This window comes from Rhodococcus sp. HNM0569, assembly GCF_012726205.1.
GTDB lineage: Bacteria > Actinomycetota > Actinomycetes > Mycobacteriales > Mycobacteriaceae > Rhodococcus_F.
In genome coordinates, this window is the sequence record NZ_JAASAE010000006.1 from 113,870 (window position 1) to 291,915 (window position 178,046).

165 protein-coding genes and 1 riboswitch (1 of these 166 cut by a window edge) are annotated in these 178,046 nt (G+C 69.5%); of the genes, 89 read left to right on the top strand and 76 right to left on the bottom strand.

The annotated features are described in order from the left end of the window. From HCA44_RS10400 to HCA44_RS10410, 3 genes are all read left to right on the top strand, one after another. On the top strand, positions 1 to 642 hold the end of the coding sequence (locus HCA44_RS10400; protein ID WP_169648480.1) for an NAD(P)/FAD-dependent oxidoreductase. 831 nt of this gene lie to the left of the window's left edge; 642 of the gene's 1,473 nt are visible here — the last part of the coding sequence; its start codon lies beyond the left edge, outside the window; the stop codon is at positions 640 to 642. A 65-nt stretch (positions 643 to 707) separates the two neighbouring features. Further along, entirely contained in the window at positions 708 to 1,643 is a 936-nt protein-coding gene (locus tag HCA44_RS10405) for a TIGR03619 family F420-dependent LLM class oxidoreductase (protein WP_169648481.1), read from the top strand. Next, positions 1,640 to 2,158: a nuclear transport factor 2 family protein gene (locus HCA44_RS10410; protein ID WP_169648482.1), complete on the top strand. Its 519-nt coding sequence runs from the start codon at positions 1,640 to 1,642 to the stop codon at positions 2,156 to 2,158. The genes HCA44_RS10405 and HCA44_RS10410 overlap by 4 nt, the downstream gene beginning before the upstream one ends. A 17-nt stretch (positions 2,159 to 2,175) precedes the next feature. Here the strand turns inward: HCA44_RS10410 and purT are convergent, their stop codons facing one another. Together purT and HCA44_RS10420 are read right to left on the bottom strand one after the other, a co-directional pair. After that, positions 2,176 to 3,384: a formate-dependent phosphoribosylglycinamide formyltransferase gene (purT, locus tag HCA44_RS10415; protein ID WP_169648483.1), complete on the bottom strand. Its 1,209-nt coding sequence runs from the start codon at positions 3,382 to 3,384 to the stop codon at positions 2,176 to 2,178. A 40-nt stretch (positions 3,385 to 3,424) separates the two neighbouring features. Next, the gene (locus tag HCA44_RS10420) at positions 3,425 to 3,799 is read right to left on the bottom strand and encodes a VOC family protein (protein WP_169648484.1); all 375 of its coding nucleotides are present in this window, start codon (positions 3,797 to 3,799) and stop codon (positions 3,425 to 3,427) included. A 160-nt stretch (positions 3,800 to 3,959) separates the two neighbouring features. Here HCA44_RS10420 and HCA44_RS10425 point away from each other — a divergent pair, with 160 nt between their 5' ends. After that, entirely contained in the window at positions 3,960 to 5,060 is a 1,101-nt protein-coding gene (locus HCA44_RS10425; protein ID WP_169648485.1) for a CaiB/BaiF CoA-transferase family protein, read from the top strand. A gap of 98 nt (positions 5,061 to 5,158) precedes the next feature. Here HCA44_RS10425 and HCA44_RS10430 read toward each other — a convergent pair whose 3' ends face one another. Continuing rightward, the gene (locus HCA44_RS10430) at positions 5,159 to 5,506 is read right to left on the bottom strand and encodes a hypothetical protein (RefSeq protein WP_169648486.1); all 348 of its coding nucleotides are present in this window, start codon (positions 5,504 to 5,506) and stop codon (positions 5,159 to 5,161) included. 755 nt (positions 5,507 to 6,261) lie between these two features. Next, positions 6,262 to 7,728 (bottom strand): PLP-dependent aminotransferase family protein, encoded by a 1,467-nt coding sequence (locus HCA44_RS10435; protein WP_169648487.1) that lies wholly within the window; start codon positions 7,726 to 7,728, stop codon positions 6,262 to 6,264. 195 nt (positions 7,729 to 7,923) lie between these two features. Here HCA44_RS10435 and HCA44_RS10440 point away from each other — a divergent pair, with 195 nt between their 5' ends. Beyond that, positions 7,924 to 9,207 (top strand): lipase family protein, encoded by a 1,284-nt coding sequence (locus tag HCA44_RS10440; protein WP_169648488.1) that lies wholly within the window; start codon positions 7,924 to 7,926, stop codon positions 9,205 to 9,207. 25 nt (positions 9,208 to 9,232) lie between these two features. Here HCA44_RS10440 and HCA44_RS10445 read toward each other — a convergent pair whose 3' ends face one another. Further along, positions 9,233 to 9,778, bottom strand: coding sequence for a DinB family protein (locus tag HCA44_RS10445; protein WP_169648489.1), 546 nt, complete (start codon positions 9,776 to 9,778; stop codon positions 9,233 to 9,235). A gap of 135 nt (positions 9,779 to 9,913) precedes the next feature. Here HCA44_RS10445 and HCA44_RS10450 point away from each other — a divergent pair, with 135 nt between their 5' ends. Next, positions 9,914 to 10,462, top strand: a complete 549-nt coding sequence (locus HCA44_RS10450) for a methylated-DNA--[protein]-cysteine S-methyltransferase (RefSeq protein ID WP_169648490.1) — start codon at positions 9,914 to 9,916, stop codon at positions 10,460 to 10,462. Between the two features lie 60 nt (positions 10,463 to 10,522). Here HCA44_RS10450 and HCA44_RS10455 read toward each other — a convergent pair whose 3' ends face one another. From HCA44_RS10455 to HCA44_RS10465, 3 genes are read right to left on the bottom strand one after another with little or no spacing between them, the layout of a single operon-like run. Next, positions 10,523 to 11,356: an enoyl-CoA hydratase-related protein gene (locus tag HCA44_RS10455; RefSeq protein WP_169648491.1), complete on the bottom strand. Its 834-nt coding sequence runs from the start codon at positions 11,354 to 11,356 to the stop codon at positions 10,523 to 10,525. Then, positions 11,353 to 12,360 (bottom strand): TIGR03617 family F420-dependent LLM class oxidoreductase, encoded by a 1,008-nt coding sequence (locus tag HCA44_RS10460; RefSeq protein ID WP_169648628.1) that lies wholly within the window; start codon positions 12,358 to 12,360, stop codon positions 11,353 to 11,355. The genes HCA44_RS10455 and HCA44_RS10460 overlap by 4 nt, the downstream gene beginning before the upstream one ends. Positions 12,361 to 12,377: 17 nt before the next feature. Then, positions 12,378 to 13,004 carry a TetR/AcrR family transcriptional regulator gene (locus tag HCA44_RS10465; protein ID WP_169648492.1) on the bottom strand — a complete coding sequence of 209 codons (627 nt, stop codon included), beginning with the start codon at positions 13,002 to 13,004 and terminating at the stop codon, positions 12,378 to 12,380. A gap of 147 nt (positions 13,005 to 13,151) precedes the next feature. Between HCA44_RS10465 and HCA44_RS10470 the strand changes: the two genes are divergently transcribed. From HCA44_RS10470 to HCA44_RS10480, 3 genes are all read left to right on the top strand, one after another. Continuing rightward, positions 13,152 to 14,237, top strand: a complete 1,086-nt coding sequence (locus HCA44_RS10470) for an S-(hydroxymethyl)mycothiol dehydrogenase (RefSeq protein WP_169648493.1) — start codon at positions 13,152 to 13,154, stop codon at positions 14,235 to 14,237. Continuing rightward, on the top strand, positions 14,234 to 14,860 hold the full coding sequence (locus HCA44_RS10475) for an MBL fold metallo-hydrolase (protein ID WP_169648494.1): 627 nt from the start codon (positions 14,234 to 14,236) through the stop codon (positions 14,858 to 14,860). Before HCA44_RS10470 ends, HCA44_RS10475 begins: the two co-directional genes overlap by 4 nt. Before the next feature lie 66 nt (positions 14,861 to 14,926). Beyond that, positions 14,927 to 16,057: an NADH:flavin oxidoreductase gene (locus HCA44_RS10480; RefSeq protein ID WP_169648495.1), complete on the top strand. Its 1,131-nt coding sequence runs from the start codon at positions 14,927 to 14,929 to the stop codon at positions 16,055 to 16,057. Positions 16,058 to 16,182: 125 nt separating this feature from the next. On the opposite strand, the gene HCA44_RS10485 is transcribed toward HCA44_RS10480, so the two are convergent. Continuing rightward, entirely contained in the window at positions 16,183 to 16,686 is a 504-nt protein-coding gene (locus HCA44_RS10485; protein ID WP_169648496.1) for a hypothetical protein, read from the bottom strand. 298 nt (positions 16,687 to 16,984) lie between these two features. On the opposite strand from HCA44_RS10485, the gene HCA44_RS10490 reads away from it, so the two are divergent. Then, the gene (locus HCA44_RS10490) at positions 16,985 to 18,049 is read left to right on the top strand and encodes a Dyp-type peroxidase (protein ID WP_169648497.1); all 1,065 of its coding nucleotides are present in this window, start codon (positions 16,985 to 16,987) and stop codon (positions 18,047 to 18,049) included. 30 nt (positions 18,050 to 18,079) lie between these two features. Here the strand turns inward: HCA44_RS10490 and HCA44_RS10495 are convergent, their stop codons facing one another. Continuing rightward, positions 18,080 to 19,369, bottom strand: coding sequence for an adenylosuccinate synthase (locus HCA44_RS10495; protein ID WP_169648498.1), 1,290 nt, complete (start codon positions 19,367 to 19,369; stop codon positions 18,080 to 18,082). A gap of 230 nt (positions 19,370 to 19,599) precedes the next feature. On the opposite strand from HCA44_RS10495, the gene HCA44_RS10500 reads away from it, so the two are divergent. Next, the gene (locus tag HCA44_RS10500) at positions 19,600 to 20,265 is read left to right on the top strand and encodes a hypothetical protein (RefSeq protein WP_169648499.1); all 666 of its coding nucleotides are present in this window, start codon (positions 19,600 to 19,602) and stop codon (positions 20,263 to 20,265) included. Further along, a complete protein-coding gene (locus HCA44_RS10505; RefSeq protein WP_169648500.1) occupies positions 20,262 to 21,026 on the top strand; it encodes a site-2 protease family protein in 765 nt (254 codons plus the stop codon). Before HCA44_RS10500 ends, HCA44_RS10505 begins: the two co-directional genes overlap by 4 nt. A 16-nt stretch (positions 21,027 to 21,042) precedes the next feature. Here the strand turns inward: HCA44_RS10505 and HCA44_RS10510 are convergent, their stop codons facing one another. After that, on the bottom strand, positions 21,043 to 21,741 hold the full coding sequence (locus HCA44_RS10510; protein ID WP_169648501.1) for a GntR family transcriptional regulator: 699 nt from the start codon (positions 21,739 to 21,741) through the stop codon (positions 21,043 to 21,045). A gap of 131 nt (positions 21,742 to 21,872) precedes the next feature. On the opposite strand from HCA44_RS10510, the gene HCA44_RS10515 reads away from it, so the two are divergent. Genes HCA44_RS10515 through HCA44_RS10535 form a run of 5 tightly spaced genes read left to right on the top strand, consistent with a single transcriptional unit; the run spans position 21,873 to position 26,217 of the window. Beyond that, complete coding sequence (locus tag HCA44_RS10515; RefSeq protein ID WP_169648502.1) at positions 21,873 to 23,162, top strand: NRAMP family divalent metal transporter; 1,290 nt, start codon at positions 21,873 to 21,875, stop codon at positions 23,160 to 23,162. A 4-nt stretch (positions 23,163 to 23,166) separates the two neighbouring features. Further along, a complete protein-coding gene (locus tag HCA44_RS10520) occupies positions 23,167 to 23,922 on the top strand; it encodes a 5-oxoprolinase subunit PxpA (protein WP_169648503.1) in 756 nt (251 codons plus the stop codon). Continuing rightward, positions 23,919 to 24,527 (top strand): 5-oxoprolinase subunit PxpB, encoded by a 609-nt coding sequence (gene pxpB / locus HCA44_RS10525; protein ID WP_169648504.1) that lies wholly within the window; start codon positions 23,919 to 23,921, stop codon positions 24,525 to 24,527. The genes HCA44_RS10520 and pxpB overlap by 4 nt, the downstream gene beginning before the upstream one ends. After that, entirely contained in the window at positions 24,524 to 25,429 is a 906-nt protein-coding gene (locus HCA44_RS10530) for a biotin-dependent carboxyltransferase family protein (RefSeq protein WP_169648505.1), read from the top strand. The genes pxpB and HCA44_RS10530 overlap by 4 nt, the downstream gene beginning before the upstream one ends. Continuing rightward, positions 25,426 to 26,217, top strand: a complete 792-nt coding sequence (locus HCA44_RS10535) for a putative hydro-lyase (RefSeq protein WP_169648506.1) — start codon at positions 25,426 to 25,428, stop codon at positions 26,215 to 26,217. The genes HCA44_RS10530 and HCA44_RS10535 overlap by 4 nt, the downstream gene beginning before the upstream one ends. A 137-nt stretch (positions 26,218 to 26,354) precedes the next feature. On the opposite strand, the gene HCA44_RS10540 is transcribed toward HCA44_RS10535, so the two are convergent. Together HCA44_RS10540 and HCA44_RS10545 are read right to left on the bottom strand one after the other, a co-directional pair. After that, positions 26,355 to 27,236: an aldo/keto reductase gene (locus HCA44_RS10540; RefSeq protein ID WP_169648507.1), complete on the bottom strand. Its 882-nt coding sequence runs from the start codon at positions 27,234 to 27,236 to the stop codon at positions 26,355 to 26,357. A 58-nt stretch (positions 27,237 to 27,294) separates the two neighbouring features. Then, positions 27,295 to 28,263 carry a patatin-like phospholipase family protein gene (locus tag HCA44_RS10545; protein ID WP_169648508.1) on the bottom strand — a complete coding sequence of 323 codons (969 nt, stop codon included), beginning with the start codon at positions 28,261 to 28,263 and terminating at the stop codon, positions 27,295 to 27,297. 125 nt (positions 28,264 to 28,388) lie between these two features. Here HCA44_RS10545 and HCA44_RS10550 point away from each other — a divergent pair, with 125 nt between their 5' ends. Together HCA44_RS10550 and HCA44_RS10555 are read left to right on the top strand one after the other, a co-directional pair. Further along, complete coding sequence (locus HCA44_RS10550; protein WP_169648509.1) at positions 28,389 to 28,862, top strand: MarR family transcriptional regulator; 474 nt, start codon at positions 28,389 to 28,391, stop codon at positions 28,860 to 28,862. Next, positions 28,855 to 29,280, top strand: coding sequence for a DUF5313 family protein (locus HCA44_RS10555; RefSeq protein WP_169648510.1), 426 nt, complete (start codon positions 28,855 to 28,857; stop codon positions 29,278 to 29,280). The genes HCA44_RS10550 and HCA44_RS10555 overlap by 8 nt, the downstream gene beginning before the upstream one ends. 3 nt (positions 29,281 to 29,283) lie before the next feature. Here the strand turns inward: HCA44_RS10555 and HCA44_RS10560 are convergent, their stop codons facing one another. Continuing rightward, positions 29,284 to 30,237: a YafY family protein gene (locus HCA44_RS10560; protein WP_169648511.1), complete on the bottom strand. Its 954-nt coding sequence runs from the start codon at positions 30,235 to 30,237 to the stop codon at positions 29,284 to 29,286. A gap of 62 nt (positions 30,238 to 30,299) precedes the next feature. Between HCA44_RS10560 and HCA44_RS10565 the strand changes: the two genes are divergently transcribed. Then, entirely contained in the window at positions 30,300 to 30,764 is a 465-nt protein-coding gene (locus tag HCA44_RS10565) for a pyridoxamine 5'-phosphate oxidase family protein (protein ID WP_169648512.1), read from the top strand. A gap of 9 nt (positions 30,765 to 30,773) precedes the next feature. Here the strand turns inward: HCA44_RS10565 and HCA44_RS10570 are convergent, their stop codons facing one another. From HCA44_RS10570 to HCA44_RS10580, 3 genes are all read right to left on the bottom strand, one after another. Further along, positions 30,774 to 31,724, bottom strand: a complete 951-nt coding sequence (locus HCA44_RS10570) for a cation diffusion facilitator family transporter (protein WP_240945435.1) — start codon at positions 31,722 to 31,724, stop codon at positions 30,774 to 30,776. 90 nt (positions 31,725 to 31,814) lie between these two features. After that, entirely contained in the window at positions 31,815 to 32,882 is a 1,068-nt protein-coding gene (locus HCA44_RS10575) for an FUSC family protein (protein ID WP_169648629.1), read from the bottom strand. 64 nt (positions 32,883 to 32,946) lie between these two features. Next, positions 32,947 to 33,363, bottom strand: coding sequence for a DUF3151 domain-containing protein (locus tag HCA44_RS10580; protein WP_169648514.1), 417 nt, complete (start codon positions 33,361 to 33,363; stop codon positions 32,947 to 32,949). A 220-nt stretch (positions 33,364 to 33,583) separates the two neighbouring features. Here HCA44_RS10580 and HCA44_RS10585 point away from each other — a divergent pair, with 220 nt between their 5' ends. Then, a complete protein-coding gene (locus HCA44_RS10585) occupies positions 33,584 to 34,801 on the top strand; it encodes a transcriptional regulator (RefSeq protein WP_169648515.1) in 1,218 nt (405 codons plus the stop codon). A 90-nt stretch (positions 34,802 to 34,891) separates the two neighbouring features. Here HCA44_RS10585 and fbaA read toward each other — a convergent pair whose 3' ends face one another. Continuing rightward, positions 34,892 to 35,926 (bottom strand): class II fructose-bisphosphate aldolase, encoded by a 1,035-nt coding sequence (gene fbaA / locus HCA44_RS10590; protein WP_169648516.1) that lies wholly within the window; start codon positions 35,924 to 35,926, stop codon positions 34,892 to 34,894. Between the two features lie 270 nt (positions 35,927 to 36,196). Here fbaA and HCA44_RS10595 point away from each other — a divergent pair, with 270 nt between their 5' ends. Then, positions 36,197 to 36,862 (top strand): VTT domain-containing protein, encoded by a 666-nt coding sequence (locus HCA44_RS10595; protein ID WP_169648630.1) that lies wholly within the window; start codon positions 36,197 to 36,199, stop codon positions 36,860 to 36,862. 15 nt (positions 36,863 to 36,877) lie between these two features. Next, positions 36,878 to 37,573 (top strand): DedA family protein, encoded by a 696-nt coding sequence (locus HCA44_RS10600; protein WP_169648517.1) that lies wholly within the window; start codon positions 36,878 to 36,880, stop codon positions 37,571 to 37,573. Here HCA44_RS10600 and HCA44_RS10605 read toward each other — a convergent pair. The 8 genes from HCA44_RS10605 to HCA44_RS10640 form a co-directional block, all read right to left on the bottom strand. Next, the gene (locus HCA44_RS10605; protein WP_169648518.1) at positions 37,551 to 38,642 is read right to left on the bottom strand and encodes a glycoside hydrolase family 76 protein; all 1,092 of its coding nucleotides are present in this window, start codon (positions 38,640 to 38,642) and stop codon (positions 37,551 to 37,553) included. The two genes, HCA44_RS10600 and HCA44_RS10605, sit on opposite strands and share 23 nt — an antisense overlap. A gap of 73 nt (positions 38,643 to 38,715) precedes the next feature. Continuing rightward, positions 38,716 to 39,393: a TrmH family RNA methyltransferase gene (locus HCA44_RS10610; RefSeq protein WP_169648519.1), complete on the bottom strand. Its 678-nt coding sequence runs from the start codon at positions 39,391 to 39,393 to the stop codon at positions 38,716 to 38,718. Between the two features lie 4 nt (positions 39,394 to 39,397). Continuing rightward, a complete protein-coding gene (locus HCA44_RS10615) occupies positions 39,398 to 39,994 on the bottom strand; it encodes a DUF6636 domain-containing protein (protein WP_169648520.1) in 597 nt (198 codons plus the stop codon). 65 nt (positions 39,995 to 40,059) lie between these two features. After that, complete coding sequence (locus HCA44_RS10620) at positions 40,060 to 40,776, bottom strand: lysoplasmalogenase (RefSeq protein ID WP_169648521.1); 717 nt, start codon at positions 40,774 to 40,776, stop codon at positions 40,060 to 40,062. Between the two features lie 31 nt (positions 40,777 to 40,807). After that, positions 40,808 to 41,323, bottom strand: a complete 516-nt coding sequence (locus HCA44_RS10625; RefSeq protein WP_169648522.1) for a DUF1992 domain-containing protein — start codon at positions 41,321 to 41,323, stop codon at positions 40,808 to 40,810. Positions 41,324 to 41,336: 13 nt separating this feature from the next. Further along, positions 41,337 to 41,981: a polyketide cyclase gene (locus tag HCA44_RS10630; protein ID WP_169648523.1), complete on the bottom strand. Its 645-nt coding sequence runs from the start codon at positions 41,979 to 41,981 to the stop codon at positions 41,337 to 41,339. Positions 41,982 to 42,051: 70 nt separating this feature from the next. After that, positions 42,052 to 43,446, bottom strand: a complete 1,395-nt coding sequence (locus HCA44_RS10635; RefSeq protein WP_169648524.1) for a glutamate decarboxylase — start codon at positions 43,444 to 43,446, stop codon at positions 42,052 to 42,054. A 302-nt stretch (positions 43,447 to 43,748) separates the two neighbouring features. Further along, on the bottom strand, positions 43,749 to 44,939 hold the full coding sequence (locus HCA44_RS10640) for a hypothetical protein (RefSeq protein ID WP_169648525.1): 1,191 nt from the start codon (positions 44,937 to 44,939) through the stop codon (positions 43,749 to 43,751). Positions 44,940 to 45,707: 768 nt separating this feature from the next. Between HCA44_RS10640 and HCA44_RS10645 the strand changes: the two genes are divergently transcribed. The 8 genes from HCA44_RS10645 (at position 45,708) to HCA44_RS10680 (ending at position 52,531) form a co-directional block, all read left to right on the top strand. Next, positions 45,708 to 46,220, top strand: a complete 513-nt coding sequence (locus tag HCA44_RS10645; protein ID WP_169648526.1) for a hypothetical protein — start codon at positions 45,708 to 45,710, stop codon at positions 46,218 to 46,220. Positions 46,221 to 46,340: 120 nt separating this feature from the next. Next, positions 46,341 to 46,781, top strand: coding sequence for an SRPBCC family protein (locus tag HCA44_RS10650; protein ID WP_169648527.1), 441 nt, complete (start codon positions 46,341 to 46,343; stop codon positions 46,779 to 46,781). A 71-nt stretch (positions 46,782 to 46,852) separates the two neighbouring features. Then, positions 46,853 to 47,314 carry a MarR family winged helix-turn-helix transcriptional regulator gene (locus tag HCA44_RS10655; RefSeq protein ID WP_169648528.1) on the top strand — a complete coding sequence of 154 codons (462 nt, stop codon included), beginning with the start codon at positions 46,853 to 46,855 and terminating at the stop codon, positions 47,312 to 47,314. 59 nt (positions 47,315 to 47,373) lie between these two features. Further along, a complete protein-coding gene (locus HCA44_RS10660; RefSeq protein WP_169648529.1) occupies positions 47,374 to 48,639 on the top strand; it encodes an MFS transporter in 1,266 nt (421 codons plus the stop codon). 295 nt (positions 48,640 to 48,934) lie between these two features. Then, on the top strand, positions 48,935 to 49,375 hold the full coding sequence (locus tag HCA44_RS10665; RefSeq protein ID WP_169648530.1) for a hypothetical protein: 441 nt from the start codon (positions 48,935 to 48,937) through the stop codon (positions 49,373 to 49,375). 91 nt (positions 49,376 to 49,466) lie between these two features. Continuing rightward, positions 49,467 to 50,447, top strand: a complete 981-nt coding sequence (locus tag HCA44_RS10670) for an alpha/beta hydrolase (protein ID WP_169648531.1) — start codon at positions 49,467 to 49,469, stop codon at positions 50,445 to 50,447. Positions 50,448 to 50,516: 69 nt separating this feature from the next. After that, positions 50,517 to 51,878 carry a sensor domain-containing protein gene (locus HCA44_RS10675; protein ID WP_169648532.1) on the top strand — a complete coding sequence of 454 codons (1,362 nt, stop codon included), beginning with the start codon at positions 50,517 to 50,519 and terminating at the stop codon, positions 51,876 to 51,878. 5 nt (positions 51,879 to 51,883) lie between these two features. Next, on the top strand, positions 51,884 to 52,531 hold the full coding sequence (locus HCA44_RS10680; RefSeq protein WP_169648631.1) for a response regulator transcription factor: 648 nt from the start codon (positions 51,884 to 51,886) through the stop codon (positions 52,529 to 52,531). 4 nt (positions 52,532 to 52,535) lie between these two features. On the opposite strand, the gene HCA44_RS10685 is transcribed toward HCA44_RS10680, so the two are convergent. From HCA44_RS10685 to clpB, 5 genes are all read right to left on the bottom strand, one after another. Continuing rightward, the gene (locus tag HCA44_RS10685) at positions 52,536 to 53,150 is read right to left on the bottom strand and encodes a hypothetical protein (protein ID WP_169648533.1); all 615 of its coding nucleotides are present in this window, start codon (positions 53,148 to 53,150) and stop codon (positions 52,536 to 52,538) included. An 84-nt stretch (positions 53,151 to 53,234) separates the two neighbouring features. Next, entirely contained in the window at positions 53,235 to 53,765 is a 531-nt protein-coding gene (pyrE, locus tag HCA44_RS10690) for an orotate phosphoribosyltransferase (protein WP_169648534.1), read from the bottom strand. Positions 53,766 to 53,797: 32 nt separating this feature from the next. Beyond that, positions 53,798 to 54,832, bottom strand: coding sequence for a hypothetical protein (locus tag HCA44_RS10695; protein ID WP_169648632.1), 1,035 nt, complete (start codon positions 54,830 to 54,832; stop codon positions 53,798 to 53,800). A 97-nt stretch (positions 54,833 to 54,929) separates the two neighbouring features. Further along, positions 54,930 to 55,814 (bottom strand): hypothetical protein, encoded by an 885-nt coding sequence (locus HCA44_RS10700; protein WP_169648535.1) that lies wholly within the window; start codon positions 55,812 to 55,814, stop codon positions 54,930 to 54,932. Between the two features lie 160 nt (positions 55,815 to 55,974). Beyond that, positions 55,975 to 58,527: an ATP-dependent chaperone ClpB gene (clpB, locus tag HCA44_RS10705; RefSeq protein ID WP_169648536.1), complete on the bottom strand. Its 2,553-nt coding sequence runs from the start codon at positions 58,525 to 58,527 to the stop codon at positions 55,975 to 55,977. Positions 58,528 to 58,756: 229 nt separating this feature from the next. Between clpB and HCA44_RS10710 the strand changes: the two genes are divergently transcribed. The 6 genes from HCA44_RS10710 to HCA44_RS10735 all read left to right on the top strand — a co-directional run bounded on the left by HCA44_RS10710 (position 58,757) and on the right by HCA44_RS10735 (position 65,134). Continuing rightward, positions 58,757 to 59,566 carry an SDR family oxidoreductase gene (locus HCA44_RS10710; RefSeq protein WP_169648537.1) on the top strand — a complete coding sequence of 270 codons (810 nt, stop codon included), beginning with the start codon at positions 58,757 to 58,759 and terminating at the stop codon, positions 59,564 to 59,566. A gap of 183 nt (positions 59,567 to 59,749) precedes the next feature. Then, entirely contained in the window at positions 59,750 to 60,979 is a 1,230-nt protein-coding gene (locus HCA44_RS10715; RefSeq protein WP_169648538.1) for a globin domain-containing protein, read from the top strand. A 14-nt stretch (positions 60,980 to 60,993) separates the two neighbouring features. Beyond that, positions 60,994 to 61,737, top strand: coding sequence for an FAD-binding oxidoreductase (locus HCA44_RS10720; RefSeq protein ID WP_169648539.1), 744 nt, complete (start codon positions 60,994 to 60,996; stop codon positions 61,735 to 61,737). A 195-nt stretch (positions 61,738 to 61,932) separates the two neighbouring features. Then, on the top strand, positions 61,933 to 63,093 hold the full coding sequence (locus tag HCA44_RS10725; RefSeq protein ID WP_169648540.1) for an FAD-binding oxidoreductase: 1,161 nt from the start codon (positions 61,933 to 61,935) through the stop codon (positions 63,091 to 63,093). Further along, entirely contained in the window at positions 63,090 to 63,890 is an 801-nt protein-coding gene (locus tag HCA44_RS10730; RefSeq protein ID WP_169648541.1) for a DivIVA domain-containing protein, read from the top strand. Before HCA44_RS10725 ends, HCA44_RS10730 begins: the two co-directional genes overlap by 4 nt. 26 nt (positions 63,891 to 63,916) lie before the next feature. Beyond that, positions 63,917 to 65,134, top strand: coding sequence for a globin domain-containing protein (locus HCA44_RS10735; protein WP_169648633.1), 1,218 nt, complete (start codon positions 63,917 to 63,919; stop codon positions 65,132 to 65,134). Positions 65,135 to 65,192: 58 nt separating this feature from the next. Here the strand turns inward: HCA44_RS10735 and HCA44_RS10740 are convergent, their stop codons facing one another. Continuing rightward, positions 65,193 to 65,942: a TetR/AcrR family transcriptional regulator gene (locus HCA44_RS10740; RefSeq protein WP_169648542.1), complete on the bottom strand. Its 750-nt coding sequence runs from the start codon at positions 65,940 to 65,942 to the stop codon at positions 65,193 to 65,195. An 84-nt stretch (positions 65,943 to 66,026) separates the two neighbouring features. Between HCA44_RS10740 and HCA44_RS10745 the strand changes: the two genes are divergently transcribed. Beyond that, complete coding sequence (locus tag HCA44_RS10745) at positions 66,027 to 67,292, top strand: DUF418 domain-containing protein (protein ID WP_169648543.1); 1,266 nt, start codon at positions 66,027 to 66,029, stop codon at positions 67,290 to 67,292. A 160-nt stretch (positions 67,293 to 67,452) separates the two neighbouring features. On the opposite strand, the gene HCA44_RS10750 is transcribed toward HCA44_RS10745, so the two are convergent. Together HCA44_RS10750 and HCA44_RS10755 are read right to left on the bottom strand one after the other, a co-directional pair. Next, a complete protein-coding gene (locus HCA44_RS10750; RefSeq protein ID WP_169648544.1) occupies positions 67,453 to 69,066 on the bottom strand; it encodes an AMP-binding protein in 1,614 nt (537 codons plus the stop codon). A gap of 136 nt (positions 69,067 to 69,202) precedes the next feature. Next, positions 69,203 to 69,862, bottom strand: coding sequence for a hypothetical protein (locus HCA44_RS10755; protein ID WP_169648545.1), 660 nt, complete (start codon positions 69,860 to 69,862; stop codon positions 69,203 to 69,205). Positions 69,863 to 70,129: 267 nt separating this feature from the next. Between HCA44_RS10755 and ctaD the strand changes: the two genes are divergently transcribed. Further along, on the top strand, positions 70,130 to 71,863 hold the full coding sequence (gene ctaD, locus HCA44_RS10760) for a cytochrome c oxidase subunit I (RefSeq protein WP_206037989.1): 1,734 nt from the start codon (positions 70,130 to 70,132) through the stop codon (positions 71,861 to 71,863). A 46-nt stretch (positions 71,864 to 71,909) separates the two neighbouring features. Here the strand turns inward: ctaD and HCA44_RS10765 are convergent, their stop codons facing one another. Next, positions 71,910 to 72,479, bottom strand: coding sequence for a histidine phosphatase family protein (locus HCA44_RS10765; RefSeq protein ID WP_169648546.1), 570 nt, complete (start codon positions 72,477 to 72,479; stop codon positions 71,910 to 71,912). Positions 72,480 to 72,561: 82 nt separating this feature from the next. Further along, positions 72,562 to 72,646: riboswitch (Fluoride riboswitch) on the top strand. 18 nt (positions 72,647 to 72,664) lie between these two features. Between HCA44_RS10765 and HCA44_RS10770 the strand changes: the two genes are divergently transcribed. The 7 genes from HCA44_RS10770 (at position 72,665) to HCA44_RS10800 (ending at position 78,467) form a co-directional block, all read left to right on the top strand. Next, complete coding sequence (locus tag HCA44_RS10770; protein ID WP_346764668.1) at positions 72,665 to 73,108, top strand: CrcB family protein; 444 nt, start codon at positions 72,665 to 72,667, stop codon at positions 73,106 to 73,108. Next, on the top strand, positions 73,105 to 73,503 hold the full coding sequence (crcB, locus tag HCA44_RS10775) for a fluoride efflux transporter CrcB (RefSeq protein WP_240945437.1): 399 nt from the start codon (positions 73,105 to 73,107) through the stop codon (positions 73,501 to 73,503). Before HCA44_RS10770 ends, crcB begins: the two co-directional genes overlap by 4 nt. A gap of 25 nt (positions 73,504 to 73,528) precedes the next feature. Beyond that, positions 73,529 to 73,969 carry a universal stress protein gene (locus tag HCA44_RS10780; RefSeq protein WP_169648548.1) on the top strand — a complete coding sequence of 147 codons (441 nt, stop codon included), beginning with the start codon at positions 73,529 to 73,531 and terminating at the stop codon, positions 73,967 to 73,969. A 113-nt stretch (positions 73,970 to 74,082) separates the two neighbouring features. Next, entirely contained in the window at positions 74,083 to 75,267 is a 1,185-nt protein-coding gene (locus tag HCA44_RS10785) for a Rieske 2Fe-2S domain-containing protein (RefSeq protein ID WP_169648549.1), read from the top strand. 63 nt (positions 75,268 to 75,330) lie between these two features. Then, on the top strand, positions 75,331 to 76,512 hold the full coding sequence (locus HCA44_RS10790) for an acyl-CoA dehydrogenase family protein (RefSeq protein ID WP_169648550.1): 1,182 nt from the start codon (positions 75,331 to 75,333) through the stop codon (positions 76,510 to 76,512). A 36-nt stretch (positions 76,513 to 76,548) separates the two neighbouring features. Further along, positions 76,549 to 77,454 carry a biphenyl-2,3-diol 1,2-dioxygenase gene (gene bphC / locus HCA44_RS10795; protein WP_169648551.1) on the top strand — a complete coding sequence of 302 codons (906 nt, stop codon included), beginning with the start codon at positions 76,549 to 76,551 and terminating at the stop codon, positions 77,452 to 77,454. A gap of 188 nt (positions 77,455 to 77,642) precedes the next feature. Then, complete coding sequence (locus tag HCA44_RS10800; RefSeq protein WP_169648552.1) at positions 77,643 to 78,467, top strand: IclR family transcriptional regulator; 825 nt, start codon at positions 77,643 to 77,645, stop codon at positions 78,465 to 78,467. Positions 78,468 to 78,471: 4 nt separating this feature from the next. Here the strand turns inward: HCA44_RS10800 and HCA44_RS10805 are convergent, their stop codons facing one another. After that, positions 78,472 to 79,104 (bottom strand): PadR family transcriptional regulator, encoded by a 633-nt coding sequence (locus HCA44_RS10805; RefSeq protein WP_169648636.1) that lies wholly within the window; start codon positions 79,102 to 79,104, stop codon positions 78,472 to 78,474. 222 nt (positions 79,105 to 79,326) lie between these two features. Here HCA44_RS10805 and HCA44_RS10810 point away from each other — a divergent pair, with 222 nt between their 5' ends. Genes HCA44_RS10810 through HCA44_RS10820 form a run of 3 tightly spaced genes read left to right on the top strand, consistent with a single transcriptional unit; the run spans position 79,327 to position 81,212 of the window. After that, complete coding sequence (locus HCA44_RS10810) at positions 79,327 to 79,713, top strand: nuclear transport factor 2 family protein (RefSeq protein ID WP_169648553.1); 387 nt, start codon at positions 79,327 to 79,329, stop codon at positions 79,711 to 79,713. Positions 79,714 to 79,723: 10 nt separating this feature from the next. Continuing rightward, positions 79,724 to 79,978 (top strand): hypothetical protein, encoded by a 255-nt coding sequence (locus HCA44_RS10815; protein WP_169648637.1) that lies wholly within the window; start codon positions 79,724 to 79,726, stop codon positions 79,976 to 79,978. Between the two features lie 58 nt (positions 79,979 to 80,036). After that, a complete protein-coding gene (locus HCA44_RS10820; protein ID WP_169648554.1) occupies positions 80,037 to 81,212 on the top strand; it encodes an NADH:flavin oxidoreductase in 1,176 nt (391 codons plus the stop codon). Between the two features lie 23 nt (positions 81,213 to 81,235). Here HCA44_RS10820 and HCA44_RS10825 read toward each other — a convergent pair whose 3' ends face one another. Continuing rightward, positions 81,236 to 82,099 carry a sulfite exporter TauE/SafE family protein gene (locus HCA44_RS10825; protein ID WP_169648555.1) on the bottom strand — a complete coding sequence of 288 codons (864 nt, stop codon included), beginning with the start codon at positions 82,097 to 82,099 and terminating at the stop codon, positions 81,236 to 81,238. Between the two features lie 122 nt (positions 82,100 to 82,221). On the opposite strand from HCA44_RS10825, the gene HCA44_RS10830 reads away from it, so the two are divergent. The 3 genes from HCA44_RS10830 to HCA44_RS10840 are packed head-to-tail and all read left to right on the top strand — an operon-like array spanning position 82,222 to position 84,517. Continuing rightward, the gene (locus tag HCA44_RS10830; protein ID WP_169648638.1) at positions 82,222 to 83,616 is read left to right on the top strand and encodes a rhodanese-like domain-containing protein; all 1,395 of its coding nucleotides are present in this window, start codon (positions 82,222 to 82,224) and stop codon (positions 83,614 to 83,616) included. 45 nt (positions 83,617 to 83,661) lie between these two features. Then, positions 83,662 to 83,826 carry a hypothetical protein gene (locus HCA44_RS10835; RefSeq protein WP_169648556.1) on the top strand — a complete coding sequence of 55 codons (165 nt, stop codon included), beginning with the start codon at positions 83,662 to 83,664 and terminating at the stop codon, positions 83,824 to 83,826. A gap of 43 nt (positions 83,827 to 83,869) precedes the next feature. Next, positions 83,870 to 84,517: an NAD(P)H-binding protein gene (locus tag HCA44_RS10840; RefSeq protein WP_169648557.1), complete on the top strand. Its 648-nt coding sequence runs from the start codon at positions 83,870 to 83,872 to the stop codon at positions 84,515 to 84,517. Positions 84,518 to 84,520: 3 nt separating this feature from the next. Here HCA44_RS10840 and HCA44_RS10845 read toward each other — a convergent pair whose 3' ends face one another. Then, complete coding sequence (locus HCA44_RS10845) at positions 84,521 to 85,390, bottom strand: mycofactocin-coupled SDR family oxidoreductase (RefSeq protein ID WP_169648558.1); 870 nt, start codon at positions 85,388 to 85,390, stop codon at positions 84,521 to 84,523. A gap of 248 nt (positions 85,391 to 85,638) precedes the next feature. Between HCA44_RS10845 and HCA44_RS10850 the strand changes: the two genes are divergently transcribed. Further along, the gene (locus tag HCA44_RS10850) at positions 85,639 to 86,964 is read left to right on the top strand and encodes a hypothetical protein (RefSeq protein WP_169648559.1); all 1,326 of its coding nucleotides are present in this window, start codon (positions 85,639 to 85,641) and stop codon (positions 86,962 to 86,964) included. Here HCA44_RS10850 and HCA44_RS10855 read toward each other — a convergent pair. The 7 genes from HCA44_RS10855 to dnaK all read right to left on the bottom strand — a co-directional run bounded on the left by HCA44_RS10855 (position 86,948) and on the right by dnaK (position 94,002). Next, positions 86,948 to 87,748 carry an SDR family oxidoreductase gene (locus HCA44_RS10855; protein ID WP_169648560.1) on the bottom strand — a complete coding sequence of 267 codons (801 nt, stop codon included), beginning with the start codon at positions 87,746 to 87,748 and terminating at the stop codon, positions 86,948 to 86,950. The genes HCA44_RS10850 and HCA44_RS10855 overlap by 17 nt on opposite strands. Before the next feature lie 196 nt (positions 87,749 to 87,944). Then, complete coding sequence (locus HCA44_RS10860; RefSeq protein WP_169648561.1) at positions 87,945 to 89,093, bottom strand: RNA-guided endonuclease TnpB family protein; 1,149 nt, start codon at positions 89,091 to 89,093, stop codon at positions 87,945 to 87,947. An 84-nt stretch (positions 89,094 to 89,177) separates the two neighbouring features. Next, positions 89,178 to 89,864: a GNAT family N-acetyltransferase gene (locus HCA44_RS10865; RefSeq protein WP_346764669.1), complete on the bottom strand. Its 687-nt coding sequence runs from the start codon at positions 89,862 to 89,864 to the stop codon at positions 89,178 to 89,180. Then, positions 89,831 to 90,241 carry a helix-turn-helix transcriptional regulator gene (locus HCA44_RS10870; RefSeq protein WP_169648562.1) on the bottom strand — a complete coding sequence of 137 codons (411 nt, stop codon included), beginning with the start codon at positions 90,239 to 90,241 and terminating at the stop codon, positions 89,831 to 89,833. Before HCA44_RS10870 ends, HCA44_RS10865 begins: the two co-directional genes overlap by 34 nt. Beyond that, on the bottom strand, positions 90,241 to 91,416 hold the full coding sequence (dnaJ, locus tag HCA44_RS10875; protein WP_169648563.1) for a molecular chaperone DnaJ: 1,176 nt from the start codon (positions 91,414 to 91,416) through the stop codon (positions 90,241 to 90,243). Before dnaJ ends, HCA44_RS10870 begins: the two co-directional genes overlap by 1 nt. A 22-nt stretch (positions 91,417 to 91,438) precedes the next feature. Next, entirely contained in the window at positions 91,439 to 92,158 is a 720-nt protein-coding gene (gene grpE, locus HCA44_RS10880) for a nucleotide exchange factor GrpE (RefSeq protein WP_169648564.1), read from the bottom strand. Then, entirely contained in the window at positions 92,155 to 94,002 is a 1,848-nt protein-coding gene (gene dnaK / locus HCA44_RS10885) for a molecular chaperone DnaK (RefSeq protein ID WP_169648565.1), read from the bottom strand. Before dnaK ends, grpE begins: the two co-directional genes overlap by 4 nt. A gap of 258 nt (positions 94,003 to 94,260) precedes the next feature. On the opposite strand from dnaK, the gene HCA44_RS10890 reads away from it, so the two are divergent. The 5 genes from HCA44_RS10890 to HCA44_RS10910 are packed head-to-tail and all read left to right on the top strand — an operon-like array spanning position 94,261 to position 100,070. Then, complete coding sequence (locus HCA44_RS10890; RefSeq protein ID WP_169648566.1) at positions 94,261 to 95,700, top strand: glucose-6-phosphate dehydrogenase (NADP(+)); 1,440 nt, start codon at positions 94,261 to 94,263, stop codon at positions 95,698 to 95,700. 49 nt (positions 95,701 to 95,749) lie between these two features. Continuing rightward, positions 95,750 to 96,418, top strand: a complete 669-nt coding sequence (locus HCA44_RS10895; protein WP_346764670.1) for a nucleotidyltransferase family protein — start codon at positions 95,750 to 95,752, stop codon at positions 96,416 to 96,418. Positions 96,419 to 96,454: 36 nt separating this feature from the next. Next, entirely contained in the window at positions 96,455 to 96,994 is a 540-nt protein-coding gene (locus HCA44_RS10900) for a 2Fe-2S iron-sulfur cluster-binding protein (protein ID WP_169648567.1), read from the top strand. Then, positions 96,991 to 97,989 carry a xanthine dehydrogenase family protein subunit M gene (locus tag HCA44_RS10905; protein WP_169648568.1) on the top strand — a complete coding sequence of 333 codons (999 nt, stop codon included), beginning with the start codon at positions 96,991 to 96,993 and terminating at the stop codon, positions 97,987 to 97,989. The genes HCA44_RS10900 and HCA44_RS10905 overlap by 4 nt, the downstream gene beginning before the upstream one ends. Continuing rightward, positions 97,986 to 100,070, top strand: coding sequence for a xanthine dehydrogenase family protein molybdopterin-binding subunit (locus HCA44_RS10910; RefSeq protein WP_169648569.1), 2,085 nt, complete (start codon positions 97,986 to 97,988; stop codon positions 100,068 to 100,070). Before HCA44_RS10905 ends, HCA44_RS10910 begins: the two co-directional genes overlap by 4 nt. A 39-nt stretch (positions 100,071 to 100,109) precedes the next feature. Here the strand turns inward: HCA44_RS10910 and HCA44_RS10915 are convergent, their stop codons facing one another. Next, positions 100,110 to 100,415 (bottom strand): hypothetical protein, encoded by a 306-nt coding sequence (locus HCA44_RS10915; protein ID WP_169648570.1) that lies wholly within the window; start codon positions 100,413 to 100,415, stop codon positions 100,110 to 100,112. A gap of 162 nt (positions 100,416 to 100,577) precedes the next feature. Between HCA44_RS10915 and HCA44_RS10920 the strand changes: the two genes are divergently transcribed. The 5 genes from HCA44_RS10920 to HCA44_RS10940 all read left to right on the top strand — a co-directional run bounded on the left by HCA44_RS10920 (position 100,578) and on the right by HCA44_RS10940 (position 109,531). Continuing rightward, a complete protein-coding gene (locus tag HCA44_RS10920; protein WP_169648571.1) occupies positions 100,578 to 101,489 on the top strand; it encodes an MBL fold metallo-hydrolase in 912 nt (303 codons plus the stop codon). Between the two features lie 99 nt (positions 101,490 to 101,588). After that, a complete protein-coding gene (locus HCA44_RS10925; RefSeq protein WP_169648572.1) occupies positions 101,589 to 102,773 on the top strand; it encodes a hypothetical protein in 1,185 nt (394 codons plus the stop codon). 168 nt (positions 102,774 to 102,941) lie between these two features. Beyond that, positions 102,942 to 104,243 carry a S1 family peptidase gene (locus tag HCA44_RS10930; RefSeq protein ID WP_206037991.1) on the top strand — a complete coding sequence of 434 codons (1,302 nt, stop codon included), beginning with the start codon at positions 102,942 to 102,944 and terminating at the stop codon, positions 104,241 to 104,243. Positions 104,244 to 104,304: 61 nt separating this feature from the next. Then, a complete protein-coding gene (locus tag HCA44_RS10935; RefSeq protein WP_169648573.1) occupies positions 104,305 to 105,603 on the top strand; it encodes a S1 family peptidase in 1,299 nt (432 codons plus the stop codon). A gap of 304 nt (positions 105,604 to 105,907) precedes the next feature. Then, on the top strand, positions 105,908 to 109,531 hold the full coding sequence (locus tag HCA44_RS10940) for a (Fe-S)-binding protein (protein WP_169648574.1): 3,624 nt from the start codon (positions 105,908 to 105,910) through the stop codon (positions 109,529 to 109,531). Between the two features lie 137 nt (positions 109,532 to 109,668). Here HCA44_RS10940 and HCA44_RS10945 read toward each other — a convergent pair whose 3' ends face one another. Continuing rightward, the gene (locus tag HCA44_RS10945) at positions 109,669 to 111,624 is read right to left on the bottom strand and encodes a prolyl oligopeptidase family serine peptidase (protein WP_169648575.1); all 1,956 of its coding nucleotides are present in this window, start codon (positions 111,622 to 111,624) and stop codon (positions 109,669 to 109,671) included. Between the two features lie 91 nt (positions 111,625 to 111,715). Here HCA44_RS10945 and HCA44_RS10950 point away from each other — a divergent pair, with 91 nt between their 5' ends. From HCA44_RS10950 to HCA44_RS10960, 3 genes are all read left to right on the top strand, one after another. Then, entirely contained in the window at positions 111,716 to 113,002 is a 1,287-nt protein-coding gene (locus tag HCA44_RS10950; protein ID WP_169648576.1) for a pyridoxal phosphate-dependent aminotransferase, read from the top strand. 128 nt (positions 113,003 to 113,130) lie between these two features. Continuing rightward, on the top strand, positions 113,131 to 113,940 hold the full coding sequence (locus tag HCA44_RS10955; RefSeq protein ID WP_169648577.1) for a helix-turn-helix domain-containing protein: 810 nt from the start codon (positions 113,131 to 113,133) through the stop codon (positions 113,938 to 113,940). Then, positions 113,937 to 114,347 carry a hypothetical protein gene (locus tag HCA44_RS10960; protein WP_169648578.1) on the top strand — a complete coding sequence of 137 codons (411 nt, stop codon included), beginning with the start codon at positions 113,937 to 113,939 and terminating at the stop codon, positions 114,345 to 114,347. The genes HCA44_RS10955 and HCA44_RS10960 overlap by 4 nt, the downstream gene beginning before the upstream one ends. Positions 114,348 to 114,361: 14 nt before the next feature. Here the strand turns inward: HCA44_RS10960 and HCA44_RS10965 are convergent, their stop codons facing one another. Both HCA44_RS10965 and HCA44_RS10970 read right to left on the bottom strand, forming a co-directional pair. After that, positions 114,362 to 115,444, bottom strand: coding sequence for an MAB_1171c family putative transporter (locus tag HCA44_RS10965; protein ID WP_169648579.1), 1,083 nt, complete (start codon positions 115,442 to 115,444; stop codon positions 114,362 to 114,364). A gap of 2 nt (positions 115,445 to 115,446) precedes the next feature. Beyond that, positions 115,447 to 115,941, bottom strand: coding sequence for a hypothetical protein (locus tag HCA44_RS10970; protein ID WP_206038022.1), 495 nt, complete (start codon positions 115,939 to 115,941; stop codon positions 115,447 to 115,449). 724 nt (positions 115,942 to 116,665) lie between these two features. On the opposite strand from HCA44_RS10970, the gene HCA44_RS10975 reads away from it, so the two are divergent. Then, positions 116,666 to 117,931: a YibE/F family protein gene (locus HCA44_RS10975; protein WP_169648580.1), complete on the top strand. Its 1,266-nt coding sequence runs from the start codon at positions 116,666 to 116,668 to the stop codon at positions 117,929 to 117,931. A 3-nt stretch (positions 117,932 to 117,934) separates the two neighbouring features. Here the strand turns inward: HCA44_RS10975 and HCA44_RS10980 are convergent, their stop codons facing one another. From HCA44_RS10980 to HCA44_RS11050, 15 genes are all read right to left on the bottom strand, one after another. Beyond that, positions 117,935 to 119,239, bottom strand: coding sequence for an Hsp70 family protein (locus HCA44_RS10980; protein WP_346764671.1), 1,305 nt, complete (start codon positions 119,237 to 119,239; stop codon positions 117,935 to 117,937). A gap of 111 nt (positions 119,240 to 119,350) precedes the next feature. Next, positions 119,351 to 120,994 (bottom strand): acyl-CoA synthetase, encoded by a 1,644-nt coding sequence (locus tag HCA44_RS10985; protein ID WP_169648581.1) that lies wholly within the window; start codon positions 120,992 to 120,994, stop codon positions 119,351 to 119,353. Positions 120,995 to 121,143: 149 nt separating this feature from the next. After that, entirely contained in the window at positions 121,144 to 122,523 is a 1,380-nt protein-coding gene (locus HCA44_RS10990) for an MlaD family protein (RefSeq protein ID WP_169648582.1), read from the bottom strand. Next, a complete protein-coding gene (locus HCA44_RS10995) occupies positions 122,520 to 123,719 on the bottom strand; it encodes an MCE family protein (RefSeq protein WP_169648583.1) in 1,200 nt (399 codons plus the stop codon). The genes HCA44_RS10990 and HCA44_RS10995 overlap by 4 nt, the downstream gene beginning before the upstream one ends. After that, positions 123,716 to 124,996, bottom strand: coding sequence for an MCE family protein (locus HCA44_RS11000; protein WP_169648584.1), 1,281 nt, complete (start codon positions 124,994 to 124,996; stop codon positions 123,716 to 123,718). Before HCA44_RS11000 ends, HCA44_RS10995 begins: the two co-directional genes overlap by 4 nt. Beyond that, complete coding sequence (locus HCA44_RS11005; RefSeq protein ID WP_169648585.1) at positions 124,993 to 126,027, bottom strand: MCE family protein; 1,035 nt, start codon at positions 126,025 to 126,027, stop codon at positions 124,993 to 124,995. The genes HCA44_RS11000 and HCA44_RS11005 overlap by 4 nt, the downstream gene beginning before the upstream one ends. After that, positions 126,027 to 127,052, bottom strand: a complete 1,026-nt coding sequence (locus HCA44_RS11010; RefSeq protein WP_346764672.1) for an MlaD family protein — start codon at positions 127,050 to 127,052, stop codon at positions 126,027 to 126,029. The genes HCA44_RS11005 and HCA44_RS11010 overlap by 1 nt, the downstream gene beginning before the upstream one ends. Next, the gene (locus tag HCA44_RS11015) at positions 127,049 to 128,218 is read right to left on the bottom strand and encodes an MCE family protein (protein WP_169648586.1); all 1,170 of its coding nucleotides are present in this window, start codon (positions 128,216 to 128,218) and stop codon (positions 127,049 to 127,051) included. Before HCA44_RS11015 ends, HCA44_RS11010 begins: the two co-directional genes overlap by 4 nt. A gap of 5 nt (positions 128,219 to 128,223) precedes the next feature. Beyond that, positions 128,224 to 129,066 (bottom strand): ABC transporter permease, encoded by an 843-nt coding sequence (locus HCA44_RS11020; protein WP_346764678.1) that lies wholly within the window; start codon positions 129,064 to 129,066, stop codon positions 128,224 to 128,226. 10 nt (positions 129,067 to 129,076) lie between these two features. After that, positions 129,077 to 129,847, bottom strand: coding sequence for an ABC transporter permease (locus HCA44_RS11025; protein ID WP_169648587.1), 771 nt, complete (start codon positions 129,845 to 129,847; stop codon positions 129,077 to 129,079). A 134-nt stretch (positions 129,848 to 129,981) separates the two neighbouring features. Further along, complete coding sequence (locus tag HCA44_RS11030; protein ID WP_169648588.1) at positions 129,982 to 131,253, bottom strand: cytochrome P450; 1,272 nt, start codon at positions 131,251 to 131,253, stop codon at positions 129,982 to 129,984. Positions 131,254 to 131,313: 60 nt separating this feature from the next. Continuing rightward, positions 131,314 to 131,571: a ferredoxin gene (locus tag HCA44_RS11035; RefSeq protein ID WP_169648589.1), complete on the bottom strand. Its 258-nt coding sequence runs from the start codon at positions 131,569 to 131,571 to the stop codon at positions 131,314 to 131,316. Positions 131,572 to 131,618: 47 nt separating this feature from the next. Beyond that, positions 131,619 to 132,452 carry an SDR family oxidoreductase gene (locus HCA44_RS11040; RefSeq protein WP_169648590.1) on the bottom strand — a complete coding sequence of 278 codons (834 nt, stop codon included), beginning with the start codon at positions 132,450 to 132,452 and terminating at the stop codon, positions 131,619 to 131,621. A 1-nt stretch (position 132,453) separates the two neighbouring features. Beyond that, on the bottom strand, positions 132,454 to 133,671 hold the full coding sequence (locus tag HCA44_RS11045; RefSeq protein WP_169648646.1) for a cytochrome P450: 1,218 nt from the start codon (positions 133,669 to 133,671) through the stop codon (positions 132,454 to 132,456). Positions 133,672 to 133,673: 2 nt separating this feature from the next. After that, on the bottom strand, positions 133,674 to 134,246 hold the full coding sequence (locus HCA44_RS11050; protein WP_346764673.1) for a helix-turn-helix domain-containing protein: 573 nt from the start codon (positions 134,244 to 134,246) through the stop codon (positions 133,674 to 133,676). 182 nt (positions 134,247 to 134,428) lie between these two features. Here HCA44_RS11050 and HCA44_RS11055 point away from each other — a divergent pair, with 182 nt between their 5' ends. The 5 genes from HCA44_RS11055 (at position 134,429) to HCA44_RS11075 (ending at position 138,717) form a co-directional block, all read left to right on the top strand. Further along, the gene (locus HCA44_RS11055) at positions 134,429 to 135,919 is read left to right on the top strand and encodes an aldehyde dehydrogenase (protein ID WP_169648592.1); all 1,491 of its coding nucleotides are present in this window, start codon (positions 134,429 to 134,431) and stop codon (positions 135,917 to 135,919) included. Between the two features lie 47 nt (positions 135,920 to 135,966). Continuing rightward, entirely contained in the window at positions 135,967 to 136,740 is a 774-nt protein-coding gene (locus HCA44_RS11060; RefSeq protein ID WP_169648593.1) for an SDR family oxidoreductase, read from the top strand. Next, positions 136,737 to 137,633, top strand: coding sequence for an NAD(P)-dependent oxidoreductase (locus HCA44_RS11065; protein ID WP_169648594.1), 897 nt, complete (start codon positions 136,737 to 136,739; stop codon positions 137,631 to 137,633). Before HCA44_RS11060 ends, HCA44_RS11065 begins: the two co-directional genes overlap by 4 nt. Further along, a complete protein-coding gene (locus HCA44_RS11070; RefSeq protein ID WP_169648595.1) occupies positions 137,626 to 138,018 on the top strand; it encodes a carboxymuconolactone decarboxylase family protein in 393 nt (130 codons plus the stop codon). Before HCA44_RS11065 ends, HCA44_RS11070 begins: the two co-directional genes overlap by 8 nt. A 126-nt stretch (positions 138,019 to 138,144) precedes the next feature. Further along, positions 138,145 to 138,717, top strand: coding sequence for a class I SAM-dependent methyltransferase (locus HCA44_RS11075; protein WP_169648647.1), 573 nt, complete (start codon positions 138,145 to 138,147; stop codon positions 138,715 to 138,717). 7 nt (positions 138,718 to 138,724) lie between these two features. Here HCA44_RS11075 and HCA44_RS11080 read toward each other — a convergent pair whose 3' ends face one another. The 5 genes from HCA44_RS11080 to HCA44_RS11100 all read right to left on the bottom strand — a co-directional run bounded on the left by HCA44_RS11080 (position 138,725) and on the right by HCA44_RS11100 (position 143,861). Then, positions 138,725 to 139,765, bottom strand: a complete 1,041-nt coding sequence (locus HCA44_RS11080) for a prenyltransferase (RefSeq protein ID WP_169648648.1) — start codon at positions 139,763 to 139,765, stop codon at positions 138,725 to 138,727. 80 nt (positions 139,766 to 139,845) lie between these two features. Then, complete coding sequence (locus tag HCA44_RS11085; RefSeq protein ID WP_169648596.1) at positions 139,846 to 140,595, bottom strand: methyltransferase domain-containing protein; 750 nt, start codon at positions 140,593 to 140,595, stop codon at positions 139,846 to 139,848. Further along, positions 140,595 to 141,836 carry a glycosyltransferase family 4 protein gene (locus HCA44_RS11090; protein ID WP_169648597.1) on the bottom strand — a complete coding sequence of 414 codons (1,242 nt, stop codon included), beginning with the start codon at positions 141,834 to 141,836 and terminating at the stop codon, positions 140,595 to 140,597. The genes HCA44_RS11085 and HCA44_RS11090 overlap by 1 nt, the downstream gene beginning before the upstream one ends. Before the next feature lie 46 nt (positions 141,837 to 141,882). After that, positions 141,883 to 142,737 carry an LLM class F420-dependent oxidoreductase gene (locus HCA44_RS11095; protein ID WP_169648598.1) on the bottom strand — a complete coding sequence of 285 codons (855 nt, stop codon included), beginning with the start codon at positions 142,735 to 142,737 and terminating at the stop codon, positions 141,883 to 141,885. A gap of 203 nt (positions 142,738 to 142,940) precedes the next feature. After that, a complete protein-coding gene (locus HCA44_RS11100) occupies positions 142,941 to 143,861 on the bottom strand; it encodes a LysR family transcriptional regulator (protein ID WP_169648649.1) in 921 nt (306 codons plus the stop codon). Positions 143,862 to 144,120: 259 nt separating this feature from the next. Here HCA44_RS11100 and HCA44_RS11105 point away from each other — a divergent pair, with 259 nt between their 5' ends. Beyond that, positions 144,121 to 145,332, top strand: coding sequence for a Glu/Leu/Phe/Val dehydrogenase dimerization domain-containing protein (locus HCA44_RS11105; RefSeq protein WP_240945461.1), 1,212 nt, complete (start codon positions 144,121 to 144,123; stop codon positions 145,330 to 145,332). A gap of 13 nt (positions 145,333 to 145,345) precedes the next feature. Here the strand turns inward: HCA44_RS11105 and HCA44_RS11110 are convergent, their stop codons facing one another. Next, positions 145,346 to 146,101 carry a PP2C family serine/threonine-protein phosphatase gene (locus HCA44_RS11110; RefSeq protein ID WP_169648600.1) on the bottom strand — a complete coding sequence of 252 codons (756 nt, stop codon included), beginning with the start codon at positions 146,099 to 146,101 and terminating at the stop codon, positions 145,346 to 145,348. Positions 146,102 to 146,259: 158 nt separating this feature from the next. On the opposite strand from HCA44_RS11110, the gene HCA44_RS11115 reads away from it, so the two are divergent. Further along, positions 146,260 to 146,679: a hypothetical protein gene (locus tag HCA44_RS11115; RefSeq protein ID WP_169648601.1), complete on the top strand. Its 420-nt coding sequence runs from the start codon at positions 146,260 to 146,262 to the stop codon at positions 146,677 to 146,679. Positions 146,680 to 146,689: 10 nt separating this feature from the next. On the opposite strand, the gene HCA44_RS11120 is transcribed toward HCA44_RS11115, so the two are convergent. Both HCA44_RS11120 and HCA44_RS11125 read right to left on the bottom strand, forming a co-directional pair. Continuing rightward, positions 146,690 to 147,298 carry a hypothetical protein gene (locus HCA44_RS11120; protein WP_169648602.1) on the bottom strand — a complete coding sequence of 203 codons (609 nt, stop codon included), beginning with the start codon at positions 147,296 to 147,298 and terminating at the stop codon, positions 146,690 to 146,692. Positions 147,299 to 147,397: 99 nt separating this feature from the next. Next, positions 147,398 to 148,774 (bottom strand): NAD-dependent succinate-semialdehyde dehydrogenase, encoded by a 1,377-nt coding sequence (locus HCA44_RS11125; RefSeq protein ID WP_169648603.1) that lies wholly within the window; start codon positions 148,772 to 148,774, stop codon positions 147,398 to 147,400. Positions 148,775 to 148,956: 182 nt separating this feature from the next. On the opposite strand from HCA44_RS11125, the gene aztD reads away from it, so the two are divergent. The 5 genes from aztD (at position 148,957) to HCA44_RS11150 (ending at position 156,956) form a co-directional block, all read left to right on the top strand. Further along, positions 148,957 to 150,264, top strand: a complete 1,308-nt coding sequence (gene aztD / locus HCA44_RS11130) for a zinc metallochaperone AztD (RefSeq protein ID WP_240945439.1) — start codon at positions 148,957 to 148,959, stop codon at positions 150,262 to 150,264. Between the two features lie 138 nt (positions 150,265 to 150,402). Continuing rightward, positions 150,403 to 152,337: a hypothetical protein gene (locus HCA44_RS11135; protein ID WP_169648604.1), complete on the top strand. Its 1,935-nt coding sequence runs from the start codon at positions 150,403 to 150,405 to the stop codon at positions 152,335 to 152,337. A 13-nt stretch (positions 152,338 to 152,350) separates the two neighbouring features. Then, positions 152,351 to 153,820, top strand: coding sequence for an archaeosortase/exosortase family protein (locus tag HCA44_RS11140; protein ID WP_169648605.1), 1,470 nt, complete (start codon positions 152,351 to 152,353; stop codon positions 153,818 to 153,820). Beyond that, positions 153,814 to 155,319: a glycosyltransferase gene (locus tag HCA44_RS11145; protein ID WP_169648606.1), complete on the top strand. Its 1,506-nt coding sequence runs from the start codon at positions 153,814 to 153,816 to the stop codon at positions 155,317 to 155,319. The genes HCA44_RS11140 and HCA44_RS11145 overlap by 7 nt, the downstream gene beginning before the upstream one ends. After that, positions 155,316 to 156,956 (top strand): ABC transporter, encoded by a 1,641-nt coding sequence (locus HCA44_RS11150; protein ID WP_346764674.1) that lies wholly within the window; start codon positions 155,316 to 155,318, stop codon positions 156,954 to 156,956. The genes HCA44_RS11145 and HCA44_RS11150 overlap by 4 nt, the downstream gene beginning before the upstream one ends. Positions 156,957 to 156,971: 15 nt before the next feature. On the opposite strand, the gene HCA44_RS11155 is transcribed toward HCA44_RS11150, so the two are convergent. Beyond that, the gene (locus HCA44_RS11155) at positions 156,972 to 158,519 is read right to left on the bottom strand and encodes a glycerol-3-phosphate dehydrogenase/oxidase (RefSeq protein WP_169648652.1); all 1,548 of its coding nucleotides are present in this window, start codon (positions 158,517 to 158,519) and stop codon (positions 156,972 to 156,974) included. A 34-nt stretch (positions 158,520 to 158,553) separates the two neighbouring features. Further along, positions 158,554 to 159,159, bottom strand: coding sequence for a TetR/AcrR family transcriptional regulator (locus HCA44_RS11160; protein WP_169648607.1), 606 nt, complete (start codon positions 159,157 to 159,159; stop codon positions 158,554 to 158,556). A 95-nt stretch (positions 159,160 to 159,254) separates the two neighbouring features. Here HCA44_RS11160 and HCA44_RS11165 point away from each other — a divergent pair, with 95 nt between their 5' ends. Then, on the top strand, positions 159,255 to 160,835 hold the full coding sequence (locus tag HCA44_RS11165) for an FAD-binding oxidoreductase (RefSeq protein ID WP_169648653.1): 1,581 nt from the start codon (positions 159,255 to 159,257) through the stop codon (positions 160,833 to 160,835). Next, positions 160,832 to 161,746, top strand: coding sequence for a diacylglycerol kinase (locus HCA44_RS11170; protein WP_346764675.1), 915 nt, complete (start codon positions 160,832 to 160,834; stop codon positions 161,744 to 161,746). Before HCA44_RS11165 ends, HCA44_RS11170 begins: the two co-directional genes overlap by 4 nt. A gap of 31 nt (positions 161,747 to 161,777) precedes the next feature. On the opposite strand, the gene HCA44_RS11175 is transcribed toward HCA44_RS11170, so the two are convergent. Then, positions 161,778 to 162,863, bottom strand: a complete 1,086-nt coding sequence (locus HCA44_RS11175; RefSeq protein WP_169648608.1) for a beta-mannosidase — start codon at positions 162,861 to 162,863, stop codon at positions 161,778 to 161,780. A 128-nt stretch (positions 162,864 to 162,991) separates the two neighbouring features. Between HCA44_RS11175 and HCA44_RS11180 the strand changes: the two genes are divergently transcribed. The 8 genes from HCA44_RS11180 (at position 162,992) to HCA44_RS11215 (ending at position 177,558) form a co-directional block, all read left to right on the top strand. After that, the gene (locus tag HCA44_RS11180; protein WP_169648609.1) at positions 162,992 to 164,173 is read left to right on the top strand and encodes a TerC family protein; all 1,182 of its coding nucleotides are present in this window, start codon (positions 162,992 to 162,994) and stop codon (positions 164,171 to 164,173) included. Between the two features lie 77 nt (positions 164,174 to 164,250). Next, positions 164,251 to 164,676 (top strand): DoxX family protein, encoded by a 426-nt coding sequence (locus tag HCA44_RS11185; RefSeq protein ID WP_169648610.1) that lies wholly within the window; start codon positions 164,251 to 164,253, stop codon positions 164,674 to 164,676. 85 nt (positions 164,677 to 164,761) lie between these two features. After that, positions 164,762 to 165,487 carry a beta-phosphoglucomutase family hydrolase gene (locus HCA44_RS11190; RefSeq protein ID WP_169648655.1) on the top strand — a complete coding sequence of 242 codons (726 nt, stop codon included), beginning with the start codon at positions 164,762 to 164,764 and terminating at the stop codon, positions 165,485 to 165,487. Positions 165,488 to 165,594: 107 nt separating this feature from the next. Next, entirely contained in the window at positions 165,595 to 167,940 is a 2,346-nt protein-coding gene (locus HCA44_RS11195) for a glycoside hydrolase family 65 protein (RefSeq protein ID WP_169648656.1), read from the top strand. A 234-nt stretch (positions 167,941 to 168,174) separates the two neighbouring features. Beyond that, complete coding sequence (locus HCA44_RS11200) at positions 168,175 to 168,657, top strand: MarR family transcriptional regulator (protein ID WP_169648611.1); 483 nt, start codon at positions 168,175 to 168,177, stop codon at positions 168,655 to 168,657. Between the two features lie 41 nt (positions 168,658 to 168,698). Beyond that, positions 168,699 to 170,321: an MDR family MFS transporter gene (locus HCA44_RS11205; RefSeq protein ID WP_169648657.1), complete on the top strand. Its 1,623-nt coding sequence runs from the start codon at positions 168,699 to 168,701 to the stop codon at positions 170,319 to 170,321. Positions 170,322 to 170,852: 531 nt separating this feature from the next. Continuing rightward, entirely contained in the window at positions 170,853 to 176,327 is a 5,475-nt protein-coding gene (locus HCA44_RS11210; protein WP_169648658.1) for a biotin carboxylase N-terminal domain-containing protein, read from the top strand. A 157-nt stretch (positions 176,328 to 176,484) separates the two neighbouring features. Further along, positions 176,485 to 177,558 carry a hypothetical protein gene (locus HCA44_RS11215; protein WP_169648612.1) on the top strand — a complete coding sequence of 358 codons (1,074 nt, stop codon included), beginning with the start codon at positions 176,485 to 176,487 and terminating at the stop codon, positions 177,556 to 177,558. A 29-nt stretch (positions 177,559 to 177,587) separates the two neighbouring features. On the opposite strand, the gene HCA44_RS11220 is transcribed toward HCA44_RS11215, so the two are convergent. Continuing rightward, on the bottom strand, positions 177,588 to 178,046 hold a 459-nt coding region (locus tag HCA44_RS11220), incomplete at its 5' end, for an HNH endonuclease signature motif containing protein (protein ID WP_169648613.1).

Below are 178,046 nucleotides of genomic sequence, written 5' to 3' on the forward strand. Positions count from 1 at the left end.
CTCCCCCGCCGCATCGCGCGCGCATACCGGCACTACCGATTCGGCCCCGCCGCGTTCAAGGTCGACTTCGCGGTGCGCGGCACGGCCCCCGGCGACGTCGTGCCGTGGGCGAATCCCGCGGTGCGTCGCGCGGGCACGATCCATCTGGGTGGCACTCTCGACGAGATCGCGGCGGCCGAGGACGCGACGGTGCGCGGTGCGATGCCGGAGGCTCCGTTCGTTCTGGTCGGCCAGCAGTTCGTGTCCGATCCGTCGCGCTCGGCGGGCGATCTGCATCCCCTGTGGGCGTACGCTCATGTGCCGCATGCTTTTCCGGGCGACGTGACCGAAGCGGTCGCCGCGCAGATCGAGCGTTTCGCGCCGGGTTTCCGCGACCGGGTCGTCGCTACGCATGTCCGGTCCGCACCGGAGATGCAGGCGTACAACCTCAACAACGTCGGCGGCGACGTCGTCGGCGGGGCCAACACGGCCTGGCAGTTCGTCGCGCGTCCGCGGCTGAGCCCGGCGCCGTACCGTACCGGAGTGCCCGGCGTGTACCTGTGCTCGTCGTCGACTCCTCCCGGCGGTGGCGTACACGGCATGTGCGGTTTCCACGCGGCGCGCACCGCGCTCGCGGACGGCTCGCGCTCCGGGTCCCGCTGAGCGGCACCGGCCGCCGCGCACTGGTGTCCCGCGTGCGAGGTTGACGCGGTCACGGAGGGAGCCGCATGCAGATCGGTCTGAACGTCCTCGGCGCCGAGCGTCTCTACGACGGCACGGTGCGCCCGGTGCTCGAGTTGGCCGCGGCCGCGGATCGCGCGGGTGTCGACATGATCTCGACGGGCGATCACCTGGGCTTCGACGCGCACGCCCACGCCGAGCGGGTCCGGACGCACGGCTTCCCGTTTCCACTGGACCACGACTGGTACGAGCCGATGTCGTTGCTCTCGGCGATCGCGGCCGTCACCGAGCGGGTGCAACTGAACGTGTCGGTGCTGATCGCGACGCTGCGACCGCCCGTGCTGCTGGCGAAGCAGGTCGCGACGCTCGACGCGCTGTCCGGCGGGCGCGCCGCGATCGGGCTGGGCGTGGGCTGGCAGGAAGCCGAATACGCCGCCGCAGGCGTGCCGTTCGATCGACGCTTCGGCCGGCTCGAGGACACCGTCCGCGCGTGCCGCGAACTGTGGACGCGCGCACCCGCCGAGTTCCGCGGCCGCGACTTCGCGTTCGACCGCTTCCACGCGCTTCCGTTCCCGGAGCAGACACGGGTGCCGGTGATCCTCGGGTTCGCGCCGAGCGCACGCAATTTCGCGCGTCTCGCGCGTGTGGCCGACGGCTGGACCGTCAACCCGGCGGACCTGCCGTCGTTCGCGGACGGTGTCGCCTTGCTCCGCGAGACATTCGCCGAGCACGGCCGCGATCCGCTCTCGCCGGTCGTGCAGGTGTCGGTGTCGCCGGAGCGCCGCGCCGACGGATCCGTCGACTACGACGCGACCGCGGACAGAGCCCTCTCCCTGCATGCGGCCGGCGCCACCGTGGTCGTATTCCGGCCCTGCGTGTTCTGCGCTGCCGGACACGAGATCCCGCAGTTCCTCGAGTGGGCCGTCGAACTGAAGAATGCCGTCGCCGGCACGACTGTCCCCGAGCGAGAGGAACGAGCATGACGACACCGGAGAACGCAGTCGCGGCACTGCTCGACAAGCAGGCGATCCACGAGGTCGTGATGCGCTACTGCCGCGGCATCGACCGCCTCGACTTCGATCTCGTGCGCAGCGCGTACCACCCCGACGGGATCGACCATCACACCGGATTCGACGGGCCCGTCGACGATTTCGTCGCGTGGGTCGCACCGAAGCTGCGTGCGATCGGCGGCACGATGCACCACGTCGGCAATCACCTCGTCGAGCTGCGCGGCGACCACGCCGTGAGCGAGACGTACTGCACCGCGGCGCACTGGGGCGGCGGCGACGGCATCGGCATGGTCGATTTCACGAGCGGCTGCCGCTACGTCGACCTGATGGAACGCCGCGACGGTGTGTGGGCCATCGCCGAACGGTGGGCAGTGCGTGAGTGGACCCGCTCGGACGCCGGGCGGCTCACCGTGCCCGAGAGCGCGGGGCCGCGTGGTCGCCGCGACGGGTCCGACCCGCTCGACTCCGCGTCGGCCCGGCTCGCCTGACCCGGCCGTCGGGGCCGCTACCGCACCGGCCGCACGCGGGACGCGGCGGTGCGCGCACGGTCGCGCGCGACGTCGACATCGGGGCCGGTCGCCACGGCGACACCCATGCGTCGCCTCGCGAAGCTCTCGGGCTTGCCGAACAACCGCAAGTCGGTCTCGGGCACCGACAACGCGTCGGCGACGCCCTCGAACGCGATGCCGACGGCGTCGACCCCGCCGTACACGACGGCCGAGGCACCGGCGAACAGCTGCGTGGTGTCGACCGGCAGGCCGAGCACGGCGCGCGCATGCAGCTCGAACTCCGACTGCCGCTGCGTCGCGAGGGTCACCAGCCCGGTGTCGTGCGGACGCGGGCTCACCTCCGAGAAGTACACGTCGTCGCCCGCGACGAACAGCTCGACGCCGAACACGCCCCGACCGCCGAGCGCGGCGGTGATGCGCTGCGCGACGTCGCGCGCCCCGGCCAGCGCGGCGGGCGTCATCGCCTGCGGCTGCCACGACTCGATGTAGTCGCCCGCGTCCTGCAGGTGCCCGATCGGCTCGCAGAACCAGGTGCCGGTCTCGCCGTCGGAGCCGAGCGCACGCACGGTGAGCTGGGTGATCTCGTAGTCGAACCGCACGAACCCCTCGACGATGACACGCCCGGAGTTCACCCGTCCGCCCGCCATCGCGTAGTCCCACGCGGCGTCGACGTCGTCGGCACCGTGCACGGTGGACTGCCCCTTGCCCGACGACGACATCACCGGCTTGACGATGCACGGGTACCCGATGCGCTCGGCCGCCGCGGCAAGCTCGTCGCGCGTCCCGGCGAACTCGTAGGGCGAAGTCGGCAGGCCCAGCTCTTCGGCGGCGAGGCGCCGGATGCCTTCCCGGTTCATCGTCAGCTGCGTCGCACGCGCGGTGGGCACGACGACCGCGACCCCGTCGGCTTCGACGTCGGCGAGCACGCCGGTCGCGATCGCTTCGATCTCGGGCACGACGTAGTCGGGCTGTTCCTGGTCGATCACGGCGCGTAAGGCAACCGGATCGCTCATGTCGATCGCGTGGCTGCGATGAGCCACCTGATGCCCCGGCGCGCCCGCGTACCGGTCGACCGCGACGACCTCGACGCCGAGACGCTGGAAGGCGATGATCACCTCCTTGCCGAGTTCGCCTGCACCCAGCAGCATCACCTTGGTGGCCGACGGGCTGAGCGGGGTTCCGAGACGTCCGGCGGGGTTGGTCATGGCGCCAAGGGTATCGGGCGGCGACGTCGGCGGCGGGCGCTCACCTCGGCTGGAACAGCGACAGCACGTTGCCGTGCGGGTCGCGGAACCACGCCACCCGCGTGCCGTCCGGCGCGGGCCACACCCCGTTGTCGTCCTGCCCGAGACCGCGATAGCGCGTGAACTCGATGCCGCGGGCCTCGAGGTGCGCGACGGACGCGTCGATGTCGTCGACCGCCCATCCGAGCACGGTGTACCCGGTTTCGGCCTTGTGCTGCACGAGCGTGACCCGCAGCGGGGCGCCGCCGCCGTCGAGCAGCAGCGCGAAGTCGGTGCGTTCGGTCAGCTCCAAGCCGAGCACGTCGACGTAGAACATGCGCGACACGTCGAGATCGGTGCTCGCGACGAAGCCGACGATCCGGCCCGGGAACGACATGAATCCACTGTGCGCTCCCACCACCGGTGTCGGCGGGGTTTTCGGGTGAACGCGGAATCGGGCACACTCGAGCGGGGCGAGTGACCCCGCGCACACGTCCGCGGCGAATACGCGTTAACGTCGCGGCAGCAGCAGACCATTCACGAAACGAGGAAGTCGCGTGTCAGCACAAGCAGCACCGCAGTCGGGCCCGCTGGCGGGCGTCAAGGTCGTCGAGTTCGCGGGCCTCGGGCCCGGGCCGCACGCGGCCACTCTGCTCGCCGACCTCGGCGCCGACGTCGTGTGCGTCCAGCGTCCTGGCCTGATCCCGGGCGAGGGCCAGTCGCACGACCAGATCAAGCGTGGCCGCCGCGTCGTCGAGGCCGACCTGAAGGATCCCGCCCAGATCGAGAAGGTCCTCGACCTGATCGAGCGCGCCGACGTCGTCCTCGAAGGCTTCCGCCCCGGGGTCACCGAGCGTATGGGCCTCGGGCCGGACCTGTGCCTCGAACGCAATCCGCGGCTCGTGTACGGCCGCATGACCGGCTGGGGCCAGGAGGGGCCGCTCGCGTCGGCCGCGGGCCACGACATCAACTACATCTCGCTCACCGGCATCCTGCACGCCGTCGGCCGCAAGGGCGAGCGCCCGGTGCCGCCGCTCAACATGGTGGGCGACTTCGGCGGCGGGTCGATGTTCCTCGTGACGGGCATCCTCGCCGCACTCGTCGAACGGCAGACGTCCGGCAAGGGTCAGGTCATCGATGCCGCGATGGTCGACGGTGCGCTCGCGCTGTCGCACATGATGTGGGCGTTCCGCGGCCGCGGCGTGTGGTCGGACGAGCGGGGCGTCAACCTGCTCGACACCGGCGCGCCGTTCTACGACACGTACGAGACCTCCGACGGCAAGTACATGGCGGTCGGCTCGATCGAGCCGCAGTTCTACGCGCTGCTGCTGAAGGGCCTCGAGCTCGACCCCGCCGACCTGCCGAACCAGATGGACGTCTCGAAGTGGGGCGAGATGAAGAAGCTGTTCGCCGACAAGTTCGCGTCCAAGACGCGCGACGAGTGGACGGAGATCTTCCTGGGCACCGATGCGTGCGTCAGCCCGGTACTCACGTTCGCCGAGGCACCCACCAACGAGCACATCGCGGCGCGGGGCTCCCTGATCGAACTCGACGGCGTCACACAGCATTTCCCGGCACCGAGGTTCTCGCGCACCCAGCCCGAGACCCCCAGCGCCCCGGCGCGCGACGCCGTCGACATCGATTCCCTCTGGCGCTGACCCCGCTCCCCTCGTGAGCTCCGCGAAGCTCGGCACTCGTGAGCTCTGCGAACCTCACCCTCGTGAGCACTTTGCGAGTGTGGGCACGCTTGTTTCGCTCACGAGGGGGTATGGGCGGCGGCCACGATCAGGTGCGCACGCTCGATGCCCTCGCGAAAACCCGCACCACGATCGGTCGACGCGTCGACCGCGCCCGCACGCTCCCCCAGTGCGGACGCCACGGCGGTGAGCACCTTGCGCACCCGCTCCGCCGCGTCGTCCTCGCCACGCCTTCCGAACTGGCCTGCGTGCCGCGCCTGCTCGTCGAGGAGCGACAGCTTCGCCGCGAGCAAGCCCGACCGGAAACCGCGTGCCGCATCCGCGGTACCCGGCCGGGACGCGACCTCGTCGTCGATCCGGGCGCACAGGCGCCCGACCTCACGCGACAACTCATGCACGGCAGTCACCTCCGTTCCGGTTTCCGGGCCCGCCTGCCGTCGTGCTCCGCCGCTTTCTTCTCCCGCTTCGCTGCGCGACGCTCGGCGAGCGTCGATGCGGATGTGCGGGGGCGTTTGCCCCGGGACTTGTCTCCCATCACCCTCTCCTTCGATCCGGTTTTCTCTGGCATGAAAAGCCTGGTGTGCACGAGGTGGCCTGCCGGGACTCGTGGACGGAGCCCAGGACCGTGCGAAGCGAGTGCTCGAATCCTGCAGCAGTCCAGTCGGTATCGTCGACCTCGCCGGCAGCGCGTGACTCGACGTGGTCCAGACACGAGCGCACGCGCGTCTCGATGCGCGTGAGCGCTTCGGCCGTCGACCGACGCGAACCACCGAATCTCCAGCGCGACAACAGGGTCCACGGAGACGACGCCCGGGTGCGCTCGTCGACGACGAACTGCACGGCAGCCGCCATGCCGTCGTGATAGCCGGAAGCGAATTCCGCTGCGCCACGGGCATTCCGATGCCCAGACGACTCGACGTCGACCGGTTCGACCTGTTCTTCGAGGCGTGCGATCAGCCGCGCGAGAACCGCGGCCACCCGGCCCGACTCAGCGGGCTCCTTTGCCCGACACGGCACCTGCATGCGGACCCACGACCGACGACCTCCACACGGAAACAACGCCTTTCACCGTAGACGCCCTTTCGAGAAGCATGACGAACGAATGTAATGCCCGACCATACGCGAGAAAAAAAGAAAAGCCAGTCGATCGGCGATCGTCGTGTCACACGACCAGTTCGGGCTCGCGCCCCGTGGCCCCGGCCAGCGCCGCATACGCGTGCGCGATGCGCTCGACGCCGGTGCGAAGATCGGATTCGGGACGCGCGAACGGAATTCGCAGGAACCGCTCGAATGCGCCTTCGACGCCGAATCGCGGACCCGCGGCCAGGACGACACCATGCGCGGGTGCGGTGGCGGCGAGCGCGGTCGACACCGGCGCGGGCATGCGCAACCACAGCGCGAGCCCACCCGGACCCACGGTGAACGTCCAGTCCGGCAGGTACGTGCGCACAGCGTCGACGAGTGCGGCCCGTCGGCTCCTGAGTGACGCACGCCGTGCGTCGAGCAGTGCGCCGTCGTCGGCGAGCAGGCGCGCCGCGGCGAGTTGGTCGATCACCGCGGTGCCCAGGTCGACTGCCGCTCGTGCACCGGCGAGACGGGACACGAGGGCGGGGTCGGCACGGATCCACCCCACCCGCAGGCCACCCCAGAACGACTTGGCCGCCGACCCGACCGTGACGACGTCCGCACGGGCCGTGTCCCGTGCGAAGGCCGCGACCGGGCCGGGCGACGGGGCGTCGAGCCACAGATCGACCATCGTCTCGTCGACGACGAGCGTCATCCGCGTCTCGTGGGCGATGTCCGCGAGACGCTGCCGACCCGCCGCGTCGAGGCACATCCCGGTGGGATTGTGGAAGTCCGGCACGAGATAGGCCATGCGCGCGGCGGTTTGGCGTGCCGCGGTGCGGATCGCGTCGAGATCCCACGCGTCCGCCGTTCCGTACTCGTGTCGCACCGGGACCGGCACCGCGCGGGCACCGACGTGCCGGATCGCCTCGAGCGCATTCGGGTACGTCGGATGATCGACCAGGACGCGTTCGCCGGGCGCCGCGAGCGCGCCGAGCAGCAGCCGCAACGCGTGCTGCGCGCCCGACGTGATCATGATCTGGCCGGGATCGGTGGGCAGGCCACGCGCGGTATAACGCTGGGCGACCTGTGCACGCAGGACGTCGACGCCGAGCGGTTCCATGCCGTGCGTCGGGAGGAAACGCTGCAACTGGTCGAGAGCGTCCGCGTACGCGGCATGCACGTCGTCGACCGGCGCCGCCATCGCCGCGTAGCTGAGGTCGACGGCGCCGCCGTCGGGCACCGGGAGGTACGCGTGCGCGCCTCCGCGGGAGGTGCTCGTGGCCGGCATCGCGACGACCGACCGCGCGCCCTGCCGGGTGACGAGGTAACCCTCGTCGCGCAGCACCGTGTACGCGGACGTGATCGTCGTGCGGCTGACCTCGAGGGCGGTCGCGAGTTCGCGTTCACTGGGGAGTGCGACGCCCAGCGGCACGCGCCCGTCGTGCACCAGGAGGCGGATGCCGTCGGCGAGCGCGCGGTAGGTGGGGCGCCTTCCGGTGTCTTCGCGCCACCGTCCGAGGTCCCGCACGAGCGAGCGGGTTCCGAGCGCACGCGTCAACATGTCGACCAGTATCGGTCCACTGGCCGGTGAACACCAAGCCAGTTTCCCGAATGAACGTCGAGTTCGAGACCAGTTTCCGGTACTGGACCCCACGAGCGATGGCGGTCGAGCGCACCCTACCCACGAGTAAGGACGGGTGTTACAGTCCTCGCCGGGTGTGCGCTGGTGCACATCAGGGGATTCGCAGGAGGAACCATGCGCGTGCGCCGCACCGTGCTCTCGACGATCGTGGGAGGTGCGCTCGCCGCGGGTGCACTCGTCGCACCGGCCACCGCTTCGGCGGCGCCCGACTTCTACGCTCCGCCCGCCGAGCTCGGCGGCGCACCGGGCGACGTCCTGCGCGCCGAGCCGTCCGATCTCGCGATCCGCGTGCCCACCGAGACGGGCATGTTCCCCGCGCAGGGCACGCGACTGATGTACCGCAGCACCGACACGCACGGCGCACCCAACGCCGTGACCGGTACCTACCTCGAACCGTCGCAGCCGTGGCACGGCACCGGCGCACGCCCGCTCGTGGCCCTCGCACCCGGCACCCAGGGCCAGGGCGACCAGTGTGCCCCGTCGAAGCAACTGAACGGGCTGATCAACTACACGCCGCCGCTCGACCTGTTCACCGAGTACGAGCTGATCTCGATCAACGCGATGCTGCTGCAGGGCATCGGCGTCGTCGTGACGGACTACGAAGGCCTCGGCACGCCGGGCGATCACACCTACGTCAACCGGGCGGCCGAGGCACATGCAGTGCTCGACGCGGCGCGCGCCGCGCTGTCGCTCGACGGCACGTCGCTCTCCGACGACAGCCCGATCGGCCTGTGGGGCTACTCGCAGGGCGGCGGCGCCACCGCGGCTGCCGCCGAACTGCAGCCCGCGTACGCTCCCGAACTGGATGTGAAGGGCACCTACGCCGGCGCGCCACCCGCCGATCTCGAGGCCACGCTCGCACAGATCGACGGCAGCTTCCTCACCGGCGCGATCGGGTACACCGTCAACGGCCTCGCCCAGGCCTACCCCGAGCAGCGCAGCAAGATCGACGCCGTGTTCAACGACCGCGGCCGCGCGATGCTTGCGGGCGTCGCCGGCCAGTGCGTGCCGGAGACCGGCCTGCGTTACGGCTTCCAGCGCACCTCCGACTACACCAAGGACGGCCGCCCGCTCAGCGAGGTGCTCGACGGTCTGCCCGACGTCAAGGCACTGCTCGACGAGCAGCGGATCGGCCGCGCGACGCCCACGTCGCCGGTGCTGATCCAGCACGGCACGCAGGACGACATCGTGCCCTACGGCCAGGGCAGGCAGCTCGCGGCCGACTGGTGTGCACAGGGCGCGACCGTACAGTTCTCGCCGAATCTCACGCCGCCGATCCTGCCGTCGGTGGGTATCGGCCACGTGGTGCCGATGCTCGGCGGCCTGCCCGAAGCGGTGTCCTTCCTGAACGACCGCTTCGCCGGCGTGCCCGCACCGAACAACTGCGGCACGTTCTGACGAGCTGAGCCGGACGGCGCGGAGTTCAGCCCATCGACTTCGCGCCGTCGAGCGATTCGCGGATGATGTCGGCGTGACCGGCATGTTGCGCGGTTTCGGCTGCAATGTGCAGGATCGCACGCCGCACCGACCACGCCTCGTCCATGTCCCACGGCGCCTTCGGCAGTTCGTGCACGGTGTCGAGCGAAGCGACCTCGCGCACAATCGCATTCGTCTGGGTGGCGACGCGTTCGTAGTCGGCGAGCACGTCGGCCAGGCTCTCGTCGGGCCCCATCCGGAAGGAGCGGTCCCGCTCGGCGTAGTCGTCCTCGGTCCAGTCCGCGAAGTCCTTGCCGTTCGTGCGGAGCGCGTCGGCCCCCACGACGAGGAACTCGCTCCAGCCTCGCTCGACCTCGGTGACATGCTTGACCAGGTCACCAAGGCAGAACGCGCTCGGCGTCGTGTGCAGGCGGGCCTGGTCGTCGGTCAGATCGCGCGTCGTGAAGCGCAGGAAGAAGCGGGCGTGCTCGAGCATCGCGATCAGGTCGTCGCGCTCGGTGGTGGTCCGGTTCTCGACGTCGGTGGTGGTCATGTCGGGTCCCCTCGGTGATGTGGTGGCTGTCACCGATCACGTTAGAAACAATTGCGGACACCTTCGGTCCTCGTCCTGAAAGAATCCTGCAAACGGGTCGGCGTACACCGACTGCCCGGGGACCATACTGAGGACATGACGACTGGTTTCGCGCTGTTCGACTCGGCGCTCGGCACGTGCGGAGTCGCGTGGCGCGGTGCGGGCATCGTCGCAGTGCAGCTTCCCGAGAGCTCACCCGAGACCACCCGCGAGCGCCTGACTGCGACGGTCCGCACGCTCGACGACGACGCGCACGAACACGAGCCGCCCGGCGAGGTCGCGTCGGTCGTCGAGGCGATGCGACGGCACGTCGCGGGCGCACTCGACGACCTGCGCTGGGTCCAACTCGACTTCGAGGGCGTGTCCGATTTCGACACGAGCGTCTACGAACTCACTCGCGCCATCACACCGGGGAATGTCCGCACGTACGGCGACGTCGCTGCGGAGCTGGGTAGCCCGGGAGCCGCCCAGGCGGTCGGACAGGCATTGGGGCGCAACCCGATCCCTCTCGTCGTGCCGTGCCACCGGGTGCTCGCGGCGGACGGCGGGATCGGGGGCTTCTCGGCCGGCGGTGGCACCGTCACCAAACGCGAGCTCCTCGCACTCGAACATGCACCCGGCTTCGACGACCCGGTGCTCTTCTGATCGCGGGCCCACCATGGAGTACCTCTGTCGAAGCATGGTCGTTCGACAGTTGCTGCCGGGCTAGCGATCCTCCGGCGGCACGGGGTCGTCGAGAGCGCTCCACTCGCGCGACGGCTGCGCCGTCCACCGAGGCGGTCGGCGTTCGAGATATGCGCGGACACCCTCGCGGGCGTCGGGACTGCCCATCACGCGATGGTGGAGTTCGGTCTCGAGGTCGGCGACCCGCCCGGGCGAGTAACCGTGGCGCGCGGTGTCCCACAACAGCCGCTTGGACAGCGCAACCGACATCGGGGCGGTGTTCGCCGCGATGTCGGTTGCGACGTCGAGCGCCGCGGGCAGCACGTCGGCGGCAGGCAGCGATCGGCTCGCCAGCCCGAGCCGCACCGCCTCACGGCCGTCGAACGTACGACCGGTCAGCAGGATGTCGGCGGCCACCGCGGTGCCGGCTATGTGCGGAACCGTCCAGTGCGACATCGCATCCGGCAACACCCCGCGACGCACCTGCGGTATCGCGTACTTCGCGTCGTCGGCCACGATGCGGATGTCGGCTTGCAGCGCGATCGTGAGACCGATGCCGATCGCGTGCCCGTTGAGTGCCGCGACGACCGGCGTGTGCAACTCGAAGGCAGGTGGGTCGACGGGCGACGCACTGAACGCGGCCGCGGTGGGTGAAGCGAAAGTGTCTTCCCCCGAGGACATGTCGGCGCCTGCACAGAATGCAGGCGCGGTGCCGGTGAGCACGATCGCACGCACCGTGTCGTCGCCGTCGAGCTCGCGGTAGCGCCTGCCGAGCTCGCGGCCCATCGCGCCGGAGAACGCATTGCGACGCTCGGGGCGGTGCAGCGTGAGGACCGCGACGCCGTCCGGCCGGATGTCGCACAGCACGCCGGTCATGACCGCACCGCCGCCGCGAGGTCGGCGATGTGCCGGTCGGACACGGGATAGCCCGGAAAGTAGCAGCACACGCGGTCGGCGTGCTCGCCGAACCTGTCCAGGATCTGCGCTGCGCATTCCTCGGGGGTGCCGTGCACGGCGAGGGTGGCGAACATGTCGTCGGTGATCAACTCGGTCATGGCGGCGAACGCGCCCTGCTTGGACAGCACGTTCAGCTCGGGCTGCACGTCCGCCCAGCCGTGGACCTCGAGCACCGGCCGGTAGGCTGGCGTGGAACCGTAGAACGCGAGCAGCCCCCGCACTCCGCGTGCGGCGGCCTCCTGCTCGTCCGGCGTGCGCCCGGTCGCGACGATCACCTGCGGGTAGACCGCGAGTTCGTCGCGGCTGCGCCGCGCGGCGGCGAGACCTTCGGCGACCGCGGGCAGCGTGCGTTCGCGGAAGTGCCGGGCACTGTTGAACGGCATGACGAGCAGCCCGTCGGCTACTTCCGCAGCGGCCCTGGTCATCAGGGGCCCCAGTGCGCCGAGGCAGATCTCCGGGCGCCCGTAGGGATTCGGGCCGGGCACGAAGGTCGGCGGCATGAGCGTGTGCCGCGTGAACTCGCCTTCGAACCGCAGTCGCGTCCCGTCCTGCCACGCATCGAGGATCGCCTTGACCGCGAGCACCGTCTCGCGCATGCGCGCCGCCGGCCTCGACCACTCGGAACCGTAGCGCTTTTCGATGTGTGCGCGGGTCTGCGACCCGAGCCCGAGCCGGAAGCGGCCGCGACTGAGTGTCTGCATGTCGTACGCGAGGTGCGCGAGATGAACCGGGCTGCGCGGCAGCGCGATCGCGACATTGGTCATCAGATCGGTCTCGACGGCCGTGGACGCGAGGGCGAGCGGAAGAAACACGTCGTGCGGCCCCTCGAAGGAGAACAGGCCGTCGACGCCGCACACGACCAACTCGCGCGCCCGCGTCGCCGCCTCCTCGAACCGGCCGTCGAGTTGGACGTCGATACGCATTCCGCTGGCCGCCCGCCTCATCGGCGCACCATGCTCTCGCCCGTCCCGTCGATTCCGGCGCCGTGCGTCGCGAGGACGTGCAGCGCGCCCGCGAGAGAACGGATGTACGCGTCGGCGTCGCCCATACCCCGGGCGAGCCCACGCATCGACGTGGCGTTCGACAGGAGCTCGAACAGGAAAGCGTCGTCGATGCCCGCGGTAATCTCGCCCCGCGCGACCGCGCCGTCGAGCATGCGCGCGAACGCCTGCCGCACCGGCGCGCCGATCGCGAGCAACCGCGCACGCCCCTCTTCGGACCGGCTGTCGGCGAGCAGGCCGGGAACGCCCGCCCGCGCCGCGGGTCGCGCCGCACGCGCGAGGAAGATGCGGACCCAGGTCTCGAGATCCTTGCGCAGATCGCCCGATTCGTCGGGCAGCGGGTGGCCGCCCGGCCCGTACACGGCTTCTTCGAGAAGTGCCTCGCGGCTGGGCCATCGGCGGTAGATGGCAGGGGTGTTGACGCCGGCCCGCCGCGCGACCGCCGAGACCGTCGTCTGCTGGTAACCGCTCTCGGCGAGCAGGCGACGTGCCGCGGCGAGCACGGCCTGGTCCTTCGACGCGTCTCTCGGCCGCCCGAGGCGCGGCTTGTTCTCGACCTTCACCATTACATAATGACCTGTAACGTTAGTGCGTTTCAAGAGCCGCTCTCGCCGGCAACACTCGCGGCGTGCTCTCCGCCCGACTAGCGTCGTATGCGCATATGCGCACGACCCACGGTGTGCGCACAGGCCCCACAGTCAGGAGTGAAGACCATGCCGCAGCAGGTACGAGGCGTCATCTCGCGCGCGAAGGGAGAACCCGTCGAGCTCGTCACGATCAACGTGCCCGACCCAGGCCCGGGCGAGGCGGTCGTCTCGATCGCGGCGTGCGGCGTGTGCCACACCGACCTGACGTACCGCGACGGCGGCATCAACGACGAGTACCCCTTCCTCCTCGGCCACGAGGCCGCGGGCATCGTCGAATCCGTCGGCGAGGGCGTCGACACCGTCGCGCCGGGCGACTTCGTGGTCCTGAACTGGCGTGCGGTGTGCGGCAAGTGTCGGGCATGCAAGCGCGGCAGGCCTTGGTACTGCTTCGACACGCACAATGCGAAGCAGAAGATGACCCTCGAGGACGGCACCGAGCTCACCCCGGCACTCGGCATCGGCGCGTTCGCCGACAAGACCCTCGTCGCGGCAGGCCAGTGCACCAAGGTCGATCCGCAGGCCGATCCCGCGGTCGTCGGTCTCCTCGGCTGCGGCGTCATGGCAGGCATGGGCGCCGCGATGAACACCGGCAATGTCGGCCGCGGCGACTCGGTCGCCGTCATCGGGTGCGGCGGCGTCGGCGACGCCGCGATCATGGGTGCCCGCCTCGCCGGCGCCGACAAGATCGTCGCGATCGACCGCGACCCCAAGAAGCTCGACTGGGCAACCGATCTCGGCGCAACCCACACGATCGACGCGTCGAGCACCGACGTCGTCGAGGCAGTCCAGGAACTCACCGGCGGGTTCGGCGCCGACGTCGTGATCGACGCGGTCGGCAGGCCCGAGACGTGGAAGCAGGCGTTCTACGCGCGCGATCTCGCGGGCACCGTGGTCCTGGTCGGCGTGCCGACGCCCGACATGACGCTGGAGATGCCGCTCGTCGACTTCTTCTCCCACGGCGGCTCGCTCAAGTCCTCGTGGTACGGCGACTGCCTGCCCGAACGGGACTTCCCGATGCTCGTGAGCCTGTACCAGCAGGGTCGGCTGCCGCTCGAGAAGTTCGTCACCGAGCGCATCGCGCTGACCGACGTCGAGAAGGCGTTCGAGACCATGCATCGCGGTGAGGTCCTTCGTTCGGTGGTGATCCTGTGACTCTGCGTGTGGAGAAGGTCGTCACATCCGGCACATTCGAACTCGACGGCGGCAGTTGGGATGTCGACAACAACATCTGGCTCGTCGGGGACGACGACGAGGTCGTCATCGTCGACGCGGCGCACTCGGCACAGCCGATCGTCGACCGCGTCGGTGGCCGCCGCGTCAAGGCGATCGTGCTCACCCACGGGCACAACGACCACATCACGGTCGCGCCCGAGTTGTCCGATCTGCTCGACGCGCCGATCCTGCTCAATCCCGCCGACGACATGCTGTGGCGCATGACCCACCCGGGCGTCGAGTACCAGCCGCTCGAGGACGGTCAGCGGATCTCCGTGGCAGGCACCGACATCCAGGCGATCGCGACACCGGGACACTCCCCCGGTTCGACCGTCCTGTACATGCCCGAGGCGCGCGAGCTGTTCTCCGGCGACACGCTGTTCTCCGGCGGGCCGGGCGCCACCGGCCGCTCGTACTCCGACTTCCCCACGATCATCGACTCGATCAAGGAGAAGCTGTTCGTCCTCCCGCCGGAGACGATCGTGCACACCGGACACGGCGACGGCACCACGATCGGCGACGAGTCCCCGCATCTCGAGGAATGGATCGCGCGCGGAAACTGAGCGCGCGAGGCGCCGTCGCGAGGCGGGTCGGGAATAGATCGACGTGTGCGCGGGTTGGCTGGTCTCGTGGAAGAATCTCGACTGCAGACAGACAGCCTGTTCACCCCCTTCAGCCACGGCTCGCTGAAACTGGCCAACCGCTTCGCGATGGCGCCCATGACCCGCGGCTTCTCGCCGAGCGGAGTCCCCGGCGACGACGTCGCCGCCTACTACCGTCGCCGCGCCGCGGCCGGGGTCGGCCTCGTCATCACCGAGGGCACCTACATTCCCGACCCCGCCGCGGGCCCGATGCGCAGCGTGCCACGGTTCTACGGAACCGAGTCACTCGACGGGTGGCGCCGCGTCGTCGACGCGGTACACGCGGAGGGCGGCGTGATCATCCCGCAGCTGTGGCACACGGGCGTCGAGCGCGGCGACCACCCGAAGTTCAATCCGGAGGTCACCACGGTGAGCCCGTCGGGCATCGCGCTCGACGGCTCACCGATGGGCCGCGCACTCGCCACCGCCGAACTCGACACTCTGCTCGAGGCGTGGGTTGCCGCGGCCGTCAACGCGAAGGATCTCGGCTTCGACGGCCTCGAACTGCACGGCGCGCACGGCTACCTGCTCGACCAGTTCCTGTGGGAGCGCACCAACACGCGCGATGACGGATACGGTGGCTCACTCGAGGCTCGCGTACGCTTCCCCGCCGAGGTGGTGGCTGCGGTGCGCGCCGCCGTCGGGCCGGATTTCCCCATCGTGTACCGCTTCTCGCAGTGGAAGTCGAACCAGTACGACGCGCGGCTCGCGCACTCCCCCGCCGAACTGGAACGGATCCTCACGCCGCTCGTCGATGCGGGCGTCGACATCCTGCACCCGTCGACGCGTCGGCACTGGGTACCCGAGTTCGCGGATCTCACCGGCCGCGACGGCGAACTCGGCCTCGCGGGCTGGACGAAGCGCCTCACCGGTGTTCCGACGATCACCGTCGGCTCGGTCGGCCTCGACGACGTGTTCACCACCGTGTTCACCGGCGACGGCAAGGCCCGCACCACCGGTATCGACCGGCTGCTACGGCAGTTCGAGAACGACGAGTTCGACATCGTCGCGATCGGACGCGCGCTGCTGTCCGACCCGCTGTGGGTGCAGAAGCTGCGCGACGGACGCACCGACGAGCATGTCGCATTCTCCAACGAGGACCGCGCGAAGCTCTACTGAGAGTAGTTGCACCCCAACCTGTGTGGTCGCGATGTCACATCGTGTGCGCTGGATGCACACGATGTGACATTGTGACCAGAGGCCACGGGTGACATCGTGACCGGAGGCCAGGGGGTGAGCGCGGTTCAGCTCGGCGCGACCAGCGCGAGGTACGCAGCCTGCATGCCCGAGCCCGGCGCGTACACGCCGACGTCGAGCGCGCACGTCGGGCACGGCGCGAGCGAACCCGGCGCGGCACCCGTCGCGTGCGCCGCATTGCAGCGCACGCAGTATGCGTGTGGGTCACCCTCGTCCACCGTGACCTCGTCGACGACGGCGCCGTGCGCTAGCGCGAGCGAGCGGGCGGGACCCACTGCGGCGCCGTCGCCGAGCAGTGCGAGCCTGCTGCCACGCGGCGCGTGCAGGACGCGGCCCAGCGCATCCTCGGAACGCGCCGACCACGCCGGAGGCAGCCGCAGCCAGTCGACGCGCGTGCCGCGGACGGATTCCGCGAGATCGTGCGCGGGCCGGTACGCGGCGTCGCCGAATGACGCGATCGTGAGACAGCCGACAGGGAGGACGTTTGCCGCCGCGTCCGCACGCGTGGGCAGGCCGGCACGAGATTTCCGCGCTCGAGAGCGCGCAGTCACCGAAGTCATGGTCACCGCCGTTTCGAAGCTGTATGGGTTCCTGTCGCGGCCGCTCACCCGAAGCTACCGGACACCAGCATGATTCGATGGTGAGCCACGCCGACCCCGCGCGCCACGCCGGACACGGAACGCTGACGATCTCTTAACGCCCCGGTCACATCCTGTGACCCGAGGCTGCGCACATCCTGCGAACCGGCCCCCGCCACGCCGCGTCGGCCCTTCGCCTGACCCGAGCCGCTCGGACGGCGATAATCGCAGTGACCCGTGGAGCACAGCAGTACCCGCCGGAAGGAACACGATGACCGAGTCGCTGTCGGCACAGTCGCCGCAGAAGGTGTCCGACCCCCTGAGCGCCGCGGCGCTGTTCGTGGTGGTGCAGGCGGGGCCCGCCGCCGCGGATGCCGGCGCCGTGCTCGACGTCGCGACCGGGGTGGGCGAGCTCGTCAAGAATGTCGGCTTCCGCGACCTGCCGTCGTCGCTCTCGTGCGTCGTGAGCATCGGCTCCCGGTTCTGGGACCGCCTCGGTCTCGACTTCAAGCCCGCGGGCCTGCATCCGTTCGTGCCGCTCGACGGCGGCGTGCATTCCGCGCCGAGCACGCCCGGCGACATCCTGTTCCACATCAAGGCACGTCGACCCGACCTGTGTTTCGAACTCGGCAGGCAGATCGTGTCGCAGCTCGGCTCGGCCGGGACGGTCGTCGACGAGGTGCACGGGTTCCGCTATTTCGATTCGCGCGACCTGCTCGGGTTCGTCGACGGCACGGCCAATCCGGTCGGCGCGGAGGCCGTCGACGCCACCACGATCGGCGACGCCGAACCCGAATTCTCCGGTGGCAGTTACGTGATCGTGCAGAAGTACCTGCACGACATGGCGGCCTGGGACTCGCTCACCGTCGAGGAACAGCAGAACGTCATCGGCCGCACCAAGGTCGAGAACATCGAACTGGACGACGACGTCAAGCCGAGCAACTCGCACGTCGCCCTCAACACGATCGTCGACGACGACGGAGTCGAACACGACATCCTGCGCGACAACATGCCGTTCGGGTCGCTCGGCGACGACGAGTACGGCACGTACTTCATCGGCTACGCGAAGGACGTCGCGATCACCGAACTGATGCTGCAGCACATGTTCCTCGGCAACCCCGAGGGCAATTACGACCGCATCCTCGACTTCTCGACCGCCGTCACCGGGACGCTGTTCTTCGTACCGAGCCTCACGATGCTCGGGCGCCTACCGGACCTGGCGAGTCCGTCGGATGCGGTGCCCGAGTCCGGCGGAACGCCCACGACGAGCGACCCTGCTCCGGCACCGAATGCCACACCTGCCGACACGAGCCTCGGTATCGGCGGCAAGCCCTGAGGGCATCGGTGGCACGTGCCGCCGCTGCGCTCAGGCCAGGATGTCGCGGCGGACGATGGTCTGGTCGCGGCCCGGGCCGACACCGATGCACGAGATGAACGCACCCGACAGCTCTTCGAGCCGAAGCACGTAGTTCTGTGCGTTCTGCGGCAGGTCGTCGAAGGTGCGCGCGCCCGAGATGTCCTCCCACCAGCCCGGCATCTCTTCGTAGATCGGCTTGGCGTGGTGGATCTCGCTCTGCGTCATCGGCATGTCGTCGTGGCGGACGCCGTCGATCTCGTAGCCGACGCAGATGGGGATCGTGTCGAGCGACGACAGGACGTCGAGCTTGGTGAGGAAGTAGTCGGTGATGCCGTTGACGCGAGTCGCGTAGCGCGCGATGACCGCGTCGAACCAGCCGGTGCGGCGCGAGCGGCCGGTGGTCACACCCACCTCGCCGCCGGTCTTGGCGAGGTACTCGCCCGACTCGTCGAACAGTTCGGTGGGGAACGGGCCCGAACCGACGCGCGTGGTGTACGCCTTGAGGATGCCGAGAACCGTGGTGATGCGGGTGGGGCCGATGCCGGAGCCCACCGACGCGCCGCCCGCGGTGGGGTTGGACGACGTGACGAACGGGTAGGTGCCGTGGTCGACGTCGAGCATCGTGCCCTGCGAACCTTCGAGCAGGACGGTCTCGCCGCGTTCGAGCGCACGGTTCAGTTCGAGCCGCGTGTCGGCGATACGGTGACGGAATCCCTCTGCCTGCGTGAGGACTTCGTCGACCACCTGGTCGGGTTCGAGGGCGCGCCGGTTGTAGATCTTGGCGAGCACCTGGTTCTTGAATTCGAGTGCCGCCTCGACCTTCTGCCGAAGGATCTTCTCGTCGAGGACGTCGGCTGCCCGGACGCCGACGCGGGCGATCTTGTCCTGGTAGCAGGGGCCGATGCCGCGGCCCGTCGTGCCGATCTTGCGGGCGCCGAGGAACCGTTCGGTGACTTTGTCGATGGCCACGTGGTACGGCATGATCAGGTGCGCGTCGGCCGACAGCAGCAGCCGGTCGGTGTCGACACCGCGAGCCTCGAGACCGGCGAGTTCGGTGAGCAGCACGCCCGGGTCGACCACGACGCCGTTGCCGATCACATTGGTCACCCCCGGCGTGAGGATGCCCGACGGGATGAGGTGCAAGGCGAACTTGTCGCCGTTCGGGAGCACGACGGTATGGCCGGCATTGTTTCCGCCCTGGTAGCGCACCACCCACTGGAGGCGTTCGCCCAAGAGGTCGGTAGCTTTGCCCTTGCCCTCGTCGCCCCATTGGGCGCCGATCAGGACGATTGCCGGCATGACGTTGTCTCCTACGGTCGACGCGCAGCCGTGTCCGACTGCGTGGTCCTGCCGCGTGCAGGCAGTGGCCGGGGGAACAGTCTAGCCGAGCGGCTTCTGTGCGATCCGGACACGTCGCCGTGCGCCCCGTGCAGCCGCATCGCCCGTCACACGGGACGCTCATGATCGCGGTCTACGATGGCGGCGACGTGCCAACCGACGGTGACGTGCCGAACCGAGCAGGAGAGCTTGTGACCCCAGTCGTCCTCATCTGCGGCGATGCGCCCCTCCCGTTGCCCCTCGCTGCGGTGTCGGTGTCGAGCGTCCCCGCGGTGCCGGGCAAGGACGATTTCGACGAGGTGTTCTCGAAGCTGCAGGTGGTCGAGAATCCGCGGCTCGTCGTCGTGGGCGACGACCGGGCGTTCGCCGCGACGCTCACGCGACTCTTGCGTACCGACCGCCTGAACATCGAGCTCGCGTACGTCACCGAGCACGACACCCCCGCGACGGGCGCGTACCACCTCGCGACGGGGGCCAAGGCCGCGCAGGACGCGCTGAACGGCAAGGCGCACGCGCTGCCGCTGATCCGCGACGACGCGGGCATCGCGCTCGTCGGCGAGGCCGTCTACACGGGCACCGGATCGACGGATCTGACCGGTGAGATGTACGTCGACGACACCCGCCTGTTCTCGGGTACGACGCGTCCGGTGCGGGTGCGTCCGATGCCGAATCAGCCGGGCCTGCGCGCAGCGGTCGACCGCAGGCGCCGGTGGGTGCCGCGGAGGTGGACCGAAGGGCGTGCGGCGCAACTGGGTTCGCCGGGCGCGATGCTCGTGCGCGACGGCGTCCCGCACGAGCGTCCGCTCACGCGGTCGACGTTCTACCGCGACGAGCGCGAGTGGCTGTTGGTGCGATGACCCGCACCCGGCGTGCCGCGGTGAAACCGAGCCCGGTGTTCGCGGCGATCGTGGCCACCACGGTCGTCGGCGGGATCCTCGCGTGGCGCGCGGCGCCCGATTCGGCACTCGCACACGCGGGTGTCTTCGTGCTCGTCGTCGCGGGCTGGGTCGTCACCCTGTGCCTGCACGAGTTCGCACACGCCTACAGCGCGTGGCGGGCAGGCGACACCGACGTCGAGGTGCGCGGCTATCTCACGCTCGACCCACGCAAGTACAGCAATCCGCTGCTCTCGATCGGGATCCCGGTGCTGTTCATCGCGCTCGGCGGCATCGGACTGCCCGGCGGCGCGGTGTACGTCCGGAGCGGCTTGTTCCCGCGCGGCACGCAGGCGCGGATCTCGCTGGCGGGGCCGCTCGTCAACGTGGTGTTCGCGATCGTGCTGCTCGCGGTGGTGCGGCTGTTCGGCAGCGGCGAGCACATCGTGTTCTGGGCGGGCGTCGCCTTCCTCGCGTTCCTCCAGGTCACGGCGGCACTGCTGAATCTGCTTCCGGTCCCGGGCCTCGACGGCTACGGCGCGATCGAACCGTTCCTGTCGGCCGAGACGCGGCGGGCGCTGCGCCGGTTCGCCACCTACGGAATCCTGTTCGTGATCGCGTTGCTGTTCGTCCCCGAGATCAACCGGGCGTTCTTCGGCGCGGTCTACTGGCTGTTCGAACTGTCCGGGGTGGACCGCGTGCTCGCGCAGTACGGCAACGGGCTCATGCGCTTCTGGCTGTGAGGGCTGCCGCGCGCGGTCAGGCGTCGAAGGCGGAGAGCAGGTCGCCCTCGGCGACCACGAGATAACGCGCGAGGGTGTCGGCGGCGTCGGCCGCGCGACCCGCCGCGAGGAGGTCCGCGATCTCGCGGTTCATCGGGACGTACGGGGCGTGGAAGTCGCGCGCCTCGCCCGCACAGAAGAAGACGAGTCTCATCTCGGCGAGCAGCAGGCTCATCTCGGCGTCGAGACGCGTGCTGCCGCCGAGCGCGACGACCGCACGATGGAACCGTTGGTTGGCCGAGGCCACGGCGTCGCCGTCGCCCGCACCGAGCGCCTTCTCGCCTGCACGCACCGCGTCGACCACGGCGGACGCGTCGTACCCGTCGGTGTCGGCGAGCGCGCGCAGGCACCCGGGTTCGATGACGCGTCGTGCGCGGTAGATGTCGCGGACGTCCTCGGCGGTGGGCACGCGCACGAAGACGCCGCGGTGCGGGATGCGCTCGAGGATCCGTTCGGCGACGAGCTGGCTGAGCGCTTCGCGCAGTGTGTTGCGTGAGATGCCGAGCGCGTCGGCGATCGGCTCCTCCGGCAGCCGTGCGCCGGGCCGGAAGATCCCGTCGACGATCTGTTCGCGCACGACCTCCGCAGCACGGTCCGACGACGAGGTCAGCACCACCTTCGGCCGCGAGGCCGCGAGTGTGCGGAGGGCGTCGGTGGTGGGCTGGGCGCGGGTCACGCGGCTCAGTCTAGGCGGGTTGGAGATTGCAGGATTGTTGAACAATCCTTAGCATCTCCGACATCGCAACGAAACACGTCGCGGCGACTCTCAGGTGAACCCCGTTCACCCCGTTCGACAGGAGCCTGCCCATGCCTGCAGCCGATGGCGCGACGGCCGATCACTCATCCGATTCCGCCGAGACACCCCATACCCACGCCGCCGGAGGCGACGCGACCCCCGGCGGCGGCAAACGCAGCCATGCGACCCGTGGCGCCCTGCTCGGCGCGATGTTCCTCATGGCGACCAGCGCGGTCGGCCCCGGCTTCATCACCCAGACCACCAACTTCACGGCGCAGCTCGGCGCGGCGTTCGCGTTCGCGATCGTGATCTCGATCCTCATCGACATCGCGGTCCAGCTGAACGTGTGGCGCGTCATCGGCGTCGCCGGCGTGCGTGCACACGAACTCGGCAACAAGGTGCTGCCGGGCGTCGGCTGGGCACTGGCCGTGCTCGTCGTCCTCGGCGGCCTGGTCTTCAACATCGGCAACACCAGCGGCGCCGGTCTGGGCGCCAATGCGATGTTCGGGCTCGACCCGCGCATCGGCGGCGCCGTGTCGGCGCTCATCGCGATCGGTGTCTTCCTCAGCAAGCGCGCGGGCGTCGCACTCGACCGCATCGTCGTCGTGCTCGGTGCGGGCATGATCGCGATGACCACGTACACCGCGATCGTGTCGAAACCGCCGTTGGGCGACGCACTGCGCAATGCGGTGCTGCCCGAGAGCGTCGACTTCCTCGCGATCACCACGATCGTCGGCGGCACCGTCGGCGGCTACATCACCTACGCGGGTGCCCACCGACTGCTCGACACCGGCATCACCGGGCCGCAGAACGTCGGGCACATCACCCGCGGTTCGATGTACGGCATCCTCGTCACCGGCATCATGCGTGCACTGCTGTTCCTCGCGATCCTCGGCGTCACCGCGGGCGGCGTCGCCCTCGCGAAGGACAATCCCACCGCCTCGGCCTTCGAGCACGCGATCGGCAGCGCAGGCGGCGTCGCGTTCGGCGTCATCCTGTGGGCGGCGGCGCTCACGTCCGTCATCGGCGCGGCGTACACGTCGGTGTCGTTCATGACGACGTCGAAGACGTCCGCGCGCACCCAGAATCTGCTCACCGTCGCGTTCATCGCGCTCAGCGCGATCCTGTTCGTGACGCTCGGCGCCGCGCCGGTCAACCTGCTGATCTTCGCGGGTGCGTTCAACGGGCTCATCCTGCCCATCGGATTCACCGTCGTACTGTGGGTGGCGTGGGCACGACGCGACCTGCTGCACGGCTACCGCTACCCCGTCTGGCTCAAGGTGGCCGGTCTCGTGGTGTGGCTGCTCACCCTCTACCTCGGCTGGAACTCGCTGAGCGGCCTCGCCGATCTCTGGAGCTGATCGTATGAACATCGACCTCAACAGCGACGTCGGAGAATCGTTCGGGCGCTGGGAACTCGGCGACGACGAGGCCGTCCTCGACGTCGTCACGAGCGCGAACGTCGCGTGCGGGTTCCACGCGGGTGACCCGCAGACCATCGGCCGCACCTGCACGTGGGCGGCGGCGCGCGACGTCCGCATCGGCGCGCAGGTGTCGTACCGCGACCTCGCGGGCTTCGGCAGGCGGTTCGTCGACGCGTCGCTGCGCGAGCTGACCGACGACGTCGTGTATCAGATCGGTGCGCTGCAGGCCCTCGCCAGCGCGTCCGGGGGTCGCGTGCGGTACGTCAAACCCCATGGCGCGCTGTACAACACGGCGGTGCACCACAAGGAGCACGCACAGGCGATCGTCGACGCGATCGCCGCGCTCGACGCGTCGCTGCCGGTGCTCGGCCTGCCCGGATCGGCGCTGCTCGCCGCTGCCGAGAAGCGCGGACTGCGCACCGTACGAGAAGCGTTCGCCGACCGCGCGTACACCCCCGAGGGCACGCTCGTGTCCCGTCGCGAGCCCGGCGCCGTCCTGCACGATCCCGACGTCGTCGCGGAACGCGTGCTGCGCATGGTCACCGAGGGCGTCGTCGAGGCGGTCGACGGCAGCGTCGTGTCGATCGACGTCGACTCGGTGTGCGTGCACGGCGACAGCCCCGGCGCGGTCGAGATGGCGCGTGCCGTGCGTGCGCGTCTCGGCGACGCGTCGATCCTCGTCCAGCCGTTCACATGATTCTGCGTCCCTACGGCACCACCGCGCTGCTGCTCGAGCTCGACGACATCGCGGACGTACTCGCGTGGAGCGCCGCGATCGAGGCCGCGCAACTCGACGTCGTCGACGTCGTGCCCGGTGCGCGCACAGTGTTCGTGTCGGTCACCGATCCGTCGCGCCTCAGCGTCGTCCGCGACGCGATCTCCCGTCTCGAACCCACGCGGTCGACCGCCGCGTCGGGCGACACCGTCGACATCCCCACCATCTACGACGGGCCCGACCTCGACGACGTCGCCCGACTCACGGGGTTGACCACCGACGAGATCGTCGACGCGCACACCCGCACGCCGTGGCGCGTCGCGTTCACCGGATTCGCGCCCGGCTTCGGCTATCTCGTCGACGGCGACGAGCGTCTCGAGGTTCCGCGACGGGACGAGCCCCGTACTTCCGTACCGCCGGGCTCGGTGGGTCTCGCCGACCGCTTCAGCGGCGTCTACCCCACCGCATCGCCCGGCGGGTGGCAGCTGATCGGCCGCACCGACGTCACGCTGTTCGACCTCGGCCGCACGCCCCCCGCGTTGCTCACCCCGGGCACCCTCGTCCGATTCGTGGCGGTGGATTCATGACCGTCCTCGAAGTCCTTGCCACCGGGCCGCAGTCGCTCGTCGAGGACGCAGGCAGGCCCGGCCTCGCGTCGAGCGGCGTGGGTCGCTCGGGCGCGGCCGACCGCCGCTCGCACATGCTCGCCAACCGTCTCGTCGGCAACCACGAGGACACGGCGGCCGTCGAGGTGTTGCTCGGTGGCTTCGCCTTTCGTGTCGACCCTGACGCCGACCGCGACGTGTTCGTCGCGGTCACCGGCGCGGATGCCGAGGTCACCGTCGAGACCGGAGCCACCCGGATCACCGTCGGCCGCAACGCCCGCATTCGAGTGTCACCCGGATCGACTGTGCGATTGGGCAACTCGACGGCCGGACTGCGCTCGTACGTCGCGGTACGCGGCGGGGTCGACGTGCCGCACGTACTCGGGTCGCGTAGCACCGACACTCTCGCCGGACTCGGCCCCGACGCCCTCGCACCGGGCGACCGCCTCGCGGTGGGACACTCCCGTCTTCCGTTGCCCCGCACCGATTTCGCGCCCGTGCCCGCCGTCGGCGGCCCGACCGCGACCCTGCGCGTGGTGCGCGGGCCGCGGGACGACTGGCTCACGGATCCGCACGCACTCGTGACGACCACGTGGACGGTCTCCGAGCGCACGAGCCGCGTCGGCGCGCGGCTCACCGCCGCGTCCGGTCCAGGCGTCGCGATGGCGCGGCGCGGCAGGCAGTTGCCGTCGGAAGGTGCGGGGATCGGTGCGATCCAGGTGCCGCCTGGCGGCGAACCCGTCGTCTTCCTCGCCGACCATCCCGTCACGGGCGGCTATCCCGTGGCCGGGGTCCTCGTACACGACGACATTCCCCGCGCCGCGCAACTGCGCCCCGGAACGACCGTGCACCTCGAGTGGGTGCGAGAAGGGACCGTCCAGTGACGACCGAACGCGCTCTGCTCTCGCCGGCCGATGCCCGTGCCCGTTTCCGCGACGGTCTGGTGACCCCCACGGCGGGCTGGTCGGACGGGTACGCGCAGGCCAATCTGATCGCCGTGCCGCGCGACTACGCATACGACTTCCTGCTGTTCGCGCAACGCAATCCGAAGTCGTGCCCCGTCCTCGACGTGCTCGATGCGGGCGAGTTCACCGGTCCGCTCCTCGGCGGCACCGGCGACATCCGGACGGACGTCCCCGCCTACCGCGTGTACGTCGACGGCGAGCAGATCGCAGAGGTACCGGACGTCCGCGAACAGTGGACCGACGATCTCGTGGCCTTCCTCGTCGGGTGCAGCTTCAGCTTCGAGGCCGCGCTGCTCGAAGCCGACGTGCCCGTGCGGCACATCGAAGAGGGCCGCAACGTCCCGATGTACCGCACCGACCGAGCGTGCCGTCCGGCGGGCCGCCTCCACGGGCCCCTCGTCGTGTCGATGCGCCCGATCCCGGCCGGTCAGGTGGCCGACGCCGTCCGCGTCACGTCGCGGTATCCGTCGGTACACGGCGCGCCGGTCCACATCGGCGACCCCGCCGCGCTCGGCATCGCCGATTTCGACCGTCCCGACTTCGGCGACGCAGTCACCGTGCGGCCCGGCGAGATTCCCGTGTTCTGGGCGTGCGGCGTCACGCCGCAAGCCGCAGTCATGGAATCGAAGCCGCCGCTCGCGATCGGCCACGCGCCCGGCCACATGCTGGTGACCGACCTGCGCAACAGCACGCTCGTCGTGCCCTGATCCCGGCGGGCTCACGCGGACCCGCGTGCGCAGATCCGTCGAAGACCTCCTGCCCGCGCTCCGTGCCCACGGGCGCGCGACCATGATTCGGCGTCGCGACGACCGCCGCATCGACGACACCGGGCGCCGCCGGCGGTTCAGGCTTCGGGGATGGGCATACCGAAACGCTCGAGGGTCATCGACGCCGGTTCGGGTCCGCCGCGCACGCCGGTGTCGAGCGCGTCGAGTTCACGGAGTTGTTCCTGCGTCAGTTGGAAGTCGAACACGTCGAAGTTCGATTCGATCCGCTCGGTGTGCACCGACTTCGGGATCGCCGACCGACCCTCCTGCAGGTGCCAGCGAAGCATGACCTGGGCAGCGGACTTGCCGTATTGCTCGCCTATCGCGGTGATCACGGGGTCGTCGAAGGTGGTGCGCTCGCTGTCGCTGCCGCAACTCGTGATGCCTCCGATCGGCGACCACGCCTGGGTGAGCGTGGAGTTCTGGGCATCGGCCCGCTGGACGTCGGGCTGGGTGAAGTAGGGATGCAGTTCCACCTGGTTGACTGCGGGCACGACGTCGGTGCGTTCGCGCAGGGCGGCGAGATGTTCCGGCATGAAGTTGCTGACGCCGATCGCACGCACCCGACCATCACCGAGCAGCGCCTCGAGTGCCTTGTAGGCGCCCACCGTGCGATCGAAATCCGTCGGGAGCGGCTGGTGCAGGATGAACAGGTCGAGCGTGTCGAGGCCGAGTTTGCCCACACTCTTGTCGAACGCGTGCAGCGTCTCGTCGTAACCGAAATCGCTGATCCACACCTTCGTCTCGACGAACACCTCGGATCGGTCCAGGCCGGAACGACGAATCGCCTCACCCACCTCGCGTTCGTTGGCGTACGCGGCGGCCGTGTCGATCAGCCGGTAACCGGTCTCGAGCGCCTGCACGACGCACTCGGTCGTCTCCTCCGGCGGCGTCTGGTATACGCCGTAACCGAGGGCGGGCATCACGACGCCGTTGTTCAGGGTGATGTCGATGCTCATGGTTCGAGCGTAGGCAGCCGGCGGTGCGGGCACACGGGTTCGACGAGTTCGGCGGGCCTCAGCGCTGTTCGAGCATTCCCGCCAGTGCGCGGCGCATCGCGTCGCCGCCGGCCCGGGCACCCGCGCGCATCACGGCGGCATCGCTCTCACTACGTCCGACGTCGGGCGAATCGGGCGCGGGGTGCACCGCCATGACCGACGGCGTCGCTCCGGCCGCGGTGTTGTAGTGCGCCAGTCGCTCCGCGATCACGAGTCCCCGCGCATTGCGGTCGGCGAATGCCGCGCGGGCTCCCGGGGCGGCGCGACGCAGCCACCGATCGGTCACCCAGCGCACCGCCGGCGAGTCGCTGGTCGTCTCGCCCCGACGACGCGACGTGAGCACCAGCACGTGCGTCGCCCCCGCCGCGATCGGCGTGTCGAGCGGAATCGATTCGGCGAGACCGGCATCGAGGAAGTTCCGGCCACCGAGTCGCACCGGCTTGCCTGCCAGGATCGGCAGTGCCGCGCTCGCACGCATGGCGAGGTGCAGGCTCGCGCGGTCGCGCACCAGCGGGCCGAGGTCGACGGACTCGCCGGTCGCCGCGTCGGTGGCCAAGGGGTGCAGGCTGATCGGGTTCGCGAGGATGTGGTCGGCGTCGAGGCCGAGGGTCCTGTCGTAGAACTCCTCGATGAGCCACTGCAGATCGAACAGCGGCCTGCGGGTGAGCGGATTCCACGGCCGCGACATACGTGCGTATTTCTCCGGCTCGGTCCACGCCTGCAGTCCGGTCTGTACGTGCGCGCTCAGCAGCCAGGCCGCGGTGAGCGTGCCCGACGACGAGCCGTAGACGGCGTCGAACGCGGGCAGCAGGCCGGCCTCGTCGAGCGCCGCGGCCATGCCGCCGGAGATCACACCGCGATTGCCGCCGCCTTCGATCGCCAGCGCGACCCGCAGGCCGTCGGCCCGCTGCCCAGGCGTACTGCCCGCCGCGACGCGCTCGCCGAGCACGCGCAGCACATCGTGATCCCGTTCGGCCGCAATCGACACCGGTCCTCCTCGTGCATGAACTCCGGCCAGAGGTTACGCCGCGCCCGTCATCGGCCCGCGTGCGGTGCACCACTTTGTTAGTGCGCGAATTTCTAGTGCCCTAACCGACTGCTACGGTGGTCTGCATGGATTCGATTTCGGCGCCCGACGACGCCCTCGCACTCGATCGTCAGGTGTGTTTCGCGCTCGCCGTCGCCAATCGTGCGGTGCTCGCGGTGTACCGGCCGCTGCTCGAACCGCTCGGACTCACGCACCCGCAGTACCTCGTGATGCTGGCGTTGTGGGAGCGCAGCCCGCTCACCGTCAAGGAGCTCCGCACGGTGCTGCAGTTCGACTCCGCAACCGTGTCGCCGCTGCTCAAACGCCTCGAGGCCGCCGGCCTGATCACGCGTACCCGCAGCACCGACGACGAGCGCCAGCTCCTCGTCTCGCTCACCGACGACGGCGCGGCGCTGCGCGAGCAGGCCCTCGGCATCCCGCCGGCCGTCGTCGCGCGCCTCGGCACCACCTTTGCCGAGATGGGCGAGCTGCATCAGGTGCTGTCTTCGCTCAACCGCGCCGCGTTGCGCGCCGGAGCGCTGGAGGCCGACGGTGAGTGACCGCACCCCGGCCCGCACCGAGGCCGGAGATCCGACCAGCACGCCGGGCAGGAAGAGGCCGAACCCGCTGCAGTGGATCGCGTACACCTTCGGCCGCCCGCTGCCCGCGTCGATGCAGGACTGGGTGCGCAACGACCTCACCGGCGACTGGGCGGTACCGCGACACCTGATCCGCAGCATGGTGCCGTTCCTGCCGGTGTTCGCCGCGTTCCTGCTCTTCCCCGGCCCCCTCGCTCTGCGCGGCGCGATGATCCTTCTGGGAGTGCTTCTCGCGCTCTTCTATTCGCTCGCCTACATGGCACAGAACCGGGCCCGGCGGCTCGAACGGCACGGCCTGCCCGGCGACCTCGAGAACCCGCGCAAGAAGTCGGCACACGACGCCGAACGGCGCGCGTACGAGGCGCGGCACCGCTGGTGACGACTACCTGTTGAGCGCCACCGCAGCCTCGGCGGCGTCGCGCACCCTGCGCCGCAACGCTTCCGGGGCCAGGACCTCGACGTCGCCGGGTAGCGCCGCCAGTTGCGAGGCTGCGACGTCCTCGGCTTCGAGCCGCAGGTCGACCGCGACCCACCCGTCTGCATCGGCGGGTTCGGGCGCGACGGCGGCGGCCTCGACGCCCACGACGTCGGGCAACCGCCGCCATGCGTACGGCGAAAGCCGTACGCGGCAGTCGTATCTCAGTAGCGCGCGGTCGAAACGGCGCGCGGTGTCGGCCCACCACTGCGACAGTACGAAGCCGTCGGGCCTGTGCACCTCGCCCGCGACTTCGTCGACCGAGGCGATGCGCGACACCCGATAGGTGAGAATCCGATCCCGGTGCGCCGCGACCAGATACCACACCCCCGCCTTCACGACGAGGCCCAGCGGGTCGACCGTGCGCCGCGAACGACGCTCCTTCGAGACGTACTCGAGGCGCAGCCGGGTGTCGGTGACCACGGCGCGGGCGACGGCGGGGAGCAGCGCGGAGCTCTCGTCCGCACCGCGGAACCAGCCGGGTGCGTCGACCAGCACCCGCTCCCCCCACGTGCGCGCCCGCGCGCTCAGCGACGCGGGCAGGGCACCGAGCAGCTTGCCGCGGACGTCGTCGGCACCCAGTCCGAGCTCCGACGCGACCGACGGCACCCCCAACAGCATGAGCGCCGACGTCTCGTCGATCGTGAGCCCCGACAGCCTCGACTGCCAGCCGTCCAGCAGTCGGATCCCGCCGCCCGGGCCGCTGTCGGTGACGACCGGAACACCCGCCGACGCGAGTGCCGCGACGTCGCGGTACACGGTGCGCACCGACACCTCCAGCTCGGTCGCGAGCCGCTGTGCGGTGGCCCCGCGCCCGCCCTCGAGGCGCAACATGAGCTGCAGCAATCGCGTCGAACGCACCAGGCGATCGTACGAGAAATCACTGACAGAAGATGGCAGTAATGTCCGCGCACACTGACCACATGACCGACTGGAAGACGTTCGACACCGAAGCACCGCAACTCGCCCGGGCGGTGGCCGCGCGCCTGCACGCCCACAAACACCATGTGCTCGCGACACTGCGCCGCGACGGCTCACCGCGAGTGAGTGGCACCGAGGTCGAGATCTACGACGGCACACTGCTGTTGGGCTCGATGCCGGACGCGCGCAAGGTGCAGGATCTGCGTCGCGACCCGCGCTACGCGCTGCACTCGAACCCGGGGCACCACAGCATGGACGGCGGCGACGCGAAGATCACCGGGCGCGCTCGCGAGCTGTCGGGCGCCGAGAAGAAACGCGTCACCGACCGCTACCCCGACGAGATCGGTGCGGCCGACGTGTTCGCACTCGACGTCGAGGAGGTCGTGCTCACGACGGTCGCGGGCAACGGACTGCACGTCGACCTGTGGCGGCCGGGCGCGGGCGTGCAGCGATTCACGCGTACGTGAAACCAACCCTCACCACGTGACCTCACGCGCACATCGCCTGCCCACCGCCGCGTTCTCGACCTGCACGGTGGCGTGCGAGAGCCCGTGCGTGTCGAGCACGACACGGGCCCGTTGCAGTACGCCATTGGGGTCGTCGTCGCTCGTCAGGTGCGCGGTGGCGACGTCCATGCCGGTGGTGAGCGTCCACACGTGCAGGTCGTGCACGCCGTCGACACCGGGCAACGACTCGAGATCGGCGCGCACCGCGTCGACGTCGACGTGTGCGGGCGACGCCTGGGTGAGGATGCGCAGCGAGGCCGCCGCGAGCGAGAGCGCGCGCGGCAACACCCACAGCGAGATGAGCACACCGACGACGACGTCGGCGTAGGTCCAGTCGAACACCGTGAGCAACACGCCCGCGACCAACACGCCGACGCTGCCGACGGCGTCCGCGAGCACCTCGAGATAGGCACCGCGCACCGCGAGGCTGCCCGACGCGTCGCCGCGGATGAGGAACATGGCGACGAGGTTCGCAGCGAGGCCGGCCGCGGCGGTGATCATGAGCGCGACGCCCGGCACCTCCGGCGGATCGCCGATGCGCTCGATCGCCTCGTAGAAGACCCACGCGGCGACACCGAGCAGCAGCACCGCATTGACCATCGCGGTGAGGACCTCCGCACGATGCCACCCGAAGGTGCGTCCGGGTTTGCGGCTGCCGCGGTGCGCGAGGACGAGCGCGGCGAGCCCCATGCTCAGGCCCGCGACGTCGGTGAGCATGTGCCCCGCGTCGGCGAGCAGCGCCAGCGAATCGACGGCGAGGGCGACGATCACCTCGAGGACGAGGAATGCGGCGATGATGCCCAACGCGAGCGTCATGCGCCGGATGCGACCACGTGTGGGCGCGGCCTGCGGCGTCACACCGTGCGAGTGCCCATGCCCCACGCGCGCTCCCTTCTGTGAACATCGGCCCACTACGACCATCGGCCTTCTGCGAATATCCGGCGAGAGCCGGTCGTCTACCCCTTCGGGATCATATGCGTACTCGTGCATATGATCAACAGGGTCGGCAGCTCACAGATCGGGCCGATACGCGGGATGCTCGACGGTCGGCGGCAGCGTCGCGATCGCCGAGATCCGCTTGAGGCCCGCGACCTGCAACAGGTCCACCAACAACGACCGCAGCTGCGCGAACACGACCGTCGCCGAGAGCCCCGCGTTCTCCACGATCGACGGCTTCAAGCCCGCCGCGACCGACCGCAGCACGCGCGCCGCTTCCGCCTGATCGGGCTGCTGCCCGGGATCCGCGAGCGCCATGCGCTCGAGCACCTGAAGCGCATGCGACAGCTTCTCGACCTCGTCCACCAGGCGCTGGTCGAGGATTTCGTCGTCGCGGACCAGCGTGAGCGAGCGGCGCGTGAGAACGCGAATGTTGCGCATCGCGTTGTCGATGGGGTCCACGGCGGCCGTCAACCGCTCCAGGCGGCGGCGTGTACGCCAGTAGAAAGGTGAGATGCGAGCGATCTCGCGTCCGCCGACGACATGATCGCGCAGCGTCTCGATGTTCTTCTGCGTCGTGCGTGCCTTGGCCAGCGCCTCGACGATCGGCTTCTCGTTCTGCGCCATCAGCCCGTCTGCGACCAGTGCCAAGACCTCCGACGCACTGCGCAGGATGCCCGCCGCGTCGAGCCGCGCCCGACCGACCGGATGTGTCGGCACCAATGCGACGACGAGAATGCCCACCGCGCCACCGACGAGCGCGTCGACCATGCGCTCGAGGCCGGGGATGCCACCCGGCGGCACGAGCGTCGCGACCAGCACGGCCGACGTGCCCGCCTGCATCGCGACGAGGGCGCCGCTGTTGAGCAGCACCGCCGCCGACATCGCGAGGACGATGACGAGACCGATCTGCCACGTGCCGCGGCCGATGACACCGATCAGCAGGTCGCCGACACCGACGCCGATCGTGACACCGACGACCAGCTCGACCGACCGGCGCATGCGCGCGCCGAGGGACAAGCCGAGCGACACGATCGCGGCGATCGGCGCGAAGAACGGCGCCTGGTGGCCTACGAGCGCGGTGGCGACCCACCACGCGAGGGACGCCGCGAGCGCACACTGCAGGATCGGCAAGGCCGACACCCGCAGGCGTCGTACCGACTTGGCGAGCCCGCCGCGACCGCGCTCTCGTGCGGTGCGAAGCGGATCAGTCGAGGCCAAGCTCGTGAGCCGCGCGCGGATCACTGTCCTCGAGCAGGTCGAGGCAGCGCGCGTACTCGTCGTTCTCGCCGATCGACTTCGCGGACTTCGCGAGCACCGCGACGCAGCGCAGGAAACCACGGTTGCCCTCGTGGCTGTAGGGAACGGGTCCGAAGCCCTTCCACCCGTTGCGCCGCAACTGGTCGAGACCGCGGTGGTAGCCGGTGCGCGCGTACGCGTACGCCGCGATCACCTCACCCTTGTCGAACGCACCCTCGGCCAGGTAGGCCCATGCGATCGACGCCGTCGGATGCTGCGCGGCCACGGAGGCGGGGTCCTCGTGCGCGAGCAATGCGGCTTCGGCCTCCTCGTCACCTGGCAGGAGCGTGGGCTGGGGTCCGAGCAGGTCACCGAAAGACGTCATGCGCCCATTGTGCACCGCGCTCGGCCGCCGGGTGCCACACACCACGTCCCCGGGGCGCGCACACACGCGACACGCGCACCCGACGTGGCCGGAAGCCCTCGAACTCGGGTCTGGTGTCGATAAACTGGCGCGCGAGTTGCGCGTCAGCGCGCCACTCGATCCAGCCGCACAACCGACCGGGCCGCCGATCCGCCCGGTCGCACGAGCAAGGGACGTCACGGTGTCGGACCCGAAGAACAACGAGCCCACGCACGACGAGGACCGGGCGGCCGGTACGGACGGGCACGGCAACACGCCCGCCGACGATGCGCCCACCACGAAGCTGCCCGGTGCGCAACCACCGGCGCCACGGCCGGTGGAGAAGCCGGGCACGTCCGAGAAGCCCGGCACGTCCGAAACAGCGGAGACCGTCGAGGCGAACAAGCCCGGGGCCGAGAAGCCCGGTGCCCAGAACGAGGCACCCGAGAAGCGGGCGGCCGAGCCGGGGGAACCCGAGACACCCGCCTCCGCTGCCGACGCCGAGACTCCCGCTGCCGAAACCCCCGCTGCCGAAACCTCCGCTGCCGACGCGTCCGGCGCAGAACCGGAGGCCTCCGCCGCGGAAGAGTCCGACGCGGCAGCCCCGGACAAGTCGGGCGAGTCAGACGCCGAAACCGAGATCATCCGGCCTGCCGACGCGAAGACCGACGTCATCGGCACTCCCGGCAAGGCCGCCGAACGCGGGCCGTCGGATCCCGCGGCAACCGATGCCGCGGGATCCGAGCCCGCGGCTCAGGGCGATGCCGACGCGCCGACCACCGGACACTCGCTGCCGAACCCGCGTCCCGCCCGCGTGCAGCCGCCCGCGCCGCGGCCGGTCGTCACGCGGCGGGCCGAACCGATGCGTGTTCCGCCTGCCGCTCCGCCACCTCAGCCCAACGCCGGTCCCCCCGGTGTCGGCGCCCCGGCGGCAGCCGGCAACTCCGCGGGTGTGCCCGCCGCGGACACCGGCTCCGAGCCGGACTCGAAGAACTGGACCCGCGCGGCGCTCGGCGCCGCCGCCGTGGTCGTCATCGCGGCCGTCGCGGCCGGCATCTTCCTGGTCAACGAGCAGCGCACCAACAACTCGCCCGAGGCGAAGATCCAGAACACGATCGACACCTTCGTCGCGGCGTTGAACGACGGAGACCTCGCGACGCTGCGAGACACGACGTGCGGCTCGCTCTCCGAGTACTACAGCGGGTTGTCCGAGCAGGAGTTCGGTGCCGTCCACAACGCCGCCGCGTCGCAGCAGAACGTCCCCGTCGTCGGCCCCGTCGACGCGGTGCAGATCAACGGCACCTCCGCCATCGCGCAGGTGTCGGCGCACACGGCCTCCGATCCGGGTCAGGAATCGTGGCGCACGTTCAACCTCGAGCAGACCGACGACGGCACGTGGAAGATCTGCGACCCGGTGTAGCCCCGAAAAGCACTGTGAGCACTTTGCGAGTCCAGGGACTCGCAAAGTGCTCACAGGTGCGGCGGCGCCGCGGCGCGCACGAACAGTGCGTTACGCCGAAACCGAGCGGCCCGCCGACTTGAGGTCGTTGCACGCCTCGACCACACGCGTGCTCATGTTGGCCTCGGCCTTCTTGAGGTAGCTGCGCGGGTCGTAGACCTTCTTGTTGCCCACCTCGTTGTCGACCTTGAGGACACCGTCGTAGTTCTCGAACATGTGGCCCGCGATCGGCCGCGTGAACGCGTACTGCGTGTCGGTGTCGACGTTCATCTTCACGACACCGAAATTCAGCGAATCGTCGATCTCCGACTTGAGCGAGCCCGAACCACCGTGGAAGACGAAGTCGAACGGCTTCGAGCCGGCCTCGAGACCCAGCTTGTCGGCCGCGACCTTCTGGCCCATCTCGAGCACCTCGGGGCGCAGCTTGACGTTGCCCGGCTTGTAGACGCCGTGCACATTGCCGAACGTGGCGGCCAGCAGGTACTTGCCGTGTTCGCCGACGCCGAGCGCGTCGACGGTGCGCTCGAAGTCCTCGGCCGACGTGTACAGCTTGTCGTTGATCGCGTTCTCGACGCCGTCCTCTTCGCCGCCGACGACGCCGATCTCGACCTCGAGGATGATGTTCGCGGCTTTACAGCGCGCGAGCAGGTCCTTCGCGATGTCGAGGTTCTCGCCGATCGGCACGGCCGAGCCGTCCCACATGTGCGACTGGAACAGCGGGTTGCGGCCCGCGTTCACCCGCTCCTGCGAGATCTCGAGCAGCGGCCGGACGAAGCCGTCGAGCTTGTCCTTCGGGCAGTGGTCGGTGTGCAGCGCGATCGTGACGTCGTACTTGGCCGCGATGACGTGCGCGAACTCGGCGAGCGCGACCGCGCCGGTCACCATGTTCTTGACGCCGAGACCCGAGCCGAACTCGGCGCCACCGGTCGAGAACTGGATGATGCCGTCACTGCCCGCGTCGGCGAAGCCCTTGATTGCGGCGTTGATCGTCTCGGACGAGGTGCAGTTGATGGCGGGGAATGCGAACGAGTTCGCCTTCGCCCGTTCCAGCATCTCGGCGTAGACCTCGGGAGTCGCGATTGGCACGGCGGCAGTCCTCCATTGACAGTCGAATTCCGGCGCGCCGACGGTTCGGCGCGGCATGTCGTCCCTGCAGTATGACAACCCGTTCGCGGATCGTCCGCGCTCGGTTCCAGTCTGCGTCGCCGCGTCTCGCGCGGTGGTCCTTTCGGTCGAGTCGGGCCTCACGGAGGCCGTGGGCACGGTGCGGTCTGTGAAGAACCGCCGGGTCCGCCGGTACGCTGTCTCCTCGTGGACTTGCAGGCAGCTTCGGACTCCGTGACCAACCTCGCGCTCATGCCGGGATTCCTCGACCCGGTCAATCTGCTGAACTCGTTCGGCAACTGGGTGCTCGGCGGCCTGTTGCTCGTCGTGTTCATCGAGTCGGGCTTGCTGTTCCCGCTGCTCCCGGGCGATTCACTGCTGTTCACGGCAGGCCTGCTGTCGTCCCAGGAGGATCCGTTCGCCCCCATCTGGCTGTTGCTGATCCTCACGCCGATCGCGGCGATCGTGGGCGACCAGGTGGGCTACATGATCGGCAAGCGGGGCGGCGCGGCCCTGTTCAAGAGCAACGACGCCCGCTTCTTCAAGAAGAAGTACATCGACGACGCGCACGCGTTCTTCGAGAAGTACGGCCCGCTCACGATCATCCTCGCCCGTTTCGTCCCGATCGTCCGTACCTTCGCGCCGCTCGTCGCGGGTGCGTCGCGTATGCGCTACCCCGTGTTCCTGCTGTTCAACGTCATCGGCGGCATCGCGTGGGGTGCGGGTGTCACGCTGCTCGGCTACTTCCTCGGCAATGTCGCGTTCATCCGCGACAACATCGACCTGATCTTCATCCTGATCGTGCTGGTGTCCGTGGTCCCGATCGCGCTCGAGGCGGGCAAGCGGCTTCTGCGCGCACGCCGCGAAGGCGCCGCACGCGACGCCGAACAGCCCGCCCCCACCGAATCCACCCCCTGAGGTAGCACCACCGGCATGGCGATCATCGCGTCCGAGAGTTTCGGCCCCTTCGCAACGGCCGGTCCCCTGTTGATCTGGGCAGTCGTGCTCACCTTCGTGTTCCTCGAATGCGCCGTCGTCGTCGGGCTGTTCCTCCCGGGTGACTCGATGCTCATCACCGCGGGGATCGTGCTGTCCGGACATGCGGCGGGCGTCGCGCACGTGTGGTCGCTCTCCCTCGGCGCGATGGTCGCGGCGATCGTCGGCAACCAGGTCGGTTACGTCATCGGCCGTCGCACGGGGCACCGCATCGTCGCGCGACGCGGCGGCCGCTATCTCACCGAACAGAACCTGCACAAGGTCAACGTGCTGCTCGAGCGGCGCGGCTTCTGGGCGGTCCTCGTGGCACGGTGGATCCCGTGGGTGCGCACGCTGTGCCCGATGGTCGCGGGCGCGGCGGGCATGAACCACACGAAGTACACGATCGCCAGCACACTCGGCGCCATCGTGTGGGCGCCCGTGCTGCTGCTCACCGGCTTCTACGCCGGCAGCTTCCTCGACCACACACCGTGGTTGCTACCCACCGTGCTCGCGGTGCTGCTCGTGCTGCTCGCAGTGGGCACCGTCATGGGTATCCGGCAGTACCGCGCCGAGATGGCCAAGCCGGTCGAACCGGTGTCGGTGACGACGCGCGACGCGGCCGTGGCGGTCACGGCACCCCGCGCGTCGTGACGCGGTGCGCGGCCTCCATCAGCATCCATCCGGACAGCTGAACCGACAGGTCGCGCTCGGGCTTGCGCCCCGCCTCCCATTGCATCGGCAGCTGCGCCTGCTCGGACCACTCGTGCCCGAAGAGCGGCAGGCCCTCCACCTCGAGCCGGTTGTTCCACGCGTGCTCGGCGGACGTGGTGACGAGTGCGGCGGCCGTGCCCCGCGCGTACCGGTCGGCGGGTTCGTCGCCGCGGAGCTTGGTCGCCGCGAACGCGAGATAGCGCGCGAGGATGCCCGCGAACAGGCCGCCGTCGCCGCCGCCGCGGCCTTGGATCACGCCGCGCACCGTCAGGTGCCGGTCGATCGCCTCGACCATCCGGTACACACGCAGTCGGTGCTCGCGCGAATCGAGCCGATTGGCGAGTTCGACCTCGAGCGCCAACGCGACACCCTGGCAGTACGTGTAGAAGACCTGTTCGACGACAGGCGTGCCCGCCTCCGGTAGATGCACGCCGTCCCACAGCAGATAGGTGGCGTCGTCGCGCAGCTCGCGATCCATCCAATCGGCCATGTCCTCGGCACGCCGGACACGTCCCGTGCGCGCGAGGACGAGCGCGGCCGGCGCGTTGGCGGGCACGTTGAAGAAGTCGGACCCCCGGCGCCACGGGATGCCGCCGCCACGCTCGGGTTGCCATGCGTCGACGAACTGCGCCTCGAGCACCCGCAGCGCCGCGTGCTTGTCGAACGCCCTGATCCGCCGCGCGCGTTCGAGCGCGAGCGCGAGCCAGGCCATGTCGTCGTAGTAGCGATTGGTCCAGCCGGTCAGATTCCGGAGGCGATGACCGGCCACGACGTGCTTCGCGCGCACCGCGCAGTCGGCGCGCCCGGACCGCTCGAAGGCGTCGAGCACACAGTCCAGCAGGTGCGCCTGCCACCAGTAGTTCCACACCAGGAAGGAGCCCTCACGCCCACCGGCAGGCCACGCGACGACACCGAGTTCGGTATGCGGGAGGGCCCACAGCATGCGGACGTGGCGTTCGCAGACTGCGGCTTCCGCGGCGTCGGCGCGCGCGGCCCAGTCAGCCTCCATGAACCGATCTTGGTGCATCGGACCATTCGGCACGGTCGGTTTCGGAACGTCGGGCGTCGTCAGCGCGGTTCCGTCACGGCCATGCCTGCGCAAGGTCGGCGTGCTGCCGGATCCACGTGTGCATCGCGATCCCCGCCGCGACGCCCGCATTGATGCTGCGCGTCGAACCGAACTGCGCGATCGAGACGGTCGTGAGCGCGGCGTCGCGCGCATCCTGCGTCACGCCCGGCCCCTCCTGCCCGAACAACAGCACGCACCGGCGCGGTAGACGCACGGTTTCGAGGGGAACCGATCCGGGCGTGTTGTCGACCGCGACGACCTCGAGATCGTGGGCGCGCGCGAACTCCACGAGGCCGGGGACGTCCGGATGGTGCAGCACGTGCTGGTACCGGTCGGTGACCATCGCACCGCGCCGGTTCCACCGGCGGCGGCCGACGATGTGCACCGCGGCCGCGGCGAACGCGTTGGCGGTGCGCACCACCGTGCCGATGTTGGAGTCGTGCGCGAAGTTCTCGATCGCGACGTGCAGCGGGTGCCTGCGCGTGTCGATGTCGGCGACGATCGCGTCGCGCGTCCAGTACCGGTAGGCGTCGACCACATTGCGACGGTCGCCGTTCGCCAGCAGGTCCGGGTCGTAACGCGGGTCGTCCGGCGGGGCCGCGTCGTGCTCGTCGGCCCACGGTCCGACGCCGTGCGGATGTTCACCCCATTCGGTGGGGCCGGCGGAGTCGTCGGGATGCGGTGGGATCACATGCTCAGAAGGTGTCGTTCGAGTCGCTCGCGACCCGGAAGCCGTGGCCGGTCTCGTCGTTGCTGCACGTGACGTCGGTGGCGGAGGTCTTGCACGTGTAGCCGAGCTTGCTCAGCTCCGAACCGGCGGGCAGGACGGGATCGGGATCGTCGCCGCCCGACGTGTAGACCGCTCCGCCCGCACACATGAACGCACCCTCGCCTTCGTTCTCGACGCGGACGCCGTGGCCCCAGTCGACCATGCAGTCCTCGGGGCGCGGCGGCACCGGGCTCGTGGCGCCTTGGCAACCGGCTTCGGTGCGCGACGGCAACTTGACGATGCCGCACGAGAACCCGCCGTCGGGCGTGGTGAAGAAGTACGACTCGTTGCGCTCGTATTCGACGTCGCGCAGCGTCGTGGTGGGTGCCGCGGAGGACGACTCGGTGGTGGTCGACGGCGCGGGCGTCGTGGTGGACGGCTCGGCCTGCGTCGTGGTGGCCCGCGCGGCAGCCACTTCGGTCGAGGCGGCCGGGGCGTCGGCCTGCGTGGAACCGCCGCAGCCCGCGAGAACGAGTGCCGCCCCCACTGCCGTTACCGCCAACGACATCCGCCGCATCGTCATCCGCATCGCCCTCCGCACCGCTGTTCCGACCGTTCCTGCGGGAGCACTCTAACCGGATGCCTGTGTCAGTCGCGCAGTGCCCGCGACCGGCCGAGCGCGAGCATGCCTTCCACCAACAGCAATTGCGCCGCCGAATACGTCGCGAGCACTGCGCCTTCCGCGACCGCGCGGCGTCGCCTGCCGTTCAGCACCAGGCGGCGCACGACGATGAGCCCGTCCGACAGAGTGAACAGCAGACCGCCCGCGCCGAGCCGGCTCCGTGGGTCGTCGCCCGGCACCGGCACGCCCGCGACGACGTTCGTGCCCGGCGTCAGCGCGGGATCGCCGGACAGCGCACCGGTGGTGCCGAGCGTGAGGCCGTACGCCGACAACGGCGCCGCGACCGGACGCGAGCGCGCCCACAGCCCGGTGGCCGCGACGGCCCAGCCCGCGGCGCGCGGCACCACGGCGGCGGTGGTCGGCTTCGCACCGTGACGCACCAGCAACGCCGAGTAGCACGCCTGCATGACGGCGAACGCGGCCGCGCCGCGCACGATGCGCGCGTCGTCGTCGGGATCGATCATGAACACGTCGCCGACCGTTGCGGCGGCCAGTCCCGTCGCGAGCAGCGCGGTGTCGACCGGTTCGGTGCCGCGGCGCCGACGCCACACCATGACACCCAGGCTCGGTGCGATGAGCGGCTTCGCGACCCGCTGCAGGGTCTCTCGCCCGGTGACGCCCCCGACGACCGTCGTCGCCGCGGCCGCCGCGAACACCGCACGCTCGATCCACTTGCCCGCCATGAGCCTCACCCTTCCGTGATCACCGATGCCGTCACGGTAGCCGCAGCAGCCTGCGCCACCACGCCCGGCGGGCACGCGGTGCGGGCGTCGCCGCTGCCGCGGCGATGCCGGTAGGCCGCTGCGCTGCCGCTTCGCGCTGCGCCGCGCGCCATCCCTCGACCAGCGCGTCGACGTCCACGAGCGAGACCGGGATCATCGGCCCGCTCGGAGCACGCAACCAGTCCACGATCTGCCGGTTGAGCGCCGACGCGGCCGCGCGCACGTCGCTCTCGTCACGGTAGCGACGCACCGTCTCGGGTAACCGCTCGGCCTGTCGCCGCAGTTGCAGGGGAAGGGGCAGCAGCGCGTCGTTCGGCAACTGCTCCCGTTCGAGGTACTTGCGCACCCAGCCGAGTTCGCCGCCGTCGTCGGGAGGTATCGGTTTGCCCGTGCCCGGCAGGTCGTCGAAGTCGCCGCGTTCCTCCGCGAGTCGGATCTGCTTGTCGACCCAACTCTCGAACGACTGGCCGTGGGGCTTGCGCCCCGGGCCGTCTGGTGTCTCGGTCACCCTTCCGATTGTGCTACTGCTGCTCGTCCTCGACGATCTCGTAGCTCGTCCGCGCGTTCTCGGCGGCGCGGCGCGCGTCGTGCTTGCGGGTCCCGGAATCCTCGGCGACGGTGGCCCACTCGTCCGCACTGAGCGCGAGGAAGCGTCGCCCCTCGTCCGACTTCGCGAACGCGAGGTTGTCTTCGGGGCTCAGTGGTTCGCCCGTCGCAAGATGGGTCGCGAGGCTCATCAGCGTGAGGTCCCAGCCGATCCCGACGCCGCCCGGACCGAACTTCTCCCACACCTCCTGGGCGATCGGGATGTCGTGTTCGAGTGTGAGCGTGGACGACTCGGCGCGTTCGGACGCGAAACGCACGTCGACGGTGCTGCGGTCGAGCGAGTAGATCCACGTCGCGGTGTACTCGTGCAGCGGATCGCACGTGGTGATCTGCCCCGACGCATTGCCTTCGAGCTGGTACTCGCCGTACAGCTGCAGATCGCCCGAGATCGGCAGGAACCAACTCGAGATGCCCCGCGCCGTGGCACACGCCTCCCACAGCCGCTCCACCGGCACACCGAACGTCTGGGCGACGGTGAACGAACGCGCCTTGCCGACCTCGAGGTCGACCTCGCCGGTCGACCGGTTCACCGCGGCGATCTGTGCATTGGAGTCGATCATGTGGCAGTTCTCCTCTCGCACCGATGCGGGCACAGGCACCCTTCGCCCATCGTGCCCCGACGGCCGCTCGTCAGTGGTGGAATCCGGGGTGTTGCTCCGGTGCGGGCAGCGGCCGGTCGAGCGAGTCCAGGTAGGCGACCTCGGTCTCGAGGTCGTCGAGCAACGACGACGCGAGGTCCCGCCCGAGCCCGTTGCGCACCACGATCCGCTGCACCGTCAGATCGGCGAGGTCGTCGGGCATCGGATACGCGGGCACGAGCCAGCCCTTCGTCCGCAGCCGGTCCGACAGGTCGTACAGCGTCCAGTTGTCGGTGTGCCCGGGCCGCTGGCGCCACGCGAACACCGGAATGTCCGCAGCGTCGTTCCACAGTTCGAAGGCATCCATCGCGCCAACCCGGTCCGCGAGCATGCTCGCAACGTCGAGCGAGCTGCGTTGCACGCGTTGATATCCCGAAAATCCGAGCCGCAGGAACAGGTAGTACTGCAGCAACACCTGCGCGCCGGGGCGCGAAAAGTTCAACGCGAAGGTCGGCATCTCGCCACCCAGATAGCTGACCGAGAACACCAGGTCGTCGGGCAGTGCCTCGCGGTCACGCCACACCGCCCAACCGAGACCGGGATACACGAGCCCGTACTTGTGACCCGACGTGTTGATCGACACCACGCGGTCGACCCGGAAGTCCCACGCGAGATCGGGCCGGCAGAACGGCGCGATCATCGCGCCCGACGCGCCGTCCACATGGATCCGGACGTCGAGGCCGCGGTCACGCTCGATCGCGTCGAGCGCCGAGGCGATCTGCTCCACCGGCTCGTACATCCCGGTGTAGGTGACACCCATGATCGCGACGACACCGATCGTGTTCTCGTCGACGTAGCGGTCCAGGTCGTGGCCGTCGAGCACCTTGTGGTCCTCCGAGATCGGCACATACCGGGGCTCGACGTCCCAGTAGTTGCAGAACTTCTCCCAGCACACCTGCACGGCACTCGACATCACGAGGTTCGGCCTGTCGACCGGTTCGCCTGCCGCGCGGCGCTTGTGTTGCCACGTGCGTTTGAGCGCGAGACCGCCGAGCATGCACGCCTCGGACGAGCCGACCGTCGACGTCCCGATCGCATGCGCCGGGTCGGGTGCGTGCCACAGGTCGGCGAGCATGCGCCAGCAGCGTTCCTCGATCGCGGCGGTCTGCGGATACTCGTCCTTGTCGATCATGTTCTTGTCGGCAGCTTCGCCGTAGAGGCGGTTCGCCTGATCGTCCATCCACGTGCCGACGAAGGTGGCGAGGTTCAGCCGGGCGTTGCCGTCGAGCATCGCTTCGTCGTGCACGAGCTGAAAGGCGGTGTCCGGCAGCGATTCCCCGTCCGGCAACCGGAACCGCGGCAGCTCGGTCGCCTCGCCGGGACGGGTGAAGACCGGATTGATGCCCACGGTGTCGTCCGGGTTCCGGGCTCGTCGCGCGGCGGACATGGCGGCCTCCTCGGCGGTTGCGACGGCAATCGTGCCTGTTCGCACCGTACGACGCGGGCAACCGCGGGCGGGGCGTTTCGGCGTCGCTGCGCAGGGCGCACGGCGTGGGATCGTGTCCGGCCGGACGCACCCCTGCTTGTGCAGCAGCCGCACCTCCGTTATGTAGACGCACACCGACTCGCCGAGCGATTACGGGTGCGCGCGCACATTCGGGGTGCGGGTGTGCGAGTCACCATGGCCCGCGTACGACGGAGCCCCGCCGACCGTGTGGTCGACGGGGCTCCGCGATACGAGACCTGGTGTCAGGCGACTGCCGGGGCAGGCGCCGGAGCGGGCTGCAGGCCCTGGCCGATCGCGTCCGCCGCGGCGTGCGCGGGGTCGAGAAGGGCCTTCGCTGCCTCGTCGGCCGCGTCGATCTGGGCGAGCATGCCGTCGCCGTTCGGCTGCGCGGCGATCGCGTTGCGACCGTCCCACAGTGCCGACTGGAACGCATCGCTGGTGCCACGCGCGGCATTGACGACGCCCTGGCCACCCGGCATCGCCTCGACCTGCGAGACGACCTCGCGGGCCTTGTTCGTCAACGGGCCCTTGTCGAAGGACTCCTCGGGAGCGACCTCACCGACGTTCTGGCCGGCACCGTAGGCGCCACCGATCACGCCGCCGATGGTGCCGCCGATCGCGCCGCCGACAACGGCAGCCGGCACGCGGCCTGCTGCAGCACCGATTCCGGCACCGATTCCGATGCATCCGACCATCGCGTATGGCAAGCAAGCGACCTCACCGACGACAGGTATCGACATCACACCTGCACCGGCCGCTGCTCCCACGCCAGCGCCCACCAAGGCGAAAGGAGCGCCGAGCACGACTGCACCGGTCGTGGCGCCGATGACGACGCCCGCCGTCGTACCGGCAGCGACGCGCTGCGCGCGGTTCGTCGGCACGCCGAGCGAGTTGAAGAACGTCGCACCCTGGGCCTCGAGGACGGCGGACGTGTTGTTGACCTGGTTGCCCTGCTGCTCGGTCATCCAGGTGGGACGATCGGCCTTGACCATGCCGAGGCGGACCTTGCCCTCTTCGGCCTGGATCGGCTTGACGAGACCGTTCTCGGTGAGCGAGGCATCCTGCTCGACGGCAGGCTGTTCCACGACGGGCTGCTCGGCCTGCTCGCCCGAGTAGTCGCCTTCGTCGTAGTAGTAGTACACCTCCTGCGCGGCCTGCGGCTGCGGCGCCGGAGCGGGCGTGACCGTCTCCACGAGAACCGAGTCGGGGTCCTGCTGTGTCTCGACGTTGCGATAGGCGCCGGGATCGAAGCCGGGCACGTACTCCCAGTCCTGCGTCGTGGTGACGCCGGGCTGACTCGTGCTGGGCGAGGACGGCGACGTCACGCCGGGCTGGCTCGTGCCGGGCGACGACGGCGACGTCACGCCGGGCTGGCTCGTGGTGGGTGCCGCGGACGCGTGGCCCGCGGTGGCCATCACGGCGACCGCCGACATGGGAACGATTGCCGCGAGGCCGATTACGGGACGGCGTGGCCTCCGATGTCTCGCCATATTCTTCTGGTCTCCTTTGTGCTTTCGAAGAGGGTGATGAATCGATTCGCTGTGCCGGAGCACACGCGGAAACTGCGCGTCCACGTCGTGGACGTCGAGACAGGGTTTCTACGTCACCGGACACTCCCGGCGTGTGCCGTCGACAGCGCGATGCAGCGCGCGCGATCGTGCGGCACGAATCCGCAACGCCGGGCGGTTCGAGGAACAGTGCGGCGCACTCCGGACCGGATATGCGCGACGGACGTCGACATGGAGATCCATGTGGTCGAGCACTGTTCACCACCCCCTTTGATTCGCCGAACCGAAGCTCGGCCCCCCGGAAAATCGCTTCTTCGTCACGACAGAGTATCGAGGCTCTGCCGTGACGTCGCTCCGAGCCCCTGGTCGGAGCGGGACGACTGTAACCCGACCGGCCGTTGTTGCGATAGTCGAGGCCGGTTCGGACAAGCCGGACGCGTCTGAATCCGAGCCATAGATGTGAGCAGCACCACTCGAAGTACGCTTCCCGGTGAACCCACAAGCCCCATCCGGGCGCACCTGCCACACCTTTCCCGGAGTGCGGGATCACACGACGCGACGCCGCATCGGAGCACCGTGCGCGCGAGCAGGTTTGGAAGACGGCTCCGGAATGTGAGAAAGTGCCGTCGCCGACCCCGACGATTCGTCGAACAGCGTCGAGCGGGGGGTTTCACATTTCTCGAGGGGGAAGTAATGAATCTACGTAAGTCAGTGCTGCGCGTCCTCGGCGTCGCAGCCATCGCAGTGGGCACCGTCCTCGGCACCACCACCACCGCGTCGGCCGATCCCGCGCCCGCAGCCGGATGGTGGCCGTATGGCGGCACGTTCGGCGCCCTGGGGCAAAACGCATGGTGCAACGGGCTCGTCGACATTCACGTCGAGACCGACCCAACCAAGCCTGCCTGGGCAAAGGTAACCGCCGTGTCACGCGGCATGAATGGCAACGGCCCGGAATGGGCAGCCAACCCCAAGTGCAAGCTCAACGTGACGGTTGCATGGAGCGATGCTATTGCGCCCTTCTATCACACAACCGCGATGCCGGCCGAGTTCGGACCTGAGCCTGGCGCTAGCGTCAGCACCGAAATCCATCCCAGCTCGGGCCTGGCAATGATCGGCGCCAGCACTTCCTATGCGGACCCGACAACCTTCCAGTTCCAGCCGCAGATCAGTTACGGCGGAGGCCAGGGATTCTTCATCATCCCCTGATGGCCCACAGCGCCAACGAGCGGTGAAGCAGCCCAGCTGCTTCACCGCTCGTGTCGTCTCACGGGTATGACAAGCTCACTGCAGCCCATCGCTTCGCCGCAACCGGGACGAGGAGAACACGTGACCGAGATCCACCACAGCGCGTCGGCAGCGGTGGCGCGCAGCGTCGCATTCGCCTACGTCGACGACTACCGCACCGTCCCGGAGTGGTTCTTCGGCATCACCCAGTTCGACTCGATCGGCGACCACGATCACGACCTCGGCGCACGCTACGACGCCGCGCTGCGAATCGGCCCCAAGTCTTTCGGGTCGATCCTCGAAGTCACCGAGTGGGAGCAGGACCGGGTGATCGTGCTCGAATCGATTCGAGGCTTCACGACGCGCTCCCGATGGCGATTCGACGACGCCCCCGACGGCGAAACACGACTCACCGTGGACTTCGCGTACGAACTTCCGGGCGGGCTCGCCGGCAAGGCGCTCGCGCGCATCGTCGAGCCGTTCGCCGTGCAGGCCGTGCGACAGACCGAGGCAACACTGCGCCGCAAGCTCGCCGCCCTCTGATCCCGACCCCCCACTGACACCGAGGTCACGCGTCTTTACATAGATAGTTAGCCTATGTAAGCTGTTTTCACGTGAGCAACGACGACGCCGAACTGCACCGGCTGCTCGTCGACCTGGTGACCAACTCGAGTCGATTCGCCAAGATCGCGAGCTCCTTCGGACCCGACACGCATCCCAACTCGTGGATGCGGGCCCTCGCCGTGTTCGACGAGCACGGCGAGCTGCGGATCAGCGAGTTCGCGCGGCTCTACCGCTGCTCGCAGCCGTCCGCGACAGCGACGATCAAGCGACTCCTCGAGAAGGACCTCCTCGCTCGAAGACCCGATCCGCACGACGCGCGGGCAGTGCGCGTCACGATCACCGAGGACGGCCGGAACTGGTTGCGCACCAGCAAGGACGAACTCGCCGACGCCGTCGCACCGCTGTTCCGCGATCTCGAACCGGCACAGTTGCGCCGGCTCTCGGACGGCCTCGAAGAGCTCCGCACGATCCTCAAGTCCGCCGTGGCGATCGGTACACCCACCGACCGTTGACGTCCGCCGGAACACCCCGAAAACCGGCCTGCACCACACATTCCGTCTCAACAAAGGAGGTGGCCGTGAGTTCCACGACCGCGACCGAAACCGAACACTCCACCGGGGCTCCGCCCAGCCTCCTGAAGCAACCGAAAGCGGTGTGGGCGGTCGCCTTCGCGAGCGTCATCGCATTCATGGGCATCGGGCTCGTGGACCCGATCCTCAAGCCGATCGGCGAACAACTCGACGCGACGCCGTCGCAGGTGTCGTTGCTGTTCACCAGCTACATGCTCGTCACGGGCGTCGCGATGCTCATCACCGGCGCCGTCTCCAGCCGCATCGGCCCGAAGAAGACCCTGATGTTCGGGCTCGCGATCATCATCGTGTTCGCTGCCCTCGCGGGCAGCTCGAACACCATCAACCAGATCGTCGGATTCCGCGCCGGCTGGGGACTGGGCAACGCACTCTTCATCGCGACGGCGCTCGCCGCGATCGTCGGCGCCGCCAGTGGCGGTGTCGCCAAGGCGATCATCCTGTACGAGGCGGCACTCGGCATCGGCATCGCCGTCGGGCCGCTGGTCGGCGGCGTACTCGGCGACATCAGCTGGCGCGCACCGTTCTTCGGTGTTGCCGCACTGATGGCCGTGGCATTCATCCTGATCATGGTGCTGCTGCCGAAGGCTCCGAAGCCCGAGCACCACACGTCGCTCGCGGCCCCCTTCCTCGCGCTACGCCATCGCGGTCTGCTGACCGTCGGCATCACCGCACTGCTGTACAACTACGGCTTCTTCACGCTGCTCGCGTACACGCCGTTCCCGCTCGACATGGGCGCCTACCCGATCGGCTTCATCTTCTTCGGCTGGGGTGTCGCACTGGCGATCTCGTCGGTTTTCCTCGCGCCGCGGCTGCAACGCCGCTTCGGGACACTCAACATGATGATGGCGTCGCTGCTGCTGTTCGCGATCGACCTCGGCGTCATGGCGTTGTTCACCGAGACCAAGGTCGTGCTGATCGTGTGCGTCGTGCTCGCGGGCCTGTTCCTCGGCGTCAACAACACACTCATCACCGAGACCGTCATGATCTCGGCACCCGTCGAGCGCTCGACCGCGTCGGCCGCATACAGCTTCGTGCGGTTCGTCGGCGGCGCTGCTGCACCGTGGGTTGCCGGCAAGCTGGGCGAAAGCAACGTCCACATGCCTTTCTGGGTGGGAGCCGTGTGCACCCTCGCCGCAATCGTCGTGCTCTCCACCGGCCGGAAGATCCTGGCCCACGTGGACGATCACGATCCCGAACCGCACAGTGTGGACGAAGCCACCGCGGTCACCGTGGGCGACGCCGACTGACCGACGCGCTCACCGACGACGCCGGGCTCCCACCCAGGGGCCCGGCGTCGTCGTGTGAACGGGGTTGAACGGGCCCGGCGAAATGTGAAAAAGTACGTGAGCCGGTCTGGAAGCAGACCGTGTTCGGGGGGCACACGCAAGGGGGATGAATCTCGCACACAGATGTGTGTTCGCAAAGCGTAACGACTCTCGCTCGCTGATCGGACATCGCGGTGTCCATCGCGAGACGCGCTCGCCCCTCGATCGCACCTACATGCATCCGTCCCCCACCGAGGGCGGGCTGAAAGGAACATCGATGAGGCACAAGTTCTTCGCCGCTGCTGCAGCCACCGCGCTGACTGCAGCCGGGCTCGCCTTCGCGGCAACTCCCGCGACCGCCGAACCCGCACCCCAACTGCAGATCCTCGGGCCGGACCTCCTGCTGGCACCGGCAGGAGACTGCTACGGCTCATTGCACACCCGCACCGAGAACCTACACACTCCCGAAGGCGACGTCCGTATGACGTTCACGCCGACGGGCACATGGGGAACCCACCCCGGTTGCACGGTGCAAGCGTGGGTCGGCGAGATCAGCGGCGCCACGCCGGTGGGCCAGCGTCATGACGTGGTGGTCGACTCGGGCCCGACCAGCATCGATCTGCGCCTCGGCAAGGGTCTGTCGATGCTTACCCCTGGGTCCAATCAGCCGTTCGGCATGGGGGGCGGCGGATACACCTGGGTCGACCCGCTCGGCTGAGCATTCGCGCGAGCAACGTGGGGCCGGCGACGTGCGCACCGGCCCCACGTTTTCGTTGTGCCGGCGACGTGCGCGTGCGTATAGTCCGCGCATGGGTGAAAGCGGTTGCACCACAAGCGTGATTCACGTCAACGGCGTCGACCTGCACGTCGCCGAGCAGGGGTCGGGTCCTGCGGTGGTCTTGTGCCACGGATTCCCTGGCCTGTCGTACTCGTGGCGGCACCAGCTGCCTGCACTCGCGGCCGCCGGTTATCGCGCGATCGCACCCGACATGCGCGGCTACGGGCGTTCCAGTTCCCCCGGCGATCCGTCCGAGTACGACCGGGTGACCACGGTCGCCGACATGATCGGTTTGCTCGACGCGCTCGGCATCGAACGGGCCTTCTTCTCGGGACACGACTTCGGCGCACAACTCGTGTGGGATCTGCCGCGCTGGGCGCCGGAGCGCGTGGCCGGGCTCGTCCAGTTGAGCGTCCCGCTCACGCCGCGCCCACCCGTGGCACCGAGCGTCTCGTCGGCGCATCTCGCGCGCAAGCACTTCCTGCACCTGCACTACTTCCAGGAACCGGGCGTCGCCGACCGCGAACTCGACGCCCGCCCCGCCGACTTCCTCGCCCGCGTCATGTGGGCGCTCAGCGACACCGACCGGTACCTGCAGGTCTGGGGTCATCCGTCGGAAGGCAACGGCTACCTCGACGTCCTGCCACCCGCGCCGGAGCTGCCCTGGCCGTGGCTCACCGCAAGCGAATTCGACCACTATGTCAATGAATTCACCCGCACAGGCTTCACCGGTGGACTCAACTGGTACCGCGCGGCGGACTACGTGTGGCACCAGAACGCCGACCACGCGCACGTGCCGATCGAGGTACCGACGGCGTTCGTTGCCGGCGACCGCGACCCCGTGCTCGCCATGATGGGCACCGACCCGCTGGACACGATGCGCAGCCTCGCGCCCGGCCTCGAATCGACCACGCTGATCGACGGCGCAGGCCACTTCGTGCAGATGCAGGAACCGGACCAGGTCAACGCCGCGATGCTCGCGTTCCTCGACCGGCAACCGCGGTGGGTGTAGCCAGCCACACCCCGAATCGGCGAGCTCACCCCCTCGCAAGAGCCGCGTGCGCACTGCAAGATCGACGTCATGAGCTACGCCTCCACCGAGCCGGACGCGCCCCCGTCGAGGGGCGGCAGCGCCCTTTCCGTGTTCCTGCGCGCACCGTTCGCGGCCCGCACGTGGCGCGAAGCGCTGTACTGCCTGGTCGCGGGGGCCCTCGGCGTCGTCGGCATCGGATATCTGTACGTCGGCGTCGGCGGCGGGCTGCTCCTGTCGCTCACCGTCGTCGGTATCCCGATCCTCGCGGCCGTCGTCGCGGGTGGCCGCGCGTGGGGCGCGCTCTACCGCGCGCTGGGCGGCACGCTGCTCGGTAGCCGCACCACCGCGCCGCCGCCACTGCACACGAAACCGGGCGTGCTCGGGTTCATCGGTTCATGGCTCACCGATCGCGCGGGGTGGCGGGGCCTCGCGTTCGTCCTCGTCAAGGGAATCGTCGGGCCGGTACTGGGCTACCTCGCTCTCGTGTTCAGCGCGATGTCCGTGTTCACGGCGATCTCGCCGATTCCGTGGGTGCTCGTCCACCCCACCAACATCGACGAGTACGGCAACGAGCGGCACTCGATGTTCCAGTTCGGCTCGGTCTACTTCGACACGTGGCCGAAGATGCTTGCGGCATCGGCGGTCGGGGTCGTCGCATGCTTCCTCGCGCCGTGGCCGATCCGTGCGATCGGCGCGCTCGACCGATTCCTGATCTCGGCGCTCCTCGGTCCCACGGCGCGCGACACACGCGTGCACGAACTCGAGACCACCCGCGCTGCTGCCGTCGAGGACGCGTCGGCCACCCTTGCACGGCTCGAACGCGACCTGCACGACGGCACCCAGGCGCGACTCGTGACGATCGCGATGGCGCTGGGCCGCGCCGAGGACCGGATCGCGCACGGCGGCGACGCCGCACCGCTGATCGAGGACGCGCGGACGTCCGCGAAGGAAGGCCTCGCTGAGCTGCGTGAGCTCGTGCGCGGAATCCACCCGCCCGCACTCGATCTCGGGTTGGCACCGGCACTCGAAACACTCGCCGCGCGTAGTCCCGTCCGCGTCGACCTCGACGTCGCGCTCGCCACGCGCCCGTCGCGAGGCACCGAAACCATCGCGTACTTCAGCGCCGCCGAACTCCTGACCAATGTCGTCAAACATGCCGGTACGGGCCACGCGTCGCTCACCGTGCGCGACGACGGCGCCACGCTCGTACTCACGGTGCGCGACGACGGCGCAGGCGGTGCCGACCCCGCGACGGGCACGGGCCTCGCGGGTCTCGCCTCACGCGCGGCCACCGTCGACGGCAGCGTCGACGTCTCGAGCCCCTCCGGTGGGCCTACCGTGGTGACCGTGACACTCCCGCACGCCGCCCCCGAGGCACTGTCCGGACCGGCCTTCCGGGGGCGGCCGTGACCGGCCTGCGGGTCGTCGTCGCCGAGGACAACGCGATCCTCCGCGACGGGCTCGTCGCGTTGCTCACCGACCGAGGGCACGACGTCGTCGCCGCGGTCGGCAACGCGGACCTGCTGATCGACGCGGTCGACGCGCACGTGCCGGATGTCGCGGTCGTCGACGTCCGGATGCCACCGACACACACCGACGAGGGTCTGGTCGCGGCGGTCGCGTTGCGGCGACGCCATCCCGGTGTCGGCGTACTGGTGTTCTCCCAGTGGGTCGAAAACCGTTACGCCACGGAGCTCCTCGCGGCAGGCGCGGCGGGCGTCGGCTATCTCCTCAAGGATCGTGTCGCGGATGTCGGCGAGTTCGTCGACGCGCTCACCCGGGTGGCGCGCGGCGGCACCGCCCTCGACCCGGAAGTGGTGGGGCAACTGATGGGGTCGTCACGCGAGCGTGATCGTCTGGACCGGTTGACCGCCCGCCAGCGCGAGGTGCTGAGCCTCATGGCGCAGGGTCTGTCGAATTCCGCGATCGCCGACGCGCTGGTCGTCACCGAACGCGCCGTCGAGAAGCACATCGGAAACATCTTCGTCGAGCTCGACATCCCGCCGTCGGACGCCCATCACCGACGGGTCCTCGCGGTGATCACCGCATTGCGGGAGCGCTGATGCGTCACGGGCTCCAGTGCGCGGGCCCCGGCCACACCGGGCCGCACAGACCGTCGGCGCGCGAGCATCGCGCCACGAACGCCTCCGCATGCGGATGGGCTTTCGCGTCGTCGATCACCTCGTAGTAGAACTCACGCACCGGCGCCGCCCAGTAGCCGCCGTCGAGCGCGCGCAGCCCGTGATCGGTGCGGGGACACAACACGACATACGCCTCGTGCGGCTGGTCGATCGCGCCTTCCCAGTCGTCGGGCTGCAACCACGTACGGACGCCGACGTCGAACAGCCGCGCCACGACTCCGGGAATGCCACCCGCGGTGGGGAACACGGAATCGAACGTGCGGTTCCCGAGAGTGTGCAGGCCGAACTCGAAGGCGGCGTTGGTGGGCGGCAGTGCGGTGTCCTCGTCGCCCACGCCGCCGACGTCGGGCGGCAACGCGAGCCGCGCCTTCGCGCCGGTGCCGACGCCTTCGAGATACGCCTCGAGCGCATCGGGATCGACGAACCGCTCGTGCTGCACGCCCGGTTGCGTGAAACCCGCGAGAAAGCCTTGCTCCCACAGGTCGGCTCGCGCCGGCTCGCCCGCGAAAGGGTTGTCGGCAGCAGAATTCTCGTACCCCATGACCCGCTCCCATCGTCCGAGGACGGTTGCAGCTCAATCGTGCCAAACGAGCCGCGAACCGGGAGCCGATCGCCGATTTCCCGGCTAGAGGCCGAGATCGGCGAGGCCGAGCAGCGATCGATACTGCAGCCCCTCGGCAGCGATCACCTCGTCGGCGCCGGTCGCGCGGTCGACGACCGTCGCGACCCCGACCACCTCGGCACCCGCGTCGCGCAACGCGCGCACCGCAGTGAGGGGCGAGTTCCCGGTCGTCGTGGTGTCCTCGACCACCAGCACGCGCTTGCCGGTGACGTCGGGACCCTCGATCTGGCGCTGCATGCCGTGCGCCTTCGCAGCCTTGCGCACCACGAACGCGTCGAGCGGGCGGCCCGGCGCGTGCAGCATCGACAGGGCGACGGGATCGGCGCCCATCGTGAGCCCACCGACCGCGTCGAACTCCCAGTCCGCGACCAACTCGCGCAGCTGCGCGCCGATCAGCGGAGCCGCCCGGTGGTGGAGCGTGGCACGCCGCAGGTCGACGTAGTAGTCGGCTTCCTTGCCCGAGGACAGGGTGACTTTGCCGTGCACGACGGCCAGATCGCGCACCAGCGCGGCGAGTTCCTCACGGTCGGTCATGGTGAGCAACCCTACCGGCCGCGCACGGGCCGCTACCGGCCCAGGTCGAAGCCTCCGGTCGGGGGCCGCGCGGGGTCGTCCACGAACTCGGGACGGCGCTGCTGCACACCGGCCGGGCGGGTACCCGGTGCGGGACTGCGCGGGATCGGCGACGCGGCGCGCGCGGTGGGGCCGGGCGGGCGACCGCCGGGGGCACGGCCACCGCGTTGCGGACCGGGCATGCTGCGGGTCTCGTCGGCGTGCGGGTCGCGAGCACGCAGGTCCTGGCCACGCTCACGCGGCTGCGGGGCAGGGCGTTCCTCGGGCCGCGGCTCGGGGCGACGGCGCGGCGGTTCGTCGTCGGGGCGCGGCCGGCGTGGGCCGGCGGCGGGGCGACGCCGGGGACGCTCGTCGTCGTCCTCGACACGCGGAATGGAGCTGGGAGTGGGCCTGCCCGGATCGTGCATCGCGGTGCGCCCGCGTGGCGGCGCGCTCGGCGGCAGCACGTGCAGGATGCCCGACAGCCGCGCGACCGTCTCGATCGCCGCATCCCAGTCGCGGCCGGTGCTCGACACGGGCAGCGAACCGAGCGTCCACCGGCCCTCGGTCCACAGCATGTTGACGTCGTCCGGGATCGACTCGGTGAACGCGACCATGCGCTGGTCGCATGCGCGGCGCGCGATCTCGAGGTCGGTGGTGAACACGACGCGCGGGCCGATCGCGCCGAGGAGTTCGAGGTCGGCGTCCTTGGGCGGCGGTGTCGACTTGAGCCGCAGGTCGATGTCGACGCTCGACCCGACCGGACGCTGGACGGCGACGATCGTCGCGATGTCGCGGAGGTCGAACAACAGGAAGCGCTCCCCGCGGCGCACACCGCGCACGACGTCGTACGCGCTCTGATACTCCTGCTTCGACATCGCGGCGCGATGGAACTGCGCGGGCAGATTCGGCTGTTCGCCCTTGTAGTCGTACCCCTGGGCCTTCGCCCAGATCTCGCGGATCCGGCCACTCTGGTCCCGACGCTGGCGGTCGAAGTACAGCAGAGCGACCGCACCCGCGAGGGCGATCGAAGCGAGGCCGAACCACATGACTGTCATCGACGATCAGCCTAGCGACTCGACCCGGCGCGATGTGACATGCGCGCTGGCGAAGTGCGTGATGTACCTGTCGGCGCCGGACACGGCGTCAGTTTCCGAACTGCGGCAGTTCGGCACTGAAGATCGACTCCGCCGTCATCGCGCCGTTCTCGACCTTGCTGCCCTGCACCACGACGGAGGTGCCCGGCTTCAGGTCGGCTGCCGTCCCGCCGCCGAGCGAGACGAGCGTCGTGTCGGGCGTGATCGTGACCGTGACCTGCGAACCACCGGTCGAATCGAGCACGATGGTCGAGCCGTCGTTCGACGCGATCGTGCCGACCGCGCCACCGAGGCCGCCGATCGCCTCGCCCAGACCACCCGGGACCTGATCGAGCGGGGATTCCTCTGCCGACGTGCCCGGCGGAGACGTGCGCGTCGGCGCGGGCTCGCGCGACGCCGACGACGTGACTGCGCCGCCGCTGCTCGCCTCGTCGTTGCCGGTGTTGGAGCCGAGGAATGCGGCACCCCACAGCACGAGCACGACGACGAGGACCACGCCGAGCGCGATCGCCACCCACTTCGCGACGTTCGGCGGCGGCTTGCCGTCGCCGTCGCCCGCGCCCGGTGGCGCCGCATTCGGCGGCTGGGGCGGGTACTGGTCCCCGAAGCCCTGAGCCCCGTACTGCTGCGGGTCGTAGGGCTGTTGTGCGCCGTAGGGCTGTTGGGCGCCGTAGCCTCCGGCGTCGCCGTACGACGGCGGCTGCCCGTAGACGGGATATGCCTGGGTCGGCTGGTAGCCGGGCGGCTGCGCGTACGGGTCCTGGTAGGGCTCGTACTGCTGCGTCGGCTGCTCGCCGAACTGTTGTGCCTGTTGCTCCCCGAACTGCTGCGTCGGCTGCTCGCCGTACTGCGGAATGTGTTCGGTGGGCTGCGGCTCGTTCGGGTCGTATGCGCGTTCCTGGGGGGTGCGCGGATCGTCGTCGCGGGTGCTCACGGGGGCTCCTTACTGTCGCCGGAGTGGCCCGACTGTCGATGCTCTCGCCGTGCCAGGGTAGTCGCCGACCTCGAGAGGACCCTGAGACCGCACTTCGCAACCGACCGACACGACGATGCCCCCACCGCGCGAGCGATGGGGGCATCGGGCGGGTGCCGGGTCAGCCGAGGACGAGCCGTTCGCCGTCCTCGGACACCCCGACAGGCACGGTGTCGCCGTCCTTGACGTCGCCCGCGAGCAACAGCTTGGCGAGCTGGTCGCCGATGGCCTGCTGGATCAGGCGACGCAGCGGACGCGCACCGTACAGCGGGTCGTAGCCGCGCACCGCGAGCCAGAACCGTGCCGACGGCGACACGTCGAGGGTGAGCCTGCGCACCGCGAGGCGGTGCTGCAGCTGGTCGAGCTGGATGTCGACGATCGACTCGAGCTGCTCCTCTGACAACGCGTCGAACACGACGACGTCGTCGAGCCGGTTGATGAACTCGGGCTTGAACGCCGAGCGCACCGCCGCCATCACCTGTTCCTCGGTGCCGCCCGCACCGAGGTTCGACGTCAGGATCAGGATCGTGTTGCGAAAGTCGACCGTGCGGCCTTGGCCGTCGGTGAGCCGCCCCTCGTCGAGGACCTGCAGCAGGACGTCGAACACGTCCGGGTGTGCCTTCTCGATCTCGTCGAACAGCACCACCGTGTACGGGCGGCGGCGCACCGCCTCGGTCAGCTGGCCGCCCGACTCGTAGCCGACGTAGCCGGGAGGCGCGCCGACGAGCCGCGCGACCGAATGCTTCTCGCCGTACTCGGACATGTCGATGCGGACCATCGCCCGCTCGTCGTCGAACAGGAAGTCGGCGAGCGCCTTTGCGAGCTCGGTCTTACCGACACCCGTGGGGCCGAGGAACATGAACGAGCCGGTGGGCCGGTTGGGGTCCGCGATGCCCGCGCGGGCACGGCGCACCGCGTCCGACACGGCGGTGACGGCGTCCTGCTGGCCGACGACGCGTTTGCCGAGCTCGTCCTCCATGCGGAGGAGTTTCGCGGTCTCGCCTTCCATCATGCGGCCGGCCGGGATGCCGGTCCACGCCGACACGACGTCCGCGACGTCGTCGGGCCCGACCTCTTCCTTGAGCATGAGGCCGCCGGTCATGTCGGCACCGGATTCGCGCGACGCCTCGTCGAGCTCCTTCTCGAGCTGCGGGATGCGTCCGTAGCGCAACTCGGCGGCCTTGCCCAGGTCGCCGTCGCGTTCGGCACGTTCGGACTCGCCGCGCAGGTTCTCGAGCTGTTCCTTGAGCACACGGACCGAGTCGATCGCCTGCTTCTCGTTCTGCCAGCGTGTGCTGAGCTGAGCGAGCTTCTCGCGCTCGTCGGCGAGTTCCTGGCGCAGCTTGACCAGACGCTCCTGCGACGCGGCGTCGGTTTCCTTCTCGAGCGCCACCTCTTCGATCTCCAGGCGGCGGACGATGCGCTCGACCTCGTCGATCTCGACGGGACGCGAGTCGATCTCCATCCGCAGGCGCGACGCGGCCTCGTCGACGAGGTCGATGGCCTTGTCGGGCAGGAAGCGCGACGTGATGTAGCGGTCGGACAGGGTGGCCGCGGCGACGAGCGCCGAGTCGGTGATCCGCACGCCGTGGTGCACTTCGTAGCGCTCCTTGAGGCCGCGCAGGATGCCGACGGTGTCCTCCACCGACGGCTCGCCCACCAGCACCTGCTGGAATCGCCGTTCGAGGGCCGCGTCCTTCTCGATGTACTTGCGGTACTCCTCGAGTGTCGTCGCGCCGACCATGCGCAGTTCGCCGCGGGCGAGCATCGGCTTGATCATGTTGCCCGCGTCCATCGCGGACTCGCCGGTGGCACCCGCACCGACGATCGTGTGCAGCTCGTCGATGAATGTGATGACCTGACCGGCCGAGTTCTTGATGTCGTCGAGGACGGCCTTGAGGCGTTCCTCGAACTCGCCGCGGTACTTCGCACCTGCGACCATCGAGCCCAGATCGAGCGAGACGACGGTCTTGCCGCGCAGCGATTCGGGGACGTCGCCCGCGACGATGCGCTGCGCGAGACCTTCGACGATCGCGGTCTTGCCGACACCGGGCTCGCCGATGAGCACCGGGTTGTTCTTGGTGCGGCGGCTGAGTACCTGCACGACGCGGCGGATCTCGGTGTCGCGACCGATGACCGGGTCGAGCTTGCCTTCGCGCGCGGCCGCGGTGAGATCGGTGGAGTACTTCTCGAGCGCCTGGTAGGTGCCCTCGGGATCGGGGCTCGTGACGCGTGCACTGCCGCGCACCGTGGTGAAGGCGTCACGCAAGGCGGTGGCCGTGGCCCCGCGGCCGACGAGCAGCCGCGACACGTCGGTGTCGCCTTCCGCGAGACCGACCATGAGGTGTTCGGTCGAGACGTACTCGTCGTCCATCTCGGTCGCGAGATGCTGCGCCGACGTCAGCGCGGCGAGGGCTTCACGGCCGAGCTGCGGAGTCGTGGTGGCGCCCGACGCCTTCGGCAGGCTGTCGACGAGCGCCTTCGCGTCGACGAGCACCGCGGCGGGGTCGACCCCCACGGCCTTCAGGAGCGGGCCGGCGATGCCGTCGGTCTGGTCGAGCAAGGCCACCAGAAGGTGGGCGGGCCGGATGTCCGGGTTTCCCGCCTGCGACGCCGACTGCAGCGCAGCCGTCATCGCAGCCTGAGTCTTGGTCGTGGGAGTGAACGAGTCCACGTGTCACCTCTCTGGCGATGAAATTCCGTTGCCGCACTCGTGCACGTCCAGAACCTGAGCCTGGTACGCGCAAGGGTGCGGGATGTCACTCGACTCAACGCACGAGACCTTGAGTCTGTTCCGCTCAACTTCGATCGTAGGGTACATCCACCCGCCGTGCGTGAAACCGGCGTACCGGGACTCGTAAAGTGCTCACGGGGGGCATTGCGCACCACAGGAGGAGAGAAGCATGAGCACAGTGACCGTCGTCGTCGGCATCGGTGGCATGGGCGAAGCGATCGCACGACGACAGGGCCCCGGCACCAAGCTCCTGCTGTCCGACTTCGACGGCGACCTCCTCGACCGACGCGCGGAGGTCCTGCGCGGCGAGGGGTTCGACGTCACCACGCGCCGGGCCGACGTGTCGGACAAGGAGTCGATCACCGCACTGGCCGACGCGGCCGCGACGCTCGGCCCGGTCACCCAGGTGGTGCACACCGCGGGCCTGTCCCCCGTGCAGGCCCCGTCCAACGCGATCCTGAAGGTCGACCTGCTCGGCGTGGCACTGTCGCTCGACGCCTTCGGTGCCGTCGTCGCCGAAGGCGGTGCGGGCGTCGTCATCGCGAGCATGGCGGGCCACGGCCCGATCCCGCTGACCGCCGATCAGCAGCGCGCGCTGGCCGACACCCCGAGCGACGAGCTGCTGGCGCTGCCGTTCCTGGCGGACGTCGCGGACAATCCCGGCTACGCATACAGCGTCGCCAAGCGTGCCAACCATCTGCGGGTACGCGCGCAGAGCGTCGTATGGGGCGCGCGGGGTGCTCGCGTGAACTCGATCAGCCCCGGCGTGATCGCCACGCCGATGGGGCAACAGGAGTTGGGCGGCGAACACGGCGAGTCGATGCGCGCGATGATCGCGTCGTCCGGCACGGGCCGCGTCGGCACCCCGAGTGACATCGCGGCGGCCGCGGCCTTCCTCCTCGGTCCGGAGGCGTCGTTCGTCACCGGAGCCGATCTGCTCGTCGACGGAGGTGTCGTCGCGTCGTCGCTCGGCCGGTGACGGCGGCCGCGGGTGCTGTGCGCGAAATGAGCGTGCGGGGACTCGCAAAGTGCTCACGGGAGGACCCGGTCGGTAGACTCGCCGCACCGACCTGCCCGCGAAGGACCGCGCGGCGGGTGCTCCGGCCGAGAAAGGGGGGGACGTGTGGACGCTGGGCGGTTCGGTGGCCGGGAGCCATTCGACATGTTCGACACGCAGGCGCTCGCAATTCCCCAGGACCTGGTCCACGAACTCGGCGACGAGCCGCTCTTCGACGCACGCACGGTCACCCGCGTCCGGGCCGCGTTCGCCGACATCACGTCCGTCGACGGCGGCGGCGAGCGCCTCGTCGGTCACTTCTACGCGGCACTGTTCGCCGACCGCCCCGACTACCGGCTGCTGTTCCCGCCCAACATGGAAGCGCAGACGGGCAAGCTGCTCACCGTCCTCCGCTTCGTGGTCGACAGCCTCACCGATCCCGACCCCATGCTCGACTTCCTCGCGCAACTCGGGCGCGACCACCGCAAGTACGGGCTCGACCGGCGGCACTACGACGCCGCGCACGCCGCGCTGCTCACCGCCGTCAGCTCGTCGCTCGTGACGCTGCTGTGGTCGCCCACGGTAGAAGCCGCCTGGCGCCGCGTCGCCGACGTCGTCACCGGCACGATGTCCGACGCGGCCGACGCCGAGGAACTGCCCGCGGTGTGGCACGCGACGGGCGTCGGGCACGAACGCCGCCTCGACGACGTCGCGATCGTGCGTCTCGAAGCCGACGGACCGGTCCCCTTCGCCGCAGGCCAGTACGTGAGCGTGCAGGTGCCGCAGCGGCCGCGGCTGTGGCGTTATCTGTCGGTCGCGATTCCTCCCAATCCGTACGGCCAGCTCGAGTTCCACGTGCGACGCGTATCGGGTGGCTGGGTGAGCCCGGCGATCGTCGGCGAGACCGCGGTAGGCGACCGCTGGTCGATCGGTGCGCCGCTCGGCGGGCTGCACGTCGACCGTTCGTCGGACCGCGACGTGCTGATGATCGGCTCCGGCACGGGCATCGCCCCGCTGCGCGCCCAGGTGATGGAGATGGCGATGCGCGGCACGAACCCTCGCGTGCATCTGTTCGTCGGCGGCACGTACCCGCGCGACTGCTACGACCTCGAGACGCTGTGGCAGCTGTCGCTGAGCAATCCGTGGCTCACCGTCGTCCCGGTGTCCGAGGAAGCCGACGACCCGTGGTGGCACACCGCGCCACCCGTCGAGCTGCCGCCCGGTATGCACCGCCCGCTGACGGGACCGATCGGCAAGGTCGTCGCGAGTTTCGGCTCGTGGGCGGATCGCACGATCCAGATCTCCGGGTCGCCGTCGATGATCAAGACCACGATCTACGCGTTGCGCGGCGCAGGCACGCCACCGGAGATCATCCAGCACGACCCACTCATCTGAAGGGAAGCCCCGGCGTGGAGACCACGTGGAACGCAACCGTCGTCGAGCATCACCGGCTGCGACACGACCTCGCAGTCGTGCGGCTGATCGGTGACGCCGTCCCGTTCCGGGCAGGGCAGTACGTCGACGTCGCGGTCCCGCACAACACGCGACTGCTGCGCCGCCTGTCGCCCGCGCTGCCACCGTCGCTCGACGGCAAACTCGAGTTCCACGTGCGCGCGGTGCCCGGCGGCTGGATCAGCCCGTCCATCGTGTCCGATACGCAACCGGGCGACGTGTGGGAGATTCACGAGCCGCGCGGCACGATGAGCGTCGACGAGCACGGCCCCGACGTCGTGATGATCGCGGGCGGTACGGGACTCGCGCCGTTCCGGGCGTTGCTGCTCGATCTCGCGCGCCGCGAGACGCAGCCGCGGGTGTTCCTGTTCGTCGGCGACCGCACTCCGCGCGACCTGTACGCGTCGGACATGCTGTACCTGCTGGCGCAGCAGATGCCGTGGCTCACCGTGGTCCCGGTGGTCGAGAGTGTCACCGACCCCGACTGGACCGACGAGTGGTACGAGCGGTGCAAGGTCGACATCGGCTTCTCGCCCGACGACCTCATCGAGGGCACGCTGCCCGAGGTCGTCACGTCCTACGGCGCATTTCCCGAGCACCAGGTGCTCGTGTGCGGCTCGGCAGCGATGGTGCGAGCGACGCTCGACGAACTGCGGCGCACCGGAACGCCCGTCGACACAGTGCAGTTCGACCCCTACTGACGCCCGCGCGAGCCGCGCTCGGGATACCCGGCCCGGCCCGCTCGACGAGACTCCCAACTTGCTATCGGCCACCGATCCGGATTAACTCTCCCTGCTACGTCGGGTGGCTCGTGAGGGAAGGTTCAAGGTCATGGTGGGCAGAGCATCCTCGAATCGCCGAGGTGGACGGAACGACGCGACCGAGCACGTTCACGCATGAACATAGGCGCGCTGCAAGCAAGTTGGCGGGCCGTGGTGGGGGTCGGCGACGAGGCGATCCAGTACTTCTACTCGCACCTGTTCCTGTCCCACCCCGAAGTGCGGTCGATGTTCCCCGTCTCGATGGCGCAGCAACGCGATCGGTTCTTCGCCGCGCTCGGCCACATCGTCACGAACGTCGAGTCCCTCGCATCGGACCCGAGCTACGTCGAGTTCCTCGGCCGCGACCATCGACGGTTCGACGGCGTCGCCGAGCACGATCCTGCGGCGGGCGCCTCGCTGCTGGCGACGCTCGAGCATTTCCTCGGCGACGCGTTCACGCCGGAGTTGCGTGCCGACTGGACCGCTGCCTATCAAGCGGTCGCCGACATCATGATCGCCGCCGCGGCGGAGGCGGAGAAGACGAGCCCGCCGTGGTGGGAAGGCCGTGTCGAGGCGATCAATCGGCACAGCTTCGACATCACGAAGGTCCTCGTGCGCACCGACCAGCCGTACCCCTACCGGCCGGGCCAGTCGATGGCAGTCGAGTTCCCGCAACGTCCGCGCACGTGGCGGTTCTACACGCCCGCCAACGCGCCGCGCGGCGACGACACCCTCGAAATCCATATCGAGACGGTCCCCGGCGGCCAGGTCAGCGGCGCGGTCGCGCGGTCGTTGCGGCCCGGCGACCACATCAGACTGGGTGCGCCCGTGGGCAACCGGCTGACCGTCGATCCGGACACCACGGGCGATCTGTTGATGATCGCGGGCGGCACGGGCCTCGCGCCGCTGCGCGCGGTGGTCGAGTCGATCGACGAGTACTGGGGCACGTCGGGCGGCGCCCCGAATGTCTACTTGTTCCACGGAGCGCGCTATCGCGCGAATCTCTACGATCACGACTACCTGTCGCACCTGGGCAGCAGGCCGTGGTTCACGTACATCCCGGTCGTCTCCGACGACCCGTCGTTCCCCGGCGAGCGCGGCTACGTGGGCACCGTCGCCGCCGAGAAGTACTGGTGGGAAGGCTATACCGCGCTGGTGTGCGGGTCACCCGCCATGGTCGACCATGCGGTCGGCGAGCTCACCCGCGTCGGCATGACTCCCGAAGCGATCCGCTACGAGGAGCAACTGCCGGGGCACGAGACCGACCCGACGAAACCTCTCGAGGTGCACCCGTGACGATTTCAGCTTCCGACGTGCGGACCGTGTCGTTCAAGTCGTCCTCGGCGTTGCGGCGCGGGTACGACATGAACGAGGTCGACGACTTCCTCGACGAGGTCGCCCTCACACTCGACGAACTCGCAGCACAGCGCCGCGAACCCGCGCCCCAGGGCCTGCAGGGCGGTCCGCGCGTGGCACCCGGCGCCCAACCGGCCCCACAGGTGATACGTCCCGACACCCGTGCGGACGAGCACGAGCTGGAAGAACTCCGGGCACGCGCCGGCGAGGCCGACGAGCTGCGCGCACGCGCCCGCGACGCCGACGGGCTCCGGGCACGGGTGCGCGATCTCGAGCAGGAACTCGCGAACCGCGCGCAGCCCGCACCTGCCCCGATGCCGTCGCGGGGCGGCGCGGATGCCGACGTGAATGCACTACGTGCCCGGCTCGACGCCGCCGAGCGTGAGAACCAGCGTCTGCGCGAGGAATCCGAGAAGGACCTGATGGGCATCTCGAGCCGCGCGGTCAACCTGCTCAGTCAAGCGCAGCATTCCGCGGACGAGACGATTGCCGATGCCGAACGCTACGCACGCGAACTGGTGCTCAGCGCACGCACGCAGTATCAGGAGATCCTGGAACGCGCGCAGCAGGTCGCCGAACGCGGTGGCCAGCCGACCGGCGACGCCGGGGCGCTGCCCGACGCCGAGTACCTGCGCAGCTGTGCAGAACTCGCGCAAGCCCAGCTGCACGCACTGCTCGAGGCACTACCGCCCGAGCAGGCGGCCCGCCCCGCAGCGTCGCGGATGCTGAACCTGTAGCCATGCCGAACCGAATGGAGACCAAGTTGCTGTCGGCTGAATCGAAGGAAGTCGTCCGCGCGACGCTGCCCGCCGTGGGTGCCGCGATCGGCGAGATCACCGAGCTGTTCTACCGCAAGCTCTTCGCCGCCGCCCCGACGCTCGAGACCGACCTGTTCAACCGGTCGAACCAGAAGCAGGGCGACCAGCAGAAGGCGCTCGCCGGCTCGATCGCCGCGTTCGCGACGCTGCAGCTCGAGCCCGACCAGGCGAAGGTCGACGCCATCCTGTCGCGCATCGCGCACAAGCACGCGTCGCTCGGCATCGCGCCCGAGCAGTACAACGTCGTCCACAAGTACCTGTTCGAGGCGATCGTCGAGGTTCTCGGCGAGGCGGTCACCCCCGAGGTGGCCACGGCGTGGGACGAGCTGTACTGGCTGATGGCGAACACGCTCATCGCGATGGAAGCCGGCCTGTACGACAAGGCGGGCGTCGCGACCGGAGACGTGTGGCGCACCGTCGTGGTGGCCGAGCGCGGCTACCAGTCGGCCGACGCCGTCAGCTTCGTCCTGAAGGCACGGAACGGCGAGACGCTGCCGCCTTTCGCACCGGGCCAGTACATCTCCGTTGCGGTGCCCCTGCCCGACGGCGCGCGGCAGATCCGCCAGTACAGTCTCGCGTCCGCCGATCGCGACGGCTGGCGCATCACGGTCAAGCGCGTCGCCGAGCAGCCGCTGGCCGACGGCACCGTCGCACCGAGCGGTGAGGTGTCGAACTTCCTGTACGACAACCTGTTCGAGGGCGACGAGGTCACGGTGTCGCTGCCGTTCGGCGACCTGACTCTCACCGAGGACGCTCCGGTGTTGCTGGTGTCGGCAGGCATCGGGTGCACGCCGATGATCGGCATCCTCGACCACCTCGCCGAGTCGGGCGACACGCGGCCGGTCTCGATCCTGCACGCCGACCGTTCGGCCGCCGACCACCCGCACCGCGCGGAGCTGCTCGCGCTCGCCGAGCGCATCCCCTCGGCACGAGTCCACCAGTGGTACGAGGACTTCGGCGCGCGCGGCGCGATCGGCTCGGCGCGCCTGGGCCGCGCCGATCTGAGCGACGTCGAGCTCGAGCCGGGCGTGCACGCGTACCTGTGCGGGCCGCTGCCGTTCATGCTGTCGATGCGTGAGGCGCTCGTCGAGCGCGGTGTGCCGGGCAGCAATGTGCACTACGAGGTCTTCGGCCCCGATACCTGGCAGGTCGCAGCGAGCTGAGCTTCGAACTACCAGAACCGTGACCGGCCCGGTGCAGCGATGCACCGGGCCGGTCGTGTCAGTCCGGATCGGCGATCTGCGCGGCGAGACCATCGAGGACGAGCTCGAGGCCTTCGAGGAAGCCCTGGTCGGGGTCGTCGTCTCCGGCCGAATCGTTACCGAGCACCTGGGAAGCCAGCATGGCTGCTGTCTGGGGGAACTCTTCCGAGGTGACGACGAGGCGGAGAGCTGCTCCGTACTCTCGCTCGCTGTCGGCCTGGGCCTGGTTCGGCTCCCGACCTTCCTCGAGTTCGCGCTGGAGCAACGCCGACTGGCGGACGTAGCCGCTGAGTAGGGTGAGGGCCGCGAGCTTCTCCTTCCAGTCGAGGTCCGTCGCGGCCAACTGCGTGAATCCACGTTCCAACCAGGCGATCTGATGCGGCCCTGATGGTGCACGGTAGATCGGCACACGGGGCAGCCACGGGCGGGACCTGTAGAGAATCCAGAGATCCACGGCCCACAGATGCAGTCCCTCCCGCCATCCCGAGGCGGTCCGCTCAGGGATACGCGGTTCGCTCGCCGCGTCCATCATGAGCTGCAGGAGCTCATGCTTGGATCCGACATATCGGTAGAGCGACATAGCGGTGACGTCCAATTCCTCGGCGACCTTGGGCAGGGTCGCGGCGTCGAGACCGCCGTTGTCGGCGAGCCTGACAGCGGTACCGACCACGGACTCGACAGTCAGGGCAGATTTGCGCCCCCGTCGCGGAGGGGTGGTCGGCAACCGCCAGAGTCGTTGGATGAAGGCGGGCACCGCAGCGTCAGCCATGGGATCCGTCTCCTCGCCGTGGTCGCTGGGGAATTTGCAGAATAGCAGTTACGGGCCATATAAACTTTATGGTATATAGTTTATATGGCCTCGCCATTCGGAACGACACACCGAACAGACTCGGCAGCGGTCACCGGGACCGCACGCATCCGTGACGTCGATGCCCTCCGTGGGTTCGCCCTACTCGGCATCTTCGTCGTCAACATCACGTTCATGGCATCCGCCTATCCGGGAAACCTGGTCGAGGACCCAGCCTTCTCCACCCCCTTCGACGATGCCGTCCGATTTGTGGTGTCGGGGTTGTTCTCGATGAAGTTCTACCTGCTCTTCTCGTTCCTGTTCGGCTACAGCTTCGTCCTGCAGATTCAGGCAGCCGAGCGCGCCGGCGCGGCGTTCGCGCCACGGATGCTACGAAGAATCCTGGGGCTCTTCGCCCTTGGCGCAGGGCACATCGTCCTGCTGTACAGCGGTGATGTCCTCACCACCTACGCGGTTGCCTGCCTGGTGTTGTTGGCGGTCTATCGGGTCGGTGACCGTGTGGCCGTAGTTGCCGCCGGGGCGATCTACGCTTTCGTGGCGCTCTCGCTCCTCGTCAGTGCCGTGTTCCTCGACCGATCAGAGTTCATGCCCAGTAGTGACGAGGCGCTTGTGGCGGCTGAAGAGCAGACTCAGTCGATGCTCGGATCGTTCGCCGATATCGTGGGACAGCACCTCGACGGCCTCGGCCTGCTCGTCGTGCAAGCGGCGTCGCTCCAGGGGCCGACCGCACTGGCAATGTTCCTGCTGGGAATGGTTGCTGCCCGCCGAAGCCTGTTCTCGGGACTGAGCACACGAGGCTTGCTCCTGCGGCGGGTTCAGTGGGTGGGATTCCCGGTGGGACTCGTCGGCGGAGCGCTCTTCGCCACGCTTGGCGCGGACACCAGTACGCAGGCGACTCTGGTGAGTGTGGTGACGGCACCATTTCTCACTGCCGCGTACGTGGCAACACTGGTACGCATACTGCACTCCAACCGGCTCACACGAGTTCGCGGAGCCCTGGAATCGGTCGGCCGCGTAGCCCTGACGAACTACCTTACGCAGTCGCTGGTCGGCTTCGTCCTGTTCACGGGCATCGGATTCGGATTGGCGGGGCAGGTGTCGCCGCCACTGCTCCTGCTACTTGCCGTGGTGATCTTCTCTCTCCAGGCGCTGGTGAGCGCGTTGTGGCTGCGGCACCATCGTTACGGGCCAGTCGAATATCTTCTGCGGTGTTTCACCAACTGGAGCCGTCCCGAACGGGCCGAGGTGACGGCGGGGAAAGAAGGTTCGGCGTGCACTTCCGACAACAGCCGGCCAACGAAGCAGCTGTGATGCTCCCCGGGGTGATGCCGGCCCTTTCCGAACCACTGCCCACCACCTGACGAATTGAAATCCGACGACAACCGACGGAAGGCTCCCACCCTCGAATGAGACTGGGAGCCTTCGTTGTCGGCGAGAAGCGACCGCGGGGCTGATCAGTGAGCTGCGTGCGTCAGGTGAGCTGCGGCTCGGCACCGCTGCGGTAGCGCTGACGCAGCGACTTCTTGTCCAGCTTGCCGAGCGGGGTGACCGGCAGCGAGTCGAGGAAGTCGACCGACTTCGGTGCGTGCACCGACCCTTTCGCGTCCCGCACGCGGGCGACGAGTTCGTCGGCATCGACTTCGGCACCGTCTCGCAGCACGACGCACGCCTTGACCGCTTCGCCCCACTTCGCGTCGGGTACTCCCACCACCGCGACGGACGCGACCGCTGGATGCGCCGAGATGACGTCCTCGATTTCGCGGGGGAACACGTTGAAGCCGCCGGTGACGATCATGTCCTTCTTGCGGTCGACGATCGTGAGGAAGCCGTCTCGGTCCCGGCGCGCGACGTCGCCGGTGTGCAGCCACCCGCCGCGCAGTGCCTCCTCGGTTTCCTGGGGCTTGTTCCAGTAGCCCTTCATGACGAGCGGGCCGCGCACGCAGATCTCGCCCAGCTCGCCCTGCGGAACCTCCTGCAGGTCGTCGTCGAGTAGCCGGACGTCGAGCCACGGCACCGGTCGCCCGCACGTCGCGAGGCGCTCGGCGTCGCCGGGCACGTGCTCTTCCTTGCGCATGACGGCGATCGTCATGCCGCACTCGCTCTGCCCGTAGTACTGGAAGAACACGGGCCCGAACTTCTCGATGCCCTCGCGCAGCCTGGTCGGCGAGATCGCCGAGGCGCCGTAGAAGAGCGTCTCGAGGCTCGACACGTCGCGGTGCGCGAGGTCGGGGTGGTCGAGCAGCATGTAGATCATGGTCGGCACGAGCATCGTGGCGGAGATGCGGTGCTTCTCGATCGCCTCGAGCACCGCGCCCGGCTCGAACGACGGGAGCACGACGAGCGAACCGCCGCGCAGCAGCGTGGGGATGAAGAATGCCGCACCGGCGTGCGAGAGCGGCGTGCAGATCAGGAACCGCGGCTCGTCGGGCCACTGCCACTCCGACATCTGGATCTGGTTGAGTGTGGCGCCGGATCGGAAGGAGCCGACGACGCCCTTCGGCTTGCCGGTGGTGCCCCCGGTGTAGACGATGCTGCTCGAATCCTCGGCGTCCATCTTCGCGGTCTCGAGCGGCTTCGGCTCGAACGTCGCGGCGAGCGCGAGGATGTCGGTGCCGACCGAGGACGGCCCGAGCGAGAACACGTTCTTCACCGTGGCGACCGCCTTGTGGAGCTCGTCGGCACGGTCGGCGAAGTGGTCGGGATCGAAGATCAGCGTCTCGGTCTGGGAGTCCTCGAGGATGTAGGTGTGGTCGCCGAGCGAGCCCATCGGGTTGAGGGCGGTCGACCGGCAGCCGGAGATCATCGTCGCACCCATCGCGATGAGCACCTCGGGCCGGTTCTTCGACAGCATCGACGTGGTCGAGCCCGGACCGACCCCGAGCGACGCGAGCGCCTGCGCGAACTGGCTGATCTGCGCGCTCATCTCGGCGCCGGTGAGCACCTGGTCGCCGATGTGCAGCGCGGGCTTGTCGAGATTGCGTTCGAGCGCCGCGACGAGCAGGTCCGGCGTGTACGCGGGCCGGTACAGGTCGCGTGCCGCGTCGGCGTTGCGACTGTCGAGGGATCCGGTCTCGTGGTCGGTCATCGGGCGGTCCTTACGTCTGTTGCGCCGCCCAGGCGAATCCGAGCGGCCGTCGATGGTGGGTCTGTCGGTGATCGCCACGATAACCGCGAATCGCGAAAACTGGAACCTGTTCTATTGTCGGATCGGCGTGCTGCCGCTACTCGTCACGCACTCCCGCGTCGCGACGACGCACGTCGGCCGCCCGGATGTCCCGCATGCTCCGCACCGACAGCCTGCCGATCGCGATCGCGCCCAGGAACACGATCACGACACCGAGACCGGTGAAGAAGCTGATGTGCTCGAGTGCGCGCATCCAGTCGCTCGATCCGCCCGGTTGCCCGAGGTCGCCGAGGCCCCACGGCTGCGCGAGCGACGGTCCGATCGCGAACCACGCACCCGCGGCGACGGCGAGCCAGCCGCCGAAGCTCGCGGTGACACGATTTCGGCTCGCGAGCAGCAGCAGGCCACCCACGACGCACACCACGCCGGGGAGCACTTCGAGCCAGCCGCGCGCCTCGGTCCACGTCCACACCTCGCGCGGCGTGTAGCCGAAGTCGAACGCGGGCCCGACGAACGGGATGAGTGCGCCCCACACACCGAGCACGACGAGCAGGAGGCCGCTCAGGGCGCCGCGCGTGCGCGGCACGTGCACTCGCCCCCCACGTACGTTCGCGGGCACGCCCGAGTCGACCGGCCGCGTCGCGTCGGTCGCGGGTGTGCCCGACCCGGCGGTGGGAACCGGCCCCGAGTCGAGCCGCGCGCCGCCGGACGCCGCGCGTTCGTGACGGGGATGGTGAGTCGGTTGATGCTGGGTCATGACGACCCCCTTCCAACAGGGACGGTTCGTCCGTGAAACCGACACCGTTCAGGAGGGGTTGCCCGTATCGACGTGGTGAAACCTTCCGGAAAGGGGTTGTTTTCGGCAAGATGTGGCGCACACTGAAGCAGGAATCCACCGCCCCGGGTGCGCACGTGGACAGCTCGCGTGCGTCGGCCGTCGGCGGCGTTGCACACAGAAAATCGCAGGTCGAACGCGTTTCATCCGAAAGCTTGTCGAACACCGCAGGTGCGAAATGAGGGGCTGATGACGGCAACACGTGTACCGCCGATCGAAGCGAAGCGGCCGTACCCGCCGCGGGTGGGCCGCAAGGGCGGCACGATCTACAACCTGATCACGACGACCGACCCCAAGGTCCTCGGGATCATGTACCTCGTCACCACGTTCACGTTCTTCCTCATCGGCGGTCTCATGGCGCTGCTGATGCGCGCCGAGCTCGCGGTTCCCGGCCTCCAGTTCCTGTCGAACGAGCAGTTCAACCAGCTGTTCACCATGCACGGCACGGTGATGCTGCTGTTCTACGCGACACCCGTCGTGTTCGGTTTCGCCAACTTCGTACTCCCCCTGCAGATCGGCGCGCCCGATGTCGCGTTCCCACGGCTGAACGCGTTCAGCTACTGGCTGTACCTGTTCGGCGCACTGATCGCCACGGCAGGCTTCATCACCCCCGGCGGCGCCGCCGATTTCGGGTGGACCGCGTATTCGCCGCTCACCAGCATGCTGCACTCCCCCGGTGTGGGCGCAGACCTGTGGATCATGGGTCTGGCCGTGTCGGGTCTCGGCACCATCCTCGGCGGCGTCAACTTCATCACCACCGCCATCTGCCTGCGCGCACCGGGCATGACGATGTTCCGGATGCCGATCTTCACGTGGAACATCTTCATCACCGCGATCCTCGTGCTCATCGCGTTCCCGATCCTCACCGCGGCGCTGCTCGCCCTGTTCTACGACCGTCACCTGGGCGGCCACATCTACGACCCCGCGACCGGGGGAACTTTGCTGTGGCAACACCTGTTCTGGTTCTTCGGCCACCCCGAGGTGTACATCATCGCGCTGCCGTTCTTCGGCATCGTCTCCGAGATCTTCCCGGTGTTCTCGCGTAAGCCGATCTTCGGCTACAGCGGCCTCGTCTACGCCACCATCGCGATCGGCGCGCTGTCGATCGCGGTGTGGGCACACCACATGTACGCCACCGGAGCGGTGCTGCTGCCGTTCTTCTCGTTCATGACGTTCCTCATCGCCGTGCCGACCGGCGTGAAGTTCTTCAACTGGATCGGCACGATGTGGCGCGGGCAGATCACCTTCGAGTCACCCATGCTGTTCTCTCTGGGCTTCCTGGTCACCTTCCTGTTCGGTGGTCTGTCCGGCGTCATCCTCGCGAGCCCGCCGCTCGACTTCCACGTCACCGACACCTATTTCGTCGCCGCGCACTTCCACTACGTGCTGTTCGGCACCATCGTGTTCGCCACCTACGCAGGCATCTACTTCTGGTTCCCCAAGATGACCGGCCGCATGATGGACGAGCGTCTCGGCAAATGGCATTTCTGGACCACCTTCGTCGGCTTCCACACGACCTTCCTGGTCCAGCACTGGCTGGGCAACGAGGGCATGCCTCGGCGCTACGCCGACTACCTGCCGTCGGACGGGTTCACCACGCTCAACACCGTCTCGACGATCGGCGCCTTCATCCTCGGTGCCTCGACGTTGCCGTTCCTGTGGAACGTCTTCAAGAGCTACCGGTACGGCGAGGTGGTCACGGTCGACGACCCGTGGGGCTACGGGAATTCGCTCGAATGGGCGACCAGTTGCCCGCCGCCGCGGCACAACTTCACCGAGCTGCCGCGCATCCGCTCGGAGCGGCCTGCCTTCGAGTTGCACTACCCGCACATGGTCGAGCGGATGCGCGCCGAGGCGCACGTCGGCCGCGGGCACAGCGAGGACGCGGGCAAGCCGGGCTCGTTCCTCGGTGCCGGGCGCTGACCGAACCCGGTACCGGACACTGCCACCCCTGCTCAGGTTGTCGCCGTCACTCGGCTTTTTGGTCGTAGAGGTCGACCACCCAGCCGTGTTCGGTCCACGACAACTGGTCCCAGCACGCGGTGCGTTGCCGCACGTCGCCGAGGGACGGGTCGATCATGCCGATCAACGTCGTGAGGAAGGCGTCGTGTGTGACGAACACGATGGGGCCGACGTCGAACTCGACGACGAGCTCCGCGAACGCCGACTTGACCCGCTCGTTGAGGGCCTCGCGGGATTCGACTCCGGGCGCCTCGTCGACGCTGCCGAATCGATCGATCACCTCCGCCCGCACCGCGCCGTTCCACGGCCCGTAGTCGCGATCGTCGAGGCGGTCGTCGGTCAGCAGCGGCACGCCCGCGGCGTCCGCGACGGCCCGGCCCGTCGCGACCGCACGGATCAGCGGGCCGGACACGACGACGGTGGGATTGCGTTCGGCGAGCACGCGGGCGAGGCGAGCGACCTCGGCCTCCCCGGTGGGATCGAGCGGCGGGTCGCTCCTGCCGCGGATGCGCCCGTCCGCGTTGAGGACGGTTTCGCCGTGGCGGGCCAGATACACACGGTCGACTGCCGGTTTCACGCATTCTCTCCCCTCGTCGCGCACCTGCCCCTACTGTCCGCCGACGAGCGAGACCGCGCCGCGCTTTCCGTGATTCGATATGCTGTCCGGCGGCGATGGATCCCGCCGGGGCACCGTGCCCGAACCGCCCGCACCGTCCGGTGCCGGCTGATGGCTCCTTCCACTCACAGGAAGGAGTCCGTCTCGTGAACCACCACCCCACGCACGCGGTCGCGCCGCCGTTGCATGTGCGCGGACGCGCCCTCGCGGCCGTCGCCGCCGGCGGTGCGCTCGGCACCCTCGCACGCTACGGCGTCGGGCTGCTGCTGCCCACCGAACGCGGACACTGGCCGTGGGCCACGTTCTCGGTCAACGTCGTCGGCGCGTTCGTCCTGGGGGCACTGCTCGAACTGCTGGTCCGCTCGGGGACCGACTCGGGTCTGCGGCAGACGATCCGGCTCGGCGTGGGCACCGGGTTGCTGGGGGCGTTCACGACGTACAGCGCGTTCGCCGTCGACATCGACCTCCTGGTCCACGACGGCCACGCCGCGGTGGCGCTGTCGTACGCGGCTGCGACGCTCGCGGCAGGTTTCGCGGCGACGGCGCTCGGCATCGCGTGCGCTGCACGATGGGGCCGGGGGCGGAGATGACGTGGGATGCGGTGCCGTCGTGGCTCGTCGTGATGCTCGTGTGCGCTGCGGGCAGCGCGGGCGCCGTGTGTCGCTTCATGGTCGACGGCGTGGTGAAAGCCCGTGTCGGGGCGAGATTCCCGTGGGGCACGCTCGCGGTCAACGTGAGTGGTTCGCTGGTACTCGGCGTCGTCACGGGCATCGTGGTGTTCCACGACGCGGCGCCGCAGTGGCAGCAGGTGCTGGGCGTCGGATTCTGCGGCGGGTACACGACGTTCAGTACCGCGAGCTTCGAGTCGGTACGCCTGGTCCAGCAGGGTCGCGCGGCCGCGGGCGCGGCGAACGTCTTCGGCAGCGTCGCGGTCACCGCCGCGGCCGCGGCGATCGGGCTGAGCACAGATGCCGTGGCGCTGTGACCGGGAGAACCTGAAGGGAGACACCATGACTTCGCAGGACACCCTCGTCGTCGGATTCGACGGCCACGACGCGTCGATCGCGGCGCTCGAGCACGCAGCGGGCCTCGCGGCCCGGCTCGACGCCGCGGTGGTGGTCGTGCATGTGCTCGACCTCGGGGACACGCCGCTCGACCCGGATGCGGCTCGCTGGGAGCCCGACACGGCGCATCGTGTCGCGCGACTGCGGGCGCGGGTCGCGGAGATCGTGGACGCGCACGACGCGGCGTGGGCCTTCGAGGCGACCGCGGGCGACGTCGTCGACGTGCTGGTCGACCGGGCGGACGCGGTCGACGCCACGTGGATCGTGCTCGGTGCGCCGCGGCGCGGGCTGCTCGCGCGCATGGACCGGATGCTCGGTGAGGCGGTCGCCGCGCGCATCCTGACGCGCAGCGTGTCGCCGGTCGTGGTGGTGCCGAGTCCCAGCTGAGCACGCTTCCATCCAGCGGGAATACCCCCTCCCGCCGAGACGCGCACCCAGACAGTATGAGCTTCATCACAGTGCACCGGCCTGCCTGCCGGTAGTTACGGAGGAGCTCGTCGATGACCCAGCTTTCCCATCCCCCCACCAGCACGAACACCACCACGGCCGACGAGGTGGAGGTCCGCACGATCGAGGCCGCCGCGGCGCCCACCCGTTTCGCGCGCGGCTGGCACCTGCTGGGCCTGGTGCGCGACTTCCAGGACGGTGAGCCGCATCAGATCGACGTGTTCGGCACGAGCCTGGTCGTCTTCGAGGACAGCAAGGGCGGCCTCAACGTGCTCGACGCGTACTGCAGGCACATGGGTGGCAATCTCGCGCAGGGCACGATCAAGGGCGACGACATCGCGTGCCCGTTCCACGACTGGCGGTGGAACGGCAAGGGCAAGTGTGCCGACATCCCGTACGCGCGCCGCGTGCCCCCGCTCGCCCGCACGCGCGCGTGGACGACGCTCGAGCGCAACGGCCAGCTGTTCGTGTGGCACGACCCCGAAGGCAATCCGCCGCCCGAGGGCGTCACGATCCCCGAGATCAAGGGCTACGGTACCGACGAGTGGACCGACTGGTCCTGGAAGACGCTGCGGATCAAGGGCTCCCACTGCCGCGAGATCGTCGACAATGTCGTCGACATGGCGCACTTCTTCTACATCCACTACTCGTTCCCGCGCTACTTCAAGAACGTCTTCGAAGGGCACGTCGCGACGCAGTACATGAACTCGACCGGACGTGAAGACGTCATCTCGGGCACCAACTACGACGACCCGAACGCCGAACTGCGGTCGGAGGCGTCGTACTTCGGCCCCGCGTACATGATCGACTGGCTCGAATCGGATGCCAACGGGCAGACGATCGAGACGGTGCTGATCAACTGCCACTACCCGGTATCGAACAACGAATTCGTGTTGCAGTACGGCGCGATCGTCAAGAAGCTCCCGGGCCTGTCCGACGAGGAGTCCGAGGGCATGGCGGCGCAGTTCGCCGAGGGCGTGCAGCTCGGCTTCGAGCAGGACGTCGAGATCTGGAAGAACAAGGCGCCCATCGACAATCCGCTGCTGTCCGAGGAAGACGGCCCGGTCTACCAGCTGCGCCGCTGGTACCAGCAGTTCTACGTCGACGCCGCGGACGTCACCGACGACATGACCGCGCGATTCGAGTTCGAGATCGACACGACGCGCGCCGTCCAGAGCTGGCAGAAGGAAGTCGCCGAGAACCTCGCCGCACACGAAGAACTCGGTGCTGCGCAGTAGCGCGTCCGAACCGGCAGCACCCGCTACCTCCTCGAATTCCCCCGCACGAACGAAGGAACACCCATGAGTTACGAAGTGATGGCTCGTATCGACGCGCTGGCCGACGAGTTGTTCGTCGAGGGCGAGGAGGCCGAGCGCCTCGGCCGTGTCGCCGACGACACGACGAAGAAGATGAAGGAAGCCGGCGCGATCAAGATGCTCCAGCCGAAGGAGTACGGCGGCTTCGAGTCGCACCCGCGCGAGTTCGCCGAGACGGTGATGCGGCTGGCGTCGCTCAATCCGTCGGCGGGGTGGGTGCACGGCATCGTCGGCGTGCACCCGTGGCAGCTCGCCTTCGCCGATCCTCGTGTCCAGGCCGAGGTGTGGGGCGACGACGACAACACGTGGATGGCGTCGCCGTACATGCCCGGCGGCCTGTGCATCCCGGTCGACGGCGGCTACACCTTCTCGGGCCGCTGGCAGTTCTCGTCCGGTACCGACCACTGCGACTGGGCCTTCCTGGGTGCGCTCGCGTGCAATGCCGACGGGACACCCGAGAATCCTCCGCGGATGCTGCACGTCGTCATTCCGCGCAGCGACTACCGGATCATCGAGGACTCGTGGGACACGATGGGTCTGCGCGGCACCGGTTCGAAGGACGTCGTCGTCGAGAACGCGTTCGTGCCGGACTACCGGGTGATGGACTGCGACGAGGTGATCGACGGCACCGCCGTCCGCAATTACGGACGCACCGAGACGCTGTACCTGATGCCGTGGTCGAACATGTTCCCGCTCGGCATCACCTCCGCGGTGCTCGGCATCGCGGAGGGAATGTTGCGGCACGCCAACGAATACCAGGCCGAGCGCATCAACGCGCAGGGCACGCGGATCAAGGACGACCCGTACACCTTGTTCGCGATCGGCGAGGCCACCGCCGACCTTCAGGGCGCGCGCGACACCCTGCTCGCGAACGTCGACCGGATGTGGGATCTGGTGGACGCGGGCAGGACGCCCACCTTCGAGCAGCGGGCGATCGGCCGGCAGACGCAGGTGCAGGCGGCGTGGCGCGCGGTGAACGCGATCGACCGGGTCTACCCGCGCTGCGGCGGCAACGCACTGCGGATGGACAAGCCGTTGCAACGGTTCTGGCGGGACGCACACGCCGGTCTGCACCACGCGATCCACGTGCCCGGCACCGTGTTCCACGCGGCGACGCTGAGCACTCTCGGCGCGGAGCCCGAGGGCCCGCTCCGCTCGATGATCTGACTCCTCTCCCCCTCTCACACGGAAGACGCATTCGCCATGACCGATCTGAAAGCTCTCGGCTACGTCAAGATCCAGACCACCGACCTCGAACGATGGCGCACCTTCGCATTCGACGTCCTCGGCTTCGCGGAAGGCACCGGCCCTGACGAGAACGCGCTGTACCTGCGCATGGACGAGCGTGCCGCGCGCATGGTCGTCGTTCCCGGCGACACCGACGAGGTGATCGCGGTGGGCTGGGAGGTGCGCGACCACGCGGCCCTGCAGAACGTGCGCGAGGCCGTCGAGCGCGCGGGCGTCGCGGTCAAGCCGCTGTCACTCGACGAGGCCGATGCGAGGCGCGTCGAGGAAGTGATCACCTTCCAGGATCCGAACGGCACGACGCTCGAGGTCTTCCACGGCGCCGTGCTCGACCACAGCCCCGTCGTGACGCCTTTCGGCTCACGGTTCGTGACCGGTTCGCAGGGTCTCGGTCACGTGGTGCTGCCCGTGCTGGACCCGAACGCGTCGTTCGAGTTCTACACGGATGTACTGGGCTTCCTTCCGCGCGGCGCATTCCGCATCCCGGCACCGCCGGAGTTCGGTCCGGTGCGCATCCGCTTCCTCGGGATCAACGAGCGGCACCACAGCCTCGCGCTGTGCCCGGCCCCGCACGGCGGGGCACCGGGTCTGATCCACGTGATGGTCGAGGTCGACACGCTCGACGCGGTCGGCCAGGCGCTCGATCGCGTCGCGAAGGACGGCTTCTCGCTGTCGTCGACGCTCGGCAGGCACACGAACGACAAGATGGTGTCGTTCTACGTGCGCGCTCCCGGCGGGTGGGACATCGAGTTCGGCACGGACGGCATGAAGGTCGACGAGGCGCACTACAGCGCCGAGGAGATCACGGCGGACAGCTACTGGGGCCACGACTGGTCGGGCAGCGAGCCGCTCGCCGCGATGTGACCCGAAATCGAACCGGCGGGTAACCCGGTTCGACGTGCACGAACCCCGCGACCGTAAAACGGTCGCGGGGTTTTTTTCGTGATCCACTTCACAATCACGTCGGCACGTGGGACTATTCCTAATCGAAATACCCATGTCAGGGCGATAGCTCCGCTCGCCCGCATGCCAGGACTTCGTGAGGAGATCCCATGACACCGTCGTCGCCGTTCCCCACCGCAGTTTCCGAGACACCCGCCGTTCCCGGGCCACCCGCAGCCCCCCACGCCCCTGTCTCCGCGCCCACCGCCGTTCTCGAACGCGTGTCGTCGGTTCTCGACGCGTTCGACGGTCCGGGCCGGCTCACGCTGTCCGACGTCGTGCGCCGCACCGGACTGCCACGCTCGTCGGCGCACCGGATGCTCGACCAGCTCGTCCAGATGCGCTGGCTGCGCCGCGAAGGCCGCGACTACGAGCTCGGGATGCGGCTCGTCGAGCTCGGCTCGCTCGCCGTCCACCAGGACCGGCTGCACGCCGCGGCCATCCCGACGCTCAACGAACTGCACCGGGTGACCGGTTACGTCGTGCATCTCGCGGTGCTCGACGGCCCCGACATCGTCTATCTCGAGAAGATCGGCGGCCGCTTCAGCAGCGTCGTCCCCACCCGCATCGGGGCACGCAGGCCGGCCCGACGCACCGCAGTGGGCAAGGCACTGCTCGCCGGATCGGCCGCCGTGGCGCACGACCAGGAACTCCTGCGCGTCCACGATCGCGGTGTCGCATTCGAAAAAGAGGAATCGGTACGGGGTTTCGGATGCGTCGGCGCCCCGGTGGGGCCTGCGGACGCCCCCGTCGCGGCGATCTCCGTGTGCGGCCCGGTCGCGCACATGGTGTTCGACCATCGGCTCGCGGGCCCGGTGCGCATGGCGGCGGCCGAGATCTGGCGCGCGTACGAGACGAGCCGCGTCCACGTGACGCCGACGATGCAACGTCGCAGTGCCTGGCCCGCCCGTGCGGGTGCGCGCACCCCCGCCTAGTGGTTCACGACCCGGTCGCGCGCTCGTGCGCGGAGACATCGCGCACGACGTCCTCGACGCTGCGCCAGTGACCCGGCTCCACGGGCAGCGGCATCCCGGCGGCGTCGGTGCGTTCGACGGCCGCAAAACCGGCCGCGGCGTCGTCGATGTCGTCGAGCAGGCGGCGTGCGAGGTCGATCTCGGCTTCGAAGTAGCGCACCGACCACAGCAGGCTCAGCCGTGGATACGACCACGACGGCTCGCGGGACGAGTGGTCGTAGTGCAACTGTGCACGCCTGCGCAAGTCGTCGATGTTGTCGATGTGCGCGGCCACGAGTTCCTTGAGCCGTTCGGGATCACTCAGGTGACCCATCCAGATACGCAGCAGCACACTGTGCTTGAGCACCGGAATCTCGACGGGTGCGTCGCGCGACCACGCCTGCACGGCCGCGATGCCGTCGGGCGTGATCGCGTAGACGCGCCTGCCGCGCACGCCGGCCTCGGCGATCTTGCGCGAGCGCACGAGCCCGAGCGACTCGAGTTTCTTGAGTTCGCTGTAGACCTGACTGACCGACGGACTCCAGTAGAAGAAGCCGACACTCCAGTCGGCCCACTTCTTCGCGTCGTTGCCCGAGAGCTCCTCGCCGAACGTGAGCATGCCAAGGACCGCCCAGCTCGTCGCGGGCAGCGCGGGGTACGTGAGCTCGGGTTCCGGCGCGGATTCGGACACGGGAAAAGCCTAACAACCGGTTACCGTGACGCGGGTTCACCGGCATCGCAGTGCCCACTCAGTGGCACTTTCCTGCGATTTCGTCCAGCCGAGTCCCGCTGCACGGGATTGCCGCCGACACGGTGCACGGGCGGGCGATAGCTTCCGCCCATGACTGCAGCCGACACCTTTTCGCCCGAAGCACTCCGTTCCGCCGTCGTGCGCTATCTCGACGCCGTCGCGAGCGGCGACCCGGCTGCGATCGGCGCGCTGTACGCGCCGGACGCGACCCTCGAGGACCCGGTCGGCAGCGAGCCCCGGCAGGGGCGCGAGGCCATCACCGAGTTCTACGGCGCGATCGCGAACGCGAAGGTGACCTACGAACTGTTCACCCTGCGCGCCGCCGGGAACAGCGCCGCATTCCACTTCCGCATCGCCACCGAGGCGGGCGGGCGGACCTTCGTCGTCGAGCCGATCGAGACGATGACCTTCGACGCCGACGGGCTGATCACGAGCATGCGCGCGTACTGGGCTCCCGGCGACATGCAGCAGGGATGACGCCATGACCATGCAATCGGTCACGTGCCGCACGTGCGGTAACCGTGTGCTCGCCGAGAAGTACAGCGAGGAGCACACGAGCGTGCAGTGGCTCGCCGACAGCGAGCGCGTGTGCGCCGAGTTCTCGGCGCGCACGTCGCTCGGCGAGACGGACGCGAGCCGCCCGACGTGCACCGCACTGCGCGATTCGATCGACGCCGAGGTCGCCGAGGGCAAGCTCGTCCTCACCACCCGCAGCTACCCGGTGCCCGGCCGGCTCGAATAGCCGCCCACCGGCATCCATCAGTCCATCCGCTCCACGTCGACCCAGAGGAAACTCGACCATGACGAAGGCTCCCGACGTCCTCGAACCCGCCACTCTCGGCCCGATCACGCTGCGCAACCGCATCCTCAAGGCGGCGACATTCGAGGGGCGCACGCCCGGCGCGCTGGTGAGCGACGACCTGATCGAGTACCACCGTGCGCCCGCGGCGGGCGGCGTCGGCATGACGACGGTGGCGTACTGCGCGGTGGCCCCGGAAGGACGCACCGAGGGCAACCAGATCTGGATGCGCCCCGAAGCGGTACCGGGTCTGCGACGGCTGACGGATGCGGTGCACGCGGAGGGCGCGGCGGTGTCGGCGCAGATCGGCCACGCGGGCCCGGTGGCGAACGAAAAGCTCACCGGTTACCCGGCTCTCGCGCCCACTCGCGCGTTCAGCCCGCTCAGCATGCGACCGATTCGCACCGCGACCCTCGACGACATCGAACGCATCCGGCTCGCGCACGGCACTGCGGCCGAACTCGCGATCGAGTCGGGCTTCGACGCGGTCGAGATCCACTTCGGTCACAACTATTTCGCGAGCTCGTTCCTGAGCCCCAAACTCAATCGGCGCAAGGATCACTACGGCGGCTCGCTCGAGAACCGGGCGCGGCTCGTGCGCGAGACCGCGCGGACGGTCCGCGAGACGGTCGGCGACCGCATCGCGATCCTCGCGAAGCTCAGCATGGACGACGGCGTACCGGGTGGCTTCTGGATCGACGAGGCGATCCAGGTCGCGAAGTGGCTCGAGGAGGACGGCAGCCTCGACGCGATCGAGCTGACGATCGGCAGCTCACTGCTCAACCCGATGTACCTGTTCAAGGGCGCCGCCCCCGTCCACGATTTCGCGAACGTGATGCCGCAGCCGCTCAAGGCGGGCATCCATCTCGCCGGCGGCATGTTCCTGCGCGAGTACCCCTACGAGCCGCTGTTCATGCTGGAGAAGGCCCGGCAGATCCGAGATGCGGTGTCGATGCCGCTCGTACTGCTCGGCGGCGTCACCGACCGCGCGGGCATGGACACCGCGATGGCGGAGGGTTTCGAGTTCGTCGCGATGGCGCGCGCCCTGCTGCGCGAACCGGATCTGATCAACCGGATCGCGAAGGAGTCGGACACGAAGTCGCTGTGCATCCACTGCAACAAGTGCATGCCGACGATCTACACGGGGGCACGATGCGTCCTCGTGGACCCGGCGTGACCCCGGGTTCGGTCGGCCCCGGCTCACGCGTGCGCGGGCACGCGTAGCCGCACCGCCCACCGCCGCACCAGACAGTGCGGCCTCCGACTGCAGTTCCACGACATCGCAGCCGCGACCGCCACCAGCACCGCGGCCGCGATGCCCACCGCAGGCGACAGTTCCTGCGCCAGGACGACCGACGCCATCGCGAGGACGAACCAGCCGAAGCCCTTGCGTAGCGCGTCGGAGTCGACACGCGCGGTGAGCCGTCCACCCACCAGGGCGCCGGCCACCGCGGCCGCGGTCACCGCACCGGCGAGCGGCCAGTCGATCGACACGGCGGACAGGTGGCCCGCGAAACCGGCGAAGGTGTTCATCGCGATCACCACGAGCGACGTGCCGACGGCGACAGGCATCGGGAGTCCGCCGAGCAGTGCGAGCGCGGGCACGACGAGGAAGCCGCCGCCCGCACCGACGAGGCCCGTGATCAGGCCGACGGCCACTCCCAGCAGCAGGATCGTCGCGGTCGACGGCACGGATCGCCGCGTCGCGGTTCGGCGCCCGCGCAGCATCCCGACGGCGGTCGCGATCATCATCACGGCGAATGCGAGGAGCAGCACCGTGTCCGGCACGACGCGGGACACGAGACCGCCGGCGAGTGCTCCGATCGTGCCGGCGAGGCCGAACAACAGCCCGGTGCGCCATCGCACCCGGCCCGCGCGAGCGTGCGACACCGCGCCGACGACGCTGGTGACGCCGACGACGAGCAGCGACGTCGCGATCGCGTCGTCCACGGCCATGCCCGCGACGTACGCCAGCAGCGGGATCGTGAGGATCGAACCGCCGCCGCCGAGCAGGCCGAGCGAGACTCCGACCAGCATCGCGAGCACGACGGTCAGCGCCAGCACATTCACTCCTCCCTCGATGGGCGATCCTTGAAGGACGATCACACCCCTGGGGGTATGTCTTGCTACCATGGTAGACATACCTACAGGGGTATACCGATCCCACCCGGAGAGGAGACATGATGTTGCTGGTCGAGCAGTACTACCTCGAGTGCCTGTCGCACGCGTCCTACCTGATCGGCGACTCCACCACCGGCCGCGCGATCGTGGTCGACCCGCGCCGCGACGTCACCGACTATCTCGACGACGCCACACGCCACGGCCTGACCGTCGAGGGCGTCGTCAACACGCACTTCCACGCCGACTTCGTGTCCGGGCACCTCGAGCTGGTCGACGCCACCGGCGCGTGGATCGGTTTCGGCGAGGCCGCCGAAACCGAGTACCCGATCCGCCGGCTCGTGCACGGCGAGCACCTGTCGCTCGGCGAGGTCGACCTCGAGATCCTCTCGACGCCCGGCCACACGTGGGAATCGATCTCGGTGGTCGTGCGCGAACGCGCGGGCGCCGCGCCCACCGCGGTCCTCACCGGCGACTCGCTGTTCATCGGTGACGTCGGCCGACCCGACCTCGCCAATCTGAGCGAGTCGGCCGATGCGGACGAGAGCACACGTGATCTGGCCCGCGCGATGTACCGCACGATCCACGACACCCTCTTGGCGCTGCCCGACGCGACCACCGTCATGCCCGCACACGGCGCGGGCTCGTCGTGCGGCAAGAACCTGTCGACCGAACTCACCTCGACGATCGGCGAGCAGCGTCGCACCAATCCGTCCGTGCAGGCCATGCCCGAGGACGAGTTCGTCGCGATGCTCACGGCGGGGCAGCCCGCGGCGCCCACCTACTTCTCGTCCGACGTCGCGATGAACAAGGCCGTGCACCCGCTGTTCTCGGCGAGCAGAGACATCGACGAGCTCACGCCCGGCCGGGTGCGCGATGCCCTCGCCTCCGGCATCCGGGTGGTGGACGCCCGTAGTGTCGACGATTTCGCCGCGGGGCATCTGCGCGGCAGCGTCAACGTCGGCTTCGACGGCCGTTTCGCCGAAACCGGCGGCATGGTCGCGGAGGTCGGGGCGCCGCTCGTCCTCGTCACCTACCCGGGCGAAGCCCGCCACGCCGCGCTGCGCCTCGCCCGCATCGGTTCGGACAACACGATCGGCCACCTCACGGTCGGCCGCGACGGCCGCTTCCCCGATGCCCTCGCCGACCTCGTCCAGCCCGCCCGGCGCACCACGGTCGCCGAACTCGAGGCGCTGCTCGCCGCCGACGCGGTCACGCTCGTCGACATCCGCAATCCGGGCGAGCGCGAGCTCGGCACGATCCCCGACGCCGTCGCGATACCGCTCGCACAGCTGCACGCACGGCTGGGCGCCGTGCCCGCGGACAAGCCGATCGTCGTGCACTGCGCGGGCGGCTGGCGCTCGAGCGTCGCGGCGTCGCTGCTGCGTGCGCACGGCTTCGACGGCGTCACCGATCTGCTCGGCGGGTACAGCGCGTGGGCCGACGCCCACGTGCCGGCCTGATCCCACTCACCCCGCTCCCCCGCTTTTCCCGAAAGGACCCTCACCATGTGCTATCCCGTCGCGTGCTCCCGATGCGGCAAGACCGGCTGGGGCGGCTGCGGCCGCCACGTCGACGCCGTGATGGCGGGCGTGCCCGCGGCTCAGCGGTGCACGTGCACCGACGAACCGCAGCCGCGCCGCGGGCTCATCCGGTCGCTGTTCGGACGCTGAGTTTTCGCGCCGCGCGGCGTGCACCGCGGGCTACCCTCGGGAGATGACCACGATCGCCGTCGTCGGCGCCACCGGGTACACGGGCCGGCACCTCGTCTCGGAAGCAGTGTCACGCGATTTCGACGTCATCGCCGCAGCACGCGACGTGTCGTCGGTCGAGCCGGGCGAACACGTCACGACGCGAAGCGGCACCCTGTACGACACCGATTTCGTCGACGCCCTCGCGCGTGACTCCGACGCGCTCGTCGTCGCCGTGCCCGGCCGCGAGCTCGACGGCCGCAGCCTGTACGAGGCGATCAGCGACATCGCCGAGGCCACGGCGCGGCACCAGATCCGGCTCGGCGTCGTGGGCGGTGCGGCGTCGCTGCACGTCTCCCCCGGCGGGCCACGCCTGATCGACACCGCCGATTTCCCGGCGGAATACCTACCCGAGGCACGCGGCATGTACGCCGTGCTCGTCGAACTCGAACGCACCCTCGAGCACGTCGACTGGTTCTACGTGAGCCCGTCCGCCGAGTACGGCGCCTACGCCGATCCTCCCGCGCGCGGCACCTACCGGCTCGGCGGCAATGTACTGCTCACCGAGCCGGACGGGACGTCGAGCATCGCGGGTGCGGATTTCGCGAAGGCGTTCGTCGACGAGATCGAGAACCCGACGCACTTCCGCGAACGGTTCACCGTCGGCTACTGACGCTCAGCGCTGGGTGCTGCCCGCGTCGACCGGGAGCGCGACGGCGGTGACGTAGCGGGCTTCGTCCGACGCGAGGAAGAGCGCGGCGTTCGCGACGTCGACGGGTTCGATCCACGGGATCGGCAGCATGTTCATCGTGGTCGCTGCCTCGGCGAACTCGTCGCGGGTGGGGTCGGCCAGATCGGGCCGGAACTTGGCGCGCACCGCCGGATTCTGGATCATGGCGGTGTCGACATTCGTCGGGTGCACCGAATTGACGCGCACATGATGCGGCGCGAGTTCCCTTGCAAGTGAACGCATCAGACCGACGACACCGTGCTTCGCGGCCGTGTAGTGCGCGACCCCCACGAGGCCGCGAAGGCCTGCGATCGAGCTCGTGAGGATCATCGCGCCGCCGCCGCGGTCGATCAGATGTGGCGCCGTCGTCGTGCACGTGTGCCACACGCCGGTGAGATTGACGTCGAGCATCGTGCGCCACGACTGCTCGTCGAGTTCGAGCGCGGGAGCGGACGACGTGATGCCCGCAGTCGCACACACGATGTCGAGGCCGCCGAGCGCCGCGACCGCGGAGTCGACCGCGTCCCGCAGCGCGTCCCGGTCCCGCACGTCGACGACGTGCGCCTCGACCTTCGCGCCGAACGCCGCGGCGGCCCTGGCCGTCTCGTCGAGATCCTGTCGCGTGGCGGGCGGCGTCACGGTCGTCTCGACCGGCCCGCACAGGTCGAGCGCGACGACGTCCGCGCCTTCCTGCGCGAACCGCAGCACCTGTGCACGGCCGATCCCCCGTGCCGCACCCGTCACCAGCGCGACCTTGCCCGCGACGCGACCGGGCCTGTTCGTGTGCGCTTCCGTCCCCGTTTCCACAGCAGCCATGACGACACGGTAGGAATCGAGTCGGTCCGGCGGACACCCTGTCTCCCACCAGGTGGGCGGGACACCGGACGAATTCGCATCCCGGCGAACGTGGCTGTACCGCGCGCGGCCGTGATGTGGCATCTTGTGCCTGACATCGTGGGCGCTCGCCCTGCTCGATGCGCACTCCGCCCGCGTCCGCCGGGCGGCGAAGAGAACGGGAGTAGCCGGTGCGAGGCTGGTCGTGGAGGGCTGCGACGCTGGTCGCGGTGATCGGGACGAGTGTGTGCAGCGTCGTGGTTCCGGCTGCGGCTCGACCCGCGCCCGAACCGGTTCCCGCCGAACCGCAGTGCGTCGGCGCGAACGACGCGACGCTCGGCGCGGTGTTCGATGCGGTGCTCGACACCGCGCTGCCGATCCTGCCCGCCGAGTTCCACGATGTCGTGCCGCAGCTGCGCGACGAGGCACACACCCGCATGGAGCAGGCGCGCGTGTCGATGCTGTCGGTCTCGAACCCGCGCCGCACCCTCTCCGACGACCCGGAGGCGGGCGTCAACACCACCAACGATCCCGTCGCGACGTACGTCGTGACGCAGCTGATGAACGTGCGCGACGGCGTCGCCGCACAGTCGATCCCGGTCGAGAGGCTCACCCTCGGGCAGGCGATCGAGACGGCATACTTCCTCATCTACACCACGACCCTCGTGCCGACGACGATCGTCGCGGGGATGATCCCGTCGATCGGTCAGGTCGCTCCGGGCGTCAGCGTCGGCACCTTGATCAAGCTGCCGCTGCAGCTAGGTGTGTTCGGCTTCAAGGCGATCTACCGGGCGACGCAGAGCACGCTCGAGCGTGGGTGTGTCGCCGATGCCGGCTCCGATCGCCTGGACGGAGCGGGCGAGCCGGATGCCGCTACCGACAACGGGTTCCGCGCGTCGCCCCTCGTCGAGGAACTCGCGGCGACCCTCGCGGTGTCGGACGGCACGTGCGCGCCGGTGTCGGACATGACGCTTTCGCGCGTCGTCGACCGCACCGTGAGCTACCTCGAAACCACTGCCCCCGACGCCGCGGCCCGCACACAGGCCACCGATATGGGTTACCGGTTACGCTGGGCGGCAGCCAATCTCATGGTGCCGTCGAATCTGATCCCGGAGAACCCCGACGACTTCGACACGATCGAATCGGTGCTCTCGCTCGCGCTCGGCTTCGTGCCCTACGTCGGCGGCGCCGCCACCGACGCGCTGATCGGGCTCACCGACAACCTGATCGAGCAGAAGGGCGACGTCGGGCTCGTGCCGCTCGGCGAGCTCACCGTGGACAAGTCGCTCACCGCCGCACGGTATGCGTACTCGCTCACCACGCAGGTGATGCAGCTCGCGTGGGGCCAGGTCACGGTCTCGCTGGCAGACGCCGTCACCGGTGAGACCATGGAAACCGACGTGTCGGTCAACCCGTTCAGCTTCCTGCCGTCGCCGTTCCCGCTGATCAACGCGCCCAACCTCTACGGTCTCGCGACCTACCACCGCGTGCTGCGGTCGGTGTGCCTGAGCGAGGATCGTGTGCCGGAGCCGGCCGAGCTCACACCTTCTGCGTGAGTCCCGCGTCGATCACGAGCTGACTGCCGGTCATGTAGCGCGACTCGTCGGACGCGAGGAAAAGCACCACATTGCTCACGTCCTCCGGGGCGATCCACGCCACCGGCAGCAGGTTTCGCGACGCGAGGACGGCTGCCGCGTCAGCCTCGGTGGGGTCGTCGAGGCCGGGGCACAGGTTCGCGAACGTGCGCTCGTTGAGGATCATCGGCGTCGCGACCGAGCCGGGGTGCACGGTGTTCACCCGGATCGAGCGCGCGCCCAGCTCGTTCGCGAGGGTGCGGGCCAGCCCGACGACGCCGTGCTTGGCGGCGCTGTAGTGGGACGCCGTGGGAATCGCCTTGATCCCCGCGGTCGAGCTGACGATCACGACCGACCCACCCGCATCCGTCATGTGCGCGACTCCCGCCTGCACCGTGTGCCACACACCGGTGAGGTTGACGTCGAGCGAACGCGCCCACACCGCCGGGTCGATGGTCCACGACGGTCCCGGGGTGTCGTACACGCCTGCGTTGGCGATCACCGCGGTGAGCCGACGGCCCAGCGCGGTCACCGCGCCGTCGACGGCGGTGCGCAGCGCGTCGCCGTCGCTCACGTCCGCGGCGGCGGTGACACACGCGCGACCGGTCGCGCGGACCGCGTCGGCAGTCGCGGCGAGGGCGGCGTCGTGGGCGAGGTCGAGCGCGACGACGTCGGCCCCCTCCTCGGCGAGACGGATACAGTGCGCCCGCCCCATGCCGCCACCCGCGCCGGTGACCAGTACCGCGCCGCCTGCCATCCGCGCCATCGCGCAACCCCTCTCGCTGTCGGTTCGTGACCTTCCGGAAGGTAGCTGCGGCGGCGCGGCCCCGGTACGGGGTCCTCCCGCCGGACGGGACAGCGCACCGGGATTGACGTCCTCCCGGCCGTGAACGACCAGGATTCCTACAGCGGCACGGTGCGCCGCTTCGGTGGGTTCCTGTTTCACTGGGACGTGCCTTCCGCTACGCGGCAGGACTTACGGTCCCTCCACAGGCGTTTCGTTTCTCCGCCCGTCCGGCGGCGAGAATGTTCTTCGCAGCGTTCAGGTCGCGGTCGTGGACCACGCCACACGCTGTGCACTGCCACTGTCGGACCGACAACGGCTTCGGTCCGTCGACCACTCCGCACGCCGAGCAGGTCTGGGACGACGGGAACCAGCGGTCGATCTTCACGAAGGTCCGCCCGTATCTGCGGGCTTTCTCCTCGAGCATCCGGATGAACATGCCCCACCCGGCGTCGTGTACCGACTTCGCCAACCGAGTGCGCGCCAGCCCCGACACCGCCAGGTCTTCGACGTACACCGCTTGGCTGTCGCGGATGATCGCCGTGGACTGCTGGTGCGCGAAGTTGCGACGCGGATCGGCCACCTTGGCGTGCGCCTTGGCGACACGCCGGCGCGCCTTGGCCCGGTTGCTCGACCCCTTCTCCTTGCGGGAAAGGGTCTGCTGCGCCTTGCGGAGCGTGCGCTCCGCACGCCGCAGAAACCTCGGCGACGTGATCGTTTTGCCATCCGACAGGACAGCGAACGTGGTGAGCCCCAGGTCGATACCGACCTCGGAATCGACTTCGGCCAGTGGAGCCTGGTCGACCTCGACGACGAAACTCGCGAAGTACCGGCCCGCAGAGTCCTTGATGATCGTCACCGACGACGGGTCGGACGGCAGATCCCTCGACCACGCCACCTTCAGCTCGCCGATCTTCGCGACATACAGCTTCCGGTTCCGGCGGATCGAGAATCCGTTGCGCGTGAGCCGGAGCGACTGCTGGTTGTCCTTGCGGGACCGGAACCGCGGCGCACCGACCCTGCGGCCCCTGCGTTTGCCGGACATCGAGTCGAACCAGTTCCGGTACGCGCGCCGCGCATCTTGGCAGGCCTGCACCAGCACTACCGACGCCACCTCGGCCAGCCACGCCCGCTGTGGAGTCTTCTTCGCTGCGGTGACTACCTGTTTCTGTACGTCGGTGTCCGCGAGCTTCACCCCGGCCTCGTATGCGTCCTGCCGGGCGCGCAGTGCATCGTTGAATACCACCCGCGCACACCCGAACGACCGGGCCAGCATGTCCTGCTGGCCGGGCGTCGGGTAGACGCGGAACTGGTATCGCAACTGCACAGGCAAACCCTATTCCTGACCACCGACACACTTGATGCGCTAACCCGGCCCTGAAGGACCGGGCTTGCGCGCTACGTTCTCCGGTCAGAGTTCGCGGACCATCGTCACTTGACGGACCCGGGCCCCGCGGAATCGCAGACCAGGTACGGCTGCCTCGCTCCCGTATGCCCGGAAACCCATGCGTTCGAAAAAGGCGACGCCACGGGCATTCTCCCGCAAGGTCTGCAGGTGACAGCCCGGCGAGCCGAGCCAACGCAGCCGGTCGAGCCATGCCTCCATCAGCGCGTCGGCAGCGCCCGTGCCACGTGCTTCCTCCGCGACGTCGATGTGCAGGTGCGCGGGCCATCGGGGATCGACGAAGTCGCCGGCAACCGGCACGCGGCGCACCGCGTCGCGGAGCGCATCGACACCGCTGCGCAGGAAGAAGCGCATCGCGGTCGGCCGGAGGAACGGCTTGTACCGCGCGAACGCCGCCTGCATGCGCGCGCTCTCGGTGGGAAACGCCGCAGTGTCGACACACCCGGCGAGGTATCCGACCAGTTCTCCGTCGAGGACCGCAACGAAGAACGACTCGGGCTCGAGCTCGACGTACGGGAACAGGTAGATCGCGGCCTCGGACTCCGGGTCGCCCCACAGCGACGCGGTCGGTGAGCCCGCGCCCACCGTCGGGTACAGCACGGCGAGCGCCGCGCTGTCGTCGTCACGATACGGTCGGACCTCGAGGGCGGCCATCGCGGTCAGCCGTCGCGACGACGGTTGCGCGGTTGCCACACCACGATCGAGTTGCTGCGCGGGATGGTGGCGGGCAGCCGGTTGTAGGTGGCGTGGACCTGCGCGATCTCGTGTGCGAGCTCGGACACCTTGCGCTGCAGCTCTTCCACCTGCGTGGTGAGTTCGATGATGCGTTTGATGCCGGCGAGGTTGACGCCCTCGTCCTGCGACAGCCGCTGCACCTCGCGCAGCAGCGCGACATCGCGCGGCGAGTAGCGGCGCCCGCCACCCGCCGTGCGGTGCGGCGTGACCAGACCGAGCCGGTCGTAGTTGCGCAACGTCTGCGCATGCATGCCCGCGAGTTCCGCGGCCACCGAGATCACGAAGATCTGCGCGTCGGGGTCGACGTCACGAGGGTTCTTCGGCTGCTCGTTCATCACACACCTGCCCACCCGGACCTGGGGTCGAATCCGCTGGCCTGCTCGGCCTCGAGGTACTCACGCAATGCCGCGACGGCGTCGTCGGACAGATTCTGCGGCACCGCCACCTTGACGGTGACCAGCAGGTCGCCCGCGGTGCCGGACTTCTTCGGCACACCGCGCCCGCGGACCCGCAGCACACGGCCGTCCGCGGTACCCGCCGGGATCTTCACGCCGACGCGTCCTTCGAGCGTCGGCACCGACACCGTCGTCCCCAGCACGAGTTCGCCGTAGCCGACCGGAACGGTGACCGTGAGGTTGTCGCCGTCGCGGCCGAACACCTTGTCGGGACGCACCCGCACCGTGACGTAGAGGTCACCCGACGGCGCCCCACGCAGCCCTGCCTCGCCCTGACCGGCGAGACGGATCTTCTGCCCGTCGCTCACACCGGGGGGCACTCGCACCGTGATGGTGCGGGTGCGGTTGGTGACTCCGTTGCCGTGGCACACCTCGCACGGCTCGTCGATGATCGAGCCGGTGCCGCGGCACTCGTCGCACGGCTCGCTGAAACCGAATGCGCCCTGATTGCGGTTGATCACGCCTGCACCGTTGCAGCGCGGGCACACGCGCGGGCTCGTCCCCGGCTTGGCACCGCTGCCGTGGCAGTTCGTGCACGCCGACGGGCTCGTGAGCCGCAGCGGCACGGTGACGCCGAGCGTCGCTTCGCGGAAGTCGAGGGTGGTGTCGGTTTCAACGTCGCTGCCGCGGCGCGGCCGAGTCGACGTCGTGCGGCCACCGGCGCGGTTGCCGAACAGGCCGCCGAAGATGTCGCCGAGACCACTGTCGCCGCCCGCGCCGCCGCCGCCGAAGAGGTCGTTGATGTCGAAGCCGCCCGCACCACCGAAGCCGCCGGATCCGGGGTCGAATCCGCCACCACGCGAGCCGAATCCACCGCTCGCGAACAGTGCACGCGCGTCGTCGTACTCCTTGCGCTTGGCCGGATCCGACAGCACCGCGTGCGCTTCGCTGACGGCCTTGAACCGGTCCTCGGCGGCGGTGTCCCCCGGATTGGCGTCCGGGTGCAGGTCACGCGCGAGCTTGCGATACGCCTTCTTGATGTCGTCCTGGGATGCGTCGGACGAGACGCCCAGCTCCTTGTAGAAGTCCTTCTCGATCCACTCCCGTTGGCTCACTGGGCGCCTCCTCCTTCCGCTGTTATTTCTGTTCGCCGGTGGCGGTGGCACCGCCGGTGTCGGGCCGATCGGTCACGGCCACCATCGCGTGCCGGAGCACGCGGTCACCGAACGTGTAGCCCTTGCGCAACACCGCGCCGAGTACCGGATCGCTGCCCTCGCCCTCGTGCTGCACCGCTTCGTGCAACTCGGGGTCGAATGCGTCGCCCTCGGCACCGAACTCGGCGAGACCGAGACCACCGAGCGCTGCCGTCAGCTTGTCGGCGATGGCCTTCATCGGCCCGTCGTCGAGGTCGCCGTGCGCCCGCGCGCGATCGAGATCGTCGAGGATCGGCAGCAGCTGTTCGGCGACGGACGCCTTGCCGCGTGCCGCCTGCTCGAGCTTCTCCTTGTCGGTGCGCCTGCGGTAGTTGGTGTACTCGGCCTGCAACCGCTGGAGGTCGGCGGTGCGTTCGGCGAGCGCGATCGCCTCGGGAGACTCGGCGGCCTCCTCGGTGATCTCCTCCGCCTCGTGCACGGCGCCGGTGTCCTCGTTGTCCAACTGCGCATCGCTGTTCGACTGCGCAGCGCTGTTCGACTGCGCATCGTCCAGTTGCGATTCCACCTGTTCGTACCCTGCGTCGTCCGAGCCGGGGGCCGGCCGATCCTGGCCGGCCGGCTCCCGCACTTCACCGGTTTCCGGGTCGATCTTCCGCTTGTCCACGAAAGAAACCGGTTCGTTCTCGGACCGATCCGAGGTCACTTCTTCTCCGAATCGTCGGGCTCGTCCACGACCTCGGCGTCGACGACGTCGTCGGCACCACCCGTGGCCGCGCCCTCGCCGTCACCGGCTGCGCCTTCCTGCTGCGACGCTTCGTAGATCGCCTGGCCGAGGGCCTGCGACTCGGTCGACAGCTTCTCGACGGCGGTCTTGACTGCAGCGATGTCGCTGCCCGCGAGGGCGTCCTTGACGTCCTTGACCGCGGCCTCGACCTTCTCCTTGACCTCGCCGGAGACCTTGTCCTCGTTGTCCTTGACGAACTTCTCGGTCTGGTGGACCAGCGACTCGGCCTGGTTGCGCACCTCGGCCTCTTCGCGACGATTCTTGTCCTCTTCGGCGTGGGCCTCGGCGTCCTTGACCATCCGGTCGATCTCGTCCTGCGACAGGCCCGAGCCTTCCTGGATGCGGATCGTGTTCTCCTTGCCCGTGCCCTTGTCCTTCGCCGTCACGTGCACGATGCCGTTGGCGTCGATGTCGAAGGTGACCTCGATCTGCGGCACGCCACGCGGGGCGGGCGGCAGGTCGGTGAGCTCGAAGGAGCCGAGAAGCTTGTTGTGCGTCGCGATCTCGCGCTCACCCTGGTACACCTGGATCTGCACGGACGGCTGGTTGTCGTCGGCCGTCGTGAAGGTCTCGCTGCGCTTGGTGGGGATCGTGGTGTTGCGCTCGATGAGCTTGGTCATCACGCCACCCTTGGTCTCGATGCCGAGAGACAGCGGCGTGACGTCGAGCAGCAGGACGTCCTTGACCTCGCCCTTGAGCACGCCTGCCTGCAGCGCGGCACCCATCGCGACGACCTCGTCGGGGTTGACACCCTTGTTGGGCTCGCGGCCGCCGGTGAGCTCCTTGACCAGGTCGGACACGGCGGGCATACGGGTCGAGCCGCCCACGAGCACGACGTGGTCGATGTCCTTGACGGCGATGCCCGCGTCCTTGATGACGGACTGGAACGGCGCGCGCGTGCGGTCGAGCAGGTCCGACGTGATGCGCTGGAACTCGCTGCGCGAAAGCTGCTCGTCGAGGAACAGCGGGTTCTTGTCGGCGTCGACGGTGATGTACGGCAGGTTGATCGACGTCGACTGCGAGCTCGACAGCTCGATCTTCGCCTTCTCCGCCGCTTCACGCAGACGCTGCAGCGCCATCTTGTCCTTGGTGAGGTCGATGCCGTTCTGCGACTTGAACTTCTCGACGAGCCAGTCGACGACACGCTGGTCCCAGTCGTCGCCACCGAGGTGGTTGTCGCCGGACGTGGCGCGCACCTCGACGACGCCGTCGCCGATCTCCAGGAGGGACACGTCGAACGTGCCGCCGCCGAGGTCGAACACGAGGATCGTCTGTTCCTTGTCGCCCTTGTCGAGGCCGTACGCGAGCGCGGCCGCGGTGGGCTCGTTGACGATGCGGAGCACGTTGAGGCCCGCGATCTGGCCGGCCTCCTTGGTGGCCTGGCGCTGCGCGTCCTCGAAGTAGGCCGGGACGGTGATGACCGCGTCGGTGATGTCTTCGCCGAGGTATGCCTCGGCGTCACGCTTGAGCTTCATCAGCGTGCGGGCGCTGATCTCCTGCGAGGTGTATTTCTTGTCGTCGATCGAGGTGGTCCAGTCGGTGCCGATGTGGCGCTTGACCGAGCGGATGGTGCGGTCGACGTTGGTGACCGCCTGGTTCTTCGCGGGCTGACCGACCAGAACCTCGCCGTTCTTGGCGAAGGCGACGATCGACGGCGTCGTGCGCGAGCCTTCGGAGTTGGCGACCACGACGGGCTCGCCGCCCTCCAGCACGGACACGACAGAGTTCGTTGTACCGAGGTCGATACCGACGGCACGAGCCATTACATTTCCTCACTTTCGTTGTGCACTTCCGGGCGCGTTCGCGCGCCGGACCTGCGTTCGGGGCGCCTGTGAGCGCGTCCGGCTCAAGTTTGCACGGCCCTCCGGGCCTCGTCAATTCCAACTTGAGTCGGGCACGCTCAAGGCTGTTCACTGGGCTCAACGAGGGGTCCCCCGGAATTGTTCCCCTGCGCTCCCCGTGCCTCCGCTCTCCCGCAGCCTTTCCGCCCACGGCCCGCCTGCACGGAGCACAGTGGAGGCATGACGACCGGAGCCGACCGTCACGCACCGTTGCCCCCGACGCTGTTCGTCCTGTTCGGATCGACCGGCGACCTCGCCGCCCGCATGGTGCTGCCGGCGTTCTACCAACTGTTCACCGCGGGACTGCTGCCCGAGCACTGGGCACTCGTCGGCAACGGCAGGCACGCACTGAGCGACGACCAGTTCCGCACCCACACGCGTGACGCGATCACCGAACACGACCAGGCGCCCGACGACGACACGTGGCGCGAGTTCGTGCGCCACGTGCGCTATGCCGGGCGGGGGTTCACGCCAGACGATCCCGGCGAGCTGCTCGACGTCCTCGCGGAGGTGCGCCGCGTCATGGCCGAAGGCGGCTCCCGCGAACCCGCCGCGCTCGTCCACTACCTTGCGCTGCCGCCCGTCACGTTCGCCGACTACACGCGGGCGCTCGGTGCCCACGGGCTGGCGGAGGGTGCCCGGGTCGTCTACGAGAAGCCGTTCGGCACGTCGCGACGCACCTTCGAGGAACTCGACGTCGCGGTGCACGACGTCCTCGACGAGCAGCAGGTGTATCGCATCGACCATTTCCTCGGAAAGGAGAACGTGCAGAATCTGCACGTTCTGCGGTTCGCGAACGGCCTGTTCGAGGGCGTGTGGAATGCCGAACACGTCGCACAGGTGCAGATCGACGTGCCCGAGACACTCGACATCGACAATCGCGCCCGGTTCTACGACGCGACCGGCGCGGTCCTCGCCATGCTCGTGACACATCTGTTCCAGGTCGCGGCGGAGGTGGCGCTCGAGCCGCCGCCGACGCTCGGTGCCGACGACCTGCAGACCGCGCGCGAATCCGTGATCGCCGCGTTCCGGCCCCTCGCCCCGGGCGACGTCGTGCTCGGCCAGTACGACGGCTACCGCGCCGTCGACGGCGTCGCCGACGATTCGACCACCGACACCTTCGTCGCCGCGCGCCTGTGGGTCGACACCGACCGGTGGCGCGGCGTGCCCTTCCTGTTGCGGACCGGGAAGCGGATGGGAGTGTCGAAACAGTGGGTGAGCCTCGTGTTCCGAGCCGCCGACGGCCCCATCGCGGGTGTGCCACCGGACGGCACGGTGCTGTCCTTCGACCTGCAGGGCAACGGCGCGATCGACCTCGCGATGACCGTCAAGGAACCGGGACCGGGCAGCGAACTGGGCGTCGGACACACGACCTTGCCGTTGCAGACCGTGCCGCACGCCGCTCCACTCGCCCCCTACGCGCGTCTGCTGCTCGACGTCCTGCACGGCGACCGTTCGCTGTTCACCCGGCCCGACGGCCTCGCGCACGTGTGGGCCGTCGCCGGACCACTGCTCGACGACCCGCCCGCGGTGCAGCCGTACGCACCCGGCTCGATGGGGCCGCAGGCCGCGCAGCGGCTGCCGGGCGAGTTCGGCTGGTTGATCGGCGGCGCCGAGTGAACGGCCGCACTGTCGCATCGTGCGCGCCCGACGCACACAATACGACATCGTGACCGAACGCTGGGTGGCACCCGTGAGCGAACCCAGGAAGCCCGCCGTCGTCGGCATTGTGCTCGCCGCGGGCGCGGGCACCCGGTTCGGCCGCCCCAAGGCCGACGTCCGCGTCGACGGCGAACGTTTCGTCGACCGCGCCGTCCGCACACTGCGCGGCGGCGGCTGCTCGCGTGTGCTCGTCGTGACCGGCGCGCTGCCTCTCGCCCCTGTCGTGGGCGCGGAGATCGTGAGCAATCCGGAGTGGCGTTCGGGCATGGCGTCGTCGCTGCAAGCCGGGCTGGCCGCCGCGGCCGATGCCGACGCCGTCGTCGTGACGCTCGTCGACATGCCCTGGCTCGGGCCGGGGGCTGTCACGCGCCTGCTCGACGCGTTCGCGCGGGGCGCCCGCATCGCCGCCGCCGAGTACGACGGCACACGCGCACATCCGATCCTGTTCGCCCACGAGCATGTCCACGGCGTCGCGCGGGGGTCGACGGGTGACCGCGGCGCACGCGACTATCTCGCGGCGCACGCGCAGGAGGTGGTGGCCGTCGACTGCACCGGCACCGGCGACCCCCGTGACGTCGACACCGCGGACGACCTGGGTGCAGCGGACGACCTGGACGCGACTGCGGACGCCCCCGGCCCGCCCGATCGACCCCACCGCGACGGCGGCCCCGCGTAGCCTCGGCTCAGAACCCCGTCACGGGAGGAGCCCAGGTTGGCGACACCGTTCGAATCGGAGGTCACCGTCACCGTCGACGGCGTGGCCCACACGCTCACGCTCGACCACCGCACCACCTTGCTGGACGCGCTGCGCGACCGGCTCGGCGTCATGGCGGCCAAGAAGGGCTGCGATCACGGCCAGTGCGGTTCGTGCACCGTACTCGAGGACGGGCGACGCGTCACGACGTGCCTGTCGCTCGCCGTCGCGCACGACGGCGCGACGCTCACGACGGCGGACGGTCTCGCGGACGGCGACGAACTGCACCCGGTGCAGCAGGCGTTCGTCGATCTCGACGCCTTCCAATGCGGCTACTGCACACCGGGCCAGGTGTGCTCGACGGTCGCGATGCTCGACGAGGCGCGCGAAGGCAGGCCGAGTCACGTCACCGACGATCTCACCGCCGAGATCGCACTCGACGACGCCGAGATCCGGGAACGGTTGAGCGGCAACCTGTGCCGCTGCGGCGCGTATCCGAACATCATCGCGGCGGTGCACCGCGTTCTGGGCGACACCGGCTCGGGAGGTGCGCGATGATCCCCACCCGCTACCACCGGGCCACGGACGTCGACGACGCGGTCGCCGCGATCGCGTCCGACCCGGATGCGCGTTTCCTGGCGGGCGGCACCAATCTGGTCGACCACATGAAACTCGGCATCGCCGCTCCCTCACTGCTCGTCGACGTCACGCGGCTGCCGCTCGACACGATCACGCCCACCGACGACGGCGGAGTGCGAGTGGGCGCGACCGTTCGCAACAGCGACCTCGCGGCGGACCCCGTTGTACGACAGGACTATCCGATTCTCGCCCGGGCCCTGCTCGCGGGCGCCTCGCCGCAGTTGCGCAACCTCGCGACCACCGCGGGCAACCTTCTGCAGCGCACGCGGTGCGTGTACTTCCAGGACCCGTCGACCCCGTGCAACAAGCGCGAGCCGGGCACCGGATGCAGCGCCGACGGCGGATTCACGCGCTACCACGCGGTGCTCGGATCCTCCCCCGCGTGCTACGCGACGCATCCGTCGGACATGGCCGTCGCCCTCGCGGCACTCGACGCGCAGGTGATCGTGGTGGGTCCGGACGGCGAGGAACGCATACCCGCGGCACACTTCCACCGGCTCCCCGGAGACGCCCCGGAGGCCGACACCGTACTGCCACACGACCGGTTGATCGTCGCGGTCGAGTTGCCGCCGCCGGTCGCGGGCACGGCGGGGACGTACCGCAAGGTGCGCGACCGCGCGTCGTACGCCTTCGCGCTCGTGTCCGTTGCGGCCGAGGTCGTCGCGACGCCGGAGTCGATCACGCACGCGCGCATCGCCATCGGCGGTGTGGCGCACAAGCCGTGGCGTGCGACACTCGCCGAGCGAGTGCTGTTGCGCGACGGCGCGGGCACACCGTCCGTCGAACTCTTCCGCGAGGCGGCCGAGGCCGAGTTCGTCGCCGCGGAACCCATGCAGGGCAACGAGTTCAAGGTGCCACTCGCGGTGCGCACGCTCACCGCGGTACTGCGCGATCTCACCGGGGCGACGTCGTGACCGCCGTCGGACGTGCCACCACACGGCTCGACGGGCCGGCCAAGGTGCGCGGCGCCGCGCCCTACGCGTACGAACACGACGTGGAAGCCCGCGCATATCTGCACGCGATCACCTCGACCGTCGCGCGCGGCACCGTCGTCACGATGGACACCGCCGAAGCGGAAGCCGTCGACGGGGTGCTCACCGTGCTGAACGCCTGGACCGCACCGAGTCTCGCCGACACGTCGGACGGCGAGTTCACGATCCTGCAGGCCCCCGAGGTCGCCTTCCGCGGCCAGATCGTGGGCGCGGTGGCCGCCGAGACTCCCGAGGCCGCGCGGCATGCGGCGTCGCTCGTGCACGTCGAGTACGACGAGGAGACGCACGACACCGGCTTCCACGTCGAACACCCCGCGGGCATCCGGCCGGCACAGGTCAACGGCGGCAACGACACCGAAACCGGCGAGGGCGACGTCGACGCGGCGTTCGCGGCCGGTCCGGCATTCGTGGTCGACGAGTTCTACTCGACGCCGGAGGAACACAACAATCCGCTCGAGCCGCACTGCGTCGTCGCACACTGGGAGCCCGACGACGAGGTACTCACGCTGTACGACTCGACGCAGAGCGCAGCGGGTGTCGCCGACGCGCTCGCGCCCGTGCTCGGCCTCGACGCCGGGCGCATCCACGTGATCTCTCCGTACGTGGGCGGCGGATTCGGCTCCAAGGGAGCGCCGCACGCCCACAACGTCCTCGCCGCGCTCGCCGCGTGGCGGCTGCCCGGGCGTTCGATCGTGCTCGCGGTGACCCGTCAGCAGATGTTCGAGTTCGTCGGGTACCGCAGTCCCACCGTCTCGCACCTCCGGCTCGGCGCCGACGCCGACGGCCGTCTCGTCGCACTCGTGCACGACGCCACGGTGCAGACCGCAACCGTCAAGGAGTTCGCGGAGCAGGCCGCGGTGCCGTCGCGCACGATGTACGCGGCGCGCAACCGTCGCACGTCGCACCGCCTCGTGCCGCTCGACGTGCCGATCCCGTTCTGGATGCGGGCGCCGGGCGAGGCGCCCGGCATGTTCGCGCTCGAGGTCGCGATGGACGAACTCGCCGAGCGCACCGGCATCGACCCGATCGAACTGCGCGTCCGCAACGAGCCCGATGTCGATCCGCAGTCGGGCAAGCCGTGGTCGTCGCGCCGGCTCGTCGACTGTCTGCGCGACGGCGCCGACTGGTTCGGGTGGGCCGGACGAGATCCGGCACCTGCCACCCGGGTGGAAGGCCGGTATCTCGTCGGCACCGGCGTCGCGAGCGCCACCTATCCGCACATGTACAACACGGGTTCGAGCGCGTCGGTGCGTCTGCTCGCCGACGACCGGTACGCGGTCTGCACGTCGGCGGCCGACATCGGTACGGGCGCGCTCACCGCGCTCACTCTCGTCGCGGCCGACGCACTCGGGGTACCACCCGAACGCATCGACATGCAGATCGGCGACAGCGCGCTCCCCGCGGCGTCGGTCGCGGGCGGGTCGAGCGGCACGGTGTCGTGGAGTTCCGCGATCGTCGCGGCCGCCCGCGAGTTCCGGGTCCGGCACGGCGACGAACCGGAGATCGGCGCCACCGTCACGGCGTCGACGCCCGAGAACCCGGCGCTCGAGTCGGTCGCCGCGCACTCGTTCGGCGCACACTTCGCACAGGTCCGCGTCGACCGCGACACCGGCGAGATCCGGGTGTCCCGCATGCGCAGCGTGTTCTCCGTCGGCCGCGTCGTCAACCCGGTGACCGTACGTTCCCAGTTCCTCGGCGGCATGACCTTCGGCCTGTCGATGGCGTTGCAGGAGGAGAGCATTCGCGACCATCGGTTCGGCCACGTCGTGACGCACGATCTCGCGTCCTACCACTTCCCGGTCAACGCCGACATCGAGGATCTCGACGCCCGATGGCTCGACGAGACCGACGACGCCGCGTCGCCGCTCGGCATCCGCGGGGCAGGCGAGATCGGCATCGTCGGCTCGGCGGCCGCCGTCGCGAATGCGGTGTGGCACGCGACCGGGGTGCGCGTGCGACAGTTGCCCGTCCACGCGGACGACCTGCTGGCCGCCCTGCCCTGAACCGCCCTGCGCGAGCTGCACCGCCGTGATCCGTGCGCGTCACGGGCACGGATCGCCGTCCGGGTCGACGGCCTCGTTGCTCGTCCCGGAGAAGTTCGGGTCGGTGTCGGGCACGTCGTTGGTGGTACCCCCTACATAGGGCCTGCCGGTGGGCACGTCGTTGGTCGTGCCCTCCCACGACGGGGCCTCCGTCGTCGCACAGGCCTCGTTCACGACGGTCGCCTCCGGGAGATCGGCCGCGTGGGCGAGCACGCCACCGGACAACGGGAGTACGACGGCAAAAGCCGACAGCGCGGCGGCCGCGAACGTGGCTCGAACGGTGCGGGTACGTCGATTCGTGAGCATGAGCGAACCTCTCTGTCGATGCGGCCGGTACAGCTTCGATGCTCGTGCGCGCAGCGCCCGGGCACCTCCGGGCCTGCACCTGGTCTGCGCGTGGGTGGTCGCCCCGAGAAGACCCCTGCCCGAGTGGGCACCGGGTAGAAAGAAACCCGGAAGGGAGACGAGATGCGACTGCCCTGGGCCAGGCCCTCGCTCGACGAGTTCACCCGGACGCGGACCGATCCCGCGGCGCCGGTGCGTGCCACCTTCCTCGGCACGAGCAGCATCCTGTTCGACGACCGCACGCACCGTGTGCTGATCGACGGCTTCCTCACGCGCCCGTCGCTTCCCCGCGTGGTCGCAGGCCGCGTCGCACCCGATCTCGACACGATCGACCGCACGCTCACCCGGCTGCAGGTCGCCGAGCTCGACGCCGTCGTGTGCGCACACTCGCACTACGACCACGCGCTCGACGCCCCCGCGATCGCCGAACGCACCGGCGCGGTGCTGGTCGGATCGGAGTCGACGCTCAACCTCGGCCGCGGGTGGGGCCTTCGGAACAGCGTCCTGCGCCAGGTCGACACGCACCCGATGCGGTTCGGCGACTTCACGCTCGAGTTCGTCCGCTCGGTGCACAGTCACGGCGACCGCATGCCCGGCACGATCGACACCCCGCTGCGTCTGCCCGCGCGGGCCACGGCGCTCAAGACCGGCGAGTGCTACGCGATCTCGGTCGAGCACCACGGCCGCACCGTGCTCGTGCACGCGAGTGCGGGCTTCGTTCCCGGCTTCCTCGCGGGCCGTCGCGCCGACACCGTGTACCTCGGCGTCGGCGCACTCGGCCGGCGCGACGAGCAGTTCCGCAACGACTACTGGGACGAGGTCGTGCTCGCGACCGGCGCACGGCAGGTCGTCCCCGTCCACTGGGACGACTTCTTCCGTCCGCTGCACCGGCCGCTGCGCCCGATGCCGCTCGCCGCCGACGACGTCGGCACGGCGCTCGACTTCGTACGCACCCGGGCCGCCCGCGACGGCGTGCAGGTGGCACTGCCCGTCGCGTGGGAGCCCACCGATCCGTTCGCACCCGTCGCGGACTGACCGGGAACCGTCCGGGCACTACCTGTAACTTCTCCCCGGACCTGACAGTTCTCGCGGAATCGCCCTTCCCGAGCCGAGCCAGCGCGCAAAGGACACCACATGCCCACCGGAGTCGGACTCACGATCGCCGACGACCTCTCGACCGCCGTCGTCCTCGCCCCCGGGGAAGAACCCGAGGTCGTCGAACGCGCGACAGTGGTCTCGACCGCCGAGGACGGCACGGTGTCACTGGGCGAGCCCGAACCGGATTCCGACGCGCGCGCCACGATCCGGGGCTTCGTCGCACTCGTCGGCGCACCCGAAGGCGTCGAGTACGCGGGCACCATGACCCGCGCCGAGGATCTCGTCGCGACCGCCGCGTTCTGCCTGTTCCGCGACGCGGTCGCGGGCGTCGCCGAGCCGGTCCGCGCGGTCGTCACGCATCCCGACGACTGGGCGGACAGTGCGGTCACGAGCCTGCGCGGCGCACTCGACTACATGGGGCTGCAGAGCGCCGAGCTGGTGTCCGAATCCACCGCGCGCGCGGCGCTCACCGGCGAGGGTGATGCCGCAGCCACCGAGACGGCGAAGGACCTCGCGCGGGGCGCGGCGACGATCGGTGCCGGACTCGCCGTGCCCGAGGCGTCGGCCGACGCCGACACCGAATCGCTGCCGCCGGTCGCGGCTCCGGTACAGACCGCATACTCGGCGGTCGTGCCCGCGGTCGGGACACGCTATCCGGAGTCGGCGATTCCCGCGGCAACCGGCTCGACCCGAGCAGCGACAACCGGCTCGACCCGAGCGGCGGCAACCGGCTCGGCCCGAGCGGCCGCGCCCGCCGCCGTGCGGGCCCGCCTCCGTGTGCCGGACCGTCGTTCGCTCGCCGTGGCGGGTGCTGTCGCGGGCGCTCTGGTCGTCGGCGGCGGGCTGATCGCCGGGGCGCTGACACTCACGTCGTCGGCGGAGTCGGACCTCCCCCCGGTGCGCGACGTCGTGGTCGTACCCGAGCCGACGACCACGCGGGCGCTGCCCACCACGACCACCACGACCGAGCCTGTCGTCGTGGCACCGCCGGTCACGACCGAGGAGCCGATCCCGACCACCACGGTCGCGCCGGAGCCGACCACGACCACCCCTGAATCGACCCCCACCACGACGACCGAGCCGACGCTCACGATGCCGACCATCACGACGACCACCGAGTCGACCACGAAGAGCACCACGACGACCACCACCGCGCCGACGACCACGACCACCACGACCACCGCGAGCACGACCACCACGACCACGAAATCGGCGAACTAACGGCGATTTCGCGCTCCGGCCACGGGCGATGCGGGGGCCGTCCACAGCGGGCCGTCGGGGTGACCTGGGCCGCAGTGATCCACCCGCGTCGAAGCGCGCGACGTGACATAGGGTAAGGCGCTGACACCGACGGACCGCCCGACTCTGGACGGGCTCAGAAGGGAATACATGCGTACCGTGCTGGCGCACCGCGCCGCCGTAGTGAGCGCTGCGGCGATGCTTCTGGTCCTCCCGTTCGGAGGCACCGCTTCCGCCGAGCCGAGCCCCCAGCTCCCTGCCGATCGGCTGCCGGCGGAGCTCGTGGAGGCGATCACCCGAGACCTCGGGATCAGCCCCCAGGAGTACCTCGACCGCGCCGCGCGAGCACAGGAGCTCGGCACGTACGCGCAGGACTTCCGCGACGAGCATCCCGACGGCTTCGCCGGTGCGTGGATCGGCGACGACGGCAATCCGGTCGTCGCGGTCACCACCACCGAGGCCGCGGAGGTCGCGGCGAGCGCGGGGTACACCACGCGTCTCGCGCCGGTGTCCGCGGGCAGCCTCGAACAGACCCTCGCCGACGTCAACAAGTGGATCGCAGGCCTGCCGAGGGACGTTGCATCGCAGATCAACTCGGCGTCGGTCGACGTGCTCGACAATCGCGTCGTGCTCGACGTCGTCAACAGCCCGATCGGTCGTGCGCTCAACCTGCCGACGCTCCTCGCGAACGTCAAGGTGATGCTGAGCCCCGGTCAGGGCGGCCCCGTCGAGCCCACGCCGATGGGCGGCGACACGTACGTCACCACCAAGGGCGACATCGCCGACACCCCGCCCGACGAGATCTCGCTGTGCTCGTTCGGCTTCGCGGCCACCGACGGCAACGGCTCACCCGTCAACGTCAGTGCAGGCCACTGCAACCCCGAGCAGGGCTCGGCGTCTCCCGTCTACCTGCCCGACGCGGGCGAGATCGGCAAGAGCCGGCAGATCGGCTCGTTCCGCGAGTCCACCGTCGGTGGCGCAGCGAACGGCCTCGACTACTCGGTCATCGCACTGAACGATGCGGGCGTGGAGGCCGGGCTCGACCGTCCGCTGGTGCGCGGCGCCAACGGCACCACGCTCACGATCACCGGCGTCGCACGCCCGGTGGTCGGCGCACCCATCTGCAAGTCCGGGCAGAGCTCGTCGTTCACATGTGGTGTCGTCGCGGCCGACCAGGTGCAGACACAGTTGTACGTCGCCGACGGTTCGAGCCGCACGGTGTCCGGTTTCGCGGGCACGGCATGCACACTCGCGGGCGACAGCGGCGGCGCGATCGTCACGGGCACCCTCGCACTGGGCATCACGAGCGGCTCCAACGCGAGCGGCGCCCCCAACTGCACCGAGGCCAACCTTGTCCTCGCGCCGGAGGGCGGCACCGCCAGCCTCGGCATCCCGGTCACCGGCATCGTCGACGCCGTCCCCGGCCTGACCCTGCGCACCGGCAACAGCTGAGCATCGCGCGTTACCGTCCCAGCCCTCGGGTCCGCCCCCGAGGACCGAGAGAAAGGCCCTCATGCGTTTCACCGCACGCCGCGTCGCAGTGACGGGAGCAGCAGCGCTGCTCGCGTTGTCCCCGCTCGCCGGAACGGCCTCGGCAGAGCCCGCGGCACCGTCCGACCAGGGGGCCGCGCTTCCTGCGGAGCTGGTCGATGCGCTCGCGCGCGACCTGCAGCTCAGCCCCGACCAGTACCTCGAACGGTCCGACCTGGCACAACGGCTCGCCCAGTTCGCGTCGGACGCCCGTGCGCAGTATCCCGAGGTGTTCGCGGGTAGCTGGCTCGACGAGCAGGGCAACGCGGTCGTCGCCGTCGCGCCCGGCGACGATCACGACGCCGCCGCCCGCGCGGCCACCGACGCCGGCTACACCGTCACCGAGGCGGCGCAGAGCGAGCGCGCACTCACCGACAAGGCATCCGAGCTCGACACGTGGCTCGCCGAACAGCCCGCCGCGATCGCGGACGCGGTCCGTGGTGTCACCGTCGACATCCGCGGCAACGGCCTCGTGCTGCGCACCGACGACGTCGCCGGCTTCGAGCTGCCCGACTTCCTCGACGGTGCGCGCGTCGTGTTCGCGCCCGCACCCGCGCCGCTGCAGCCGTCGAACCTCGAGGGGGTGTCCGACGTCCTCGCGCCCGACGCCCTCCTCGGCGGCGACGCCTTCGGAGCGAAGGGCGGCGGCACCGGCCTGCGCTGTTCGCTCGGATTCAACGGCACCGACGCGTCGGGTCGGCCGATCAACCTCACCGCCGGGCACTGCGACCCGAACCTCCCCGCGGCAGGCACGGGCGACTCGTCGGAGGCGTTCGCGTTGTCGCCGAACGGCACGGGCCCGCGCCTCGGCACGTTCGCGAAGAGCAACCTCGACGGCCACGACTACGCGATCATCCGGGCCGACGACGCGTCGCGGCACCGCTTCGAGAACAACGGCGTGCGCGTACCCGGCGCGGCACCACTCGCGATCACCGGCACGGCACAACCCGTCGTCGGCGCACCGGTGTGCAAGTCGGGCACCACGAGCGGGTTCAACTGCGGCATCGTGCAGACGGTGGGCCAGACCGTCGAGGTCGGTAATCGCGTCCTCACCGACGGCTTCTCCACCAACCTGTGCGCGCTGCAGGGCGACAGCGGCGGCCCCATCGTGACCGGCACCCGTGCGCTGGGCATCTCGAGCGCGTCGAATGTCGGGCAGTACCCGCTGTGCCAGATCGCGGACATCGTCGGCTTCGTACTCGGCCAGGGCCCGGAACTGTTCGCGACGCCGGTCGAAACGATCCTCGGCGACAACCCCGGGGTGAACGTCCGCACGAACTGACACTTTCGTCGCTTCGGTCCGGGTGGCCGCGACGTCACACTCGGTGCGCTCGTTGCGCACGATGTGGCCTCGCGGCCACACACGTTCGAGGGCCCGACGTCGCCGCGACACGAACTTAGGCAAGCCTGGCGTAGTGGCGCAGATCGCCCACGCCTACCGTGACGGGTACGTATGCCCCATATCACGCCAAAGGGTATTACCGACCAGTAACATCCCCCTTGTTACCCGCGGGTAACTTACCGGGGGTTAGGATGCTGTGCAGTCCCGAGGTGGCTCGACGCCGCCGTGAACGAAAGGCCGCGACATGAATGCCCTGACGATTACGTTGGGCACCATCGGCGTGCTGCTGAGCCTTCCCGCGTGGGGGTCGTTCTTCAGCGGCGTCTGGCGGATCGTCAGTGCCATCCGCATTGGCCAGCCCGCCCCGGATCGGTGGCGCCCGTTCTTCCCGCGCTTCAAGCAGATGGTCGTGGAGTTCCTCGCGCACACCCGCATGAACAAGTTCCGCACCGTCGGCTGGGCGCACTGGCTGGTGATGATCGGCTTCCTCCTCGGCTCGATCGTGGCGATGGAGGCGTACATCCAGACGTTCGACCCCGAGGGGCACTGGCCGCTCATCGGTGGCACGGCGGTCTACCACTTCATCGACGAACTCCTCGGCATCGGCACCGTCATCGGTGGCGTCACGCTGGTGATCATCCGTCAGCTCAACCACCCGCGCCGGCCCGCGCGCCAATCGCGCTTCGGCGGCTCGAACTTCCGCGCGGCGTACTTCGTCGAGACGGTCGTCATCATCGAGGGCCTCGGCATGATCCTCGTGAAGGCGGGCAAGATCGCCACCTTCGGTCACGCCAACGCCTGGACCGACTTCTTCACGATGCGCGTCGCCGAGCTGCTGCCTGCGAGCCCGGAGATGGTGTCCGCCTTCGCGTTCGTCAAGCTCATGTCGGCCATGGTCTGGCTCTACATCGTCGGCAGGAACATCAACTGGGGTGTCGCCTGGCACCGCTTCTCGGCGTTCTTCAACATCTACTTCAAGCGCGAGGACGACGGCGACGTCGCGCTCGGCGCCCTCAAGCCGATGATGTCGGGCGGCAAGCCGATCGACATGGAAGAAGCCGACCCCGACAACGACACCTTCGGTGCGGGCAACGTCGAGGACTTCTCGTGGAAGGGCTGGCTCGACTTCACCACGTGCACCGAGTGCGGCCGCTGCCAGTCGCAGTGCCCCGCGTGGAACACCGGCAAGCCGCTGAGCCCGAAGCTGCTCATCATGTCGCTGCGCGACCACGGCTACGCGAAGGCGCCGTACCTGCTCGCGGGCGGCCGCAAGGACATGGGCGGCGACGAGGTCGGCCTGGTCGACGCCGACGGCAACGTCCGCGAGGACGCGCTCGCGAAGATCCCCGAAGCCGCACGTGCCGAAGCGGGCCGCAAGCTCGTCGGCGAGACCGACGCGCTCGTCGAGGCGGGCGAGCTCGCACCGGTCATCGATGCCGAGACACTGTGGTCGTGCACCAACTGCGGCGCGTGTGTCGAGCAGTGCCCGGTCGACATCGAGCACGTCGACCACATCGTCGACATGCGCCGCTACCAGGTCCTCATCGAATCGGAGTTCCCGTCCGAGCTCGCGGGCCTGTTCAAGAACCTCGAGAACAAGGGCAACCCCTGGGGCCAGAACGCGAAGGATCGCCTCAACTGGATCCAGGAGATGGACTTCGACATCCCGGTGTTCGGCCAGGATGCCGACACCTTCGAGGACTACGAGTACCTGTTCTGGGTCGGCTGCGCCGGCGCCTACGAGGACCGCGCGAAGAAGACCACGAAGGCCGTCGCGGAGCTCCTCGCGACCGCGGGCGTCAAGTTCATGGTCCTCGGCGCCGAGGAGACCTGCACCGGCGACTCGGCTCGCCGCGCGGGCAACGAGTTCCTGTTCCAGCAGCTCGCGATGCAGAACATCGAGACGCTGAACTCGGTGTTCGACGGCGTCGAGGAGCGCAAGCGCAAGATCGTCGTGACCTGTGCGCACTGCTTCAACGCACTCGGCAACGAGTACCCGCAGGTGGGTGGCAAGTACGACGTCGTGCACCACACGCAGCTGCTCAACCGCCTCGTGCGGCAGAAGAAGCTCGTGCCGGTCGCGCCGGTCGGCGAGAACGTCACGTACCACGACCCGTGCTTCCTCGGCCGCCACAACAAGGTGTACGACGCGCCACGTGAACTCATGTCCGCATCGGGCACGTCGCTGCAGGAGATGCCGCGGCACGGCGAGCGGTCGATGTGCTGTGGCGCCGGTGGCGCCCGCATGTGGATGGAAGAGAAGATCGGCAAGCGGATCAACATCGACCGCGTCGACGAAGCGCTCGACACCCTGGGCGGCGACGGCTCGTCGCCGCAGAAGATCGCGACCGGCTGCCCGTTCTGCCGTGTCATGCTCACCGACGGTGTCACAGCCGCGCAGGAAGGCGGCAAGGGCGAGGGCGTCGAGGTCGTCGACGTCGCACAGCTGATGCTGTCGTCCGTCGAGCGGCTCGATCCCGCGAAGCTCACCGAGAACATCAAGGTGATCCCGCGGCCGAAGTCCGAGAAGCCCGCCGAGCGCGTGGAGGAAGCGGCCGAGACGGTCGAATCGCAGCGCGTCGAGGAGATCGAGGAGCCTGCCGAGACGCCCGCGAGCACCGCGGGCAAGCCTGCCGGTGGTGGGCTGGGCATGAAGGGTGCGGGCAAGGCACCCGGTGGCGGTCTCGGCATGAAGGGTGCCGGCAAGGCACCCGGTGCGAAGGCGCCGGGCGCGAAGGCACCCGGTGGGCTGGGCATGAAGGGTGCCGCGAAGGCACCCGGCAAGAAGGCGGCCCCCGCCGCCGAGCCCGCCGACGCCGCGACCGACTCCGCAGCCGCACCGAGCGAGGCGCCCAAGGGCGGTGGCCTCGGCATGAAGGGCGCTGCGAAGGCACCGGGCGGCAAGGGTCTGCAGATGAAGGGCGCCGGCAAGGCCCCCGGAGCGAAGGCACCGGGCGCGAAGCCCGCGGAGGCCGCAACCACGGAAGCCGAAACCACCGAGGCTCCCGCCGACTCCGCTTCCGCAGCACCGAAGCCCAAGGGCCCGGGCCTGCAGATGAAGGGTGCGGGCAAGGCTCCCGGCAAGGGGCTCCAGATGAAGGGCGCCGGCAAGGCTCCGGGTGCGAAGAAGCCCGAAGCCGCGGCACCTGCCGACGCTGCACCGACCCCGGCGGAACCCGAATCGGCACCGGCCGAGGCCCAGTCGGCACCGGCCGAGCCGAAGGCTCCCCCGGCAGCCAAGCCCGGCGGTCTCGGCTTCAAGTCGGGCGCGAAGGCCCCCGGCCCGAAGGCGCCGGGCGCGAAGAAGCCCGAAGCCACGGCACCTGCCGACGCTGCACCGACCCCGGCGGAACCCGAATCGGCACCGGCCGAGGCCCAGTCGGCACCGGCCGAGCCGAAGGCTCCCCCGGCAGCCAAGCCCGGCGGTCTCGGCTTCAAGTCGGGCGCGAAGGCTCCGGGCCCGAAGGCGCCGGGTGCGAAGAAGCCCGAAGCCACGGCACCTGCCGACGCTGCACCGACCCCGGCCGAGCCCGAATCGGCACCGACCGCGGCGGAGAAGCCGGAAACGGCGAGCGCGCCGGACACCGCGAGCGCGCCCGAGCCAGCGCAGGCGAAGCCGGGCGGTCTCGGCTTCAAGGCGGGCGCGAAGGCTCCGGCCCCGAAGGCGCCGGGTGCGACGAAGCCCGAAGCCACGGCACCTGCCGACGCTGCACCGACCCCGGCCGAGCCCGAATCGGCACCGACCGAGGCGGAGAAGCCGGAAACGTCGAGCGCGCCGGACACCTCGAGCGCGCCCGAGCCACCGCAGGCGAAGCCGGGCGGTCTCGGCTTCAAGTCGGGCGCGAAGGCCCCCGGCCGCAAGAAGTAGATCGGCACGCAAGCGCCCCACTCGCACGACGCGGGTGGGGCGCTTGGCGTTTCACACACCTTTCGGCGTCGCGCCACCGGTTTCGTCCACCGGGACCGTATCCGCGACGCCGGCTGGGCGGTAACCCGGTGTGTAGGTCAGGAACGCTCGGGACGCCACAGTTCGAGCACCGGAATGCCCGGCGGCTCGAACCCGAGCACTTGTCCGTAGAACGACAGTTCGGCATTGCGCGCACGGATCTGGCTGTCGACGCGGCGGAAACCGTGCGATTCGCCGGGGAACGCGAGGTATGCGTGCGGGATGCCCTTCGCCACCAGCGCATCGCGGAACCGCTCGGCCTGCGCGGGCGGCACGATCGGGTCGTCGAGACCTTGCAGCAACAGCACGGGGCAGTTCAATCCGTCGACGTTCTCGAGCGGCGCCCGCTCGCGGTACAGGTCGGCGGCCTCGGGCAGCGGGCCGATGAGACCGTCGATGTAGCGCGACTCGAAGTCGTGGGTCTCCTCGACGAACTTCTCGAGCTCTGCGACACCGTAATACGATGCACCACAAGCGAACACGTCCGACGTCGTGAGCGCCGACAGCACCGTCCACCCTCCCGCCGAGCCACCCTCGATCGCGAGCCGGTCGCGGTCGGCGAGCCCCTGCTCGGCGAGCCCGAGCACCGCGGTCACCACGTCCTCGACGTCGACGACACCCCACTGGCCACGCAGCCGGTTGCGGTACTCACGGCCGTAGCCGGTGGAGCCGCCGTAGTTGACGTCGATCACGCCGATGCCGCGACTGGTGAAGAACGCGAAGACGGGGCTGAGCACCGGCGCGACGTGCGCGGTCGGCCCGCCGTGCACGAACGCGACGTACGGCGGCTTCTCCCCTTCCATGCCCTCGTAGGACGGATTGAGCGGCGGGTAGGCGATCGCATGCACGTCGCGCCCGTTGCCGTCGAATGTGAGTTGCACTGCATCGGGACGGAATTCGGGCGCGGGCAGTTCGTCGGACGAGAGCCGCACGGTCGTGATCTCGCCCGAGGCCCGGTTGTAGGTGCGCAGCCCGGCCGCGGCGCGCGCTCCTGCGGTGCGCAGCAGCACGACGTCGTCTCGTTCGTCGCACAGCGCCAGCGACGTGAACGCACCGAGGTCGAGATCGGAGAGCGAGCCGTCCTTGGTGTCGAGCACCGACAGCGTGTCGGTGCCGAGCGTGTGGACCGCGACGATCTCGCCCTGCTCGACGGGCAGGTACCACTTGCTGCCGAGATTCCACAGCGGTCCGCCGAAGTCGGCGGCCAGGGGGTGCAAGGGTGTCGGCTCGCCCCCGGCCACCGGCACTCGGTAGAGATTCCACCAGCCGGTGCGATCGCTCACGACGTACAGATCGGTGAAACCGGTCCACTGCGGCTGCAGCACCGACTCCTCGGGGCCACCCAGGAGCGTCACCGGTTCGCCCGACGCGACGCCGTCCGCGAGTGGAACCACGCGCAGTTCGGTTCCGTCCCACGGCATCCGTGGGTGGTCCCATGCGATCCACGCGAGCGAACGACCGTCGGGCGACACCCGCGGGTACGCGAGGAAATCGGATCCGCCGACCACCGACCGCACCTTCGACGCGTCGTCGGCCGCGGAACCGTCGAGCGGGATCGCGCAGATGTCGCGTGTGACGGCGCCGGACTCGTCGTGCCGCTCGCGCACGGCCCACACCTCGCGTCCGACGGCCTGCAGGTCGGCGTACCGCCACGCGCCGGGGCGCGGCGGCTCGGGGGTGAGCGGCCAGGGCGTCGCTCCGCGCAGCAGGTACACGCGCTGGTCGCTGTACTCGGCGAAGACGAGCCGGCCGGTGCCGATCGACGTCCACGCGCCGCCGCCGTACTCGTGCACGCGAGTGCGGGCGTTCCACGGCGGCGGCAGGATGTCTTCGGGCGCGCCGTCGAGGCCGGTGCGGCGGATCGCCATGCGTCCGCCTTCCGACGGCCGCAGCTCCGCCCACCACACGTCGTCGCCGACGAAACGCCCGCCCTCCACCGGGTGACCGGCGGCCGCGAGATCCTTCGCGGTGATCGGCGAAGGCCAGGATCCGTACGGGGCGCGCGTCACAGGCATGGACCGACGATATATCCGGCACCTCGTCGGCAGGGGCGATCCTGCCTGCGGTATCGCAGTCTCGGAAACCCGATTGCGGCCGGGTGGAAGAATGGGCCGGGTGAGCACTCCAGAACCGGACCCGCGCCCGCAGGGCCGCCTCGAACAGCCCAGCCCGCGGCCGCGGCGCCTCGAGCAGTCCACCAAACTGCAGAACGTCGTCTACGAGATCCGTGGCCCGGTGCACGCGCACGCCGCCCGGCTCGAGGCGGAGGGTCACCGCATCCTCAAGCTGAACATCGGCAACCCGGCGCCGTTCGGTTTCGAGGCGCCGGACGTCATCATGCGCGACATGATCGCGGCGCTGCCGCACGCGCAGGGCTACTCGGAGTCGAAGGGCATCCTGTCGGCGCGGCGCGCGATCGCGACGCGCTACGAACTGGTCCCCGGCTTCCCGGAGCTCGACGTCGACGACATCTACCTGGGCAACGGCGTGTCCGAGCTCATCACGATCACGATGCAGGCGCTGCTCGACAACGGCGACGAGGTGCTCATCCCCGCGCCCGACTACCCGCTGTGGACTGCCATGACGAGCCTCGCGGGCGGGCGCGCCGTGCACTATCTGTGCGACGAGGACAACGACTGGAATCCGGATATCGCGGACATCGAGTCGAAGATCACCGACAAGACCAAGGCGCTGCTGGTGATCAACCCGAACAATCCGACGGGCGCGGTCTACTCCGAGGAAGTGCTCCAACAGATCGTCGACCTCGCCCGTCGGCACTCGCTGCTGCTGCTCGCGGACGAGATCTACGACAAGATCCTCTACGACGACGCGAAGCACACGTCGCTCGCGTCGCTCGCTCCCGACCTGCTGTGCCTCACGTTCAACGGGTTGTCGAAGGCGTACCGCGTGGCCGGCTACCGCTCGGGCTGGCTCGCGATCACCGGCCCGAAGGATCACGCGAAGGGCTTCCTGGAGGGCGTCGACCTGCTCGCGTCGTCGCGGCTGTGCCCCAACGTGCCTGCTCAGCACGCGATCCAGGTGGCGCTGGGCGGATACCAGACGATCGACGACCTCGTGCTGCCCGGTGGCCGGCTGCTCGAACAGCGCGACGTCGCGTGGGAGCACCTCAACATGATTCCGGGGGTGTCCTGCGTCAAGCCTCGCGGCGCGCTGTACGCGTTCCCGCGGCTGGATCCCGAGGTGTACGAGATCCACGACGACGAGAAGCTCGTGCAGGACCTGCTGCTCCAGGAGAAGATCCTGATGGTGCAGGGCACCGGGTTCAACTGGCCCGCGCACGATCACCTGCGCATCGTGACCCTCCCGTGGGCCCGCGATCTCGCGGTGGCCATCGAGCGGTTCGGCAACTTCCTCACGAGTTACAAGCAGTAGTCCGGCAGGACAGCTGCAAGCAGTAAGTCCGAAGGACAGGGCCCGTGGCTGTGGGCAGGGAAGCCACACTCGTGTAGCTTTCCTGTCGCCGCCACCGCGGCGGCACGGCAAGGCGTTTGGGGGAGGTTATGGGGGGACACGCGGACACGAGCGGCGACGGGCGCGCGGGGGACGCACCGTCGACGCCGCGCGAGCGGTTCGGCCGGTACGTCTACCACCGGCGGCGGATGCTCAATCTCACGCAGGACGACGTGACCGCCGCGGGCGGTCCGTCGGATGCGGCGCAGACGCGCGCCGAGAACGGCACCGGGCCCACGCCCAGTACGTCGACGCTGCGCAAACTCGACCTCGCGCTCGAATGGGAGCCGGGCAGCGCGGCCCGCACACTCGAAGGCGGCGAACCGGTGCCGCTCGAAGACGCGTCGCCACCGGCTCCGGCACCGCCTGCTCTGCAACTCGGGCCCAGCCAGATCCCGCTCGAGCTCGAGACGCTCGTCGAACTGCTCGACCCGCATGCGCGTCTCGCGCGCATCGCCGCCGAGAACCCGGACGTGCCCGGCCTCGCGGACGCGTCGGGCGAACTCGACCGGGTCGTGTCGAAGATCACGGGCGCGTACGTCACGCGCCTCCTCGAAGCGAACGGTGGGCCCGACGGTCCGCGTCAGCCTCTGCTCGAGTTCGCGTTCGGGCATCTGCTCGAGATCCCGGCGGCGCACGACGACCCGTCCGAACTGGAAGAAGCGCTGTACCGGCGGTACCTGTACGGCCGGTCCGCCGACCTGGACACCTCGACGCGCGAGAGGTTCCGCCGCCGGTGGGAGGGCAGACGCGCACGCACAGGAGGCCGCGCGTCCGGATTCGGAACACTGTCGTCCGCACCGCACTCGCCTGCGTCGAGCACGAGCTCCACCGGCTTGGATACGGCGGCGACGGCATGAGCAGCACCTTCGGCCACCGCCTCGACATCGCGATCGACGCCGCCCATCCGCGCGGCACGCCGCCGCGCAGCGATGGTGCGATCGCGGCCGGGTTGTCCCGCGATCTCGATCGGGACGTGCCCGAGTCGGCGATCGCGCAGTGGCGTGCGACGGCCGACGCCGACGACATCGCACCCGACGTCCTCGAGGCACTCGCACGACGGTTCGGTTGCCCGGTCGAGTACCTGCGCGACGGCGACGACGACTACGAGGTGCAGTTGCGTTTCCAGACCGCGGTACGCGACGCCGACGTGCGGCACCTGTCGTTCCGACGGGTCGGCCAGCCGGCGGGGTTGTCGGCGGGCGAGATGCGTGCGTGGATCACGATGCTCACGTCGCTGCCCGCACCGCATTCGACGGGTCGCTGACCCCGGGCTGCCCGCTACGCGGCGATCTCCCAGCACGCGGCGACACTGCGCAGTCCGGCGAGGTCGCCGGACAGATGCAGGGCGCGGGCGCGCGACTGCGCGGCGGACGGGTGCTGCACACCGTTGCCGGTGGGCCGCGCGCGTGCCGCGATCCGCAATGCCGCCGCGACGACGGCGGGATCGTCGGACAGCTCCGCGGGCAGGCCCGGTTCGAGCACGAGGATCGCGTCGCGGATCTCGACCGACATGCGGTGCAGGCGGTCGCTGTGCGAGAGCGCGCGACGGTCCACTCGGCGCAGCGGCAGCACCACCTCGGGCACCGCGGTGGTGAGCGTGCGCCACATCGGGCGCAGGCTGCGGACACCGGCCTTCGCGGCCCGTTCGCGCACGAAACGTTGCACGAGGGGCCGCGCGATCATCGCGAACATCACGGCGGTGACGAGTATTGCGATCACTGCGCCCGACTCGAGCACCGGTTCGAGGATCGGCCAGGTCGTGTGGAAGTAGTCGGCGACGCCCGCGACGAGACCGGTCACGAGGTACAGCGACACCGCGCCCGACAGGAATGCGAGCAGGGCGACCGATCTCCGCTCGCGGCCCCGCACGCGCGTGATGCCGCGGATCGCGAGCACGAGCACCGACACCGCGACGATCAGGAGCGGGCCCGAGAACACGCTCGCGTACACCACGAACGCCCAGTCCGGGCCTTCGCGAACGTCGACGCCGAGCCGGAAGGCCTGGTAACCCACCACGCACATGACCACCGCGAGCGCGAGCGCGACGGCCGTCGCGGCGGGCCACACCCAGCGGTACTTCCGCGGGCCGTGCCACCACGACGAGAACAACGCGTATGCCGACGCGCCCGCGAGCAGGAACAGCGAGTTCTGCAGCATCGACCCCGCGCCGTGGAAGGTGACCGAGTCGATCGCGGGACGCACGCCCGGCAGCGCGACGGTGGCGCCTGCGGCCATGAGCAGCGCGGTGGCGTTGAGGATGCGCTGGGCACGAGTCGCGCGCACGTACAGCAGGCGCAGCACGACGATGTACCACAGCGGCGCCACCACCAGTGCCGGCAGCGCGACGGCGAGAACGTCCACCGTCAGAGGCTTCCGACGATGCGACTCGCGGTGCGGTCCGCGCTCCCGTGGGAGCGCATCGTCGACATCACGAGGGTTGCGAGCAGCTCAGCGTCGTACTCCTGCCGATCGCTGTAGCTCGACCGACCGAAGACCGCACGCACCGTGCCCGCGGTCGGCACGGCCGCGCGCACCTCTGCGAGCACATCGGTCGACCCGGGCCCGCGGGTGTCTCCCGCGTCTGCGCGCGTCGCGGGATCCTCGTCGTGACGCAACAGCATGTGGGCGAGCTCGTGGCACACGATGTGTGTCGCGTGCCGAGCCGACGTGTGGTCGGCGTACAGGACGACGTCGTCGTGTTCGCGCGCGAGCCACAGACCCGAGTGCCCGTACTGCACGAGTTCGGCCCGCACGGGCACGAGCGTGATGGAGCGCTTTCGCCGCTCGGCGACGGCCGCGACGAGTGTGTCGCGGCGCCACCCGGACGGAAGGGACAGTTCGTCCACGAGGCAGCGCAGCTTGCGCATCCGCGCGGACGGCACGAGCCGCTTCGCACGTCGCGCCGCCCCCTGCATGCGGGACGTCCTGCTCACTTCGCGCCGCCTTCGTGGTCGCCGGGAACCGTTCGATGCCCCGCCGCGAAGCACGACTCGACAGGCGGGATGCGCCCCATTGTAGGAAGCAAGCCGGTGACCAGCGGATCCAGGTGGGTGCACGGTTGTCACGACGACGCGAAAATCGGTCGCAGGGTCTTTTTTTCGCGATAAGTTGACGAGGCCCCCGGGTCTGTCGGTAGATTGGGCCGTGGCACTTCACAGTGCCTCGAGCACCTGCCGCCCCTCCCCCCCCCTGTGGGCGCAGGTTGGTGGCGGGGTCAACCCCCCCTGTACCCCGCCACCCAGCTCGGCAAATCCCTCCACCGCTGCCGATTCCCCGGTTTCACGGTTTCCAGAACTCGCCTGCCGCCAGACTTCGACGTCGCCATCCGCGGCCGTCCGATTCGACCGGTCTGCGCGCGGAGCTCACCCCTCGACGAACCGAGTTCCGTACGCGCGTCGCAACATCCGGCCTTGCGAAAGTTATTGAACCACACAAGCGACAGCGAAGCCACACGGCGGCAACAGGCAGACCTTCGAGGGCCGCAGGCATGCATTCGAGCGGCAACGGCGGTACACGCCTGGTAGACGGCCCACGCTCGCTACGCTGACCGAGTGCTGACCTCTCACCCGATCGGACGCCCGCATGCCTGAATCGAGTCGCGGCCACGGCCACGGCCACTCCGGGCCGGTTCCAGTCGGCCCGGTCGCGGCGCGCGTCGTCGTCGGACTGCTCGTCGTCACGGCGATCGTCGTCGCAGGCGCCGTTATCGCACTGTGGCCGTCGCAGCAGGCGACCGAGATCCCCCTGTTCCAGGACGGTACGGGCGGCACCGGCGTGACCGAGGCGGGCACGGTCACCGCGCAGAGTATCGGCCCGTGCGGAAGCCCCTCGGCCGGCACGCCTTTCACCGGATCACCGGTACCGCCTGCCACCTCGGCCTACGAGTGCCACCGCAGCCTCGTGTCGATCGAGTCGGGCCCGAACGACGGTGCCCAGACCCTGCTCGAGATCGTGCCCGGTCCGGGACAACCTGATCTGCAGGTCGGCGACGACGTCCGGCTCATGCGGATGAACGACCCGTCGGGCGCGACCCTGTACAGCTTCGAGGACTACGCGCGCGGCATGCCCCTGCTGCTGATCGTGCTGGCGTTCGCGGTCGTGATCGTCGTCGTCGCGCGCTGGCGTGGGCTGCGCGCACTCATCGGCATCGGCATCGCGTTCGGCGTGCTCGTCGTGTTCACCCTTCCCGCGCTCCTCGACGGCAAGCCCGCGATCCCGGTTGCGCTGGTCACCGGCGCGGTGATCCTGTACGCGGTCCTGTATCTCGCACACGGGTTCTCGCTCCGCACCAGTTCGGCGTTGCTGGGCACACTGGCGTCGATGGTCGTCGCCGCGCTGTTGTCTTACGCGACGATCGAGGCGACCCGGCTCACCGGTCTGTCCGAGGAACAGAACACCAACGTGCAGACCTATCTGCAGCACGTGAGCATCACCGGCCTGTTGCTCGCGGGCTTCATCATCGGCTCGCTCGGTGTGCTCAACGACGTCACCATCACGCAGGCGTCGTCGGCCTTCGAACTCGCGTCGCTCGACGAAAGTGCTTCACGTCGAGAGATCTTCGGCTCCGCGATGCGCGTGGGCCGCGACCACATCGCGAGCACGGTCTACACACTGGTCCTTGCGTATGCGGGCGGTGCGCTGCCGTTGCTGCTGCTGTTCAGCGTCGCGGGCAGGTCCTTCCAGGACGTTCTCACGAGCGACGCGGTCGCGATCGAGATCGCGCGATCGGCGGTGGGTGGCATCGCCCTCGCGTTGTCGGTGCCGCTCACCACCGGTGTCGCGGTGCTCCTGGCACGGCCCGTCGGCCGGCGACAGCCGGTGCGCAAGGCAGGCAAGCACTCGCGCTGATCGTCACCGCGCAGGCGGCCACTGCAGTTGCGGCAGTTCGATCGTCGGCAACTGGATCTGCGGCAACCCGGGGATGAGCGGGGCAGGCGACGGCGCCGGTTCGGGTTCCTGCGTCTCCTGCACGGCAGGCGGCACGTACTGCGGTTCGGGGGCGGTCGTGGAGGGGACCGTGGTGACAGGCGGCAGTTCGGTTGCCACCGGAGCCTGCGAGCGCGGGGCGTCGACGGGCGTGGCCGTGTCGCCGCTCGTGCCACCGAGTTCGCGACCGAAGCCGAGGCCGATACCCACCGCTCCGAGCACCCCGAGGACACCGCACGCGAGGGTGATCGCCCGGGGGGTGGGCCGGTTGCGGGCACGTCCGGCGCGCGAGCCACCCAGCGGCACCGCGTCGGACGGGACGAACGACGTGGGCTCGGTGGGCGGTGCGAGAGCTGGACCCGCCGACCACGACAACAGCGCTGCACCTTCCGCTGCAACGGTTTCCGGGACGGACGGCGCGACGACGGGCAACGTGAGCCACGCACCGAGGACGTCGCGCACCAGCGGAATCCTCGCGCCGCCGCCGACGAGCGCGACGAGATCGGGGCGCACCGCGGACTGCGCGACGACGTCACGCGCGATGCGCGCCGACGACTCGACCATGGTGCGGGCCAAGGCGTCGAACTCGCCGCGCGACAGCAGCACGAGCCCGCCGTCGCCGGGCACACACACCGCACCGGTGCTCGACAGGCGCTCCTTCGCTTCGCGGCACGTCGCGTCCAGACGCGCCGATGCCGCGGCGTCGGCAGGTGGGTCGACACGGCCGCGCGCGAGCTGGTTGGCCCGCACCACCGCGTCGAGCGCGTCACCGCTGACCGCCTCGGTGCGCACGGACGCGAGCACGGTGCGGCTCGCACGGTCGATCACCCACACGCTGAGCCCGGTGCGTCCTAGGTCGTACACGAGCGGTGTCGTGGCGGCACCGAGGATGCCGGACGCGTCGAGCGCCGCGAGCACCGCGTCGGCCTCCGGGATCAGCGTGTAGTGCTCGAGATGCTGCGTGGCCATCGCCGCACGGACCGCGTCTGCCTGCGCGTCGTTGCGTATCGCGATGCCGGTGGGTGCAGCCGCGGGCCCGTGGGTCGCGAGCACGACGCCGACGGCTTCGGCTGCGAGCGCGGCCGCATGCGGTTCGCCCGCCCCGGAGTCGGCCCCGACGGATTCGCCGTGCTCGACGACCTGGGAGGTGAAGGCGCCGGGGTCGGCATCGGACGACTGGGCGAGCCGCACCGACATCGTCCCCACCGACACACCCAGAACCGAGCTCACGGCCGCCTTCGTTCCTCGGGCGGCAGCACCCCGACGGCCGCCGCTTCGTCCGTGGGAGTGTAGCGAAGCGGCGAAGCCAGGGCTCCGGTCACACTTCCGCGGACCCCGCAGTCACACTTCCGCGGACCCCGCGAGACGGCCGCGCACCGCGGCGTCCGCCGGCCGTGACCGCGTCGTTTCCTGCGCCCAGCGGTAGTCGGGCTTGCCGCTCGGCGAGCGCACGATGCGATCGACGATCCAGAACACGCGCGGCACCTTGTACCCCGCGATCAGCCCGCGTGCCGTCGCGACGACGTCGTCGAAATCGGGGACCGCACCCGGCCGCGCCTGCACGACCGCGGCGACCGCCTGGCCGTACCGTTCGTCGGGAACGCCGACCACGATCGCGTCGAACACGTCCGCATGTGCTTTGAGGGCGCCCTCGACCTCCTCGGGGAAGACTTTTTCTCCGCCCGTGTTGATCGAGACCGACCCGCGGCCGAGCATGACGACCGTGCCGTCGGCCGCGACCGTCGCGAAATCGCCCGGAATCGAGTAGCGGATGCCGTCGTATTCGACGAACGTCGCCGCGGTCTTGTCGGGGTCCTTGTAGTAGCCGAGCGGGATGTGTCCGCGCCGCGCGATCTTGCCGACGACGCCCGAGCCGGCTTCGACGATGTGCCCCTCGTCGTCGAGGACGACATTCGCGGAGTCGACCGTGACGCGAGGGCCGCCGTCGTCGGCCGAGCCGCGGGCCACGATGCCGACTCCGCTGAATCCCGTTTCGGAGGACCCGATCGAGTCGGTGAGCACGGTGTTCGGCAGGGCGTCGAGGAACTGCTCCTTGACGCTCGGCGAGAACAGCGCCGCACTGCTGGCGAGCGCGACGAGCGTGGACGTGTCGAAGCTGCCCGTGCGCAACTCTTCGATCATCGGGCGGGCCATGGCGTCGCCGACGATGACCACGACGTGCACTCCGTGGTCCTCGATGATCCGCCACGTGGTCTTCGCGTCGAACTCCGCGCTGAGGACGATGCGCCCGCCCGTGAACAGGCTCTGGAAGGTGCCCCACTGTGCCGCGCCGTGGATCATCGGCGGGATGGGATACCTGGTGAGGGCGGGGTTCTCGGTGCCGGTGCGGGCGAGGTGGTACTCGTCCGGCACGGGCTCGCCGGTCATGAAGTCGATGCCGCCGCCGAGCACGCGCCACACATCCTCGTGCCGCCACACGACGCCCTTCGGCATGCCCGTCGTGCCACCCGTGTAGATCATGTAGTGGTCGTCGGCGCTGCGTTCGCCGAAGTCACGCTCGGGCGAACCGGCCGCGAGCGCGCTGTCGTACGCCACGAGACCGGCGGGAAGTGCGCTGCCGTCGGCGCCGATCTCGATCGCGGTGTCCAGCAACGGACATGCGGCCATGGCCGCGAGCACGCGGTCGCGATAGCGCCCTTCGTACACGACGGCTACCGCGTCGGAGTTGTCGAACAGGTACTGCAATTCGGCGTCGACGTAACGGAAGTTGACGTTGACGACGACGGCGCGTGCCTTGTAGATCGCCAGCATCGCTTCGACGCACTCGATGTTGTTGCGCGTGTACACCGCCACCTTGTCGCCGGGGCGGACACCGCTGTCGACGAGGAAGTGCGCGAGCCGGTTGGCGCGCTCCTCGAGTTCGCCGTAGGTGATGCTGCGGCCGGAGTCGGCCGAGACGAGTGCCGTGCGGTCGGGCACCAGATCGATCGCGTGCTCGACGAGGTCCGCGAGGTTGTATGCCATGCCTAGAAAATAGAACGTGTTCCACAGGTTTTCAAGCGATTTCGGATGAATTTTACTGTGCACCAGCCATTTTGGCGACAGACGTGCACACCACCGCTTCCGGCGCACCTCGCGCCGGAAGCGGTGTCCGCGTAGGCAGAGTCAGCCGATCACTCCCCCGGTGCCATCAGGTTCTGCAACGTGGGTGCCGCGTCCGCGGCGGGCGACGTGCGGTACACGGTGCCGTCGGCGCCCGCGTACTCGCCCGTGCCCGCGTCGTAGGTCGCGACGGGTACACCCTCGTAGCTCGACGAGCCCGGCTCCGCACCGGGATTCGGGTTCCCGAAGGGAGGGTTGGTGCCGATCGGCTGGAATCCCTCGGGGTCCCGGCACAACTCGGGAGTGGGCGCGCGTTTGCCGGGAAACTCCATGCACGGATAGTTGCGGACGCCACGCACGAGTTCCTTGGAGTCCTGCGGAATCTTGCAGTACAGATCGTCGGGCGTATCCGGCACCGACAGATCAGCGGGCGAACGGCGTTGCGATGCCGGCAGATAGCCGGTCGTGCATGCCGGTGGGGCGTTGGCCTGCAGATAGAAGTCGACGTTCGCCGCGCCCACGTCGCGCGCGCCGTTCATGACGGTGAGCTGCGCGGCCTGCAGCGGCGGCAACAGCACGAGCAGTTGCTGCAGGCCCGGATTGTAGGTCTCGAGCAGCCCGGTGGTGCTCACGAGCTGGCTCAGCAGGATCGGAAGCGTGGGCTGGACGTCGCGGAACAGCCCGCTCACCGTGGCAGCGGTGGGCGGTGCGGTCTCGAGCACGTGGCGAATCGTGGCGTCGCTGTCGTTCAGCCGGCGGGTGACGGTGACCAGACTCGACGTCCACGAGCGGATCTCGTCGGCGGTCGCTCGTTGCGTGTCGAGCAGCGGGGCTGCTTCGTCCAGCAGCTGCTGGGTTTCCGGGAGCTTCTCTTCGGCAGCGCGCACGAATGTATGTGCGCTGTCGAGCAGTACGCGGAAGTCGTCCTCGCCACCTGCGAATGCACGGAAGGCCTCGTCGAGCAGCGTGCGGATCTGCCCTTCGGGGAGTCCCGCGAGCATCGCATTCGCTTCGTCGAGCAACGGCCCGATCGGAACCGGCTGGTTCCGCGCGTCGACATGCACGACGTCGCCGTCCCGCAATGCCGGCCCGGCGGCCCCGTGATCGTCCGGCACGAAGTCGACGTACTGCTCGCCGACCGCGGACATGCTGCGCACGTACACCGTGGCGTCCGCGGGAATCTGCGCCCCGCTGTCGATGCGCAGACGTGCGCGGACCCGCGACGGGTCGAGCTCGACGGATTCGACCCGGCCCACCGTCTTGCCCCGGTAGGTGACATTCGCGTTCTGGTACAGGCCGGCCGCGACATCCATCTCGGCCGTGACGCGCACGACACCGATACCGAGCATCGCGGGCACGTGCAGCACCGTGACGGCGGTGGTCACGATGCCGACGACCGCGAGAATCGCGAACGCCGTGAGCTGCATCCGGACGAAACGAGTGAGGTTCACGGGGTGCCTCCCGGAAGCGGTGGCAGACCCGGTAATTCCGGAAGAGCGGGTACCTGCGGCAGCAGCGAGCTCAGCGGCCCGAGCAGTGGATCGGTCGCGGCCGAGGTGGGCCCCGCCGGCATCCCGACGATGGCCTCGGGGCCCGCCGCCGACGGCCCGAGTGCGGTGCCCGCCGCGAGTCCCGACCGCAAGCGGTCGACCGTGAGGTCGATCGTGAGGAACAGGTTGGTGAAGTCGCCCTTGACCCCCTTTTCGATCGCGATCTGCGGGAACGGGAATGTCGCGAGCGAATCGACGCTGCCGATGACGTCCTGACCCGAGTCGGCGAGATACTTCAGGGTGGTGGACAGGTTCTCGAGATCCCGGATGAGGTCCTGCTTCGACTGCGTCGAGAGCCGTTCGGCGGCCGCACCCAGCCGCGACGCCGACTCGAGGGCCCCGGTCAGGTCGCGACGTTCGGACGCGAGGATCTCGAGCGCAGGGCCGAGCCGGTCGAGCGCGTCGGCGAGCGTGCCGCGCTGGGCCGCGAAATTGCCGCTGATCGTGTCGAGCCGGTCGAGGATGTCGACGAGATCGCCGCGCTGGTCGTCGAGGGACGTCGTGAGGGTGTCGGCCTCGGTGAGCAGCGACCGCGTGGAGTCGGTGTCCTCGAGTGCGGTGCCCAGTTCGCCGGTGACGGTGTGCAACTGGTCGATTCCGCCGCCGTTGAGCACCACCGACAGGGCCGACAACGTCTGCTCGGTGGTAGGATACACGCCTGCACGTTCGATCGGGATGACGTCGCCCTCCTCGAGGGTGCCCGTGGGCGCCTCGTCCGTGGGCGGCGCGAGCGCGACGTGCTGCGAGCCGAGCAGGCTGGTCTGGCCGATCGTCGCGTGGCTGTTGGCCGGCAACCGCACGTCGCCGTTCAAGCGCACCGTGACGCGCGCATTCCAGCCGTCGGGCCTGATGTGCGCGATGCTGCCGACGGTGACGTCGTCGACCATGACCGGAGAGTTCTCCGTGATGGTCGAGACGTCGGGCATCACGATGTCGACCGAGTACGAGCCGGCTCCGCGCCCCTCCGTGCCCGGCAGCGAGAGTGAGTTGAGCCCGGTGCGTCCACAGCCTGCGACGAGCAGAACGGCGAGAACGGCGGGTACCACGAATCGCGCAGCGCGGGACGGTGTCGAGGTGTTCGCGCCGCGGCCCCTCATCGTCCGCCCCCCAACAGTTCCGCGAGCCCACCCGGCACGGTGACCGGCGTACTCTCCGGCAGGTCCATCGCACCCGCATCCTGCATCGAGCCGCCCGGCGCGAGTGCGGGATCGGAATACACGAGGTCGTCCGGGGTCGCGCGGACACCGGTGAACGCGCCCGACGAGATCGGTGGATAGTTCATCGCGAGGTTGCCGAGAATGGGCCCGAGATACTGTGCACACAGATCTGCGCCCTGCTCCGCCGTCGCGTTCGCGAGACCCGCGATCGCGCCGCAGATGAAATTCACCGGATTGCCCGTGTTCTGGGTTGCCGCGACGCCCGCGAACGTGCCCTGCAACGGCGAGTAGATGTTGTAGTAGTTGTCGAGGGCCGTGGGCGCGATGTGCATGACGCGCTCGAGCGTCGACCGGTGCTCGACCAGCACGCTGGTGGCGTCTGCCAGCCTGCCGACCTGTTCGGTGAGCGCGCCACGGTTGTCGCCGACGAAACTCTCGACGTCACCGAGCGCGATGTCCAGATCGGCGAGCGAGCGCCCCAGAGTGTCCGACGAATCGGCCAGCGTGCCACTCACTTCGGAGAGCCGCCGCTGGAAGTTCTCGATCTGCTGCGTACTCGACGACAACGCCGCAGTGAACGTCTGCAGGTTCTCGACGGACGCGAAGATGTCCGGGCTGCTCTCCGACAGCAGTTTCATCGTGCGCGACAACTCGGTGATCGTCGTGTGGAAGCGTTCGCCCTCGCCGCTGAGTGCCCCCGACGCCGAATCGACGAACCGGCTCAGCGAGCCCTGACTGTCGGCACCGTCCGGACCGAGCGCGGTGGTGAGCCGTTCGAGCTCGGCGGTGATCTTGTCCCACTCGATCGGCACCGCCGTGCGCTCGCGCGGGAAATGGCCGTCGCCGCGCATCACCGGGCCTTCGCCGCGGTATGCCGGCGCGAGTTGCACGTAGCGCGACGCGACGAGGCTCGTCGCGACGACCGCGGCCTTCGCGTCGGCAGGGACCGACACCGACCGGTCGAGCTCGAGAGTGACCTCGGAGCCGTCGACGCCCGGTTCTATCGACCGCACCGTGCCGACCTTGACGCCCGCGATCCGGACGTCGTCGCCCTCGTACACGCCGATGGTGGAGGGGAAGTCGGCCGTGAGGGTGTAGAAACGCAGTGCGGGGACCACATATCGCCACACTCCCGCAATCGCGACGATCAGCACCACCGCGGCGATCGCGAGGACGACGGTGCGGCGGGTGCTGCGACCCGCGTGCTCGGTGGTCATCGCACCTCCGGAATGGGTAGCGGCGCAGGGGGGAGCCCGAAGCCTGCGTTGAGCAACGGTTGCAGATACTGCGCGGGGACGAGATTGGCGACGAAGGCGTAGTAGAACGGCCCCGACGCGACGACGTCGGCGAGCTCGCCCGCGTACACGGACAACCCGTCGATCGACGACCCGAGCTGAGTCTTCTTGTCCTGCAGAGTCGCCACCACTCGATTGAGCTTGTCGAGCACCGGCCCGAGCACTGCCTGATTCTCGCCGACGAGCCCGGTGAGCTCGCGCGACACCGATCCGACGCCCGCGATGAGCCCGGCGATCTGCTCGCGGCGCGCGGACAGTTCGGTGAGCAACTGGTCGCCGCCGACGAACAGCGCGTCCACCTGATCCGCGCGTTCGGCGAGCAGCCCGGTGACTTCCTGCGCATTCGCGAACACCTGCCGCAACTGCTCGTCGCGGGTCGACAGCGACTGCGACAGGCGGGTGAGCCCGTCGAGTGCGCCGGTGAGCTGCGGGTCGACCTGCCGCAGGACGTCGGACACGGCATCGAGCGAATCACCGACCGTTTCGGTGTCGAGTTGATCGATGGTGTCCGCGGTGCCCTCGAGCGCGTCGACGAGCGAGAACGGCGAGTTGGTGCGGTCGAGCGGGATGACGTCGTCGGGGCCGAGCCGGCCGGAGCCGTCGGACGTGAGGACGAGGGCACGCTTGCCGAGCAGCGAGTTCGTCTTGATCTCGGCACGGGTGGTGTCGCCGAGGGGGACGTCCGGCGTGACGGCGAATTCGACGTCGGCATCGCCGGTGTCGCTGAGTGAGATCTTCTCCACGGTGCCGACGGGGACACCCGCGACGACGACATCGTCGCCCGCCGCGAGGCCACCCGCCTCGCCGAACAGCGCACGATAGGTGAGATCGGCGTTGACGAACTGGAGGCGGTCGAACTGCAGGCCCGTGAGCACCATCGCCGCGCACAGCACGATGCCGATCAGGCCGATGCGGAATCGCGAACGCCGTTCGCGGTCTTCGTGGTCGGTCATCAGGCGGCACACCTCCCTTCGGTCTGGCCGATGAGCCGGGTCGTGATCGGTTCGCCGTCGAGGCCGGTGAACTTGATCGACAGCTCGCACAGGTAGAACTGGAAGAAGCTGCCGTACACGCCGGTGCGTACGAGCTTGCGGTAGCTCTCCGGCAGCCGGTCGAGCAGCGACTCGAGCGCGGGCCTTCCGATGTCGAGTTGCTCGGCGGCACGGTCGAGTTCGGTGAGCGCGGGGGTGAGGGCAGGCCGCGCGTCGGTGAGCAGGTCGGTGACCGAGGCCGTGGCGCTGTCGAGGGTGCCGATCGAGCGGCCGAGAGATTCGCGGTCGGCCGCGAGGCCACTCACGAGGGACTCGAGTTGCACGACGGTCTCCGAGAACTGGTCGCCCTTCGCGGCGACGGTGCCGAGCACCGTGCGCAGGTTGTCGACGACCTCGCCGATCACGCGGTCTCGGTCGGCGAGAGTGGACGTGAGCGAGCCGGTACTCGCGAGCGCCGATTCGACCGTGCCGCCCTGGCCTTGCAGGATGCGCAGCAGCGACAGCGACAGCGCGTTGACCTGGCCCGGGTCGAGACCTCGGAACAGCGGCTTGAACCCCCCGATCAGCTTGTCCAGGTCGAGTGCGGGTGCGGTGCGCTCGCGCGGGATCGTGCTGCCCGCGGGCAGCGGCGTGGCGCTGCCCGGGCCGTCGAGGAGCTGCAGGTATCGGTCGCCGGTGAGGTTCTGGTAGCGGACCGTGGCCTTCGTGCTCTCGAGGACGGGTGTGCCGCGGTCGACGCTGAACTCGACGATCGCGCGCGACGAGTCGCGCACCTCGACCGACGACACGGTGCCCACCGCGACGCCCGCGACACGCACCGTCGACCCCGTCGTGATGCCCGACGCGTCGGTGAACTCGGCACGGTACCGGTCGGTCGGCGCGAAATCGCACTGGGCGAGCACCGTGCCGAGCGCGGCGGTGACGAGCAGCATGACGACCGCGTAGATCCCGAGTTTGACCGCGACGCCGCGAAATCCGGCCCTCACCGCGTTCCCCCTTCGAACGGGACGCCGTACAGGACGTCGAACACATTGCCGAAGTTGATCTGCGGTTGCTGCAGGATCGGATTGTGTGGATTGGCGCCCGTGTCCGCGACGACGAAGGGCGCGTGCGCATTCGGGTCGGGCTGGGGCAGCCCCAGGCAGTACGGACCGCCCTTGGCGGCGACCTTGGGCAGGTTGTTCTCGACTGTATACGTGGGCACCCCCGGCAACAGGCCCGCCTGCAGCCGGATACCCGGCTGACCACCGTAGACCGGCAAGCCGACCTGGGAGCCGTGCACGTAACCACCGAACATGCAGGGGAACTCGGGCGCGTAATAGGAGAGGATGTCGGTGGTCGGGACGAGTTGCGCGAGCATCGTGGTGAGTGCGGGATTGTTCTCTTCCAGCACGGCGCCCCCCGAGTCGCCCAGGCCCGTGAGCTCGAGCAGCGTGAGGTCGAGATTGGCTTGTTCGGCGACGACGGTGTCGGCACTCACGGTTGCCTGGCGGAGGATGTCGAGCAGACCGGGCGAGGCATCGGCGTACACCGCGGCGACATCCGCGCCGGCGTCGATGTCGTGGCGCAGCGACTGCCCGTGCGCGTTGATGCCCGCGAGATAGGTGTTCGACAGGTCGAGCACCTCGCCCAGTTCCTCGCCGCGCCCGCGCAGGCCCGCCGCGAGCGAACCGAGGGTCGCGTTGAGCTTCTCGGGTTCGACGCTGCGCAGCACCGACGACAGGTTCTCGAACACGGTGTTGATCTCGACGGTGACCGCGTCGGCCTCGAACGTGGCGCCCGAGACGAGGGATCCGACCGGTGCGGTGTCGGGCGGCACGAAGTTGACGTACTTGGCGCCGAACGCAGTGGTGGAGTTGATCAGGACGGTGGAATTGGCAGGCACGTCGCGCGCACCCGCGGCATCGATGTCGAGGTGCAGCACGGCGCCGTCGGTCGCGTACTCGACGCGGGCCACGCGGCCGACCACGACGCCGCGGGACTTGACCTTCGCGTCGACGTCGAGGTTGAGACCCGCCCGTTCGGTGCGGACGGTGACCGGGACCGTGGCGGTGAAGCGGTCTGTGTAGAGCATCGCGGCGACGACGAACACCCCGGCGATCAGGACGACGAGGCCGAGGGCTGCGAGGCGTTGGGCGTGGAGTCGAGTCACGGCCGCTATCCCGACAGGTTGAAGTTGCCGGACCGTCCGTAGACGGCGAGGGAGATGAGCAGGGTGACCGTCACGACCGCGACGAGCGACGTGCGCACGGCGCTGCCGACGGCGCGTCCGACGCCTGCGGGCCCGCCCGCGGCGTTGTAGCCGTAGTAGGTGTGGATGAGCATGACCGTCACCGCCATGACGACTGCCTGGAAGAACGACCACATCACGTCGGACGCGATGAGGAAGGTCGAGAAGTAGTGGTCGTAGGTTCCACCGGACTGCCCGTACAGCACGACCGTCGCGAAGCGACTTGCGAAGAACGACGCGAGCAGCGCGAGCGCGTACAGCGGGATGATCGCCAGCAGGCCCGCGAGCAGGCGGGTGCTCACGAGATACGGGACCGGCCGGATCGCCATCGACTCGAGCGCGTCGATCTCGTCCGACACCCGCATCGCGCCGAGCTGTGCGGTGGCACCCGCCCCGATCGTGGCAGACAGTCCGATGCCCGCGATGACGGGAGCCGCGATCCTGACGTTGATGAAGGCCGCGAAGAAGCCCGTGAGCGCCTCGATCCCGACATTGCCGAGCGAGCTGTACCCCTGTACCGCGATCGTGCCGCCCGTGAAGAGCGTGAGGAAGCCGACGATGACGACCGAGCCGCCGATGAGCGCGAGCGCGCCCGTGCCCATGCTGATTTCGGCGACGAGGCGCAGCGTTTCCTTGCGGTAGCGGCGCACGGCGAGCGGAATGGTCGCAAGCGCCATGATGTCGAACAGTGCCTGGGCGCCGATCTGATCGACCTGGCCGACGACGCGACGCTGGAACCGGTGGAGACGAGCGAATCGATGTGTGTAGATGGCCAACCCGTCACCCCCCGGTGAGTTTGATGCCTACTGCCGTGATGACGATGTTGACCACGAAGAGCGCCATGAACGCGTACACGACGGTCTCGTTGACCGCCTCCCCCACCGCTTTCGCACCGCCGCGGACCGTGAGTCCGCGGTAGCACGCGACGAGGCCGGCGATGACACCGAACGCACCTGCCTTGACGATCGCGATGACGAACTCGCCCGACCCGGTGAGCAATGTGATGCCGTCGGCGAACGCGCCCGGGTTGACTCCCTGCAGGAAAACCGAGAACACGTAGCCGCCCGCGATGCCGATGGTGCACACGAGCCCGTTGAGCAGGATCGCGACGACCATCGACGCGAGCACACGTGGCACCGCGAGCCGCTCGATCGGGTCGATGCCCAGCACCCGCATCGCGTCGATCTCCTCGCGAATGGTGCGCGACCCGAGATCGGCGCAGATCGCCGTGGCCCCGGCACCCGCGACGATGAGGACCGTGACGATGGGACCGACCTGCGTGACCGCACCCAGCGCGGCACCCGCGCCCGACAGGTCCGCGGCACCGATCTCGCGCAGCAGGATGTTGAGCGTGAAACTGACGAGGACCGTGAACGGCACGGCGACGAGTACCGCGGGAAGCGTGGAGACACGTGCGACGAACCAGGCCTGCTCGACGAACTCGCGGGCCTGGAACGGGCGCGTGAACATGCATCGCAGGGTGTCCCAAGACATTTCGAAGAAACCGCCGGTGCTCGTGACAGGGGCGGCGAGAGCAGCTTTCAGTCGCATGACCGTTCCGATCGAGGACGGGTGCCGGACGCTCGTGATGTGATCGGCGTCATAGTATCCAGCGCTGCATCCACAGTCAACGACCGAGACGGCAGTTTCGTTGCAAAATACGGAAATTCGGTGTGATCGACAGATCAGAGCGACGCCCGCCCGTGCGCGACGGGACACCCGCCGCCGTACGAGACCTCCATGCTCTTGACGCCGTTGAGCCAGCCGGACCGCAACCGCACCGGATCGCCGAGCCGGGCGATGTCGGGTGCGTGCTCGGCGATCGCGTCGAAAATGATGCCGATCTCCATGCGCGCGAGATTGGCACCGATGCAGTAGTGCGCGCCGGTGCCGCCGAAGCTCAAGTGCGGATTGGGATCCCGGGTGATGTCGAAGGTATCGGGATCGTCGAAGACGTCTTCGTCGAAGTTGGCGGAGCCGTACAGCAGCACGACACGGTCGCCCGCGCGGATGTGCTGCCCACCGAGTTCGGTGTCCTCGACGGCCGTGCGCTGCAGAGCCGTGAGCGGCGTGGCCCACCGGATGATCTCGTCGACGGCCGAACGTGGGCGGGTGCGGCGGAACAGCTCCCACTGCTCGGGATGTTCCATGAACGCCAGGATGCCGTGCGTGGTCGCGTTGCGGGTGGTCTCGTTGCCCGCGACCGCGAGCATCACGACGAAGAACCCGAACTGTTCGGACGTGAGGGCATCGCCGTCGATCTCGGCTTCGATGAGCCGCGTGATGATGTCGTCCTGTGGTTCCGCACGGCGCGATTCGGCGGCGTTCCACGCGTACGCGAGTACTTCCGCCGACGCCATGCGCGTCTCGGCCGCGAGTTCGGGATCGTCGTAGCCCGTCATGCGCCCGGTCCACTCGTAGAGCTTGCGCCGATCGGCCTCCGGAATGCCGATCAGTTCCGCGATCGCGTGCATCGGCAGCTCGCTCGCGACCTGCGTGACGAAGTCGCCCGAGCCCGCGGCGACGGCGTCGGCCACGATGCGGTGCGCGCGCTCGGTGAGCGTCGCGCGCAAGCCCTCGATGGCACGCGGGGTGAACAGTGGGGACACGAGCCGGCGCAACTGGGAATGCTCCGGTGCGTCCTTGTTGATCAGGACGAACAGTGTCGCCTCGAACTCTTCGCGGCTGATGTCGTCCTCGAGGCGCGGGATCGCGCCGCGCGCGTGGTTGGAGAAGATGTCGCTGCGCCGCGACACCTCGCGCACGTCGTCGTGCCGCGAGACGACCCAGAAGCCGTCGTCGTCGAACCCGCCGACCCCCCGGGGCTGCGGGTTCCACCACACCGGCGACGTGCGGCGCAGCTCGCGGTACTGCTCGAACGGCACGCCTCGCTCGATGACGGCGGGGTCGGTGAAGTCGAAGCCGGGTGGCAACACCGGTTCGATCGCATTCGCCATGTCGTTCCTCCTCGGTCGAGACAAGATCGGTGGTGGTGGACCTGCCGCATCGGTTGCGCCTCAGTTGCGCGGCGACCCGTCCCGGGATTCGGCACGTCGCAGCGACAGCGCCTGCGTGGGACAGGCGCGCACCGCGGCCATCACGTCGTCGTGCAGCTCCGGCCCGGGAGCGGTGTCGAGGATCTCGACCGTCCCCCGCTTGGGGACGCTGAACACGTCGGGCGCCTCGAGCTCGCACATCGCGTGGCCCTGGCACAGGTCGGCATCCACCTCCACGTGTTCTGCACTTCGAGAGCTGTCGTGTGAGTTGTCGGCCATGACGTTCCTTCCCGCACCTGCTTCGGTCGGTACGAACTCCGTTCGGGTCAGGACACTTCCGCTGCCACGGCAGCCTCCCGGGACTGCTCGACGCTGTCTTCTGCCGGTTCCTTCAGCGGCGCTTCGGGTTCGACCTCGATCGAGACGATGTGCGCGCCGCGCTCCTGGCCGACGACCGTCGCGACCGCGTCGGCGAGGTGTGCGGCGCGCAGGAAGAACGGGTGGCGCGCGAAGCCCCAGGCCATCCACGCCTCGAGCAGTGGGCCGGTGGCCTCGGCGGACCAGGTGCTGCCCATCGCGGTCTGGGTCGGCCCGGGGTGGACGACGGAGGCGCGAACACCGGTTCCTTCCAGCTCCATTCGCATCGTCTCGACCATCGCGATGACGCCCGCCTTGGCCGCGCCGTACGCGCCGAGGTGTGGTCGCGGCACGAGCGCGACATCGGACCCGATGAACACGGCGTCGCCACGTCGGCGCGAGGTCATGCCGGGCAGCACCGCGGCCGCCATGCGGTGCGCACCGACGAGATGGACGTCGACCTGTGCCGCGAATGCGCCCGGCGCGAGAGTGTGCAGCTCGCCGGGATCGATGTCGCCCGCAGCGTTGACCATGATCTCGGTGGGCCCGTGCGCGGCCTCGGCGGCGGCGACGAACGCGGCCACCGACTCGTCGGAGGTGACGTCGAGATCAAGGGCGACTGCGTCGTGCCCGTCCGCCCGCAGCTGCTCGACGAGTTCGGCGCACTTGTCGCGCCTGCGGGCGCCGAGCGCGACGGGATGGCCGAGCTGCGCAAGTTTGATCGCGGTGGCCGCACCGATGCCGGACGACGCGCCCGCGACGAGGGCGGGACGCCGCTGTGGGTGAGGTTCGAAGCGCGGCATGTCATTTCCTCCTGATCTCGACCGGCAGTTCGGCGAACCCCCGGACGTTGCTCGAATGGACCCGCACGGCGTTCTCCTCGTCGACCTCGATCGACCCGGCGCGCGCGAGCAGCTCGCGCAAGGCGACATCGGCTTCGAGCCGCGCCAGATGGGCACCGAGGCAGAAATGGCTGCCCGCACCGAAACTCGCAAGCGACCGACCCATGTCGCGATGGATGTCGAAGGTGTCCGGCGAGTCGAACACGCGGGGGTCGCGGTTGGCGGAACCGAGCAACAACAGCACGATGTCTCCCTCCGGAATCGTGCCGTCGTGCAACTCGATGTCGGTGGTCGCGGTGCGTGCGACGAGCTGGCTCGACGTGTCGTAGCGCAGCGTCTCCTCGGCCCACGCGGGCACGAGATCGTGGTCCGCGGCGACCTGCCGCATCTGATCGGGGAAACGCCAGCCCCAGTACACCGCGTTGGCGAGAAGCTTGGTGGTGGTCTCGTTACCGGCGATGACCATCAGGAACAGGAACGCGACGATCTCCTCCTCCGCGAGCGCGTCGCCGTCGATCTCGGCGTCGAGCAGCGCGCTCGTGAGATCGTCGGTGCGCTGCCTGCGCCGCTGCGCGATCATGTCGGTGTAGTAGACGATGAGTTCCATCGACGCCTCGGCGGCCGATTGCGGCACGTCGAGCAGGTTCTCCTCGCGATGCATCACGGCGTCGGCGAGACCGCGGATGCGATCGCGGTCCTCCTCGGGCACGCCCATGAGCTCGGAGATGACGTCCATCGGCAGCTTGCCCGCGAACTCGGCGACGAAGTCGAAGCGGCCGTGTTCGAGCGCCGCATCGAGGTGCGCGACCGCGAGCTCGCGGATGCGGCCCTCCATCTCCTTGATCCGGCGGGGCGTGAACCCGCGCGACACCAGATTGCGCACACGCAGGTGCCGAGGATCGTCCATCGCGAGGAACGACATGACACGGTAGGCGTGCGGACCGCGCGCGGCCGGGTCGAGAGACACACCGTTCGCGTTCGACAGGCGCTTCGCGTCCCGCACCGCGGCGAACACGTCCGCGTGCCGCGACAACGCCCAGAACCCGAGATCGGTGTTGTGGTAGAGCGGATGCTCGTCGCGCAGCGTGCGGTAGATGGGATAGGGGTCCTCGTGGAACGCGTAGTCGTACGGATCGAAGAGGAAGCTTCGACCCTCGGTGCGTTCGGCGACGTGCGACATGTTCACCTCAGAACCAGTGCGGCCGACGCTTCGAGCCTGTCGGCGATGTGTTCGTACGAGCTGAGCCCCAGGCCGGCCTGCACGAGAGCGCCCGCGTAGACGAGCTCGAGGGTCGCGACGACGCCGGGATCGGCGCCGGGGCCGAGCGCGTCGCGCAACCGCTGATTGATCAGCATGCCGATCTTGAGGCGGAGCCCCTGGACGTCGGGATCCGTACTGAGCAGCGCCGACGTGCACGCCGCGGCGAGCTCGGGTTCGTCCGACACGAGCAGAGCGAGCGAGCGCAGCACCGCCGACACCCGCTCGCGGGGCGACGCGTCGGCGCGCGAGTCGACGACACTCGCTTCGAGTTTGCGCCAGAAGACCTCGGCGACCAGGTGTTCCTTGGACGAGAAGTACGTGTACGCGGTGGCGGGCGCGACGGAGGCACGGGCCGCGACATTGCGCACGGTGAGACCTTCGTGCCCCGCGACGCGCAACTCGGCGACGGCCGCCGACGTCAGTCGCGTCAGCGTCTCGACATTGCGTCTCGCCGACCTGCGCTTACGGGGTTCTTCCGACGTTTTGCTGGACACGTGTCTACACGTTACGCACGACATCGAGAAGTGGCAAGCATTCGTTGCACATCCGTACCTGAAGTGTCTGACTTGCACGGCGTGACAGTGCTTTTCGGCACCCACCGGCGACGCTCGGCTCCGTTCGCGAGCTTCGGCGGAACCCTTGCGGGTCGATGTGAGGTGGAATACAGTCCGGACACATGTCCGAAAACAGCGCCGGTACGACCGGGCTCGTCCCCGGCGATCACACGTCCCTGTTCATCGACGGCCACGCGGTCGAGGGCGCGGGCGGCCGATTTCCCACCGTCGATCCCGCCACCGAAGAGGTGCTGGGCACCGCGGCCGACGGCACGGCCGACGACATGGATGCCGCCATCGCGTCCGCCCGCACCGCCTTCGACACCACTGCGTGGCGCGACGATCACGCGCTGCGCGCCCGCTGCCTGCGACAACTGCACGACGCGCTCACCGCCGACGTCGAGCGTCTGCGCGCGCTCACGATCGCCGAGGTGGGCGCGCCGCGCATGCTCACGAGCGGTGCACAACTCGAAGCGCCGCTCGACTACCTGCCGTGGTACGCCGACCTGATCGAGTCGTACGCGTGGACCACCGACATGGGCGTCGCGGCACCGATGGGCATGCGCAGCAAGCGACGCGTCGAGCGCGAGGCCGTCGGCGTCGTCGGCGCGGTCACGCCGTGGAACTTCCCGCACCAGATCAACTTCGCGAAGGTCGCGCCTGCGCTCGCCGCGGGCAATACCGTGGTTCTCAAACCGGCACCCGACACGCCGTGGTGTGCGGCGGAGATCGCGCGAATCGCACACGAGCACACCGATATTCCGCCCGGTGTGTTCAATGTCGTCACGAGCAGCGACCACTCGGTCGGCGCGATGCTCAGCTCCGATCCGCGGGTCGACCTCGTCTCGTTCACCGGCTCGACGGCCACCGGCCGCGCTGTCATGACCGCGGCCGCGCCCACCCTCAAGAAGGTCTTCCTCGAGCTCGGGGGCAAGTCCGCCTTCGTGGTACTCGACGACGCCGACATCGCGTCCGCGTGCTCGATGGCGGCGTTCACGGTCGCGACGCACGCCGGCCAGGGCTGCGCGATCACGACGCGACTACTCGTGCCACGTGCACACTACGACGATGCCATCGCGGCCACACGTGCCACGATGTCGAGCCTGACGCCGGGCGACCCACGCGACGCGGGCACCGTGTGCGGGCCGCTCATCTCGCAGCGCCAGCGCGACCGCGTGGAGGGCTACATCGATCTCGCCGTCACCGAGGGAGGCAAGATCGAGTGCGGTGGCCGACGGCCCGACGGACGCGATCGCGGCTTCTTCGTCGAACCCACGCTGATCTCCGGACTCGACAACTCCGCACGCGCGGCGCAGGAGGAGATCTTCGGCCCCGTCCTGGTCGTGCTGCCGCACGACGGCGACGAGGACGCGATCCGCATCGCGAACGACTCGCCCTACGGGCTCTCCGGCGCGGTGTACGGCACCGACCCCGCGCGCATCGATCGCGTCGTCCGCGGAATCCGCACCGGCACAATGGGTGTCAACGGCGGCGTATGGTACGGCGCCGACGTCCCCTTCGGCGGCTACAAGCAGTCGGGCATCGGCCGCGAGATGGGTGTCGCGGGATTCGAGGAGTATCTCGAGACGAAGCTCGTCGCCGAACTCGCCTGAGCATCCACCCAGTATCCCGATACCGAGAACGAGAGAAGGCACTCCCCATGACCAACACGAGTCCGCACGTCGCGCGCTTCGACGGCAAGGTCGCCGTCGTCACCGGCGGTGCGCAGGGTATCGGCGAGGGCTACGCGCGCGCCCTCGCCGCGGAAGGCGCGTCGGTGGCCGTGGCCGATCTCAACCGCGAAGCGGGATCGTCCGTGGTCAAACAGATCCGCCAGGACGGCGGCAAGGCGACATTCGTCGAGGTGGATGTCGCGCAGCCGGAGTCGGCGGAGGCGATGGCGCAGGCCGTCGTCGACGAGTTCGGCGGCATCGACCTGCTCGTCAACAACGCCGCGATCTACGGCACCATGAAACTCGACCTGCTGCTCACCGTGCCCTGGGACTACTACAAGCGCTTCATGAGCGTCAATCTCGACGGCGCGCTCGCGGTCACGCGCGCGGTGTGGCCGCACATGCAGGCCCGCGGCGGCGGCGCGATCGTCAACCAGTCGTCCACCGCGGCGTGGCTGTACTCCGGCTTCTACGGGCTCGCCAAGACCGGTGTCAACGGACTCACCCAGCAGCTCGCAACGGAACTGGGCGGCAACGGCATCCGCATCAATGCGATCGCACCCGGTCCGATCGACACCGAGGCCACCCGCACCGTCACGCCCGGCAACATCGTCAAGGACATGGTGTCGAAGATCCCGCTCAAGCGGATGGGCACGCCCGAGGATCTGGTGGGCATGTGCCTGTTTCTGCTCTCGGACGAGGCGTCCTGGATCACCGGCCAGATCTTCAATGTCGACGGCGGACAGGTCGTGCGGTCGTGAGCGCTCCGGTCGGTTTCGTCGGACTCGGGCAGATGGGCGGGTCGATGGCCCGCAAGCTGGCCGACTGGCCGGGCGGGCTCGTGGTGTCCGATGTCCGCAGCGACGCCACCGAATGGTTCCGCGAGCACGGCGCCACCATCGCGGCCTCTCCTGCGGAGGTCGCCGCGGCTGCCGGCCACGTCTCGATCGCGGTGCTCGACGACAAACAGGTCGCCGAGGTCGTCGCGGGTCCGGAGGGTGTGCTGTCCACCGCGGCGCCCGGCACGGTCGTCGCCATCCACTCGACGATCGACGCCGCCACCGCAGAGTCCCTCGCGCGGGCCGCCGAGAAGGTCGGCGTGCACGTCGTCGACGCACCGGTGTCGGGCGGCGCGATGGGTGCGCGGGGGGGCACGCTCGCGGTCATGGTCGGCGGGTCGGACGAGGCGTTCGAGGCAGTGCGCGAGCCGTTCTCGCGTTTCTCCGACAAGGTGGTGCACGCGGGCCCGGTCGGGTCGGGCACGCGCATGAAACTCGCACGCAATCTGCTGCACTTCGTGTCGTTCACCGCGGCCACCGAGGCGCAGCGACTCGCGGAAGCGGCGGGCCTCGACCTCGAAGCACTCGGCGACGTCGTGCGGCACTCCGACGCCGTCACGGGAGGCCCGGGCTCGATCATGTTGCGGCCCACCGCAGCGCGCATCGAAGACGGCGACCCGTGGCTGCCCATCCTGTCGCACGTCCGTGATCTCGGCGAGAAGGACCTGTCGCTCGCACTCGCGGTGGCCGACGGGTACGGCGTCGATCTCCCGCTCGCTCGGCGCGCACTCGCCGAACTCGGCGACGGCCTCGGCGTCGGTGCCGGGCCGCTGGCCGACCCCGCCCCCCCCTCCTCGAGGAGCAACGATGACTGAGACACCCGAAACCACCCCCGACGCGACCGAGACGCGCAAGCGCGGGCTCGAGACGATGTCGAAGGTGTACGGCTGGGAAGTCCAGGACGGGCCAGGAGCGTTCTTCGCGACCACGGTCGATCATCTGTTCGCCGACATCTGGAATCGGCCGGACCTCACGATCCGCGACCGTCGGCTCCTGCTGCTCGGTGCGCTGTCGGCGCAGGGCATGGACGATGTCGTCGAGATCCAGGCGACGGCGGCCCTCGGCAACGGCGAGCTCTCCCCCGACGAGTTGCGCGAGATCGGGCTGTTCCTCACGCATTACGTGGGCTGGGCGATGGGTTCGAAGATCAGCATGCTGCTCGAACGGCTTGCGGGCAGACACGAGCGTGACGCGTCCTGACCCGGCCGGTAGGGTTCAGGAATCACGCACACCGAGGAGAGGCCGCCCGTGTCCGACCTTCGATCGACCACCACTCCCGCACTGCCGCAGCGGCTGCGCGCCGTTGCGGAAGGCGCGACGGGCTTCATGCCTGCGCGTGAGGGCGAGGCCCTGTTCGACGCCGCGGTACTCCTGCCCGAGGGCTCGGTGATCGTCGAGATCGGCACGTACTGCGGCAAGTCCGCCGTGTATCTCGGTGCGGCAGCTGCCGTCACGGGCGGCCGCGTCGTCACGATCGACCACCACCGCGGCTCCGAGGAGCATCAGGTGGGGTGGGAGTACCACGACGAGTCGCTCGTCGATCCGCACACCGGCCTCATCGACACGGTGTCGCGTTTCCGCCGCACCATCGCCGATGCCGAACTCGAGGACGTCGTCGTCGGCATCGTCGGGCGCTCGTCGTCGGTGGCGCAGGTGTGGAACACCCCGATCGACATGCTGTTCGTCGACGGCGGCCACACCGAGGCCGCCGCGGCAGGCGATTACGACTCGTGGGCGCCGCACGTGCGTGCCGGCGGGATCCTCGCGATCCACGACGTCTTCCCGAATCCCGAGGACGGCGGCCAGGCACCGTTCCACATCTACGAGCGCGCGCTGGCCGACGGCTTCGTGGACGTCCGCACGGTCGATTCGCTTCGCCTCCTGCGTAAGCCGGCCTGAGCGTCGCTCACCGCACCCGGTCGGTCACGCTGCGATCACCGAGCAGGGTGGCGCGCAGGACATCCGCACGGAAGACCTCGGCGCCGGCCGTGGTGGCACTGAGCGCGTCGGCCGCCAGCACCATTGCACCCGCGGTCCACGTGGAACATTCCACCGGCCAACGCTTTCCGTCGTCGTACACCAGGCCCGTCCAGTACGACCCGTCGCGCTCGCGCAGATGCTGCATGTTCGCGAACTGTTCGCGCGCTCGTTCGGGCATACCTGCCGCGACGAGTGCCATGACGAGTTCGCAGGTTTCGGCGCCGGTGACCCACGGGCGGTGGTCGACGCACCTGGCTCCCAGGCCCGGCACGACGAAACGATCCCACGACGCGGCGAGGTGCGCGCGTGCAGCAGCCCCGGTGAGCGCTCCGCCGAGGACCGGGTAGTACCAGTCCATCGAGTACTCGGACTTGTCGGCGAACGCATCGGGGTGCTGCTCGACGGCGTGCGCGACGCGCACTGCCGCGAGTTCCCACCCGGGTTGCGGCTGTGTCAGGTGGTCGGCGATCGCGATGCCGCAGCACAGCGCGTGGTGGATGCTCGCGTTTCCGGTGAGCAGGGCGTCCACGCCGTCGAGATCGTCGGCGTCGGTCCACACGAATTCGCCCCGGGCGCGCTGGAACCGGAGCACGAAGTCGAGCGCACGGCGCACCGTCGGCCACAGGTCGGCGAGGAAGTCGGCATCGCGGGTGACGGCGAAGTGATGCCACACGCCGACCGCGATGTACGCGCAGAAGTTGACGTCGAGGCTGTCGTCGGTGACGACTCCCTGTTCGTAGCGGGACGGCCACGATCCGTCCGGGCGCTGCGTGCGCTGCGACCACCGGTAGGCGGCGTCGGCTTCGTCGACGAGGCCGCAGACCGTGAGGGCCATCGCCGATTCGACGTGATCCCACGGGTCCACGTGTCCCCCGGGAAACCACGGGATCGCGCCGGAAGCCTCCTGCGCCCTGGCGATCGACAGGCCGGTCTGCAGGCATTGCTCGGCGGTCAGCACGCCCTCCACGGCGGGTACCGAGCCGGCAGGTCGTGACCCTGCCGGGAGGTCACCGCTTCCGTGCGTGAGACGTACCTGCGCGTCGCTCGTCACGAGCGCTCCGGCGCAGCCGAATCCGGGCCTGCGGAGAGCGGTTTCGTGAAGTAGAGGACGACACTCTTGCCGATCAGGGGGTCGAGTACCTTCTCGGCGGTGCGGGTGAGCGCAGGTGCGGACATCATGTCCCACACGAGCATCGAGTGATACGCCCGCACGGCGGGGTGGGTGTCGCGTTCGACGCCGACCGCGCACTTGAGCCACCAGTACGGCGCGTGCAGCGCGTGTGCGTGGTGGCGGTGGGTCTCGACGAGCCCCGCCGCGACGAGTTTGCGCGCCAGTTCCGAGGCACGGAAGATGCGCACGTGCCCGCCCTCGTTCGCGTGGTACTCGTCCGACAGCGCCCAGCACACGCGCTCGGGGAGCCACCGTGGCACGCTGACCGCGACGGTGCCACCCGGTCGGACGACGCGCACGAGTTCGGCGATGGCGGTGTCGTCGTCGGGAATGTGTTCGAGGATCTCGCACGCGAGTACGCCGTCGAAATGTCCGTCCGGATAGGGCAGCGCGAGCGCATCGCCCACGACGGTCTCGGCCGTGGCCGACTCGGGCACCTCGCCCGCCTCGGCCATCGCGTCGAACATGTCGCGCACACCCTTGAGCTCGACCTCGTCGGCGTCGAACGCGATGACATCGATGCCGCGGCGGTACAGCTCGAACGAGTGCCTGCCCGCGCCCGCTCCGACGTCGACGACCTTGTCGCCCGGCCGGAAGCCGAGGCGGTCGAAATCCACTGTCAGCATCAGGAGTTCCTTTCCCTGCGCGCTCGGGTGCGAGCACTGTCGTACACCGCTTCGGTGGCGGCCGCCACGGCAGCCCAGCTGTAGCGTTCCTCGGCCCGCGACCGGCCGCGCGCGCCGAGTGCCGCTCGACGCTGCGGATCGTCCAGCAGTGCCGCGAGCGTCGCGGTGAGGGCTTCGGTGTCGCCGGGCGGCACGAGGTCGGCGCACAGCCCGTCGGCGCCGACCACCTCCGGGATGGCTCCGGCCCGCGACACGACGAGCGGTGTGCCGCAGGACATCGCCTCGACGGTGGGCAGCGAGAACCCCTCGTACAACGACGGCACACACGCGATCTCGGCCGAGGCGAGCAGAGCGGCGAGTTCGGCGTCTTCGAGACCGGACGAGATGTGCACGACGTCGCCGAGATCGAGCTGGTCGATCAGCCGGCGGGTGGGCCCGTCCGGATCGCACTTGGACACGAGCTGCAATTCGACGTCGCGTTCGGTGCGCAACTTGGCGACCGATTCGAGTAGGTGCCGTACGCCTTTCAACACGACGTCGGCGCTCGCGACGGCCACGATGCGCCCGGGGACGCGTGGCGCGTCCGACGGCCGGAACACGTCCGTGTCGACGCCGAGCGGTGCGACGGTGATCGCGTCGTCGTGTACGCCGAATGCGTCCGCGATGTCGGCGGCCGACGAACTCGACACCGTGAGCACCCGGGGGAGTCTGCGCGCGACGAAACCCTGCATCCGCACGAACCCGTACCAGCGGTGGACCATCGGCTTGCGCCACCACCGTGCCGCCTTCAGGTCGAGCGTGCGATCACGCGAGATGGGATGGTGGATGGTCGCGACCATCGGCGACGACCGCGCCACCGCCAGCAACCCGAAGCCGAGGCACTGGTTGTCGTGCACGACGTCGAACTCGCCGCGCCGCGCACGCAACTCGCGTGCGGCGCGCAGGCTGAACGTGAGCGGCTCGGGAAAGCCCGCCGTCCACATCGTCGCGACCTCGAGCACGTCGATCCAGTCCCGGAACTCCCGCAGCCGAGGCGTGCGGAACGGATCGGGCTCGCGATACAGATCGAGGCTCGGCACCTCGGTGAGTGTGACGCGTGGATCGAGCGCGGGATAGGGCTGCCCCGAGAACACCTCGACGTGGTGCCCCCGGTCGGCGAGCGCCTTGCTCAACCGCTCGACGTAGACTCCCTGGCCGCCCACATGCCGCTTGCTCCGGTACGACAGCAGTGCAATGCGCACGTCGCCCTCCCCTCCTGCCCTGCCGGGCTCCTCCGCGGTGACCGCCTCAGCGGCCGCCGAGTGCGAGCTTGCCCGCCAACCTCTCGACGTAGGCGACGACCTCGGCCTCGGCTTTGTCGGGCATGCCGTACACGACCTCGGTGACACCGAGATCGCGCCAGCGTTCGAGCCGTTCGGCGTCGGGCTTGAAGTCGAGCACGACGATCTCGGGCTCACCCTCGCGGCCCGCGTCGCGCCACATCTTCTGCAGCAGCCGCACGCGGTCGTCGATCTCGGACTCGCCGGGCGTGCTGATCCAGCCGTCGGCGCTGCGGCAGATCCACGCGAAATTCTTCTCGGTGCCCGCCGCACCGACGAGCGTGGGAACCCGCGGCTGCTGGATCGGCTTGGGCCATGCCCAGCTCGGGCCGAAGGTGACGAATTCGCCGTCGTACTCGGCCTGTTCCTGCGACCAGAGGGCCTGCATCGCCTCGAGGTACTCGCGCAGCATGGTGCGCCTGCGCTTGGGCGGTACTCCGTGATCGGCGAGTTCGTCGGTGTTCCAGCCGTAGCCGACGCCGAACGTGACCCGGCCGCCGCTGAGATGGTCCAGCGACGCAATCGTTTTCGCGAGGGTGAGCGGGTCGTGCTCGACGGGGATCGCGACGGCGGTGCCGAGCCGGATGGTGCTGGTGACCGCTGCGGCCCCGCCCAGCGAGACCCACGGGTCGAGAGTGCGGGCGTACCGGTCGTCGGGCAGTGCGGCACCGCCGGTCTGTGGATGCGCGGCCTCGCGGCGGACCGGGATGTGGGTGTGCTCGGGCACGTAGAACGAATCGAAGCCGAACCGTTCGGCCGCGGCCGCGGCAGGCGCGGGAGCGATACCTCGATCACTGCTGAACAAGACCAATCCGTACCGCATGCAGCACCTTTCGGTTCGCGACGTTGCATCGTGCCTTCGCGCCGGACGGGAGACGCACTCGCGACCCGCCGACCGAACGTGCCGCGAAGTGTAACCTGTTTCACTTTTTCGCACCAGATGGTGCGGGACGCCGCGGTCGGCACGCGATCTCGTGACCACCGGCCGAACGAGTTCGTTCTACTACCGCCCCGCGCCGAACCGGTTCACGTGGTCGCGTGGTCGGCAAGACCGAGGGTGCGAGCCGCGTCGCGCACCGCCCCGATCACCGACTGCAGCGACGGGCGGGCCGCGCTCGCCGTCCGGTACGCGACCGACACGGTGCGCACGAGGGGGTCGTCGACCGGAACGATGTCGAGCTCGCTCGGCCGCAGCATGAGACCGAGATCGGACACGAGCGTGACGCCGAGGCCCGACGCGACCATCGCGAGCGCGGTGGCCTGCTCGCCCACCTCGTGCCGGATGCGCGGCTCGAAGCCCGCGGTGTTGCACGCGCGACGCACCGACTTGCCGAAATGCGAGCGCGGGCCGGACAGGATCCACGGCCGGTCGGCGAGCTCGGCGAGCGCGATCGACCCGCGCGTGTGGAGGCCACGCGGGAGTACCGCGTGCATACGCTCGACGGCGATGATCTCGCGCGCGAGGGCGGGATCCCACGTGAGGGGGTAGTTGGAGTACTCGATCACGAACGACAGGTCGAGCGCGCCGTCGCGTACCGCGCCTGCCGTCTCCTCGGGCGCGAGTTCCTTCGTGCGGACCTCGATGCCCGGGTGCGTGCGTTCGAGTTCGCTGAGCGCGAGCGGCAACAGCCCCGCCGCGACCGACGCCCACACCCCCGCGGTGAGACGTGCCGTGACTCCGCTCTGGGCGGTTTCGAGCGCGAGACCCGCACGTTCGACGGCCGCCAGGATCTCCTCGGCATGCTCGGCGAGCACGACCCCCGCCTCGGTGAACAGCATCCGTCTGCCCTGGCGTTCGAACAACCGTGTGCCCGATTCGCGTTCGAGTTGGGCGAGCTGCTGGGACACCGCCGACACCGTGTAGTTGAGCGACTGCGCCACGGCCGTCACGGTGCCACGCCTGCTGAGCTCACGGAGCAACTTGAGTCGATGCAGCGAGAACTCCATCACCACACGATATGCGGTACCCGCGTCCTCGGCCCGCTCCTCGGCGAGAGTCCACATTTCATGAACGGATCGGTCCACGAAGAGTAACTGGACGTGCCCGCTCACCAGGGCACATGCTGAGACCAGCGGACGAAATCCGCATCATCCGGCAGCGGCCAGGCGCGTTCCCCGACCGGGGGCGGGCCCGGTGGACGCTGCCCGCAACAGTTCCGCCCACGACAATCCGGGAAACGGGGGACTCGACATGACGACGATCGACATGCGCACAGGGAACCGGTCGACCTCGGCCGCGGCCGTCACGCACCCCTCACGTCCCGAACCGATCATGCGGATCGAGTGGACCGACCCGGTGACCCACACCGTCGGCTATCTCGTCGTCGACACCCTGGTGTCGGGCATGGCGACGGGTGGCACGCGAATGCGGCCGGGGTGCACGCTCACCGAGGTCGAGGACCTCGCGCGCGGCATGTCCGCCAAGACCGCGATGTTCGACCTGCCGATCGGCGGCGCGAAGGGCGGCATCGACTTCGACCCCAAGGACCCGCGTGCCGACGAGGTACTCGAGCGGTTCTGCGACGCGATGCGTCCGTTCCTCGACCGGCACTGGGTGACGGCCGAGGACCTCGGTGTGCCGCAACACCGCATCGACGCGGTGTTCGCGCGGCTGGGGATGCGGCAGTCGTACCACGCGGCGATCGAACGTGCGGCCGACCCGCAGCGCACCGCCGAGCGCGTCATGGCCGGCCTGTGCGCACACGCACCGGGCGGGTTGCTCGGCGACGTCATCGGCGGATACGGCGTGGCGCAGGCATGCTTGGCCGCCGCGCAGAACTGGAACTGGGACCCTGCGCGGTGCACCGTCGCGGTACAGGGTGTCGGCACGATGGGCGGCGGCGCCGCGTGGTACCTGCACGACACGGGCATGAAGGTCGTCGCGGTCGCGGACGCCGCGGGCACCCTGTTCGATCCCGCAGGCCTCGACGTGCCCGCGCTGCTCGACACGCGCGACGAGTACGGCGAGATCGACCGCACGCGCGTTCCCGCACACGTCGAGCGGCTGCCGCGCGATGTCGTCCTCGGAGTGGAGGCCGACTTTCTGATTCCGGCCGCGGTGTCGTACGCGCTCACCGAGGCCAACTGCGATCAGGTACGTGCGAGTGTGGTCGTCGAGGCCGCGAACGCCGCGACGACGCCGCACGCCGAAGCCGCCCTCGCGGCCCGCGGCGTCGCAGTGGTGCCGGACTTCGTCGCGAACGCGGGCGCGGTCGCGTGGGCGTGGTGGCTCCTGCTCGGCTACGTCGGATCGGAGCCGCAGGATTCGTTCGACCGCCTGCGCGCCGCGATGCACGACAAGGTGGGCACGCTGCTGCGGGCGTGGCAGCCGGGCACCGGGACGCTGCGCGCCGTGGCCGAGCTGCTGACGGCGTCGAAGGCACACGAACGGGCCAACACCACGATCACCGTGCCCTGACGCGGCGCGGCGTTCACGCGTCGGCGAAGCGCAGAATCGCGATCGTGATGTTGTCGTGGCCGCCGAGCTCGCACGCGAGCCGCACGAGCGCGACGGCAGTTTCGGTGTCGCTGCTCGCGCGGTCGTCGGCGTCGCCGAGGCGCAGTGCCTGCGCGACGGCCTCGTGACTGACGAGATCGGTGAGGCCGTCGCTGCACATCACCACGGCGATGTCGGCGCCGCACTCGACGGGGGTGACGTGGACGTCGAGCGGCGCCCGCGTGGCCCCGAGGGCCTGGGTGAGCCCGCCGCCGTAGCCGACGTCGGGCTCGCTGAGTTCGCGGGCTTCGCCGTCGGCACAACGCAGCACGGTCGAGTCGCCGACGTTGAACGCGAGCACGGATCCGTCGGCCGCGAGATGCACCCCCGCCGCGGTGGTGCCCATCCCCGAGAACGCCTCGTCGTCCTCGCCCATACGGTTGAGCTGGTCGGCGACCGCCTGTGCACGAGCCGCGAGGGCATCGGCCGCGCCGTCACGGCCCTCGGGATCGAGCGGTGCGCTGAGGATTTCGGCCGCGAGCCGTGACGCCACCTCGCCCGCGAGATGACCGCCCATGCCGTCGCACACGACGACTGTCGACCCGCTGCCGCGCGCGATCCGCACCTGCAGCACGCGGCCGTGCTCGCCGTGCAGCGCCCAGCCGTCGACACCGACGGCGTCCTCGTTGTGATCGCGTACCCGGCCGAGATCGGTGACGACGGTTAACAGCGCCGAACTCCCGGATTCCATTCACATACCGTACGACGCACGCGGTACCGGCACGCCGGATCCGCGCGCGCCGGCGTCGACGCGGACGGAAGCGGCGGCGCCGAGGTATGGCGTGTGTCACCGTTTGCCCAGTTCAGAGCACATTTCGGGGACAATGGGTGGTGACGGAGGTGGTCACCATGGCGCATCACACGCCGACCCACATCGTGCGCCGTACCGAAGAACTGCGACGAGCCGTCGCGGAGTGCTGTGCGCACGTCACCTACGCGACGCGTCTCGCGGCCGGGACCGACGCGCGGGGCTGTGAACTGACCGTCCGGCCCGTCCGCAGCGGGCCCGACGCCTTCACCGAACTGATGCGGGCCGTGCAGTCCTATCCCGCACCGACACCCTGCGGCGACACCGACGGCACGCGCGCAGGTGCCGACACATTCGAGGACGCGCACGTCACGCCCGCCGAGGCACTGCACGCCGCCGACCGTGCGCTGCTCCGGGCGATCGACGCCGTGCGGCGGGCCGAACTCGCGGCCACCGCCGCGGTACTTGCCGCGCACCACCAGGTGCCCCGGCAACCAGGGCACGACACCGAACGCGGCTGACCGGCGCCGGTCAGCGTGCGCGCAACAGGGCGCGGTGATGCGCGGCGACCGTCGTCTCCAACTGGTTGTCCGTCCAGTCGGCGTGTTCGGCGTGTTCGACGAACACCGGCCGGCTCGCACCGAGGGCGCGGGCACACGAGACGAGCTCGTGCTCGATCTCGCGGGCAGGAACGGTGGCGACCCACTCGGGGTCGATCGCGACGCGCGTGACGACGAACCGGTCGGCGCTCACGGTGACGGCGGGGGCGTCGCCGCGGGTGCGGGCGTCACCCGACGCGACGAAACGCGCGCCGCCGGTGACCGAGTCGCGCACGCGGCGGTACTCGAGCGCCGTCGACGTCCGCAGCAGGGTGCTCAGCACCGCACGCCGCGCAGGGACCGGCGCGAGCACGCGGAAGTGGTTGTCCTCGAAACGTTTCCCCTTGGCGACACGCAGCGCAGTGCGGTATCCGTCCATGACGGCCGACGCGACGTGGGTGGGCGCGACCCAGTGGTGCAGCGCGTCGTCGATCCACACGTCGACCGGGAGCAGACCGTTGCCGAGTGTCATCGCCACCAGGGCACGAGGCCCGGGGCCACCGACCGCCGTCGCGTCGCTTCCGATTCCCCCCGCGTTCACACATCCCCCCAGATCGCCCGTCCTGCACGGTCCCTGCGTGCCTCCCCGTGGCACGCAGGGACTCTAACCCACGCCGAGTGACGGCGGCATCCCGGCCGGTCAGCGCTCCGAGGTACGGCGCAGCTTCGCGTTGGCGAACTCGTGGATTCCCCACTTGCCGAGCTCGCGACCGTATCCGGACCGTTTGACGCCACCGAACGGAAGACCCGGCAGCGTCGTGCCGTGTTCGTTGACGTAGGCCATGCCGACGTCGAGGCGGTCCGCGACGGCACGTGCCGCGTCGAGGTCGCGTCCCCACACCGACGCGCTGAGCCCGAAGGTGGTGTCGTTGGCCAGAGCGACCGCCTCGTCGACCGAGTCGACGCGGTACACGACCCCGACCGGACCGAAGATCTCCTCACGATAGGCATCCATGTCGGACGTGACGCCGGTGAGCACCGCGGGCTTCATGAACGCACCCTCACCCGCCAGCGGTTCGCCTCCGGTGTGCAGCGTGGCGCCCTGCTCTACGGCCCGGCGCACCTGTTTCACGACGCCGTCCCGCGCGTCGACCGACGACAGCGGCCCGACCTGTGTGCCATCGTCGGACGGGTCGCCGACCACCGCGGCGTCGAACTCGCGCACGAGTGCGGCGACGAACTCGTCGTAGTACTCGCCTGGCACGATCATGCGTTTGGGCGAGTTGCACGCCTGCCCGCAGTTCGACAACCGGGCGCGCGCCGCGATTCTCGCCGAGCGTGCGAGGTCGTCGGTGTCGAGCAGGATCAGCGCGTCCGAGCCGCCGAGTTCGAGCACCGACTTCTTGAGGTTGTCCGCCGCGGTACGAGCGACGGCCGCGCCCGCTGCTTCGCTGCCGGTCAGCGAGACGCCGCGCACCGCGGGATCGGCGATGACGTCGGCGACCTGGTCGCTCGTCGCGAACAGGTTGACGTACGCGTCGGCCGGCACGCCTGCGGCGTGGAGGACTTCTTCCATGAGCAGCGCCGACGCGGGACAGATCGACGCGTGCTTGAGCAGCACGGTGTTGCCGAGGACGAGATTGGGCGCCGCGAACCGGGCGACCTGGTAGTAGGGGTAGTTCCACGGCATGACGCCGACGAGCGGGCCGATCGGCTCGTACGTGACCACGGATTCGAGTGCGGGTGGCACGTCGAGTTCGTCGCGCGCGAGCAATTCCGGACCGTGCTCGGCGTACCAGCGGTAGATCGCGGCCGCCAGTTGCACCTCGCCGAGCGCTTCCTTGCGGGGCTTGCCCATCTCCTTCGTGATCGATGCCGCGAGTTCGTCCTGACGCGCGTCGTACAGGTCCGCCGTCGCGGCGATCGCACGGGCGCGGTCGGCGACGTCGGTGGCGCGCCACCGGGAGTACGCGGCGGCCGAGCGTGCGATCGCGTCGCGGACGCCGCCGTCGTCGAGCGTGTCGAACTGTCGTTCGGTGCGGCCCGTCGTGGGGTCGATTGTCGCGTATTTGCTCATGGTTCGAGGCTACCCACGCAGGCACCCCGCGCAATCATGGATTCCGGGCGTAACATGCTGCGGCACAGCATTATTGACGACAGTGGCATTGTACGCCTCGACGGGCGCGCGGTGGGTCCACATGCCGACATTCGCATCATCTACTTTGACATTCGTTTTCATTAACGGTTGATTAGCGATCCATGCCCGTACTCACCCCCTCCCGCGGCTTCCGGCCGCCCGGCCCGAAGGGCCACCCGCACCTACCCGGCCCGACGCGCTCGGCACCGACCTGGTCCGGTGCGCTCACCGTGCTCACCACCGCCGCCCTCGTCGCCGCGTGCGGCAACGGCGGCGCCGACGACGTGAGCGCCACCCCCGTCGACCACGCGACGCCGCGCGTCGCGCTCTCCTACGACGGCGGCATCATGGTTCTGGACGGCACACCGAACGGGCACGGCCCGCTCGACCTCGTGGCAGACCTCCCGACCACCGACATCGCGGGCGCCGACGTCCCCTCGGGCCTGGTCCGGCTCGATCCCGCGGGCGACGACCGCCACGTCGCGATCAGCGCCGGCCCCGGATTCTCGATGCTCGACCTCGGCACCTGGAGCGACGGCGCCGCGCACTGGACCGCCGACCCCGCCACGACCGGCATCCGGTTCGGCGCGGAGGAACCCGGCCACGTGGTGCCGCACGCCGGGCGCACCGCACTGTTCGACGACGGCACCGGACTGGTGCGCGTCTTCGATCCCGCGCAACTCGCATCGGGCGAGACGCCCGCGACGACCGAGTACACGACCCCGTCGCCGCACCATGGCGTCGCGATCCCACTCGACGACGGAGGCCTCGTCGTGACGGACGGCACGGAAGACGAAAGGCACACCGTGCGCGCGTTGGACGCGGACGGGCACGAGATCGCGCGTACCGACGACTGCCCGGGCGTGCACGGGGAATCGCTCGCGCGCGGCGCGATCGTGCTCGGCTGCGAGAACGGTGCCGTCGTGTTCTCCGGAGGCACGTTCACCAAGCTCGCGGCACCCGACGTATACGGCCGCATCGGCAATCACGCGTCGGACGAGTCGTCGCCGGTCGTGCTCGGCGACTACAAGACCGATCCCGACGCCGAACTCGAACGGCCCGAACGTATCTCGCTGGTCGATACCGAGCGCGGCGAGATCGCACTCGTCGACCTCGGCACGAGCTACTCGTTCCGCTCGCTCGCACGCGGCCCGCACGGCGAAACCGTCGTGCTCGGAACCGACGGCGCGCTGCACGTCGTCGAACCGGATACCCGGGCGGTGACCGGCGTGGTGCCGGTGATCGACGCATGGACCGAACCCGAACGGTGGCAGGCGCCGCGGCCCGCGGTCTTCACGATCGATCACACTACGTACGTGACCGATCCGGCGCGCAGCATGCTGCACACGGTCGACCTCGAGTCGGCCCGCGTGACGTCGTCGACACCGCTTCCCCACGTGCCGAACGAGATCAGCGGCACCACAGGCTGACCGACCACGCGAAAGCGCTGTGCAGGTAGCCCCCGACCGGTACCGTCGGCACGGTCGTACCAGGAACGGCACGGTCGTGCCGACCGGACCGAAGGGGGCGCGATGCGCTGGGGCACACGAGTTCGCCGGACAACCGCCTTGGTCGTCGCAGGCCTCGTGTCCACGATCGTGCTCGCCACTCCCGCCGGACACGCACAACCCACCGATTCTCCCGCGCCCGCGCCGGGCACCACGCAACTCGGTCTCGGGACACTCGGTCTCGGTGAGGACATCACATTCCGTGGCAACCAGGACCAGGTCTCACTCGCCGTGCCTGTGCCGCAGGGCCTTTCCCCGACAGCACTCACCGGCACGGTCGACCTGCCCGCCAACCTCGCCCGCGGTTGGATCGACGTCGTATCGGACGATCGCACTCTCGCACGTGTCGAACTTCCCGCCTCCCCCACGGCGAGCGGCCCGATCACGATTCCGCTCACCGGCGCACGGATCGACACGAATGCCGTCGTGGTCGAGCTGCGGCTGACACTCCTTCCGCTCGACGGTATCTGCCCCGACGACTGGTCGGGCCGCAGCGTCACACTGCACGACGTCGCCGTCGGCTACGACGGCACCGCGACGAACCCCACGGTCGTCGCCGACTTCCTGCCTCCCGTTCTCGAACAGCTGCGCGTGTACGTTCCACCGTCGCCGGACGCCGCGGAGGCCGACGGCGCCGTCGAGGCGGCGGCCGCTCTGGTCGCGCACTACGGCAACCAGCATCCGCGAGTCGAGTTGCGGCCGTTGCCCGCGGACGGCCGACCCGACCTTGCCGACAGCCCGTTCAGCCGGTCGGTCGTGATCCTCCGCGGCGACGAGGCGGCGACCGAGTTGGTCCCGGTCCCGGAAGGTCCTGCCGCACTCGCACTCCGCGGCGACGGCGACCAGCTGACCGACCAGGTGCGTCTGCTCACGAGCAATGTGTCGGCGCTCGCCGTCGACAGCAAGGCGACGGCAGGGTCGATGGACGCGCCTCCCGAGCTGCGCGGAGACGGCTCCACCTTCGCCGATCTCGGAATCGGTACCCTCACCTCCACCTCACACGGCCGCGTACAGGTGAGCGCGTCGATCAACCAGGACCGGATCGGGCACGCGGTCCGGGGCATGCGCGTACACCTGCAGGGCAACTACACTCCCCTGCCCGCGTCGCAGAGCGGACTGATCACGGTCTCGGTCGGTAACGACGTCCTCGCTTCCTGGGCCGCCGACGCGAGCGGGCAGATCGACCGCTGGGTCGAGATTCCCGACGCGGATCTCGAACGGAACACGACGCTCGACGTCACGCTCGAGACCACCGGTGCCACGACGCAGTGCGGGCTCGAGCAACCGATCACGTTGACTCTGCTGCCACAGAGCCAGGTGCGCACGGATCCGGCCGAGGGCGGCGGCACATCCGGCTTCCAGGCACTGCCCCAAGCGCTCGAGCCGGCATTCGACGTCGCGGGCAGCGAAGGAGATTTCGACGACCTCGCGCGGGCGGTGTCGATCGTGACCGGGTTGCAGAGCATCACCACCGCGCGCCTCGAACCCACGTGGGTGCCGATGGAGGAGGCGGTCTCGTCCGAACGCCCCGCGGTACTGGTGATCGCCGACGGGCAGATCCCGGACGGCATCGACCTCCCGCTCGACGCGTCCCAGGACACGACCCTCGAGCTGACGTACCCGGACGACGGCGGCCGGAGCACCGTCACGCTCGGCTCGGGTGCACAGTTCGCGTCCTTGCAGACCACGTGGGACGGCACGCGACAGCTCGTCGTCGCCGATGCGACGAGCGTGCCGACCGAGCTCGACCGCACGCTCGACTGGCTGGCCGCCGATCCCCAGCGCTGGCCCGGCCTCACCGGCGACATCCTCTTCACGGCGCAAGGCCGTGAGCCCGTCGAACTGTCGTTGCAGCAGCAGGCCGTCCCGCCGACGGATGCGGGCACGTCCGGGGTGGTGCGGGCGGTTCTCGTATCGGTAGCGGTCCTCGTGGTGGTCGGCATCGCCCTCGCGATCTGGTTCACGCGCAGGCGGCCCGGGCGCTCCGCGCAGTGACGGCGGCGTCGGCATGGCCCTGAACACCCAGTCACGGCGCATCGTCGATTCCCTCGCCAGGCGCTGGGTTCTCATCGTGGCGCTCACCGGAGCGGCCTTCTGGAAGACCTGGGCGAACCTGTGGCGTGATGCCGCCGAGGGTGTCGCGACGGGATACGTGTTCGTACTCCCGCTGTTGTGCGCGGTCGCGTGCGTGGGGGTTTCGCTTCGACGCCGCGAGGAACTGCCGATCCACGACCGGCAGACCGACACGATCGTGGGCACGATCCTGCTGCTGCTGTCGCTCGGCGTGCAGGCGCTGCTCGTGCCTCGGCTCGAACGGTTCTACACCGCACTGCACATCGACGTGCTCGGCGTGGTGGTGTTCGTGCTCGGCTGCTGCGTGCTGTTGTTCGGTACCCGCCCCACCGCGCGATTCTGGCCGGTGTGGCTCATGGCCGCCGTGCTCAACCCGCTCGGATACCGCTTCTTCGGTGTACTGATCGGCGGCGGGCCGCTCGGCAACGGCCTGTTGATGGTGATCGTCGCGGCGTTCGCGACGTCGATCGCCGTGTCCCGAGACCGCACGCGGGCCGTGGTCGCGTTCGTCTCGACGCTCGTCGTCGGCCTCGTCGTGCTGTCCCTCGTCATCCGCTACGCGCAGTACCCGTCGATCATCGTGCTGCAGCTCGTGCCGTCGACGTCGGCCGCGGTCGTGGTGGGTGGCTCCTTCTACTTCTGGCATCGCCGTGGCGCGAGCAAGGCTCCTCTCGACCGCCCGCTCGTTCCGCCCGCGAACAGTGCGAGCCGACAGAACATCTCGATCGTCCTGACCATCGTGGTGGCCGCGGGAATCACGATGGCGATCCCGTTGCCGCCGCGTCCGTCGGCCGAGCTCGCTGCGGGTCCGCGGCTGCCTGACAGCCCGGGGCTCGCGGTACCCGAAGGCTGGACCGAACAGACGCTGACCACCTACCGTTGGCCCGCCCGCTACATCGATCGTTCGGCCACGCTCACCCGCCAGAGCCTCGTCGCGGACGACGTCGTCCCCGGCTGGGACACGCAGGGGCGCAGACGCGTCGTGCAACTCGACGTCCTGACGATACCGGAACCCGCCACCCTGCTGACCTTTCCGGTCGAGGGGACCTACGAGGTGCAGCGCGCCCGGGTCAGTGCCCCGGTCCACATGGACATCGGGCGGGGCATCACGGCGACCCTGTTCACCGCCGTCGACGACAAACTGCTCGTCACGTGGAGCAATTTGAGTTTCGCGTGGACCAACGACGCCCACCACAGCCAGCGCGTGTCGCTCGTGAGCGTCGACGACCACGACCCCGGCGCACCGTTCCCCGAACCGCGGCCGTCGATGCCGTCGATCGGACGAAATCTGTTGTCGATCGTGCTCCGCGGCGGGTCCTCGGTCAGCGACCGTCAACCGACGTACAAGGACCGCACCATGTTGGAGTCGGTGGCACGCGAGATCGTGGAGGCGCAGCAATGGTGAACTCCGCACGCGGTGGTCCCCGGGACGACGCCGAGTTCGCGCAGGCGGCGCTGCACGACGCGGTGGCAGGCCTGCGCGAACGGCACCCGATCTCCTCGGCATCCGTGGCGTTCTACCCATGGCAGAAACGGACGGGCCTCGCCCTGCTCGGCGTCGTGATCGTCTGCGCTGCACTGTTCCTCGTGCCCACCCTGGTCGTGCTCACGCTGGTGTGCACGATCGGCTATCTGTGGACCCTGGCCGACCGTCTGCTGTTGTTCTTCCGCGGTCTCGACGGCAGCGCGATCGTCCATGTCAGCGACGACGACGCCCGTGCGGTGCCGGACGACGAGCTGCCGTCCTACACCGTGCTGGTGCCCGCGTACGCCGAGCCGGAAGTGATCGGCCAGCTGATCGAGAACATGGCCGCACTCGACTATCCGAGGGACAAGCTTCAGGTGCTGCTGTTGCTCGAAGCGGACGATGCCCCGACCATCGACGCGGCACGAGATGCCTTCGACAGCGAGTTCGTCGAGATCCTGCTCGTCCCCGCCGCGCAGCCCCGGACGAAGCCGAAGGCGTGCAACTTCGGCTTCCACTACGCCACCGGAGAGATCGTCACGATCTTCGACGCGGAGGACCGTCCGGAGCCGTTGCAGTTGCGACGCGCGGCGGTCGCGTTCACCCGCCTCCCGGCGAACACCGCGTGCGTCCAGGCGGAACTGGCCTTCCACAACGGAAGCCAGAACCTGCTGACGGCGTGGTTCACCGCGGACTATGCGCTGTGGTTCCGATTCGTGCTTCCCGGGTTGATGCACAGCACCTCCCCCATTCCGCTCGGCGGCACGTCGAACCACCTGCGCCGCACGGTCCTCGAGGAGATCGGCACGTGGGATCCGTACAACGTCACCGAGGACGCCGACCTCGGGGTGCGGATCGCGGAGTCGGGATACCGCACCGCCGTGCTCGCGTCGGTGACCCTCGAGGAGGCCAACAGCGATCCGATCAACTGGATCCGCCAGAGATCGCGGTGGTACAAGGGCTACCTCCAGACCTTCCTCGTCCACACGCGCCGCCCGGCGCACCTGTTGAAGAGCCTCGGCCCGGTGGGCCTGTCCCGGCTGATCACCCTCATGGCGGGCACCCCGATCATTGCCTGCCTGAACATGGTCTTCTGGCTGATCAGCGTCTCGTGGTTCCTCGGCCAGCCGTCGGTCGTGCAGGCCGAGTTTCCCTGGTACGTCTACTTTCCGGCACTCGTCTCGCTCGTCGTGGGCAACTCCGCGGTCCTGTACATGAACGTCGTGGCCTGCCGCGAGACGGGCAACTCGGCGCTGCTCGTCGCCGCGCTGACCTCGCCGCTCTACTGGGTGCTGATGTCGATCGCGGCGATCAAGGGGACGTACCAGCTGCTCCGCAATCCGTCCTACTGGGAGAAGACCTTCCACGGCCTGCCCGGCACCGGCCCACGCGCATCGGTCGCCGAGAAGGCCGAGCCACCGCCGGGGACCTCGCCGTGAAGACGACGCGCGCATTGTTCTGGTCCGCGACGGCGCTGTACGCCGCGGTGGGGCTCTATCTGGCCTTCGACGCGCAGTTCTTCCTCGGCGACTCCCTGTCGCGCGTCGCGGCTGCACGCACCGTCTTCTTCAGCAACGACCCGCATCTCGCGGCGATCGGATTCATCTTCACCCCGCTCACGGCCTTGGCACAGCTGCCCACCATCCTGCTGAGCCATTGGTGGACGGAGGTGAGCGCGTACGCCGTGACGGCCCTCGCCGTTTCCGCACCCTTCATGGCGGGGGCGGTGGTGCAGATCTACAAGATCGGCCGCGACCGCGGTGTCCCGACGTGGCTGCTGTGGCTGGTCACCGCGGTCTTCGCACTCAATCCGCTGGTGCTGTTCTACGGAGCGAACGGCATGAGCGAAGCGCCGTTCGTGTTTCTGCTGTGCTGGTCGGCGCGACGCCTGATCCGGTGGACCGCCACCGACGATGTGCACGATCTCGTCCTGGCCGGCATCGCGCTCGCGATCGGCTATCTTGCGCGCTACGACGCGCTCGCGGCCGCCGGGAGCGTGACCGTCCTCGTGTTCGCCGTGACGTTCCTACGCTCGCGCCAGCCCACGAGAGTGAGCCGTCTTCGGCAGGCTTTCATCGACGCGGTCCTCGTCGCCCTTCCCGTCTTCGTCGCCTTCTTCGTCTGGAGTTTCACGAGTTGGTTGATCACCGGCGAGGCCCTGCAACAGGTCAGTTCGAGTTACGGCAACAGTGCCATCCTCGAACAGAGCGGCGGCGGCGCGGCGAACGTGCTCGGTGCCCTCGCGTTCTCGCTCGCCGAAACGGCGGTCACGGGGCCTGCACTGCCCGTCCTGATCCCCCTCGTGGCGGCCCTCGCGTGGCGCCGTCGCGATCCGGAACCGCTCGTCGCGCTCGTGGCGTTCGGTTCCGTACTCGCGTTCGCGACGCTGACGTACGCACTCGGCTCGACCTTCCCGTTCCTCCGCTTCTACATCGCCGCGCTCCCGCTCATGCTCGTGCTCACGTATCAGCTCGTTCCTGCTCGCGGGGTGCTCACCGCCCGCCGGGAGGGGCCCAACAGCACCCCTCGCCACACCGACGGCGGGGACCGGCGGCCGCTGAGCGCCCTCGCGGCAGTCCTGGTGGTCGCGACGCCGGTGGTCACCGCGGCGTTCATGACGTCGGCGACGCTCGCGCCACAGGAGTACGCGCTCGAGGCTCTCGTGCGTCCCGGAGCCGACCCCGGGAGCGCGAAACGCGCGGACCAAGACGCGATCCTGCAGTCCTTCCGCACCGAGCGTGAGCTCGCACGCTATCTCGACAGCCTCGGGCTCCCGGACGGCTCGGTGGTGATGGACACGGTGTACGGCTTCGCGGTCTACACGGCGACCGAGCGGCCCGAGACCTTCGTCGTGCCGTCGGACTTCGATTTCACCGAGATCCTCAACGACCCGGCCGGGCACGGTGTCCGGTACATCCTGTCGGTCCCCGACGTCGGCCGCGGCACCTCCGACGCCACCAACCGCCGGTACCCGACGCTCTACGACACCGGCGCCGACATCGCGACCCTCGAGCTGGAGATTCCGAACACGGGTGCGGACCAACCGGTCTGGCGGCTCTACCGGGTCCTCGGCTGACCGCTCGACGCGGCGTCAGGACACGAACTCGCGCGCAGCCGACTCGGCACGCGCCCGGTCGGCCTCGACCAGACCGATGCGCGTGCGGCGGTCGAGCACGTCGGACGCGTCGAGCGCGCCCTCGTGCGTCACCGCGAACTCGAATTCTGCTCGCGTGACGTCGATCCCGTCGGCCACGGGGTCGAGCGGGCGTGCACACGTCGCGCTCGCCACAACCGTGGGTGCTTCGTCGCCGTACCGCTCGACGAGCGACACCGGCAGCGCGTGGGCGGTACGCGGTGCCTCCCACCGGGCCGGATTGCCCGGGGCCCCGACGAGCGGGAGCGAGCGAGTGCGGCACGGGCCCGCGGCGAGTGCACGCGCCGCGACGGCCCGGTCCACGGCGTCCTCGGCCATGTACCGGTACTCGGTGAGTTTCCCGCCGACGACGCTCAGCACACCCGACGGCGACTCGAGCACCGCGTGCTCGCGCGACACGTCGGCGGTGCGGCCGCCGCCGGTGTCGAGCAGTGGCCGCAGCCCCGCGTAGGCGCCGCGCACGTCGGCGTGTGTCAGCGGCGTCGCGAGCGCGGTGTTGACCGTGTCGAGCAGGAAGTCGATCTCGCCGTCGGTGGGCACCGGCTCGTCCGGTATCGGGCCGGGAGCCTCTTCGTCGGTGAGACCGAGATACACCCGGCCCAGCTGTTCCGGCATCGCGAACACGAAGCGATTCGTCTCGCCCGGAATCGGGACCGTCAGCGCGGCAACCGGATCGCCGAAGGCCGCCGCGTCGAACACGAGATGGGTTCCGCGGCTTGGCCGCAACCGGATCGACTCGTCCACCTCACCGGCCCACACACCCGTCGCGTTGACCACGGCGCGCGCCCGGAGCGCGAGCGTCTCGCCGGTCGTCTCGTCGGTGAGCAGCGCGCCGTCGCCCGACACCTGCGACGCGCCGACACGGGTGAGCACGCGCGCCCCGTGCTGCGCGGCGGTGCGCGCGATCGCGACGACCAGGCGCGCGTCGTCCACGAGCTGCCCGTCGTACGCGAGCAGGCCGCCGTCCAGCCCGTCGCGTCGCACGGTGGGCGACAACTCGGCTGCCGCCTCGGCACCGATCCGCCGCGAACGCGGCAGCACCGACGACGGCGTGCCCGCGAGGGCTCGCAGCGCGTCGCCCGCCAGGAAGCCGGTGCGCACGAGCGAGCGCGCGAAGGCGTTCGACGCGGGAAGCAGCGGCACGAGCTGCGGCACCGCGTGCACGAGATGCGGTGCGGTGCGGGTCATGAGGATGCCGCGTTCGATCGCGCTGCGCCGGGCGATGCCGACATTGCCCGTCGCGAGATAACGCAGCCCGCCGTGCACGAGCTTCGAGCTCCACCGGCTCGTGCCGAATGCGAGGTCACGCCGTTCGACGAGCACCACGTCGAGCCCCCGTGAGGCCGCGTCGAGCGCGACGCCCGCGCCCGTGACGCCGCCACCGACGACGAGCAGATCGACCGGCTCTGCGCGGTCGGCGAGCGCCGCGAGGTCGGCCGCGCGGCGCGCGGCGTCGAGTCGGGTGGATGCGGGATCGCCCGGCACCGCAGTCACGGCGCATCTCCGACGCGCTGCGCAGTCACGGCGTCACTCCGGTGCGGAGGTACCCGTCGAGCAGGCGCGTGAGCTCGGTGGCGAGAGTGGTGTCGTCGAGGACCGGCGCGACGAGTTGCGCGGACTGCACGGTCGACTGTGTCACGAGCAGGATCATCACCGCGAGCTGCACCGGGTCTCCCGCACGCACGGTGCCGGTGTGCTGCCCGCGTTCGATGGCCGCGGCGAGCGCGTCGACCACGATCTGCTGGCTCGTGCCGAGGCGCTCGGCGATGTAGACCATCGCGAGTTCGGGACCGGACCGCAGTACCGCGCCGATCAGCGGGTCGCGGCGGAGTCGGCCGGCGACGGTGACGACCCGGGCCACGAGCGCTTCGCGATCGTCTCCCATCGCGGGCACACCGTCGACGACGCCCGCGATCGTGCGTGTCAACAGCGCCGCGACGACCGATCGTGCGTCGGGCCAGCGACGGTAGACGGTCGGGCGGCTGACGCCCGCGCGCCGCGCGATCTCGGAGAGTGTGACCCGGTCGACGCCGAAGTCGACGACGCACGTGTGGGCGGCGTCGAGAATCCGGTCCTCGACGGCCGCCGCGTCGCCACCGCGCGGGTCGTTACTAGTTGACAACATCTGTAATACTGTAACGCATGACGACCCCGGACGACTCCCGGTCCCCTCTCCCCGCGGCAGCAGAGCCCCGAAGCCGGCACATGTCGTTGCCGCCGATGGCCTGGAACGCGTGGGGCGATCCCGAAGCAGCCACACCACTCGGTGACGGCATCCGCGCGCTGCTCGTCTCGGCCCTCGGAGTCAGCGGCGAGCCTGCCCCCGCACCCGATCGCGACACCGTCCCGTTGCGTGACAGCACGCTTGCGGACACCGATCGAGCCGCGCTCGCCGACATCGTCGGCGCAGCGAACGTGAGCACCGACGACCTTCAACGGCTCTACCGCGCGGGCGGCAAGTCGACACCGGACCTGTTGCGCCGCAACGAACCCGGAGAACAGTCCGCACCCGACGCGGTCGTCACCCCGGGCGACGACGACGAGATCGCCGCGGTCCTCGGCTACTGTTCGGCGCACGGCATCGCCGTCGTGCCGTTCGGCGGCGGCACGAGCGTCGTCGGCGGCCTCGATCCCGAGCGCGACACCTTCGCCGCTGTCGTGTCGCTCGACCTGCGCCGCTTCGACCGGCTCGTGTCGCTCGACGACGTCTCGGGCGAAGCGGTGCTCGGCGCCGGTGTCACCGGTCCCGCCGCCGAACGGCTGCTGGGCGAGCACGGCTTCTCGCTCGGGCACTTCCCGCAGAGCTTCCAGTTCGCGACGATCGGCGGTTTCGCCGCGACGCGCTCGTCGGGCCAGGACTCCGCAGGCTACGGGCGGTTCGACGCGATGGTACGAGGGCTGCGCGTCGTCACCCCTGCGGGTGTGCTCGACCTCGGCCGCGCGCCCGCGTCGGCGGCCGGGCCCGACCTGATGCAGCTGTTGCTCGGGTCCGAGGGCACGCTCGGCGTCATCACGCAGGTGCGCGTGCGGGTGCATCGTGTTCCCGAGACGACCCGATACGAGGCGTGGTCGTTCCCCGACTTCGCGACCGGCGCCGCGGCCCTGCGTGCGGTCACCCAGACCGGCACCGGCCCCACCGTGATCCGGTTGTCCGACGAAGCCGAGACCGGGATCAACCTCGCGACCACCGACAAGATCGGCGGCGAGCAGATCACCGGTGGCTGCCTCGCCGTCACGACCTTCGAGGGCACCGCCGCACACGCCGACAGCAGGCACGCCGAAACGCGCGCCGTGCTCGAACGCTGCGGCGGCACGTCGCTCGGCGAGGCACCCGCGAAGGCATGGGAGGACGGCAGGTTCGGCGCCCCCTACCTGCGCGACTCGCTGCTCGCGGCAGGTGCTCTGTGCGAGACACTCGAGACCGCGACGACGTGGTCGAACCTCGCGAATCTCAAGGCCGCCGTCACCGACGCGCTCACCACGTCCCTCGCCGACACCGGCACGCCCGCACTCGTCATGTGCCACATCTCGCACGTGTACCCGACCGGCGCGTCGCTGTACTTCACCGTCGTCGCCGGCCAACGGGGAGACGCGATCGCCCAGTGGCGCGCGGCGAAGGCGACGACGACGGAGACGATCGTGCGCACCGGCGGGACGATCACCCACCACCACGCAGTCGGGGCCGACCACCGGCCGTGGATGCGCGACGAGGTGGGCGACCTCGGCGTCGACGTGCTCCGGCAGGTCAAGCGGACGCTCGACCCGGCAGGCATCCTCAACCCCGGCAAGCTGATTCCGTGACCACCCCGCGTCGCGACATCCGCGCGATCACTCTCCTCACCAACCCGGCAGCCGGGCACGGCAACGCGCGCCACGCCGCCGAACGCGCCGTCGCGCATTTCCAACGCAACGGAATCGAGGTCGTGCACGTCGTCGGCGTCGACGCAGCCGACGCGCTGCGCCTGGCCCGCAGCTCGCTCGACCGCTGCACCGACGCCCTCGTCGTCGCGGGAGGGGACGGCGTCATCTCGATCGCGCTGCAGGCGCTCGCCGGCACCGACGTGCCGCTCGGCATCGTCCCCGCGGGCACCGGCAACGACCACGCGCGCGAGTACGCGATCCCCACGGGTGACCCCGAGCGGGCGGTGGAGATCGTCGTCGCGGGACACACGACGCACGTCGACCTCGGCCGCATCGAGGATGCGGACGGTGCCACGACGTGGTTCGGCACCGTCATGGCGAGCGGCTTCGACTCGCTCGTGAGCGACCGCACCAACCGTATGACGTGGCCGCACGGGCGCATGCGCTACAACCTCGCGATCCTCGCCGAACTGTGGAACCTGCGGCCGTTGCCGTTCCGGCTCGTGCTCGACGACAGGGAGATCCGCACCGACCTCACCCTCGTGGCGGTCGGCAACACCCGCAGCTACGGCGGTGGCATGCGCATCACGCCGCACGCCGACCACGCCGACGGACTGCTCGACGTCACGGTCGTCGGGGCGAGTACACGCACCAGACTCGTGCGCCTGTTCCCCACCGTCTTCCGCGGCACCCATGTCGACCTCGACGCGGTCACGACCTATCGCGCACGCACCGTCACGGTCGAGTCACCCGGTATCAGCGCCTACGCCGACGGCGACTACGTGGGCCCGTTGCCGGTACGCGTCGAAGCGGTGCCGCGCGCACTGCACATCCTCGTGCCGGGAGGGTGAATCGGCCGACGATCCCACGCGAGGCCGCGGCTCAGCCGACGGTCGCACGCGAGTCGAGCACGTGCCGCACGGGGTCGCCGTCCCCGATGTCGTAGGTGCATTCGCCCGATCTCGGGTCCGGCACGTACGCCCACAGCAACGCTCCCGCCGTGCCCGCCGCACGTTGGCCGTCGATCTTGCGTCCCACGTCCACGGCGCGCGTCGCGGGTGTCGCACACCCGCCCTCGTTCCCCGCGTACTGTCCGATCTCCGCGACCAGGAGCGGCTTTCCCGCAGCGCGTGCCTGCGCGATCCGGGCAGCGAGCCCGTCCGTCCCCGAGCCCGGCAACGGAATCCCGTCGGCCCCGTAGTCGTGATATTGCAGGACGTCGATGTGGGCGGACCCGGCGAGCCTGCCGTACTCGTCGCCCGCGGTGCCGCACTGGCCACCACCGACGAGCCCCACCGTCACCGGGTGCGTGCTGTCGATCGAACGCACCCGAGCGCCGATCCGATCGACGAAGGTGCGCAGCACGGACGCGGCGTCGTCAGGACACGAGCGATCGGCAGCAAGCGGTTCGGGCTCCCCGATCAGATCCCACATCGCCAACGACGCGGACGTCTTCCACCTGTTCACCGCAAGCCCGACCCACTCCTCGTAGCTGATCCCGCCCTCGTCTCCGCCGCGCTGCCAGCCGTCGACGTACCAGTCCCGGGTCTTGAAGACCTCGTTCTCGCAGGCACCGTCGAACCCCGCGAGCACCGGCACCACCATCTGCCGGTGCCGCTCGGCCGCGGCGAACACCGCGTCGAGCGGACCGAAATCGAGAGCCCCGGTACGCGTGTTCGTCGCGAGCATCCGGAACGCGTCGAATCGGGTGAGCGCACCGGGAGGAAGACCGTCGAAGTACGCGTCGAGGTCGACCTCGGCACCGCAACCCGCGTTGACCGACCAGTCACTCGCGAGCTGGTACGCGTTGAGCCCCGTCGGCCACCACGGATTCCCGTCCAAGATCAGCATCGTGCCGTCGACACCGGCACGCGCGACTGTCCTGGGCGTGTTCTCACCGGAGTCGGCGCCGCACCCCGCTGTCGCCACCACGGCCGCCACGAGCACAGCCACCAGTCGCTTCGACACCGCTTCAGCGTTGCACGCCGATCGCCGTGTCGTGACCGAAGACGAAAACGCCCGCGAGACAGTCCCGGCTCGTACGCTGACGAGGTGCCGGAAGCAGCAGGGACGCAGACGAGGACGGGGAACGCGCGATGCATGTGACACCACTCGCGTGGATCGTCACGCTCGTCGTGATCGCCGGCCTGCTGACCTTCGACTACGTGTTCCACGTCCGCTCCGCGCACGTGCCATCGCTGCGCGAGGCCGCGACGTGGTCGGGCATCTACATCGGCTTCGCGCTGCTGTTCGGCGTCGCCGTGCTCGTGTTCGGCGGCACCGCAGCGGGTTCCGAGTACTACGCGGCCTGGATCACCGAGAAGGCGCTGTCGGTCGACAATCTGTTCGTGTTCCTCGTCATCATGACGAGCTTCAAGGTGCCAAGGCCCGACCAGCAGAAGGTGCTGTTGTTCGGCATCGTGTTCGCGCTCGTGGCCCGGTCGGCGTTCATATTCGCGGGTGCCGCGCTCATCAACAGCTTTTCGTGGATGTTCTACCTGTTCGGTCTCGTGCTCGTGCTCACCGCAGGGCGCATGCTCAAGCCCGGCGGCGACGACGACGAGGCCGACAACATCGTGATCCGGCTCGCGCGCCGATTCCTGCGCACCAGCGACACCTACGACGGCGACAAGCTGTTCACACACCGTGACGGCGTCCGGGTCATGACCCCGATGCTCGTGGTGATGGTCGCGATCGGCGGCACCGACCTGCTGTTCGCGCTCGACTCGATCCCCGCCCTGTTCGGGCTGACGCAGGACGTCTTCGTCATCTTCACCGCCACCGCGTTCTCGCTCATGGGTCTACGGCAGCTGTACTTCCTGCTCGGCAACCTGCTCGAACGGCTCGTGTACCTCGACTTCGGGCTCGCGGTGATCCTCGTGTTCATCGGTGTCAAACTGATTCTCGAGGCGCTGCACCAGAACAACCTGCCGTTCGTGAACGACGGCGAACCCGTACCGGTCGTCGAGATCGGCACCGGCACGTCGCTCGTCGTCATCCTCGCGATCCTCGTCGTCACAGTCGTCGCGTCGCTCATGAGCAAACGCGGTCGTGCCGAGTCCCTGGTATCGCGCGCCGCAGCCGACGTGTCGTCCTATCTCGAACTCGACGACGGTGCACCCGCCGTCGAACGCGACCGCCGTTACCACGCGGTGTGCGCCGACGAACGGGAACTGCAGCAGCTTCCGCAGAAGTACCGGCATCTCGTGTTCGAACATCCCGACCTGTCGGACGACCTGTACCGCGTGCACGAACGCCACCGCGCCCACGAGCGATGAGTTCACCCGGCTTGTCGGGTCCGTCCTGGTAGGTGCTCGCCGTCAGGGCGGGGACAGGACTACCGGAGGAGCCCGTCATGGCCACCGCTACCGCACACAGCACATCGGGACCGAGGGCGCGCGTCAGTGCGCGCACCGTGGGCTGGGTCCTCACCGCACTCGTCTCGGCTTTCCTGCTGTTCGACGGGGTCAGCCACATCACCCGTCCCGCCGCGGTCACCGAGTACGCGGCCGAACACGGTCTGACCGACTCGATGATGGTGACGATCGGCATCGTCATGCTGGCGTGCCTCGCGCTGTACCTCGTTCCCGCAACGGCGATCCTGGGCGCGGTCCTGCTGACCGGCTATCTCGGCGGCGCGGTGTGGGAGAACATGCGCAGCGAAGCCCCGATCGCGAGCACGGTGTTGTTCCCGATCTACGTGGGAGTCGTCGTGTGGGGCGCACTCGCGCTGCGCGACGCGCGCATTCGTCACCTGGTCGGTCGCAGTCCTCGTCGCTGAAGGGCGGGCAGTCGTACCGACGCGGTAACGGCCCACGCCGACCCGACCCCGGTGTCGTGAGGCTCCGGGTAGCGTCGGGGACGTGATTGGACTGCCCGACTCGATCGAGGCATGCCTGTTCGATCTGGACGGCGTGCTCACCGCGACTGCCGTCTTGCACCGCAAGGCCTGGAAGCGCACGTTCGATGACTTCCTACGCGACCGCGCGGGCGACGGCTTCGCACCGTTCACGGACGACGACTACTTCACGTACGTGGACGGCAAACCGCGCGCCGACGGCGTGCGCAGCTTCCTCGCGTCGCGCGGGATCACCCTTCCCGAAGGCGAACCGGACGATTCGCCGCGCACCGAAACCGTCTACGGCGTCGGCAACCGCAAGAACAATCTGCTGCTCGCCGTCATCGAACAGGAGGGGGTGAGCCCGTACCCGGGCGCCCAGCGCTATCTCGCGGCAGCGTACGACGCGGGGCTCAAGATCGGCGTCGTCACGTCGTCGGCCAACGGCAAGGCAGTGCTCGACGGTGCGGGTCTGCGCCGCTACGTGCATGTCGTGATCGACGGCAATGTCATCCGTGAGCGGGGACTCGCGGGCAAGCCGGCCCCCGACTCGTATCTCGCGGGCGCCGAGGCGCTGCACGTGCAGCCGCGCGCGGCCGCGGTGTTCGAGGACGCCACCTCCGGCGTCGCGGCCGGGCACGCCGGCGGATTCGGCCTCGTCGTGGGCGTCGACCGTGTGGGCCAGGCCGACGCACTGCGTGAACACGGCGCCGATGTCGTCGTGTCGGATCCGGTCGATCTCCTCGATCCGTGACCGTTTTCGCGCCATGATGTCAGGCAGCGCACAGGCCGACGGACGAAACACCCGGACACAGGACGACAGGAGGGCCGGTGGACGACCGATACGGCGAAGGCGGTTCGCTGGAGGACCGGGGCTACGAGATCGCGCCGTGGACGCTGCGCTGGCGCGGCCTGGACCTGGGCGCATTGCACGCCACCGAGTCGACGTTCGCGTTGTCCAACGGCCACATCGGCATCCGCGGTACCTTCGAGGAAGGTGAGCCGCGCAGCCTGCCCGGCACGTACCTCAACGGGTTCTACGAACAGCGCGCGCTCCCGTACGCCGAGGCGGGCTACGGCTATCCCGAGGACGGTCAGACGGTCGTCAACGTCACCGACGGCAGCATCATCCGGTTGCTCGTCGACGACGAACCGCTCGACATGCGCTACGGCACGGCGCTGTTCCACGAACGCGTCCTCGACTTCCGGTCGGGCACGCTGCGCCGCGTCACCGAATGGGAGTCGCCGACCGGCAGGCGGGTGCGCATCAAGTCCGAGCGCATGGTGTCGTTCACGTCGCGCGCCGTCGCGGCGATCCGCTACGAGGTCGAACCACTCGACGGCGACATCGAACTCGTGCTGCAGTCGGATCTGCTGTCCAACGAACCGATTCCGGCGCGCACGGGCGACCCGCGCGTCGCCGCGGCGCTGCACCGGCCGCTCGTGGCCGACTACGCCGCGTCGTCGGACTGTCGCGCGGTGCTGTGCCATCACACGAAGCGCTCGGGTCTGCGGATGGCGGCGGCGATGGACCACGAGATCGACTTACCGGGCAAGGCGCGCACGAGCATCGAGGCGGACGAGGACCTTGCACGCCTCACCGTTGCGGTGGATGTTCCTGCGGGGCAAGCGATCACGCTCACGAAGTATCTTGCATACGGGTGGTCGGCCCGGCGGTCGACACCCGCGCTGCGTGCGCAGGTCGACGCCGCACTCGCCGAGGCCATGGAAACCGGATGGAACGAGTTGCTCGAACGGCAGCGCGAGTTCCTCGACCACTTCTGGTCCGTTGCCGACGTCGAACTCGACGGCGACCCGGAACTGCAGCAAGCGGTGCGTTTCGCGCTGTTCCACGTCATCCAGGCGGGTGCGCGCGGCGAATCACGTGCGATCCCCGCCAAGGGACTCACCGGCCCCGGCTACGACGGGCACGCCTTCTGGGACACCGAGGTGTTCGTGCTGCCGCTACTCACGTACACCGCGCCGATTGCGGCGCGCGACGCCCTGCGCTGGCGGCACAGCACACTCGACCAGGCACGCGATCGTGCCGCGACCCTCGGGCAGCACGGCGCGGACTTCCCGTGGCGATCGATCAACGGCGACGAGTGCTCGGGCTACTGGCCCGCGGGCACCGCGGCCTTCCACGTCAACGCCGACATCGCGAACGCCGTCGCGCGGTATCTGTTCGTCACGGGCGACGACGAGTTCGCACGCGAGTGCGGGCTCGAACTGCTCGTCGAGACCGCGCGGCTGTGGATCAGCCTCGGACACCACAACAGCCTCGGCGAGTTCCGCATCGACGGCGTGACCGGCCCCGACGAGTACAGCGCCGTGGCCGACAACAACGTCTTCACCAACCTGATGGCGCAGAAGAACCTCGAGGACGCGGCCGCACTCGCGGTGAAACTCACCGGCCGGGCGCGGGCGCTGGGCGTCACCGAGGAGGAGGTTGCGCAGTGGCGCGCGGCCGCCGAGCACATGCGGATCCCGTACGACGACGCGCTCGGCGTGCACCCGCAGGCGGAGAACTTCACGCACCATGCCGAGTGGGACTTCGCGACCACGCCCGCCGAGAACTACCCGCTGCTGCTGCACTATCCGTACTTCGATCTGTACCGCAAGCGCGTCGTGAAGCAGGCCGACCTGGTACTCGCGATGGTCCTGCGCGGCGACGCGTTCACACCGGAGCAGAAGGCCACGAACTTCGGGTACTACGAGGCGCTCACGGTCCGCGATTCGTCGTTGTCGGCCGCCGCGCAGTCGGTCATGGCCACCGAGGTCGGTCACCTGCAACTCGCCTACGACTACTTCGCGGAGGCCGCGCTCACCGACATGCACGACCTGCACTCGAACGTCGAGAACGGTCTGCACATCGCGTCGCTCGCGGGCGCGTGGATGGCCTGCGTGTACGGATTCGGCGGGATGCGCGACCACAGCGGACGGCTGTCGTTCTCGCCGCGCCTGCCACCGCGGCTCGACCGCATCGCGTTCCACCTGCTGGTGCACGGCAGCGAGATATCGGTCGAGATCACTCCCAAGTCGGTGGCGTACACGCTCACCTCGGGCGATCCGGTGGAGTTGTGGCACTATTCGACGCCGTTCACGCTCGGCGAGAGCCCCACGGTGATGCTCATTCCGGACTGCGCCCCGGTCGAACCGGTGGCGCAGCCACCCGGTCGCGCGCCCATCCCCCGTGCCGCCCTGTGACCTGCTGCTGAGCGTGTGCGCCACGATGTGAGTCTGCTCACGCGGGCGTGCCGCGACGCGCGCGGACGACGCGACGACCGCAACTCGTCCCATGTTTGCGCTGGTAGCGAGCTCAGTTGGGCGTCCATGTAAAAGTCCAGTTCAGGACTGTTTAACAGTTGTTTACTTTCGTCAAGCATCTATATAGTTGCATGACACAAGCACATCTTTTCCACTCATTCACCCGAGGTATCCGTGTCCGTCTCTCTCGGCACCACCGAAGCGTTGATCGACGAGGTGGTCCTCTTCGGCCGCGCGCTGCGCGAAGCCATCACGTCCGGCGAACAGGACGCACTTCCGCACGCGCTCACGACCGTGCTGATGGTCCTGCACCGTCAGGGCGAATGCCGGCAGAACGCACTCGCGCACGAGCTGTTCGTGAGCCAGTCGTTCCTGAGCCGCCAGGTCAGTGAGCTGGCCGATGCCGGCTTCGTCGAACGTAAACCGGACCCCGACGACGGGCGGGCGTCGCGCATCGTGCTCAGCGAGCGCGGGCTCGACTACGTCCGGCAGGTCAAGGCGCGGCGCATCGAACGCCTCCGCGACCTGCTCGTCACGTGGGACGAGGAACAGGCCGACTCCGCCGTCCGCGCGCTCCGCCAACTCAAGGACACCTTCTGCGAGCAGACACACCGCGCGAACCTTCATCTCGACCAGATTGGAACACCCGCCACATGACCGAACAACAAGCTCCACCAGCGCCCACGGACGCGCCCGAGATGACCCACCGCGAGATCCTCGAGGCGCTCGCCGGACTGCTCGCGGCACTGTTCACGGCGCTGCTCAGCACCACGATCGTCGCGACCGCGCTGCCCACGATCATCGGCGACCTGCAGGGCACGCAGACCGCATACGCGTGGGTCATCACCACCGCACTGCTCGCGAACGCCGCATCGACACCCATCTGGGGCAAGCTGGCCGACCTGTTCAACAAGAAGGTCCTGGTCCAGTCGTCGATCGTGATCTTCGTGATCGGCTCCCTCGTGGCCGGGCTCGCGCACAATGTGCCGGTCCTGCTCGTCGCACGCGTCATCCAGGGCATCGGCATGGGCGGGCTCACCGCACTCGTCGTCGCGATCATCGGCAGCATCGTCCCGCCGCGCGAACGCGGCCGGTACTCGGGCTACATGGGCGCCGTCATGGCCGTGTCGATGTCGGGCGGCCCGATCCTCGGCGGCGTGATCGTCGACAGCCCGCTCGGCTGGCGCTGGTGCTTCCTGGTGTGCGTGCCGCTGGCGGTCATCGCGCTCGTCCTGCTCCAGCGCACGCTGCACATGCCGACCATCCGCAAGTCGAACGTCTCGATCGACTGGCTGGGCGCCATGCTGCTCACCGCGGGCGTCTCGGTGCTGCTGATCTGGGTCTCGTTCGCAGGTAAGGCCGACTACTACGCGTGGATGTCGAAGGAGACGGCGATGCTCGTCGGCGCGGGCATCGTCCTGCTCGCCGCGACGGTCCTCGTCGAGGCACGCGCCAAGGACCCGATCATTCCGCTGAAGATCGTCACCGAGCGCACGACGGGTCTCGCGATCATCGCGTCCATCGCGGTCGGTGTCGGCATGTTCGGCGCCACCACCTTCCTGGGCCAGTACTTCCAGACCGCACGCGCCTACAGCCCCACCGCGGCGGGCATGCTCACCATCCCGATGGTCGCGGGCATGCTGTTCGGCTCGGTCGTGTCGGGCCAGCTCATCACCCGCTTCGGCAAGTGGAAGCCGTTCGTCGTCGGCGGCTCGGTGCTGCTGGTGATCGGCTTCGGGCTGCTGTCGATGCTGGACCACGAGACGAGCCTGTGGCTCGTCGGCGTGTTCATCGCGATCGTCGGCCTCGGGATGGGCTCGATGATGCAGAACCTCGTGCTCGCGGTGCAGAACACCGTCAAGCTCGAGAACATCGGTGCCGCGTCGAGCTCGGTCGCGTTCTTCCGCACCTTCGGCGGCGCGATCGGCGTCTCGGTGCTCGGATCGGTGCTCGCAACCCGTGTGGCCGATCTGTCGGCCGAGGGGCTGAGCAAGCTCGGCGTCCCGGCGGGCGGCTCGGGCGGCGGCAGCCTCGACATCGCGGCCCTGCCGGGGCCGGTCCAGGGCGTCATCCGCGCCGCATACGGCGACGCGACCGGACGTATCTTCCTGTTCGCCACGGTGTGTGCCGTCGTCGCGCTCCTCGCGGTGGCCCTGCTGCCGAACCGGCCGCTGCGCCGCACGCTCGACATCGTCGAGGAAGACCCGGCGAACGGTGTGCCCGTGGCCGGGGGTGCGGGATCGACCGACGGCGAGGCCCCCGAGAGCGTCTCGACCGAACTGGACGAGCGCCCGATCGGTGCCGGAAAACACGAGCGGTAAACTCGACAGCGCAAGACACAGATGGCCCCGGCCGCGTATTCCCCCTCACGCGGCCGGGGCCATCGACGCGTTCGGGGATGCTCGGCTGTAACGCCGTGGGGTGGAGAATGGATATTACTCGTCGGAAAGCTACCGACAGGTAATTCCGAAACTACCCACTGGTAACAATTCCACATGCATCGAGGTCGCCAAAAGTCAAGCGCGTCACCATCTTTCGAATGCACTGATTCGTTACACCATTTCCGTGTGGGATTCATCGCGGCAGACATGACAATTGCCGTGAAATATTGCATGCTGGCTAACCGGAGTGGCCCGCGCGGCACGTCTGCCGCGGGGCCGTCGAGGTCGCACACGCGGACCGCAGTCGACACGGGCCGCGGTCATTGCCGGGCGAACACGCCGCAACGATGCACTCGGGCGTCGTGCGGCGCTCGCACCGGGCACGCACAGGCAGGCAGCCACAGCGCAGGCGACAGCAGGACGGGCGCGGCACACGCCGCTGCGCCTTCCCTTCGAGGACGGGTGACGGATTTGTTCAAACGGATAGCAGTGGTGAACCGCGGCGAGGCGGCGGTACGACTCATCAGGGCGGTGCGCGAACTGGAGGCCGAGCATCGACTCGGTCTCACCACCATCGCGCTGCACACCGAGGCCGAGCGGCGGGCGATGTTCGTCCGGCAGGCCGACGAATCCGTCACCCTGCACCGGCACTCCGCCACCAACCCGTATCTCGACCACGACGAGCTCGTGCGCGCCCTCGTCGAGGCGCGCGCCGAAGCCGTGTGGGTCGGCTGGGGCTTCGTCGCCGAGGACCCCGCGTTCGCCGAGCGCGTGCGCGCGGCCGGCATCACGTTCATCGGCCCCTCCCCCGAGGCGATGCGCCTGCTGGGCGACAAGGTCGAGGCCAAGCTCCTCGCCGAGAAGGTCGGCGTGCCCGTCGCGCCGTGGAGCGGCGGCCCCGTCGCCACACGATCCGACGCCCGTCGCCACGCGCAGGCCATCGGCTTCCCGCTCATCATCAAGGCGCGCAGCGGCGGCGGTGGCCGCGGCATCCGCAAGGTGTGGGCCGAGGACGAACTCGAACTCGCGCTCGAGCGCACGCAGGGCGAAGCCGAACGCTCGTTCGGCGACCCGGTCGTGTTCATCGAACGCCTCGTCACCGACGCGCGCCACGTCGAGGTTCAGGTGATCGCCGACGGCCACGGCAACGTGTGGGCGCCCGGCGTGCGCGACTGCTCGATCCAGCGGCGCAACCAGAAGGTCATCGAAGAATCCGCGTCGCCGCTGCTCTCGCGCGAGCAGGCCGACCACCTGCGCACCGTCTCCGCCGACCTCGTGCGCGCCGCCCAGTACCAGGGCGCCGCCACCGTCGAGTACCTCTACCAGCCCGAACAGCAGATCTTCACGTTCCTGGAGGTCAACACGCGGCTGCAGGTCGAACACCCGATCACCGAGATCACCACGGGCATCGACCTCGTCAAACTCCAGATCCTCGTCGCCGCGGGCCACGAACTCGAGGGCGAGTGCCCCACCGAGTTCGGGCATGCCGTCGAGGCGCGGCTCAACGCCGAGGACGCCGAGAACGGCTTCGCGCCTGCACCCGGCAAGGTCGAACTGCTCGACTTCCCCCTCGGGTCCGGCCTGCGCGTCGACACCGGCATCGCATCGGGCGACGTCATCCCGCCCGACTACGACTCGATGGTCGCGAAGATCATCGCGTGGGGTCGCGACCGGTCCGAGGCGCTCGCGCGATTGCGCACCGCGCTGCGCGAGACCACCGTCGTCCTCGACGGCGGCACCACCACCAAGTCGTTCCTGCTCGATCTGCTCGACCGGCGCGAGGTGATCGATGCAAGCGCCGACACCGGCTGGCTCGACCGCGCGGGCATCGGCGCCGCCACCGGCCCCAGCCGGTGCGCCGACATCGCCCTCATCGCCGCGGCCGTCGACGTCTACGACGCGGAAGAGGCCTTCGAACGCAGCGCCTTCCTCGCCACCTCGCGCGGCGGCCGCCCGCGTGCGAGCCATTCGATCGGGCGCACCGTCGAACTCACCTACCAGGGCCAGGCGTACTCGCTCACCGTCGGTCAGGTGGGCCCGCACAGCTACCACCTCGACGGCGACAGCGGCCCGCTCGACGTCGACATCGAACGCCTCGGCGAGTACCGCAGCCGCGTCACTCTCGGCGGCGTGCCGTTCAACGTCGTGTCGATCGCCGGCCCGTCGCACCACCTCGTCGAGGTCGACGGTGTCAGCCATCAGATCGGCCAGGACGAGGCGGGCGTCGTGCGCGCACCCGCGCCCGCGATCGTCGTGTCCGTGCCGGTCGCGGTGGGCGACAAGGTCGACGCCGGCTCGATCCTCGTCGTGCTCGAGTCGATGAAGATGGAGACCGCGATCCGCGCTCCGCACTCGGGCACGGTCCGCGAGATCCCCGCAGTGGTCAACTCGCAGGTCGACGCGGGCGCGCCGCTCCTGCGAGTCGACGAGGACGGCGCCGAGTCCGCCGCGGCCACCACCGCGCGCGTCGAGTTCGGCCTGCCCGCCGCTGCCACCGCCACGCAGGGCGTCGACGTCAAATCCGAGGCGCTCGCGCTGCTCACGGTGCTGCGCGCCGTCATCACCGGCTACGACGTCGGCGAATCGCGCACGCGCGCACTGCTGTCGAACTACGAGTGGCTGCGCGAGCAGCTTCCCTACGACGACGGCGACCTCGTGCAGGCCGAACTGCACATGCTCACCACGTTCGCCGACATCTGCGAACTCTCGCGCCAGCGGCCCACGTCCAGCGAAGAGGACACCGACGAGCGCGTACACAGCCCGCGCGAGCACTTCCACACCTTCCTGCACTCACTCGACGCCGAGCGCGAACAGCTTCCGGACGCGTTCTGCACCAAGCTCTCCCGCGCACTCGCGCACTACGACGTCGCCGACCTCGAGCGCACGAGCGATCTCGAAGAGGCCGTCTACCGCGTGTTCCTCGCACAGCAGCGTATCGAGAACCAGATCCCGGTCGTCGCGGCGCTGCTCGAGCGCTGGCTGCGCGACGCGAAGGCGCCCGCACAGGCGGCCACCGAGTTCGGCGACGTGCTCGACCGCGTCGTCGTCGCGACGCAGGCCCGGTTCCCCGTCCTCGGCGATGTCGCACGCACACTGCGCTACCGATTCTTCGACGAGCCACGCATCCGTGCCGCTCGTCGTGCGGCATACGACTCGGTGCGCGGGTCGCTCGCCTATCTCGCCGACAATCCGCACGCGGCCGACTACCACGACCGCATCGAGGCACTGGTCGCCACGCCCGAACCACTGGTCGACCTGTTGGCCGACAAGATCGCCACGCCGGCAGCGGATCTGGGCCCGCTGCTCGAGGTCGTCACGCGCCGCAACTACCGCATCCGCACGCTCGACGACGTCAAACTCGCCGAACGCGACGGGCATCCGATGGTCACCGGCCGCTTCGAGCTGCGCGGCGAACTCGTGCACCTGGTGTCCGTCGCCGCGCCGCACGCGTCGTTCGACGACGTCCTGCGCGGCGTCGCCGCCGACGTCGGGTCGACGCCGCGACCCGAGAACTTCGCCGCCGACGTGTATCTGCGCTGGGACGGCGCACCGGTGGACGCCGACGCCGCGTCGCAGGCCCTGCTCGACCAGGTGTCGCGGCATGCCGCACTCCTCACGTGCCGCCGCGTCACCGTCGTCGTCAGTGGCCCCGCGGGCGAGCACACCTTCACCTACCGACCCGACGGTGGTGCGCTGCACGAGGACGCGACGATCCGCGACATGCACCCGCTCACCGGCCAGCGACTCGACCTGTGGCGGCTGTCCAATTTCGTCGGCACCCGCATGCCCGCGCCTGCCGACACGTACCTGTTCCACCTCGTCGCAGCCGAGAACAAGGCCGACGAGCGGCTCGTCGCGCTCGCCGAGATCCGCGACGCGACACCGCAGTTCGACGACCACGGCGAGATCGTCGGCTTCCCCACCGTCGAACGCACGCTCGCGGCCGCGCTCGACGCGATGCGCCGGGCAGGCGCGCAGCGGCGCGGCAAGCGACTCGACGCCAACCGCATCGTGCTGTACGTCTGGCCCGAGATCGACTTCAGCGCCGAGCGTATGGCGATCGTCGCGAAGAACGTCGCTCCCATCACCGCCGGCGCGGGGCTCGAACAGATCATCCTGATGGCACGTCTACGCGAGCCAGGTGCCGCCGAGGCGCGCGCCGTCGCACTGCGGTTCTCCTACCGCCCGGGTGCAGGCGTCGTCCTCGACATCACCGATCCGCCCACCGAGCCGATGCGTCCGCTCGACGCCTACACGCAGAAGGTGCGGCGCAGCCGGGCCCGCGGATCGGTGTACCCCTACGAGCTGCTTCCCCAGTTGTCCGGCGCCGGCGGCACATTCGTCGAGCACGATCTCGACGAGCACGGCGCGCTCGTCCCCGTCGACCGTCCGTACGGCGGCAACACCGCCGGGATCATCACGGGTGTGGTCACGACGCCCACACCGCTGTACCCGGAGGGCATGACCCGCGTCGCGCTGTTCGGCGATCCCACCAAGGCGCTCGGTTCGATCGCGGAGCCCGAGGCGTCCCGGGTCGTCGCGGCCATCGATCTCGCCGAGACGATGGGCGTCCCGGTCGAGTGGTTCGCACTGTCGTCGGGCGCCGAGATCTCGATGGAACGCGGCACCGAGAACATGGACTGGGTCTCGCGCGCGCTGCGGCGCATCATCACGTTCACGCAGGGTGGCGGCGAGATCAACATCGTCGTCGCGGGTATCAACGTCGGCGCCCAGCCCTACTGGAACGCCGAGGCGACCATGCTCATGCACACCAAGGGCGTGCTGATCATGACGCCCGACAGCGCGATGGTGCTCACCGGCAAACATTCGCTCGACTACGCGGGCGGCGTGTCCGCCGAGGACAACTTCGGTATCGGCGGCTACGACCGCGTGATGGGCGCGAACGGGCAGGCCCAGTACTGGGCGCCCAACCTCACCGCGGCGATCGAGACGCTGTTCGGACACTACGCACACACCTACGTCGTGCCGGGCGAGCGCACGCCGCGCCGCGCACAGACCACCGACCCGGTCACGCGCGACGTGTGCGCCTACCCGCACGTGCATCCGGAGAGCGACTTCACGACGGTCGGCGACATCTTCTCAGCCACCGCCAATCCGGAACGCAAGCGTCCCTTCGACATCCGCACGGTCATGCGCGCCGTCGTCGATCAGGACCACGCGGTGCTCGAGCGTTGGGCCGACATGGCCGACGCCGACACGTCGGTCGTGTTCGACGCACACCTCGGCGGCTACCCAGTGTCGGTCGTCGGCATCGAGTCGCGCGCGATCACCCGCAAGGGACAGTTCCCCACCGACGGACCCGACAAGTGGACGTCGGGCACGCTGTTCCCGCGGTCCTCGAAGAAGACGGCCCGCGCGATCAACGCGGCGAGCGGCAACCGGCCCGTCGTGGTGCTCGCCAATCTGTCCGGCTTCGACGGCTCACCCGAGTCGATGCGCACCTGGCAGCTCGAGTACGGCGCCGAGATCGGCCGTGCGATAGTCAATTTCGACGGGCCGATCGTGTTCTGCGTCGTCTCGCGGTACCACGGCGGTGCATTCGTCGTGTTCTCCAACGCGCTCAACGAGAACATGGAGGTGCTCGCGGTCGAGGGCTCGTACGCGTCGGTGCTCGGCGGCGCGCCCGCTGCGGCCGTCGTGTTCACGCGCGACGTCGACCGTCGCACGAGCGCCGATCCGCGCGTCGCATCGCTCGAAGAGCAGCTCGCGGCGGCCACCGACGAGGCCGAGCAGGCCCGCCTGCGCGTCGAGCTCGACTCCGAGCGCACCGCGGTGCGCTCGGACAAGCTCGGCGAGGTCGCGGCCGAATTCGAGGCGATCCACGACATCGAGCGTGCGCAGCGCGTCGGCTCCGTGCACCGCATCGTCGCGGCCCGCGACCTGCGCGCCGAACTCGTCGCCGCCGTCGAGCGCAAGATGGCGTAGCCGCCACCGCACCCTCTGTGCCTACTGCGTGGATCTCCGGGCTCGCGCAGTAGGCACAGTGCTGTCGGGACCGGTGCTGTCGGGACCGGTGCCGTGCCGGCCGGTGGTCTCACGACGCAGCCCCGTTCGGGCCCGTGTGTTGCTAGTGTGCGCGAACGTGAACCCGAGTCCGACCATGAAGCCCCGCCTGTTCGCGACCGCCCTTGCGGCGGTACTGTCCGTCGGCGGCGCCTTCGCGCCGGTCGCCGCCGCACAACCCGCCGTGCCCGACGCTCCCGTCGCCACCGCTGCGGGGGTCGCGCCCGCCGATGTCGCATCCACCGACGTCGACCTCGTCGACACCGCGCGGTCCGATCCCTGGACCGGCGCGCCGGAACGCGCCCTCGCGCTCACGGTGGACTCTCCCACGAACGCCACGACCGAGCGGTCGCTGCCGGTCGTGCTGTTCTCGCCGGGTTTCATGGTGCCGCGCGACGCGTACCGCACGCTCACGCGCGACCTCGCCTCCCGCGGGTACGTCGTACTGTCGGTCGACCACACGGGCGATGCGGTGGCGACCAGGTTCGCCGACGGCCGCGTCGTGCCGATGCAACTGCCGGATCCGTACTCGGACGCGACGCTCCAGCGCGCGATCGACACGCGCGTCGCCGACCTGGGCTTCGTGGCCGACGCGCTACGGGCCGGCACGGCTCCACTGCCCGCGGGCGTGGCAGCGGCCGCCGATCCGAGCCGGCTCGGCGTGTTCGGGCACTCCCTCGGCGGTGCGAGTGCTGCGGAGTTCGCGCGGACCGACGCGCGCGTAGGCGCCGCGGTCAACCTGGACGGTGCGCTGTTCTACGGCAGCGAGGCGGCACCGGTCGCGACACAGGGCAATGATCGTCCGCTGCTCAATGTGGTGACCGACGTGCATGCCGCGAGCCCCGAGGGCCGCGAGCGCTATCTCGACAGCTACCTGTCGACGCCGCGTGCGTGGAGCCGCGTCTACGCACTGGCTGACACCCGGCACATGAGTTTCACCGACGCCGAGACGCTCGTGCCACAGTTCGTCCCCGACCCACCTGGTCAGGACGTGCCGGGAGGGTTCGGGCTGGGCAGCGCGCCGCGCCAGGAGGTCGCGGACACCACACACGACCTCACCGCCGGCATGTTCGACCGGTTCCTCCGCGGCAAGGATGTGGCGTGGCTCGACGACGCCGCGGGGCGCTATCCGCTGGTCTCGGAGGTGCGCTGACGCCGAGCCGCACTCTTCGGCGAACCGCATCATGCCAGCAGCGGTATCGAATTGCGGTGTGCCGGGAGTGGTTCGCTCGGCCCGTGTGGTGTGGGGGGTGGCGTGAACCACGGCATGTGGTCGTCGTCGGGGATGTCGACGGTCCAGCCGCTGTGGTGCACGAACCGGTGATGATGCGTGCAGAGCAGCACGAGGTTGTCGAGGTCGGTGGGTCCGCCGTCGATCCACGGGACGATGTGGTGTGCTTCGGTCCACCCGGTGGGTGCCCCGCAGCCGGGGAAGGCGCAGCCGCGGTCCCGCACCCGCAGTGCTCTGCGTTGTGACTGGGTGACGAGGCGGGTGGTACGGCCCATCCACAACGGCACCCCCGCGTCGTCGACGACGACCGGGGTGACGTCGGAATCACACGCGGTCTTTCGGGCAGCCGCGATCGACAGGGTGCCGCCCCACGGTGTCCAGGGCACACGTATGCCGCTATCGCTGCCACC

Excerpts from the sequence above, each read along its gene's own strand:
- pyrE (WP_169648534.1), bottom strand. The coding sequence starts at position 53,765 with ATGACCGACCGTGAGGAACTCGCCGCGCTGGTGCGCGATCTGGCCGTC.
- HCA44_RS11025 (WP_169648587.1), bottom strand. The coding sequence starts at position 129,847 with ATGCGACTGAAAGCTGCTCTCGCCGCCCCTGTCACGAGCACCGGCGGT.
- HCA44_RS10930 (WP_206037991.1), top strand. The coding sequence starts at position 102,942 with ATGCGTACCGTGCTGGCGCACCGCGCCGCCGTAGTGAGCGCTGCGGCG.
- HCA44_RS10455 (WP_169648491.1), bottom strand. The coding sequence starts at position 11,356 with ATGACCGGCGTGCTGTGCGACATCCGGCCGGACGGCGTCGCGGTCCTC.
- HCA44_RS10995 (WP_169648583.1), bottom strand. The coding sequence starts at position 123,719 with ATGAGGGGCCGCGGCGCGAACACCTCGACACCGTCCCGCGCTGCGCGA.
- HCA44_RS10800 (WP_169648552.1), top strand. The coding sequence starts at position 77,643 with ATGACACCGTCGTCGCCGTTCCCCACCGCAGTTTCCGAGACACCCGCC.
- HCA44_RS10565 (WP_169648512.1), top strand. The coding sequence starts at position 30,300 with ATGACCGACTGGAAGACGTTCGACACCGAAGCACCGCAACTCGCCCGG.
- HCA44_RS10450 (WP_169648490.1), top strand. The coding sequence starts at position 9,914 with ATGACGACTGGTTTCGCGCTGTTCGACTCGGCGCTCGGCACGTGCGGA.
- bphC (WP_169648551.1), top strand. The coding sequence starts at position 76,549 with ATGACCGATCTGAAAGCTCTCGGCTACGTCAAGATCCAGACCACCGAC.
- HCA44_RS11060 (WP_169648593.1), top strand. The coding sequence starts at position 135,967 with ATGACCAACACGAGTCCGCACGTCGCGCGCTTCGACGGCAAGGTCGCC.
- HCA44_RS10465 (WP_169648492.1), bottom strand. The coding sequence starts at position 13,004 with ATGGTGAAGGTCGAGAACAAGCCGCGCCTCGGGCGGCCGAGAGACGCG.
- HCA44_RS10815 (WP_169648637.1), top strand. The coding sequence starts at position 79,724 with ATGCAATCGGTCACGTGCCGCACGTGCGGTAACCGTGTGCTCGCCGAG.
- HCA44_RS10820 (WP_169648554.1), top strand. The coding sequence starts at position 80,037 with ATGACGAAGGCTCCCGACGTCCTCGAACCCGCCACTCTCGGCCCGATC.
- HCA44_RS11075 (WP_169648647.1), top strand. The coding sequence starts at position 138,145 with ATGCCTGCGCGTGAGGGCGAGGCCCTGTTCGACGCCGCGGTACTCCTG.
- HCA44_RS10600 (WP_169648517.1), top strand. The coding sequence starts at position 36,878 with ATGGCGATCATCGCGTCCGAGAGTTTCGGCCCCTTCGCAACGGCCGGT.
- HCA44_RS10790 (WP_169648550.1), top strand. The coding sequence starts at position 75,331 with ATGAGTTACGAAGTGATGGCTCGTATCGACGCGCTGGCCGACGAGTTG.
- HCA44_RS11105 (WP_240945461.1), top strand. The coding sequence starts at position 144,121 with ATGCGCACAGGGAACCGGTCGACCTCGGCCGCGGCCGTCACGCACCCC.
- HCA44_RS10890 (WP_169648566.1), top strand. The coding sequence starts at position 94,261 with ATGACGACCGGAGCCGACCGTCACGCACCGTTGCCCCCGACGCTGTTC.
- HCA44_RS10855 (WP_169648560.1), bottom strand. The coding sequence starts at position 87,748 with ATGGCGCGGATGGCAGGCGGCGCGGTACTGGTCACCGGCGCGGGTGGC.
- HCA44_RS11055 (WP_169648592.1), top strand. The coding sequence starts at position 134,429 with ATGTCCGAAAACAGCGCCGGTACGACCGGGCTCGTCCCCGGCGATCAC.
- HCA44_RS10810 (WP_169648553.1), top strand. The coding sequence starts at position 79,327 with ATGACTGCAGCCGACACCTTTTCGCCCGAAGCACTCCGTTCCGCCGTC.
- HCA44_RS10550 (WP_169648509.1), top strand. The coding sequence starts at position 28,389 with ATGGATTCGATTTCGGCGCCCGACGACGCCCTCGCACTCGATCGTCAG.
- HCA44_RS10805 (WP_169648636.1), bottom strand. The coding sequence starts at position 79,104 with ATGCTCACGTTCGGCGAGGAGCTCTCGGGCAACGACGCGAAGAAGTGG.
- HCA44_RS11160 (WP_169648607.1), bottom strand. The coding sequence starts at position 159,159 with ATGTTGTCAACTAGTAACGACCCGCGCGGTGGCGACGCGGCGGCCGTC.
- HCA44_RS10435 (WP_169648487.1), bottom strand. The coding sequence starts at position 7,728 with ATGTTGACGCGTGCGCTCGGAACCCGCTCGCTCGTGCGGGACCTCGGA.
- HCA44_RS10785 (WP_169648549.1), top strand. The coding sequence starts at position 74,083 with ATGACCCAGCTTTCCCATCCCCCCACCAGCACGAACACCACCACGGCC.
- HCA44_RS10635 (WP_169648524.1), bottom strand. The coding sequence starts at position 43,446 with ATGTCCGCCGCGCGACGAGCCCGGAACCCGGACGACACCGTGGGCATC.
- HCA44_RS10715 (WP_169648538.1), top strand. The coding sequence starts at position 59,750 with ATGTTCGACACGCAGGCGCTCGCAATTCCCCAGGACCTGGTCCACGAA.
- HCA44_RS11180 (WP_169648609.1), top strand. The coding sequence starts at position 162,992 with ATGCATGTGACACCACTCGCGTGGATCGTCACGCTCGTCGTGATCGCC.
- HCA44_RS10740 (WP_169648542.1), bottom strand. The coding sequence starts at position 65,942 with ATGGCTGACGCTGCGGTGCCCGCCTTCATCCAACGACTCTGGCGGTTG.
- HCA44_RS11005 (WP_169648585.1), bottom strand. The coding sequence starts at position 126,027 with ATGACCGACCACGAAGACCGCGAACGGCGTTCGCGATTCCGCATCGGC.
- HCA44_RS10915 (WP_169648570.1), bottom strand. The coding sequence starts at position 100,415 with ATGCTCACGAATCGACGTACCCGCACCGTTCGAGCCACGTTCGCGGCC.
- HCA44_RS10940 (WP_169648574.1), top strand. The coding sequence starts at position 105,908 with ATGAATGCCCTGACGATTACGTTGGGCACCATCGGCGTGCTGCTGAGC.
- HCA44_RS10675 (WP_169648532.1), top strand. The coding sequence starts at position 50,517 with ATGAGCTACGCCTCCACCGAGCCGGACGCGCCCCCGTCGAGGGGCGGC.
- HCA44_RS11110 (WP_169648600.1), bottom strand. The coding sequence starts at position 146,101 with ATGGAATCCGGGAGTTCGGCGCTGTTAACCGTCGTCACCGATCTCGGC.
- HCA44_RS10935 (WP_169648573.1), top strand. The coding sequence starts at position 104,305 with ATGCGTTTCACCGCACGCCGCGTCGCAGTGACGGGAGCAGCAGCGCTG.
- HCA44_RS11045 (WP_169648646.1), bottom strand. The coding sequence starts at position 133,671 with ATGTCGCACGTCGCCGAACGCACCGAGGGTCGAAGCTTCCTCTTCGAT.
- HCA44_RS10975 (WP_169648580.1), top strand. The coding sequence starts at position 116,666 with ATGCCTGAATCGAGTCGCGGCCACGGCCACGGCCACTCCGGGCCGGTT.
- HCA44_RS10440 (WP_169648488.1), top strand. The coding sequence starts at position 7,924 with ATGCGCGTGCGCCGCACCGTGCTCTCGACGATCGTGGGAGGTGCGCTC.
- HCA44_RS11165 (WP_169648653.1), top strand. The coding sequence starts at position 159,255 with ATGGCCTGGAACGCGTGGGGCGATCCCGAAGCAGCCACACCACTCGGT.
- HCA44_RS10755 (WP_169648545.1), bottom strand. The coding sequence starts at position 69,862 with ATGACCCAGCATCAACCGACTCACCATCCCCGTCACGAACGCGCGGCG.
- HCA44_RS11095 (WP_169648598.1), bottom strand. The coding sequence starts at position 142,737 with ATGCGGTACGGATTGGTCTTGTTCAGCAGTGATCGAGGTATCGCTCCC.
- HCA44_RS11145 (WP_169648606.1), top strand. The coding sequence starts at position 153,814 with ATGGTGAACTCCGCACGCGGTGGTCCCCGGGACGACGCCGAGTTCGCG.
- HCA44_RS10520 (WP_169648503.1), top strand. The coding sequence starts at position 23,167 with ATGAACATCGACCTCAACAGCGACGTCGGAGAATCGTTCGGGCGCTGG.
- HCA44_RS10845 (WP_169648558.1), bottom strand. The coding sequence starts at position 85,390 with ATGGCTGCTGTGGAAACGGGGACGGAAGCGCACACGAACAGGCCCGGT.
- HCA44_RS10745 (WP_169648543.1), top strand. The coding sequence starts at position 66,027 with ATGGCCTCGCCATTCGGAACGACACACCGAACAGACTCGGCAGCGGTC.
- HCA44_RS10905 (WP_169648568.1), top strand. The coding sequence starts at position 96,991 with ATGATCCCCACCCGCTACCACCGGGCCACGGACGTCGACGACGCGGTC.
- HCA44_RS10540 (WP_169648507.1), bottom strand. The coding sequence starts at position 27,236 with ATGAGCATCGACATCACCCTGAACAACGGCGTCGTGATGCCCGCCCTC.
- HCA44_RS10470 (WP_169648493.1), top strand. The coding sequence starts at position 13,152 with ATGCCGCAGCAGGTACGAGGCGTCATCTCGCGCGCGAAGGGAGAACCC.
- HCA44_RS10605 (WP_169648518.1), bottom strand. The coding sequence starts at position 38,642 with ATGGAGGCTGACTGGGCCGCGCGCGCCGACGCCGCGGAAGCCGCAGTC.
- HCA44_RS10750 (WP_169648544.1), bottom strand. The coding sequence starts at position 69,066 with ATGACCGACCACGAGACCGGATCCCTCGACAGTCGCAACGCCGACGCG.
- HCA44_RS10595 (WP_169648630.1), top strand. The coding sequence starts at position 36,197 with ATGCCGGGATTCCTCGACCCGGTCAATCTGCTGAACTCGTTCGGCAAC.
- HCA44_RS10685 (WP_169648533.1), bottom strand. The coding sequence starts at position 53,150 with ATGGGGTACGAGAATTCTGCTGCCGACAACCCTTTCGCGGGCGAGCCG.
- HCA44_RS11035 (WP_169648589.1), bottom strand. The coding sequence starts at position 131,571 with ATGGCCGACAACTCACACGACAGCTCTCGAAGTGCAGAACACGTGGAG.
- HCA44_RS10405 (WP_169648481.1), top strand. The coding sequence starts at position 708 with ATGCAGATCGGTCTGAACGTCCTCGGCGCCGAGCGTCTCTACGACGGC.
- aztD (WP_240945439.1), top strand. The coding sequence starts at position 148,957 with ATGCCCGTACTCACCCCCTCCCGCGGCTTCCGGCCGCCCGGCCCGAAG.
- HCA44_RS11070 (WP_169648595.1), top strand. The coding sequence starts at position 137,626 with ATGACTGAGACACCCGAAACCACCCCCGACGCGACCGAGACGCGCAAG.
- HCA44_RS10615 (WP_169648520.1), bottom strand. The coding sequence starts at position 39,994 with ATGACGATGCGGCGGATGTCGTTGGCGGTAACGGCAGTGGGGGCGGCA.
- HCA44_RS11205 (WP_169648657.1), top strand. The coding sequence starts at position 168,699 with ATGACCCACCGCGAGATCCTCGAGGCGCTCGCCGGACTGCTCGCGGCA.
- HCA44_RS10515 (WP_169648502.1), top strand. The coding sequence starts at position 21,873 with ATGCCTGCAGCCGATGGCGCGACGGCCGATCACTCATCCGATTCCGCC.
- HCA44_RS10945 (WP_169648575.1), bottom strand. The coding sequence starts at position 111,624 with ATGCCTGTGACGCGCGCCCCGTACGGATCCTGGCCTTCGCCGATCACC.
- pxpB (WP_169648504.1), top strand. The coding sequence starts at position 23,919 with ATGATTCTGCGTCCCTACGGCACCACCGCGCTGCTGCTCGAGCTCGAC.
- HCA44_RS11000 (WP_169648584.1), bottom strand. The coding sequence starts at position 124,996 with ATGACCACCGAGCACGCGGGTCGCAGCACCCGCCGCACCGTCGTCCTC.
- HCA44_RS10840 (WP_169648557.1), top strand. The coding sequence starts at position 83,870 with ATGACCACGATCGCCGTCGTCGGCGCCACCGGGTACACGGGCCGGCAC.
- HCA44_RS11125 (WP_169648603.1), bottom strand. The coding sequence starts at position 148,774 with ATGAGCAAATACGCGACAATCGACCCCACGACGGGCCGCACCGAACGA.
- HCA44_RS10710 (WP_169648537.1), top strand. The coding sequence starts at position 58,757 with ATGAGCACAGTGACCGTCGTCGTCGGCATCGGTGGCATGGGCGAAGCG.
- HCA44_RS10410 (WP_169648482.1), top strand. The coding sequence starts at position 1,640 with ATGACGACACCGGAGAACGCAGTCGCGGCACTGCTCGACAAGCAGGCG.
- HCA44_RS10960 (WP_169648578.1), top strand. The coding sequence starts at position 113,937 with ATGAGCAGCACCTTCGGCCACCGCCTCGACATCGCGATCGACGCCGCC.
- HCA44_RS10630 (WP_169648523.1), bottom strand. The coding sequence starts at position 41,981 with ATGATCGACTCCAATGCACAGATCGCCGCGGTGAACCGGTCGACCGGC.
- HCA44_RS10640 (WP_169648525.1), bottom strand. The coding sequence starts at position 44,939 with ATGTCGGCGGTCGCCGTGATGGCCACCGCGGGCCACGCGTCCGCGGCA.
- HCA44_RS11085 (WP_169648596.1), bottom strand. The coding sequence starts at position 140,595 with ATGCTGACAGTGGATTTCGACCGCCTCGGCTTCCGGCCGGGCGACAAG.
- HCA44_RS10725 (WP_169648540.1), top strand. The coding sequence starts at position 61,933 with ATGAACATAGGCGCGCTGCAAGCAAGTTGGCGGGCCGTGGTGGGGGTC.
- HCA44_RS10580 (WP_169648514.1), bottom strand. The coding sequence starts at position 33,363 with ATGACGTCTTTCGGTGACCTGCTCGGACCCCAGCCCACGCTCCTGCCA.
- crcB (WP_240945437.1), top strand. The coding sequence starts at position 73,105 with ATGACGTGGGATGCGGTGCCGTCGTGGCTCGTCGTGATGCTCGTGTGC.
- HCA44_RS10920 (WP_169648571.1), top strand. The coding sequence starts at position 100,578 with ATGCGACTGCCCTGGGCCAGGCCCTCGCTCGACGAGTTCACCCGGACG.
- HCA44_RS10570 (WP_240945435.1), bottom strand. The coding sequence starts at position 31,724 with ATGGTCGTAGTGGGCCGATGTTCACAGAAGGGAGCGCGCGTGGGGCAT.
- HCA44_RS10490 (WP_169648497.1), top strand. The coding sequence starts at position 16,985 with ATGACCGAGTCGCTGTCGGCACAGTCGCCGCAGAAGGTGTCCGACCCC.
- HCA44_RS10645 (WP_169648526.1), top strand. The coding sequence starts at position 45,708 with ATGAATCTACGTAAGTCAGTGCTGCGCGTCCTCGGCGTCGCAGCCATC.
- HCA44_RS11140 (WP_169648605.1), top strand. The coding sequence starts at position 152,351 with ATGGCCCTGAACACCCAGTCACGGCGCATCGTCGATTCCCTCGCCAGG.
- HCA44_RS10835 (WP_169648556.1), top strand. The coding sequence starts at position 83,662 with ATGTGCTATCCCGTCGCGTGCTCCCGATGCGGCAAGACCGGCTGGGGC.
- HCA44_RS10955 (WP_169648577.1), top strand. The coding sequence starts at position 113,131 with ATGGGGGGACACGCGGACACGAGCGGCGACGGGCGCGCGGGGGACGCA.
- HCA44_RS11030 (WP_169648588.1), bottom strand. The coding sequence starts at position 131,253 with ATGGCGAATGCGATCGAACCGGTGTTGCCACCCGGCTTCGACTTCACC.
- dnaK (WP_169648565.1), bottom strand. The coding sequence starts at position 94,002 with ATGGCTCGTGCCGTCGGTATCGACCTCGGTACAACGAACTCTGTCGTG.
- purT (WP_169648483.1), bottom strand. The coding sequence starts at position 3,384 with ATGACCAACCCCGCCGGACGTCTCGGAACCCCGCTCAGCCCGTCGGCC.
- HCA44_RS10420 (WP_169648484.1), bottom strand. The coding sequence starts at position 3,799 with ATGTCGTTCCCGGGCCGGATCGTCGGCTTCGTCGCGAGCACCGATCTC.
- HCA44_RS10495 (WP_169648498.1), bottom strand. The coding sequence starts at position 19,369 with ATGCCGGCAATCGTCCTGATCGGCGCCCAATGGGGCGACGAGGGCAAG.
- HCA44_RS10505 (WP_169648500.1), top strand. The coding sequence starts at position 20,262 with ATGACCCGCACCCGGCGTGCCGCGGTGAAACCGAGCCCGGTGTTCGCG.
- HCA44_RS11115 (WP_169648601.1), top strand. The coding sequence starts at position 146,260 with ATGGCGCATCACACGCCGACCCACATCGTGCGCCGTACCGAAGAACTG.
- HCA44_RS11040 (WP_169648590.1), bottom strand. The coding sequence starts at position 132,452 with ATGCCGCGCTTCGAACCTCACCCACAGCGGCGTCCCGCCCTCGTCGCG.
- HCA44_RS10665 (WP_169648530.1), top strand. The coding sequence starts at position 48,935 with ATGAGGCACAAGTTCTTCGCCGCTGCTGCAGCCACCGCGCTGACTGCA.
- HCA44_RS11185 (WP_169648610.1), top strand. The coding sequence starts at position 164,251 with ATGGCCACCGCTACCGCACACAGCACATCGGGACCGAGGGCGCGCGTC.
- HCA44_RS10780 (WP_169648548.1), top strand. The coding sequence starts at position 73,529 with ATGACTTCGCAGGACACCCTCGTCGTCGGATTCGACGGCCACGACGCG.
- HCA44_RS10530 (WP_169648505.1), top strand. The coding sequence starts at position 24,524 with ATGACCGTCCTCGAAGTCCTTGCCACCGGGCCGCAGTCGCTCGTCGAG.
- HCA44_RS10950 (WP_169648576.1), top strand. The coding sequence starts at position 111,716 with ATGGGCCGGGTGAGCACTCCAGAACCGGACCCGCGCCCGCAGGGCCGC.
- ctaD (WP_206037989.1), top strand. The coding sequence starts at position 70,130 with ATGACGGCAACACGTGTACCGCCGATCGAAGCGAAGCGGCCGTACCCG.
- HCA44_RS10985 (WP_169648581.1), bottom strand. The coding sequence starts at position 120,994 with ATGGCATACAACCTCGCGGACCTCGTCGAGCACGCGATCGATCTGGTG.
- HCA44_RS10620 (WP_169648521.1), bottom strand. The coding sequence starts at position 40,776 with ATGGCGGGCAAGTGGATCGAGCGTGCGGTGTTCGCGGCGGCCGCGGCG.
- HCA44_RS11100 (WP_169648649.1), bottom strand. The coding sequence starts at position 143,861 with ATGGAGTTCTCGCTGCATCGACTCAAGTTGCTCCGTGAGCTCAGCAGG.
- HCA44_RS10870 (WP_169648562.1), bottom strand. The coding sequence starts at position 90,241 with ATGAACGAGCAGCCGAAGAACCCTCGTGACGTCGACCCCGACGCGCAG.
- HCA44_RS10460 (WP_169648628.1), bottom strand. The coding sequence starts at position 12,360 with ATGCGTATCGACGTCCAACTCGACGGCCGGTTCGAGGAGGCGGCGACG.
- HCA44_RS10670 (WP_169648531.1), top strand. The coding sequence starts at position 49,467 with ATGGGTGAAAGCGGTTGCACCACAAGCGTGATTCACGTCAACGGCGTC.
- HCA44_RS10925 (WP_169648572.1), top strand. The coding sequence starts at position 101,589 with ATGCCCACCGGAGTCGGACTCACGATCGCCGACGACCTCTCGACCGCC.
- HCA44_RS10695 (WP_169648632.1), bottom strand. The coding sequence starts at position 54,832 with ATGTGGTTCGGCCTCGCTTCGATCGCCCTCGCGGGTGCGGTCGCTCTG.
- HCA44_RS10445 (WP_169648489.1), bottom strand. The coding sequence starts at position 9,778 with ATGACCACCACCGACGTCGAGAACCGGACCACCACCGAGCGCGACGAC.